Annotated in this window: 212 protein-coding genes, 4 tRNA genes, 1 other RNA gene and 1 riboswitch (2 of these 218 running past the window's edge); of the genes, 127 read left to right on the forward strand and 90 right to left on the reverse strand. The window is 60.2% G+C overall.

Annotated elements, in window-relative coordinates:
- From EM858_RS01300 to EM858_RS01345, 10 genes are all read right to left on the reverse strand, one after another.
- Positions 1-108, reverse strand: the start of a protein-coding gene (locus tag EM858_RS01300) for an SDR family NAD(P)-dependent oxidoreductase (RefSeq protein WP_127755558.1). The gene continues 666 nt to the left of window position 1, outside the view; only the first 108 of its 774 coding nucleotides appear in the window; it begins with the start codon at positions 106-108; the stop codon falls past the left edge of the window.
- A 31-nt stretch (positions 109-139) separates the two neighbouring features.
- A complete protein-coding gene (locus EM858_RS01305) occupies positions 140-1765 on the reverse strand; it encodes an acyl-CoA synthetase (RefSeq protein ID WP_127755559.1) in 1626 nt (541 codons plus the stop codon).
- Positions 1762-2931, reverse strand: a complete 1170-nt coding sequence (locus EM858_RS01310) for an acetyl-CoA acetyltransferase (RefSeq protein WP_127755560.1) — start codon at positions 2929-2931, stop codon at positions 1762-1764. Before EM858_RS01310 ends, EM858_RS01305 begins: the two co-directional genes overlap by 4 nt.
- On the reverse strand, positions 2928-3785 hold the full coding sequence (locus EM858_RS01315) for an IclR family transcriptional regulator (protein ID WP_127755561.1): 858 nt from the start codon (positions 3783-3785) through the stop codon (positions 2928-2930). The genes EM858_RS01310 and EM858_RS01315 overlap by 4 nt, the downstream gene beginning before the upstream one ends.
- Position 3786: 1 nt before the next feature.
- A complete protein-coding gene (locus tag EM858_RS01320) occupies positions 3787-4590 on the reverse strand; it encodes an SDR family oxidoreductase (RefSeq protein WP_164865265.1) in 804 nt (267 codons plus the stop codon).
- A 76-nt stretch (positions 4591-4666) separates the two neighbouring features.
- On the reverse strand, positions 4667-5677 hold the full coding sequence (locus EM858_RS01325; protein WP_059755806.1) for a TRAP transporter substrate-binding protein: 1011 nt from the start codon (positions 5675-5677) through the stop codon (positions 4667-4669).
- Between the two features lie 66 nt (positions 5678-5743).
- Positions 5744-7621 (reverse strand): TRAP transporter large permease subunit, encoded by a 1878-nt coding sequence (locus tag EM858_RS01330; RefSeq protein ID WP_080819516.1) that lies wholly within the window; start codon positions 7619-7621, stop codon positions 5744-5746.
- 678 nt (positions 7622-8299) lie between these two features.
- Positions 8300-9325 carry a class I fructose-bisphosphate aldolase gene (locus EM858_RS01335; RefSeq protein ID WP_003523197.1) on the reverse strand — a complete coding sequence of 342 codons (1026 nt, stop codon included), beginning with the start codon at positions 9323-9325 and terminating at the stop codon, positions 8300-8302.
- 191 nt (positions 9326-9516) lie between these two features.
- Entirely contained in the window at positions 9517-10719 is a 1203-nt protein-coding gene (locus tag EM858_RS01340; protein WP_080819514.1) for a phosphoglycerate kinase, read from the reverse strand.
- A 67-nt stretch (positions 10720-10786) separates the two neighbouring features.
- On the reverse strand, positions 10787-12652 hold the full coding sequence (locus tag EM858_RS01345; protein ID WP_127755563.1) for a potassium/proton antiporter: 1866 nt from the start codon (positions 12650-12652) through the stop codon (positions 10787-10789).
- Between the two features lie 402 nt (positions 12653-13054).
- Here EM858_RS01345 and EM858_RS01355 point away from each other — a divergent pair, with 402 nt between their 5' ends.
- Positions 13055-13324 carry a hypothetical protein gene (locus EM858_RS01355; protein ID WP_127755565.1) on the forward strand — a complete coding sequence of 90 codons (270 nt, stop codon included), beginning with the start codon at positions 13055-13057 and terminating at the stop codon, positions 13322-13324.
- A gap of 183 nt (positions 13325-13507) precedes the next feature.
- On the opposite strand, the gene gap is transcribed toward EM858_RS01355, so the two are convergent.
- Positions 13508-14518 carry a type I glyceraldehyde-3-phosphate dehydrogenase gene (gene gap, locus EM858_RS01360; RefSeq protein ID WP_080819511.1) on the reverse strand — a complete coding sequence of 337 codons (1011 nt, stop codon included), beginning with the start codon at positions 14516-14518 and terminating at the stop codon, positions 13508-13510.
- 62 nt (positions 14519-14580) lie between these two features.
- Positions 14581-16563 carry a transketolase gene (gene tkt / locus EM858_RS01365; protein ID WP_080819510.1) on the reverse strand — a complete coding sequence of 661 codons (1983 nt, stop codon included), beginning with the start codon at positions 16561-16563 and terminating at the stop codon, positions 14581-14583.
- A 325-nt stretch (positions 16564-16888) separates the two neighbouring features.
- On the opposite strand from tkt, the gene EM858_RS01370 reads away from it, so the two are divergent.
- From EM858_RS01370 to EM858_RS01405, 7 genes are all read left to right on the forward strand, one after another.
- On the forward strand, positions 16889-17161 hold the full coding sequence (locus EM858_RS01370; RefSeq protein ID WP_035263131.1) for a DUF4164 domain-containing protein: 273 nt from the start codon (positions 16889-16891) through the stop codon (positions 17159-17161).
- A 10-nt stretch (positions 17162-17171) separates the two neighbouring features.
- The gene (locus EM858_RS01375) at positions 17172-17549 is read left to right on the forward strand and encodes a cell division protein ZapA (protein WP_003523207.1); all 378 of its coding nucleotides are present in this window, start codon (positions 17172-17174) and stop codon (positions 17547-17549) included.
- Between the two features lie 79 nt (positions 17550-17628).
- Positions 17629-17787, forward strand: a non-coding RNA gene (gene ssrS / locus EM858_RS01380) — 6S RNA.
- 230 nt (positions 17788-18017) lie between these two features.
- Positions 18018-19280, forward strand: a complete 1263-nt coding sequence (locus EM858_RS01390; RefSeq protein WP_020812224.1) for a hemolysin family protein — start codon at positions 18018-18020, stop codon at positions 19278-19280.
- Positions 19280-19897 (forward strand): 5-formyltetrahydrofolate cyclo-ligase, encoded by a 618-nt coding sequence (locus tag EM858_RS01395; protein ID WP_127755566.1) that lies wholly within the window; start codon positions 19280-19282, stop codon positions 19895-19897. Before EM858_RS01390 ends, EM858_RS01395 begins: the two co-directional genes overlap by 1 nt.
- A gap of 174 nt (positions 19898-20071) precedes the next feature.
- Entirely contained in the window at positions 20072-20896 is an 825-nt protein-coding gene (locus EM858_RS01400; RefSeq protein WP_003523211.1) for a TIGR00282 family metallophosphoesterase, read from the forward strand.
- A gap of 113 nt (positions 20897-21009) precedes the next feature.
- Positions 21010-21852 (forward strand): MBL fold metallo-hydrolase, encoded by an 843-nt coding sequence (locus EM858_RS01405; RefSeq protein ID WP_127755567.1) that lies wholly within the window; start codon positions 21010-21012, stop codon positions 21850-21852.
- A gap of 37 nt (positions 21853-21889) precedes the next feature.
- Here EM858_RS01405 and EM858_RS01410 read toward each other — a convergent pair whose 3' ends face one another.
- The gene (locus EM858_RS01410) at positions 21890-22393 is read right to left on the reverse strand and encodes a pyridoxamine 5'-phosphate oxidase family protein (RefSeq protein ID WP_127755568.1); all 504 of its coding nucleotides are present in this window, start codon (positions 22391-22393) and stop codon (positions 21890-21892) included.
- Positions 22394-22587: 194 nt separating this feature from the next.
- On the opposite strand from EM858_RS01410, the gene EM858_RS01415 reads away from it, so the two are divergent.
- Positions 22588-23334 carry a YebC/PmpR family DNA-binding transcriptional regulator gene (locus EM858_RS01415; protein ID WP_003523214.1) on the forward strand — a complete coding sequence of 249 codons (747 nt, stop codon included), beginning with the start codon at positions 22588-22590 and terminating at the stop codon, positions 23332-23334.
- A 52-nt stretch (positions 23335-23386) separates the two neighbouring features.
- Here EM858_RS01415 and EM858_RS01420 read toward each other — a convergent pair whose 3' ends face one another.
- Both EM858_RS01420 and EM858_RS01425 read right to left on the reverse strand, forming a co-directional pair.
- Entirely contained in the window at positions 23387-24388 is a 1002-nt protein-coding gene (locus tag EM858_RS01420) for an LLM class flavin-dependent oxidoreductase (RefSeq protein WP_127755569.1), read from the reverse strand.
- Between the two features lie 130 nt (positions 24389-24518).
- On the reverse strand, positions 24519-26828 hold the full coding sequence (locus EM858_RS01425) for a methyl-accepting chemotaxis protein (protein ID WP_127755570.1): 2310 nt from the start codon (positions 26826-26828) through the stop codon (positions 24519-24521).
- Between the two features lie 244 nt (positions 26829-27072).
- Between EM858_RS01425 and ruvC the strand changes: the two genes are divergently transcribed.
- The 24 genes from ruvC (at position 27073) to EM858_RS01545 (ending at position 51416) form a co-directional block, all read left to right on the forward strand.
- Complete coding sequence (ruvC, locus tag EM858_RS01430) at positions 27073-27585, forward strand: crossover junction endodeoxyribonuclease RuvC (protein WP_127755571.1); 513 nt, start codon at positions 27073-27075, stop codon at positions 27583-27585.
- Positions 27586-27617: 32 nt separating this feature from the next.
- Positions 27618-28235, forward strand: a complete 618-nt coding sequence (ruvA, locus tag EM858_RS01435; protein WP_003523218.1) for a Holliday junction branch migration protein RuvA — start codon at positions 27618-27620, stop codon at positions 28233-28235.
- A gap of 125 nt (positions 28236-28360) precedes the next feature.
- Entirely contained in the window at positions 28361-29401 is a 1041-nt protein-coding gene (gene ruvB / locus EM858_RS01440; RefSeq protein ID WP_059755777.1) for a Holliday junction branch migration DNA helicase RuvB, read from the forward strand.
- Between the two features lie 52 nt (positions 29402-29453).
- Positions 29454-29672 (forward strand): DUF2945 domain-containing protein, encoded by a 219-nt coding sequence (locus tag EM858_RS01445; protein WP_127755572.1) that lies wholly within the window; start codon positions 29454-29456, stop codon positions 29670-29672.
- 36 nt (positions 29673-29708) lie between these two features.
- Positions 29709-30290 (forward strand): DinB family protein, encoded by a 582-nt coding sequence (locus EM858_RS01450; RefSeq protein ID WP_127755573.1) that lies wholly within the window; start codon positions 29709-29711, stop codon positions 30288-30290.
- Positions 30287-30811, forward strand: coding sequence for an NUDIX hydrolase (locus EM858_RS01455; RefSeq protein ID WP_080819505.1), 525 nt, complete (start codon positions 30287-30289; stop codon positions 30809-30811). The genes EM858_RS01450 and EM858_RS01455 overlap by 4 nt, the downstream gene beginning before the upstream one ends.
- Positions 30808-31335, forward strand: coding sequence for an NUDIX hydrolase (locus EM858_RS01460; RefSeq protein ID WP_127755574.1), 528 nt, complete (start codon positions 30808-30810; stop codon positions 31333-31335). The genes EM858_RS01455 and EM858_RS01460 overlap by 4 nt, the downstream gene beginning before the upstream one ends.
- A 1-nt stretch (position 31336) precedes the next feature.
- A complete protein-coding gene (gene ybgC / locus EM858_RS01465; protein ID WP_127755575.1) occupies positions 31337-31777 on the forward strand; it encodes a tol-pal system-associated acyl-CoA thioesterase in 441 nt (146 codons plus the stop codon).
- Between the two features lie 261 nt (positions 31778-32038).
- Entirely contained in the window at positions 32039-32758 is a 720-nt protein-coding gene (gene tolQ, locus EM858_RS01470) for a protein TolQ (RefSeq protein WP_003523238.1), read from the forward strand.
- Positions 32759-32810: 52 nt separating this feature from the next.
- Positions 32811-33269 carry a protein TolR gene (gene tolR, locus EM858_RS01475; RefSeq protein ID WP_003523240.1) on the forward strand — a complete coding sequence of 153 codons (459 nt, stop codon included), beginning with the start codon at positions 32811-32813 and terminating at the stop codon, positions 33267-33269.
- Positions 33270-33278: 9 nt separating this feature from the next.
- Positions 33279-34448, forward strand: a complete 1170-nt coding sequence (locus tag EM858_RS01480) for a hypothetical protein (RefSeq protein ID WP_080819502.1) — start codon at positions 33279-33281, stop codon at positions 34446-34448.
- A gap of 20 nt (positions 34449-34468) precedes the next feature.
- Positions 34469-35776: a Tol-Pal system beta propeller repeat protein TolB gene (tolB, locus tag EM858_RS01485; RefSeq protein ID WP_003523242.1), complete on the forward strand. Its 1308-nt coding sequence runs from the start codon at positions 34469-34471 to the stop codon at positions 35774-35776.
- Between the two features lie 210 nt (positions 35777-35986).
- The gene (pal, locus tag EM858_RS01490; RefSeq protein ID WP_003506243.1) at positions 35987-36520 is read left to right on the forward strand and encodes a peptidoglycan-associated lipoprotein Pal; all 534 of its coding nucleotides are present in this window, start codon (positions 35987-35989) and stop codon (positions 36518-36520) included.
- A 158-nt stretch (positions 36521-36678) separates the two neighbouring features.
- The gene (gene ybgF, locus EM858_RS01495; protein ID WP_164865266.1) at positions 36679-37698 is read left to right on the forward strand and encodes a tol-pal system protein YbgF; all 1020 of its coding nucleotides are present in this window, start codon (positions 36679-36681) and stop codon (positions 37696-37698) included.
- A 27-nt stretch (positions 37699-37725) separates the two neighbouring features.
- Positions 37726-39063, forward strand: a complete 1338-nt coding sequence (gene tilS, locus EM858_RS01500; RefSeq protein WP_127755576.1) for a tRNA lysidine(34) synthetase TilS — start codon at positions 37726-37728, stop codon at positions 39061-39063.
- 154 nt (positions 39064-39217) lie between these two features.
- Positions 39218-41182, forward strand: coding sequence for an ATP-dependent zinc metalloprotease FtsH (ftsH, locus tag EM858_RS01505; RefSeq protein WP_080819500.1), 1965 nt, complete (start codon positions 39218-39220; stop codon positions 41180-41182).
- Positions 41183-41371: 189 nt separating this feature from the next.
- Entirely contained in the window at positions 41372-42724 is a 1353-nt protein-coding gene (glmM, locus tag EM858_RS01510; protein ID WP_003523248.1) for a phosphoglucosamine mutase, read from the forward strand.
- Between the two features lie 187 nt (positions 42725-42911).
- The gene (locus EM858_RS01515; RefSeq protein WP_020810670.1) at positions 42912-43757 is read left to right on the forward strand and encodes an outer membrane protein; all 846 of its coding nucleotides are present in this window, start codon (positions 42912-42914) and stop codon (positions 43755-43757) included.
- 212 nt (positions 43758-43969) lie between these two features.
- Positions 43970-45148, forward strand: coding sequence for a phosphoserine transaminase (locus EM858_RS01520; protein ID WP_127755577.1), 1179 nt, complete (start codon positions 43970-43972; stop codon positions 45146-45148).
- Between the two features lie 82 nt (positions 45149-45230).
- Positions 45231-46826: a phosphoglycerate dehydrogenase gene (gene serA, locus EM858_RS01525; RefSeq protein ID WP_127755578.1), complete on the forward strand. Its 1596-nt coding sequence runs from the start codon at positions 45231-45233 to the stop codon at positions 46824-46826.
- 224 nt (positions 46827-47050) lie between these two features.
- Positions 47051-48139: a Tim44 domain-containing protein gene (locus EM858_RS01530; RefSeq protein ID WP_127755579.1), complete on the forward strand. Its 1089-nt coding sequence runs from the start codon at positions 47051-47053 to the stop codon at positions 48137-48139.
- 472 nt (positions 48140-48611) lie between these two features.
- Positions 48612-49802: an OpgC domain-containing protein gene (gene opgC / locus EM858_RS01535; RefSeq protein WP_127755580.1), complete on the forward strand. Its 1191-nt coding sequence runs from the start codon at positions 48612-48614 to the stop codon at positions 49800-49802.
- A 205-nt stretch (positions 49803-50007) separates the two neighbouring features.
- On the forward strand, positions 50008-51204 hold the full coding sequence (gene mnmA / locus EM858_RS01540) for a tRNA 2-thiouridine(34) synthase MnmA (RefSeq protein ID WP_080819497.1): 1197 nt from the start codon (positions 50008-50010) through the stop codon (positions 51202-51204).
- A gap of 135 nt (positions 51205-51339) precedes the next feature.
- Positions 51340-51416 (forward strand) — tRNA-Met (locus EM858_RS01545).
- A gap of 219 nt (positions 51417-51635) precedes the next feature.
- On the opposite strand, the gene EM858_RS01550 is transcribed toward EM858_RS01545, so the two are convergent.
- Both EM858_RS01550 and EM858_RS01555 read right to left on the reverse strand, forming a co-directional pair.
- A complete protein-coding gene (locus tag EM858_RS01550; RefSeq protein ID WP_127755581.1) occupies positions 51636-51935 on the reverse strand; it encodes a hypothetical protein in 300 nt (99 codons plus the stop codon).
- 289 nt (positions 51936-52224) lie between these two features.
- A tRNA-Gly gene (locus tag EM858_RS01555) sits at positions 52225-52299 on the reverse strand.
- Positions 52300-52552: 253 nt separating this feature from the next.
- Between EM858_RS01555 and EM858_RS01560 the strand changes: the two genes are divergently transcribed.
- The 11 genes from EM858_RS01560 to EM858_RS01610 all read left to right on the forward strand — a co-directional run bounded on the left by EM858_RS01560 (position 52553) and on the right by EM858_RS01610 (position 67518).
- Positions 52553-53062 carry a prolyl-tRNA synthetase associated domain-containing protein gene (locus EM858_RS01560; RefSeq protein ID WP_127755582.1) on the forward strand — a complete coding sequence of 170 codons (510 nt, stop codon included), beginning with the start codon at positions 52553-52555 and terminating at the stop codon, positions 53060-53062.
- 53 nt (positions 53063-53115) lie between these two features.
- Complete coding sequence (gene trxA / locus EM858_RS01565) at positions 53116-54084, forward strand: thioredoxin (RefSeq protein WP_035261692.1); 969 nt, start codon at positions 53116-53118, stop codon at positions 54082-54084.
- Between the two features lie 69 nt (positions 54085-54153).
- Positions 54154-54825: an LON peptidase substrate-binding domain-containing protein gene (locus EM858_RS01570; RefSeq protein WP_003523264.1), complete on the forward strand. Its 672-nt coding sequence runs from the start codon at positions 54154-54156 to the stop codon at positions 54823-54825.
- Between the two features lie 10 nt (positions 54826-54835).
- Complete coding sequence (locus tag EM858_RS01575) at positions 54836-55024, forward strand: Trm112 family protein (protein ID WP_003523265.1); 189 nt, start codon at positions 54836-54838, stop codon at positions 55022-55024.
- Positions 55025-55142: 118 nt separating this feature from the next.
- Complete coding sequence (locus EM858_RS01580) at positions 55143-60599, forward strand: alpha-2-macroglobulin family protein (RefSeq protein WP_127755583.1); 5457 nt, start codon at positions 55143-55145, stop codon at positions 60597-60599.
- Positions 60596-62671, forward strand: coding sequence for a penicillin-binding protein 1C (pbpC, locus tag EM858_RS01585; RefSeq protein ID WP_164865267.1), 2076 nt, complete (start codon positions 60596-60598; stop codon positions 62669-62671). The genes EM858_RS01580 and pbpC overlap by 4 nt, the downstream gene beginning before the upstream one ends.
- 107 nt (positions 62672-62778) lie before the next feature.
- Positions 62779-63108, forward strand: coding sequence for a hypothetical protein (locus EM858_RS01590; RefSeq protein WP_127755584.1), 330 nt, complete (start codon positions 62779-62781; stop codon positions 63106-63108).
- A complete protein-coding gene (locus EM858_RS01595; protein ID WP_162936128.1) occupies positions 63108-64034 on the forward strand; it encodes a sugar ABC transporter substrate-binding protein in 927 nt (308 codons plus the stop codon). Before EM858_RS01590 ends, EM858_RS01595 begins: the two co-directional genes overlap by 1 nt.
- 87 nt (positions 64035-64121) lie before the next feature.
- Complete coding sequence (locus EM858_RS01600; protein WP_127755585.1) at positions 64122-65657, forward strand: sugar ABC transporter ATP-binding protein; 1536 nt, start codon at positions 64122-64124, stop codon at positions 65655-65657.
- 34 nt (positions 65658-65691) lie between these two features.
- Positions 65692-66705 (forward strand): ABC transporter permease, encoded by a 1014-nt coding sequence (locus tag EM858_RS01605; RefSeq protein WP_046799878.1) that lies wholly within the window; start codon positions 65692-65694, stop codon positions 66703-66705.
- A gap of 57 nt (positions 66706-66762) precedes the next feature.
- On the forward strand, positions 66763-67518 hold the full coding sequence (locus EM858_RS01610; RefSeq protein ID WP_236774974.1) for a sulfite exporter TauE/SafE family protein: 756 nt from the start codon (positions 66763-66765) through the stop codon (positions 67516-67518).
- Between the two features lie 10 nt (positions 67519-67528).
- Here EM858_RS01610 and EM858_RS01615 read toward each other — a convergent pair whose 3' ends face one another.
- From EM858_RS01615 to iolG, 6 genes are all read right to left on the reverse strand, one after another.
- Positions 67529-68413, reverse strand: coding sequence for a MurR/RpiR family transcriptional regulator (locus EM858_RS01615; protein ID WP_080819437.1), 885 nt, complete (start codon positions 68411-68413; stop codon positions 67529-67531).
- A gap of 75 nt (positions 68414-68488) precedes the next feature.
- Positions 68489-69613: a Gfo/Idh/MocA family oxidoreductase gene (locus tag EM858_RS01620; protein WP_127755586.1), complete on the reverse strand. Its 1125-nt coding sequence runs from the start codon at positions 69611-69613 to the stop codon at positions 68489-68491.
- Positions 69606-70574 carry a hydroxyacid dehydrogenase gene (locus EM858_RS01625; RefSeq protein WP_127755587.1) on the reverse strand — a complete coding sequence of 323 codons (969 nt, stop codon included), beginning with the start codon at positions 70572-70574 and terminating at the stop codon, positions 69606-69608. Before EM858_RS01625 ends, EM858_RS01620 begins: the two co-directional genes overlap by 8 nt.
- The gene (locus tag EM858_RS01630; RefSeq protein WP_127755588.1) at positions 70575-71387 is read right to left on the reverse strand and encodes an aldolase/citrate lyase family protein; all 813 of its coding nucleotides are present in this window, start codon (positions 71385-71387) and stop codon (positions 70575-70577) included. It lies immediately after the preceding gene.
- A 27-nt stretch (positions 71388-71414) separates the two neighbouring features.
- Complete coding sequence (locus tag EM858_RS01635; RefSeq protein WP_127755589.1) at positions 71415-72845, reverse strand: NAD-dependent succinate-semialdehyde dehydrogenase; 1431 nt, start codon at positions 72843-72845, stop codon at positions 71415-71417.
- Positions 72846-72848: 3 nt separating this feature from the next.
- Positions 72849-73856, reverse strand: coding sequence for an inositol 2-dehydrogenase (gene iolG, locus EM858_RS01640; protein WP_127755590.1), 1008 nt, complete (start codon positions 73854-73856; stop codon positions 72849-72851).
- 105 nt (positions 73857-73961) lie between these two features.
- Between iolG and iolD the strand changes: the two genes are divergently transcribed.
- From iolD to EM858_RS01720, 16 genes are all read left to right on the forward strand, one after another.
- A complete protein-coding gene (gene iolD, locus EM858_RS01645) occupies positions 73962-75833 on the forward strand; it encodes a 3D-(3,5/4)-trihydroxycyclohexane-1,2-dione acylhydrolase (decyclizing) (protein WP_127755591.1) in 1872 nt (623 codons plus the stop codon).
- A 1-nt stretch (position 75834) separates the two neighbouring features.
- Entirely contained in the window at positions 75835-76728 is an 894-nt protein-coding gene (gene iolE / locus EM858_RS01650) for a myo-inosose-2 dehydratase (RefSeq protein ID WP_127755592.1), read from the forward strand.
- Positions 76725-77537, forward strand: a complete 813-nt coding sequence (locus EM858_RS01655; RefSeq protein ID WP_127755593.1) for an SDR family oxidoreductase — start codon at positions 76725-76727, stop codon at positions 77535-77537. The genes iolE and EM858_RS01655 overlap by 4 nt, the downstream gene beginning before the upstream one ends.
- Positions 77538-77541: 4 nt before the next feature.
- A complete protein-coding gene (locus tag EM858_RS01660) occupies positions 77542-78600 on the forward strand; it encodes a sugar phosphate isomerase/epimerase family protein (protein ID WP_127755894.1) in 1059 nt (352 codons plus the stop codon).
- A complete protein-coding gene (locus tag EM858_RS01665; RefSeq protein WP_245482975.1) occupies positions 78600-79763 on the forward strand; it encodes a Gfo/Idh/MocA family oxidoreductase in 1164 nt (387 codons plus the stop codon). The genes EM858_RS01660 and EM858_RS01665 overlap by 1 nt, the downstream gene beginning before the upstream one ends.
- A gap of 178 nt (positions 79764-79941) precedes the next feature.
- On the forward strand, positions 79942-80466 hold the full coding sequence (locus EM858_RS01670; protein WP_127755594.1) for a GNAT family N-acetyltransferase: 525 nt from the start codon (positions 79942-79944) through the stop codon (positions 80464-80466).
- 83 nt (positions 80467-80549) lie between these two features.
- Positions 80550-81221, forward strand: a complete 672-nt coding sequence (locus EM858_RS01675) for a response regulator (RefSeq protein ID WP_127755595.1) — start codon at positions 80550-80552, stop codon at positions 81219-81221.
- Positions 81218-82642 (forward strand): sensor histidine kinase, encoded by a 1425-nt coding sequence (locus tag EM858_RS01680; RefSeq protein ID WP_127755596.1) that lies wholly within the window; start codon positions 81218-81220, stop codon positions 82640-82642. The genes EM858_RS01675 and EM858_RS01680 overlap by 4 nt, the downstream gene beginning before the upstream one ends.
- Before the next feature lie 60 nt (positions 82643-82702).
- A complete protein-coding gene (locus tag EM858_RS01685) occupies positions 82703-83698 on the forward strand; it encodes a tripartite tricarboxylate transporter substrate-binding protein (RefSeq protein WP_127755597.1) in 996 nt (331 codons plus the stop codon).
- A gap of 11 nt (positions 83699-83709) precedes the next feature.
- Positions 83710-84147, forward strand: a complete 438-nt coding sequence (locus EM858_RS01690) for a tripartite tricarboxylate transporter TctB family protein (RefSeq protein WP_127755598.1) — start codon at positions 83710-83712, stop codon at positions 84145-84147.
- Positions 84147-85676 (forward strand): tripartite tricarboxylate transporter permease, encoded by a 1530-nt coding sequence (locus tag EM858_RS01695; RefSeq protein WP_080819423.1) that lies wholly within the window; start codon positions 84147-84149, stop codon positions 85674-85676. The genes EM858_RS01690 and EM858_RS01695 overlap by 1 nt, the downstream gene beginning before the upstream one ends.
- A gap of 5 nt (positions 85677-85681) precedes the next feature.
- Positions 85682-86593, forward strand: coding sequence for a methylisocitrate lyase (prpB, locus tag EM858_RS01700; protein ID WP_127755599.1), 912 nt, complete (start codon positions 85682-85684; stop codon positions 86591-86593).
- A 269-nt stretch (positions 86594-86862) separates the two neighbouring features.
- The gene (locus EM858_RS01705) at positions 86863-87780 is read left to right on the forward strand and encodes a tripartite tricarboxylate transporter substrate-binding protein (protein WP_236774992.1); all 918 of its coding nucleotides are present in this window, start codon (positions 86863-86865) and stop codon (positions 87778-87780) included.
- A 53-nt stretch (positions 87781-87833) separates the two neighbouring features.
- Positions 87834-88307, forward strand: coding sequence for a tripartite tricarboxylate transporter TctB family protein (locus EM858_RS01710; protein WP_127755601.1), 474 nt, complete (start codon positions 87834-87836; stop codon positions 88305-88307).
- 7 nt (positions 88308-88314) lie between these two features.
- Complete coding sequence (locus tag EM858_RS01715) at positions 88315-89814, forward strand: tripartite tricarboxylate transporter permease (RefSeq protein ID WP_003520634.1); 1500 nt, start codon at positions 88315-88317, stop codon at positions 89812-89814.
- A gap of 92 nt (positions 89815-89906) precedes the next feature.
- On the forward strand, positions 89907-90785 hold the full coding sequence (locus tag EM858_RS01720) for a GntR family transcriptional regulator (protein ID WP_127755602.1): 879 nt from the start codon (positions 89907-89909) through the stop codon (positions 90783-90785).
- Positions 90786-90791: 6 nt separating this feature from the next.
- On the opposite strand, the gene EM858_RS01725 is transcribed toward EM858_RS01720, so the two are convergent.
- Positions 90792-91856 (reverse strand): lactonase family protein, encoded by a 1065-nt coding sequence (locus EM858_RS01725; RefSeq protein WP_127755603.1) that lies wholly within the window; start codon positions 91854-91856, stop codon positions 90792-90794.
- Positions 91857-91996: 140 nt separating this feature from the next.
- Here EM858_RS01725 and EM858_RS01730 point away from each other — a divergent pair, with 140 nt between their 5' ends.
- Genes EM858_RS01730 through EM858_RS01740 form a run of 3 tightly spaced genes read left to right on the forward strand, consistent with a single transcriptional unit; the run spans position 91997 to position 96756 of the window.
- Positions 91997-93343, forward strand: coding sequence for an MFS transporter (locus tag EM858_RS01730; protein ID WP_127755604.1), 1347 nt, complete (start codon positions 91997-91999; stop codon positions 93341-93343).
- Positions 93344-93356: 13 nt separating this feature from the next.
- Positions 93357-95984, forward strand: coding sequence for an aconitate hydratase AcnA (acnA, locus tag EM858_RS01735; protein WP_127755605.1), 2628 nt, complete (start codon positions 93357-93359; stop codon positions 95982-95984).
- A gap of 13 nt (positions 95985-95997) precedes the next feature.
- The gene (locus tag EM858_RS01740) at positions 95998-96756 is read left to right on the forward strand and encodes a transporter substrate-binding domain-containing protein (protein ID WP_127755606.1); all 759 of its coding nucleotides are present in this window, start codon (positions 95998-96000) and stop codon (positions 96754-96756) included.
- A gap of 48 nt (positions 96757-96804) precedes the next feature.
- Here EM858_RS01740 and EM858_RS27025 read toward each other — a convergent pair.
- Together EM858_RS27025 and EM858_RS01745 are read right to left on the reverse strand one after the other, a co-directional pair.
- A tRNA-OTHER gene (locus EM858_RS27025) sits at positions 96805-96901 on the reverse strand.
- Between the two features lie 312 nt (positions 96902-97213).
- Positions 97214-98377: a M20 aminoacylase family protein gene (locus EM858_RS01745; protein ID WP_127755607.1), complete on the reverse strand. Its 1164-nt coding sequence runs from the start codon at positions 98375-98377 to the stop codon at positions 97214-97216.
- A gap of 224 nt (positions 98378-98601) precedes the next feature.
- Here EM858_RS01745 and EM858_RS01750 point away from each other — a divergent pair, with 224 nt between their 5' ends.
- Together EM858_RS01750 and EM858_RS01755 are read left to right on the forward strand one after the other, a co-directional pair.
- Positions 98602-99657: a D-alanyl-D-alanine carboxypeptidase family protein gene (locus tag EM858_RS01750; RefSeq protein ID WP_162686197.1), complete on the forward strand. Its 1056-nt coding sequence runs from the start codon at positions 98602-98604 to the stop codon at positions 99655-99657.
- Positions 99658-99849: 192 nt separating this feature from the next.
- A complete protein-coding gene (locus EM858_RS01755) occupies positions 99850-100986 on the forward strand; it encodes a GTP-binding protein (protein ID WP_127755608.1) in 1137 nt (378 codons plus the stop codon).
- Between the two features lie 242 nt (positions 100987-101228).
- On the opposite strand, the gene EM858_RS01760 is transcribed toward EM858_RS01755, so the two are convergent.
- The 5 genes from EM858_RS01760 to EM858_RS01780 form a co-directional block, all read right to left on the reverse strand.
- Entirely contained in the window at positions 101229-101465 is a 237-nt protein-coding gene (locus EM858_RS01760; protein WP_127755609.1) for a sulfurtransferase TusA family protein, read from the reverse strand.
- Entirely contained in the window at positions 101462-102760 is a 1299-nt protein-coding gene (locus EM858_RS01765; RefSeq protein WP_127755610.1) for a murein L,D-transpeptidase family protein, read from the reverse strand. Before EM858_RS01765 ends, EM858_RS01760 begins: the two co-directional genes overlap by 4 nt.
- Before the next feature lie 295 nt (positions 102761-103055).
- Entirely contained in the window at positions 103056-104009 is a 954-nt protein-coding gene (locus EM858_RS01770; protein ID WP_003523282.1) for an acetyl-CoA carboxylase carboxyltransferase subunit alpha, read from the reverse strand.
- 62 nt (positions 104010-104071) lie between these two features.
- The gene (gene xerD, locus EM858_RS01775) at positions 104072-105064 is read right to left on the reverse strand and encodes a site-specific tyrosine recombinase XerD (protein ID WP_127755611.1); all 993 of its coding nucleotides are present in this window, start codon (positions 105062-105064) and stop codon (positions 104072-104074) included.
- Entirely contained in the window at positions 105061-105234 is a 174-nt protein-coding gene (locus EM858_RS01780; RefSeq protein WP_035239639.1) for a hypothetical protein, read from the reverse strand. Before EM858_RS01780 ends, xerD begins: the two co-directional genes overlap by 4 nt.
- Positions 105235-105422: 188 nt before the next feature.
- Between EM858_RS01780 and EM858_RS01790 the strand changes: the two genes are divergently transcribed.
- Entirely contained in the window at positions 105423-106004 is a 582-nt protein-coding gene (locus tag EM858_RS01790; protein WP_080819351.1) for a shikimate kinase, read from the forward strand.
- A 5-nt stretch (positions 106005-106009) separates the two neighbouring features.
- Entirely contained in the window at positions 106010-107143 is a 1134-nt protein-coding gene (gene aroB, locus EM858_RS01795; protein WP_127755612.1) for a 3-dehydroquinate synthase, read from the forward strand.
- A gap of 25 nt (positions 107144-107168) precedes the next feature.
- On the opposite strand, the gene EM858_RS01800 is transcribed toward aroB, so the two are convergent.
- Positions 107169-107450 carry a BolA family protein gene (locus EM858_RS01800; protein WP_003509873.1) on the reverse strand — a complete coding sequence of 94 codons (282 nt, stop codon included), beginning with the start codon at positions 107448-107450 and terminating at the stop codon, positions 107169-107171.
- A 115-nt stretch (positions 107451-107565) separates the two neighbouring features.
- Here EM858_RS01800 and EM858_RS01805 point away from each other — a divergent pair, with 115 nt between their 5' ends.
- From EM858_RS01805 to EM858_RS01820, 4 genes are all read left to right on the forward strand, one after another.
- Entirely contained in the window at positions 107566-108201 is a 636-nt protein-coding gene (locus EM858_RS01805; RefSeq protein ID WP_059755848.1) for a J domain-containing protein, read from the forward strand.
- A 68-nt stretch (positions 108202-108269) separates the two neighbouring features.
- Positions 108270-109259, forward strand: a complete 990-nt coding sequence (gene cobS / locus EM858_RS01810) for a cobaltochelatase subunit CobS (RefSeq protein WP_004445672.1) — start codon at positions 108270-108272, stop codon at positions 109257-109259.
- Between the two features lie 107 nt (positions 109260-109366).
- Complete coding sequence (cobT, locus tag EM858_RS01815) at positions 109367-111271, forward strand: cobaltochelatase subunit CobT (RefSeq protein WP_127755896.1); 1905 nt, start codon at positions 109367-109369, stop codon at positions 111269-111271.
- A gap of 37 nt (positions 111272-111308) precedes the next feature.
- Positions 111309-112286, forward strand: a complete 978-nt coding sequence (locus EM858_RS01820; RefSeq protein WP_164865300.1) for an esterase-like activity of phytase family protein — start codon at positions 111309-111311, stop codon at positions 112284-112286.
- Positions 112287-112288: 2 nt separating this feature from the next.
- On the opposite strand, the gene EM858_RS01825 is transcribed toward EM858_RS01820, so the two are convergent.
- From EM858_RS01825 to rpmB, 3 genes are all read right to left on the reverse strand, one after another.
- Positions 112289-112624 (reverse strand): pentapeptide repeat-containing protein, encoded by a 336-nt coding sequence (locus EM858_RS01825; protein WP_077985339.1) that lies wholly within the window; start codon positions 112622-112624, stop codon positions 112289-112291.
- Between the two features lie 89 nt (positions 112625-112713).
- Positions 112714-113358, reverse strand: a complete 645-nt coding sequence (locus tag EM858_RS01830; RefSeq protein WP_127755614.1) for a queuosine precursor transporter — start codon at positions 113356-113358, stop codon at positions 112714-112716.
- 162 nt (positions 113359-113520) lie between these two features.
- Complete coding sequence (gene rpmB / locus EM858_RS01835; RefSeq protein ID WP_003509888.1) at positions 113521-113811, reverse strand: 50S ribosomal protein L28; 291 nt, start codon at positions 113809-113811, stop codon at positions 113521-113523.
- A gap of 252 nt (positions 113812-114063) precedes the next feature.
- On the opposite strand from rpmB, the gene EM858_RS01840 reads away from it, so the two are divergent.
- Positions 114064-114837 carry a DUF3108 domain-containing protein gene (locus EM858_RS01840; RefSeq protein WP_003523301.1) on the forward strand — a complete coding sequence of 258 codons (774 nt, stop codon included), beginning with the start codon at positions 114064-114066 and terminating at the stop codon, positions 114835-114837.
- 5 nt (positions 114838-114842) lie between these two features.
- On the opposite strand, the gene EM858_RS01845 is transcribed toward EM858_RS01840, so the two are convergent.
- On the reverse strand, positions 114843-115283 hold the full coding sequence (locus EM858_RS01845) for a cupin domain-containing protein (RefSeq protein WP_164865268.1): 441 nt from the start codon (positions 115281-115283) through the stop codon (positions 114843-114845).
- Positions 115283-116053 (reverse strand): hydroxyacylglutathione hydrolase, encoded by a 771-nt coding sequence (gene gloB, locus EM858_RS01850; protein ID WP_127755615.1) that lies wholly within the window; start codon positions 116051-116053, stop codon positions 115283-115285. Before gloB ends, EM858_RS01845 begins: the two co-directional genes overlap by 1 nt.
- Before the next feature lie 106 nt (positions 116054-116159).
- On the opposite strand from gloB, the gene EM858_RS01855 reads away from it, so the two are divergent.
- The 3 genes from EM858_RS01855 to EM858_RS01865 all read left to right on the forward strand — a co-directional run bounded on the left by EM858_RS01855 (position 116160) and on the right by EM858_RS01865 (position 119041).
- Complete coding sequence (locus EM858_RS01855; RefSeq protein WP_003523306.1) at positions 116160-116921, forward strand: class I SAM-dependent methyltransferase; 762 nt, start codon at positions 116160-116162, stop codon at positions 116919-116921.
- 84 nt (positions 116922-117005) lie between these two features.
- On the forward strand, positions 117006-118112 hold the full coding sequence (gene hisC, locus EM858_RS01860) for a histidinol-phosphate transaminase (protein ID WP_127755616.1): 1107 nt from the start codon (positions 117006-117008) through the stop codon (positions 118110-118112).
- Complete coding sequence (locus EM858_RS01865; protein ID WP_127755617.1) at positions 118112-119041, forward strand: prephenate/arogenate dehydrogenase family protein; 930 nt, start codon at positions 118112-118114, stop codon at positions 119039-119041. Before hisC ends, EM858_RS01865 begins: the two co-directional genes overlap by 1 nt.
- 117 nt (positions 119042-119158) lie before the next feature.
- Here EM858_RS01865 and EM858_RS01870 read toward each other — a convergent pair whose 3' ends face one another.
- Complete coding sequence (locus tag EM858_RS01870) at positions 119159-120160, reverse strand: DUF2125 domain-containing protein (RefSeq protein ID WP_127755618.1); 1002 nt, start codon at positions 120158-120160, stop codon at positions 119159-119161.
- 49 nt (positions 120161-120209) lie between these two features.
- Here EM858_RS01870 and EM858_RS01875 point away from each other — a divergent pair, with 49 nt between their 5' ends.
- Positions 120210-120761 (forward strand): gamma-glutamylcyclotransferase, encoded by a 552-nt coding sequence (locus EM858_RS01875; protein WP_127755619.1) that lies wholly within the window; start codon positions 120210-120212, stop codon positions 120759-120761.
- Here the strand turns inward: EM858_RS01875 and EM858_RS01880 are convergent.
- The 4 genes from EM858_RS01880 to ftsE form a co-directional block, all read right to left on the reverse strand.
- Entirely contained in the window at positions 120734-121531 is a 798-nt protein-coding gene (locus EM858_RS01880; protein ID WP_127755620.1) for a 1-acyl-sn-glycerol-3-phosphate acyltransferase, read from the reverse strand. The two genes, EM858_RS01875 and EM858_RS01880, sit on opposite strands and share 28 nt — an antisense overlap.
- Before the next feature lie 115 nt (positions 121532-121646).
- The gene (locus tag EM858_RS01885) at positions 121647-122363 is read right to left on the reverse strand and encodes a YdcF family protein (RefSeq protein WP_164865301.1); all 717 of its coding nucleotides are present in this window, start codon (positions 122361-122363) and stop codon (positions 121647-121649) included.
- A 128-nt stretch (positions 122364-122491) separates the two neighbouring features.
- Entirely contained in the window at positions 122492-123499 is a 1008-nt protein-coding gene (locus EM858_RS01890) for an ABC transporter permease (RefSeq protein WP_020808964.1), read from the reverse strand.
- Positions 123492-124151, reverse strand: coding sequence for a cell division ATP-binding protein FtsE (gene ftsE / locus EM858_RS01895; protein ID WP_003497447.1), 660 nt, complete (start codon positions 124149-124151; stop codon positions 123492-123494). Before ftsE ends, EM858_RS01890 begins: the two co-directional genes overlap by 8 nt.
- A gap of 201 nt (positions 124152-124352) precedes the next feature.
- On the opposite strand from ftsE, the gene EM858_RS01900 reads away from it, so the two are divergent.
- The 3 genes from EM858_RS01900 (at position 124353) to EM858_RS01910 (ending at position 126139) form a co-directional block, all read left to right on the forward strand.
- Entirely contained in the window at positions 124353-125024 is a 672-nt protein-coding gene (locus tag EM858_RS01900) for a hypothetical protein (protein WP_080819345.1), read from the forward strand.
- Between the two features lie 70 nt (positions 125025-125094).
- Complete coding sequence (hpt, locus tag EM858_RS01905; RefSeq protein ID WP_077985217.1) at positions 125095-125637, forward strand: hypoxanthine phosphoribosyltransferase; 543 nt, start codon at positions 125095-125097, stop codon at positions 125635-125637.
- Positions 125638-125779: 142 nt separating this feature from the next.
- Positions 125780-126139, forward strand: a complete 360-nt coding sequence (locus EM858_RS01910; protein ID WP_003497441.1) for a response regulator — start codon at positions 125780-125782, stop codon at positions 126137-126139.
- 256 nt (positions 126140-126395) lie between these two features.
- Here EM858_RS01910 and EM858_RS01915 read toward each other — a convergent pair whose 3' ends face one another.
- The 4 genes from EM858_RS01915 to argH form a co-directional block, all read right to left on the reverse strand.
- A complete protein-coding gene (locus tag EM858_RS01915) occupies positions 126396-129089 on the reverse strand; it encodes a TIGR02302 family protein (protein ID WP_127755622.1) in 2694 nt (897 codons plus the stop codon).
- Positions 129090-129267: 178 nt separating this feature from the next.
- Positions 129268-130536 carry a diaminopimelate decarboxylase gene (gene lysA / locus EM858_RS01920; protein ID WP_127755623.1) on the reverse strand — a complete coding sequence of 423 codons (1269 nt, stop codon included), beginning with the start codon at positions 130534-130536 and terminating at the stop codon, positions 129268-129270.
- Between the two features lie 13 nt (positions 130537-130549).
- Positions 130550-130753: a lipoprotein gene (locus EM858_RS01925; RefSeq protein ID WP_020809890.1), complete on the reverse strand. Its 204-nt coding sequence runs from the start codon at positions 130751-130753 to the stop codon at positions 130550-130552.
- 94 nt (positions 130754-130847) lie between these two features.
- Positions 130848-132248 (reverse strand): argininosuccinate lyase, encoded by a 1401-nt coding sequence (gene argH / locus EM858_RS01930; protein ID WP_127755625.1) that lies wholly within the window; start codon positions 132246-132248, stop codon positions 130848-130850.
- Positions 132249-132272: 24 nt separating this feature from the next.
- On the opposite strand from argH, the gene EM858_RS01935 reads away from it, so the two are divergent.
- Together EM858_RS01935 and EM858_RS01940 are read left to right on the forward strand one after the other, a co-directional pair.
- Positions 132273-132941, forward strand: a complete 669-nt coding sequence (locus EM858_RS01935; protein ID WP_080819340.1) for a TlpA disulfide reductase family protein — start codon at positions 132273-132275, stop codon at positions 132939-132941.
- Between the two features lie 138 nt (positions 132942-133079).
- Positions 133080-134327: an MgtC/SapB family protein gene (locus EM858_RS01940; protein ID WP_127755626.1), complete on the forward strand. Its 1248-nt coding sequence runs from the start codon at positions 133080-133082 to the stop codon at positions 134325-134327.
- An 18-nt stretch (positions 134328-134345) separates the two neighbouring features.
- Here EM858_RS01940 and EM858_RS01945 read toward each other — a convergent pair whose 3' ends face one another.
- The 7 genes from EM858_RS01945 to EM858_RS01975 form a co-directional block, all read right to left on the reverse strand.
- A complete protein-coding gene (locus EM858_RS01945; RefSeq protein WP_003523331.1) occupies positions 134346-135227 on the reverse strand; it encodes a 3-hydroxybutyryl-CoA dehydrogenase in 882 nt (293 codons plus the stop codon).
- A 116-nt stretch (positions 135228-135343) separates the two neighbouring features.
- A complete protein-coding gene (locus tag EM858_RS01950) occupies positions 135344-136273 on the reverse strand; it encodes an electron transfer flavoprotein subunit alpha/FixB family protein (protein WP_127755627.1) in 930 nt (309 codons plus the stop codon).
- A 25-nt stretch (positions 136274-136298) separates the two neighbouring features.
- Complete coding sequence (locus EM858_RS01955; protein ID WP_003520827.1) at positions 136299-137045, reverse strand: electron transfer flavoprotein subunit beta/FixA family protein; 747 nt, start codon at positions 137043-137045, stop codon at positions 136299-136301.
- Positions 137046-137229: 184 nt separating this feature from the next.
- On the reverse strand, positions 137230-138003 hold the full coding sequence (locus EM858_RS01960) for a rhomboid family intramembrane serine protease (protein ID WP_127755628.1): 774 nt from the start codon (positions 138001-138003) through the stop codon (positions 137230-137232).
- 32 nt (positions 138004-138035) lie between these two features.
- The gene (locus EM858_RS01965; protein ID WP_127755629.1) at positions 138036-138614 is read right to left on the reverse strand and encodes a cob(I)yrinic acid a,c-diamide adenosyltransferase; all 579 of its coding nucleotides are present in this window, start codon (positions 138612-138614) and stop codon (positions 138036-138038) included.
- A gap of 1 nt (position 138615) precedes the next feature.
- Complete coding sequence (locus tag EM858_RS01970) at positions 138616-138813, reverse strand: twin transmembrane helix small protein (protein WP_003520830.1); 198 nt, start codon at positions 138811-138813, stop codon at positions 138616-138618.
- 16 nt (positions 138814-138829) lie between these two features.
- Complete coding sequence (locus EM858_RS01975) at positions 138830-139663, reverse strand: SDR family oxidoreductase (RefSeq protein WP_125144909.1); 834 nt, start codon at positions 139661-139663, stop codon at positions 138830-138832.
- Positions 139664-139842: 179 nt separating this feature from the next.
- Between EM858_RS01975 and EM858_RS01980 the strand changes: the two genes are divergently transcribed.
- Positions 139843-140760, forward strand: a complete 918-nt coding sequence (locus EM858_RS01980) for a YihY/virulence factor BrkB family protein (RefSeq protein ID WP_080820975.1) — start codon at positions 139843-139845, stop codon at positions 140758-140760.
- Here the strand turns inward: EM858_RS01980 and gluQRS are convergent.
- Complete coding sequence (gene gluQRS / locus EM858_RS01985) at positions 140728-141627, reverse strand: tRNA glutamyl-Q(34) synthetase GluQRS (protein WP_127755630.1); 900 nt, start codon at positions 141625-141627, stop codon at positions 140728-140730. The two genes, EM858_RS01980 and gluQRS, sit on opposite strands and share 33 nt — an antisense overlap.
- Before the next feature lie 38 nt (positions 141628-141665).
- On the opposite strand from gluQRS, the gene EM858_RS01990 reads away from it, so the two are divergent.
- A complete protein-coding gene (locus EM858_RS01990; protein ID WP_183232574.1) occupies positions 141666-142322 on the forward strand; it encodes a DNA-3-methyladenine glycosylase in 657 nt (218 codons plus the stop codon).
- A gap of 6 nt (positions 142323-142328) precedes the next feature.
- On the opposite strand, the gene EM858_RS01995 is transcribed toward EM858_RS01990, so the two are convergent.
- Positions 142329-143747, reverse strand: coding sequence for an XRE family transcriptional regulator (locus EM858_RS01995; RefSeq protein WP_127755632.1), 1419 nt, complete (start codon positions 143745-143747; stop codon positions 142329-142331).
- Positions 143748-143865: 118 nt separating this feature from the next.
- Between EM858_RS01995 and EM858_RS02000 the strand changes: the two genes are divergently transcribed.
- From EM858_RS02000 to EM858_RS02035, 8 genes are all read left to right on the forward strand, one after another.
- Positions 143866-145398 carry an acyl-CoA carboxylase subunit beta gene (locus EM858_RS02000; protein ID WP_127755633.1) on the forward strand — a complete coding sequence of 511 codons (1533 nt, stop codon included), beginning with the start codon at positions 143866-143868 and terminating at the stop codon, positions 145396-145398.
- A 92-nt stretch (positions 145399-145490) separates the two neighbouring features.
- Entirely contained in the window at positions 145491-146387 is an 897-nt protein-coding gene (yghU, locus tag EM858_RS02005; protein WP_080854387.1) for a glutathione-dependent disulfide-bond oxidoreductase, read from the forward strand.
- A 103-nt stretch (positions 146388-146490) separates the two neighbouring features.
- Positions 146491-146868, forward strand: a complete 378-nt coding sequence (locus EM858_RS02010) for a hypothetical protein (protein ID WP_003520841.1) — start codon at positions 146491-146493, stop codon at positions 146866-146868.
- A gap of 39 nt (positions 146869-146907) precedes the next feature.
- Positions 146908-147309, forward strand: a complete 402-nt coding sequence (locus tag EM858_RS02015) for a hypothetical protein (RefSeq protein ID WP_127755634.1) — start codon at positions 146908-146910, stop codon at positions 147307-147309.
- A gap of 4 nt (positions 147310-147313) precedes the next feature.
- Positions 147314-149317: an acetyl/propionyl/methylcrotonyl-CoA carboxylase subunit alpha gene (locus EM858_RS02020; protein ID WP_127755635.1), complete on the forward strand. Its 2004-nt coding sequence runs from the start codon at positions 147314-147316 to the stop codon at positions 149315-149317.
- Positions 149318-149450: 133 nt separating this feature from the next.
- Positions 149451-151592, forward strand: coding sequence for a methylmalonyl-CoA mutase (scpA, locus tag EM858_RS02025; protein ID WP_127755636.1), 2142 nt, complete (start codon positions 149451-149453; stop codon positions 151590-151592).
- Between the two features lie 13 nt (positions 151593-151605).
- Positions 151606-152022 carry a methylmalonyl-CoA epimerase gene (mce, locus tag EM858_RS02030; RefSeq protein WP_127755637.1) on the forward strand — a complete coding sequence of 139 codons (417 nt, stop codon included), beginning with the start codon at positions 151606-151608 and terminating at the stop codon, positions 152020-152022.
- A 214-nt stretch (positions 152023-152236) separates the two neighbouring features.
- On the forward strand, positions 152237-153781 hold the full coding sequence (locus tag EM858_RS02035; protein ID WP_127755638.1) for a glycerol-3-phosphate dehydrogenase: 1545 nt from the start codon (positions 152237-152239) through the stop codon (positions 153779-153781).
- A gap of 19 nt (positions 153782-153800) precedes the next feature.
- On the opposite strand, the gene EM858_RS02040 is transcribed toward EM858_RS02035, so the two are convergent.
- Positions 153801-155033: an ROK family transcriptional regulator gene (locus tag EM858_RS02040; RefSeq protein WP_164865269.1), complete on the reverse strand. Its 1233-nt coding sequence runs from the start codon at positions 155031-155033 to the stop codon at positions 153801-153803.
- Positions 155034-155276: 243 nt separating this feature from the next.
- Here EM858_RS02040 and xylF point away from each other — a divergent pair, with 243 nt between their 5' ends.
- The 4 genes from xylF to metE all read left to right on the forward strand — a co-directional run bounded on the left by xylF (position 155277) and on the right by metE (position 161397).
- Positions 155277-156317: a D-xylose ABC transporter substrate-binding protein gene (gene xylF, locus EM858_RS02045; protein WP_065657077.1), complete on the forward strand. Its 1041-nt coding sequence runs from the start codon at positions 155277-155279 to the stop codon at positions 156315-156317.
- Between the two features lie 243 nt (positions 156318-156560).
- Positions 156561-157874, forward strand: coding sequence for a sugar ABC transporter permease (locus EM858_RS02050; RefSeq protein WP_127755640.1), 1314 nt, complete (start codon positions 156561-156563; stop codon positions 157872-157874).
- Between the two features lie 18 nt (positions 157875-157892).
- Positions 157893-158675: an ATP-binding cassette domain-containing protein gene (locus EM858_RS02055; RefSeq protein WP_059753655.1), complete on the forward strand. Its 783-nt coding sequence runs from the start codon at positions 157893-157895 to the stop codon at positions 158673-158675.
- Between the two features lie 61 nt (positions 158676-158736).
- Positions 158737-158949, forward strand: a riboswitch (cobalamin riboswitch).
- Positions 158950-159048: 99 nt separating this feature from the next.
- Complete coding sequence (metE, locus tag EM858_RS02060) at positions 159049-161397, forward strand: 5-methyltetrahydropteroyltriglutamate--homocysteine S-methyltransferase (RefSeq protein ID WP_127755641.1); 2349 nt, start codon at positions 159049-159051, stop codon at positions 161395-161397.
- Between the two features lie 190 nt (positions 161398-161587).
- On the opposite strand, the gene EM858_RS02065 is transcribed toward metE, so the two are convergent.
- The 7 genes from EM858_RS02065 to EM858_RS02095 form a co-directional block, all read right to left on the reverse strand.
- Positions 161588-161824 (reverse strand): hypothetical protein, encoded by a 237-nt coding sequence (locus EM858_RS02065; protein ID WP_003520858.1) that lies wholly within the window; start codon positions 161822-161824, stop codon positions 161588-161590.
- Between the two features lie 94 nt (positions 161825-161918).
- Complete coding sequence (locus tag EM858_RS02070; protein ID WP_003520859.1) at positions 161919-162356, reverse strand: helix-turn-helix transcriptional regulator; 438 nt, start codon at positions 162354-162356, stop codon at positions 161919-161921.
- Between the two features lie 126 nt (positions 162357-162482).
- Positions 162483-163628 carry a hypothetical protein gene (locus EM858_RS02075; protein ID WP_127755642.1) on the reverse strand — a complete coding sequence of 382 codons (1146 nt, stop codon included), beginning with the start codon at positions 163626-163628 and terminating at the stop codon, positions 162483-162485.
- Positions 163625-164338, reverse strand: a complete 714-nt coding sequence (locus EM858_RS02080; RefSeq protein ID WP_127755643.1) for a TfuA-like protein — start codon at positions 164336-164338, stop codon at positions 163625-163627. The genes EM858_RS02075 and EM858_RS02080 overlap by 4 nt, the downstream gene beginning before the upstream one ends.
- Complete coding sequence (locus EM858_RS02085) at positions 164335-165534, reverse strand: YcaO-like family protein (RefSeq protein WP_127755897.1); 1200 nt, start codon at positions 165532-165534, stop codon at positions 164335-164337. Before EM858_RS02085 ends, EM858_RS02080 begins: the two co-directional genes overlap by 4 nt.
- Positions 165535-165571: 37 nt before the next feature.
- Entirely contained in the window at positions 165572-166000 is a 429-nt protein-coding gene (locus EM858_RS02090) for a hypothetical protein (protein WP_003520863.1), read from the reverse strand.
- 8 nt (positions 166001-166008) lie between these two features.
- Positions 166009-167961: a BTAD domain-containing putative transcriptional regulator gene (locus EM858_RS02095; protein ID WP_164865270.1), complete on the reverse strand. Its 1953-nt coding sequence runs from the start codon at positions 167959-167961 to the stop codon at positions 166009-166011.
- Between the two features lie 172 nt (positions 167962-168133).
- Here EM858_RS02095 and EM858_RS02100 point away from each other — a divergent pair, with 172 nt between their 5' ends.
- From EM858_RS02100 to EM858_RS02110, 3 genes are all read left to right on the forward strand, one after another.
- Positions 168134-168625 carry a hypothetical protein gene (locus tag EM858_RS02100; protein WP_080819322.1) on the forward strand — a complete coding sequence of 164 codons (492 nt, stop codon included), beginning with the start codon at positions 168134-168136 and terminating at the stop codon, positions 168623-168625.
- A 161-nt stretch (positions 168626-168786) separates the two neighbouring features.
- Positions 168787-169095 carry a hypothetical protein gene (locus EM858_RS02105; RefSeq protein ID WP_236774886.1) on the forward strand — a complete coding sequence of 103 codons (309 nt, stop codon included), beginning with the start codon at positions 168787-168789 and terminating at the stop codon, positions 169093-169095.
- Positions 169096-169521: 426 nt separating this feature from the next.
- A complete protein-coding gene (locus EM858_RS02110) occupies positions 169522-170436 on the forward strand; it encodes a TIM barrel protein (RefSeq protein WP_162936850.1) in 915 nt (304 codons plus the stop codon).
- A gap of 77 nt (positions 170437-170513) precedes the next feature.
- Here the strand turns inward: EM858_RS02110 and EM858_RS02115 are convergent, their stop codons facing one another.
- Entirely contained in the window at positions 170514-171911 is a 1398-nt protein-coding gene (locus tag EM858_RS02115) for a family 16 glycosylhydrolase (RefSeq protein ID WP_127755646.1), read from the reverse strand.
- 254 nt (positions 171912-172165) lie between these two features.
- Here EM858_RS02115 and greA point away from each other — a divergent pair, with 254 nt between their 5' ends.
- The gene (gene greA / locus EM858_RS02120; protein ID WP_127755647.1) at positions 172166-172648 is read left to right on the forward strand and encodes a transcription elongation factor GreA; all 483 of its coding nucleotides are present in this window, start codon (positions 172166-172168) and stop codon (positions 172646-172648) included.
- 9 nt (positions 172649-172657) lie between these two features.
- Here greA and EM858_RS27030 read toward each other — a convergent pair whose 3' ends face one another.
- The gene (locus EM858_RS27030) at positions 172658-174076 is read right to left on the reverse strand and encodes an O-antigen ligase family protein (RefSeq protein WP_162936849.1); all 1419 of its coding nucleotides are present in this window, start codon (positions 174074-174076) and stop codon (positions 172658-172660) included.
- A gap of 129 nt (positions 174077-174205) precedes the next feature.
- A complete protein-coding gene (locus EM858_RS02130; protein ID WP_164865271.1) occupies positions 174206-175543 on the reverse strand; it encodes an SGNH/GDSL hydrolase family protein in 1338 nt (445 codons plus the stop codon).
- A gap of 413 nt (positions 175544-175956) precedes the next feature.
- Between EM858_RS02130 and EM858_RS02135 the strand changes: the two genes are divergently transcribed.
- Both EM858_RS02135 and EM858_RS02140 read left to right on the forward strand, forming a co-directional pair.
- Positions 175957-177105 carry a glycosyltransferase family 4 protein gene (locus EM858_RS02135; protein WP_127755649.1) on the forward strand — a complete coding sequence of 383 codons (1149 nt, stop codon included), beginning with the start codon at positions 175957-175959 and terminating at the stop codon, positions 177103-177105.
- Between the two features lie 55 nt (positions 177106-177160).
- On the forward strand, positions 177161-178261 hold the full coding sequence (locus tag EM858_RS02140; RefSeq protein ID WP_127755650.1) for a glycosyltransferase family 1 protein: 1101 nt from the start codon (positions 177161-177163) through the stop codon (positions 178259-178261).
- Between the two features lie 21 nt (positions 178262-178282).
- Here the strand turns inward: EM858_RS02140 and EM858_RS02145 are convergent, their stop codons facing one another.
- From EM858_RS02145 to EM858_RS02175, 7 genes are all read right to left on the reverse strand, one after another.
- Positions 178283-179482, reverse strand: a complete 1200-nt coding sequence (locus tag EM858_RS02145) for a glycosyltransferase family 4 protein (RefSeq protein WP_127755651.1) — start codon at positions 179480-179482, stop codon at positions 178283-178285.
- A gap of 56 nt (positions 179483-179538) precedes the next feature.
- Complete coding sequence (locus EM858_RS02150; RefSeq protein WP_127755652.1) at positions 179539-181110, reverse strand: O-antigen ligase family protein; 1572 nt, start codon at positions 181108-181110, stop codon at positions 179539-179541.
- Between the two features lie 79 nt (positions 181111-181189).
- The gene (locus EM858_RS02155) at positions 181190-181867 is read right to left on the reverse strand and encodes a hypothetical protein (protein ID WP_164865272.1); all 678 of its coding nucleotides are present in this window, start codon (positions 181865-181867) and stop codon (positions 181190-181192) included.
- Positions 181854-184112 carry a polysaccharide biosynthesis tyrosine autokinase gene (locus tag EM858_RS02160; RefSeq protein ID WP_127755653.1) on the reverse strand — a complete coding sequence of 753 codons (2259 nt, stop codon included), beginning with the start codon at positions 184110-184112 and terminating at the stop codon, positions 181854-181856. The genes EM858_RS02155 and EM858_RS02160 overlap by 14 nt, the downstream gene beginning before the upstream one ends.
- 130 nt (positions 184113-184242) lie before the next feature.
- Positions 184243-185148 (reverse strand): hypothetical protein, encoded by a 906-nt coding sequence (locus tag EM858_RS02165; protein WP_080819314.1) that lies wholly within the window; start codon positions 185146-185148, stop codon positions 184243-184245.
- Positions 185149-185328: 180 nt separating this feature from the next.
- Positions 185329-186441: an acyltransferase gene (locus EM858_RS02170; RefSeq protein ID WP_127755654.1), complete on the reverse strand. Its 1113-nt coding sequence runs from the start codon at positions 186439-186441 to the stop codon at positions 185329-185331.
- A 145-nt stretch (positions 186442-186586) separates the two neighbouring features.
- Positions 186587-187915, reverse strand: a complete 1329-nt coding sequence (locus EM858_RS02175; protein ID WP_127755655.1) for a hypothetical protein — start codon at positions 187913-187915, stop codon at positions 186587-186589.
- Positions 187916-188409: 494 nt separating this feature from the next.
- Here EM858_RS02175 and EM858_RS02180 point away from each other — a divergent pair, with 494 nt between their 5' ends.
- The 5 genes from EM858_RS02180 to EM858_RS02200 are packed head-to-tail and all read left to right on the forward strand — an operon-like array spanning position 188410 to position 194805.
- A complete protein-coding gene (locus EM858_RS02180) occupies positions 188410-189645 on the forward strand; it encodes a glycosyltransferase family 4 protein (protein ID WP_127755656.1) in 1236 nt (411 codons plus the stop codon).
- 49 nt (positions 189646-189694) lie between these two features.
- Positions 189695-190774 (forward strand): acyltransferase, encoded by a 1080-nt coding sequence (locus EM858_RS02185; RefSeq protein WP_127755657.1) that lies wholly within the window; start codon positions 189695-189697, stop codon positions 190772-190774.
- The gene (locus EM858_RS02190) at positions 190774-192252 is read left to right on the forward strand and encodes a lipopolysaccharide biosynthesis protein (RefSeq protein ID WP_127755658.1); all 1479 of its coding nucleotides are present in this window, start codon (positions 190774-190776) and stop codon (positions 192250-192252) included. The genes EM858_RS02185 and EM858_RS02190 overlap by 1 nt, the downstream gene beginning before the upstream one ends.
- Positions 192245-193582, forward strand: a complete 1338-nt coding sequence (locus EM858_RS02195) for a polysaccharide pyruvyl transferase family protein (protein WP_127755659.1) — start codon at positions 192245-192247, stop codon at positions 193580-193582. Before EM858_RS02190 ends, EM858_RS02195 begins: the two co-directional genes overlap by 8 nt.
- On the forward strand, positions 193579-194805 hold the full coding sequence (locus EM858_RS02200) for a glycosyltransferase family 4 protein (RefSeq protein ID WP_127755660.1): 1227 nt from the start codon (positions 193579-193581) through the stop codon (positions 194803-194805). Before EM858_RS02195 ends, EM858_RS02200 begins: the two co-directional genes overlap by 4 nt.
- Positions 194806-194877: 72 nt before the next feature.
- On the opposite strand, the gene EM858_RS02205 is transcribed toward EM858_RS02200, so the two are convergent.
- The 5 genes from EM858_RS02205 to EM858_RS02225 all read right to left on the reverse strand — a co-directional run bounded on the left by EM858_RS02205 (position 194878) and on the right by EM858_RS02225 (position 197549).
- A complete protein-coding gene (locus EM858_RS02205) occupies positions 194878-195201 on the reverse strand; it encodes a BrnA antitoxin family protein (RefSeq protein WP_059753616.1) in 324 nt (107 codons plus the stop codon).
- Positions 195192-195446, reverse strand: coding sequence for a BrnT family toxin (locus EM858_RS02210; RefSeq protein ID WP_003520889.1), 255 nt, complete (start codon positions 195444-195446; stop codon positions 195192-195194). The genes EM858_RS02205 and EM858_RS02210 overlap by 10 nt, the downstream gene beginning before the upstream one ends.
- 63 nt (positions 195447-195509) lie before the next feature.
- A complete protein-coding gene (locus EM858_RS02215; RefSeq protein WP_080819307.1) occupies positions 195510-196301 on the reverse strand; it encodes a metallophosphoesterase family protein in 792 nt (263 codons plus the stop codon).
- 195 nt (positions 196302-196496) lie between these two features.
- Positions 196497-197102 carry a transglutaminase-like cysteine peptidase gene (locus EM858_RS02220; protein ID WP_080819306.1) on the reverse strand — a complete coding sequence of 202 codons (606 nt, stop codon included), beginning with the start codon at positions 197100-197102 and terminating at the stop codon, positions 196497-196499.
- Positions 197103-197249: 147 nt separating this feature from the next.
- On the reverse strand, positions 197250-197549 hold the full coding sequence (locus tag EM858_RS02225; protein WP_080820966.1) for a hypothetical protein: 300 nt from the start codon (positions 197547-197549) through the stop codon (positions 197250-197252).
- Positions 197550-197897: 348 nt separating this feature from the next.
- On the opposite strand from EM858_RS02225, the gene EM858_RS02230 reads away from it, so the two are divergent.
- Positions 197898-198455: an HNH endonuclease gene (locus EM858_RS02230; RefSeq protein ID WP_003585610.1), complete on the forward strand. Its 558-nt coding sequence runs from the start codon at positions 197898-197900 to the stop codon at positions 198453-198455.
- Positions 198456-198485: 30 nt separating this feature from the next.
- Here the strand turns inward: EM858_RS02230 and EM858_RS02235 are convergent, their stop codons facing one another.
- Together EM858_RS02235 and EM858_RS02240 are read right to left on the reverse strand one after the other, a co-directional pair.
- Entirely contained in the window at positions 198486-199001 is a 516-nt protein-coding gene (locus tag EM858_RS02235) for a disulfide bond formation protein B (RefSeq protein ID WP_035264342.1), read from the reverse strand.
- 266 nt (positions 199002-199267) lie between these two features.
- Positions 199268-199352: transfer RNA gene (locus EM858_RS02240), tRNA-Leu, on the reverse strand.
- 296 nt (positions 199353-199648) lie between these two features.
- Between EM858_RS02240 and uppQ the strand changes: the two genes are divergently transcribed.
- On the forward strand, positions 199649-200293 hold the full coding sequence (gene uppQ / locus EM858_RS02245) for a polysaccharide biosynthesis GNAT family N-acetyltransferase UppQ (protein ID WP_127755661.1): 645 nt from the start codon (positions 199649-199651) through the stop codon (positions 200291-200293).
- Positions 200294-200348: 55 nt separating this feature from the next.
- Here the strand turns inward: uppQ and EM858_RS02250 are convergent, their stop codons facing one another.
- The 5 genes from EM858_RS02250 to secA form a co-directional block, all read right to left on the reverse strand.
- On the reverse strand, positions 200349-201620 hold the full coding sequence (locus tag EM858_RS02250) for a GNAT family N-acetyltransferase (RefSeq protein WP_080819304.1): 1272 nt from the start codon (positions 201618-201620) through the stop codon (positions 200349-200351).
- 8 nt (positions 201621-201628) lie between these two features.
- Positions 201629-203044 (reverse strand): Wzx-type polysaccharide biosynthesis protein UppV, encoded by a 1416-nt coding sequence (gene uppV, locus EM858_RS02255; protein WP_127755662.1) that lies wholly within the window; start codon positions 203042-203044, stop codon positions 201629-201631.
- 57 nt (positions 203045-203101) lie between these two features.
- On the reverse strand, positions 203102-204304 hold the full coding sequence (gene mdoC / locus EM858_RS02260; RefSeq protein ID WP_127755663.1) for a glucans biosynthesis protein MdoC: 1203 nt from the start codon (positions 204302-204304) through the stop codon (positions 203102-203104).
- 81 nt (positions 204305-204385) lie between these two features.
- Entirely contained in the window at positions 204386-205279 is an 894-nt protein-coding gene (locus EM858_RS02265) for a DMT family transporter (protein ID WP_127755664.1), read from the reverse strand.
- Between the two features lie 135 nt (positions 205280-205414).
- Entirely contained in the window at positions 205415-208132 is a 2718-nt protein-coding gene (gene secA / locus EM858_RS02270; protein WP_127755665.1) for a preprotein translocase subunit SecA, read from the reverse strand.
- Between the two features lie 242 nt (positions 208133-208374).
- Here secA and EM858_RS02275 point away from each other — a divergent pair, with 242 nt between their 5' ends.
- From EM858_RS02275 to EM858_RS02300, 6 genes are all read left to right on the forward strand, one after another.
- Positions 208375-209244 (forward strand): peptidylprolyl isomerase, encoded by an 870-nt coding sequence (locus EM858_RS02275; RefSeq protein WP_127755666.1) that lies wholly within the window; start codon positions 208375-208377, stop codon positions 209242-209244.
- A 93-nt stretch (positions 209245-209337) separates the two neighbouring features.
- Positions 209338-210579 (forward strand): bifunctional glutamate N-acetyltransferase/amino-acid acetyltransferase ArgJ, encoded by a 1242-nt coding sequence (gene argJ, locus EM858_RS02280; RefSeq protein ID WP_127755667.1) that lies wholly within the window; start codon positions 209338-209340, stop codon positions 210577-210579.
- Between the two features lie 18 nt (positions 210580-210597).
- A complete protein-coding gene (locus EM858_RS02285) occupies positions 210598-211374 on the forward strand; it encodes a GNAT family N-acetyltransferase (protein WP_080819298.1) in 777 nt (258 codons plus the stop codon).
- The gene (mutT, locus tag EM858_RS02290) at positions 211371-211784 is read left to right on the forward strand and encodes an 8-oxo-dGTP diphosphatase MutT (protein ID WP_003522547.1); all 414 of its coding nucleotides are present in this window, start codon (positions 211371-211373) and stop codon (positions 211782-211784) included. The genes EM858_RS02285 and mutT overlap by 4 nt, the downstream gene beginning before the upstream one ends.
- Before the next feature lie 172 nt (positions 211785-211956).
- Entirely contained in the window at positions 211957-212271 is a 315-nt protein-coding gene (locus EM858_RS02295) for a hypothetical protein (RefSeq protein WP_003522548.1), read from the forward strand.
- Positions 212272-212341: 70 nt separating this feature from the next.
- Entirely contained in the window at positions 212342-212554 is a 213-nt protein-coding gene (locus tag EM858_RS02300) for a Flp family type IVb pilin (RefSeq protein WP_080819297.1), read from the forward strand.
- Positions 212555-212572: 18 nt separating this feature from the next.
- Here EM858_RS02300 and EM858_RS02305 read toward each other — a convergent pair whose 3' ends face one another.
- The gene (locus EM858_RS02305) at positions 212573-213454 is read right to left on the reverse strand and encodes a methyltransferase domain-containing protein (protein WP_127755668.1); all 882 of its coding nucleotides are present in this window, start codon (positions 213452-213454) and stop codon (positions 212573-212575) included.
- Between the two features lie 143 nt (positions 213455-213597).
- Here EM858_RS02305 and EM858_RS02310 point away from each other — a divergent pair, with 143 nt between their 5' ends.
- From EM858_RS02310 to EM858_RS02325, 4 genes are read left to right on the forward strand one after another with little or no spacing between them, the layout of a single operon-like run.
- Positions 213598-214389 carry a ComF family protein gene (locus tag EM858_RS02310; RefSeq protein WP_127755669.1) on the forward strand — a complete coding sequence of 264 codons (792 nt, stop codon included), beginning with the start codon at positions 213598-213600 and terminating at the stop codon, positions 214387-214389.
- A gap of 60 nt (positions 214390-214449) precedes the next feature.
- Positions 214450-214704 carry a glutaredoxin 3 gene (grxC, locus tag EM858_RS02315; protein ID WP_003522552.1) on the forward strand — a complete coding sequence of 85 codons (255 nt, stop codon included), beginning with the start codon at positions 214450-214452 and terminating at the stop codon, positions 214702-214704.
- Positions 214705-214737: 33 nt separating this feature from the next.
- Positions 214738-215598, forward strand: coding sequence for a carbon-nitrogen hydrolase family protein (locus EM858_RS02320; protein WP_127755671.1), 861 nt, complete (start codon positions 214738-214740; stop codon positions 215596-215598).
- The gene (locus EM858_RS02325; protein ID WP_080819292.1) at positions 215595-216023 is read left to right on the forward strand and encodes a DUF1178 family protein; all 429 of its coding nucleotides are present in this window, start codon (positions 215595-215597) and stop codon (positions 216021-216023) included. Before EM858_RS02320 ends, EM858_RS02325 begins: the two co-directional genes overlap by 4 nt.
- A 39-nt stretch (positions 216024-216062) precedes the next feature.
- Here EM858_RS02325 and ubiG read toward each other — a convergent pair whose 3' ends face one another.
- Positions 216063-216815, reverse strand: coding sequence for a bifunctional 2-polyprenyl-6-hydroxyphenol methylase/3-demethylubiquinol 3-O-methyltransferase UbiG (gene ubiG, locus EM858_RS02330; RefSeq protein ID WP_080819291.1), 753 nt, complete (start codon positions 216813-216815; stop codon positions 216063-216065).
- Positions 216816-217072: 257 nt separating this feature from the next.
- Between ubiG and EM858_RS02335 the strand changes: the two genes are divergently transcribed.
- Entirely contained in the window at positions 217073-217876 is an 804-nt protein-coding gene (locus tag EM858_RS02335) for an SH3 domain-containing protein (RefSeq protein WP_120947755.1), read from the forward strand.
- 66 nt (positions 217877-217942) lie between these two features.
- On the opposite strand, the gene EM858_RS27035 is transcribed toward EM858_RS02335, so the two are convergent.
- Positions 217943-218200 carry a DUF2934 domain-containing protein gene (locus tag EM858_RS27035; protein WP_137453805.1) on the reverse strand — a complete coding sequence of 86 codons (258 nt, stop codon included), beginning with the start codon at positions 218198-218200 and terminating at the stop codon, positions 217943-217945.
- A 283-nt stretch (positions 218201-218483) separates the two neighbouring features.
- On the opposite strand from EM858_RS27035, the gene EM858_RS02345 reads away from it, so the two are divergent.
- From EM858_RS02345 to EM858_RS02365, 5 genes are all read left to right on the forward strand, one after another.
- Positions 218484-219554 carry an enoyl-CoA hydratase/isomerase family protein gene (locus EM858_RS02345; RefSeq protein WP_164865274.1) on the forward strand — a complete coding sequence of 357 codons (1071 nt, stop codon included), beginning with the start codon at positions 218484-218486 and terminating at the stop codon, positions 219552-219554.
- A gap of 169 nt (positions 219555-219723) precedes the next feature.
- A complete protein-coding gene (cysP, locus tag EM858_RS02350; RefSeq protein WP_035264351.1) occupies positions 219724-220710 on the forward strand; it encodes a thiosulfate ABC transporter substrate-binding protein CysP in 987 nt (328 codons plus the stop codon).
- A gap of 57 nt (positions 220711-220767) precedes the next feature.
- Positions 220768-221607, forward strand: coding sequence for a sulfate ABC transporter permease subunit CysT (gene cysT / locus EM858_RS02355; protein WP_078053429.1), 840 nt, complete (start codon positions 220768-220770; stop codon positions 221605-221607).
- 3 nt (positions 221608-221610) lie between these two features.
- Positions 221611-222498, forward strand: coding sequence for a sulfate ABC transporter permease subunit CysW (cysW, locus tag EM858_RS02360; protein WP_127755672.1), 888 nt, complete (start codon positions 221611-221613; stop codon positions 222496-222498).
- A gap of 5 nt (positions 222499-222503) precedes the next feature.
- Complete coding sequence (locus EM858_RS02365) at positions 222504-223529, forward strand: sulfate/molybdate ABC transporter ATP-binding protein (RefSeq protein WP_127755673.1); 1026 nt, start codon at positions 222504-222506, stop codon at positions 223527-223529.
- A 7-nt stretch (positions 223530-223536) separates the two neighbouring features.
- Here the strand turns inward: EM858_RS02365 and EM858_RS02370 are convergent, their stop codons facing one another.
- Together EM858_RS02370 and EM858_RS02375 are read right to left on the reverse strand one after the other, a co-directional pair.
- A complete protein-coding gene (locus EM858_RS02370; RefSeq protein ID WP_127755674.1) occupies positions 223537-224634 on the reverse strand; it encodes a DNA alkylation repair protein in 1098 nt (365 codons plus the stop codon).
- A gap of 272 nt (positions 224635-224906) precedes the next feature.
- The gene (locus EM858_RS02375; protein ID WP_127755900.1) at positions 224907-226343 is read right to left on the reverse strand and encodes an NAD-dependent succinate-semialdehyde dehydrogenase; all 1437 of its coding nucleotides are present in this window, start codon (positions 226341-226343) and stop codon (positions 224907-224909) included.
- A 617-nt stretch (positions 226344-226960) separates the two neighbouring features.
- Here EM858_RS02375 and EM858_RS02380 point away from each other — a divergent pair.
- From EM858_RS02380 to EM858_RS02390, 3 genes are all read left to right on the forward strand, one after another.
- Positions 226961-227467: a molybdopterin-dependent oxidoreductase gene (locus EM858_RS02380; protein WP_065657119.1), complete on the forward strand. Its 507-nt coding sequence runs from the start codon at positions 226961-226963 to the stop codon at positions 227465-227467.
- Between the two features lie 21 nt (positions 227468-227488).
- Entirely contained in the window at positions 227489-229411 is a 1923-nt protein-coding gene (locus tag EM858_RS02385) for an EAL domain-containing protein (protein ID WP_244557333.1), read from the forward strand.
- 161 nt (positions 229412-229572) lie between these two features.
- Position 229573, forward strand: partial view of an FkbM family methyltransferase gene (locus EM858_RS02390; RefSeq protein ID WP_080819284.1) — a 1-nt sliver only. It continues 695 nt past the right edge of the window; a 1-nt sliver of its 696-nt coding sequence is all that appears in the window; the start codon is cut by the window's right edge — 1 of its three bases falls inside, at position 229573; its stop codon lies beyond the right edge, outside the window.

Raw genomic sequence — 229573 nt, forward strand, 5'->3', positions numbered from 1 at the left:
TAGCCATGGCTGCCAGCCGCGCGCCAGCAACAGCTGCGCCGTGGAAAAGCCGATACCCGATGCGCCGCCGGTGATGGCGACAGCGCCTTTCATCTCTCTCTGTGTCATACCGTCTCCTCCCGGTTATGCGTTACAGCCTTCAGCCGGTCAGTTTTTCCTCGAAAACCGGCATCTGGCCGCGCTTTTCCAGCTCCTCGCGGATCATCTTCTTGGTGATCTTGCCATAGGCGGATTTCGGCATCGCATCCCAGAACACGACGGCTTTCGGCAGCTTGTAACGGGCCATCTTGCCGTCGAGATAGGCTTTCAGGTCGATGCCGGCGATATCCGCGCCCTCCCGCGCCACGCAGACAGCGACGCCGACCTCGCCCCAAACCGCGTCCGGCACGCCCAGAACCGCTGTCTCGCTGATATCCGGGTGCATGAGGATTTTTTCCTCGATCTCACGCGGATAGATGTTCGAGCCGCCGGAAATATACATGTCGGAGGCGCGGCCGGTGATGTAGACGAAACCGTTCTCATCGCGGTGGCCAAGATCGCCGGTGCGGAACCAGCCGTTGCGGAAGGCTTTGGCATTGGCGTCGGGATTATCGTAATAACCGGCGAAAACAGCAGGGCCGATCACGCAGATTTCGCCGGTTTCACCGGCCTGAAGCTCCTCGCCCGCATCGTTCTGGATTTGCACTTCCATGCCGGTGCGATCGAAGCCGCAGGTGCCGATCCGCGCCTCCGGGCCGTCCTCGGCGGCGTGGAAGGAGGGCGGCAGCACGGTGATGTTGCCTGTCACTTCGCCAAGGCCGAAATATTGCACCAGCACCGGGCCGAGCTTGGCAAGCGCCCGTTTCTGATCGGTGCGATACATGGGCGCACCGGCATAGATGACGTAGCGCAGCGAGGAATGATCGAAACGATCCACGGAAGGGTCTTCGATCAGCATTTTCAGAATGGTGGGCACGGTGAAGGCATTGGTGATGCGCCATTTCTCGATCAGCGCCCACACCGCAGGCACATCGAGTTTTTCCGCAGCCGGAAGCACCGTTTTTGCCCCATGCGCCACCTGCACCAGCTGGTGAATGCCCGCGCCATGGGAAAGCGGCGCAACGACGATGGAAGCGTCGCCCGGTCCGGTGCCGGGCATCAGATCACAAAGATGGTTGGTGATGACGAAGGCCATCTGGCCATGGGTCAGTACCGCCGCCTTCGGTCGACCCGTCGTGCCGGAGGTGAAGAAGAACCAGCAGGGATCGTCCCGATCCACCGCCTGGCTTTTGACTTTCTGGCCCAGATGACGGGCCACGATGGTATCGTAGTCCTCGCCGAATTCGGCCGTGCCAATGGCGATGGTGAAATCGATCGCGGTCGCCTCACGGCTGGCCTTCGCATGCTCGGGAAAAGCGCTGGCGCAGATCATGCCGCGTGCGCCGCTGGCTTTTGCGAGATAGGCCACCTCATCGGGCGACTGGCGATAATTGGTCGGCACCCACACCGCGCCCACGCGGAAGCAGGCGAACATGGATTCGAACATCTGGTTGTTGTTGGAAGACTGCACCAGAATGCGGTCACCTTTCCTGACGCCGAATTCGGTTACCAGCGCCAGCGCCATGGCATCGACGCGGGCGTCCATTTCAGCCCATGTCCAGCTCTTGTCACCCCATACGAAGCCGATGTCGGCGGGGTTTCGGCGCGCTGCCTGGGTCAGGAAATGCGCAAGATTCATGACCCGCGTGGTCGAAGGCGCAACCCCGCCCGGAGGATGTATCGTCATTTCACGCGCTCCATGATCGAGACATAGTTGGCAACCGCAGTTCCCCCCATGTTGAAAACACCGGCGAGCGAGGCATCGGGGATCTGCATGTCGCCCGCTTCACCCATCAATTGCATCGCCGCCATGACGTGCATGGAGACCCCGGTTGCCCCGACCGGATGCCCCTTGGATTTCAGCCCGCCGGAGGGGTTGATCGGCAGGCGACCGGTTTTCAGGGCCGTGCCTTCGCGCACCACCCGGTGGCCTTCACCGGGCTTCGCCAATCCCATCGCCTCATATTCAATGAGTTCGGCAATGGTGAAGCAATCATGAGTTTCGACGAAGGAAAGGTCGTCGAGCGTTGCGCCTGCGAGTTCCAGCGAACCTGCCCAGGCGCGGCGCGCGCCCTCGAAGGCCAGCGGATCGCGGCGGCTGAGCGCCAGAATGTCATTGACATGCTTGCGGCCCCTGAAACCGATGGCCCGGTTGAGTGTCGCCGCGGTTTCCTCGTCGGCCAGAACGATGGCGGCAGCGCCATCGGAAATCAACGAGCAGTCGGTGCGGCGCAGGGGGCCAGCGACATAAGGGTTCTTCTCCGATACCGTATTGCAGAAATCGAAGCCGAAATCCTTGCGCATATGGGCATAGGGATTGACCGCGCCATTGGCGTGGTTCTTGGCGGCGATCATCGCCAGTTCTTCCGAGCGATCGCCATAGCGCTGGAAATAGGCCTCAGCGATACGTCCGAACTGGCCGGCAAAGCCGCCGGAAATATCGGCTTCCTCAGCGCGGTAGCAGGCGGATAGCAGGATTTCACCCACCTCGGCGGTTGGCAGCGCCGTCATTTTTTCGGCGCCGACAACGAGCGCGATGCGTCCACGCCCGGCCTCGATGAAATCCATGGCGCTGTAAAGGGCGGCCGATCCCGTCGAGCAGGCATTCTCGAAACGCACTGCGGGCGTATAGGCGAGGCGCTCATCGCCCATGGCCACCAGCGCGCCCTGAAAATCCTGTTTCGAGAAACCGTTATTCATGACGCCGACGAAAATGCCGTCTATATCGCCGACATCGACGCCGGCATGGTCTATGGCTGGCACCACGACCGAAGCCATCAGTTGCTCGGTATTTTCAAGGGTCGATTTGCCGAAAGGCGAATGCGCCCAGCCGACGATCTGCGCTTTGCTCATTTGCTCGTTCTCCTTGTTTGCCGTTTTGCATCGCCTTCGCCGCGCGTGCGGGCGCGGCTGGCCATCATTTCCGCAATGCGTGTTTCGATGCGCGTCACTTCCTCGCGCAGCAGGGCCGCCAGTTCCGGCTGGCGCTCCGGTCGCATGCGGCTGTCGACGGCGGCAATGCTCAACGCCCCCGCCACAGCGCCATCCGGTGTTCGGATGGCAACGCCGATACCCCAGGAATTGGAGAGGATCAGACCCGGATTGAGCGAATAACCATTGGTTCTCGTCAATTCGACATCGCGGCGCAGCCCGTCCAGCGTGATGCCGGGATAGTTCGCGGCAATCAGCCCGCTATTGGCGGCAATGACGCTTTCGACCTCGGCATCGGGCAGCGCCGCCAGCATGGCGAGCGATCCCGCGCCAATGCCCAGCGGGTGCTCGAAACCGGCCTGAAGCGCGTGGGTGCGCACCGGCCAGGTGCCTTCTTCGCGATAGAGGCACAATGCAAATGTATCGCGGCGCACGGAAAGGAAGCTCGAATCCTCTGTCCGGCGGGAAATGCGCGTCAGACTGTCCTGGGCCATCTGCAGCAAGCCGAAACGGCGCGATGACAGACTACCCAGCACATAGGCTTCCTCGCCCAGATAATAACGCCGCGTTTCCTCATCCTGCTCCACCAGGCCGGCGCGGATCAGCGCCAGCAGCAGGCGGCGGGCCGTGGGCTTGTTCAGCCCGCTTTCGGTGACGATGACCGAAAGCGCCACACCGCGTTCGGCATGACGCCCCACCATTGATAGAAGTCCCAGCGCCCGGTCTACCGCGCGCGCGCCTGTCAGGTCGCTTTCTGTCGGGATCATCGTGGCCATATCAGGAAAACGCTCCCACCGCACAGCTTTGCCCGCCATCGACCGGCAGGCAGATGCCGGTGATGAACTTGGCTTCATCGGATGCCAGAAAGACTGCCGCGCGGGCGATATCGAAGGCATCGCCCATGCGGCCGACCGGGACCGCGGCATTGCGCGCCGCCACCATATCCTCGACGGAGGCATATTGATTGCTGATCTGTTTGTAGATCAGCGGCGTGTCGATCATTCCGGGCAGAACGCAATTGGCGCGAATGCCCTGGCGGGCATATTGCATGGCCAGCGCCACGGTTGCCTGGTTTACGGCGGCTTTCATGGCGTAATAGGCAAAATAGGGATAGCCGGTCCAGCGAATGGAGGCGAGCGAGGAGATGTTGACGATGGCCCCGCCGCCCTGCGCCAGCATCACCGGCAACACTGCCTTTGCGGTGCGATAAACGGAGCCGATATTGAGATCGACCGAGGCGCGAAAGCGTTCCTCATCCAGCTCGACCGGGCCGCCCATATGGGTCACGCCGACATTGTTGTGCAGAATATCGATGCCGCCGAAGACCTCGCAGGTCCGCGCAACCGTGGCTGATACGGAATAGAGTTCCGTGACATCGGCCGCAACCGCAATCGCCTCGAAACCTTCGGCGCGAATAATCTGCGCGGTTTCCTCTGCCGCGTCGGCGGAGAGGTCGACACAGGCCACGCGCGCGCCTTCGCGGGCAAATTGCACGGCCGCAGCCTTGCCATTGCCGAAACCCGGACCAGATGATCCTGCACCAAAAACAATGGCGCGTTTTCCCGTCAGGCGACCTGTCAAAACAGTCTCCATTACAATCGTCAGAAATAGTCGGGTCGGCCCCGCCTGACGCGGGGCCAGCTATTCAGCAGACCGATCAGGTCAGGCTGGCGCCAACGGCCTTTTCGAGAATGGCCCAGGCTTCATCGCCATATTTGCCCTTCCATTCGGAATAGAAGCCGGCTTCCTTGAGGGTTGCACGGAAGAGTGAGGCGTCGGTGTCGTTGAAGGTCATGCCCTTGGCAATCAGGTCTTCCTTCACCGAGGCATTGAGTTTCGCCACATCGGCCCGCTCGTCCTTGCCTGCCTGATTGAGGTTTTTGGCAACGATGGCGCGCAGGTCATCCGGCAGGCGCTCCCAGGCGCGCTTGTTCGCCAGGAACCAGAAGCCGTCCCACATGTGGTTGGTGACCGAGCAGAATTTCTGCACTTCGAACAGCTTGGCGGTGGAAATGATCGCCAGCGGGTTTTCCTGGCCATCGACAACGCCGGTCTGCAAGGCGGTGTAGACTTCAGCGAAATTGATCGAGGCAGGGGCCGACTTGAAGGCCTTGAACATCGAGGTCCAGAGCGGGCTTACCGGCACGCGGATCTTGAAGCTTTCGAGATCGGCCGGCGTGGCGATGGGCTTGGACGCGCTGGTGATCTGGCGGAAGCCGTTATCCCAGATGGTGTCCATGGCAACGAGGTTCTGCTTGGCGATTTCGCCGCGGACATATTTGCCGAGATCGCCATCCATGGCCGCCCAAACCGAATCGTAGTTCGGGAAGGCGAAGCCGATGCCGCTGATGGATGCATTCGGCACCAGCGTCGACAGGATCAGTGGCGAAAGCGTAAAGAATTCAACGCCGCCCGAGCGTACCTGGCTCAGCACATCCGTATCAGCGCCCAACTGGCTGCTGGGGAAGATATTGATCATCACCTGGCCGTCGGTTTCCTTGGCGATACGGTCGGCCGCTTCCTTGGCGCGGATGTTCATGGGGTGCGCTGCAGGCAGGTTGTTGGCGTATTTATAATTGAATTGCGCAGCGCGGGCGCGCGACACAAAAGCGGTGGCAAGAACGGCAGAACCGGCGCCGGCCAACACGGTACGTCTGTTGATATTCATTGCTTTCTCCTCCCAAAATAAAAGCATGTGTCATTCATCGGCGTGGCGGGTGGACCCGCCACGGTCTCAGAGCAGAATTGTCGAGAAGCCCGGAATTGCCGCAATCAGCAGCAGACCGATGACCATGGCTGCGAGATAGGGCCAGATGGCGCCCATGGCCTCATCGGGCGAAACATTGCCTATCTTGCAGGCGATATAGAAACCGATGCCGATGGGCGGCGCCATCAGGCCGATATTCATGGCGACAACCACCACCATCGAATAATGGATGTCGTTGATGCCAAGCGTGCGGGCGATGGGGAACATGATCGGTGCGAGCAATACGATTGCCGGCAGGCCTTCCAGCACGCAGCCGAGGATCATGAAAATCAGGATCGACACGACCATATAGGTCATCCATCCGCCCGGCAGATCGGTGATCATCGCGGTCAGCTGGAAGGCAAAGCCGCTCTGGGTCAACCCCCACGCCATGGCCGAGGCGCAGCCGAGGATCAGCAGGATCGCCCCGGAAAGGGCTGCCGTCTCCACCAGCATGGAATAGAGTTTTTTGAGGCTGATGCCGCCATAGAGTACCGCACCGATAATCATCGCATAGAGCACGGCAATGGTGGAAACCTCGGTGGCCGTCGCCACGCCGCCGCCGACGAGGCTGCGGATGAGGAAAGGCAGAACCAGCGCCGGTGCGGCAACCAGGGCCGCCTTGCCGACCAGCGGCCACGGGGTGCGTTTTGCGCCTTCCATGTTTTCATGCCGCGCCTTCCATCGGGCCAGAACGGCCAGCACCAGAAGCAGCACCATGGCGATCATGAAGCCGGAAGTGAACAGGCCGGCAATCGACACACCCGCCGCCGAACCGAGAACGATCAGCACGATGGAGGGCGGAACCGTATCGGCCATGGCGGCGCCGGTGGCGAGCAACGCAATCATTTCCTTGGGCTTGTGGCCACGGCGCTTCATTTCCGGAAACAGCGCCGGTGCAACCGTCGCCATATCTGAAACCTTGGAGCCGGAAATGCCCGAGACCAGAAACAGCGAGCCCAGCAGCACATAGGACATGCCGGCGCGAATATGGCCGAACATCGAGGATAGCAGTTCGACAATCGCCTTGCCCATGCCGGTGGCATCGAGCACACAGCCCAGCAGCACGAAAACCGGAACCGAGAGCAGAATGATGCCCGACATGCCCTCGTCAATGCGCCCGATCATCACGATGGTCGGAACCCAGGTGGTAAAGGTCAGGTAGGCTAGGGTTCCAAGGCCAAAACAGAAGGCGATCGGTACGCCCAGCACCAGAAATACCGCCACGAACAGGCCGAGGAAGATCGCCAGATTGAAATTGCCGAAAGTTTCGAGCGTCGGCGATGCCAGATAGAGCAGGCCGGAGGCGACCGCGACGGTGACAACGGCTGCGATGATGTCCCGCAGATTTTCCCTGCGGAAGAGATTGTTGAGGACCAGCAGCAGCATCAGACAGGCGCCGACCGGCAATGCCGCGGCGCGGAAGGACATCGGAATATTCAGCGCCGCCGAGGTGACGACCCATTCCTCAATGGCATATTCTATCGCCGGCTTGATAATCGCCGCAAGAAATGTCGCCACCAGCACGAGCGCGAGCGAGTTGACATAGCCCAGAATGCGCTGCGGAAACATGTTGAGAAACAGCGTCAGTCGCAGGTGTTCGCTGCGGTCGATGGCAATTGCCGCACCCAGCATGGCAAACCAAAGGAAGCTCAACGACGCCGTTTCATCGATCCAGACGATTGGCAAATGCAGGGCATAACGCGATGTCACGCCCAGCAGAAGCAGGCCGATCATCACCGCCAGCAGCACCGCCGCCACGGCCTCGACGGGTCGCATGAACCACGAGCCTGTTACGGGCCCCGTATGCAACAGCTCTCCGTCGAGTACAAATACGTCGTCATTCGCGTTTGCGGTCATGGTCATCGGGGCCTCCTCTCCCACAGAACAACCTTCGCAACGGACTGCGGCAGACAAAGAGGATTATCCGCGTCCAGGCCAATATCATGACTGACGCATCAGGATATATCTGTCATTGCCAGACCGGCCAGACCCCTCCAAAAGCCTGAAACTAGCGGTATATTGCCTCCACAATATGGACCGTTAAAAAACTATGCATTCGGGATACACAGGAAAAGTGCCGAAATCAACTGTATAAATGCAGTATTGCGTGGTTTTCATCGCATGTTTATAGGTCCACATAGTGGATCATACTATAATTTATTGAAATTTATCTGTGATGTAACGAGCGCGCAGCAATTCTTGGGGCTTTTCGAGAGCCCGTCGAGATGAAAGCGCTTGTGATGCCGGGCGATCCGGATGGTCTGGCGTTATGCGCTGGATAAAGCCGGGGAGGGCATCCGCTGTCTATTGCGGCAATGACGGCCATAAAGTCGCCAGGTCGCATGACTTGAGCGGATAAGGCTGTCCATGGTGGATATGCTTCCACGCTGGTAGCGATGCACTATCAAAACGGTTGAGAATTATCAGTCAGGTAAAATGAAAGACGATTGGTCCGGGTGACGGAATATGGATGATCTTGCTTTATCAAACGCAGCAGCCGCCCGTTGGGGCGGCTGCTGTTTATCTGATTCTCTGTCAGCCTCAGGCTGCCTTTTCGAGTTCCTGCTTCCAGTTGCCCTTGGCGGCGAGGCTGTTCATCGCGGCGCGGTGCGTGAAGGCGCGCTGGCCGGCGGCGACATTTTCCTGCTTGCCGCCCCATGTCTTGAGGGCCGTATCCTGAAGCGCGCGGCCGTAGGAATAGGTCAGAGACCAGGGCAGGTCGTAGCCGGCATTCATGGCGGAGAGATGCGCCGTTGCCTCTTCGGAGGACTGGCCGCCGGAAAGGAAGGCGATGCCCGGAACGGCGGAAGGCACGGTCGCCTTCAGAACCTTCACGGTCTTTTCCGCCACTTCCTCGACGGAAGCCTTGCGGGCCTTCTTGCCGTCGATGATCATGTTCGGCTTGAGGATCATGCCCTCAAGGTTCACGCGGGCGTCGAACAGGTCCGCGAAGACGGTCTGGAGAACCCATTGCGTGACTTCCGCACAGCGGTCGATGTCATGCGTGCCCGGCTCGCCGTCCATCAGCACTTCGGGTTCCACGATCGGCACGATATCCGCCTGCTGGCAGAGGGCGGCGTAACGGGCGAGCGACTGGGAGTTTGCCTTGATCGAACCCCAGCTCGGGCGCTGCTCACCGATGGTGATGACGCCACGCCACTTGGCGAAACGGGCACCGGCCTCATGGTACTTGCGCAGACGCTCGTAAAGACCGTCGAGGCCTTCGGTGATGAATTCATGCGGGTGGAAAGCCATCGGCTTGGCGCCGATATCCACCTTGATGCCCGGCAGGCTGCCGGCCGCCTTGATGATATCCACGAAAGGCGTGCCGTCGGCGGCCTTCTGGAACAGGGTTTCTTCATAAAGGATGACGCCGGAGATGTATTTCTTCATGGCGTCGTCGGAACGGAACAGCATCTCGCGATAATCGCGGCGGGCGGTCTCGGTGGATTCCAGATTGATGCTGTCGAAACGCTTTTTGATCGTTCCCGTGGATTCGTCGGCGGCGAGGAGGCCCTTGCCGTCGGCGACCATTTTGATTGCGATGTCTTCGAGACGTTCGGTCATTTGCTATTCTCCCAAGGCACAATAAATTTCCGATAACAGAAGTTCCAGGGCAGGGAAATGGCACGCTAACTCATTGAAACGATTGAAATGATTTCAATCGTTTGAAACTTTTCCTCCCGGTGCCGCTTACCAAAAAGCAAGGCCGGACAAGCATGGCTTGTCCGGCCTTGTGTCAGGCAAGTAAGGTGAGTTTACTTGGCGGCGGTCAGGATGGCAACGCCCGGCAGTTCCTTGCCTTCCATCCATTCGAGGAAGGCGCCGCCGGCCGTCGAAACATAGGAGAAATCCTCGGAAACGCCGGCGTGGTTGAGGGCGGCAACGGTATCGCCGCCGCCGGCGACGGAGACGAGCTTGCCGGCCTTGGTGCATTCCGCCGCGTGTTTTGCGGCAGCCACGGTCGCCGCGTCGAAGGGCTCGATTTCGAAGGCGCCGAGCGGGCCGTTCCAGACCAGCGTTTCGGCGCGGGAAATCCAGGCCTTGATGCTTTCAACCGATTTTGGACCGACATCGAGAACCATGGCATCCGTGGGAATGGCGTTGATGTCGACGATTTCATTGGCGGCACCGGCCTTGAATTCGCGGGCGACGACGCCGTCCTCCGGCAGCACGATGGCGCAGCCGGATGTCGCAGCCTCGATCATGATCTGCTTTGCGGTCTCGGCGAGATCATGCTCGCAAAGCGATTTTCCGACCTGCGCGCCGCGGGCGGCGAGGAAGGTGTTGGCCATGCCGCCGCCGATGACGAGGGCGTCGACCTTTTTGACGAGGTTCATCAGCAGATCGATCTTGCTCGAAACCTTGGCGCCGCCGACGATGGCGACGACCGGACGGACTGGCTGGCCGAGGCCTTTTTCCAGGGCCTCAAGCTCGGCCTGCATGGTGCGGCCGGCATAGGCGGGCAGGTGGCGTGCAAGGCCTTCGGTGGAAGCGTGGGCGCGGTGGGCGGCGGAGAAGGCATCGTTCACATAGATATCGCCATTGGCTGCCAGAGCTTCGACGAAGGCCGGATCGTTCTTTTCTTCGCCCTTGTGGAAACGGGTGTTTTCCAGAAGCAGGATATCGCCATCGTTCAGTTTAGCGACGGCATCCGCCGCGGGTGCGCCGATGCAGTCGGTCGCGAAGGAAACGGCATGATCGAGCACTTCCTCGACGGCAGGCACGATCTGGGAAAGCGACATATCGGTCACCGGTTCGCCCTTCGGACGGCCGAAATGGGCAAGCAGAATGACTTTCGCGCCCTTGGAGGACAGTTCCAGAATGGTTGGCGCAACGCGTTCGATACGGGTTGCGTCCGTCACCTTGCCATCTGCGACCGGCACGTTGAGATCAACGCGGACGAGAACGCGCTTTCCGGCAATGTCGTTGAGGTCGTCGAGGGTCTTGAAAGCGGGCATAGGTCGATCCTGATTTGTTGCGAGTTCGGCACGGACCATACTATGCCTGATTGACGACGCAAGCGGGTCAGGCCTCATTTTCTCTCACTGTATTCGGAGCGGCGGGGGCGCATTCTTCAACTCTGGCGGGGCGCGGCTGGCGCTTCTCTGCCAGATGGTTGCGCACACGGTTGAGGATTTCCGAAAAGCTGATGAAGATCGGCAGGCTGGTAGCCGGTTCCACCGGTTCGAGGGAGATGCCCACACCGGTTATCGCCTCGTGTTCGTCCAGTGTGCGAACGATCAGCACGATGGAGCCTAGGCGCACGCGGTCGGCATAATCGGCCTTTCCGGCAAGGCGCGCTTCGATGAGTTCCGCGACGCTCATCGCCTGTTCGGCGGGCGAAAGCAGGCCGGGACCATAGGCTGCGTCCAGCTCCTTCGCCGGGCGGGCGGGGGAGATTGCGAAGGTGCCGAAGAAATCGGCGTCGTCATCGGCAACCGGCAGGGCGCTCGCAAACAGCCGGTCGATAAGGCGGGAATAGCCGGGCGCGATGAAGAGGTAGACGAGATCGTTCTCCCGCAGCCGCCCGGCATATTGATAGCGGATCGATTTGCCGTCGCGCACCACCAGCGAAGGCATGGCCCAGCGCGGAATACGCTCGCCCTGCATGATGGCGCTACCCTTGGCGACCCGGTAGGAGATCAGTTCGTGATTGGCGGTGCCGGGAAGGTCCACCTCCAGCTTGTCCACCTCGCCCATGCGCGGCGGCACGATCAGCCCGAGCCTTGTTGCCACCGGCTTGATGGTCCAGCCCTGCACGAGGAGCGACACCAGCACGATGATGAAGGCGGCGTTGAAATAGACCTGCGCATCGTCAAGTCCGCCGAGAATGGGCATGATGGCGAGCAGGATGGAAACCGCGCCGCGCAGGCCCACCCAGGCGACGAAGGAGGTTTCCTGCTGGGTATAGTTGAAGGGCATCAGGCTCAGCCAGACCGCAAGCGGGCGGGCGACGAAGATCAGGAAAAGCGCGAGCAGCACGGCCGGAATGGCGATCGCCGGAAATTGCGACGGGGTGGCCAGAAGACCGAGCATGAGGAACATGATGATCTGGGCAAGCCAGGTCAGCCCCTCATGGAAACGGCGGATGGTTTCCTTGGCGAAAATCCGGCGGTTGCCGGCGACGATGCCAGCCACATAGACCGCCAGAAAACCGCTGCCGCCAATTGTGCCGGTGAAGGAGAAGACCAGCAGCGCCAGCGCCAGCACGAAGATCGGCGCAAGCCCACGGTCGGCGGCGAACCGGTTGACGACGGTGGCGATCATGACGCCGCCGAGCAGGCCGAAAATCACGCCAAGGCCCATCTGCTCGATGAAAAGCAGCAGAAAGCCGCTATCGATGCCGGCCAGCCCCTGGCCCTTGGCGATGATTTCGACCAGGGCAATGGTGAGGAAGATCGCCATCGGATCGTTGGTGCCGGATTCGACTTCCAGCGTCGAACGCACCTGATCGCGGATATGGATGCCGCCGATGCGCAGCAGGAAGAACACGGCTGCCGCATCCGTGGAGGCGACGATGGCGCCGAGCAGCAGGCCTTCCAGCCAGGAAAGCCCGAGTAGCAGAGCCGCCGCGCCTGCAAAAAAGACGGATGTGAGGATGACGCCGACTGTAGCGAGAGCGACGGCGGGTGCCGCCGAAAGTCGGAAGGACTGGATGGATGTGCCGAAGCCGGAATCGAAGAGGATAACGGCAAGCACCAGCGAGCCGAGCATATAGGCCAGCGGATTGTTGGTGAATTCGATGCCGAGGCCATCCACACCAGCCACAAGGCCGATCATCAGGAAAAGCAGGAGGAGTGGCGCGCCGAAGCGGAAGGCGATGAGGCTGGAAAAGGCGGCGACGAGAACGAGAACGGTTGCGACCAGCAACAGAAGATAAAATGATTCCACGTCCACCGCCTCATTCAAACCGCGTTGATGGACCGCAGTCCGTGGCGCAATGAATGCTCTGCGCGTCTGCAGTCAATGCGCCACGGGTTGCGGTCTGTCAGCGCTGTTTCGGGTGGCGTTGAAAGGCGACGCAAGGCGGGGTGTATCGAATGATACGGCAGGGCCGAAGTGCATTGCGCACGACCGTTATCCCTGTGTTTCTTGTCCGTCCCAAAGTGGACCAGACAAAGGCAGGAAATGGGAATTTTTTCGGCTCGCGGGCGAAAAAATGGATGGCAAGGAGAGCGGCAGATACTCCCGCAGAAACAATTCCTTTTTCAGCGTTTCAACGTAACATAGAGACAATGCAGCTGCGTTAGTTCTTTCGTCCGAATTGCTTTTCAACATTACCGGAGCGATCGGATGAAACGGATAAATATTACTGGACTTATTATAGTATTGGCGGCGGGCGCGATTGTTTCTGGCTGCTCCAGCACGGAACAGACAGCTGAAAACATGGCCGCGCAACGCGAGCGCTGCCGGTCGTTCGGTTATCCCGAAGGCTCGCGAGAGGCTGCCGACTGCATGATGAAGCTTTCCATGCAGCAAAGTGAGTTGAGACAGCAGACTTTCGACACGATCTGGAGCAATGCCGGCTCGCGCGATCCAATCATCATCAACAACAGAAGGTGACGGTTGGGCCGGCAGGCTGGCAGTGGGCTAGTCCCCCTTGCCCCCAGCGATGTTTTCGATCCGAAGCGCCCCGCCTTGCTTCCGGATCGACGCCGACGGGTTTCCTCGTTCCCGTCGGCATTTTTTATAAATAAAAAGCCGGCAGGATTGCTCCTGCCGGCTTTTTGATTGGCGTAATTCCGCTTAGATGGTCTTCGCGAAGGCGACGGCCGTGTCCGACATGCGGTTGGAGAAGCCCCACTCGTTGTCGTACCAGGACAGGATGCGTACGAACTTGCCTTCCATGACCTTGGTCTGGTCGATCGCGAAAATCGAGGAATGGCTGTCGTGGTTGAAGTCGCGGGAAACCAGCGGCTCGTCGGTATAGCCGAGAATGCCCTTGAGCTTGCCATTGGCGGCAGACTTGATGGCTTCGTTGATTTCCTCAACCGTCGTGTCGCGCTTGGCGAGGAACTTGAAGTCGACGACCGAAACATTCGGGGTCGGAACGCGGATCGACGTGCCGTCCAGCTTGCCTTTGAGGTGCGGCAGAACGAGGCCAACGGCCTTGGCGGCGCCCGTCGAGGTCGGGATCATGGAAAGGGCTGCGGCGCGGGCGCGGTACAGATCCTTGTGCATGGTGTCCAGCGTCGGCTGGTCGCCCGTGTAGGAGTGGATCGTGGTCATGAAGCCATGGTCGATGCCAACGACGTCATCGAGAACCTTCACGACCGGCACGAGGCAGTTGGTGGTGCAGGACGCGTTGGAAATGACCAGATGGTCCTTGGTCAGCTGGTCGTCATTGACGCCGAAAACGACGGTGAGATCAGCGCCGTCAGCCGGAGCCGAAACGATGACGCGCTTTGCGCCGGCCGTCAGGTGAGCGGCAGCCTTGTCGCGGGCGGTGAAGATGCCCGTGCATTCCAGCGCGATGTCGACGCCGAGTTCCTTGTGCGGCAGCGTTGCCGGATCGCGAACGGCCGTTACCTTGATCGGCTTGCCGCCGCCAACGATGATCGTGTCGCCTTCGACCTTCACATCGGCCGGGAATTTGCCATGGATCGAATCGTAGCGCAGCAGGTGTGCGTTGGTCTCCACCGGGCCGAGGTCGTTGATGGCAACGACTTCGATATCGGTGCGGCCGGATTCGACGATGGCGCGCAGGACGTTGCGGCCGATGCGGCCGAAGCCGTTAATGGCAACTTTTACAGTCATTTACAGTCTCCCGAACAAGAATGGGCGTGGTCTTTGCTGAATGGTGAGGGCCTGGGAAGCCCTCACGCAAGTTTTGCCTCGACTGCGGCGACGACGGCTTCCGCCGTGATGCCGAAGTGCTTGAAGAGATCCTTCGCCGGGGCAGATGCTCCGAAGGAGTGCATGCCGACGAAAGCGCCATCGTTACCGATGAAATAATCCCAGCCCTGGCGGATGGCGGCTTCGACCGCTATTCTGACCGGAGCCTTGCCGATGATGGCGTTGCGATAGGTTTCCGGCTGTTCCTTGAAAAGCTCGAAGCAGGGAACGGAAACGACACGGACGGAAACGCCGTTGTCCTTCAACGTTGCGGCGGCCTTCAGCGCCACTTCGACTTCAGAACCGGATGCGAAGATCGAAACCTTGGCGTCGCTGGCGGAGACGAGTTCGTAAGCGCCGTAAGCAGACAGGTTCTTCTCTTCATATTCCTTGCGCGAGGGCGCAAGGTTCTGGCGGGTAAGGGCCAGCGCGGAAGGACGATGCTTCTGCTCGAGAGCCAGCTGCCAGCATTCCGCCGTCTCGGTTTCATCCGCCGGGCGGAAGACGAGGAGGTTCGGAATGGCGCGCAGGGCTGCGATCTGCTCCACCGGCTGGTGGGTCGGGCCGTCTTCGCCGACGCCGATGGAATCATGCGTCAGAACGTGGACGACACGGATGCCCATGAGTGCGGCAAGTCGGATCGACGGACGGCAATAATCCGAGAAGATCAGGAAGCCGCCGGCATAGGGGATGAGACCGCCATGGAGCGCGATGCCGTTCATCGCCGCCGCCATGCCGTGCTCGCGGATGCCGTAATGCAGGTAACGGCCGGAGAAATCCGTCGGCGTGATGGACTTCATCTGGCTGGTCTTGGTGTTGTTGGACGGCGTCAGGTCAGCCGAACCGCCGACCATCTCCGGCAGGACGCCGTTGATGACTTCGAGCGAATCTTCCGAGGCCTTGCGGGTGGCGACCGTCGGGTTGTTCTCGATGATCTTCTTCTTGAAGGCATCGATGGCGCTGTTGAAGTTGCCGGGCAGGTCGCCGGCGAAGCGGCGCTTGAATTCGGCTTTCTTGCCGGCTTCAGCAGCTTCAAGGCGGGCTTCCCAGTCCTGGCGGGTCTTGGTGGAGCGCAGGCCGGCAAGACGCCATGCATCCAGCACGTCTTCCGGAACGACGAAGGCTTCCGCTTCCCAGTTCAGGTGCTTGCGGGTGGCGGCGATTTCTTCGGCGCCGAGCGGGTTGCCGTGAACCTTGTGGGTGCCCTGCTTGTTGGGTGCGCCGAAGCCGATGACGGTCTTGCAGGCGATGAAGGTCGGGCGGTCGGATTTTTGCGCGGCTTCGATGGCGGCGGCAATCGCGTCCGGATCGTGGCCATCGACGCGGATGGTGTTCCAGTGAACGGCCTGGAAGCGGGCGATCTGGTCGGTGCTGTCGGAAAGGCCGACTTCGCCGTCGATGGTGATGTTGTTGTCATCCCAGAACAGAACGAGCTTGTTGAGCTTCAGGTGGCCGGCAAGCGCGATGGCTTCGTGGCTGATGCCTTCCATGAGGCAGCCGTCGCCGCACAGGACATAGGTGAAGTGGCTCTGCAGGTCGGAGCCGAATTCCTCTTCCAGCTTGCGTTCGGCGATCGCCATGCCGACGGCGTTGGCGATGCCCTGGCCGAGCGGGCCGGTGGTGGTTTCGATGCCGGTCGCATGGCCATATTCGGGGTGGCCGGCGGTCTTGGAACCGAACTGACGGAAACGCTTGATCTCGTCGATCGTCATGTCCTCGTAGCCCGTCAGATAGAGCAGCGAGTAAAGAAGCATCGAGCCATGACCTGCCGACAGCACGAAGCGGTCACGATCCGCCCAGAGCGGAGCCTTGGGATCGAATTTCAGGTAACGGGTGAAGAGAACGGTGGCGACATCGGCGGCGCCCATCGGCAGACCGGGATGGCCGGAATTGGCCTTCTCCACTGCATCCATGGCAAGAAATCGGATCGCATTTGCCATCCGGTTGTGTTTGTCGCGAGAAATCATGGCTTTTCCGTCTGTTTCCGGGTGAAAGGAGATAGTTTTACGCAACTATCCAAAAAGCGGGTTGATCCATAGCAGGTGAGGCCGGCAAGTCAATAAATCCACGGGCGTTTGCGGTTCGCTGAGGGAGAAAAAATCGTTTAGAAAATTGGGCATCCTGACAAAATCCGTGCGATGGGCGCTGCCGCCTCTTCGTTCATCCACAGAGCAAAACGTCTCAATGCACTGGTTTGATTGACGGGATGGTAAATCGGGTAATAACCTCGTGATTGTTGAAAAGGCCTGAAACCGGACGATTCGGCCGGTGGCGTGCGAGTTGGAAAAAACGATGTCGGCTGACAAGACCGTACAATCTGCGCTGACGGAGCTGAATGCTGCCATCACAAATCTCGAAAATGCCATCGATATGCGTATCGAGCGGCAAAGGGAGACGGGCGAGATCGATAATGAGGTCAAGCGTGTCCATGTCGACCGCGCAAGGCTCGCGCATGAGCTGGATCAGGCCGAGTTTCGCGCCAATCGTCTTGAAGAAGTCAATCGCGAGGTTTCCCGCCGGCTGGTGACGGCGATGGAGACGATCCGCGCGGTGCTGGATCGATAGGAGCGGGCTCATGGCGCAAGTCACAGTTATGATCGACGGCAAGGCCTATCGCATGGCATGCGAGGCGGGGCAGGAAGACCATCTTACCGATCTCGCAACGAGGTTCGACCGGTATGTCGGGCACCTCAAGAGCCAGTTCGGTGAAATCGGCGATCTTCGCCTGACCGTCATGGCGGGCATCATGGTGATGGACGAGCTTTCCGAACTCAATCGCAAGATAGAGAAGCTGGAAGGGGAGGTCGCATCCCTTTCCCGCAACCGCGACGGCATGGCCGAGCACCGGGCGAAATCGGACGAGATGGTGGCGCTTGCCATCGGCGATCTGGCCGACCGCCTGAACGGGATTACCGAAAAACTCCTGGCGCGGCCGAAGCCCGCCGCGCATTGACCGCGTGAAGGGTTCTGAGGCGGCAAAATTTCGCGCGGTGCCCTCTGGCGGTTTTCTTCGATCCGTCCTATATCTTCTATGCGTTCTGCGCTTCCCGACAGGAACCACAATCCCTGGGGCCATACTCGATCCAAAGGGAGCTGTCCCTGGCCAGTCCCGTGGGGCTGGACACACGGTGCCCACCTACTTTTGTAGGCGCCCAGGATCGTAAATCTCCATCGGTCGCCGTGGATCGCGCTTGAAGTTTCGGATCAACCCCCGGGGCTTCCCTGTACCCTTGATATATTCGACAGTCATTTTTCATAACTGCCGGACACGGCTTTTTTATATTGCCGTCATTGCAATGGCGGAACAATTCCCTATTATCCGAATTGGTATGTCTGTCATGCCCTTTAAAAAAGGGCGCTGCGGTCAAAACCGCGACGTGCCGTTCAACAGCCCAAAGAGCTAAACTTGTTTACTGAAATTATGATCGTGGTCCTGCTCACCGTATTGAACGGTGTGCTTGCCATGTCCGAGCTTGCCGTTGTCTCCTCCAGACCGGCGAGGCTCAAGGTGCTTGCCACACAAGGCAGCAAGGGCGCCACAATGGCGCTCAGCCTTTCCGAAAATCCCGGACGCTTTCTTTCCACGGTGCAGATCGGCATCACGCTGGTCGGCGTCCTTTCCGGCGCTTTTTCCGGCGCCACGCTCGGCGCGCGCTTCACGGCGTGGCTTCTGGAGCAGGGCGTTCCCGACCGTGCCGCCGATGCGCTCGGCGTCGGCTCGGTGGTCGTCGCCATCACCTATCTGTCGCTGATCGTCGGCGAACTGGTGCCCAAGCAGATTGCGCTGCGCGATCCCGAAAAGGTCGCCGCCCGCGTCGCCCCCACCATGATGCTGCTGTCCAAGGTCGGCGCGCCGCTGGTGTGGCTGCTCGACCGGTCGGGCAAGGCCGTTCTGGCGCTTTTAGGCCATAGCGGTGAATCCAACGCTTCGGTCACCGACGATGAAATCCGCACGGTTCTGGCCGAAGCTCACAGCGCCGGTGTGATCGAGACCGAGGAATCGGCGATGATCACCAGCGTCATGCGCCTCGCCGACCGCAATGCGCGCGGCCTGATGACACCGCGTCGCGATGTGGAAGTGGTCGATATCGAAGACAGCGCGGAAGAAATTCGTGAGCAGCTTCGCCAGACGCAGCGTTCGCGCCTGCCGGTGCGCAACGGCGCGTCGGATGAAATTCTCGGCGTGCTTTTCGCCAAGGACGCTTTCGATGCGCTGGCTTCCGGCAAGGAACTCAACATTCGCGAGCTTCTGCGGGAGGTTCCGGTCGTATCGGATCTGACGAGTGCGGTGGACGTCATCCAGTCGCTGCGCCGTTCCACCGTGCATATGGTGCTGGTCTATGACGAATACGGCCATTTCGAAGGTATCATCAGTTCCGGCGACGTGCTGGAAGCCATCACCGGCGCCTTCCAGGAAGATGATGACGAGGAGCCGGCCATGGTCGAGCGCGAGGACGGTTCGTTCCTCGTCGCCGGCTGGATGCCCGCCGATGAGTTCGCTTATCGCATGGGTTTCCAGATCGACGAGGATGCCGAGTTCGAAACCGTTGCCGGTCTGGTTCTGGACGAGTTCCGCCGCCTGCCGGAACTGGGCGAACATGTCACTCGCAATGGCTGGCGTTTCGAGGTCATCGATCTCGACGGCCACCGTATCGACAAGGTTCTCGTGAGCCGGGCCGCCTGATGCCCGGTGACGTTGCCGAAAAAGCAAGGCTGCGCGGCGAAAGGCTCGCCGCGCGCGATGCGCTGACACTGGCGGAGCGCCAGCAGAAGAGCCAGTCCATAACGGCCCATGGCGCCTCCAGCATCCCCTTTGCACCGGGCACCGTAATTTCCGGCTTCATGCCGATCCGCTCCGAGGCCGATACCCGGCCGCTGATGGAAGCGTTGCGGACGAGGGGCGGGCGTCTTGTCCTGCCCGTTGTGCTGGATCGTGAAACCATTGTCTTCCGCGCCTTTGAAACGGATACGCCGCTGGTGAAGACCGGCTTCGGCACGACCGGCCCGGGTGAGGATGCGGAAGTTCTCGATCCGGATATTCTGCTCGTGCCTCTCTCCGTCTTCGATGGGCAGGGACAGCGGGTCGGTTATGGCGCGGGCCATTATGACCGCGCCATTGCGCGATTGCACGCCAGGGGTCGTCAGCCCGTGCTCATCGGCGTCGCCTTCGATTGTCAGGAAGTGCTATCCGTACCGGCGGAGCCGCATGATGTGTCGCTTCACGCCATTCTGACTGAAAGCGGCCTACGCTGGTTTTCCGCCCCACTGTCGATCTCCGATAGTGGGCAAAAGGCGCTTTAGCACTTTTTAAAAGATGGATTTCCGGTTAGAGGGTCTCCACTTTTCCTTGAATGGCGAAGACCCTCTAACTCTTTGTTTCGTCGTATTTCCGGACGGAAAACCGGGTTCCACTTTTCCTGGAAATGCACTAGAGGGGACGAAATATAGAAACATGCGCAAGATCGGGGCGGGTGAATGAGGCTTCTTTTTCTCGGAGATATGGTTGGCAAGACCGGACGCACGGCTGTCTGGGAGCGGTTGCCGGGGCTGATTTCCGATCTGAAGCTGGATTTCGTCATCGTCAACGGTGAAAACGCTGCCGGCGGTTTCGGTATCACCGAGGATATCTATCTCGAGACCATCAATGCCGGCGCCGATGTGGTGACGACCGGCAACCACGTCTGGGACCAGAAGGAAGCGGTTTCCTTCTGTGAGCGCCACGACCAGTTCCTGCGGCCCGCCAATTATCCGGATGGTACGCCGGGCAAAGGCTCGGGCATTTTTTATGCCCGCAACGGCGCGCGCATACTGGTTGCCAACATCATGGGCCGGGTCTTCATGCATCCGGAACTGGACGATCCCTTCAAGTCGGCGGAAAACATTCTTGCCGCCTGCCCGCTGAAGGAACAGGCCGACGCCATTATTTTCGATTTCCACGCGGAAGCGACCAGCGAAAAACAGTGTTTCGGCCATTTCGTCGATGGGCGCGCTAGTTTCGTTGTCGGTACCCACACCCATGTTCCGACCGCCGATGCCCAGATATTAAATGGCGGAACCGCTTATATGTCGGATGCCGGCATGTGCGGCGATTATGACAGTTCGCTTGGCATGGAGAAGGAAGAGCCGATCAACCGCTTCATTTCCAAAATGCCGAAGGGCCGTTTCGAGGCAGCCAGCGGACCTGCGACGATCTGCGGTGTCGGCGTGGAGATTTCCGACCGAACCGGACTGGCGGAAAAGATTGCGCCGCTGCGCATCGGGCCGCGGCTTTCGGAAACCCTGCCGTCCTTCTGGGTTTAATCTTCCCCGAAGCGTTCACAATGACGAGAGGGTGAGCCTTCCGTTGCTCTTGTAACTGGACGCTCGCCAAAACCTGCCCCATCCTCTCAGCTTCGCAAGTTCAGGGGAGTGGCATGATGCTGCGCGTGCTAATGCTTGCAATAACGGGGCTGATCGCCTGTTCGGGAGCGGCCTTCTCCCAGACGGCGAGCCGTCCTCCCGTCAGCCAGTGCCAGGCGATCGCCAGCAACATTCCGGGCGTCATGTTCGCGAGCTTCAATCCGCCGGGTGTTCAGCTGGCGCAGGCAACGGCAAAGGAAGAGGTGAAGATCAGCTTCATCGGCCATTCCACCTATCTGATCGAAAGCCCCGGCGGTGTGACGATCGCCACCGATTATAACGGCGTCTATCGTCCGCCCGTCACGCCGACGGTGGTGACGATGAACCGGGCGCATTCGACGCATTTCACGCTCAGCCCGGACCCGGCCATTCAATATGTGCTGCATGGCTGGAGCGATACGCTGGGAGAAAAGGCCGAGCACAAGGTTCTGGTGGGCGATGTCTATATCCGCAATGTCGCAACCGACATCCGCAACCGCTGGGGCGATTACGAGTCCTTTCAGGAGAACGGCAATTCCATCTTCATCTTCGAGGTTGCCGGGCTGTGCATCGGCCATCTCGGGCATCTGCATCATGAGTTGACGGATACGCATTATGCCGAGATCGGCCGTCTGGATGTGTTGATGGTGCCGGTGGATGGCGGGCTGACCATGGGGGCAGACAGCATGAGCCGGGTGGTCAAGCGCCTGCGCTCCGCGCTGATCCTGCCGATGCACCGCACCGGCCCGCCACTGGAGCAGTTTCTGACGATGTTCGGCGAAAGTTTCCGAATTGCCTATGCGGCCGATCCGGTGATCCGGGTTTCGATGAGAAACCTTCCCCGCCAGCCGCAGATACTGGTGCCAAAAGGCATGTAAAATGGCGACGGGCGGGGAAGACCGGGGGAGTGGTTTCTCAGGCAAAGGTGAGGTGCTGGCGGACGCCGACGTCAGGCGTCTTGTCATCCGACATGTTCGCCTTGGCGATTTCCCAGCCGAATTTCAGCGTGCTATCCGTCGAAGCCCAGATATCGGCATCGTCGACATGCAACGCCAGCATGGTCAGTTGCGGGTCGCTTTTGCCATGTTCGTACCATGCGGCAGTGACCGAGTTCCAATATTCGTCGATCTTGGCTTTGTCGTCGCGGGCTTCGAGGATGCCTGAAAGGCAGGCGTGGTAGTCATGGTCCTTGCCCACCACGCAGAAATGCGCCCGGGAGCCGGATTTCAGCGATTTCACCAGATCGGTGTCTTTTTTGGAGAAAAACCAGATGGTGTTGGTCTTGGGGTCAGCATGAGGCGCCATGGGCTGCATGTGGTTGTGCAGTCCTTCGAGACCGAGCATGCCGGCATGGACGGAATTGATCTCGTCCCAGAGCTGGCGGGCCGGTGCTTCTCGTGCTTCAGTCAGGCTGACCATATGTTTTCTCCTTCGGGTGTCATGCTGCGACGGAGGAAAAATGCCCTGTTCCGCCGCGTTCATGATCAGAACGAAGAGCGGATAAATCAGTTCCTTCCGTTGTTGCGGCAAGAGAAAGCGCTTGCGGGGTTGAATGGCGCGGCTATCGCACTTATAAGGCCCGCAATCTCCAAATTACGACAATCAGGTTTTCCATGGCTGGTCATTCACAGTTCAAGAACATCATGCACCGCAAGGGCAAGCAGGACTCCGTGCGGTCCAAAATGTTTTCCAAGCTTGCGCGCGAAATCACCGTTGCGGCAAAGACGGGCATGCCCGACCCGAACATGAACCCGCGCCTGCGTCTGGCAATCCAGAACGCCAAGGCCCAGTCCATGCCGAAGGACAATATCGAGCGCGCGATCAAGAAGGCCTCCGGTGCGGATGGCGAAAACTATGACGAAGTCCGCTACGAGGGTTACGGCCCGGGCGGCGTCGCCGTCATCGTCGAGGCCCTGACCGACAACCGCAACCGCACCGCCTCCAACGTTCGCTCCATCTTCACCAAGGCTGGCGGCGCTCTCGGCGAAACCGGCTCGGTCTCCTTCTCCTTCGACCGCGTCGGCGAAATCTCCTACAAGGCTGAAGTCGGCGATGCCGACAAGGTCATGGAAGCCGCCATCGAGGCCGGCGCCGACGACGTCGAATCTTCCGAAGACGGTCACACCATCATCTGCGGTTTCGAAGCGATGAACGAGGTTTCCAAGGCGCTGGAAGGCGTGCTGGGCGAAGCCGAAAGCGTCAAGGCCATCTGGAAGCCGCAGAACACGGTGCCGGTGGATGAAGAAAAGGCACAGTCGCTGATGAAGCTCATCGACAATCTCGAAGACGATGACGACGTACAGAACGTCTATTCCAACTTCGAAGTGTCCGAAGAAATTCTCGCCAAGCTTTCCGCCTGACGTCTCATGTTTCAAAAAAACCCCGGTAGCGATCCGCTCCGGGGCTTTTTGTTTAGGCGGCCTTCCTTATGGAGGTCCGCACGTCGGCAAAAATCTCCACGGATCGCAGCCGTTTTTCGATGTCATGGATCGGCATGGAAACGATCAGCTCATCCGCCTGCGTTTCCGCCAGGAAACCGTCGAGATGGCGCTGGATCGTCTCAGGCGAGCCCACGGCTGCGAAACGCAGTGTGTGTTCGACAGAGAAACGCTCCATCTCGTTCCAGTAATCGTCCATGCTGTGCACCGGCTTCGGAAACTGCGTGCGCACGTTGCGGCGCAGGTTGACGAATTGCTGCTGCGACGAGGTGAAGAGATGCTGCGCCTCTTCGTCCGTATCGGCGCCGACGCCCATCACACCCACCATCACATAGGGCTTATCCAGCACTTCTGAGGGCTGGAAGCGCTCGCGATAGATATGGATCGCTTCCATCAGCATGTCAGGCGCGAAATGCGAGGCGAAGGAATAGGGCAGGCCGAGGGCTGCGGCGAGATGCGCGCTATAGGTGCTGGAGCCGAGCAGCCAGATCGGCACGTTGGAATTCATGCCCGGCACAGCGAGAATAGCCTGATCCTGCTGCGGCGGGCCGAGGTAACGCTGGAGTTCGACAATATCATGCGGGAAGTTTTCCGCGCCGGCATCGAGATTGCGGCGCAGCGCCCGTGCCGTGCGCATGTCGGTTCCGGGCGCACGGCCGAGACCGAGATCGACACGGCCGGGAAGCAGCGCCGCAAGCGTGCCGAACTGCTCGGCGATGACGAGTGGGGAGTGGTTGGGCAACATGATGCCGCCGGAGCCGACGCGGATATGTTTCGTGGCCGCGCCCACATGGGCGATGACCAGCGATGTTGCAGCACTGGCAATGCCCGGCATGCCGTGGTGCTCCGCCAGCCAGATGCGGTTATAGCCGTGTTCTTCGGCCTTGATCGCCATTCGGCGGGAATTTTCAAGCGCCTCGCTGACGCTCTCGCCTTCGCCGATGGGCGAAAGGTCGAGAATGGAAAAGGGGATCATCCGACGCTCCTGCGAAATTTAAATCTTTGCTGCGGATGTAAGACGCGTGTCCCGATTTACCAGTGAAGTCGCGCAGAATTGAAGGATGGTTCAAAAAAATTGGGGCCTCCGAAGAGGCCCCTTTGCTTTTTCAGCCTGCCCGCCGAATTTGTCGGGCGTCGCGATGACCTGCCGCATCCCGGTCGGAAGCCAGCGTGAATTGTCCAAGCCTGCCATCCATTTCACCCGCTTCGGAGGCGAGATTGTGAATGGCGGCCGTCGTTTCTTCCACCATGGCGGCATTCTGCTGGGTCATGGTGTCGAGGCCTGCGACGGTGCTGTTGATTTCCGAGAGCGTGTGCGCTTCCTCGCGGGTGGAGTCCATGATCTCCTCGATGCGCGCGCTGATGGTCTGCACGTGCTTGCCGATGCCGGAAAGCGACGTGCCTGCTTTTTCCACCAGCGCTACGCCGGCGGAAACCTCGTCGGTGGAGCGCTTCAGCAGGCTGGTGATCTCCTTTGCGGCCGCTGCCGAACGCTGCGCCAGTTCGCGCACCTCCTGCGCCACGACCGCAAAGCCCTTGCCGGCTTCGCCCGCACGGGCCGCCTCCACGCCGGCATTGAGGGCGAGAAGGTTGGTCTGGAAGGCGATTTCATCGATGACGCCGATGATCTGGTTGATCTGGCGCGACGAGGTCTGGATCGCCTCCATGGCGGCGATGGTCTGCTCCATGACGCGGCTGGATGCCGTGGCCTCCGCGCTGGCGTCCCGGGCGATCCGCGTTGCCTGTTCGGCGCGTTCGATCTGGTCGCGGACGGCCTCCGTGATCGCCTTGATGGCGCTTGCCGTTTCGGTGATGGAAGCTGCCTGCCGCTCGGTGCGTTCGGCGAGCTGGTCGGCGCCCACCCGCATTTCCTCGGAACCGCCACGAACTGCGGCGGAGTTGCCGCCGATGGCCTGCATGGTTTCGCTGAGCCGGGAAAGCGCCGTGTTGAAGTTATGACGCAGGCTTTCGAGATCGTCGGGGAAGACGGTTTCGATACGATAGGCGAGGTTGCCGTTCGCCAGCCGGTCCAGACCTTCATCCAGGGAATGCACGACCATCTGCAGGGTGCCGGCCTCGGCCTCCCGTTCCGCAAGATGCGCGCGGCGGGCCGTTTCGGCTTCCTCCCGCGTGCGCGATGCGGTTTCTTCCATGTCACGCTGCAGGATGAGCTTTTCGCGGAAACTGCCGAGCGCCTGCGCCATGCGGCCGATCTCGTCCTTTCGGTCCTGATTGCCGATCTCCGCATCGAGACGGCCTGCGGCCACTTCGCCTGTCAATCCTGCAAGCTTTTCCAGCGGTGCGAACAGGCGTCGCGCAAAGAAGGCCGTCGCCGCGCACATGGCCGCCAGAACGCAAAGGCCGATCACGGCAAGCGTGCCGGCAATCGAAACCGAGCCCGCATTCAATTCGCTGCGCAGCATGCTTTCCACCGCGAGATATTTTTCCCCGGCAAAGGAGAAGGGGCGGGCATAGGCATTGGCCTCGCCATCGGCGCGGTCGATCTTGGCAATCGTCATGCCCGTCGTATTCAGCGCTTGTCCATGGAAGCCATAGATTGCTGGATCGAGGCCGACCAGCCTGTTGCCCTCCACGCCGATAACCTTGCCATCGGCGGAAACGATTGCCGACTGTTCGGAACTGCCGGCCGTCACACCCTTCGTGAGGATCTGGCTGAAGACCTCTTCCTTGACCCGGAAGAGGACGACGCCCTTGAAAGCGCCGAACTTGACGACTGGAACGCCGAAATAAATGCCGGCTTCTTTCGTGGCGGCATCGATGCGCAGGCCGGAGAAGCTGGTCTGCGCCACGTCGTTTACGGCCTTTTCGGCATTCGCGGCACCACGCGCGAAAGCCGCGCCGAGGCCGCTTTCCGCCCAGGCGCCGCCTGCGACGGTTTCCCCGAAAGCCGATCCTTTCAGGTAAGAGTAGTAGACCGTGCCTGCGGGATCGATGAAGAGAACGTCGCTGAACGGCGTTCCCTGCAGATAACCGCCAATATCCGTCTGGGTTTTTTCATGGGTGGAGTAATAAAAGCCGCTCGGGCTTTCCGGCTTGATCAGCTTTTCCTTTTCGCCGAAGGGGTTTTCCTTGACGAAGACGCGCTGCAGTTCCGCCTTCGCGTCACCGGAGTTTTTCTGCACGGTCGCCCAGCCGCTGCGCATGGAAACGACAGCCATTTGCAGGGATTCGATCTTGGCGATGGAATCCGCCTGCGTTTTCAGTTGCTCAAGACGCTCCCGGAGCATGTCGCCGCGAAAGACGAGAATGCTCTCCATGGATTTCGACGCCTGTTCTTCGAGAACGCCGCTGCTGCTCTGATAACCGAGAAGTGTCAGAGCCCCGGTCGAGATCGCCATCAGCGCCAGGAAAATCGCCAGCACTTTGGTGGATATGGAATGAAAACGGTTCAGCATGGCTGATGCAGCCCCCAATGCCGTATCAGTTCCCGCGCCATGCATGTGGCGCCACCGGATGGCTGATATGGCTCAGATATGCTGCGGATCATCATGTCCGCAGCTCCCCTTTTTTTATTTTGTGGGGGGAACAATGCGGTACGCGGTTTAAGCAGAGGTAAATGCTGCACCGCAAATTTGATGAATGTTGTCGTTTTGTTCACTTATCGCTGGCAGGGTCGCAGCCGGAAAGATAAGGTGCCTCATGCAAAAGACGATTCGAATCATCGGCATTGACCCCGGATTAAGGCGCACCGGCTGGGGGGTGATTGACACCCTGGGCAACAGCCTGCGGTTTGTCGCCTCCGGCACGGTGACGTCGGACGGCGATATGGATCTGGCCTTCCGGCTCTGCCAGCTGCATGATGGGCTGGCGGATATCGTGCACAGCCATCAGCCCGATGAAGCGGCGGTGGAGCAGACTTTCGTGAACAAAGATGCGGTTGCGACCCTGAAACTCGGTCAGGCACGTGGCATCGCCATGCTGGTTCCGGCACGTGCAGGATTGCCGGTCTTCGAATATGCGCCGAACGCGGTCAAGAAGGCCGTGATCGGTGTTGGGCACGGCGAAAAGCAGCAAATTCACATGATGCTGAAAATCCTGATGCCGAAGGCCGAATTCAAGGGTAACGATGCGGCGGACGCGCTCGCCATCGCAATCTGCCACGCCCATAATCGCGGCGGTGACAGGATGCGGCGACTGCTGGCGGCCGGTTGAATATTTAAAGTCTCATTGCAGCGGGCGGCATCATGATCGGAAAATTGAAGGGCAGCATCGAGGAAATCGGCGCGGACTATGTGCTGGTGGATGTGCACGGCGTCTGTTACGTCGCCTATTGTTCGGCGCGCACGCTGTCGAAAATCGGCTCCGTCGGGGAGGCGGTGGTGCTGTTCATCGAAACCTATGTGCGTGAAGACCAGCTGAAGCTCTTCGGCTTTCTCTCGGCGCTCGAGCGGGAATGGTTCAACCTTTTGCAGAGCGTGCAGGGCGTGGGCTCGAAAGTGGCCTTGGCCGTTCTTTCCACGCTGTCGCCCTCCGAACTGGCGAATGCCATCGCGCTACAGGACAAAACGATGATCTCGCGCGCGCCGGGCGTCGGGCCGAAGGTGGCGGTGCGCCTCGTGACCGAGCTTCGCAACAAGGCACCGGCCTTCGCAGGAGAGGCCTCCGCCTCGATCGGCCTCAAGCAGGAGCTTGGCGAAGGTGTCGCATCCGCGCCGGTGGCGGATGCCGTTTCCGCGCTCACCAATCTCGGCTACTCGCGCGACCAGGCCGCCAATGCGGTTGCCGCCGCGCTGAAGAACGGCGGGGAGGGCGGCGACAGCGCCAAGCTGATCCGGCTCGGGCTGAAAGAGCTTTCGCGGTAGGCCGGGCGCGGTACACATGGTGTTCGGGCGCGATGTTGAATTTCGTGAAGCGCCTTGGCGTGACAGTCATGATATAGCGGCGAAGACCACCTCATGAATTCGTTTAGAACAATGGAATGCCCTGAATGAGCGATGCGGACAGACTGATTTCGGCGGACAAGCGCGGTGAGGACATCGACACCACCCTGCGTCCGCAATCGCTGGACGATTTTACCGGCCAGGCGGAGGCCCGCGCCAATCTCAAGGTATTTATCGAGGCGGCCAAGAACCGTGGCGAAGCGCTGGATCACGTGTTGTTCGTCGGCCCGCCCGGTCTCGGCAAGACCACGCTGGCGCAGATCATGGCCAAGGAGCTTGGCGTCAACTTCAAATCCACCTCCGGCCCCGTCATCGCCAAGGCGGGCGATCTTGCAGCGCTTCTGACCAATCTCGAGGAGCGCGACGTACTCTTCATCGATGAAATCCACCGTCTCAACCCGGCGGTGGAGGAAATACTCTATCCGGCAATGGAGGATTTCCAGCTCGACCTCATCATCGGCGAAGGACCGGCGGCGCGCTCGGTGAAGATTGATCTTTCCAAATTCACCCTTGTCGCTGCGACGACCCGTCTGGGGCTTTTGACGACGCCGCTGCGCGACCGTTTCGGCATTCCCGTCCGGCTGGCTTTCTACACTGTCGACGAACTGGAACTGATCGTACGGCGCGGCGCGCGGCTGATGGGGCTGAACATGACCGACGAGGGGGCGCGCGAGGTGGCAAGGCGCGCGCGCGGTACGCCGCGCATCGCCGGCCGGCTATTGCGCCGGGTGCGCGATTTCGCCGAGGTGGCGCGGGCGGAAGCCGTTACCCGCGAGATCGCCGATGAGGCTTTGACCCGGCTGCTGGTCGACAAAATGGGCCTCGACCAGCTCGACATGCGGTATCTCACCATGATCGCGGTCAATTTCGGCGGAGGCCCGGTTGGCATCGAAACCATCGCCGCCGGCCTTTCGGAGCCGCGCGATGCCATCGAGGATATTATCGAACCCTATATGATCCAGCAGGGCTTCATCCAGCGCACGCCGCGCGGCCGCATTCTGACCGGCACGGCCTGGAAACATCTGGGAATGCAGCCGCCAAAGGATATCGAGGCGGCGCAGTTCCGGCTGACGCTGGAGGAGGATTGAGGGAACAAGCCCGGTGTGCCGGCATTTGATCGTCTTTGGCACGGAGATGATTATGCCGGTGTATCGCAAGGGCACGAAGGTTCGGTGGAACTGGGGCGATGGCACGGGTGAAGGTAAAATCGTCGAGACTTTCACGGATGATGTCGAACGCACCATCGCCGGCTCCAGAATAAAGCGGAAAGCGAGCAGGCAGGAGCCTGCCTATCTGATCGAGCAGGAAGACGGCGCCAGGGTTCTGAAAAGCAGATCGGAGCTTGAGCGCGTCGATTGAACGATGCCGTCCTTCGGCGGCAATGGAGGAGCCTTCATGTCTTACGATCCGCTGCGGGTCTTCCGCAAACTCGCGCGCAACAACCGGCTGGCCAATTTTCGGCTGCATCGGGCCTGTCTTCAGCTTTCGCAGGAAGCGTTTGTGGCTTCCCGAGTCAGTTTCTTTCCGACGCTCAGGGCGACGCTGAATCACATCTACACCGTCGACCGGTTTTATATCGATGCCCTGCAGGGCGGCACGCTCGGTCTTGCGGCCTTTGCCGAAGATGAGCCTTTCGCCACCATGGCGGATCTGCGTGTCGCCCAGACGGAATTGGACGAGGTGCTGATCGCATTTGTCGACAGTCTCGATGAAGACGGCCTTGCGGCTAACGTCAATATTCACCGCGGCACGCGCATCCAGCAAGATCGCTGCGACGATATCCTGTCCCATCTCTTCCAGCACCAGACGCATCATCGGGGGCAGGCGCATGCCATGTTGTCCGGCACCGTGGTCAAGCCGCCGCAACTGGATGAATTCATTGTGGGAGATGACGCAAAGGCAAGAAAAGAAGAGATGGATGCGTTAGGGTGGACGGAAACCGATTTGATGTTTCCAGCCCACAGGTCAGCGCCATGACACACGATACCAAGCAGGACACCCGCATCCGCATGAAGTTCAAGCCGAAGCGCATTTTCCAGATGCGGGTGGCGGGACTGGCGTTTCGCGATGGCCACGTGCTGGTACACCGAGCGTCGCATGAAAAATTCTGGACCTTTCCGGGCGGTCGCGCCGAAATGGGCGAGCGCTCCGAAGAAACGCTGGCGCGCGAAATGGTGGAAGAGCTTGGCGTCGAGGCGAAGATCGGGCGGCTTCTCTGGGCAGTCGAAAATTTCTTCCACTACGAGGGCAAGGACTGGCACGAACTCGGCTTCTATTACCTGATGGACCTGCCGGAGACGCTGGCCTTTCATCCGACCGATATCATTCACCGCGTTCAGGACGGCGACAACGAACTGGAGTTCCGCTGGGTCGCCGCAACCCGTCAGGCATTGACGGAGCTTGATATTCCGCCCTATTTCATCGCCGACGAAATAGAGCACCTGCCGAAGGCCACGAGACACCTCGTCTGGCATGACGGCGATCTGGACGATAAATGACCTCTGCCCCCGAACGCCACATGATCCGGCTGGACCGGAAACCGCAGCTTTTCAGCATGCGCGTGGCGGCGCTGATCTTTCAGAACGGTCATGTTCTCGTCCAGCGCGGCGCGAAGGACAGCTACTGGGCCTTGCCCGGTGGGCGTGCCGAAATCGGCGAAAGCTCGCAGGAAACCATCATCCGCGAGATCGGCGAGGAGCTTGACCGGGATTGCTCGGTCGAGCGTCTCCTCTGGTCGGCCGAGAGTTTTTTCGCCTATGACGATTTTGCGGCGCATGAGCTGGGATTTTATTATCTCGTTTCGCTTCACCAGCCTCTGCCGTTCCATGAAAGCGATATCGTGCATCGGGTGCTGGATGGCGTCGAGGTGGAGTTCCGCTGGCTGCCCGCGCAGCCTTCAGCACTTCTGAAGAGCGATCTGAGGCCCCGTTTCATCGCGGAGCGTATTGAGGCGCTGCCGCAACGGCATGAGCATCTTATCGTCCGCGAAGGACGTCCTGATGCAGTCGAAATAAGGAGATAGTATGAGCGAGCTTGTGGTTTCGCTTTCGGGTGAGCTTATCGAACATGGCCACCGCCTGACGCAGCGTGTCTACTACGAGGATACGGATTTCTCCGGCCTCGTTTATCACGCCCGCTATCTGCATTTTCTCGAGCGCGGACGCACCGATTATCTGCGTTGCCTCGGCTGCGAACAGAGCGCGCTTCTGACCGCTGACGAAGAAGGTCTGGTCTTCGTCGTTCATCGCATGGAGATCGATTTCAAAAGCCCGGCGCGGATGGATGACGTCTTGACGATCACCACCATCACCGAGAAGGCCGGTGGCGCGAAAATGGTGCTCAGTCAGGAAATCCGGCGTGGCGAAACGCTGCTGGTCGCCGCCAAGGTCATCATCGCCGTCATCAATGCCAATGGTCGCCCGAGGCGTCTTCCGGAGACCGTGGCGGAAAAATTCCTGAAGTAATTGGCGACCGCATCCAGTAAATCCATCCCGCGTGGCCCGGCTGTAACACTCCTTTAACCATAATGGTGTCTTACTTTAGCAACTGGCATTTGTGCGGCGCACGCCTTCCTTTCACCAAATTTATTGGCAAGTAAGGCTTACTGGCAAGTATCGGGGTATGGCTAAGGGGTTGGCGGCTGTTGCCGCAGGACTTCGAGCGTTAACACGCGTTTGAATCGCCCGGTCCCGTACCGGGCGTTTGGATTCGGGGATTGGATATTTATGGAACAGGCAGGTTTGGCAGCGGCGACGCACGATGTAAGTCTCTGGGCACTGTTTATGCAGGCGGGCCTCATCGTGAAGCTCGTGATGATCGGACTTATCGCCGCCTCGGTCTGGACGTGGGCGATCGTCTTTGACAAATATGTGAGCTTCGGCAAGGCAAGGCGCCAGTTCGACCAGTTCGAACAGGTCTTCTGGTCGGGTCAGTCGCTCGAAGAGCTTTATCGTACGCTGGCGGAACGCCAGAATGGCGGTCTTGCGGCGATTTTCGTTTCCGCCATGCGCGAATGGAAGAAATCCTTCGAGCGCGGCGCACGTTCGCCCATTGGTCTGCAGATGCGCATCGACCGGGCGATGGACGTGACCATGGCGCGTGAAAGCGAACAGTACGAGGCGCGCCTCGGTTCGCTCGCCACCATCGGTTCGGCCGGTCCCTTCATCGGTCTCTTCGGTACGGTTGTGGGTATCATGACCTCGTTCCAGGCGATTGCCGGTTCGAAGTCGACCAACCTTGCGGTCGTGGCGCCGGGTATCGCCGAAGCGCTTCTGGCGACGGCCATCGGCCTTGTCGCGGCTATTCCCGCGGTTATCGCCTACAACAAGTTCACGGCCGACGCGCACAAGCTTTCCGCCCGCATGGAAGGTTTCGCCGACGAGTTCTCCGCGATCCTGTCGCGCCAGATCGATGAAAAACTTCAGACGCGGCAGGCCGCCCAGTAAGCGGCCGCATGCTGTGCAGTAATTTGCCGCAAGGCAAAATGGAGTAGATGATATGGGTATGTCAGCAGGTGGCAGCGGCGGCGGTTCCGGTGGACGCCGGGGGCGCGGCGGACGACGCAGGGGCGGCGCGATCAGCGAGATCAACGTGACGCCGCTGGTCGACGTCATGCTCGTGCTGCTCATCATCTTCATGGTGGCAGCGCCGATGATGACGGTCGGCGTGCCGATCGATCTGCCGCAGACATCCGCCAATGCGCTGAACTCGGACACGCAGCCGATCACCATTTCCGTCAATGCCAATGGCCAGATCCATTTGCAGGAAACGGAAATCCAGGCGGCCGAAGTGGCCGACAAGCTGCAGGCAATCGCCACGACAGGTTATAACGAGCGCATCTTCGTGCGCGCGGATTCCGTTGCCGCTTACGGCGTCGTTGCCGATGTGATGGCGCGCATCCAGGCGGCGGGCTTCAAGAATATCGGCCTTGTGACCCAGCAGAAACAGGACAATTGACGTAAAACGATGAAGGGCAGCCTTACCACATCCGCGATCGTGCATGCGTCGCTTCTGGCTTTCGCCCTCGTTTCCCTGGGCTCGCCGGAGCCGCTTGACGTTTCGCAGGCCGAGGCCCTGCCGGTGGAACTGGTGCCCATCGAGGAGCTGAGCCAGATCCAGCAGGGCGACAAGAACGCGCCGAAAGCAGAGAAGTCGGCCCCCGTTCCGACCACGCGTCCGGATATCGTCGAGAACGCCCAGAATGTCGGCAACAACACGGTCGATCTTGACGCGCCGCCGACGCCGACCACCAAGCCTAACGACAATATCAGCGCTGCTGCCCCGCCGAAGCAGGAAAAGCCGCAACCCGTCGTCGACACCAAGGCGAACGAGGTAAAGGAAATCGTCAAGGAAGAAACCTCGGCTCCGAAGCCGCAGGAAATGGCTGCCTTGCCGCAGACCAAGCCCGAGATCGCGCCGCAGCCGAAGACGGAGCCGCCGCAGCAGGAAACCAAGGCCGAGGAGCCGCCGCCCGCGCAGCAGGAACCGGCCGAAATCCCCGTGCCGCAGAACGTGCCGCGTCCGAATTCCCGTCCCGAGCCGCCGAAGCCGGAAGAGCCGAAGCAGGCCGAGACCAAGCCTGCCGAGCAGAAGCCCGCGGAAAAACCGGCCGAGACCAAGCCCGATCAGGCGAAGTCCACCGACAAGCCTTCCGACAAGAAGCCCGGCGAGAAGAAGCAGGAGACTGCGAAATCGGCCTCCTCGAAGGAAAGCGATTTTAACGCTGACGATATCGCCGCGCTTTTGAACAAGCAGGCGCCTTCGGGCGGCGGCGCCAAGCGCTCCACCCAGCAGGCTTCGCTTGGCGGCAAGAAGACGACGGGCGGTTCGACGCTCAGCCAGACGGAAATGGATGCGCTGCGTGGCGCGATCCAGAAGAACTGGCAGATCATTCCCGGCATGGCGGATGCCTCGGACGTTCGCGTCCGGGTCACCATGAAGCTCGACCGTGATGGAACCATCATCGGTCGGCCCGAGATCGAGGCGACCGGCGGTTCCGAAGGGACGCGCCGTGCTCTTTCCGGCGGAGCCTATCGCGCCATCATGCGTTCTGCTCCGTTCACCAACCTTCCTGCCGACAAATATGACGCATGGAACGAAGTTGTCGTGAACTTCGATCCCAGTGAATTGCTATGAATGCTGAAAGGCCTGGCAACATGAAGATATTTTCGCCGATCCGGCTGGTGCTCGCTGTCGCGGCCCTCATGTCGGTTTTCTCCGCACCGGCTTTTGCGCGGGTGGAAATCAACATCAACAAGGGCAATGTCGAGCCGCTGCCCATCGCCATCACCGACTTCATGTCGAGCGACGGCATCGGCGCGCAGGTTTCCGCGGTTATTGCCGCCGACCTGCAGCGTTCCGGCCTTTTTGCGCCGGTCAACAAGAACGCCTTTATCGAAAAGATCAGCAATCCGGATCAGCAGCCGCGTTTCGAGGACTGGAAGGTCATCAACGCACAGGCGCTCGTGACCGGCCGTGTCACGCGTGAAAGCGATGGCCGCCTGCGCGCCGAATTCCGCCTGTGGGATACGTTCGCCAACCAGCAGATGACTGGCCAGCAGTTCTTTACCCAGCCTGAAAACTGGCGCCGCGTCGCCCACATCATCGCCGACGCCATCTATGAGCGCATCACCGGTGAAAAGGGCTACTTCGACACCCGCGTCGTTTTCGTCTCTGAAAGCGGCCCGAAGACGGCCCGCAAGCGCCAGCTCTCGATCATGGACCAGGATGGCTTCAACGTCCGTAACCTCACCAACTCGAACGACATCGTCCTGACGCCGCGTTTCTCGCCGAACCGTCAGGAAGTGACCTACATGTCCTTCGAAGGCCAGCAGCCGCGCGTTTATCTGCTGCAGCTGGAAACCGGACAGCGCGAAGTTGTCGGTAATTTCCCCGGCATGACCTTCTCGCCGCGCTTCTCGCCGGATGGCCAGAAGGTCATCATGAGCCTGCAGCAGGATGGCAACGCCAATATCTACACGATGGACCTGCGCTCTCGCACCACGACGCGGCTGACGAACACGTCGGCGATCGATACGGCGCCGTCCTATTCGCCGGATGGGCAGCGCGTCGCCTTCGAAAGCGACCGTGGCGGCCGCCAGCAGATTTACGTCATGAATGCCGATGGTTCCGGCCAGCAGCGCGTTTCCTTCGGCGATGGTTCCTATTCCACGCCGGTCTGGTCGCCGCGCGGCGATCTGATCGCCTTTACCAAGCAGTCGGGCGGCAAGTTCTCGATCGGCGTGATGAAGACCGACGGTTCGGGCGAGCGCATCCTGACCAGCGGTTTCCACAATGAAGGCCCGACCTGGGCGCCGAACGGCCGCGTGCTGATGTTCTTCCGTCAGAACGCCGGTGCAGGCGGTCCGCAGCTCTATTCGATCGACCTGACGGGCTACAACGAACAGCTCATCAAGACGCCGACTTTCGCTTCGGATCCGGCATGGTCGCCGCTTCTGGACTGATATGACTGCCATGACGGCGCCGGCATGAACCGGCGCCGTCATGTTTTACTTGATGCCATGGGGAAGTGCGCCTCTTTCTTGCCGCAAACTGTTGTGAGGGAGCAAAAAAATGGGACATTTCCTTTCTGTTAACCATAAGCGTTTGCCGGCTATTAACCGCGATCAGTTAGTGTCCGGCAACGTTATTGAAATCCTAAGGAGAGACCGGCGATGAGCCGTACACACATTTCGGCACTCAGCCCCATGCAGAAACTGGCCCGTAACCCGGCTGTCATCGCCATGACGCTCGCGCTTGCCCTCGCAGGCTGCGCGAACAAGAAGAACATGCCGAACAGCGCCGGTGAACTTGGCCTTGGTGGCGCGGGCTCCGCAACGCCGGGCTCCCAGCAGGACTTCACGGTAAACGTCGGCGACCGTATCTTCTTCGACACCGACTCCACCTCGATCCGCGCCGACGCCCAGCAGACCCTGCAGCGCCAGGCTCAGTGGCTCGCCCGTTATCCGAACTACGCCATCACCGTTGAAGGCCATGCCGACGAACGCGGCACGCGTGAATACAACCTGGCGCTCGGCGCCCGTCGTGCGGCTGCAACCCGCGACTTCCTGGCTTCCCAGGGTGTTCCTGCAAACCGCATGAAGACGATCTCCTACGGCAAGGAAAAGCCGGTCGCCGTTTGCGACGACATCTCCTGCTGGTCGCAGAACCGCCGCGCCGTGACGGTTCTCGGTGGCGCGGGCATGTGATTGCCTGACGTTATTGTGATCTTGAATGAAAGGCGGTCTTTGGGCCGCCTTTTGTTTTTTTCATAGTTTGGCCGAAGTTAAGTTGCTTTTTCGGTTGATATGGAAAAAATCCGGCTTGCGCCATTCCGGTGCAAATCAGTTAAGGCAGGACGAATGAGATGAAGAAACTTGTCGTGGCGGGAATGCTGGGGCTTGCAGCCTGCACCGGCTTGAGCGGCATCGCCGTTTCGGGTCCGCTGTTCGGTGCGGGGGGTAGCTTCGGCACGATCAACTCTCAGCAGCAGCCCCCGGTCGTCCGGGTTCAGGCCAATGAAGCCTATCGGGTTCAGCAGCTTGAAGAACAGATCCGGCAGCTCAACGGCCGTATCGAAGAAATGAGCTTCCAGCTTCTGCAGATGCAGGAAACGATCCGCAAGGCGCAGGAAGACAATGAGTTCCGCTTCCAGGAACTGGAGAGCGGCAATGCTGGCGGCAAGGGTGCAAGCCCGACCGCTGCGCCGAAAAAGAAGGCGGAAGCCAGTCCGGTCAATCCGGCCTCACCGCCGACCGACGACGTTGCAACGATCATCGAAACGCCACCCGAGGGTGGCGCTTCCGTTTCTCCGTCTGCTCCCTCCACCGCCCCGACAGGCGCACCGGGAGAGACGACGCTCGGCTCCATCGAGCTCGATTCCAAGGGAATGCCGGTTGGCGGCACGTTGAATCAGGGCGCTAATAATTCCTCCGCCAGCCTTCCGGGCGTCACCACCGGTAACGGCACCCGCAAGACCGATCCGGTCAATACTGCGGCGCTGACCAGCGAGGGCGATATTTATCAGGCCGCTTACGGCCATGTTCTTTCCGGTGATTACAAGCTGGCGGAACAGGGGTTCCAGCAATATCTGCAGGGTTATCCCAAGGGCACGAAGGCCGCGGATGCGAGCTTCTGGCTGGGCGAAGCGCAATATTCCCAGGGCAAGTTCAATGAGGCCGCAAAGACCTTCCTGAACGGCCATCAGGCCTATGGCAAATCTCCGAAGGCGCCGGAAATGCTGATGAAGCTCGGCATGTCGCTTGCCGCTCTCGACAATACCGAAACCGCCTGCGCCACGCTGCGCGAGGTGCCGAAGCGTTATCCCAATGCTTCCAAGACCGTGCTGAGCAAGGTTGCCAGCGAACAGAAACGGCTGAGCTGCTGATTTTTTCCTGCTATCGCGGGTATTTCCATGCCGGTTGATGCCCGCATTCTGAACGAAAAGACTGTTGCGCCGCTTGCGGCGGCAAGGTCTTTTGTCAAAAATCTCCACACACCCGCCCATATCCTCGTCGCAATCTCCGGAGGCAGTGATTCCACCGGTCTGTTGCTGGCCTTGCATGAGGCAATGGCGGATACGGATCGGGATGGCTTGCGCCTTTCCGCCGTCACCGTAGACCATGCGCTGAGAGCGGAATCCGCCGATGAGGCGCGCAAGGTGGCGGCGCTCTGCGCCGAACTCGACATCCCCCATTTCACCCGCCGATGGGATGGCGCCAAACCGGCCTCCGGCCTTTCCGAAGCCTCCCGACTTGCCCGCTACCGCCTGATTGCCGATGTCGCCCGCGAGACCGGCGCCGATCTTGTCGTGACGGGACATACAATCGGCGACCAGCGCGAAACCGTGGCGATGCGCGCCGCCCGCAGCGGCGGCTCTGACAATCTCGGTCTCTCCGGCATGGCGGATGCGGTCTTATACGATGGCCGCCACTGGATCATGCGGCCGTTCCTGACGTGTGAGAGGCAGGCGATCCGTGACTATGTGTCCGCCCGCTCGCGCGGCTGGTTTGAGGATCCAAGCAATGAAAACACCCGATATGAGAGGGTGCGAGTACGGCAGGCGCTTCCCGTCTCTCCCGTTCGGATCGATGCGGAAACCTCTCTCAAAAGACAGGCGCTTTCCGAAACAACGGCCGCTTTCCTGCGTGGTCACACACAGGTTTTCCATGCTGCGCTCGCCAGATTGGCGGGCGATGGCGTCAATCCCGATCTTCCCGAGTTCCGGCATGGGCTGGCGGCGCTGATCGCCACCCTTGGCGGAAGGGCATATTTTCCAGCTGCAAGCAGCATGGAACGCGTTCTGCGGTTTCTTAAAGCGGCTGAAAACGGGCGACTGACGGTCGGTCGCGTCCTGCTCGATCGCCGGCGGGACGGGCTTTATATGTTCCGTGAGCAGCGAAATCTGCCGGAGCTTGATATTGGCGCACATGAACAGAGACTGTGGGACGATCGTTTCCTCGTGAAGAACGGATCGGCTTTTCCAGTGCACGTCAAAGCGCGCAGGGCGAGCGATGCTGCGGAAGCGGCCGCGCTTTTTCCGTCAGCACCGGCCGGGGTGGCGAAACAGGCGATGGCGGGGCTGCCGCAAATTGCCGCAGCGGCCGATGAGCCGGGTTCGAGGGCGGAGGCCGTCACCATCACGCCGAGGCTCGCACCTTTCGATCTGTTCCTGTCGCGTTTCGACCTTGAGTTGGCGAATGCAATCGCCAATTTATTCGGGCGGACGGCATATCCACAGCCCCCGGTTTAAATCCGGCCTCTTTTTCGTGAATTGCCTTGGAATAGTTTTTACACCAAAACGCATCAGATAATGCGCTTTGCCTTGGCAACGGCAGATGTCGTCCTTATGTTAGGGGCACGTAAGAGCGGGCAGCAGATATGCCCGTGTGAGTTCGGGGAGTTCGATGAACCCAAATTTCAGAAATTTCGCCTTGTGGGCCGTGATTGCCCTCTTGCTGATCGCGTTGTTCAGCATGTTCCAGACGTCGCCGACGCAAACGGGTTCGCGGGAAATTCCGTATTCCCAGTTTCTTCGCGACGTGGATTCCGGGCGAGTTCGCGACGTGACCGTCACCGGTAACCGGGTTCTCGGAACCTATACCGAAAACGGCACGGCCTTTCAGACCTATTCCCCCGTCATCGACGACAGCCTGATGGAGCGCTTGCAGAGCAAGAACGTCACCATCGTGGCGCGTCCTGAAAGCGACGGTTCCTCCGGTTTCCTGAGCTATCTCGGCACGCTTCTGCCGATGTTCCTCATTCTCGGCGTCTGGCTGTTCTTCATGCGGCAGATGCAGGGCGGCTCGCGTGGTGCGATGGGCTTTGGCAAATCCAAGGCCAAGCTTTTGACGGAAGCCCATGGCCGCGTGACGTTTGACGATGTTGCCGGCGTGGACGAAGCCAAGCAGGACCTCGAGGAAATCGTCGAATTCCTGCGCGATCCGCAGAAGTTCCAGCGCCTCGGCGGCAAAATTCCGCGCGGCGTGCTGCTCGTCGGCCCGCCCGGTACGGGTAAGACGCTTCTGGCGCGTTCCGTCGCCGGCGAGGCCAATGTGCCGTTCTTCACCATTTCCGGTTCGGACTTCGTGGAAATGTTCGTAGGCGTCGGCGCAAGCCGTGTGCGTGACATGTTCGAGCAGGCCAAGAAGAATGCGCCCTGCATCATCTTCATCGATGAAATCGACGCCGTCGGCCGCCATCGCGGCGCCGGTCTTGGCGGCGGTAACGACGAGCGCGAGCAGACGCTGAACCAGCTGCTGGTCGAGATGGACGGTTTCGAGGCGAATGAAGGCATCATCCTCATCGCCGCCACCAACCGCCCCGACGTTCTCGACCCCGCACTTCTGCGCCCCGGCCGTTTCGACCGTCAGGTCGTCGTGCCGAACCCGGACATCGTTGGCCGCGAGCGTATCCTCAAGGTGCATATCCGCAACGTGCCGCTGGCGCCGAATGTCGACCTTAAGGTTCTGGCCCGTGGTACCCCCGGTTTCTCAGGTGCGGACCTGATGAACCTCGTCAACGAAGCCGCCCTGATGGCTGCCCGCCGCAACAAGCGCGTCGTCACCATGCAGGAATTCGAAGACGCCAAGGACAAGATCATGATGGGTGCGGAACGCCGCTCCTCCGCCATGACCGAGGCCGAAAAGAAGCTGACCGCCTATCACGAAGCCGGACACGCCATCACCGCGCTGAAGGTTGCCGTGGCCGATCCGTTGCACAAGGCGACGATCATCCCGCGCGGCCGCGCGCTCGGCATGGTCATGCAGCTGCCGGAAGGCGACCGCTACTCCATGAGCTACAAGTGGATGGTGTCGCGTCTCGTCATCATGATGGGTGGCCGCGTTGCCGAGGAACTGACCTTCGGCAAGGAAAACATCACCTCCGGCGCCTCTTCGGATATCGAGCAGGCCACCAAGCTTGCCCGTGCCATGGTCACGCAATGGGGCTTCTCCGATGCTCTCGGCCAGGTGTCCTATGGTGAAAACCAGCAGGAAGTCTTCCTCGGCCATTCCGTCTCGCAGTCGAAGAACGTCTCCGAGGCGACGGCCCAGACCATCGACACGGAAGTTCGCCGCCTGATCGACGAGGCTTATGGCGAGGCGCGCCGTATCCTGACGGAAAACCACGATGGTTTCGTTGCGATTGCCGAAGGTCTTCTCGAATACGAAACCCTGACGGGCGACGAGATCAAGGCCCTGCTGAAGGGCGAGAAGCCCGCCCGCGACCTGGGTGACGATTCTCCGGGCAGCCGTGGTTCGGCAGTGCCGAAGGCAGGCACCAAGAAGGACGGCCCCAGTGAAGTAAAGGGTGACGGCGAAGCAAAGGGCGACGGCGAGGCCGAAGGCGGCATGGAGCCGCAGCCGCATTGATCGTTCGCGCAAGCTAAGAATTGTAAAAGGCCATCCGGGTTTCCGGGTGGCCTTTTCATTTTGGTAACAAGATATAAGCCATTTTTGCGCTAATTTACGTGCTGTTTATCGTGGTTTGTGGCATCTAGCCAAAAACGCTTCCGGCTGTTTTCACCTTTGCCGGAATGCTGGAAAAGATTTGGAGTTCAAATGGCACGCCGTTATTTCGGAACCGATGGTATCCGCGGACAATCGAACGTATTTCCCATGACGCCTGATCTGGCGATGCGTGTGGGCATTGCGGTCGGGACGATCTTCCGCCGTGGCCATCATCGCCATCGCGTGGTCATCGGCAAGGATACGCGCCTTTCCGGTTATATGCTGGAGAACGCACTGGTCGCCGGCTTCACCGCCGCCGGTCTCGATGTCTTCCTGCTCGGCCCCATTCCGACGCCCGCCGTCGCCATGCTGACCCGCTCCCTGCGCGCCGATATCGGTGTGATGATCTCAGCCTCGCACAATCCCTTCTCCGATAACGGCATCAAGCTTTTCGGACCGGATGGTTACAAGCTTTCCGACGAGCTGGAACTGGAGATCGAGGACCTTCTCGACAAGGATATCTATGCGCAGCTGGCCAAGCCGAGCGAGATCGGCCGCGCCAAGCGCGTGGATGGCGACATCTATCGTTATATCGAATTCGTCAAGCGCACCCTGCCGCGCGATGTGACGCTGAGCGGACTGCGGATCGCCATCGACTGCGCCAATGGCGCGGCTTACAAGGTGGCGCCTGCTGCGCTCTGGGAACTCGGCGCGGAAGTCGTCACCATCGGCAATGAGCCGAACGGCATCAACATCAATCTGGAATGCGGCTCCACCCACCCGGAAGCGCTGCAGAAGAAGGTGCATGAAGTACGGGCCGATATCGGCATCGCGCTCGATGGCGATGCGGACCGCGTCATCATCGTTGACGAGCGCGGCGAGATCGTTGATGGCGACCAGCTGATGGCCGTCATCGCCGATAGCTGGGCTGCCGACAACACGCTGCGCGGCGGCGGTATCGTGGCGACCGTCATGTCGAATCTCGGTCTTGAACGTTTCCTGGGCGACAAGGGCCTCACCCTTGCCCGTACCAAGGTGGGCGACCGCTATGTCGTTGAGCATATGCGTAACCACAATTTCAACGTTGGCGGCGAGCAGTCCGGCCATATCGTGCTGTCGGATTATGGCACGACGGGCGATGGCCTTGTTGCGGCCTTGCAGGTTCTCGCCAAGGTCAAGCGCTCCGGCCTCACGGTCAGCGAAGTCTGCCGCAAGTTCGAGCCGGTGCCGCAGCTTTTGAAGAATGTCCGTATTTCCGGCGGCAAGCCGCTGGAAAACCCTGTCGTGCAGCAGGCGATTGCGGATGCGGAAAGCGCATTGGCCAATAATGGCCGCCTCGTCATCCGCCCCTCGGGCACGGAACCGCTGATCCGCGTCATGGCGGAAGGCGACGACAGCGCGAAGGTGGAGCAGATCGTCAACGATCTCGTCGGCGTCATCGCCAATGCCCGCTCGGCGGCGTGAGCTTCCACGACAGTAACGCCTGAAAAAGCCGGCTCTGCAGCCGGCTTTTTCTTTGAATATTTCCTAATAAATATAGTGAATGATCGTGGTTAATCGGGACTTAACCATTTTACGTCAATCTCCATGACTGAACAGTTCACTGGCATCTGCTGCCGAAACCGCACGTGCCTCTTCTGGAGTGGAAGTCATGAAAAACGTCCTGGCCGGATTTCTGGCCGTCCTGCTGACCGGTACCAGCGCCATCGCTGCCGATCTTTATCAAGCCGAGCCCGCACCGGCCTATGTCGAGGCCCCCGAAGTCGAGATCACCCAGGCAAGCGGCTGGTATCTGCGCGGCGACGTCGGTTATTCCTTCAACAAGCTGCGCGGCGCCCATTATTACCAGGGCGGCCCCGGCGGCTACCTCGCGGATTTCGATACCGCGACTATCAAGGACAGCTATGTCATCGGCGCCGGTGTCGGTTATCAGTTCAACAATTATTTCCGCAGTGACGTGACCTTCGACTATATGGGTAAGTCGGATTTTCGCGGCTCCACGAGCGGCTTCTGCGGTTCCGTTCCCGGTCGCTGCGTCTCAGAGGACCTTAGCTCGGTTCGCGCCTATACTCTGATGGCGAATGCCTACGTCGATCTGGGCACCTATGGCCGTGTCACCCCTTATGTCGGTGGCGGTATCGGCGGTTCCTACGTCAAGTGGGACAAGCTGCGCAACACATCCTGCAGCGTCAATGGCCTGGGCTGCGACCCGACCACGGAACATGGCGGCAAGGGCAAGTGGCGCTTCGCCTACGCTCTGATGGCCGGCGCATCCATCGATGTCACCTGTAACCTGAAGGCCGATATCGGCTATCGTTTCCGCCATATCAACAAGGGCGATATGTTCGCTTATGAGAATGGCGGCGGTCCGGGTCGTGACAAGGGCCTTTATTCGCATGAAGTGCGCGTCGGCGGCCGTTATGTCTTCAACGGCTGCGATACCGCGCAATACATGCCGCCCGCCGATATTCCGCTGCAGCCTGCCGTTTATAAATAAACGTCACGCCCCGCTGGTAGTTTCAGACCGTCCGCATCCTCCGGGTGCGGGCGGTTTTGTTTTACCGGCATCTGACACGGGGCATGACGCATATGGACCAAAATTCTTCTGCGTAGCGACATATTCCGCTTGACTGGGACCGGCGAGAGGAATAGCAACGGCGTCAGGACACCTCTCCCTAACGAGAGGCGCCTATCTGAAAGGGTAGTTAAATGACAGATATCGTGAAGCCGGACGTCCGTCCGGGCAATACGCATTTTTCCTCTGGTCCCTGCTCGAAGCGTCCCGGTTGGTCGCTAGATGCTCTTTCCGATGCGCCGCTCGGTCGCTCGCATCGCGCCAAGGTTGGCAAAGCCAAGCTGAAGCAGGCCATCGATCTCACCCGTGAAGTTCTGAACGTTCCTGCCGATTATCGCATCGGTATCGTTCCCGCATCCGACACCGGCGCCGTTGAAATGGCGCTCTGGTCGCTGCTCGGTGAACGCGGCGTCGATATGCTCGCCTGGGAAAGCTTTGGCGCCGGCTGGGTCACTGACGTCGTCAAGCAGCTGAAGCTGAAGGACGTCCGCAAATTCGAGGCCGATTACGGCCTGCTGCCGAACCTTGCCGAGGTCGATTTCGACCGCGACGTGGTTTTCACCTGGAACGGCACCACCTCTGGCGTTCGCGTCCCCAATGCCGATTTCATCCCGGCTGACCGCAAGGGTCTGACCATTTGCGACGCCACTTCGGCGGCCTTCGCACAGGACATGGATTTTACGAAACTCGACGTCGTCACCTTCTCCTGGCAGAAGGTGCTGGGCGGTGAGGGCGGCCATGGCGTCATCATCCTTTCGCCACGCGCTGTCGAGCGTCTCTTGAGCTACGCGCCGGCATGGCCTCTGCCGAAAATCTTCCGCATGGTCTCCGGCGGCAAGCTGATCGAAGGCATCTTCACCGGCGAAACCATCAACACGCCGTCCATGCTCTGCGTTGAAGATTACATCGACGCGCTGCTATGGGCGAAGAATCTCGGTGGCCTCAAGGCGCTGATCGGTCGTGCCGATGCCAATGCCAAGGTCATTTACGACTTCATCGAAAAGAACGACTGGATCGCCAACCTGGCCGTCAAGCCGGAAACCCGCTCCAACACCTCCGTCTGCCTGAAGATCGTCGATCCCGAGGTGCAGGCGCTGGATGCCGCCGCACAGGCTGATTTCGCCAAGGGCGTTGTCTCCCTGCTCGAAAAGGAAAATGTCGCCCTCGATATCGGCGCTTACCGCGACGCCCCGTCCGGCCTGCGCATCTGGGCCGGCGCGACCATCGAGACGGCGGATATGGAAGCCGTCATGCCCTGGCTTGCCTGGGCCTACCAGACGCAGAAGGCAGCACTTTCCAAGGCTGCCGCCTGATTTTGATACCGGCCCTGCGCTGATGCGGGGCCGCATATTCCCCGCTTTCAAAACTGCACCGCTTTCAAGGAGCCCGTGAACCATGGCACCTCGCGTACTCGTATCCGACGAACTGTCGGAAACCGCCGTCCAGATCTTCCGCGATCGTGGCGTCGAAGTCGATTTCCAGCCGAAGCTCGGCAAGGACAAGGACAAGCTTGCTGAAATCATCGGTAACTACGATGGTCTCGCCATCCGCTCCGCCACCAAGGCGACCGAAAAGCTGATCGAGGCGGCGACCAACCTCAAGGTCATTGGCCGCGCCGGCATCGGTGTGGACAATGTCGATATCCCGGCCGCCTCGCGCCGCGGCATCATCGTCATGAACACGCCCTTCGGCAACTCCATCACCACAGCCGAACATGCGATTGCGCTGATGTTCGCCGTCGCCCGCCAGCTTCCGGCCGCAGACAGCTCCACGCAGGCCGGCAAGTGGGAAAAGTCGAAATTCATGGGTGTCGAAATCACCGGCAAGACGCTCGGCGTCATCGGTGCCGGCAATATCGGCGGCATCGTCTGCTCGCGGGCCCTGGGCTTGAAGATGCATGTTCTGGCCTACGACCCCTTCCTGTCGCCGGAGCGCGCGCAGGAAATGGGCGTGACCAAGGTTGAGCTGGACGAGCTTCTGGCGCAGGCCGACTTCATCACCCTGCACGTGCCGATGACCGACAAGACGCGCGGCATCCTCAATGCTGAAAATCTTGCCAAGACCAAGAAGGGCGTTCGTATCGTCAACTGCGCCCGTGGCGGTCTGGTGGATGAAGCGGCCCTTGCCGAAGCCATCAAGTCCGGCCATGTCGCCGGTGCCGGTTTCGACGTGTTCGAAGTCGAGCCCGCCACCGAGAGCCCGCTTTTCGGCCTGCCGAATGTCGTCTGCACGCCGCATCTCGGTGCGTCGACCACGGAAGCGCAGGAAAACGTCGCCCTTCAGGTTGCCGAGCAGATGTCGGATTATCTGGTCAAGGGTGCGGTTTCCAACGCCATCAACATGCCGTCGATCACGGCTGAGGAAGCACCGCGCCTGAAGCCTTTCATCCGTCTGGCGGATGTTCTCGGCTCCTTCGTCGGCCAGGTGCAGGAAAGCGCCACCAAGGAAATCGAAATCCTCTATGATGGCGCAACCGCCAGCATGAACACCAAGGCATTGACCAGCGCCCTGCTGGCCGGCCTGATCCGCAGCCAGGTTGCGGATGTAAACATGGTTTCGGCCCCGGTCATGATCAAGGAAAAGGGCATCATCCTCTCCGAGGTCAAGCGCGACAAGACCGGCGTTTACGACGGCTACATCAAGCTGACGGTCAAGACGGAAAACCAGATCCGCTCGGTTGCCGGCACGGTGTTCTCGGATGGCAAGCCGCGCTTCATCCAGATCAAGAACATCAACATGGATGCCGATGTCGGATCGCACATGATCTACATCACCAACACCGACGTTCCCGGCATGATCGGCTTCATGGGCACCACGCTCGGCGAGGCTGGCGTCAACATCGCCAACTTCCAGCTCGGCCGTGAAAAGGAAGGTGGCGACGCCATCGCGCTGCTTTATGTCGACGGCCCGGTTTCCGAAGCCGTGCTCGACAAGCTGCGCGCCAACCCGGCGATCCGCCAGGTGAAGCCGCTGACGTTTAACGTCGACTGATCTTATCGTTCCTCCCAAGGGGACAATAAGGCCCGGCGCAGGGGAGACCCTGTGCCGGGTTTTTCGTTTTTCCAGTGTCTGTTTCGTCGCAAAATACGGGCGACTATCGCATTGGTTGCATATCACAAAAAATTTAAGCCAAGTGCTCTAAAAATGATGATCATGAGTTGCTATATCGCCTGCTGACATGCCGCTCATGGGAGGGCGGCCAACAGGAGATAACGATGTTTGCTGCCTTTCGGCGCTTCAAGGGTTTGTTCGCAGTCGCCGCGCTTGGTATCGCGGTGTCTTTCGTGGCGGTTGATATGGCAGAAGCGCGTCGCGCCAGCGGCGGTTTCGGCAGCCGCGGCACGCGGACCTATTCCGCTCCGCCTTCGACCAGCACCGCGCCCGGCCAGACCGCGCCGATCAACCGCAGCATGACGCCCAACACCAATCAGGCAGCGCCGAACGCTGCTCAGCCGGCCCGTCCGGGCGCGCAGGCGCCGCAGCAGAGCCGCGGCCTGTTCGGCGGCATGATGGGTGGTTTGATGGGCGGCCTCTTGATGGGCGGTCTGTTCGGCATGCTGCTGGGTGGCGGTTTTGGCGGCATGGCCGGTTTCTTCGGCATGCTGTTGCAGGTGGCGTTGATCGGTCTTCTGGTAATGCTCGCCATGCGTTTTTTCGCCTCGCGCCGTCAGGGCCAGCCCGCTTATGGCTCGGCCGGCGGGTCTCAGCGCACGGATCATTCCGGTTCTTCCTATAATGGCGCTTCGCAGGCGGGTTCTGCCGCTTCCTCGTTCAAGATTCCGAAGATCGGCGCGCCGGCCGGCACTGCGGGCGGTGCAGCCGCCGCTGCCGCAACGGCAAAGCCTGCGCCTCATGCCCCCGCGCCTCATGCCAATGCCATGTCGGAAGGCGATGAAATCGGCATTACCCAGGGCGATCTCGAAACTTTCCAGAAAATGCTGGAAGACGTTCAGGCCGCCTATGCCGCCGAGGATTATGGCACATTGCGCAAGCTGACGACGCCGGAAGCCATGTCTTACCTCGCAGAAGAACTGAGCGACAACGCCACGAGCGGCGTAAAAAACGACGTCCGCGATGTGACGCTGCTACAGGGCGACGTCGCCGAAGCATGGCACGAAGAGGGCCAGGATTATGCAACGGTGGCGATGCGTTACTCCGCCATCGACGTGATGCGCGACCGCACCTCCGGCAAGGTGATCGAAGGTGACGAACACCAGCCTTCTGAAGCGGTGGAAATGTGGACCTTCGTTCGCCGCCCCGGAAACGACAACTGGCAGGTGGCCGCCATTCAGGCCGCTGCCTGACGAATCGAAGCGTGTTTAACAAATAAGGCCCGGCGGTTTGGTGACCGCCGGGCCTTTGCTCGTCTCGCTCCCGGAAAGCATGGTCACGCCGACGCTCGCTTAGCCAAAGGGACAGCAAGATGCAGGCAAAAAACGACTGATAAATCTAACGGGTGATATCTCCCCCGCTTATCGGCGGTGAATTCCGCTTCGCCCTGCTATGCAAGGCTTTGAGCCCTGCCTGTTGCGGCATGTTGCCCGCGCATGGCTCATCCGCTTCACGGAATTGCCCTTTTTTATTCATCCGGCATTCAGTCCCTGCATCCTAACCAGAACGCATACACGTCAATGTGACTTTTCGCGCCGGTTCTAAACCGCTTTGGAAAGGGAACCTCAGGCGCAAAACAGCGTTGACAATCCAATCCCCGGCCCCTCCCAAGCCGGGCTGGGTGGCTGGGCAATGCAGGCCCTGCGAGAACGGAGAGCTATCGAGATGAAACGCTTTGACCTGATCGACGGGATGCGTGGTTACTTCCTCGTCTTCATGCTGATCAACCATCTGGTGTTTGCCGGCGGCTTCTGGCTGGTGGAAATCAATCACCGGCAGTTTGCCTTTGTCGAGGACGCCCAGGGCTTCGTGTTCCTGTCCGGCCTGCTGATCGGCATGGTCTATGCGCGCAAGATGATGAAATACGGCTATGACGCCGGCAAGCAGATGATCTGGAACCGGGCGCTGGAACTCTATCGTTACGCGATGGGTCTCGTCATCGCCGTGCTGTTCTTCCGCATGGTCATCCCGCATGCGCCTTACATCTGGTACAACTGGCTTGGCATGACGTCGTTCGACGATCCGCTGCGACTGGCGGCGATTGCGACATTCCTGTTCCAGCCGACCTTCATGGATATTCTGCCGCAATATATCGTCTACATGATCTTTGCGCCGGTGCTGGTGAAGCTCTGCCTCGACGGCAAGTGGGCCTATGTCATGGCCGGCTCCCTGCTGGTCTGGATGGCCGGCCAGCTTGGCCTGCAGCAGATCGTGACGACCCCGCTCAACGAACTCGTGAAGGGTGCGGACCAGCAGGGCATTCGCGTCAGCTTCAACCTGCTCGGCTGGCAGCTCGTATTCTATTCGGCGCTGGTGATGGGCGCGATGACGGCGCAGAACCGCATTCCGTGGAAGGCGATCTTCTCGCCTGAGCATACGTGGCTGCCGAAGGCGGCACTCGTCATCTGCCTATTCTTCATGCCGCTACGCATCGCCACCGCCTGGGGCCTGATGCCGGAATTCATGATGGGCAAATTTTCCACCATGGAAATCCGCGCCGATTTCGGCCCGGTCTATCTCATCAACTTTCTCGCCGTCGGCGTCGGCCTTACCTGGCTGGTGATCGCAGGTCCGAAACACCACCGTCCGCTCGTGCGCTCCATCGCTGAGGGCGTCATCTGGGTGCTGTCGCTGAAGTTCCTGCAATTGCTCGGCCGCCATTCGCTGCAGGTCTATGTCTGGCACGTGGTGATCGTTTATGGAGTCTATTATCTGGATGGCCGCACGGCGGAGCTGTCGCAGCTCAACAAGACGCTGATCGCCTTCACGGCTATCGGATTGCTGGCTCTGCCAGCCCTGTGGCGGGAGCGCGACAGGTGGTTCGGCAGCAGCGGCCAGAAGACGGCCGGCGCCTGAGGGCGGTCCCAGCCCGAATCTGACGGCTTTGCGGGGCGGTTTTCCGCCCCGTACTTGCGTGCGCGGCCATTCCTTTCTATATGCAGCCCTTAAATCCGCAGGATGACGAGACAGGACGGCCCGATTGATGGCCAGGTTTCTCGCGGCGGATGACCGACAGGCGGCGGGGCCTTTACCCCCGTTATGACTGACGATGGGAAAAAACGTGAATACGCTCGATTTTGACAAGAGGCCGGAAGATACCCGGATCGTTGTCGCCATGTCCGGTGGCGTCGATTCTTCGGTGGTGGCCGGTATCCTCAAGCGCGAGGGTTATGATGTCCTCGGCATTACCCTCCAGCTCTATGACCACGGTGCTGCCGTGCACCGCGCGGGCTCCTGTTGCGCGGGGCAGGATATAGACGATGCGCGCCGGGTCTGCGAAACGCTCGGAATTCCCCACTATGTGCTGGATTACGAAGCGCGGTTCCGCGAAACCGTCATCAACCCCTTTGCCGAAGCCTATGCGATGGGTGAAACGCCGATCCCCTGCGTGGCCTGCAACCAGACGGTAAAATTCGCCGATCTGCTCGCTACGGCGCAGGAACTCGGCGCCGATGCGCTGGCGACCGGCCATTACATCCGCTCGCGTCCCAATCCCGTTTCCGGTCAGCCGGGGCGGCGTGCGCTTTATCGGCCGATCGACAGCGACCGCGACCAGAGCTGGTTCCTGTTCGCAACGACGCAGGAACAGATCGACTATCTGCGCTTTCCGCTCGGCGGCCTCTCCAAGGCCGAGACGCGCGCTCTGGCGGAAGATATGGGGCTTGTCGTGGCCAAGAAGGCTGACAGCCAGGACATCTGTTTCGTGCCGCAGGGCAAATATACCGATATCATCAACAAGCTGAAGCCGAATGCGGCATTGGCGGGCGATATCGTCCATCTCGACGGGCGCGTGCTCGGCCGCCACGATGGCATCGTGCATTACACGATCGGCCAGCGCCGCGGCATTGGTGTCGCTACGGGGGAGCCGCTTTATGTCGTGCATCTCGATGCACGGGGCCGCCGGGTCATCGTTGGCCCGCGCGAGGCGCTGGAAACCCGCCGGGTCTATCTGCGTGATATGAACTGGCTGGGCGACGGCGAGTTGGCGAGCGATGCCGGGCAGGGCTTTGCCTGTTTCGCCAAGGTGCGCTCCACCCGCCCGCCGACGGAAGCGGTGCTGCATGCGGATGAAAACGGTATTTATGTGGACCTGATGACCGGGGAGGCCGGTGTCGCTCCCGGTCAGGCCTGCGTGCTTTATTCCGCGCCGGGTGCCGACGCCCGCGTTTACGGCGGCGGTTTCATCGAACGGTCGGAACGCTCGGCGGAAGCCGAGGCGTCGCTGAAGGCGCTTCTGGAAAAGCCGGTTGCCGCCTGAAACCATTCGCTTTTTGCAGCGATGCGGAAAGCGAATTTTTTGCGCATCTTGCGCTTGACACTTTGGGGAGCGGCACCTTATAAGCCGCTCATCCTGATGGAACGGCCGGTCACATGACTGTCACGTTTCCCCTGTGGCGGGGTAGCTCAGGTGGTTAGAGCAGCGGAATCATAATCCGCGTGTCGGGGGTTCAAGTCCCTCTCCCGCTACCACTTTTCTTCATATGAAAAATCCAGATCGCACCATTCTGCGCCCGTGTTTCGTTGCTTTTCCGAGCCGGAGAAACGATTGATCCGATGGTGCTTGCCGGTAAGTTATGCCTAAAAAAAGGGAAACCCGCTTACTGCCAAAATGCAGCCAGCGGGTCTCGACCTCTACCCCCTCCCACAAGGGCGGCTGCACAAAAGCACATTGAATGAATTATGGCAAGATCAAGGCGACCATATTGTTGCTGTTGATGGCCCTGTTCGCCAGTTTAGTGGAGGATGGCAGAGCGTGACCTGTTCCGTGTGCCGCTCGTAAGGGGAGCGATAGGACACGATATTTTCGGTGCAGCGCATTTCTGCGAGATTGGAATAGGTATTTTCGATCCGCTGCGGTTGAGGATGTGTTTTGTGCGGCAAAACCCGTTCCTCACGATAAACCGTCATATCTGCGGCAAAGGATGTGCCTGATATTGACAAGGTGGCGAATGCGGCAATCAAGAGAATTCTTCCAGGATGTGCGGACATGGCTCTTCCCCGCGTTGAACAACGCAGGAGAACGTGCTGTGCACATAAGCTGTTCCAGGGGCACCGGCAAAAAAATGCCCGCTCATGGCGGGCAATCAGAGGGGAACTGAGGTTAGGAGCCTCGGGTCTGAAACGGACATCTTCCGCATAAGTTCCGCTTGCGGAATAATTTCCGTCACGCTTTGCCGACAGGGGGCTGGGCAGGCCGAGTTTCAAGCCCCACGACACGGAACGATGCGACGCGCGCGAACAGGGATACTTTGATAAATATTCTATCTTTAGGGAAATTTGGAGCGGGCGAAGGGATTTGAACCCTCGACCCCAACCTTGGCAAGGTTGTGCTCTACCCCTGAGCTACACCCGCTCAAATCCACCGGTCCGGGGTAGTTCGCTGAACCGTGGGCCGCCAAGCGGCGACGGGCGCTATATCGCTCAATCGATTTTGGAATGCAACAGGGAAATGACAAAAACGCGAAAATTTCTTTGAGAAATGCGACAAGCGGCGGAAATGATTGAGAATTTTTCATCCCGCTGTTTTTTCCTGCGTTGCCAAGCGTCGGTTGCCCGCTTAATCAGGAAACAAGCATAGTGGAATCGGTAGAGGCAGGCGGCAGGATATGGCGGAAAATTCCCAGAAGACGGCATCGGAGCTGTTCGAGTTTCTCGACGGACTCGGCATTTCCCACACCACGAAGCAGCACGAACCGGTGTTTACCGTCGCCGAATCCCAGTCGCTGCGCGACCTCATTCCCGGCGGCCATACAAAGAACCTCTTTGTAAAGGACAAGAAGGATCAGTATTTCGTTCTGACCGTTGACGAAAATGCGGTCGTCGATCTGAAAAGCGTTCACAAGACCATCGGTGCGGCAAGCCGCGTGTCCTTTGGCAGACCGGAAAAGATGCTTGAATATCTGGGCGTCGTGCCGGGCTCGGTAACGGTGTTCGGAGCCATCAACGACACCGACAGGCAGGTCACCTTCGTGCTCGACAGCGGGCTTCTGGAAAACGAGCTGGTCAATGGCCATCCGCTTTCCAACGACCAGACGACAACGATCGCGTCCACGGATCTCATTCGCTTTCTCGAGGCAACCGGACATGCGCCGCTTGTCTTGAAAGTCAGCGAGTGAGATACGATCTTTGCTTCAAATAAGACATATGACAGAGGTTACGGGAGACCGGCATGAGCGGCGAAAATAATCCTTACGGCGGTTCCTATAGCGGGCAGATGACCGCAAGCGCCCATCATAATGGCGAACTGAACGGCGCGGCCTCCGGCCACATCAAGGACACCACGACGGCGGGTTTCTCCAGGGACGTTCTTGAGGAATCGCGTCGCCAGCCGGTTCTGGTGGATTTCTGGGCGCCCTGGTGCGGCCCGTGCAAGCAGCTGACGCCGGTGCTCGAGAAGGTCATCAACGAGGCGAATGGCCGCGTGAAGCTCGTGAAGCTGAATATCGACGACCACCCGTCGATCCCCGGCCAGCTCGGTATCCAGTCCATTCCGGCAATCGTCGCCTTTGCCGACGGCCGGCCGGTGGATGGCTTCATGGGTGCCGTGCCGGAAAGCCAGATCAAGCAGTTCATCGAGAAGATCGCCGGGCCTGATGCGGGCGATCCCAAGGCCGAGATCGAGGCTGTTCTGACGGAGGCGAAGCAGCTTCTGGCGGATGGCGATTTCAACGGTGCGGCGCAGCTTTTCGGCGCCGTCATGCAGGCCGATCCGGAAAATCCGGCCGCGATTGCCGGTATCGCCGAATGCATGATCGCCGCCGGTCAATATGAGCGGGCAAGCGAACTGCTCTCTTCGCTGCCTGCGGAACTCAACGAAGATGCGGGCATTCAGCTCGTTTCGAAAAAGATCGCGCAATATGAGGAAGCCCGCAAGATCGGCGACCCGGTCGCGCTGGAGCGCGAGCTGGCGCTCGATCCCGATCGTCACGAGGCTCGGGTGAAGCTTGCCAAGGTGCTGAATGCTCAAGGGCGGCGCGACGAGGCCGCGGACCATCTGCTTTACGTCATGCGCAAGGACCGGACCTTCGACGATGATGGCGCGCGCCGCCAGCTTCTGGAGTTTTTCGAGGCCTGGGGCTTCAAGGACCCGGCAACCGTTGCCGGCCGCAGGAAGCTTTCGGCGATACTGTTTTCGTAATGCGGGCATATCCCGGCCGCGGCGGTTGATCCGCCGGCCGGGCAGCAGTGAACAGGGGGCTTGATTCCCATGCATGTCGGAAATGCGAGATATGTGAAGAACGACGATCTGCCGGAAACCGTGCCGGTCTTTCCATTGCCAGGCGCGCTGCTTCTACCGGAAGGCCATCTTCCACTCAATATTTTCGAGCCTCGATATCTCGCCATGATCGACTGGGCATTGGCCGGCCATCGCATCATCGGCATGGTGCAGCCCGCCCTGCATGTCATCGAGGCGGGGCTTGAGGGCGGTCCGCTGAGCGCGGTCGGCTGCCTCGGCCGCATCACGTCCTTTTCCGAAACCGGCGATGGCCGTTATATCATCTCGCTCACCGGCGTGTGCCGCTTCCGCCTGCTGGAAGAGGTGGAGGCGGGCAAACCCTACCGCAGCTTCCGGCATGCGCCCTTCATCGCCGATCTTTCCGGCGAATATGACGAGGATGCGGTGGACCGCGAAAACCTGCTCCGGGTATTCCGTTCGTTTCTGGATGCCAACCAGCTGGAAGCCGATTGGGAAAGCGTGGAAAGGGCGGGCAATCGCGTTCTCGTCAATTCGCTTTCCATGATGTCTCCCTTCGGACCGGCTGAAAAACAGGCGCTTCTGGAAGCGCCGGACCTGAAGACGCGGGCCGAAACATTGATCGCCATCACCGAGATCGTTCTTGCCCAGGGATCGGGCGAGGGCGGCAACGTGCTGCAATAGGATCGCCGCCATGGACGACAGGATGAGCAATGTCGATCCCAAGCTGCTGGAGCTGCTGGTTTGCCCTTTGACGAAAGGGCGCCTTGCCTATGACCGCGCCCGCAATGAACTCATCTCCGAAAGCGCGAGGCTCGCTTATCCGATCCGCGATGGCGTGCCGATCATGCTGATTTCGGAAGCGCGCAAAATAGAAGACTGACCTTCCCGCTTGCCCGCCTTTACATATTGCGTGTCGCGAATTGACGAAGATGCGTTGACAACCATGCGTGGATTTGACCAGAGTCCCGCCCGACATGTCTGTTGCGGGGAGAAAACTGATGTCGTTGCGCGCGCTCGTCCGGATTTCGCTGGTTGCGGTCTCAACCGCCCTGTTTTTTCCGCCGGCCATGGCGGCGGAACCCTCCCGCAAGGTTGTTACGACCCAAAATGGCGATTATTTCGGCTTCGATCTCAGAACGGAGCAGAATGTCTCGCTGGAGCAATGCGGCGAGATTTGCGTCGGCGATACCGCCTGCAAGGCCTTTACCTACAATCCCAAGGTGAAATGGTGCTTCCTCAAATCGGATTTCAACCAGCTGAACGCCTTCCCCGGCGCGGTTGCCGGCAAGATCGTGGAAGTGGCCGCGGAAGCCGATATCGGCGCGCCGCAGCGCCTGTCCTTCGTGACCGACAGCCTGCAGCAGGAAGCGCGCCGGCTGAAATCCGGCCTTGCGGCAAATGGCGATGAGGGCGAACAGGGTCTGGAAGCCCTCGTGGAGACGGCGCGGCAGCAGGCAGCCGCAGGCAATATTCCCGATGCGGTCACGACCTATAAACAGGCCCTTGCGATCACACCTGACGATGGTGCGCTCTGGGCGGAATTGTCGGAAAAGGCCGCGCAGGTCACCGATAATTATTCGATAGCGGGACAGGCCGCTTCCGCCGCCATCAACGCTTACCAGCTGAGCCGCACGGTCAGCGCCCGGACCGAGGCCCTGAACCGGCTGGCGAAGGCCTTCGAAAGAACGCAGAATTATCGCGCGGCACTCAATGCCTATAAGGAAAGCCTCGCGCTTACCGACAATGCACAGACCAGGGCGGCCTATGCCGATCTGCGCACGCGTCAGGGTTTCCGCGTCATCAACAATACCGTGGATACGGATAGCGTCAGCCCGCGCGCCTGCGTGCAGTTTTCCGAGCCGCTGGTAAAGAACGGCGTAGACTATTCCTCGTTCATCACGCTGGATGGGGCAGCGCCCAAGGCCATCGAGGCGAAGGGCAGCGAGATTTGCGTGGAAGGCCTGACCCATGGCCAGCGTTACAAGATCGCGTTTCGCGCCGGCCTGCCGTCTTCGGTGGAAGAGCCTCTGGAAAAGCAGGTCGATCTCGATATCTATGTGCGTGACCGCGCCGCCAGCGTGCGCTTCACCGGCGAGAATTTCGTGCTGCCGGGCACGGCGCGCCGCGGTATTCCAATCGTCTCTGTCAATGCCGACAAGGCCGACCTGAAGCTTTATCGCGTCGGCGACCGCAACATCACCTCGCTTCTTTCAAACTCGCAGTTTCTGACGCAGATGGACGGCTACAATGCCGACCGTATCGAAAACGAAATTGGCGAGCTTGTCTGGCAGGGCTCGATCGATATCCAGCCCGATCTCAACAAGGATGTGGTGACGAGCTTCCCGGTGGATGAGGCCCTGCCGGAGCGCAAGCCCGGCATCTATGTGCTGACCGCCGTGCCGCCGGGCACCGCGCCGGAAACCTGGGATTCTCGCGCCACGCAATGGTTCCTGGTTTCCGATACCGGCATCACCACCTATGCCGGAACGGATGGTCTGAATGTCTTTGTCCGTGCACTTGGCAGCGCCAAGCCGCTGGCAGATGTGGATTTGCAGCTGCTCGCCAAGAATAACGAGGTGCTGGGCACCGCGAAGACTGATGCGGACGGCCGCGCGGTGTTCTCGGCTGGCCTGATGCGCGGCACGGCGGCGCAGGCGCCTGCGATCCTGACGGCGCGCAACGGCGACAAGGATTACGTCTTCCTGGACATGACCCGCGCCGGCTTCGATCTTTCGGATCGCGGCGTGACGGGCCGTGCAGCCCCCGGCGCCATCGACGTGTTCAGCTGGACGGAACGCGGTATCTACCGCGCCGGCGAGACCGTGCATGCCGCAGCCCTTGCCCGCGATGTCGACGGCAAGGCAATCGAGGATCTGCCGCTCACTTTCATCTTCTCGCGCCCGGATGGTGTCGAGGACCGGCGTTTCGTCAGCGACGGCAAGGCGCTGGGCGGCCATGCGGTCGATCTGCCGTTGCAGGCAAATGCGATGCGCGGCACCTGGACATTGCGCATCCATACCGATCCGAAAACGCCTGCGATCAGCGAAAAGAGCTTCCTCGTCGATGATTTCGTGCCTGACCGCACCGAGTTCGATCTTTCCAGCAAGGCAAAGCAGATCGACCCCGGCGCGGAAACGACAATCGATGTCGATGGCCGTTATCTCTATGGCGCGCCCGCTGCCGGCCTGACGCTGGAAGGCGAGGTTGCCATCAAACCGACGCGCACCAGCGCCGATTTCGAAGGTTATTTCTTCGGTCTGGCCGATGAGGAGAGCGAAGAGGAAAACCGCACCGCGCTTGCCGATCTGCCGGCGCTGGATGAAGAGGGTAAGGCGAGCTTCAATGTCGATCTGACCGACCTGCCGTCCACCACGCAGCTTCTTTCCGCCAACATCACCGTGCGCATGCGCGAGGCCGGCGGCCGCGCCGTAGAGCGCTCCCTGACGCTGCCCATCAAGGCTGAAGCGCCGGTCATCGGCATCAAACCGCAATTTTCCGGCGATCTCGCCCAGAACTCCGTTGGCCGTTTCCACATCATCGGTGTCAGTGCCGAAGGTGCCAAACAGGCGATGAGCGGCCTCAACTGGAAGCTCATCAAGGTCGAGCGGAACTATCAATGGTATCGTCAGGGCAATTCCTGGCGTTACGAGCCGGTGGAATATACCAAGCAGCAGGAAGCAGGCACGCTTTCGGTCGATGCCAATGGCGGCGAGATTTCCGTGCCTGTCACCTGGGGCCGCTACCGGCTGGAAGTGGAGGGCGCCGGCAATGGCGCGCCTGTTTCCAGCGTTGAGTTCGATGCCGGTTTTTATGTCGAGGCAAGCTCGACGGAAACGCCGGATGCGCTGGAAATCGCTCTCGACAAACAGAGCTACAAGATCGGCGATACGGCCAAACTCAAGGTTTCCTCGCGTTTTGCCGGCGAGTTGATGGTGACTTCCGGTTCGGAAAAGCTGATTGCCGTGCAGAATGCCGAGATCGGCGAGGATGGCGGCGAGATCGACATTCCCGTCACCGAGGAATGGGGTGCGGGCGCTTATGTAACAGCCACGCTGTTCCGTCCCGGCGATGCGCAGGAAAGCCGTATGCCGATGCGCGCCATCGGCATCAAATGGCTTGCCGTCGATCCGGCCGAGCGCAAACTTGCCGTCACGCTCGGCGCGCCGCAGAAAACGCTGCCGCGCCAGCCGCTTGAAATTCCGATCACCGTTGCGGGCGCTGGCGTGGGCGAAAAGGCCTATGCCATCGTTGCGGCCGTCGATGTCGGCATATTGAACCTTACCCGCTATGAGCCGCCAAAGCCGGATGAATGGTATTTCGGCCAGCGCCGGCTGGGGCTGGAAATCCGCGACCTCTATGGCCGCCTGATCGACGGTTCGCTCGGCGCCACCGGCCGGCTGCGCACCGGCGGTGATGGCGGGCAGGCAGCACTTCAGGGCAGCCCGCCCACGGAAAAGCTCGTGGCCTTCTTTGCCGGTCCGGTCGAACTCGACGCAGACGGCAAGGCGACGGTCAGCTTCGATATCCCGCAGTTCAACGGCACGGCCCGCATCATGGCGGTGGCCTGGACGAAGACAGGCGTGGGACATGCCGTCTCCGACGCCATCATTCGTGATCCTGTCGTCGTCACGGCCAGCGCGCCGAAATTCCTCGCCCCCGGCGATATCTCGCAATTGCGGCTCGACATCGCCAATACGGATGGCGAGGCCGGCGATTACCGGCTGGATGTGACCAGCAATACGGCATTGACGGTCGATCAGGGTGAGATGACGCAAACTCTCGCGCTTCAGAAAGGCGGCAAGTCTTCGCTGACGGTGCCGCTGACGGGTGAACAGCCCGGCAATGGCGCGATCACCATCAAGGTTTCCAATGCCGCCGGTCTTTCACTGGAGCAGGTTCTGAACGTGCCGGTGCGTCCGGCCGTTCTGCCGGTGACGACGCGGCGCGAAATCAAGATCGCGCCCAATAGCAGCCTGACGATCAACGGCGATCTTCTGGCCGACAGCATGCTTCTCGGCTCGTCCGTCGCCGTCAACGTCACGCGCTCGCCGGCTTTCGATATTCCGGCGCTGGTGATGATGCTGGACAAATATCCCTACGGCTGCGCCGAGCAGACGACGAGCCGCGCTTTGCCGCTGCTTTACGTTTCGGAACTGACGAAGGATAGCGGCCTTGCAGAAGACCCCGACACCCGCCGGCGGGTGCAGGAGGCGATCTACCGTGTGCTGTCCTTCCAGTCGAGTTCCGGCAGCTTCGGCCTCTGGTCGCCGGGTTACGGCGATCTGTGGCTCGATGCCTATATCAGCGACTTCCTGACCCGCGCCCGCGAGCAGAATTACGATGTTCCCGAAGCCGCCATGGTGCAGGCGCTGAACAACCTGCAAAACGGTCTTTCCTATGACAGCAACGTCAAGGATCGCGGCAACGAGATCGCCTATTCGCTCTATGTGCTGGCGCGCAACCGCAAGGCGGCGATCAACGATCTGCGTTATTACGCGGATACGGCGCTGGCCGATTTCCCGACGCCGCTCGCCAAGGCGCAGGTTGCCGCCGCCCTTTCGCTTTATGGCGATCAGGCCCGTTCGAAGGCCGTATTCGGCGCTTCGCTCGACATGGCAAACCGCACCACCAATGTCAGCTTCTCGCGCGCGGATTATGGCTCCGCCCTGCGTGACGGCGCGGCGACGCTGGCGCTTGCGGCGGAAAGCCGGCCGGTTCCGGCCGTCGTGCCGCAGCTTGCCGGTGCGGTGGCCAAGGAATGGGAAAAGAAGCCCTATACCAGCACCCAGGAACAGGCATGGATGCTGCTTGCCGCCCGCGCCGTGAAAGGCGAGGACAAGGATATCCGTCTCGATGTGAACGGCGATCTGCAGACCGGCGGCTTCGGCAAGCGGATGAGCGGCGATGAATTGCTGGCCGCACCCTTGAAGATCGCCAATGCCTCGGCCGATCCGGTCACGGCCGTCGTCACCACGGTGGCGCCGCCGGCGCAGCCGCTTGCGGCGGGCGGCGAAGGCTTCGCCATTACCCGCACCTATTATTCCATGGATGGTGAGGAGGTGAACCCGAGCGAGGTGATCCAGAACGAGCGTTATGTCGTGGTGCTGAATGTGGTGCCGCGAAATAACTGGCAGTCGCGCATTCTGGTAACAGACCTGTTGCCCTCCGGTTTCGAAATCGACAATCCGAGCCTCGTCAATTCGGCAGCGCTTTCGAATTTCGACTGGCTGCCGGAAACGGAAGCGGCGCATACGGAATTCCGCTACGACCGTTTCGTGGCGGCCTTCGACCGCTCCGCCGGCGACAGTTCGGAAATTGCGCTGGCCTATGTGGTCCGTGCCGTCACCCCCGGCACCTACGATCATCCGGCAGCTTCGGTTGAGGATATGTACCGGCCGCAATTTGCCGCCCGCACGGCAACCGGCCGCATGGAGGTGCGCTCGGCAAACCCATGAGGCGGAAGAGGGCGATCATTGTCGGCATCATGACGGCCGCGCTGCTTATGGGCGGCGCGGCCTTTGGTCTTGATGCGCTGGACAAGGCCTATCCGCCGCCGCTGGACGCTGCGCAGCAACGATCCTTCGAGGTTCTGGATCGTGACGGCAAGCTTTTGCGCGCTTTTGCGACACCCGATGGCCGCTGGCGGCTGAAAACTACGGCCGCCGAAGTCGACCCACAGTTCCTGCGCATGCTGGTGGCCTATGAAGACCAGCGTTTTTATGAGCATCACGGGGTCGATCCCTGGGCGCTTTTGCGCTCCGCCTGGCAATTGGCCAGCAACGGCCGGATCGTTTCCGGCGCATCGACGCTTTCCATGCAGGTGGCGCGGTTGATCGAGCCGCGCGCCGACCGGTCGTTTTCGGCGAAATTCCTGCAGGCCGCGCGCGCGCTTCAGATCGAGAGACGGCTGAGCAAAGCGGAGATCCTCGATCTCTATCTGAATATCGCGCCCTATGGCGGCAATCTTGAAGGCATTCGCGCCGCAAGCCTCGCCTGGTTCGGCAAGGAACCGGGCCGGCTCGATACGGCGGAAGCAGCCCTTTTGGTGGCGCTGCCGCAATTGCCGGAAAAGCGACGTCCGGATCGTTTTCCGGAGGCGGCGACGCAGGCGCGGGAGCGTGTGCTGCAACGGCTTGCCGTCGAACGCGTGGTGGGTGAGGGGGAGGCGGAACGGTCGGCGCTTGCGAATGTGCCCGCCAACCGGCGGGACCTGCCGGCCTATGCGCCGCATATGGCCGTCGCCGCACGGATGAAATTCCCGAATACCGCCGAAGTACGCTCCACGCTGAAGCTGCCGATCCAGCGGGAGCTGGAGGGTGTTGCCCGCCATGCGGCAGAAAAGCTTGGCGACAGGGTCTCCGTCGCCATCGTCATGGCCGATGCGCAGAGCGGCGATATTCTGGCGGAAGTGGGTTCGGCGGATTATCTCGATACGGCAAGACGCGGTTTTGTGGAGATGAGCCGGGCCGTTCGCTCGCCGGGCTCCACCCTCAAGCCGTTTATCTACGGCCTTGCCTTCGAAGACGGTCTTGTCGGGCAGGAAACCATCATCGAGGATCGCCCGGCCGACTTTTCCGGTTACAGGCCGCGCAATTTCGACATGCATTATCAAGGCGATGTCAGCATCCGGCAGGCGCTGCAACTGTCGCTCAACGTGCCTGCCGTCAAGCTGCTCGATGCCGTCAGCCCCTCGGCGCTGATGGTGCGGTTCCGGCGGGTGGGCGTCAAACTCGTGCTTCCCGCCAATGAAGCGCCCGGGCTTGCCATAGCCCTTGGCGGCGCGGGTATTTCGCTGGTCGATCTGGTGCAGCTCTATGCGGGGCTGGCCGGCGGCGATCCCGTGCGGCTTGGAGACGGCGTCCGCTCGGACCCGGAACGGCTGGAGGGCGACCGTTTGTTCTCCGATGCCGCGATCTGGAATGTCTCCGACATCCTCTCCGGCGTGCTGCCGCCGCTCGGCATGAAACAGCGCGGCATCGCCTACAAGACCGGCACCAGCTATGGCTATCGCGATGCCTGGTCGGTGGGGTATGACGGGCGGCATGTGGTCGGCGTCTGGGTCGGTCGGGCCGACAATGGCGCGGTGCCGGGCATTGCCGGTTATGCGACGGCCGCCCCGATCCTGTTCGAGGCTTTCGAAAAATCCGGCGTGGCGATCACGCCGATGCCTGCCGCGCCTTCCGGCGTCGCGCGGGTCGCGGTCAATGACCTCCCCGCCAACCAGCGGCGTTTCACCACGACGGCCAGCGGCCTGCTTTCTGCTTCAAGACGTGAGAGCGCCCCGCGCATCGTTTACCCGCCGGAAGGCGCGCGCGTGGAGCTTTCCGGCCAGTCGGGCATCTCGCCGTTGGTACTGAAGCTGCAGGGCGGGCGCGCACCTTTCCGCTGGCTCGCCAATGGTTTGCCCTTGCCGAACGCGTCCCATCGCCGCAACAGCGAATGGCGGCCGGAAGGCCAGGGATTTTCCACACTCACGGTGATCGATGCCGATGGTCGCGCCTCGAGCGTGCGGGTTTTCGTCGAGTGAATTTCTGCGGCCAGACGGTGCCCGCTTTCATCTGATCTTGTTCAAAAGGAACGTAGTCCCACGGTTGCGCCCCGCGAAGCCGTGGGCACCTGGTACTGGCGCCCCTCATGGCCTTGGGTCCGCGAGTGAAATTCTGGAAATTTTATTGCCGTATAAAAATTCTGCAATTTTTGTTGCGAATTCCGTTCCATCCCGTTATGTTGAAACTGCAGCCGGAAAATGCCGGCCGCATGGGAGAGACGGGCGCAGCATTGAAGCTGCGCGCAAACGGTGCTGCCGTTTCGGCTGATCGAAAGGACATGACCTCGCTTGAGGCGGATTGTGCTGCTGCATCCGTCAAGGCGAAGTCATGCCCTGGAGATGGCCGGGAAGCGTCGGTTTGGGTGGTCGCACACATTCGTCACGTGCGGGAAAAAGAGGAGGAGAAAATCTCGTGATCAAAAAAATCGCAATCACAACCGCATTCTGCGCCCTGATGGCAAGTGCCGCCCATGCCGAAAAAATTGGCGTGGCGATGTCGCTGTTCGACGATAATTATCTCACCGTATTGCGTCACAATATCCAGCGCCACGCCAAGGACCTCGGCGTTGAAGTCCAGATGGAAGATGCGCAGGGCGATATCGCCCGGCAGCAGTCGCAGATCGAAAACTTCGTGGCGGCCGGGGTTGATGGCATCATCACCATGCTGGTGGATGCGGATTCCGGCAAGGCCATGTCGAAGATCGCCGATCAGGCGGGCATTCCGCTCGTCTTCGTGAACATGCTTCCGGCCAATATGGAAAAATTCCCGGAAAAGCAGGCATGGGTCGGCTCCAATGAGGAACAGGCCGGTGAATTGCAGGCGACCGAGGTTTGCAAGCTTGCCGGCGGCAAGGGCGAGGCCGTCATTCTGATGGGCCAGCTCGGCACCACGGGCCAGCGCGGCCGTACTGCCGCTGCGGAACGCGTCCTCAAAAGCGATGCCTGCAAGGGCATCAAGGTGCTGGACGCACAGACCGCGAACTGGATGCGCACTCCGGCCATGGATTTGATGGCGAACTGGATCACATCCGGAATGAAGCCCAGCATCGTGCTCGGAAACAATGACGAAATGGCGCTCGGCGCAATCCAGGCGCTCAAATCCTCCGGCATCAGCATGAAAGACGTCGTCGTTGCCGGTGTCGATGCGACGCAGGATGCGCTGGCGGCCATGGAAGCGGGTGACCTCGACGTCACGGTCTATCAGTCCGCCAAGGGCCAGGGCGAAGGGTCTCTCGAGACCGTACTGAAAATCGCGCGCGGCGAAAAATTCGAGCAGAAGGTGGATGTGCCCTTCGAACTCGTCACCCCCGCCAATGTCGCTCAATACAAGTCCAGCAACTGATTTGCAGCCGGCGGCCGGGCGGTTCCCCCGGTCGCCGGCACGGCAAATCATGGCCCGGCCGATGGCCGGATGAAGGACGGGTGAGATATGATTTCCACGACCACCTTAGAGGCGATCGAACGCTTCAAGCAGACTATTGGACCTTATCTTCTCGAAATCGAGGGGGTGCGGAAGGAGTTTCCGGGCGTCGTTGCACTGGATGACGTCCAGTTCCGGCTGCGTCCCGGTTCCGTGCATGCGCTGATGGGCGAAAACGGCGCCGGCAAGTCGACGCTCATGAAGATCATCGCCGGAATTTACAGCCCCGATGCCGGCACCGTTCGGCTGCGGGGGGAAGAGGTTCGCCTGAAAAGTCCGCGCGATGCGCTGGAGCGCGGCATCGCCATGATCCATCAGGAACTGGCCCTGATGGACTGGATGACGGTGGCGGAAAATATCTGGATCCGCCGCGAACCGAAAAACCGTCTTGGCCTCATAGATCATGCGCAAATGTTTGCTGAGACAAAGGCGCTGTTCGAGCAGCTGAAGATCAATATCGATCCGGCGGCGGAGGTCAGCACGCTGACGGTGGCGCAGCGGCAGATGGTCGAAATCGCCAAGGCCGTCAGTTACCAGTCCAGCGTGCTCATCATGGATGAGCCGACATCGGCGCTTACGGAGTCCGAGGTCGCGCATCTTTTCGATATCATCCGCGATCTGCGGTCACGCAATATCGGCATCGTCTACATCACCCACAAGATGAACGAGCTGTTCGAGATCGCCGACGAGTTTTCGGTGTTCCGCGACGGGCGATATGTCGGAACCCATGCGAGCGCCGATGTCACGCGCGACGACATCATAAAAATGATGGTCGGACGCGAGATCACCAATATGTTTCCCAAGCAGGAGGCATCGATCGGCGACGTGGTTCTCGAGGTCCGCGATCTCGGCTTGTCCGGCGTTTTCCGCGGTATTTCCTTCGATCTGCATCGTGGCGAAATACTCGGCGTGGCGGGGCTGGTGGGATCCGGTCGTTCCAACGTCGCCGAAGCGATTTTCGGTGTGGTGCCGGCGAGCGAAGGGACCATCCGCATCAACGGCGCCCCGGTCACGATCCACTCGCCGGCGGATGCGATGCGCAGGGGCATGGCGCTGCTGACGGAAGACCGCAAGGCAACCGGCTGTTTTCTGCCGCTCTCGATCCTCGAAAACATGCAGATCGCGGCCCTCCAGAATGGCCATGCCGCGATGGGTTATGTTGATGAGCGCGGTTTGACGGTGCTGTGCAACGACATGAAGAAGGCGCTGCGCATCAAGACGCCCGATCTCGACGAGCGGATCGAAAACCTGTCCGGCGGCAACCAGCAGAAGGTGCTGATCGCCCGCTGGCTTCTGACGAAACCGGCAATCCTCATTCTCGACGAACCGACGCGCGGCATCGATGTCGGCGCCAAGGCGGAAATCCATCGCCTGATTTCCAGTCTGGCGAAGGAAGGTGTCGCCGTCATCATGATCTCGTCGGAACTGCCGGAGGTTCTCGGCATGTCCGACCGGATTGTCGTGATGCATGAGGGGCATATGACCGGGATTCTCGATCGCGCCGAAGCGAACCAAGTCAAAATCATGGAACTGGCGGCCCGCTGAGGCTGCGACGGCGGTAATGCCGGGGAGGAAAATCATGGATAGCGTACAGACCGAACCGGTCGAACGGAAAAGGCGGAAGCTCCCGCAGGAACTGAATATTCTGACCGTGCTGATCGGCGTCGCCCTTGTGTTTGAGTTGCTCGGCTGGTTCGTGCAGGGGCAGAGCTTTCTCGGCAGTCCGCAGCGCCTGACGATCATGATCCTGCAGGTCTCCGTCGTCGGCATCATCGCCGTCGGGGTAACCCAGGTCATCATCACCGGCGGCATTGACCTCAGTTCCGGCTCGGTGGTGGCGATGACGGCCATGATCGCCATGAGTTTTGCGCAAAGCAGTGATTTCGCCCGGGCGATCTATCCGGCGCTCACCGATATGCCCGTGGTGGTGCCACTGGCCGTCGGCCTCGGTCTCGGCCTGATCGCCGGCATCGTCAACGGCATGCTCATCGCGGTGACGGGAATACCGCCCTTCATCGCCACACTCGGCATGATGGTGACCGCACGCGGCATCGCCAAGTGGTATACGAAGGGGCAGCCGATCTCCTTCCCGACGGAGAGCTTCGCGTCGATCGGCTCGGGCGCATGGCCTGTCGTCATCTTCCTGCTTGTCGCCGTCACCTTCCACATTGCCCTGCGTTATACGCGTTATGGCAAGTTCACCTATGCGATCGGCGCGAACATGCAGGCGGCCCGGGTGTCCGGCATCAATGTCCAGCTGCATCTGGTCAAGGTCTATGCCATTGCCGGCCTGCTAGCGGGCCTCGCCGGCATCGTCACCGCTGCCCGTGCGGAAACGGCGCAGGCCGGCATGGGCATGATGTATGAACTCGACGCCATCGCTGCGGCGGTCATCGGCGGCACATCCCTTTCCGGCGGGCGGGGACGCATTTTCGGCACCGTTATCGGCACGGTGATCCTCGGTCTGATGATGTCGGGCTTCACATTTCTGCGTGTGGATGCTTACTATCAGGAAATCGTCAAGGGACTGATCATCGTCAGCGCGGTCGTCGCTGATGTCTACCGTCAAAAAGCCCGGCTCAGGAAGGGCTGATATTCATGCGCGCGGTGCCCCGGCAGGGGTGCCGGCGGCAATGCCGGGGAGATGCACTTGAACCTTTTCAACTCTCCTCTGGAACTGGGCGTCACCGTGCTTGCCGTCGTGCTGGTCGGGCTTTCTAAGGGCGGGCTCGGCGGCATGAGCCTGCTTGGCGTGCCGCTGATGGCGCTGGTGATGTCGCCGGTCACGGCGGCCGCCATCCTGCTGCCCATTCTGGTGGTCATGGACATGGTCGGCGTGGCCGCCTGGCGCAAATGGGTCGACTGGCGGATCATGCGCCAGCTTCTGCCGGCAGCCGTTCTCGGCATCGGGCTTGGATGGATGACCGCCGAGATCACCTCGGATGCCGTGGTGCGCCTGATTGTCGGCCTTGTCTCGGCCGTGTTCGTGCTGCGCGTCGTGCTTTCAAGGGGCGTCCTGGTGACGGTTGCGAAGGAGCGGCCGATGGCGGGACGGTTCTGGAGCCTGCTTGCGGGTTACACCAGTTTCGTCGCCCATGCGGGTTCGCCGCCGCTGCAGGTCTATCTGCTGCCGCTTCGCATGGATCCGAAGGTTTTCACCGGCACCAATGTGATGTTCTTCGCCATCACCAATGTGCTGAAACTCGTGCCCTATGCGGCTCTCGGCGGTTTCGGCGCGCAGAATCTCGGCCGCGCCGCCCTGATGGTGCCGTTGGCTATCGTCTCCACATGGCTTGGCGCCTGGACGGTGCGCCATATGCGCGCCTCGATCTTTTATCCGCTGACCTATGTGTCCGTGGCGCTGGTGGCGGTGAAGCTGATCTGGGACGGCGTGACGGGGCTTTGAGTGTGAGTGCCTAGAGGCCGGTCACCGTCGGAATTCGCGGCGCTGTTTCGTTCTTCTGAACCCGCGCGGCAACGGCGACGGCCAGAGCCTGCGCAAGGCACATCGGCGCGGCCAGAGACCGGGAAAAGCTGTAATCATGCTCGGGGACCGAAAACAGGACCTTTGCCGATTTTGCCAGCGGCGACAGGGTACTGTCGGAAATCGCCACGGTCGGCACACCGATCTTTTCCGCCTCCTCGACGATATTCACCACTTCCGTCGCGTAAAATCGGAACGACACCGCGATCAGCACGTCACCGGTCTTCATCGTCCGCGCCATATGGGTGGCGAGCCCGCCGCCGGGATCGAGAAGGATACATTGCTTGCCGAGCATGGTGAGGATGTAACGCAGCAGCTCCGCCACCGGTGCGGAGCGCAGCTGGCCGACAAGATAGACTGTACCGGCGGCCTCGATCAGATCGGCGGCGGTGCCGAGCTGTTCGGCGCTGATGCGTTCGAGCAGGTCCTGAAGGGAGGCGATATCCCTGACGACCAGATCGTGAAGGAAACCGTATTCCGAACGGTCCTCGCGGCTTTGCAATTCATCGTCGAGCGCGCGCACGCGCGCCTCGAAACCCGGAGCCGCCGTCGCCAGCCGTTTCTGGAACAGCGCCTGGAGTTCCTTGAAACCCTTGTAGCCCAGCGACTGCGCGAACCGCACAAAACTGGAAGCGTGGATGTTGTGCCGTTCGGCAATGGTATTGACCGAATGCACGGCGACTTCATTGGGGTTCTGCGTCAGATAAACGGAAATCCGCTGATAGGTCTTGCTCATCTGATCATGACGATCATGGATGAGGCGGATCAGTTCTTCGTAATCTTTCGGAGGGTCGACGGGCTGCGGTTGTTGCTTCATGACATGATCTTGCAATATTTATTGCGGTTTTCCAAGAGGCATGAAGGTCCGCAGCCCGCCGCTTAATCCGGGATTTCAGGGAGCGACATCCAGCCATTGCCGTGTGGATGACGAGCGCTGGATCGTCTCGACCAGGCGCTGGATGCGCAGGCCGGCGGCGAAGCCGAAAGGCTCTGGTGCCTGTCCCGCGATCGCCCGGAGATAACCTTCGATTTCGATGGCTTTCAGGTCGTTGAAGCCGAGTTGATGGCCGGGCGCGACGCAAAAGCGGCCATAGGGCGCGTGGTCAGGAGAGGCCTCTATTTTGCGGAAGCCACGGCGGCCGGCTGGATCGGCGGCGGAATAGAAATGTAGCTCGTTGAACCGCTCCTGTGTGAAATAAAGCGCACCCTTGTCGCCGTAGATCTCGAAATCATGCTGCATCTTGCGGCCGGTGGCGATCCAGTTGCCTTCGACCGAGCCCTGCGCACCATTGGCAAAACGCAGGAAGGCGCGCCCCACATCGTCCACTTCCACCTTGCGTGTGCCGCCCTTGCCATCCGGCCGCTCGGCAATCAGCGTCACGCAATCCCCCATCACTTCGGTTATCGGGCCGAGCAGGAATTCGGCTGTGGCAAGTGCGTGAGAGCCGATATCCGCAAGTGCACCGCCGCCGGCCGGGTCGTGGCGGAAGGTGAAGGCGCCGGAGGCGTCGGCCATATAATCTTCTGCATGCAGACCACGATAACCGCGTATCTTGCCGAGTTCGCCTGCCGCCACCATTTCCCGCGCCAGCCGCAGCATGGGATTGCAGAGATAGTTGAAGCCCACTTGTGTTTTGACGCCACGCGCAGCCGCAGCAGCGGCCATCTCGCCGGCATCCGCAGCAAGCGGCGCCAGCGGCTTTTCGCAATAGACATGTTTGCCGGCGGCAATGGCGGCAAGCGCCATTTCCTTATGCAGGGCGTTCGGCGCGGTGATGTCGACGAGGTCGATATCCGGATCGGTGATGATGCTGCGCCAGTCCGCCGTGGAATGGGCAAAGCCGAAATCCGCAGCTGCCCGTGCAGCCGCATCTTCGGTGATGTCGGCAACGGTGTGCAGTTCGATCCGGTAGGGGAGGTCGAAGACCTTCTGGGCAGAGGCGAAACCGAAGACATGGGCTTTGCCCATGAAGCCGGTGCCGATGAGGCCGACGCGTAGACCGGGTTTTTCAGACATGGGCAAATTCCGGATTGACGATGAGGCCGGGATCGATCGTCCCTTTCAGATAATTGACGGCGTTCTGGATGGACGCGATGGCCATCCTCTCCCCGCATTCCGTCGTAAGCCCGGCAATATGCGGCGACAGGACGGTGTTGAACTGCGATAGCAGCGGGGAGGAGCTTTCCGGCGGCTCGTCGTCGAAGACATCAAGCCCGGCCGCGCCGACATGACCCGAGGCGAGTGCTTCGCTGAGCGCCTTTTCACAAACGACACCGCCACGGGCCGTGTTTGACAGGACGACGCCGGGTTTCATCAGTGCGATTTCGGCGGCCCCGATTGCCGGGCTTGCTCCCTTGGGAATATGCACGGAAATATAGTCGGCCCAGGGCAGGCCCTCTTCCAGCGATACGGGTCTTGTTGGCCCTTCGGGCCATCCCGATTGTAGCAGGTAGGGGTCGTAGGCGCGGATATGCATGCCGAAACCCGAAGCCATTCTGGCGAGATGCCGCCCGATCCGGCCATAACCGAGGATGAGAAGGTTCTTGCCGGATATTTCCTGCTGCTCCAGCCTGTTGCGCCAGCTCCACTGCCCCGGTTCGCGAACCGCGCGGTCGGCGAGTATGGCTCGCTTTGCCGCCGCCAGCAGCAGCATCATCGCATGTTCGGCGACGGAGACGGAATTGACGTCGCCGACGATGGTGAGCGCGATGTTGCGGCGGTTGAGTTCGGCAAGATCGACGCTATCGTAACCCACCCCATGGCGGGACACCACTTTCAGCCGTCCGGCCCTGGCAATGGTGGCTGCCGAAAGCGGCTGCGTGCGAATGACGATGGCATCCGCTTCTTCGATGAAGGGAGCGTAGGAGGCTTCGGAAACGTCTTCGATATAGCGGACGGAGAAGCCGAGGGCCGGCAGGTCACGTAGCATGGCCTCGCCGGAAGGATGAAGTTTCCCGGCCACGAGAAGGTTCGGCATTCAATACCCCCCTTTGCCATCGGTTTTTTTGGCGGTCTTTTCCACCAGCCTGCGCCAGGTCGCGGTCGATTCCGTCGCAGCAGCAGCCAGCAGGCGGGAATCGCCTGATACGGTGGTCATGTCGAAACCCCATTCCACCGCGCGTGCCGCGTAATCCGCTGTGCCGCAATGGAGGGCGGCCTTGATGCCGTTGCGGTGGCAGGCATCGAGGATGCGTTTGATGGCGTCGATGACCTCGGGCTCCTCGCGGTCAAAGGCAGGTGTCAGTTGCCCTTTCGAAAGCGAGAAACTCAGGTCGGCGGGGCCGACATAAATCCCGTCGAGGCCGGGGGTGGAAGCGATCTCCTCGAGATTGTCCATCGCTTCTGCCGTTTCGATCATTGCAAATGCGAGGATTTCGTCATTGGCTTCCGCGGCATAATTGCCGCCTGCGGCGTAAACGGCGCGAGTGGGGCCGAAGCTGCGCTCCCCGAGCGGCGGGTAGCGCATGTAACGAACGAATTGCTCGGCCTGCGCCCGGTTGTTGATCATCGGGCAGATGATGCCATAAGCCCCGGCATCCAGAACCTTGGATATCCACGCCGGATCGAGCCAGGGCACCCGCGCCATCAGCACCTTGTCCGAAGCGCGCATTGCCTGGAACATGCCGAGCACGTCCTTGTAGTCGACCGCGCCGTGCTGGATGTCGATGGAGATGGCGTCATAATCCTGCGCCGCCATGATTTCGGCGCTGAACGGGCTGGCAATCGACAGCCAGCCATGCAGCACCGGGCGCCCCTCGGCCCAGATTTCCTTCAACTTGTTTTTCCGCATGATTTTCTCCTGCAAGAATATTCGTCTTCAAAAGACGATCTGGGCGAGTTTGGTTTCGAGATAATCGCTTATCCCCTCGATACCACCCTCACGCCCCATGCCGGAATGGTTGGTGCCGCCGAAAGGCGCTTCGGATGCAGCGAGCGCGAAGCTGTTGATGCCGACCATGCCGGATTTCAGTGCCGCTACCGTTCGCCGTGCCCTGTCCGGAGAACGGGTGAAGGCATAGGCGGAAAGGCCCATGTCGGAGGCGTTGGCCCGCTCCAGAACCTCGTCCTCGGTGCTGAAGCGGGTGATTGCGGCAATGGGACCGAAATTTTCTTCGGCAAAAACCTTCATCGTGTCCGTCACGCCGGTCAGTACGGTGGGCTCGAAAAAGAAACCGTGGTTCAGCTGCGACGGGCGTTTGCCGCCATGGGCGATTTTCGCGCCGGCGCGCACGGCGTCGGCGACCACCGCCTCGATGTCCTCACGGCGACCGGCATTGATGAGCGGCCCCATTCCTGTATCGGCATCAAGCCCGTCGCCAAGCCTGATCTTCACTGCCCGGGCCACGAAACCATCGACAAAGGCGTCGTGCAGGCTCTCGTGGACGAAGATGCGATCCGGCGTGACACAGACCTGGCCGCAATTGGCGAATTTGGTGGGCACGGCAAGGTCGAGCGCGTTGTCGAGATCCGCATCGTCATAAATGATGAGGGGCGCATTGCCGCCCAGTTCCATAGAGACCTTCTTCACGGTCTCAGCGGCGTCACGGATCATTTGCTGGCCGACGCGGGTGGAGCCGGTCAGCGACACCTTGCGCACCCGCTTGTCCGCCATGATCGGGCCATAGGTATCGGCGGTCGAACCGACAACCAGATTGACGGCGCCATCGGGAAAGCCGGCGGCCCTCAGGCAGTCGACCATGACCATGGCGACACCGGGCGTCTGGGATGAGGGGCGCAGCACGACGGGGCATCCGGCGGCGAGCGCGGGGGCAAGCTTGCGGGCCGGAAGGGCGGCCGGAAAATTCCAGGCGGTGAAAGCGCCGACGATGCCGACTGCTTCGCGTGTCACCTCAAATCGACCGCCGGGCACCCGGCTGTCGACGATGCGGCCATAGATGCGGCGTGCTTCTTCGGCGAACCAGCGGAACTGGTCGCAGGAAAGCGTCCATTCGCGACCCGCCTGGGCAATCGGTTTGCCGGTCTCCAGCGAGATCATCTTCGCGCCCTCATCGGCACGGCGCAACATTTCGTCGGCTGCCCGGTGCAGCGCTTCGGCACGTGCGAAGCCGCCCATGGCGCGCAGTTTCGGAAGGGCCGCGGCCGCCGCGTCGATCGCATCGCGGGTTTGATCGGCGCTGGCAAGCATCACCTCGCCGAGCACAGCGCCGGTGACCGGAGAGGCGACCTCTCCCGTTGCGGCACCGGCAAGCCAGCGGCCATTGATGAAAAGTCCAAAATTCGCGTACATGGTTTACCCGATCTCGCTTGTGTTGACGGTGCGCCCCTCGGCGACAGAGCGGATCGCCGCTTCGGCCAGAAGCAATGCCAGCCGGCCGTCTTCGAAGCCGACTTCCGGTGCCTTGCCCTGTTCCACCGCATCGACGAAGGCGCTGATTTCCGCTGCGAAGGCATCGGCATAACGGTCGATGAAGAAGTTCATCAGCGGTGCTGCCCGGTCGGTGCCGGTTTCGGTGTGGAGGCGCAGGTGATTGAGCGTCCGGTTTTCGGAAATCGCCATGCCGGCACTTCCGAAGGCTTCCACCCGCTGATCGTAGCCATAAACCGCGCGGCGCGAATTGCTGATCGTGCATTGTTTGCCCGAAGCGGTTTTCAGCACCACGGTTACGGTGTCGTAGTCGTCGCATTTTTCCATCAGCGCCGGGTCGACCAGCCGCGAACCGGTGGCGGAGACTTGGGCGATCTCTTCACCCAGAATGAAGCGGGCCATGTCGAAATCATGGATCGTCATGTCGCGGAAAATGCCGCCCGACATTTCGATATAGGCGGCGGGCGCCATGCCAGGGTCGCGCGAGGTGATGACGACCTGATGCAGATCGCCTATCGTTCCGTTTTCGACGGCCTCACGCACGGCGCGGTGTCCGCTGTCAAAACGCCGGACGAAGCCCAGCATGATCGGCACGCCGCTGCCGGCAATTTTCGTTGCACAGGCGTTGACGCGGTCGAGGGAGAGATCGATGGGCTTTTCGCAAAGCACCGGTTTTCCGGCGGCAACCGCCTTTTCCAGCAGATCCGCATGGGTGGGCGTTGAGGTGGCGATCAACACGGCGTCGACCTCAGGCGAGGCAAAAACCGCCTCGGCCGATTCAAAACGTGTCACATCAAGCTTTTCGGCAATTTCTTTCGCCGAGGGCTCGTATACATCAAAGACACCAGCCAATGTCGCGCGTGGATGAGCGACGATGTTTTCCGCATGCATGCGGCCGATACGGCCGACGCCAAGCACTGCAATTCTCAGCATTGAAATTTTCCTCCCGAGGTATTTGGCAATAATCATTGCAAAGTACAGAATTTGTCAATATGTATTCCAAAAACATATCAACAACCATCCGCAGGAGGAGGCGAGATGACCGCGAAGACTTTACGCCTGACCATGGCCCAGGCGCTAGTACGTTACCTGTGCAACCAGTTTACCGAGATCGACGGAGAGCGCGTTCCCCTGTTCGCGGGCGTGTTCGCCATTTTCGGGCACGGCAATGTCACATGCCTTTCCGAAGCTCTGGAGACGGTGCAGGACCAGTTGCCGACCTGGCGTGGGCAGAACGAACAATCCATGGCGCTTGCCGCAATCGGCTTTGCCAAGGCAAAGCGGCGCAGGCAGATCATGGTCGCTGCGACTTCGATCGGGCCGGGGGCGTTGAACATGGTGACCGCCGCCGGCGTCGCCATGGCCAACCGGCTGCCCGTTCTCCTCATTGCGGGCGACACCTTCGCAAGCCGCCTGCCGGACCCGGTTCTGCAGCAGGTCGAGCATTTCGGCGATCCGACACTGACCGTTAATGACGCGTTCAAATCCGTGGTGCGTTACTGGGACAGGATCGTGCTGCCGGAACAATTGCTGCAATCGCTGCCGCAGGCGGTCGCCACCATGCTTGATCCGGCCGATTGCGGCCCGGCTTTCATCGGTCTTGCGCAGGATACGCAGGAAATCGCTTTCGATTATCCGGCAGTCTTCTTTGAACCGAAGATCTGGAAAATTCCTCGGCCGCGTCCTGACCGTGACGCCGTGGCGACTGCCGCCCGGCTGCTGGCGCAGGCGAAACGTCCGCTCATCATTTCCGGCGGCGGCGTGCGTTATTCGCTGGCGGAAGAGCGCCTTGCCGATTTCGCTGCAAAGCGCGGCATTCCCGTGGTCGAAACCATCGCCGGCAAGGGCGCGCTCACCCATCACCACCCGGTCCATGCCGGGCCGATCGGCATCGTCGGATCAACTTCGGCGAATGCGCTGGCCAAGGATGCGGATGTCGTGCTGGCGATCGGTACCCGACTTCAGGATTTCACCACGGGTTCCTGGACGGCTTTCTCCCGCGATGCGCAGTTCATTTCCGTCAACGCCGCCCGCTTCGATGCGGTGAAACACCGGGCGTTTTCCGTGGTTGGCGATGCGCTTGAGACGATCGACGATCTGGACCACGCGCTCGGCGCCTATAAGGCCGATGCCACCCATATGCAGCGGGCCAAAACGCTGTTTGCCGAATGGGATAATCTGCTCGACGAACACCAGCGCATCACCAATGCGCCGGTTCCTTCCTATGCGCAGGTGGTTGGCGTGCTGAACCGGGTTGCGCGGCCCGAAGATACGCTGATTGCGGCGGCGGGCGGAACGCCGGGTGAGGTGACCAAGGGCTGGCGGGTCAAGAACCCGAATACGTTCGATTGCGAATTCGGGTTTTCCTGCATGGGTTATGAGATCGCTGCCGGCTGGGGCTGCTCCATGGCGCAGGAAGGGCCGGGCGGTGCCGGCGGCGTTCCAATCGTCATGCTGGGGGACGGTACCTATATGATGATGAACTCGGATATTTATTCGGCCGCGCTCACCGGGCACCGGATGATCGTGGTGGTCTGCGATAATGGCGGCTATGCCGTCATCAACCGTCTGCAACAGGCCAAGGGCGTTCCCGGTTTCAACAATCTGCTGGCAGATTGCCGCGTCAGGGACAGGGAAAATCCGCTGCATGTCGATTTCGTCAAGCATGCGGAAGCCATGGGCGCCCATGCACGCAGGGCCGAAAGCCTTGCCGATCTTGAAGACGCGGTGACCTGGGCGCAGGGCAATGATGGCGTGACTGTCATCTCCATCGTTTCCGATGCCTGGAAATGGGTGCCGGGCGATGCCGACTGGGATGTCGGTGTTCCCTCCGTCTCCAGTTTCGAGACCGTGCGTGCCGCCCGCGCCGCGCAGGAAAACATCCGCAAGGCGCAGCGAGTGGGGGTCTGAGATGAAAGCAAGACTTGGTATCGCGCCGATCGCCTGGTGGAATGACGATCTTGCCGAGCTTTCCGATGATGTGAGCCTTCAGGAATGCCTGAGGCAGGCAAGCGAAGCCGGCTTTACCGGAATGGAGACCGGGCGTCGGTTTCCGATGGATATGGCGGAGCTTGGGCCGATCCTCGACCGCTACGGCATATCGGTATGCGGCGGCTGGTTTTCCGGCCTGCTGCTGGATGGTGACATCGAGGTGGAGAAGGACCGCATCGCGCAGCAGATGGAATTCTTCATCGCCGCCGGCGCGCCCTGCATCGTTTATGGTGAAACGGCGCGCTCCATTCAGGGCGTGCGCTCCGCTCCGCTTGCCACGAAGCCCCGGCTCGACGAGGCCGGCATGGCGGCCTATTGCCGCAAGATGTCCGACTTTGCCGACTGGTGCGCGGCGAAGGGCATGCCGATTTCCTACCATCACCATATGGCGGCCGTGGTGGAGACCGAGCCGGAACTTGATCTCTTCATGAAGCACTCCTCCGTGCCCCTGCTGTTTGATGCCGGGCACATGGCCTTTGCGGGCGGCGATGTCATGCGTGTCATCGAAAACCACCATGCACGCATTACCCATGTCCACACCAAGGATATCCGGCGTGAGGTTGTCGATGCGCTGGACAGAAGCCGGGAGAGTTTCCTCGATGCCGTCATCGAGGGCGCCTTTACCGTGCCGGGTGATGGCAGTCTGGATTTCGGGGCGATCGTCAAGGCATTGGCGTCGAAAGGTTACGAGGGCTGGTTCGTGGTCGAGGCGGAGCAGGACCCGATCAGGAACCCGCCACTGGACATGGCCCGAAAGGGGCATAGGGAATTGCTGCGCGTGATGGACGCCGCTGGATATGAGGTCGTGAAATGAACCGTATTGAAGGAAAGATCGCCGTTGTTACCGGCGGAACGCAAGGGCTGGGCGCAGCGGTTGCGCAGGTGTTTGCGCAGGCGGGCGCGGCGGGGATCGTCATTGTCGGGCGCGGTGTGGAAAAGGGACAGGCGGTCGCGGATGCCATCACGCAGAAATCCGGCGTGCCGGTTGAGATGGTGGCGGCCGATCTCGGCGATATCGATGATGTCCGCAGTATCATTCCGGCGACGGACAAACGCTTCGGTCGGGTCGATATCCTCGTTAACGCGGCGGGCCTGACGGATCGCGGCAATATGCTCAACACAACGCCCGAGCTTTTCGACCGGATGTTTGCGGTCAATACGCGTGCGCCATTCTTTCTCATTCAGGATGCGACAAAGGTGATGATCCGCGAGGGTATCGAGGGCCGTGTCGTTAATGTCGGATCGATGTCGGGTCTGACAGGCCAGCCTTTCCTTGCGCCCTATGCGGCGTCCAAGGGCGCGCTTGCCACCGTCACCCGCCATGCCGGCTTTTCGCTGATGCGTCATCGAATCCATGTGAACCAGCTCGATATCGGCTGGATGAATTCCGATCACGAGCGCAAGCTTGTCCTTTCCGAGACCGGCGATCCCGGTTTCATCGACCGCGCGGCGGCGGCCAAGCCGTTCGGGCGCATCCTCGATCCGCTCGAAGTGGCCCGTGCCATCCTTTGGATGTCCTCCGACGACAGCGGCATGATGACGGGCGCGGTTATCCCCTTCGATCAGTCGGTCTATGGCGGTTACGACGACGCGCCGGTGCCGGCGAAAAAGCTGGAGGAATAAGATGATGCGGACCATCAAGGGGCCGGGTGTCTTTCTGGCGCAGTTCGCGGCCGATGAGGCGCCCTACAATTCGCTTGCCTCGCTGGCGGCGTGGGCCTCGGCCAAAGGCTTTAAGGGCGTGCAGATTCCCACCTGGGATACGCGTCTGATCGACATGAAACAGGCGGCGGAAAGCGATGCCTATTGTGATGATCTGAAGGGCATGCTCGGCGAGCACGGGCTGGAGATCACCGAACTTGCCTCCCACATTACCGGGCAGCTTGTGGCGGTGCATCCCGCCCATGACGCGATCATGGACAGTTTTGCACCGGAACATGTGCGCGGCAATCCCGCAAAGCGTCGGGCATGGGCCGAGGAACAACTGCGCTTTGCCGCCCGCGCCTCAAAGCGCCTCGGCATCGACCGCCATGTGACCTTCCCCGGGGCGCTTTTATGGCCCTATCTTTATCCTTATCCGCAATGGCCGGAAGGGCTGGTGGAGGAAGGCTTTGACGAGCTTGCCCGTCGCTGGACGCCGATCCTCGACGACTTCGACGCCCATGGCGTGGACGTCTGCTATGAAATCCATCCCAGCGAAGACCTGCATGACGGCCACAGCTGGGAGATGTTTCTCGACAAGGTCAAGGAACATCCCCGGGCGAACCTGATGTATGATCCTTCGCATCTGGTTCTGCAGGGAATGGATTATCTCGCCTTCATCGACCATTACCACGAGCGGATAAAAACCTTCCACGTCAAGGATGCCGAGTTTCGTCCAGACGGAAAATCGGGCGCCTATGGCGGTTATCAGCCCTGGTCCAAAAGGGCCGGCCGCTTCCGCAGCCCCGGCGACGGGCAGGTCGATTTCGGGGCGATCTTCACCAAGCTGACGACCTACGGTTTTGATGGCTGGGCGGTGCTGGAGTGGGAATGTTTCGTCAAGAACCCCGAAGACGGGGCGTCGGAAGGTGCGCGTTTCATCACTGACCACATCATCCGCGTTTCGGACCGTGCCTTTGACGATTTCGTCAAATCCGGCGCGAACCGCAATGCCAACCGCGCCATGCTGGGGCTGGAGGAATAATGACTATCGAAAGACCACTTCGTCTGGGCATGATCGGCGGCGGCCAGGGTGCTTATATCGGCAATATCCACCGTCCTGCCGCACGCCTTGACGGCAAATGGGTGCTTGTGGCCGGGGCCTTCGATGTCGATCCCGAAAGGGGCCGCGCCTTTGCGATCAATGAAGGGCTCGACCCGGCCCGCAGCTATGGCAGCTATCAGGAGCTGATCGCCGGCGAGGCTGCCCGCGAGGATCGTGTCGATGCGGTTGCAATCTGCACACCGAATTTCACCCACTACCCGATCGCGAAGGCGCTGATCGAGGCAGGTTTCGACGTGATCTGCGAAAAACCGCTGACCGCGACGCTGGAAGACGCCATTGCGCTGGAAAAACTGTCGCGGGAAAGCGGCCGCTTCGTTGGGGTGACCTACACCTATTCCGGCTACCCGATGGTGCATGAAGCGCGTGCGCGCGTCGCGGCGGGTGAGATCGGCGAGGTTCGCACCGTGCAGGTGGAATATCCGCTGGAATGGATGGCGACGGCCATCGAACAGCAGGGCAATGCCCAGGCGGCATGGCGCACCGACCCGAAGAAGAACGGCCGCGGCGGCTCCATCGGCGATATCGGCACCCATGCCTATCATCTGGCCGGTTTCGTGACCGGGCTGAAATTGCAGTCCCTCACCGCCGATCTCGCTACCTTCGTGGCGGGGCGGGCGCTGGATGACAATGCCCATGTGATGATGCGTTATGAGGGCGGCGCGCGGGGGCTCCTGTGGTCGTCGCAGGTGGCGCTCGGCAATTCCAACGGCGTGCGTCTGCGGGTTTTCGGCGCGACCGGTTCGTTGCAATGGTTTCAGGAACAGCCGAACGAACTCGTCTATACGCCGCTTAACGGGCGTGTGCAGACCATCAAGCGCGGCGCGGACGATCTTTCCGAAGACGCAAGGGTCCGTACCCGCACTCCGCCCGGCCACCCGGAGGGATATCTGGAGGCCTTCGCCAACCTCTATGCCGGTTTCGCGGAAGCCATCCGCGCCCGTAAGGCTGGGCGCGAACCGGCAGCCATCGGCCGCAATATCCCGCTCGCCTATGACGGTCTGAAGGGTGTGGCCTTCGTGGAGGCGGTGGTAGACAGCGCCGAGAGCACCGATCCGCGCTGGATTACCCCGGTGGCGGTATAGGCTTGCAGCCAAGGGATTATACCGGAAATCGACCTTCCGGAGAGGCCATGCCGGTCCGGAAGGTCGTGTGAATTTCTCTGCCAGGCCCCCCACCGAACCCAGAAAGGCGGAAGGAGGGGCGTGTTGCTTTGATAAAGGGATAGGGGCAGGGTGTGGCACGGCGCTGGAGGGGGTTCGCGTGTCGATCATTATAAGGACCAGACGATTACATCTGCGGAAAGTCGAGAGTGCCGATCTGGCCGCATTGAGCCGGATTTACGCTGACCCGGACTGCATGCAGTTTTATCCCAGCACCAAGTCACCTGCGCAAACCCTCGCCTGGTTTCAGGAACTGGCTTTCGATAGTTATAGCCGGTATGGCTTCGGTCTTTGGGCTGTCGTCGATCCGGTCTCGGAAGAGGTGATCGGCGATTGTGGAATTACGCTGCAGAGGACCCCTGCGGGCCGTGAACCGGAGATAGGGTATCATCTCTGGCGCGGTTTCTGGGGCAAGGGTCTGGCAACCGAAGCGGCCATCGCCTGCCGCGACTATGCCTTTCACAACCTTGGTTTGCCCAGAGTGGTCAGCATCACCACGCCCGAAAACATCCCTTCACAAAGGGTTGCGGAACGGGTGCATGACAGAAAGGAAATTTATCAGAAACGGCTTGGGGAAAGCGAAATTGTCGTAGATCGTTATCTGTATATCAGCGAGAAACGATGATCGGTCACGGTTTCAGGCAGACGATGATTTGGTTCATCTTGCGCCGAAGCTGGTCATGATGCCATGTAAGCGGAGGTTTACATTTGAAACTACTGCTGGTCGAAGACGATGCGGAGCTGGCACAGTGGCTGATAAAGGCGCTGAAGCAGCGCTACGAGTTCATGATCGATTGGGCAGATGACGGAACGGCTGCCGACCAGCGGCTTCGGCAGGAGGAGTTCGACGCCGTCATTCTGGACCTGGGGCTGCCGAAGATGGGCGGACGCGCCGTTCTCTCCGCTATGAGAGTACGCGGCGACAATACTCCGGCTCTCATCCTGACCGCTCGAGATACCCTCAGCGAACGAATAGGCACGCTTCACGAAGGCGCGGATGATTTTCTGGCCAAGCCGTTCGCAATCGAGGAACTGGAGGCACGGCTGGTCGCGCTGGTGCGCCGAGCCCATGGGCGCAATGTGGGCACCTTTTCCTGCGGTGACCTTACCTATTATTCGGCCGAGCAGCGTTTCACCCTGTGTGGCGATCCGCTTGACCTGACGCCTCGTGAGCACTCGCTCCTTCGTATCCTCGTGCAGCATGCGGGGGAACCCATGTCGAAGCAGAAGATTGTCGACCGGATGTTTTCCTATGATGCCGATATCCAACTGGAGGCAATCGAGGTCATCGCGCATCGACTGCGGAAGAAGCTCTCGAACTCGGTTCAGATCAGAACAGTGCGCGGACTGGGATACGTGCTCGAAGCGGGCGCGGCATGAGCAGCGCTGGAAGGTCCGGCAAGCCCGGACGTCCGCTCGCCCTCACGCTCGGTCTCTGGATTGTGCCGGCAATCATTCTGGCAATGGCGTCCACGCTTTGGTTCAGTGCGACGACCGTTCAGGAAATGGCCGATAGCGCCTATGATCGATCGCTTGCGGGGGCAGTCAGGGCGATCGATGCAAACATTTCCACGGAAAGCGGGGGTATCGGGGTCGAGCTTCCTTACAATCTCTTCGAGTTCTTCCAGCTGACGGCGCAGGGGAAGGTCTATTTCAACGTGTCCACGAGCGACGGCCTCGTCCAGATCGGCGATGTCCTCCTGCCAGAGACCCCGAACCTCCTGCCGGGGGAGCTTCGCTTCCATGACGGCGACTATTTCGGCGAGGCAATACGCGTCGGAGCACTCAGTCGGCCGCTCGATCCCGTTAAGCCGGACGGGACGCAGATCACCATTCAGGTTGCGGAGACGAAACTGTCGCGCACCATGTTCCAGAACGAGTTGATCTTCCGCGCCATCCTTCGTGACGTTCTCGTCGTGGTGGTTCTGGGAATGCTTATCGGCATCGGCGTCTTCATGGCGCTGAAACCGCTCAACAGGCTGCGGGAGGCGATCGATGCCCGCGAACCCGACGATCTAAGGCCGCTCGAGATCGCCGATCTACCAAAGGAGGTTCGCCCGGCTGTGGAGGCGATGAATCGGCTGATGGAGAGGAATGTCGAGCAGGCGGAACAGCAACGGCGGTTCCTGGATGATGCCTCGCACCAGCTCAGGACCCCGATGACGATCCTGCGAACCCAGATCGACTACGCGCTGCACCAGGCAAACCCCGACGAAATCCGCATGACGTTGAAGTCGTCGAAGGACGTCCTGGATCGTTCGATCCGAACGACGAACCAGCTTCTCGCGCTCGCCAAGGCCCGGACCTCCCAGGGTACGGAAACATATCCGCAGGTTTGCCTGAACGTTGCCGAGACGGTAGCCGAGAGCGTCAGGATGCTGTGGCCCCGAATCCGCGGCCGTCGCATGGACTGCGCGATAGACGCCCACGACGATGGACTGGTCATCCGCGCCAATGAGGGGCTTCTTCAGGAAGCGATGATGAACGTTCTCGACAATGCGGTCAAATATTCGCCCGAGGGCAGCCTGGTGACGGTGAAGCTCCTGCGCGACGATGGATGGGTTGTTGTGGACATCATGGACGAAGGTCCGGGCATGGAGGAGGATGAACTGGTCCATGCGGGAACACGCTTCCGCAGCGGGCATCGGGCAGCAAGCGGCAGCGGGCTGGGGCTGGCCATTGCGCTGACTGTCGCCCGCGCCAGCGGTGGTTCGCTGCAGGTCTGGAATAGAAAGGACCGGACTGGCCTTGTGGTTTCCATTCGCCTGCCTCTGGCGACTGAAAGCCAGTTGAAAGCTTGAGAGCGATATACGGGGTGCTTCGCAGATAGGAGGTCTGCGTTACTTTCTGGAGGAACATCAATGACGTTCGCATTTCGCGCCGCTCTCGGCGCCGCCCTTTCCTTTACAGCATTTTCGATTTCTTCGACGATTGCTCATGCCGACCCCAAGAATCCCGAATGCATCGCTCCTGCCCAGCCCGGCGGCGGCTTTGACATTACCTGCAAGCTTGCGCAGGCGACGCTTCAGCAATCGGGTGCGGTGAAGTCCCCCATACGCGTTTCCTATATGCCTGGCGGTATCGGCGCGGTTGCCTATAACGCCATCGTCGGACAGCGCCGTGCGGAGCCGAATGTCATTGTGGCCTTTTCCGCCGGATCGCTTCTGAATCTCGCCCAGGGCAAATTTGGCGCATATTCCGAAAAAGACGTCCGCTGGGTTGCAAGCGTCGGTACCGATTACGGTGCGGTCGTCGTCCAGGAAAGCAGCGAGTACAAGTCCCTGACAGACCTGATGGCAGCGATCAAGAAGGATCCGAAGTCCGTCATCATTGGAGCCGGCGGCACGATCGGCAGCCAGGACTGGATGAAAGCCGCGATGGCCGCTCGCGCGGCAGGTATCGATTACAAAGCCATGCGTTTTGTTGCTTTCGAGGGCGGCGGAGACTGTGCGACCGCCCTTCAGGGTGGACATGTCCATATCTGCATGAACGACGTCGGCGACAGCCAGGCGGCAATCGATGGCGGCGCGCCGCTGAAGTTGCTCGCAATCTTCTCGGAGCAGCGCCTTCCCGGCAAGCTTTCGCCGGTACCCACTGCCATCGAGCAGGGATTCGACATCAAGTGGCCGATCGTGCGCGGCTTCTATGTCGGCCCTGAAGTCACCGAGGCGGACTACCGGTGGTGGGCCGATGCCTTCGCCAAGGCCATGCAGTCTCCTGATTACGCCGCCGAGCTTCAGAAGCGCAACCTGTTTCCTCTTCCGATGACGGGCGAAGCAACGAAGACTTTCGTTGAGAAGCAGGTGGCTGCCTACAAGAAGCTTGCCGCCGACTTCGGCCTCGCGACGACCAAATAAGGGCCTGACCAATGATGACCGACCGTCTTCTGGGAGCGACCGCAATTGCGGTCGCAGCGATCATGCTCATGTTCGGATACGGGTTGCAGGCACCCTTTGCTTATGAACCGGTTGGACCCCGCGCGTTTCCGATCATCGCGGCAACGATGATCGGGCTGTGCGGTGTCATCCTGCTTCTTAAGCCGGGTAAATCCGCCGCCGAACCGGTGGGACCCATCGCTGCCATCGCCGCCCTGTCTGGCTGTCTTGCCGGATATGCCCTTCTCTTCCAATCGCTTGGTTTCGTGATTGCGACCACGATCTTCATGATCCCGATTGCGATGATCTTCGGAGCCAAATGGTGGCAGGGCGCGCTGACCGGCGTTGTGCTGGCCGTTTCGTCGTATTTGCTCTTCGACCAGCTTCTGGAGGTTGTTCTTCCTGCTGGTCCATTCGGAGGCATCGTCTGATGGATACTTTCAACTATCTCATGCATGGATTTGGGGTTGCTCTTTCGCCTGCCAACCTCCTTCTTGCCGCCCTTGGCGCCGTCGTCGGGACGATGGTTGGCGTTCTTCCCGGCTTGGGTCCAATCAACGCTGTCGCCATGCTTGTGCCGGTGGTATTTGCCCTCGGATTGCCTCCGGAGGGGTCGTTGATCCTGATGGCGGCGATCTATATCGGCTCCGAATATGGAGGCCGGATCAGCGCCATCCTGTTGAACGTGCCCGGCGAAGCTTCGGCGGTGATGACTGCTCTGGAGGGGTATCCGCTTGCGCGCCAGGGGAAAGCCGGGATCGCGCTCTCCCTCTCGGCCTGGACTTCCTTTGTCGGCTCGGCAATCGCGACTTTGGGCATCGTGGTTGCCGCTCCAATTCTTGCGACATGGGCACTGGCATTCGGACCGGTCGAATATGTCGCCCTCATGGTATTCGCTTTCGCCTGCCTGACGGGCCTTCTTACCGATCAGCCGGTGAAGGCGATGCTTGCGATTGGGCTGGGCCTCGCGATCTCCACGATCGGCATCGATGCCAACTCCGGGGTCTATCGCTACACCTTCGGCTCGCCAAATCTGGTCGATGGTGTCCAGTTCGCCACTGTCGTCATTGGTCTGTTCGCGATCAGTGAGTTGCTGATCATGCTCGACACCATGCACGGGGGCATGACCGTTCGTATCGAGCAATTGGGTCGCTCGCTCTTCAATCGGGCCGAGATGCGTTTCACCAATATGGCTGCGCTTCGCGGATCGCTGATCGGGTTCTTTGTGGGCATTTTGCCGGGTGCCGGAGGTACGGTCGCTTCCGCACTTGCCTATACGACAGAAAAGCGCGTGGTTGAAAAGAACGATCCCGAGGGCAGCCGTTTCGGTCAGGGTGACATGCGCGGCCTTGCATCCGTTGAGGCAGCCAACAACAGCGCTTCCAATTCCAATTTCATTCCCATGCTCACGCTTGGCATCCCCAGTTCCGGTACGACGGCGATCATGCTTGGCGTTCTGACGCTTTATAACCTGACACCGGGCCCGGCGCTTTTCCGTTCGCAACCTGACCTGGTCTGGGGCCTTATCGCTTCGCTCTTCATCGGCAACTTCATCCTTCTGGCGATCAACATTCCGCTCGTCGGTGTTTTTGCCAGGATGCTTTCGGTTCCGGCCTGGGTACTCGTGCCGTTCATCGTCGTCGTCAGCGCGATTGGTGTCTATTCGGGCAAGTCCACGACTTTTGACCTTGTGCTGATGGTGGCCCTCGGGGTTGGTGGGTATGTTCTGCGCCGTCTCGGTGTGCCGATGGCGCCGCTCATCCTCGGTCTCGTGCTCGGCAAGATACTGGAGCAAAGCCTGCGGCGGGCCCTGTCTCTTTCTGCCGGAGACGTCGCCATCCTCTGGTCGAGCCCGATTTCCGTCACCCTGTGGGGGATGGCCGTCGCTGTTCTTCTCGTTCCGCTGCTTTTGCCGAGGCTCGCGAAGTGGCGGCAGAAAACATCTCTGCAGATGGATTGATCAGAATGAATTATCTCGTGCCCACGGATCAGGATCGAACATCGGCAGGCGAAAGGTTGCGTCTCCTTCTGCGCGCGCCTGACATCGTCAGAATGCCAGGCGCGCACAATGGCCTTGCGGCTCTCCAGGCAAAAAAGGCGGGCTTCAAGGCGCTGTATCTGTCTGGAGCGGCGATGAGCGCCTCCATGGGGCTCCCCGATCTTGGCATCCTTACGCTGGAGGACGTGCTGTTCTTCACACGCCAGATCGTCAGGGCTTCGGGTCTTCCGCTGCTGGTCGACGGCGATACGGGCTTTGGTGAGGTCCTGAATGTCATGAACACGGTGCATCGTCTCGAAGAGGTCGGCGCGGCGGCCATCCAGATCGAAGATCAGGTGCTGCCGAAGAAATGCGGTCATCTGAATGACAAGAAGCTCGCCACCCCTGCGGACATGGCCGCAAAGATTGCGGCGGCGGCCCGGGCCCGGCGGTCTCTCGTGATCGTCGCACGGACGGACGCAGTGGCCGATGAAGGAATGGAACGGGCGATCGACCGCGCTCGTCTATATGTGAAGGCCGGAGCGGACGCCATCTTTCCTGAGGCTCTGACGACCGAAGCCATGTTCGCCGAGTTCGCAGCCGCTATGGACGGCGTTCCTCTTCTGGCCAATATGACGGAATTCGGTCGCTCTCCCCCCATGACGGCCGAAGCGCTGCAGGCGCTCGGCTACCGAATGGTTATCTGGCCAGTCTCGTCGCTCCGGGTCGCCAACAAGGCGCAGCAGGAACTTTATGCCGAGCTTGCCCGCCAGGGAGCCGTGACGGATGCCATCCACAGGATGCAGACCCGCGCCGAACTCTACGATCTGATCGACCTTGCAGGTTATGAAGCGCTTGACGCCAGCATCGTTGCAAGCAGCCTTCCGCAGGCGCAGTAGGCTCAGAAGCGTCACGCGGGCGCCAGATAAGCAAGCATCGAAACAAGCGGGCAAGGAAATGAGCCGTGACTGACCTTTCGCGCGGACCCAGTCGGCTGCGATCGATCGCTTCACAAAGAAGCACGCAATACCCATTTACTTTTATAATTATATAATGCAGTTTCTCCACGTCATACCCATGGAGGTGGGTTCACGCGATAAGGAGGATCGTCGCAATGCTTCATCTCAGAAAATTTCTCGTGGCTGCAACGGTCGCCGCCACTGCCGCGATGTCGGGGGCGAGTGCCACAATGGCTGATGGCCTCGAGTTCACCATCACCGCTCCGGCCGGCGCCGGTGGCGGGTGGGACTCGGCATCCCGCTCACTCCAGGAAGTCATGATGGCCACGGGCGCCGCAAAGAGCGTGCAGGTCGTCAACGTTCCGGGTGCCGGCGGCACCGTCGGGCTGGCGCAGTTCGTGGGGTCGGCAAAGGGCAGTCCCAAGCAGCTCCTCGTCGCGGGCATTACCCTTGTCGGCGCCAGCATATCGAACAAGTCGCCCGTGGATCTTACGCAGGTCACGCCGGTCGCCCGCTTGACAGGCGATCCGCTCGTCATCGTCGTTCCCAAGGACTCCCCGATCCAAACCATGGATGACCTGCTCAAGGCCATCAAGACTGACGTTGCCAAGGCCATCTGGGTCGGTGGGTCCGCCGGGGGCGCGGACCACATCCTTGCTGCGCTGGTCACGAAAGCCGCTGGCGAAGATCCTGCGAAGATCAACTACGTTGCCTATTCCGGTGGCGGTGAATCTCTGGCGGCCATGCTTGGCGGGCAGGCGACGGCAGGCGTTTCCGGTTACGGTGAATGGGAAGGCCAGATCAAATCCGGCGATCTCCGCGCTCTGGCTATCTCCTATCCTGAGCCTATCGAAGGAATCGAGGCCAAGCCGCTGAAAGCGCAGGGTCTTGATATCGAACTCGTCAACTGGCGCGGAGTTTTCGCCGGTCCCGGCGTCGAGGGCGCTGACCTTGAGGCTATCGAGACTGCCGTAGAGAAGACGGTGAAATCCGAACAGTGGCAGGCCGTTCTCAAGACGCGCGGCTGGACCGACTATTACGCGTCATCAGACGAATTCAAGACGTTCATCGGCTCGGAAACCGAGCGAGTGCACGGCATTCTGAAGTCCATCGGCCTCGCCGACTGATTTCTCCCAAGACCGGGATGCCCCGTCTGCGGCATCCCGGCGACGAGGAAACAATGACCAGCAAATCAGCTTTTATCCACAACCGCCCCGCGGCGGTCATCGCCATCGTGCTTTTCGCTATCGCCGCCGTGACCTACTGGGACGCAAGCCGAATGGTCGTACGGGCCACATACGGAATGAGCGCCACCGCGGCTTCATATTTCGTTGCGATCCTGTTTGCAATTCTGGCGGCCGGCCATTTGATCAGCGCGTTCAAGCCCAATGATGTCGAGAACGAGGAAGTCGACTGGAAGGCCGTCGGTTGGATCGGTCTTGCCCTGTCGGGACTGATCGCGTCCATCTGGGCAGGGGGCGGGTTCATTCTGGGATCGACGCTGCTTTTCGCCTTCACGGCGCGCGCCTTCGGCCGCAAGGCGTTCGTCACCGATATTTGTCTTGGGGCGATCCTCGGCATCGTCATCTTCCTTCTTTTCAACAAGCTTCTGACGCTCGCGTTGCCCATGGGCCCGCTTGAGCGGCTGTTCTGAGGTCGCCATGGACACCCTCATCTATCTTTTCCAGGGCTTCGCCATTGCCATCGATCCCGCGAACCTCATCTACGCGGCAATCGGGGTCATCATAGGCACGGCGGTCGGCGTGCTTCCCGGTATCGGCCCGGCGCTGACGGTTGCGCTTCTGCTTCCCGTCACTTTCAAACTCGATCCCGGCGGCTCCATCATTATGTTTGCGGGCATCTATTATGGCGGGATGTACGGTGGTTCGACGACCGCGATCCTTCTGAATACGCCCGGGGAAAGCGCGTCAGTGGTGACCGCGCTCGAAGGCAATCAGATGGCGCGCAGGGGAAGGGGCGGTCCGGCGCTCGCCACGGCTGCAATCGGATCCTTCGTCGCGGCCCTGATCGCAACGGTCGGCCTCGCATTCCTTGCGCCCGTCCTCGTTAAAGTCGCGGTCAAGTTTGGCCCGTGGGACTATTTCGGTCTCATGCTGATTGCGTTCGTCACTGTTTCGGCGACGTTCGGATCGTCGCCGCTACGTGGTCTGACGAGCTTGGCGTTTGGCCTCTGGCTCGGTCTTATGGGCATCGACCAGCTTACGGGCCAGGCACGTCTGACCTTCGGCGTTCCTGAACTTCTCGACGGGGTTGAGGTGACGACGCTCGCGGTCGGTTTGTTCGCCATAGGCGAAGCCCTGATCGTGGCTTCCCGGCATCTCTACAAGCCGGAAAAACCGATCCCGGTGAAGGGATCGATCTGGATGACGAAGGAGGACTGGAGCCGGTCGTGGAAGCCCTGGCTGCGCGGAACCTTCATCGGTTTCCCCATCGGCGCGCTGCCGGCAGGCGGCGCAGAAATCCCGACATTCCTCAGCTACAACATCGAAAGGAAGCTATCCCGCAAACCCGAGGAATTCGGCGAAGGCGCGATTGAGGGCGTTGCGGGTCCCGAAGCGGCGAACAATGCCTCCGCGGCAGGAACGCTCGTGCCGTTGCTCACGCTTGGCCTGCCTACGTCCGCGACGGCAGCAGTGATGCTTGCGGGATTCCAGCAATATAACATTCAACCAGGACCGCTCCTTTTCGCTCAGCACGCCGATCTCGTCTGGGGCCTCGTTGCGAGCCTGTTCATCGCCAACGTGATGCTGCTGGTGCTTAATTTACCGCTGGTTGGCCTCTGGGTCAGACTGCTGAAAATCCCGCTTCCATGGCTTTACGCCGGGATTCTGGTCTTCGCGTCCATGGGAACGATTGCGGCGAATCCATCCGTTGTCGAACTGCTCCTGCTGACCGGATTCGGTGTCGTCGGATTCCTCATGCGGCGTTTCGACTATCCGATCGCCCCTGCCGTCGTTGGCCTTATCCTTGGCCCTCTTGCCGACAGTGCATTGCGTCGCTCGCTTCAGATGAGCCTCGGCGATCCGATTGTCTTCTTACAACATCCGAGTTCGGCCATCATGATCGGGATCGCGGTCGTTGCTCTTGTCGCACCCTTCATCTTCCGCGGACTGTCACGTTTCCAGCAGGACGAGGATTGATTGGTGACGGCGACCCATCGCGCTATGGTAACATGACGCGATGTTCCGTAAGAGGACATCGCGAACATGCGACGAACAGGACAGGGCGGCGGATGGCTAGGAAAAGCCTGGTACCACAGATCAGCAGCAACATCATCGAGTATGTGCAGACGAACCGCATGCAACAGGGCCAGCACCTGCCATTGCAGCTGCTGGCTGATACGTTCCGGGTTTCGCGTGCGCCGATCCTGAGCGCTCTCCAGAAACTCGAAGGAGATGGTATCGTCCGGGCCGAACCAAACAGGGGCTACTTCCTTGCCGTCGACGCTGAAAATATCGCGCTTGAAACCGCCAACGACGACGCGGCGGGCGACGAGGCAATCTACTTCCGTATGGCCGAGGACCGTCTGTCGGGCAAGCTTGAAGAGCGCGTCAGCGAAAACGAGTTGATGCGCTTCTACGATGTCCCCAGAACCCGTCTCCTGAAAGTTCTGCACCGCATCGCTGACGAAGGCTGGATCGAGCGACTGCCGGGGAATGGGTGGGCGTTCCGTCAGGCTCTGACGTCCAGACAGAGTTACGAGGATGGATATGCGTTCCGGGCCGTGATCGAGCAGCAGGCGATGCTGTTGCCGACGTTCGAGCCCGACGTCGAGGGCTTGAAGCGCGCCCGCGAGGTCCAGACCGCCTTGCGCGACGGCGGTTTCGAGACCTGGTCGCGTGCCGATATCTTCAAGGCCAACAACGAATTCCATGAGATGCTCGTCGCATGCTCCCGCAACGAGTTCTTCCTCGACTCCATCAAGCGGATCAACAGGCTTCGCCGCCTCATCGAATATCACATCACCATCGACCGCAGCCGCCTGCCGAAGCAGACGGCGGAACATCTCCATATCCTCGATCTCGTCGAGGACGGGCGACGAAACGAGGCTGCGGCGTTTCTATTCACCCACATCATGGGCGCGAGCCGCATCAAGACTCCGAAGGTCTGACGTCCATCAGTCCAGCGCCTTGAAGACGATGCAGACAGGGCTCCCGACCGAGAGCACCTCATCCCTCGCAGACAGGCGACCGGTCATTGCGTCTATGTCGAACGCGGTCACGGTGTCCGAATCCTCGTTTGCCGCGAGGAGGACGCCGTTTGGAAGGATTGTGAAAAATCTCGGTGTCTTTCCGCCGGTCGCCCAATGTCCGGCAAGACGCATGTGGCCGGAGCGGTCCAGTTCGAAGACCACGATGGTGTCGCTGCCGCGATTGCTGGCATAGACGAACCGTCCGTCGCCCGATACCGCGATTTCGGCAGCGCGGCTGTTTCCGGTGAAGGTGTCGGGAAGGGTCGAGAGTATCTGGAAGGGCGAGAGGCGTCCGTTGTCGGGATCGAAACGGTACGCGGTGACAGTTGAGTCGAGCTCGTTGACAACATAGGCGAGGCGGCCATTGGAGTGGAACGCGATGTGTCTGGGACCCGAGGCCTCCCGCGTGGCGCAGGCGCTCGCTTTCCGCAAGGTTCCGCTCACCGCGTCGATCTTGTAGATGAGGACGGTGTCGGCACCCTTGTCCGGCACCGCGATCCACCGGCCACTCGGATCGAATTTCACCTGATGAGGCTTGGGCATGGCCTGCTCGACGCGATGCGGGCCGATTTCCCCGGTAACTGCGGCAAGGTCACAGACCTCGCCCAGGGCTCCGTTCTCAAGGCGCGGAAGAAGGACGATGGACGACGTAACGTGATTTGCGATGACGAGGTATCGGTTCGTCGGGTCAAAGGAGAGATCGACCGGATTACGTCCCCGTGTCGATTGCGTTCCCAGTGGCTTCAGCTTGCCCGTCGACCGTTCGATCGCGAATGACGTCACCCGATCCGAGTCGCCGTGGACGGTGTGCAGGAACTGGCCGGTTCGATCGAATGCCAGGAAGGACGGGTTTTCCATCTCGAGGAGCTGAAGGTGTTCCCACTGCATGCCGTTGCGAAGACGGTACACATTGAGGCCGTTGCCGCGCGCGTTGCGTTGCCGCGTTGTTCGCGCGCCGACATAAACGACCAGGTCGCCGCGATTTTCCATTTCTCAGGTCTCCTCCGTATGGCCCAGCACTTGTGATAAACCGGTCCTTCAAAAATCTCAATTGCATTTTATAATTATAATATGTAAACAAGGGCCGTGCCTTGGGAGGCAAGCGACATAAATACCTTTGGGAGGGAGCCATGACGCTCACCGATACGAGCACGCTCGAGAAGACGACCACGCGTAAAGTCTTCTGGAGAATCGTGCCCTACTGTTTCATCCTCTATGTCATTTCCTATCTGGATCGCGCCAATCTCGGATACGCGGCCCTCGAGATGAACAAAGACCTTGCCCTTTCCGCCGAAGCTTTCGGCTTTGCGGGGGGAATCTTCTTCATCGGCTATTTCCTGTTCGAGGTTCCGAGCAACGTCGCGCTCCAGAAATACGGTTCGCGCATCTGGATTTCGCGTATTCTGCTCACCTGGGGTGCGGTTGCGGTCCTGACGGGCTTCGTTCAGGAGGCCTGGCAGCTCTATACACTCCGCTTCCTCCTCGGCGTCGCGGAAGCAGGCTTCTTCCCCGGTATCATCATCTATCTCACCTACTGGTTCCGCGCCAAGGAACAGGCAACGACGGTGGCTTTCTTCACCGCCGCCATCCCGGCTTCCTATCTGCTCGGCGCGCCGCTCAGCACCTGGATCATGGACAACGTGAACTGGTTCGGACATGCGGGCTGGCGCTGGATGCTGGTGCTCGAAGGGTTGCCCGCGATCCTGGCCGGCGTCTTCAACTACTTTTACATGACAGATCGCCCGGAGAAGGCGAAGTGGCTGACCGAGGACGAGCGCAACTGGCTGGTCGGCGAGCTTGCCCAAGACCATAACAAACGCAAGAACGTCCAGCATCTTGGGCTGTGGGCGGCGATCTCCAACCCGAAAGTGCTTTTCCTGTCAGCGATCTATTTCATCTATCAGGTCGGCAATCTCGGGATTGGTCTCTGGATGCCCCAGATCATCCAGAGCTTCGGCAAGTCGCTAACGCACACCCAGATCGGCCTCGTCGCCATGATTCCTTATGCGATCGCCACGATCGCGATGGTCCTGTGGTCCAGGAGTTCCGACCGCATGGGCGAACGACAAAAGCACAGTGCCGTACCGCTCCTGATCGGCGGATTCGCGCTGGCCGCTACAGGCCTGACACACGATCCCTATGTCGCGATTGGCCTGATCTCGGTGGCTCTCGCAGGCATCTATGCGTTCAAATCGCCGTTCTGGTCGTTGCCGGGCCTCTTCCTGTCACGTTCGACGGCGGCGGTGTCGATTGCGGCGATCAACTCGATCGGCAACCTCGGTGGATTCGTCGGACCCTACGCGATGGGTTGGGCTAAAACGGCGACAGGCAGCCCGCTCGGCGGCCTTTTGTTTCTGGCGGTGCTTCTCGTGATCTCGTTCTTCATGACATGGTTCATGCGCTTCCCGGCTCCCGACGCCGATGACAGTCCGACCGGACAGTTCCACGCCGGCCGCACGTCCTCCCGCAAAGCCTGAATGGAAAAACAGCATGCGCACCACATTCGACATCAACGGCGTCAGCCACGACATCATCGATCTTCCGGCCGAGGCTGGCGATTGTCTGGTGCGCATGCCTTATATCCATCGCATCCTGCTGGAGAACGTTCTCCGTACGGCAGGTGACGACGCCTTTAGTGCCAAGGACGCTATGCTCGCCTGGCTCGAAACGGGCCAGAGCGATGTCGAAATTCCCTTTCTGCCGAACCGGGTGCTGATGCACGACACGACATGCGGGCCCGCGCTCGTGGATATCGCTGGCATGCGCTCGGCGCTCGCCGAGGCAGGCGGCGATCCGGCCCTGCTCAACCCCGTCGTTCCCGTCGATGTCTCCACCGATCACTCGGTCGCCGTCGATGCTTTCGGGACTTCGGCGGCACTCGCACGCAACATGGAGCGAGAGTACGAGCGCAATGCCGAGCGCTATAGTTTCATGAAATGGGCGACAAACAGCCTTGCCGACTTCCGGGCGCATCCGCCGGGAACCGGGATCATGCATACGCTCAATCTCGAACGGCTTGCGACGGTCGCGACGTCGGTGCAGCGCGACGGCAGGCTGTGGGCCATGCCGGACACGCTGATCGGGACGGACAGTCATACGCCAATGATCAATGGCATTGGCGTGCTGGCCTGGGGTGTCGGCGGGCTGGAGGCGGAAAGCGTTTTCTTCGGCATGCCTGTCGCCCTCCGCGTTCCCGATGTTGTCGGCGTCCGGCTGACGGGCGCGCTGAGGGAGGGCGTTCTTGCGACCGATCTGGCGCTTGTCGTTACCCATCTGCTCCGCCAGATCGACTTGCAGGACAAATTCGTCGAGTTCTACGGCCCGGGCGTCTCGAACCTCACGGCGGGCGACCGTGCGGTCGTTGCTAACATGACGCCCGAGTTCGGGGCGAATAGCGGCTATTTCCCGATCGACCGCCAGTCGATCGATTACCTTCTCACCACCGGGCGCAGGTCGGTACACGCTGCTTTCGTTGAGGCCTATGCGAAACGGGTCGGCATCTGGTTCGATCCGAACGCCAGTCCGCGCTACACGTCCACCCTCGATCTTGACCTGTCCAGCGTCGAACCCAGCCTCGCAGGCCCCCGTCGCCCGCAGGACCGGATTGCAGTCAGCGAAACCCGTAGCGCAATCGCGGGAATGAAAAAGAACGGCGGCGCGCCTTCCGTCGAGGGCGAACCGAACGACGGTTCGGTCGCGATAGCGGCCATTACAAGCTGTACCAATACGTCCGATCCGCGCCTGTTGATCGCTGCCGGACTTCTGGCCCGCAAGGCGAAGGCCTACGGACTTCGCCCTCCGCACTGGGTCAAGACGTCCACCGCTCCCGGCTCGCCGACGGCGGAGCGTTATCTCGTGCGGGCAGGGCTTTTGTCCGATCTCGAATCCGTCGGCTTCGGTATCGTGGGTTACGGCTGTACGACATGTATCGGCAATTCCGGCCCGCTGACCGAGCCGGTCGCGGATGCGATGGCCAAACGTGGCATCCTTCCGGTCGCCGTGCTTTCGGGAAACCGAAACTTCCCCGGGCGCATCCATCCCCAGCTTGAGGCCGGGTTCCTCGCCTCGCCACCAATGGTCGTGGCCTTCGCGCTCGCCGGGACCGTCGAACTCGATATCATGAACGATCCGATCGGGGTTTCGCAGGACGGCACGCCGGTGACCCTCTCCATGCTGTGGCCGAGTGCTGCGGAGATCGACGAAGCCCTGGCTGCCGCATCGAAGATAGAGGACTTCGCGCCCGCCTACGATGCCGCCGAAGCGAGCAAGGCGTGGAAGGAGCTTCCGGCTCCAACGACGACGCTGTTTCCCTGGGACGAGACATCCACCTACATCCGCCGTCCGCCATTTGCGAGTTTCGGCAAGGGCACCAAGCTTGGAACCTATGAGGCGCATCCGATCCTCGTTGTTGGCGATGACATCACGACCGACCATATTTCACCGGCCGGCGCGATCCCCGCAAAGGGCGATGCCGGCCGCCATCTGATCGAACGCGGAGAGAATCCCTTCGACCTCAACGTCTTCTCGTCGCGGCGCGGCAACTGGGAAGTGATGATTCGTGGCCTGTTCACCAACAAAACGGTGCGCAATCTTCTCGGCCACGACATTCCCCCCGGTTCCACCATCCACGCCGGATCGGGTGATGTCCTGTCACTCTGGGACGCGGCGCAACGATACCAAACCGAGGGCAGGTCCGTGGTTGTGATGGCAGGCGAGCGTTATGGAATGGGTTCTTCTCGTGACTGGGCAGCCAAGGGCGTGGCGCTTCTCGGTGTCCGCGCCGTGCTCGCAGCCAGCTTTGAGCGCATTCATCGCTGGAACCTGATCGGCATGGGCGTGCTACCCCTACGGTTACCCCAAGGCGTCAAGCCCGCTGACCTCGGCATCTCGGCCGATGATGTCATCGTGATCGACGCCGATCCACAGACCATGACACCACGTTGCGATGTGACCGTAACAATACGGAAGGCCGATGGCACTTCGACGACCCTGGATGCCGCGGCGGCAATCGAAACCAGCGCGGAGGTCGGCATTCTTCGGGCAGGCGGCGTGCTGCCGCTCATCCTCAAGCAATTGCTGAACAGGCCGGGTCGGAAGGCATCCGGGCGGGACGCGTGATCGGAGACGCGAAATGACAGACATCGACATCGCCAAAGTGCGACGCGCAATTGCTCCCTCGGGAACGTTGCGGACGACGATAAACGTCGGGAATCCGATTCTCGCAAGCCGGAAAGACGTGCCGGGAGGCGTCGCAGGCGTTTCCGTCGATCTCGCCCGGACACTGGCCGAGCGTCTGGACGTAGCGCTCGAACTTGTCGTTCTGGAGTCAGCGGGTGAGGCAGTCACCGCCGTTGAGGAAGGCCGTGCCGATATCGGCTTTTTCGCTCGCGATCCCACACGCGCGCAGCTGATTGCGTTCACTGCCCCCTACGTGCTGATCGAAGGCTGTTATCTTGTCCGAGACGGCTCGCCGGTCTCCGAAATGAAAGATATTGATGTTGCGGGCCGTAGGGTGGTTGTGGGCAAGGGCAGCGCCTACGACCTGTATCTTACACGAGAACTTCGACACGCCACGATCGAGCGCGCCGCGACGTCCCCCACCGTCGTCCAGCATTTCCTGGAAACGTCAGCCGACGTCGCAGCGGGTGTTCGTCAGCAACTTCAGCAGGACGCGGACCGGTTCGGTGGACTGCGGCTTCTGGCCGGCCGCTTCATGGTGATCGAGCAGGCGATGGGAGTGGCACGGACGCATGGCCCGGTGGCGGAGAGCTATCTGACCGCGTTTGTGGAAAGCGCCAAAGCCGAAGGCCTGGTTACCGACTTCCTGAAAGCGAATGGCGTGGATGCGGTCTCGGTGGCTCCGCTGACAGTTGATGTCATATCATCCTGATCCGCATAAACGCGCCTTGCATTTTCGATAGCAAATAAAACAGGAAAATGGCGTCCACGAGAGGATTCGAACCTCCGACCCCAGGATTCATACCGCTTCGGCTTTCGCCGCCGTCCCGCCGTTTGCCGGCAAGACGTTCGTGGTCTGGACTGTCCCTTCACCATGGACCTTGCGGCCTTTAGGTGCTGCCCATCCAGTCTCTACACCTTCACCGGATTTCTCCGGAGCTTGGCTCGGGATTGGCATGCTGGAAGACCAGCGAAGCTTTCCCCGACTTTGAGCAGATCGATTGCGTCGTTTCCGGGCGCAACCCCCAATTTGTCTTAGGAATCCTGTGCTCTATCCTGCTGAGCTACGTGGACACTGAATTGCTCTTTAACCTGACGATGCCTGCGGATCAACCGCGTTCTTCATCGCGGTCGATCTCTTCCTCGGCTTTCTTCGCGTTGGCCGGCAATCAGCTCGTCAGGCGCTGTTCGGCCAGTTTCACCCAATAGGAAATGCCGTAAGCGATGGCCTCGTCGTTGAAATCATAGCCCGGATTGTGAAGCCCGGCCGAATCGCCGTTGCCGATGAAGATGAAGCAGCCCGGTCTTTCCTTCAGCATGAAAGAGAAATCCTCTCCCGCCATGGAAGGATCGACGTCGGGGTCGACATTCGGTTCGCCTGCCACATCGCGCGCCACACGGATGGCGTGGTCGGTCTCGGCGGCGTGGTTGAAGGTCACCGGGCAATAACGCTCATAGACGACTTCCGCTTCCGCGCCGTTGGCAAGGGCAATACCTTCCGCCATCTGCTTGATGCGATCCTGCGCCAGATCGCGCACCGTTTCATCGAGGCTGCGCACCGTGCCGGCGATCAATGCCTCGTTGGGGATGATGTTGTGGCTGGAACCGGCCTGAAAGCGGGTGACGGAGACGACCACCGAGCGGATGGGGTCGGCATTGCGTGAGGCGATCATCTGCAGATTGCCGACGATCTGCGCGCCGATGGTGATGGGATCGACGGTGCGGTGCGGCTGTGCCGCATGGCCGCCACGGCCCTTGACGGTGATGGAGAATTTGTCCGGTGCCGCCATGATGCCGCCCTTGCGAATGGCGAAGGCGCCGAGCGGAATTCCCGGCATGTTGTGCATGCCATAGACCTCGTTAATGCCGAAACGCTCCATCAGGCCGTCTTCGACCATGGCGAGCGCGCCGGCACCCCCTTCTTCCGCCGGCTGGAAGATGACGGCGATGGAGCCGGCGAAGTTGCGGGTCTCGGTGAGATATTTCGCTGCGCCGAGCAGCATGGCGGTGTGGCCGTCATGGCCGCAGGCATGCATGGCGCCCGCTGTTTTCGATGCCCAGGGCTTGCCGGTTTCCTCCAGAATGGGGAGAGCGTCCATATCCGCGCGAAAGCCGATGGTGCGATTGCCCGGAAGATTGCCCTTGATGATGCCGACCACACCCGTGCGGCCGAGACCGGTCACGATTTCGTCAACGCCGAAAGATTTCAGCTTCTCCGCAACGAAGGCCGCAGTGTTGTCGACATCATACAAAATCTCGGGATTTTCATGCAGGTGACGCCGCCATTCGCTGACTTCCTGCTGGAGTTCGGCGGCTCTGTTCAAAATCGGCATTCGTTCATTCCTGGGTTCATCGGTGCGGCGTGTCGTAAAATCCTATCCTCCGTGGTGGATAGTGCGCCGCATAATTGACGTAATCAATGTACTTTGCCATTGCTAGGACATATATGGTGAATATTGCCATTCCCCGACCGAAGACGGGAATTCGAGGACAAGCCTTGCCACAGACTTTTAAATCGCCAAACGCCGCCAGACGGCTCTCCGCAGCCGTTGCCATCATGACCGCAGGCCTCGTTGCCGCAGCGCCCGTGGCCAATGCCAATCCGAAAATGGTGGTCGATGTCAAAACCGGCAAGGTGATTTCCCATCAGGAAGCCTTCCGCAAGTGGTATCCCGCTTCGCTCACCAAGCTGATGACCGCCTATATCGCCTTTTCGCAGATGAAGGCCGGAAAGATCAGCCCGCAGACGGAAGTGGTGATGAGCAAGAAGGCCGCCGACCAGCCGGCCTCGAAAATGTATTTCAAGCCCGGCCAGAAGCTGACGATGGATAGCGCTTTGAAGCTGCTGCTCATCAAATCCGCCAATGACATCGCCGTGGCGATTGCCGAGACCATCGGCGGCACCAGCGACAATTTCGTGGCGCAGATGAATGCGCAGGCGCAGCGGCTGGGCATGAGTTCCACCCGTTACATCAACGCCAATGGCCTGCCCGGCAAGGGACAATATACGACCGCCCGGGATCTGGCGCTGCTGGCGCTGATCATCAAGCGCGAGTTTCCGGAATATGCCCATTATTTCTCGCTGGAAGGCGTCAGCACCGGCAAGAAGAACTACGCTAACTTTAACATGCTGGTCGGCCGTTTCGATGGCGCGGATGGCATGAAGACCGGCTTCATCTGTGCCTCCGGCTTCAACCAGGTGTCGTCGGCCGTGCGCAATGGCCGCTCTGTCATCACGGTCGTGCTGGGTGCTGACAGCCTTGCCGGACGCACCGATCAGTCGGCCGATCTGTTGCAGATGGGGCTGACGGCGCCCTCGGGGCAAGGCGTCTCGCTCGCCTCGCTGGCGCCCTATGGCGATACCGGCGATGTGAACGATGTCAGCGCCGAAATCTGCAACCCGAAGGCCGCCAAGGTGCGCAGCGAAAGCCGCGACGAGGCTGGCCGCATGGTCATCCATTCGCCTTATGTGCAGGAAATGACCCGCCCGCCGGAATATTCCTTCGCCGGTCTCATTCCGGGCAGTGAGACGGTGGCGGTGAATGCCGCCAAGGGAGCCGGCAAGGGCGAACTGGCGAACGTGCCGATCCCGATTCCGCGCCCGACATTCTGATGATCGGTGACAATCTCGAGGGGGAGCCTCGCGGTTGCAATGCGGTTTGTGTATTCGCAGGTCGACGATGTTATGATATTACAGTGTCGCTCGCGGCTTCCAGGCGCGGGCGATTTCTTTTAGCTCCATGCGGCTCCGGGTTTCGTATCGTCCAGTGACCTGCCGGAGCGGCCATCAACACACAGGCAAGTCATGTCTCGCGATCGCATCCCGGTTTCCATCATCACCGGATTTCTCGGCGCCGGAAAATCGACATTGCTCAACCGGCTCCTCAAGGATCCGGCGATGAGCGATGCGGCGATCATCATCAATGAATTCGGCGATGTCAGCATCGATCACATGCTCGTCGAAAGCGCGGGTGAGGGCATCATCGAGCTGGCGGAGGGCTGCCTCTGCTGCACGGTGCGCGGCGAGCTGGTGGATACGCTGGCGGAACTGATGGACGGCATCCAGACAGGCAAGCTGAAGCCGGTAAAACGGGTGGTGATCGAGACCACGGGCCTTGCCGATCCCGCCCCCGTCATGCAGTCGGTCATGGGCAACCCGGTCATCGCGCAGAATTTCGTGCTGAACGGCATGATTACGGTGGTGGATGCCGTGAACGGCCTTTCCACGCTCGACAATCATCAGGAGGCGGTGAAACAGGCCGCCGTGGCTGACCGTCTGGTGATGACCAAGCGCGCGCTTGCCGATGCCGCCACGATTTCCACGCTGACAGCCCGTCTACAAGCGCTCAATCCGCGTGCGGCCATCGAGGATGGCGACAAAACCGAGTGGAGCGCTGCGGGGCTTCTCGACAACGGCCTTTACGATGCCGGCAGCAAGAACGCCGATGTCGGCCGCTGGCTGGGCGAAGAGGCGGCGCACGATCATCACGATCACGACCATGGCCACCACCACCATCATGGCGATCACGACGACGACCACCATCATCACGATGTGAACCGGCACGATGCGTCTATCCGTTCCTTCTCGATCATTCACGATCAGCCGGTCAGCCCGATGGCGATCGACATGTTCGTAGATCTGCTGCGCTCGGCACATGGTGAAAAGCTCCTGCGCATGAAGGCCATCGTCAAGCTGTCGGACAATCCGGCCCGGCCGCTGGTGCTGCATGGGGTGCAGAATATTTTCCACACGCCGGAGCGCCTTGCAGCCTGGCCGGACCCGGCCGATCAGCGTACGCGCATGGTGCTGATTACGAAGGATTTGCCGGAGGCTTTCGTGCAGGACCTGTTCGCGGCCTTTACAAGCGCACCGGGCATCGACCGGCCGGACAGGCAGGCGATGACGGATAATCCGCTGGCGGTTTCGGGGTTGCGGTTTTAGGGCGTGTCGTGATGGTCTAGGTCGGCGGGTGTGGTTCACCCCCCTCTGTCCTGCCGGACATCTCCCCCTCAAGGGGGGAGATCGACAAGCGGCTTGCTTCGAACATCTTATCGATGCAGTAGCCCGAAGTGCAGAGCTTGTGAGAAAGCGAGCGGTCGCCACAACTGATCTCCCCCCTTGAGGGGGAGATGCCCGGCAGGGCAGAGGGGGGGTAAGCCCGGAGCGTCAGCGTTGAACGCCGGTTACCCGCCTTTCACAATGCGAAACCGATGCCCCTTATCCAGCGCAGTGGTTTCCACCAGCCTATGCCCATCCTCATTGCACATATGGGTAATATCGATCACCGCCAGCGGATCGGTCGTCTCGACGGTCAGAACATCTCCCGCCTTCAGGGTTGCGAGTTTCTTGCGGCTTCTCAAAACCGGAAGGGGGCATTTAAGCCCCCTCAAATCATAGACGATCTCGGCCGTGTCGCTCATTCCTTGGCCCAGAACTTCCAGAACGGCTTCTTTTCCGGCGCTTCCGGAGCAGGCGCTGCGGAATAGGCAAGCGGGTTCATGGCCGGAACCGGGATGCTCTGGGCGGCAGCTCCGGTCTGGCCGGCTGCTGCGGGGGTAGCCGAGGCAACCATCGTCGGTGCCGCGGGGGCCGGGTTCGATTGCGGTGCCGTGGCGGGCTGGACAGCCGAAGGACGCGGGCCGCGCAGGGAAGAGGCGGTTGCGGTCGTGGCTGGAGAGGAAGACGTCACCTGCTGCGCCTTCTTCTCCATCAGCGCGGCATATTCCGTTTCCTTCATCAGCTTGCCGGCCTTCAGCGCCGAGCCGGTCGGGGCATAGGCGGGCTCGCGGCCCTTGCGCTTTTCGGCGACCAGCGCCTTGCGCTCGGCTTCGCTCGGGTCGTACCAGGCCATGCCGTCATATTTCTTCATCGCCTTTTCATAGGCGAGATCGTAGGTCTTCTCGTAGCTCGAAAGCGCGCTGACGAGCGCCGGCGGTGTGCTCATGGCCGGGCATTGGGCAGACGCGTTGAAGCTGCCGCCTTCCGTCTGCTGGTTGAAGACATATTTCTTCTCGCAGACATTCACTTCCGGCGGGCGCTTGGTCACTTCGAAATTGTCGTACCCGACCTTCAGCATCTTCCAGAATTCGAGATGTTCGCTCTGGCGATGGCGGGCCATGTTTTCCGCCGTCATGCGGAAGGGGAAGGCCTGCAACTGCACGGTCTTCTGGCCGCCCTTGAAGGCGTCACGGGCAAAACCGTAGATTTCAAGAATCTGCGCATCCGTCATCGAATAACAGCCGGAGGACGAGCAGGCGCCATGGATCATCAGATTGGTGCCGTTGCGGCCATTGGCGGCATCGTAACGGTTCGGGAAGCCGGTATTGATGGCGAGATAATATTTCGAGTTCGGATTGAGATGCGCCGGTGTCAGGTTGTAGAAACCTTCCGGCGCCTGCCGGTCGCCTTCCTTCACCTTCGGGCCGAGTTTGCCGGACCATGCGCAAATCTCGTAGCCGGCGATCTTCTCGAAACGGTTGTCGCGCCTGGCTTTCCAGATTTCCAAGGCACCTTCTTCCTTGAAGATGCGGATCATGATCGGCGAAGTGCGGTCCATGCCCCTTTTGTCGATCTCGGCCAGAATGGACGGAGACAGCGGGTAATCGACCTTGTTCTTGACGTGGGAAACGTCGCGTTCAACGGTTTCGAGCGTATCGTTACAGCCGGCAAGAACGAGCGCGGTGCAGGCAAGAAGTGCAAAATGTGTCAAACGCATGATCTGATCCGAAAGACGATGGCACGAAGCGGCGGCAGTTCTACACCGTCCCGTGTGTATTTTAAATACGGTATTAACCGTTTACATCTTCTTAACTCAAATCGGATCCGCCCCCACGGCCGCCGATACATCTGTTGATGTGACCGGACTATGGCCGAGTTGGGGCGATATTCAAGGAAAATAAGGCCGGAGCCAGATTGTTTCGGCTTTTCTTCGAACCGCCAAAACAATCTGACTCCTTCTTTTGACGCATTTTCCGGACGTAAAACCGCTGCGCACTTTTACTGGAAATGCTCTAGAGGTTCCGGCCGATATCCAGGAATTTCTGGCGGCGTTCGGCGCGCAGCTGTGTGCCGGAACGCTGGGAAAGATCGGCCAGAGCCTTGGCGATCACATCGCCCGTCGCGTTGATCACGGTCTCCGGAGCGCGATGCGCCCCGCCGATCGGCTCGGGAATGATTCCGTCGATGACGCCGAGCGCCTTCAGATCTTCCGAGGTGATCTTCATGTTGGTTGCGGCTTCCTTGGCGCGGGTCGAATCGCGCCAGAGAATGGAGGCGGCGCCTTCCGGCGAGATCACCGAATAGATCGCATGTTCGAGCATATAGACGCGGTTGCCGGTGGCGATCGCGATTGCGCCGCCTGAGCCGCCTTCGCCGATGACGACGGAGACGATCGGCACCTTCACGTTGAGGCACATTTCCGTCGAGCGGGCGATGGCTTCGGCCTGGCCGCGCTCTTCCGCGCCGACGCCGGGATAGGCGCCTGCCGTATCGATGAGGGTGATCACCGGCAGCGAGAAACGGTCGGCCAGTTCCAGCACGCGGATCGCCTTGCGATAACCTTCCGGCCGAGGGCTGCCGAAATTATGCTTCAGGCGGCTTTTGGTGTCGTTGCCCTTTTCCTGGCCGATGATGGCGACGGGCTGACCGTTGAAGCGGCCGAGGCCTGCCTGAATGGCGGCGTCTTCGGCAAACTTGCGGTCGCCGGCCAGCGGCGTGAAATCGGTAAACAGCGCCTTGGCGTAATCGACGAAATGCGGACGCTGCGGATGGCGCGCGACCTGCGTTTTCTGCCAGGCGTTGAGCTTGGAATAGATGTCCTGCATCGCGTCGTTGACGCGCGATTCCAGACGGTTGATCTCCTCCGAGGTGTCTATGCTCTCGTCTTCATCGGCAAGCTTCTTCAGCTCGATGATCTTGCCCTCAAGGTCCGAGATAGGTTTTTCGAAGTCGAGATAATTGTGCATGAGATCCGTTTCCGATCGTTTTGCGCAAGGTTTGACCGGATTATCCGGCGGTTCCGGTCGCTCTAATCAAGGTTTTTGCCCTGTTTGGCAAGGGGGTGATGTGTTTGTACCAGCTCTTGCAAGCGTTCTTCCAGCACATGTGTATAGATTTGTGTCGTGGAAATGTCGGAATGGCCGAGCAGTTCCTGTACCGCGCGCAAATCCGCGCCGTTCTGCAGAAGGTGGCTGGCAAAGGCGTGGCGCAGCACATGCGGTGATATCGCAGACGGGGTCAGGCCCGCACGGATGGCGATGTCCTTGAGGTCGCGGGCAAAAACCTGGCGGGGCAGGTGGCCTTCCTTGCTGCTCGAAGGAAACAACCACGGGCTTTCCGGTGTCTCCGGTTTTTTCTGCGAAGCGGCCACCTTGCTTTTTTCCGATGCGAGCGCCTTTCTGGCAGCCTCGTATTTTTCCATCGCCTCGATGGCGGCGCGGGAAAGAAGAACCATGCGGTCCTTGTTGCCCTTGCCGCGTATCATCAGGAAGCGTCCTTCCTGACGCAGCACCTTGACCGGCAGCGAGACAAGCTCACTGACACGCATGCCGGTGGCATAAAGAAGTTCGAGCAGCAGATGCATGCGGATGCGGGCAAGCTGGCCGGGACCGGATGTGGCGGCTTCCTGCGCCGCGAGGCTAAGCAGCCTGTTCACATCGGCGACGCTCATCGTTTTCGGTAAGGCGAGACCTTTCCTCGGCGCATCGATGATGCCGGTCGGGTCGTCGCCGCGCAGCCCTTCCGAATAGAGAAAACGATAGAATTGCCGCATGGTGGAAAGACGTCGCGCCTGTGAGGTTGCGGCAAAACCCTGCGTGGAAAGATGGGTCAGATAGGCGGAAAGGTCAGGCGTCTGCGCCTGCGTCAGGGACTGGCCGCGCTGACCGAGAAATTCGCGCAGATCGGAAAGATCGCGCTCATAGGAAGACAGCGTGTTGGCGGCTGCCCCGCGTTCGGCGCTCATCATTTCCAGAAAACTTTCCAGCCGCGCGCCGTCGCGCCCTCCTGCCGGTCCGCTCATGGGGTGCGCCTTGCCGGTTCGGTCGACGGCGGGTTCAGTCGCTCGGAAGGAATGCGCACCGTCACTTCGCGGTCGCGCGGTTTGACGACCATGACGAGCAGCACCATGCCGCCATAGATCAGCCCCGCGATGGTCGCCAGTATCATCGTGAAGCGGAAGAGGGTGGGCATGGCGGCTCCGTGAAGGTGGCGGTCGAAACGTATATGCGGTGCGGCGAAAGCGGCGACAAGATCAAAATGCCCGCTCCGCTCCATGCCGCATGCGGCGATGATTGTGATTCACCGCAATTCAGTCAGCAATTTGGCTTGACGCTTCGTAAACATTTGCAGATATCCATGCCAAACGGGCTTTCAAATCTATGAATGAAACGAATTTATCCGTCCCGGCCACACTCGGGGAGCAAGCGCGGGCAAAGCTCGGACGGCGCAACATCGTCTTCGTCGGGCTGATGGGGGCTGGAAAGTCGGCGGTGGGCCGCATGGTCGCCCAGCAGCTTAAGGTGCCGTTCATCGATACGGATGTCGAAATCGAACGCGTTTCGCGCATGACGATATCCGAACTTTTCGCCACCTATGGTGAGGAAGAATTCCGGGCGCTGGAAACGCGGGTCATCAAGCGGCTGCTGCGCGGCGGCCCCAAGGTCATCTCCACCGGCGGCGGCGCCTTCATCAACGACAATACCCGCCGGCACATCACGCGCGGCGGCATTTCATTGTGGCTGAAAGCCGATCTCGAGGTGTTGTGGGAGAGGGTCAACAAGCGTGACCACCGCCCGCTTCTCAAGACCGAAAACCCCAAGGCCACGCTGGCGGCCCTGATGGAGAAGCGCTATCCGATCTATGCGGAAGCGGATCTGACCATCGAATCCCGCGATGTCCGCAAGGAAATCATCGTGACAGAAGTGCTGGCCGCCATAGCCGGCATCGAACAGAAAGACTGATCCCCATGACGCCTTCCGAAATCCACGCCGATGAACGTCTCGTCCATGTGCCGCTCGGCGAGCGCGCCTATGACATTCTGATCGGGCCGGGCCTGATCGGCCGGGCGGGCGGCGAGATTTCGGCGCGGCTGAAGGGCCGGCGCGCGGCCATCATCACCGATGAACATGTCGCGCCGCTCTACCTCGAAGGGCTGATGGACGGCCTGCAGACGGATGGCATCGAGGCCGTCTCGCTGACCCTGCCGGCCGGCGAAAAGACCAAGAGCTTCGAGCATCTGGTCACCGTGTGCGATGCGGTTCTGGCAGCACGAGTGGAGCGCAACGATGCGGTGATCGCGCTCGGCGGCGGGGTGATCGGCGATCTCGCCGGTTTCGCAGCGGGCATCGTGCGCCGTGGCGTGCGCTTCGTGCAGATACCGACCTCGCTTCTGGCGCAGGTCGATTCCTCCGTCGGCGGCAAGACCGGCATCAACAGCCGCCATGGCAAGAACCTCGTCGGCGTGTTCCACCAGCCCGATCTGGTGCTGGCGGATACGGCGGTGCTCGATACGCTGAGCCCGCGTGAATTCCGCGCCGGTTATGCCGAAGTGGTGAAATACGGGCTGATCGACAAGCCGGATTTCTTCTTCTGGCTGGAAAAGAACTGGGATGAAATTCGCACCGGCGGCCCCGCGCGCATCCAGGCGATTGCGACGAGCTGCCAGGCGAAAGCCGATGTGGTGGTGGCCGACGAGAAGGAAAACGGCGTGCGCGCCCTTCTGAACCTCGGTCATACATTCGGCCATGCGCTGGAGGCGGCGACCAATTACGACAGCAAGCGGCTGGTGCATGGCGAAGGCGTCGCCATCGGCATGGTGCTGGCCCACCAGTTCTCCGCCCGTCTCAACCTCGCAAGCCCGGACGATGCCGCCCGCGTCGAGGCGCATCTGAAGGCCGTCGGCCTGCCGACTACGATGAAGGATATTCCCGGCGAGTTGCCGCCAGTCGAAACGCTGATGACGGCAATTGCGCAGGACAAGAAGGTCAAGGGCGGCAAGCTCACCTTCATCCTCACCCACGGCATCGGTCAATCCTTCGTGGCCGATGATGTTGCAGCGTCCGAGGTGCAGTCCTTCCTGTCGGAAAAGCATCCGGGTTAAGGCCGCGAGACAAAGGAAGCCGTGCCTAGAACCGCACCGCTTCCCCCGGCGCTGCCGCCTCTATCGCCAGCGCATGCAGGCCGGCATCGAGTTCCGGCTTCAAAAGCGCGTTGATCGCCCGGTGGCGCTCGACGCGGGACTTGCCGGAAAAGCTTTCCGACACTATCTGAACACGCATATGCGTCTCGCCCGTGCCGGTCATATCCGGCTGGTGACCCGCATGCATCTGGCTTTCATCGACGACCCTAAGTCGCTCCGGTGAAAAGCTTTCCCTGAGCTTGGTTTCTATGCGCTCTCGCAGAGACATTCGAAGGGCTCCAATTCTGTTTGCCGGTCTTTGAAGGGGGCTCCCTAAAAGCCTGTAACATTCCGCTTTGTCAATTCTTGTTGTGCGGCTTTTCGCACCCCATAATCAGGGCATCATGAAACTGGATTCGAAATATTTCGATCGCATTCGCACGCGCCGGAAAAGGGAGAGGGAACCTGAGGTTCAGGCCCCGACCTGCCAGTGGGACGGATGCGACAAGCCGGGTATTCACCGGGCACCCGTCGGCCGCAACGCCGAGGGGCAATTCTTCCTGTTCTGTTTTGAGCACGTGAAGGAATACAACAAGGGCTATAATTATTTTTCCGGCCTGTCCGACAGCGAGATCGCCCGTTACCAGAAGGAAGCGATCACCGGCCATCGCCCCACCTGGACGGTGGGCGTCAACAAGACGGCCCGCGACAGCCCGCTGCACTCCACGCTGCGTTCCGGCACGGCGAGCGGGAACGCCCGTATCCGCGATCCTTTCGGCTTCGCCGGCGGTTTTGCGGGCGGCGCAAGGGCAGGCGGCACCCGCATGCAGCAGGACCGAAAATTGAAGACGCTGGAGGCAAAAGCCTTCGATACGCTCGGTCTTTCTTCCACCGCAAAGCAGGAAGACATAAAAAGGCGCTACAAGGAGCTTGTCAAAAAGCACCATCCTGATGCTAATGGTGGCGATCGTGGTTCGGAAGAGCGTTTTCGGGCTGTTGTTCAAGCATATCAATTGTTAAAGCAGTCAGGTTTCTGCTAAGCCAACTTATGTGTTTACCGCCTGATTGATGATGTGGCCGGGTGGCTGCCGCCCGCCTTGGAGACGTGATGAGCAAAATCGACCTTGATATTTCCAACCTGCCCGACACGACGGTGTCCGTGCGGGAGGTTTTCGGCATTGATACGGATCTGCGGGTTCCCGCCTATTCCCAGGGCGACGCCTATGTGCCTGACCTCGATCCCGACTATCTTTTCGATCGCGACACGACGCTTGCGATCCTTGCCGGTTTTGCTCACAACCGACGTGTCATGGTCTCCGGTTTCCACGGCACGGGTAAATCTACCCATATCGAGCAGGTGGCCGCCCGCCTCAACTGGCCCTGCGTGCGCGTCAACCTCGACAGCCATGTCAGCCGTATCGACCTCGTCGGCAAGGACGCCATCGTTCTGAAAGACGGCAAGCAGGTTACCGAATTCAAGGACGGCATTCTGCCCTGGGCCTACCAGCACAATGTCGCGCTCGTCTTCGACGAATATGACGCCGGTCGCCCGGACGTGATGTTCGTCATCCAGCGCGTGCTGGAATCCTCCGGCCGCCTGACCCTGCTCGACCAGAGCCGCGTCATCCGTCCTCACCCGGCCTTCCGCATTTTCGCGACCGCCAACACCATCGGCCTTGGCGATACGACCGGCCTTTACCACGGCACGCAGCAGATCAACCAGGCGCAGATGGACCGCTGGTCCATCGTCACCACGCTGAACTACCTGCCGCATGAGCAGGAAGTGAACATCATCGCCGCCAAGGTGAAGAGCTTCGACAATCCGAAGGGCCGCGAAACCGTCTCCAAGATGGTGCGCGTGGCCGATCTCACCCGTTCGGCTTTCATCAATGGCGATCTTTCCACGGTCATGAGCCCGCGTACCGTCATCACCTGGGCGGAAAATGCGGAAATCTTCGGCGATCTCGCCTTTGCCTTCCGCGTAACCTTCCTCAACAAGTGTGACGAGCTGGAGCGCACGCTGGTGGCCGAGCAATATCAGCGGGCTTTCGGCGTCGAGCTGAAGGAAAGCGCCGCGAACATCGTTCTCAGCGCCTGATCGTCCCCGGCTTGTCCGGAGAAGATCACCGATGACTTGAAGACGCCGGTGGGGCGCGCGATCTTCTGATCGCGTGCCGCAGGCGCCGACAAATGACAGGAAAGACAATGGCAGGGCGCGGCGACAATTCCAGAGCAAAACCGGGTACGGCGGTCGATACGGAGCCGTTGCGTCAGGCGATTGCCGGATGCGTGCGATCCGTCGCCGGCGATGCCGAAGTCGAAGTCGTCTTCGCCAATGAGCGGCCGGGTCTTGCCGGTGAGCGCATGCGCCTGCCGGAAATCTCCAAGAAACCGACCGCGCAGGAAATCGCCATCACCCGCGGCCTTGGCGATTCCATGGCGCTGCGCCTTGCCTGCCATGATGCCGACACCCATGCGGTGATGTCGCCGCAGGGCGCTGAAGCGCGGCTGATCTTCGATGCGGTGGAACAGGCGCGGGTGGAATCCATCGGCGCGCTGCGCATGCCGGGCATGGCCTCCAACATCCATGCCATGAACACGGAAAAATACGCCAAGGCCAACTTCGCCGGCATCAACAACAAGGACGATGCGCCGCTTGCTGAAGCCGTGGCGCTTCTGGTGCGCGAGAAGCTGACCGGGGAGAAGCCGCCGGAAAGCGCCGGCAAGGTTGTCGATCTGTGGCGCGATTTCATCGAGGACAAGGCGGCCGGCGACCTCAAGGATCTCTCCAGCGTCATCACCGACCAGAAGGCGTTTTCGCGACTGGTGCGCAAGATGCTGACCTCCATGCAGATGGCGGAGGATTTCGGCGACGAGGATAACGAGCCCGAGAGCCAGGAAGCGGAATCCAACGAGGACCAGCCGCGCACCAACGAGACCGAAGAAGAGCAGGTCGAGGAGGAGGCCGGCTCGGACGCGACGCCCGCCGATGAAAACGAGGCCTCGCAGGAGGAAATGGAAGAAGGCGAGATGGACGGCGCCGAGATGTCGGACGAGGAAATGTCCGACGATCTCGACGAGGATTCCGAAACGCCCGGCGAAACCCGCCGTCCCAACAGCCCCTTCGACGATTTCAACGAGAAGGTCGATTACCGCATTTTCACGCAGGAATTCGACGAGGAAATCCACGCCGAGGAACTGTGCGACGAGGCGGAACTCGACCGTCTGCGCGCCTTCCTCGACAAGCAGCTCGCTCACCTTCAGGGCGCCGTCGGGCGTCTGGCGAACCGCTTGCAGCGCCGCCTGATGGCACAGCAGAACCGTTCCTGGGATTTCGATCTGGAAGAGGGCTATCTCGATCCGGCCCGCCTCGTCAGGCTCATTATTGACCCGATGCAGCCGCTTTCCTTCAAAAAGGAACGCGACACCAAGTTCCGCGATACCGTGGTTTCGCTGGTCATCGACAATTCCGGTTCGATGCGCGGCCGTCCCATTACCGTGGCTGCCACCTGCGCCGATATTCTGGCGCGCACGCTGGAGCGCTCGGGCGTGAAGGTGGAGATTCTGGGCTTCACCACCAAGGCGTGGAAGGGTGGGCAATCGCGCGAACAGTGGCTCGCCAATGGCAAGCCGGCGTCGCCGGGTCGTCTCAACGATCTGCGCCATATCATCTACAAGTCGGCGGACGCTCCGTGGCGGCGCGCGCGGCGTAATCTCGGCCTGATGATGCGCGAGGGCCTGCTGAAGGAAAATATCGACGGCGAAGCGCTGATGTGGGCGCATAACCGCCTGATCGGCCGCCCCGAGCAGCGCAAGATCATGATGATGATTTCGGATGGTGCGCCGGTGGACGATTCGACCCTGTCGGTCAATCCGGGCAATTATCTGGAGCGGCATCTGCGCGCCGTCATCGAGCAGATCGAAACGCGCTCGCCAGTGGAACTGCTGGCAATCGGTATCGGCCACGATGTGACGCGTTATTATCGCCGCGCCGTGACCATTGTGGATGCGGACGAACTGGCCGGCGCAATGACCGAGCAGCTCGCGGCGCTCTTCGAGGATACGAGCGGCGCTTCCGGTTCGTCCCGCAGGGTTCGCCGTGCGGGATAAGCGGGGCCGGGCTTCTTCCGCCTGCAAGACGCTTGCGATGGCCGCCATTCTGGCGGCCGCATCGCTATGTCCGGTTTCCATCGGCGCATCCACCATCGATGTGCCGGTGAGCGTGCGTCTGCTTTCCTCTTTCGAGGTCGGCACCAGCGAAAAACGTTTCGGCAAGCTGGAATTTATCGGCGGCATGGTGATGAGCGCGCCGGAAAAGCTGTTCGGGGCGATATCCTCCATCCGTTTCCGCCCCAATGGGGAGGACCTCGTTGCGGTGCTGGATACCGGTCATTGGCTGACGGGCAGGGTCTTGCGTGACGCTCGCGGTGCTTTGTCCGGGCTTGCCGATGCCCGCATCACCCCCATGCTGGACATGAGCGGGCGCGAACCGTCGCGCAAGATGGAGATGGATGCGGAAGGGCTTGCGCTGCGCGACGGCAGGGTTCTCGTCAGTTACGAGCAGCGCCACAGGATCGATATCTATCCCGATCCGGGCTTCGCCACCGCAAAGCCGTTCGACCGCCTGCCATATCTCATCCCCAGCAACGAGTTGCGCCATAATGGCGGCCTGGAGGCTCTCGCGGTGTCGCCGGCCGATTCGCCGCTCGCCGGGGCTCTGGTCGTCGTGGCTGAAAAAAGCATCGATACGGACGGCAATCTTCTCGCCGCCATATTGGAAGGTCCGCGCAAGGGCACATTCGCCGTTACGCATCATCCGTCATTCGACGTGACGGACGGTGCGTTCCTGCCCAATGGCGACCTGCTGCTTCTTGAGCGCCGCTTCAATTTCGCCGAAGGCGTCGGCATGCGCATCCGTCGCATCCGTGGCGCCGATATCCGGCCTGGCGCGGTGGTGGATGGCGAAATCCTCATGGAAGCCGGCATGGCCTACCAGATCGACAATATGGAAGGCATGGATGTGGTGAAGGGGCCGGACGGCTCCACACGCCTCATCATCGTTTCCGATGACAATCACTCGTTCCTCCAGCGCAACCTGATGCTGGAATTCAAACTGGTGGAGTAAAATCAGGCCTGCTGCTGTGCCGCCTTATAGGCTGCCATCAGGTCCTCGACGGGAATGCCGTCGATCTTCATGCCGGTCATCCGGCATGACGTTATCTGCGCACCGGACAGGTTTGAGTTGCTCAGTTTCAGACCGGAAAAATTGACGTCATCGATCGACCAGCCGGACATGTTGTTATCCGTGAACGACGCGCCTGACAAATTGATATTGTTGAAGCTCGCCCCGGAAAGATTGACATTGTCGAAGACCGTGCCGGATAGATTGACGTCGTTGAAGGTTGACCCTGAAAGCGTGGCGCTGGCGGCCTCCACGATGTCTATAACGTCCTTGATCTGCATGTCGACTGCCTCCGCGCTGTGCCACGGACGACAGACTGCAATGCTGACGGCTGGCTTGCAAGCGCGATTTGATCCGCGCTTGCCCGGTGTTAAACGCGGCCCGTTTTTACGGCGTCCGGCATCGGCTTCAGCGTGTTCATCAGCGCGCCGTAGGGCAGGAGCATGACGAGGCCGACGAGAACCTTCACCGAAAGATCACCCAGCGCCCAGGAAATCCAACGGGGCGCTTCCACGGCGAAGACACCGAGGATGGGAGCGTTTTCGATGGCGAAGGCATCGTTGGGGCCGACGAAGGAGAAGCTTGCGGCAAAGGCGATGGAGAAGAACAGGGCCGTATCCAGCACCGATCCCAGCATGGAGCCGGCGAGCGGCGCATGCCACCAGCGCTGGCGGCGCAGGCGGTTGAAAACGGAAATGTCCAGCAGCTGGCCAATCAGATAGGCGGTGCCGGAAGCGACTGCGATGCGCGGAATGGATGTCCAGAAAGACAGCGTGACCCCGACGACGAAGCCGGCAAGCACGACGCGGCGCGCGATGGAGGGGCCGAACTGGCGGTTGGTCAGGTCCGTGACGAGGAAGGCGATTGGATAGGTGAAGGCGCCCCAGGTCAGAAGGTCGCCGAGATTGACGCCGAACAGCGAGCCGGAAAGCGGGTATTGCACCAGAATATTGGATGCGACAACCACCAGTGTCATCAGCAGGACATAGATAAGCGTAAAGCGCAGATAGGGCATTTTTTTATCCTGGGTGATGCCACCAGTTGGAGCCAAGCATCGGAGGAAAACATCTCAAACGGTTTTCGCAAAACCCGATGCAACTAAAATCTGGAACAAACAAAAGGCTTGAGCGGCAAAGCCATTCAAGCCTTCTGAATTCAGATAATGTCGAAACCGCTATTAAGCAGCTTCGGCCGTCTTCTTGGCGATCTGGCGGCGCAGGAGACGAGCGCGCATGCTCAGTTCGTTTTCGCCGGACTTCAGAAGGAAGGCATCGAGGCCGCCACGGTGTTCAACGGAGCGCAGAGCGGCTGCGGAAACACGCAGGCGGAAACGCTGGCCGAGAGCATCGGAGATCAACGTGACCTGGCAGAGGTTCGGAAGGAACCGGCGCTTGGTCTTGTTGTTGGCGTGGCTGACGTTGTTGCCCGTCTGGACGCCCTTGCCGGTCAATTCGCATACACGGGACATGGGTACACCTATTTCGTTTCGTCTGTTTCACCACTGGCTCGCCACCGGCAAAACCGGGGTGGCAATCCAACTGGCCATGATTGGAAAGTTGCGGTTCTATAGTCAGACGAGACTTAACAGTCAAGCCGCTCGCGATCAAATGAAAGGAAATTCCGGCGTTTTCAACCGGCATCCGCTTTTTTATTGCCACAAGTCAGCGTATATGATCGCCCGATAAGGCCGCTTCCGCGCCTCTTTTAAGGTGATATCGAAATGATTGCCAGAGGAAAAAGCATTTTCGTGGCCGCGACAATAGCGTTAACGGGCGTCTCCCCCTCGCTCGCCGCCGAAGCGCGCCACACAAGCGAGTACAGCATCAATCTCGGCATTTTGCCGATTGCCAGGGCGAGTTTCTCGACTCGCATGGACGGGCCGAATTATTCGATCTCCGGCTCCTTCAGCGCCGCCGGCCTTGCCAGCATCCTCAAGGATATTTCCGGCAAGACGACCGTTTCCGGCGCCAAGCGCGGCCACCGGCTGCAGGCCAACGAATATTCGCTGGTCTATAAGGACGGCAAGCGGGTGCGCACCTATGACGTTGTCTATCGCAACGGCAACGTCACATCGACGACGGTGAAGCCTGAGCCGAAAGCCCGGCCGGACAACTGGGTGGACGTGAAGGACCGCGACCTGCGCTCGGTTCTCGATCCGATTTCCGGCCTCATCATTCCCGCGGGCGGCCGCATCTGCCCGACTCGCCTGCCGATCTATGACGGCGAATCGCGACTCGATCTGGTTTTGAGCTCCAGCGGCACCAAGCCGTTCAAGACCAATGGTTTTAATGGCGACGCCATCGTCTGCAAGGCGCGGTATGTGCCGAAGTCGGGTTACAGGCAGGGGCGCAAGGATATCGAATATCTGAAATCCATCTCCATGGAGATCTGGTTCGCCAAGTCGAACAACATGGATGTCTATGCGCCTGTTTATGCCATCATTCCGACCCGGGTGGGGCAGGTTTACATCACCGCCACGAAATATGGTGGCTGAGGCAATTACGGAGCATCACCCGGCGACCAGCCGGGCTCTGCCATAACGAAGCTCGAAAAGGCAAAGCCCGGAGAGACGGTGCAGCCGACGAGCGTGAAGTCGCCGAGGCTCTCGGCCGATTGCCAGCAATTGGCGGGAACGATGACCTGCGGGCGCTCGCCTTCAAGAATGGCGGGGCCGAGCGTGAAGGTCTGCACTTCCCGGCCGTCCTGCGAAAGATGCAACGCGATCGGCGCGCCGGCATAATAGTGCCAGACCTCCACCGCATCGGTGACCCGGTGCCAGTGCGAGCGGTCGCCCTTTTCCAGGAGATAATAGATCGCTGTCGAATGGCCGCGCTCACCGCCTGCCTTGTCGCGGAATGTCTGGTGGTAAAAACCGCCCTCGGGATGCGGCTCCAGCCCCAGTTCGCGAATGATCGCCTGTGCCGACATATCCGTTCCCATCAGAAATTGTCCTTGCGTGTGCGGATTTCCGCGAAAACATCGGCATCGGTGGCGCTTTCAAGGCCAAGATATTTGCGAATACCGGCGTCGGCCACCCGCATATAGGGATTGGTCTGTTTTTCGAGCCCGATCGTGGTGGGAATGGTGAATTCATTCGCCTGCCGCGCCTTCTCGATGTGGGCCGCGCGCTCGCTCAGCACAGCATTCTCCGGATCGACGGTGAGGGCGAAACGGGCATTCGTCAGTGTATATTCATGGCCGAAATAAACCTTGGTCTCATCCGGCAGCGCCATGAGTTTCTGGAAGGAATGCCACATATCCGCCGCCGGACGTTCGAACAGGCGGCCGCAGCCCATGGCAAACAGCGTATCGGCGGCAAACAGCAGCCCGTCATCGGGCAGATAATAACAGATATGTCCCGCCGTATGGCCGGGCGTGGCGATGATCTGTACGCGGCGGCCGGCGAATTCGAACTCGTCGCCATCGGCCTGCGAACGGTCGAGACCGGGGATCGCAACCGCTTCGTCATAGGGGCCGTGAATTTCGCAGCGGAACTTGTCTTTCAGGGCCAGATTGGCCTCCACATGGTCCTGATGGTGGTGGGTGGTGAAGATATGCGTGAGCTTCCAGCCGTGGCCGTCGAGCGCCTGCAGGATAGGTCCTTCTTCCGGTGCGTCTATGGTGGCCGTCGCGCCGCTTTCGGGATCGTGCAGAAGAACCCCGAAATTGTCGCTGCGGCAAAGAAAGACGTCTATTTCCAAAGGTTTCATCTTATCCTCTCCATTTGCCGGCCCAAACCGGCGCATTCGCCCGCCTGACCTTCTATGTAAGGGCAGACGCCTTGAAGTCCAACCGCCTGATGCTACATTCTCGCCCATGAATACCGATATCGTCGATCTGCGCGAATTCTATCATTCTCCGCTTGGCCGCTCGGCCGAGCAGGCGATCACCATGGCGCTTTCGACGCTGTGGCCGCCTTTGCCGGAAGAGCGGCTGGTCGGCCTTGGTTACGCTGTGCCGTTTCTGGAGCGGTTTCGCCGCGATACGGAGCGCACATTCGCCTTCATGCCGGCGGGGCAGGGGGCGGTGAACTGGCCGGCGGGCGAGCTGTCTTCCACCGCGCTGGTGTTCGACGAGGAACTGCCGCTGCCCGATGCGTCGATAGACCGGGTCTTGATGGTGCACGCGCTGGAATTTGCCGAAAATCCGCGTGAAAGCCTGAAGGAACTGTGGCGGGTGCTGGCGCCCGGCGGCCGTCTGGTGATCGTGGTGCCGAACCGGCGCGGCGTCTGGGCGCGCATGGAACATACGCCCTTCGGTTCCGGAAGGCCCTATTCACGCGGACAGCTGACGGCGCTTTTGCGCGAAACGAATTTTACGCCGGGCGCTACCGCCGAGGCGCTGTTCTTTCCGCCCACCACCAGCCGGCCGATACTGAAATTCCGCCGCTATCTCGAACATACCGGCCGCCGGCTGTGGCCGCTTTTTTCCGGCGTCATCGTGGTGGAAGCCCAGAAGCGTCTCTATCAGGGATTGCCCGTCACCCAGCGCGCCTCGCGTCGCGTTTTTGTGCCAGTGCTGGCTCCGCAGGGGGTGCCCACCACCCGCACTGCCGCAAGCCAAGGAAAGCCGCGCTGACCCTCGACAAAGCGACCATTCCGGTCTAATGCCTCCGGCATTGCTTTTGCCGGGTTCTCCGGCGCTTTTCCAAAGGTCGATCAAATGAGTGCAGAGCTTAGCCAACCTGTTCCGCGTCCGGGTATTCTGGATATCGCCGCTTATGTTCCGGGCAAGGAACATGTGGACGGCGTTGCGAAGGTTTATAAGCTCTCCTCCAATGAAACGCCGCTTGGGCCGAGCCCGAAGGCGATAGAGGCTTTCGGCGCAGCTGCCAGCCATCTGGAAATCTATCCGGACGGTCAGGCCATCGCGCTGCGTCAGGCGATTGCCGACGTGCACGGTCTCAACATCGCGAACATCATGTGCGGCAACGGTTCGGACGAGCTTCTCGGCCTGCTTTGCCACGTCTATCTGGGCGCGGGCGATGAGGCGATCATCACCGAACACGGTTTCCTCGTTTACAAGATCCAGATCATGGGCGCGGGTGCCACCCCGGTGACGGTGAAGGAAAAGGATTGTGCGGTGGATGTGGATGCGATCCTCGCCGCCGTGACGCCGAAGACGAAGATGGTTTTCGTCGCCAATCCGGGCAATCCCACCGGCACCTATGTTCCCGTGGCGGAAATCCGCCGCCTGCAGGCCGGCCTGCCGAAACATGTCGTGCTGGTGCTGGATGCGGCCTATGCCGAGTATGTCCGCAAGAACGACTACGAGGCCGGTCTCGAACTGGTCTCAGGCAACCGCAACGTGGTGATGACCCGCACCTTCTCCAAGGTATACGGCCTCGCCGCCCTGCGCGTCGGCTGGATGTATGGCCCTGCCGCTGTTATCGATGCACTGAACCGTGTGCGCGGTCCGTTCAATATGAGCGCGCCGGCTATCGCGGCGGGTGCTGCGGCAATCCGCGATCAGGCCTTCGTAGAGAAGGCCGTGGCGCATAACGCGCTGTGGATGGAAAAGCTGGTCACGACCTTTACCGGCCTTGGCCTCACCGTCACGCCTTCGGTCACCAACTTCATCCTCATCCATTTCCCGGATCAGGACGGCAGGCGCGCGGCGGATGCGGACGAGTTCCTGAGCCGCCGCGGTTACATTCTGCGTGCGGTACGTGGCTACGGTTTCCCGAATGCGCTGAGAATGACCGTCGGTTCGGAAGAGGCCAATCTCGGCGTCATCGCGGCCCTTACCGAGTTCATGGGGCAGGCGTGATGGCTGAGATCATGTTTGAACGCATCGCGCTGATCGGCATCGGCCTGATCGGCTCCTCGATTGCCCGCGATGTCAGGGAGCTGGGGCTTGCCCGCCATGTGACCATTTCCACCCGCAGCGAAGACACGCTGAAACGGGCGGAAGAACTGGCGCTTGGCACGGATTACACCGTTTCGGCGGCAGGCGCGGTAAAGGATGCCGATCTCGTCATCGTCTCGGTGCCGGTCGGAGCGTCGGAAAGCGTGGCGCAGCAGATCGCCCCGCATCTGAAGCCGGACGCCATCGTGACCGATGTCGGCTCCACCAAGGCCGCGGTCATCACGCAGATGGCGCCGCATATGCCTGACAATGTACATTTCATTCCCGGCCATCCGCTGGCGGGTACGGAAAAATCCGGCCCGGATGCCGGTTTTGCCGGTCTCTTCCGCGACCGCTGGTGCATCTTCACACCGCTGCCGGGCACGGATGCCGAGGCTCTGGAAAGGCTGAAGGATTTCTGGCGGGCGCTCGGTTCGCGCGTGGATGAGATGGATGCCGAACATCACGACAAGGTTCTGGCGATCGTGTCGCATCTGCCGCACATCATCGCTTACAATATCGTCGGCACGGCGGATGATCTGGAGACGGTGACCGAATCGGAAGTCATCAAATATTCCGCCTCCGGTTTCCGCGATTTCACCCGTCTCGCCGCCTCCGATCCCACCATGTGGCGCGATGTCTGCCTGCATAACAAGGATGCGATCCTCGAGATGCTGGCGCGTTTTTCCGAAGACCTCGCCTCGCTGCAAAGGGCGATCCGCTGGGGGGAGGGCGACAAGCTGTTCGAGCTGTTTTCCCGCACTCGCGCCATCCGCCGCTCTATCGTGCAGGCGGGCCAGGATGTCGACGCACCGGACTTCGGCCGTCACGCGCTGGACCAGAAGAAGTAGGCCTGCAAGGCAACGCGCGATTTGCTCTCTCCGTCATGCCGGACTAGATCCGGCATCCAGCCACGGCGCGTCTGCGCCGTGAGTAGACTCTTTTACGATCCAGGACCTGATCGCCACTCAGATCGGCGGAATTTTCCCAAGCGGAATAAAGCCGCTGACCGTGGCGCGGCCACGATCCACAACGAGATCGACGGATGCGCGGTCACCGCCGCCAGCGAGCGCGCCGAGCAGTTTGCGGGCCGTATCGATGGTGGACTGCAGCTGCGGGAAGACCTGCTTGGCATTGTCCGACCATGCACCGAGCTTTTCGATTTCCAGCTTGAACTGGCCGGAGAGATAGCCCTCATTGTCGAAGGAGAAGGGGCCGCTGATGCGCATGGTTCGGCCTTCGCCAATATCGGCCACCAGCCGGCGAAGCTCGCCGCTCGCGCCATAAAGGCCCGATCTGTCGCTGCCATCCACCATGCCCGCCTTGCCGGCAAGGGTGACATCGGCAATGGCGTTGAGGCGCGGCAGAAGCTGCGGCCAGTCCTTGATGACGGTCGCGGAGTCGGTGAGCGTGATGGCCCCGTCGAGATCGGCACCGTTCTGGCGCAGATGCATTTCCGTTTTGACCGCATCGAAATCGATGGTCTGGCCGGTGACCGAAGAAACCGCCTGCGCTTTCAGCCCGTCGATGACGAGCGAGCTGCGGTCGATGCCCTTCAGCTTGGTGACGATGCTGGACTGCATGTTCTGCCAGGCAGCCGAAATCGTCAGACCGTGGGCGGAACGGATTTCCGCGGGCGAATCGAGTTCCCAGACGATGTGGCCGGGATTGTAGACCTGCGCCGCCGAGCGAAGTTCGCCGAAGGAGGCGGAAACGCCGTTCTCCTTGTCATCCACCGTCACTTTGGAGCAGAAGAGGCCGATGCGGAAGGGATAACCCTTGAAGGCGATATCGCCGCATTCGCCGCTGACGCTGCGGGCCTGTGAGGGGGCAATGACGTTCAGAACCGTCTGCCTCAGCCTGTCGGCGGCGTAAAACCACCCGGCGGTATAAAGTCCGATGACCACGAGGATGGCGATGGCGAGCCAGAGGAATTTTTTGGCGGTGCCGGATTGGCTTGACGCTGCCATATTGATCTCCGATGAACAGACTTCAGACAATTTCGATTTGGCTTGGGATATGGACGATTTTTGGGTCTTTGGCTACGGTTCGTTGATGTGGAACCCCGGCTTCGCCTTTGAAGAGCGGCAGCAGGCGCGGCTGCACGGTTATCGGCGCTCGCTTTGTATCAGTTCCAACTTTTATAGAGGCACCGAAGAAAAGCCCGGTCTCGTTCTCGGCCTGGAGCGCGGCGGCTCCTGCCTTGGCGTCGCTTTCCGCGTGCGCGGACAGGACCGCGAGCCGGTCATGATCTATCTGCGCGAGCGCGAACTGGTGACGAATGTCTATAAGGAGCGGCTGGTCTCCATCGCGCTTTCCGATGGCAGACGCAGCAGCGCGGTGACCTATGTGGCCGATCCCGCGCATGAGCAATATATCGGCGGTCTCGGCGTTGCCGAATCGGCGACCATCGTCGCAGCCGCATCGGGCCGGTCCGGGCCGAATACGGATTATGTCTTCAACACCGTGCAGCATCTGCAGGAAATGGGCATTCGCGACTCCCTGCTGGAGAGCATCGCGAAAAATGTCGGTACGCTCGCCGCTCAGCCGGCCATGGTTTCCTTGCCCTGAAGTTCGGCGATCCGCTTCACGGCGGTCGGCGGCAGCGGCAAATGCGGGTTGTTGCGCACGGTTTCCAGCAGCAACTCGTCGCTCGCCTTTTCCGTCACGTCGATCAGGCGCTTGAAGAACACGTCGGGGTCCAGCCCCGGCTCGATGGCCGGCAGGATACGCACCTTGAAATGGCCGGGATAACGCATGGTGGAACGGCGCGGCCAGAAGAGGCCGGGATGCATGGCGACGGGAATGACCGGAACCTGCAGATCGCGGTAAAGCCTTGCGATGCCATAACGATATTCGGGCTCGGCGCCCGGCGGGCGGCGCGTGCCTTCGGGATAGATGATGAGCTCGCGACCGGCGGCCATTTCCTCTTTCGCCCGCTCCATCACCTTCAGCATCACCTTGCCGCGTGCGGCGCGGTTGACCGGGATCATACGCTGTTTCATCACGTACCAGCCGAACAGCGGAATCCACATCAACTCCCGTTTTAGAATGTAAACGGGGTCTGGCAGATTGGGGAGCAGCGCATAGGTATCCCAGAAGGATTGATGCTTAGGCGCGAAGATGCAGCCGGTCTCGGGAATGTTTTCCAGCCCCTCGATCTCGAAGGTGGTGCCGACGATGGTTTTCATCAGCCAGTGATTGGAGCGCGCCCAGTTCTTGGGAATTTCGAAGGCGATCTTGCGCGGCAGGATGAAATAGATCGGCGTCAGCACGATCATGCGGACAATCAGGTTGAGATAAAACAGCGTATTGAAAAGAAAAGAGCGCAGCTTGAGCATCAACAGCCTTCCCGGAGCGCAGCCGTTCCGAAGCCTTGGACAGGCCTCGATGCCGGATGCCGATGCCAGACGCCTACACGAAAACAAGGGGCCGCAGCAAGCGCGTTCTCGCCGGTCAGGAAGAAGCGCTTGTCGTCTTTATCCGGGAATGATCTGCGGCGGCCTTGCGCAGACCGTCGCCCTTGCCGAAGCCGGTGAGGTCGCGTCCCGCCGCCGCCACGAACTTCAGATATTCGTAAAGCATGGTTCTCACCACATCCGGCTCCACGAACCAGTTTGTGCGGGCGAGATCGGCGCTGATGACGGGATAGGCGATGAATTGCGTCTGCGGGCTGGCGCTGCGCAATTCATGCAGGCTGCGATGCATATGATAATTATTGGTGACGACGACGATGGAGGAGTAATTGTGGTCGCGTATCCAGCTTGCCGCCTCACTGGCGTTGCCAATCGTGTCTATCGCCTTGTAGCCCATATCCACGCAGCAGGAAAACATATCCGATGACCCCTGCGTCATCTTGCGGATTTGTGCGCGGGTGGTGGCGGGGTTGACGCCGGAAATCAGAAGCCGCTTGCCCACGCCGTCTCTCAGCAGGCCGACCGCCTGTTCGATACGCTGATAACCGCCAGTAAGCACGATGATGGCATCGCCTCTCGCTCCCTCCGGCGGACGCATGGAGGCGACGGAATCGGCAAACCAAAGGAAACCGCCGGAAAATGCGCCGAGCACAATGACGCAAAGCAGGATGAGGCCGCGAATAAAACGGCGCAGAGGACCGCGCCGCGACAACAGGCCCTTTCTGGCCGGTCGCGCTGTCGTCTGATCCTGGTCCATCCGACTCACAAACATTCCTCCTGAATACTCGCCGATTAAGGCAAGGAACAGGCATTTTTGTCCACCGTCTGCAGGTTACATCCGGCTTGTGACGGTTTCAGTTTTATCGCAGGATTCCGGGGGTGTTCTCACGATGCAAGGCCGTCGCTTTTCGATGGATCGGAGCGGACGCGGTCGATATCGTCGATGGTGCGGATGACGGTCACACGCGCCGTAATGGTGGTCAAAAGCGCGATGATGATCATCGTCATGGCAATGCCGAAATAGCCGCCGAGACCGACCGAAAATGAGCCGAAAAGCGCGCTCGCCTGATCGCTCTGCGGGGTGGCGACCGTGCTCGATTGCCAGAAACCGGCGACGAGGAAAACCGCCGCGGCCAGTGCGCTGCCCGCCGCCGCCCCCTTGAGGCTGATTTTCAGGAAGTGTTTCTGGAATTCGCGCGCCACGAAGCTGCTTTCCGCGCCGACGAAATGCAGAACCTCGACGATATGCCGGTTGCCGGAAAGCGCGCCGCGCGTCGCAAACACCACCGTCAGCACCATGGCGGTGAAGACGAGGATAAGAACGCCGACGCCGATCATGACAGTGGTTCTGGCCATGGAGACCAGCCTGTCGACCCAGGTGCGGTGGTCGTCCAGAAATGCCTGCGGAATCTCGGCCTTCAGCATGTCCCGCATCGCCTGGAAATCGGGCGGATTGTTTTCATCGATGGTGATGACGACGAGACGCGGCACCGGCAATTCGGAAAGATCGAGACCGCTGCCGAGCCACGGCTCCAGCAGGCGCGATGTCGCCGCATCGTCGAGGATGGTGCCATCCCGCGTGCCGACGAAGGTGAGCGCCAGGTTGCGCGCCTTGGAGAGCGCCGCATCCATGTCCAGCCCGTCCTCGGGCTTGATCTGGATGGTGATCTCACGGGAAATCTGGCTCTGCCAGGTGGCGGCGGTGGCGCGCACCATGGAGACGGCGCCGAGTGTCAGGCAGGCGAGAAAGGCCATGATGGCGATGACCACCATCAGCGCATTGCCCTGAATATTGGAGGGCGGCAGAATGGGCGCCATCGGGCGGATGCGCATGGGCGGGCGCTTCGGCTGCGCCGCTTCCGGCTTCAATTGTTTGCGGTTGATCTCATTCATAGATGTCGAGCCGCCCTTCGGTCAGGATCATCCGGCGCGCATCGATCTGGTCCATCAGGCCGAAATCATGGGTGGCGATGACGACGGCCGTGCCCAGCCGGTTGAGTTCCAGAAAAAGGTTGAGAAGGCGCTTGGCCATCGGCGGATCGACGTTGCCGGTCGGCTCGTCGGCAAGCAGGATTTCGGGTTGGTCCATCAGCGCGCGGGCAATGGCGGCGCGCTGCTTTTCCCCGCCGGAAAGAATGGCCGGCAGCACATTGATGCGCTCGCCGAGCCCCACCCACTTCAGAAGCTCGATCACATCGTTGCGATAGGCGCTCTCTTCCTTGCCGCGCACGCGCAGCGGCAGGGCGACGTTTTCATAGGTCGTCAGGTGATCGAGCAGCCGGAAATCCTGAAACACGATACCAACGCGGCGGCGCAGCATAGGCAACTCGCTGCGCGGAATACGCGATACATCGCGGTTGAACATGCGGATATTGCCGCGCGTCGGCTGCAGCGACATCAAAAGCAGGCGGAGCAGCGTCGTCTTGCCGGCACCCGACGGGCCGGTCAGAAACTGGAACGAACCTTTGGGGATATCGAAGGTCATGTCCCTCAGGATCTCGGGTCCCATGCCGTAACGCAACCCGACATTTTCGAAATGGATCAACGGACTTCCAGTCTCTTCGTTTCGTGGTGGTTCGCAAGCCGCTGGCGCGTGGGGTTCGGATGTCGGGGTTTAACCCGGATCCGGCAGCCTGTGCGAGCCGTTTTTGCGAAGCATTAACCAATTAAATTTAAAACTTGGCAGGATTCGTTGCAATGCCCAGTTTTGCGGGCCGGAAAACCTCACCCAAGGAATTCTATGGCTATGTTCCGTTCATCTCGCCGGCAAGCGGCATTCGATTTCGACCTCTTGATGCCGGAAACGCCGGTGCGCCGCACGGCGCGGGCGGCAAATCCCGACCGTGATGTGGTAGACGCGGAATTTGTCACCATCAAGGAAAACCGTGCGCGGCAACCCGGAAACGACAATCGTGGTGCTGCGCGCCGGCAGGCGGCAAAACCACCCGTCACCATCGGTGTGCTCGGCCTCGCATTCATCGGCTGGCTGGACCGCAGATTGTCCCGTCTTTCGGCTGATGCCTATTCGGCGCTGGTGGCGGGGCTCGCGATTTTCGTCTTCGTCTGCTCGGGCGGTCTTTCGGTGGTCGTGCCGGAAAAGCCGGCTGTTGCCGCTTCGGTGAACCCGCTCGCCATTTCCCATGTCACCGTGACCCCGATGGAGGCGGACGGCATGGATACTCTGCTCATCAATGGCATCGTCGAAAACAATGGCGGCAATCTTGAAGAGGTGCCGGCTCTCCGCGCCGATCTCTTCGCCGCCAAGGGACAGCTGGTGGCCAGCATGGTCATCGAACCGCCGGTGAAAGAGATGCAGCCCGGTTTCAGCCACGGTTTTTCTGCAAAGTTGCGCCATCCCGGTGGAAAAACGCCTGAGATCAAGCTTTCCTTCGTTGAGGCGGGTGCGTCCGAACGCTGACTGTGCTAACGCGTGGTCTTCGTATTTTTACTGAAAGGTAAAATCGACAAGGCGCAGCACAGGAGAAAGAATGCCCGTCGTCCGTGGAAAAAATATCGAGCCGCTTTATAGCGCCGAGCAGATCGCCGAGCGCAATCGCGATATGGCCAAGCACATCGCCAGCGGCCCGACCAAGGATTTGCTGGTCATTGCCGTGCTCAAGGGATCGTTCATTTTCGCAGCCGATCTTATCCGCGCGCTGCATGATAGCGGTCTTGCCCCTGAAGTCGAGTTCATCACGCTGTCGAGCTATGGCGCCGGCACGGTTTCCCAAGGCGTCAGGATCGTCAAGGATATCGACAGCGACGTGAAGGACCGCGATGTCCTCTTGATCGATGATATTCTCGAATCCGGCCGCACGCTGCGTTTCGCCAAGGAACTGCTCTACGAGCGTGGCGCCCGCAACGTCACCATCGCCGTGCTGCTGGACAAGAAGGTCAAGCGCAAGGAAGATCTGGAGGCCGATTATGTCGGTTTCGAATGTCCGGATTATTTCGTCGTGGGTTACGGCATGGATGTCGCTTATGCCTTCCGCGAGCTGCCCTTTGTCGGCGTCGTGACCGGCGACGCCTGAGCACTTTTGCCGTGCCGGAACGGCACAGCGCGGAGACGCCTCGTTAACCATTCACCCAGCGAAGGGCTGGGTGTTTACCTCTTGAAAAGAGGAGCCTGCGATGTTGCTCACGGCTGGAAATGATGCCCAGGAGCAATGAGTAATGGCGAAGATTCTGATTACCGAAGACGAGGATGCATTGCGGGCTTTCGTCGCTCGCGCGCTGCGTCTCGACGGTCACGAGACCCATGAGGCGGCGGATGGCGAGCAGGGGCTGGAAAAGCTTCAGGAAACCAGTTTCGATCTTCTTCTCTCGGATATCCGCATGCCGGTCATGGATGGCATCGAGCTGGCGCACCGCGCCGCCGAACGCTTCCCGGCGATGCGCATTTTGCTGATGACGGGTTATGCCGAACAGCGCGAACGGGCTGACGATCTTGCGGAGAAGATCGTTGATGTGGTTTCCAAACCCTTTGCGCTTCCGGATATCCGCAAGGCTGTGGCGCGGGCGCTTGCGGCCTGAGTGGTAAGGGCGCAGAGATTTAAAGGGCGGCCGTCGGGCCGCTTTTTTGTTGGTCAGCCCCCTGGCTCAGCGCAGTTCCCTACCTCCGTCATTCCGGCCTTGAGCCGGAATCCAGCCAGCCCAAGTCCTTGGTCTGAAAGAACTCTTTCCGCCGCGCAGACGCGCGTCTGTTGGATGCCGGATCAAGTCCGGCATGACGGAAACTTTAGCTTCTGAAACAGGATGTAACGAGGCGCACCATTACCTGTGCGAACCCTCACTGTATATCCAGCAACCGCTCCAGATACCGCCGCTCGATTTCACCGGGCGGATTGTTGCCGAGCTTTTCGCGGATCGCCTCGAGGATTTCGCGGGCGCGCTGCACGTCGATTTCATCCGGCACCTTCACCTGATCGCCGAAATCCGGCCCGGTGGTGCTGCGCGGACGGCCAAGCGGATCACGGCCGTTCTGACCGCCCTGGCCCGCCATGCCTTCCTGACCCTGTCCCGGCTGTTGGCCCTGCTGGCGCATGGCCTGCATGATCTGGCCCATCATGTCCTGCGCGCCCTGGCGCAGCGCATTCAGCGCATTGCCCTGACCTTCGACAGCCTGCTCGCCCTGGCCCTTGCCCAGCGCCTCGCCGGCGCCTTGCATTTCCTGCTGCGCCTTGCCGAAGTTTTCGCCCGGTTCCATGCCGAGATCGCGAAGGCCCTGTTGCAATTCGCCGAGCTGCTTGCCGAGCGCATCCTGCTGCGCCCGCAGGTTTTTCAGCGCCTCGCGCAATTGTTCGGCGGTCATCTGGTCGCTCGGCTGCCCGCCCTGCTGGCCATTTTCGCCCTGTTGACCCTGCTGCCCCTCTTGCGGCGGCTGGCCGTTTTCGCCCATCTGCTGGTCTTCGTTTTCGCCGCCCTGCTGCGGGTCGCCGCGCTGCATGCGGTCGCGCAGCGCCTGATCCAGCTTGAAGGTCTCGTCCATGAGCTTTTGTTGCTGCTGCAGGATTTCGCCCAGCTTGTCGATCTGCTGGCGCATCTTGCTGCTTTGCTGCTGTCCCTGCTGGCCCTGACGCTGCGGGCGGCCCGCCTGCAGATTGTTCATCATGCGCTGCAGCTGCGAGAGCATTTCCTGCGCCGCGTCGCGATTGCCGGAACGGGCGAGGTTCTCGATCTGGTTCATCATGTTTTCCAGATCGCGCTGGCGCAATACGTTCTGTGCTTGGCTGTTCATGTTGGCCTGCGGCGCATTCTGCATGCGCTGCGCAAGCTCGCTCATGAACTGCTGCATGGCCTCGCGCAGTTCCTGCATCAGCTTGGCGATTTCCTCGTCGGACGCATTGCGCTGAAGCGCGTCGGAAAGCGCAGTCTGTGCATCGCGCAGGCGTCTTTCGGCCTGCGAAAGATCGCCGTCCTCGATGCCGAGCGCGATCTCCCAGAGGTAATCGGCCGTGTCCTTCAGCATTTCCTCATTATAGGCGAGGCGCATGCGGGTCTGCGCCGATTGCAGCAGGAGATAATGCGTCGTGTTGGGAATGGTCTCTTCCGGGCGCAGGCCCACCGCCTCGTTATAGGCAATCGCCTTCGGCATCTGGCGCGTATCGAGCGAGAATATCTGCCGCTGCTCGGCAATGGAGGCTGCGAGCGGTTCGGAGAAATTGCGGCCTGGCAGCACCATTTCATGCGCGGGGCTGCGGCCGGTCTGGCCAGCGCCGTCAGTCGCCACAAGCGTGATGCGCACGCGTTTTCCCGCCATCGGATGTTCGGTCAGGTTGCGGCTGGTCAGGCCCTTGATCTCGCGATTGTTCTGCCGCGGCAGATCGAGCTTGAATTCCGGTGGCGGATAAAGCGCGGTCGCACCTTCCGCAACGCCAATCGGCTCGATGATGGCATGGGCTTCCTTCAGCCCATAATCGTCCTTGGCGGTAAAGCCTATTTCCAGCGCGCCATTGACGGCGCGTCGCGGCATGTTGTCGAAGGCGATGCTGGGCGGCTGGTCGGGGATGACGTTGAACACCCATTGTTCGCCATTCGCGGTAATCATGCCGCTTTCGGTAACATCCATGGCGAAGGTGCGCGGCGCGACGGGCTGATCCGCCGAACCAACCGGCGCTTGAACGGCGATATCGCCGCTTGCGCTATCGGCACGCGCCGCTTCCGGCGAAAGCTTTTGCAGCGCGCCTGCCATTTCCGGTTCGAACGTCACCTCCTCGCCGCCATCGCCGCCGGTCATGCGGATCGTCAGCCTGGAGGATTGCGGCACGGAAACCGTATCGCGGTTGGTTGCATCGCGTCCGGTCAGGAAAATCGGTGCGCGGCCGGTATAGGATGGCGGCGTGACCCAGGCATCGAGACGGATATCGGGATTGAGCGGACCGACGGCCGGCTGGCTGCGGAAGGCATCGGCAATCGTGCCCGCGCCGTTGGAATAGGAAAAACCGAAGGCGGCTGCCAGAAGAAGGGCGGGAACGGCGCGCAACGCCAGGCGGTCATAACGGGCGATATCGGGTTTCGGCAGGCCGGCATTCAGTGCGGCGATGCGCTCCGCCATGCGGATCTGGTGTTCTTTCCACAGCGTTCGGGAAAAGGGCGTATCGAAGGCCGGTTCGTCCTCCTGCACGCCAACCGGCTGGTGTGCGAGACCGTTGCGGTCTTCAAGCAGGCGGGATGCATCGTGGTCCGTCGGCCATTTTAGCCGCAGGATTGGCAGGAGAGTGGCGATGAAGGAGAAGACGAGCACGAAGACAACGCCGAGCCGCAGGAAATCCGGCATCTGCCGGTAGAGGCCGAACCAGCCAAGCGCCAGAAACACGGCGGCGATGGAGAGCGGCCAGAGCGTTTTCGGCGCAATTTTTTCCGAAAGCAGGACGATTTTCGCGAAGAAGCGCTTGGCGGCAACCCGGCGGGCAAGGTCCGGCCGCTGCGCGAATGCGCCGGTCGGGCGCTTTCTGCCTGTCCTGTCCTCTCCGGCTGTGGTCATCAATCCGTTCTCCCGGTTCTGGCCACGTCGAACGCCATTCCCGGAACGGCGCGCTGTTTATATCACGGGAGCAAGGATAACATTCTTTGTGGCGAAGACGAGGGCGCCCAGGCCCTCACCCCCATTTTTTAGGCAGCTTCGCTTGATTGTGATCGGCGAACCGGTGCTGCAAGCGAGATCAATCGAGCCAGGCGGGCACGGAATCGAGCGCGATCAGCTCTTCATAGGTGCCGCGCGGACGGATGACGTGGAACTGGTCATCCTTCACCAGCACTTCCGGCACCAGCAGGCGCGAGTTGTAGGTGCCGGCCTGCACCGCGCCATAAGCACCTGCGGAACTGACGGCGATCAGATCGCCCGGCTGTGGTGCGGCCATCTCCCGGTCCAGCGCCAGATAATCGCCGGTCTCGCAAACCGGGCCGACGATATCGGCCTTGATGCGCGGCGTATTCTCTGCCGGCTGCACCACAGGGCGGATGCCGTGATAGGCCTCATAAAGCGTCGGGCGGATGAGGTCGTTCATCGCGCCGTCGACGATCACGAAGGTCTTTTCGCCGCCGTCCTTCACATAGATCACTTCCGTCACCAGAATGCCGGCATTGCCGACGATCAGGCGGCCCGGCTCGGTCACGATCTTGCAGTTGAGGCTCTTCAGCTCGTTCTTGACGATATGGGCATAGGCATCCGGCAGCGGCGGCGGATTATTGTCATCGCGATAGGGAATGCCGAGACCGCCGCCAATATCGACGTGGCTGATCGTGTGGCCGTCGGTGCGCAGCGCCTCGACAAGTTCGCGCAGCAGCCGGAAGGCATCCTCGAAAGGCTGCAATTCGGTGATCTGGCTGCCGATATGCATGTCGATGCCGGTGACTTCGATGCCGGGCAGGGTGGCGGCATGGGCATAGACCGCCCGCGCCCGTTCATAGGAAATGCCGAACTTGTTCTCTTTCTTGCCGGTGGAAATCTTGGCGTGGGTGCGCGCATCCACATCCGGATTGATGCGGAAGGAGACATGCGCCCGCTTGCCCGCTTTCATGGCGCGCAGGTTGAGGACTTCCAGTTCCGGCTCGGATTCGATGTTGAAACAGTAGATGCCGGCTTCCAGCGCATAATCCATTTCCGCCACCGTCTTGCCGACGCCGGAAAACATGATGCGGCTTGCCGGAACGCCGGCTGCGAGTGCACGGCGCAATTCGCCGCCCGAGACGACGTCGATGCCGGCGCCGAGCTTTGCCAGCGTCTTCAAAACGGCCTGGTTGGAATTGGCCTTCATGGCGTAACAGACCATGGCGTCCACATCGGCAAAGGCGCTGGAAAACACCTTGTAGTGGCGCTCCAGCGTCGCAGTTGAATAGACGTAGAATGGCGTACCGACCGCCTTGGCGATCTCAGGCACGGGCACGTTTTCGGCGTGCAGCACGCCGTCGATATAGCCAAAATGGTTCACAGGCTTTTATCCGTCAGAGAAGCTTGTCGAGAATGAACGGCCGTTCCGCTGTCGCCGGCTTCGTCTCCGTTCCGTCGGCATTGCGCTTGTTGCGCATTTCGACCGGCGTGCTCGGCGGGTCGATGTCGCCCTTACGCCCGCAGGCGCTGAGAGCAAGGCTGACGGCGAGCGTCATGCCGATGGGAACGATGAGTTTACGCGCGGTTTTTGAAAGCATGAGCCTGTCCAAAGGAAATATGTGCCTCTCTGATAACGAAAAACAGGGCGCTTGTGCACCCTGTTTCTTGTGATCGCAGCGTAACGCGATTTTATCAGTTGCGTCCGCGCCACCAGGCGATCTGCTTCTTCACTTCCGAAGGGGCCGTGCCGCCGAAGCTCACGCGGCTGGCGACCGATGCCTCGACGGACAGAACGTCGAAAACACCCTTGGTGATGCCGGGGTGGATGGCCTGCAATTCCTCAAGCGAAAGATCGGCGAGATCGCAGCCCTTCTTTTCCGCCAGCGCCACGGCATTGCCGGTCACATGGTGGGCATCACGGAAGGGCAGGCCCGCTTCGCGCACCAGCCAGTCGGCAAGATCGGTGGCGGTGGAATAGCCCGAACCGGCGGCGGCGCGCATGCGGTCCTTGCGCACTTCAAGGTCGCGGATCATGCCGGTCATGGCGGCAATCGCCAGTTCCAGGCTCTCGGCGGCGTCGAAAACCTGTTCCTTGTCTTCCTGCATGTCCTTGGAATAGGCGAGCGGCAGGCCCTTCATGACCGTCAGGAGGGCGATCAGCGAGCCGTTGATGCGGCCGGTCTTGGCGCGTACCAGTTCGGCGGCGTCGGGGTTCTTCTTCTGCGGCATGATCGAGGAGCCGGTGGAGAAGGCATCCGACAGGCGGATGAAGCCGAATTGCGGCGTCGACCAGATGACGATTTCTTCGGCGAGGCGCGACAGATGCGTGGCGCAGATTGAGGCGATCGACAGGAATTCCAGCGCGAAATCGCGGTCGGAGACGGTGTCGATGGAATTGCGGGTAGGCTCGCGGAAACCGAGCGCCTTGGCCGTCATATGACGGTCGATGGGATAACCGGTGCCGGCAAGGGCAGCCGCGCCGATCGGGCTTTCGTCCATATGTTCGATGGCGTGGCGCACGCGGGCGCGGTCACGGCCGAACATTTCCACATAGGCCATGCAATGATGGCCGAAGGTGACGGGCTGGGCGGTTTGCAGATGGGTGAAGCCCGGCATCACCGTGTCGGCATTTTCTTCGGCGCGATCGAGGAAGGCGGCGATGAGGGCGGTCAGCATACCCTCGGTCTTCTGCAGTTCTTCCTTGACCCACAGGCGGAAATCAAGCGCCACCTGGTCGTTGCGCGAGCGGGCGGTGTGCAGGCGACCAGCGGCGGGGCCGATCAGCGTTGCAAGCCGCGCCTCGATGTTCATGTGAATGTCTTCGAGCTTGCGCGAGAATTCGAAGCTGCCGGCTTTGATCTCTGACAGGATCGTGTTCAGGCCGTGAGTGATCTTGTCTTTATCTTCCTGCGAAATAATGCCTTTTTCCGCCAGCATGGCGGCATGCGCCATAGAGCCGCGGATATCCTGGGCGTAAAGCTTCTTGTCGAAGCCGATGGAGGCATTTATCTCTTCCATGATCGCAGATGGCCCGGAAGCGAAACGCCCGCCCCACATCTGGTTGGAGGATTTCTGATCTGTGCCGTCAGCCATGTTCGCAGTGCCCTGGAGTATTCGATGACAGAAAAAAGGCCGTTCAGGCTTCCTTCCGCCAAGTTGGTTGCAATTGCTGCCGTTGCCGGTGTCTTAAGCGGCGCGGGCGCGGTCTGGTTCAGGCATATTGGGTCTGAGAGCCCGGTTCAAGGGGCAGCGGTGACTGACGCCGGTTTATGTGAGGGGGCGGCGAACCGCATCGCCTCGCTGAAGCCGTTTCTGAAGGGGCAGGTGGCGGCCATGTCGGCCACGGACACGCCGCGTATCATTCCTCTCTCCTTCAAGGGGCCGCAGGCGCAGGACATGACGCTTGCCGATCTCAAGGGCAAGGCGGTTCTTCTCAACCTCTGGGCCACATGGTGCGTACCCTGTCGCGAAGAGATGCCGGCGCTGAACGCGCTTGAAAAGGAAAAGGGCGGTAACGCTTTCGAGGTCGTGGCCGTCAATATCGATACCGGCGCGGATGAAAAACCGAAAGCCTTCATGGATGAATACAAGATCGATGCCCTGAAGCACTACCGCGACAGTTCCATGGGCGTCTTCAACGTTCTGAAAAAGGAAGGTCTCGCTTTCGGCCTGCCGGCAACCCTGCTGCTGGATGAAAACGGCTGCCTGCTTGCGGCCATGAACGGCCCGGCGGCGTGGGACAGCGAGGATGCCAAGGCGCTGGTGACAGCCGCGACTGGAAAATGATGCCGGCGGCTGGATATTGAGGGCTGTGGGCCCGCAACCGCCTTCAAAGCGGGGCCTTTCCAGCGGACGGGCATGTACAGACAAGCCCGTGCCCGCCTCGTATAATGATCCTCGCTTCCGCCATGAAGGGGTGCCGATATGGAGTTGCTTATTCCCCGGCTTGGTCTTGCCCTCGCCATCGGCCTGCTTGTCGGTCTTGAGCGCGGCTGGCGGGAACGCGATGCGCCGGCGGGCAGCCGTACCGCCGGGATCAGGACCTATGGCATTGCCGGTCTGCTGGGTGGCGTCTTCGGCATATTGGCCGCCGAGCAGAACGGTGCCTTCGCCTTCGCGGCCGGTTTTCTGGGTTTCGCATTCAGTTTTTCATGGTTCAAGCTGCGCGAGGCGCGCCACGACAATGATTTCAGTGTCACTGGCGTGGTGGCGGCGCTCTGCGTCTTTGCCCTCGGCGGGCTTGCGGTAACGGCGCAATATCAGGCGGCGGCGGCTGGTGGTGCTGCCCTTGCGGCATTGCTCGCTGGCAGGGAAGTCCTCCACCGCCTGCTGAAACGGCTGACATGGATCGAACTGCGCTCCGCGCTGGTGCTTGCGGTGATGACCGCCGTCGGTCTGTCGATCCTTCCGAACCGGACAATCGATCCGTGGGGTGGCTTCAACCCTTGGGAAATATGGCTGTTCACCGTGCTCAGCGCCACGATTTCCTATTGCGGTTATATTGCCGTGCGCCTCCTCGGCTCAACCCGTGGCCTGCTGGTGACCGGGCTGGCGGGAGCCCTCGTTTCATCGACCGCCGTAACCGCCAGCTTTGGGCAGAAGGCGAAAAGCGGTGAAAACGTGTGGCCTCTCGCCGGTGTAGCGGCGCTGGCCGCGGCCGTATCGCTGCTCCGGGTCCTCGTTATCGTTCTTGCCCTTTCGCTGACGACATTTTCCCTTATCGCACCGGCAGTACTGGCCGCTGCACTTGTTCTCGGGTTGAGCGGCGCTGGCCTGATAAGGCTGCAGGACACGCAGTCCGGACAGGAAATCGACGCAAAGAACCCGTTCGAACTGGTGCCGCTTGCCATTTTCGCCGCCCTCTTTGCCGCGACGAGAACGCTGAATGCCGTTCTTCTCGTCTGGATCGGCACGGGCGGCTTCATCGCCCTCACGGCCTTGTCGGCCATATTCGATGCCGACGTCGCCGTTCTCAGTGCGTTGCGAACCAGCGCACAGAATCTGTCGCCGGATATCGTGGCGAGCGCGATCCTCGCTGCACTCGCCGCCAACGCGGTAGGGCGCGTATTCGTCGCCGCCGTTTCCGGAACGCTCGTTTATTGCGGGTTGCTCACGGCTGCATCCGTCGTCGCCGCCGGCGTCGGAGCGATCATTTACCTGCTCGTTGCCTGAGGGTTCAGGTGAAGGGGATCAGCGCGTCGGAACCGGCGTTTCTCCGCGATAGTCGTAGAATCCGCGGCCGGATTTGCGGCCGAGCCAGCCGGCCTCGACATATTTGACCAGCAGCGGGCAGGGGCGATACTTGCTGTCGGAGAGGCCGTCATGCAGCACCTGCATGATCGACAAACAGGTGTCGAGACCGATGAAATCGGCAAGCTGCAGCGGTCCCATCGGGTGGTTGGCGCCGAGCCGCATGGCGGTGTCGATGGCTTCCACCGAGCCGACGCCTTCATAAAGCGTATAGATCGCCTCGTTGATCATCGGCAGCAGGATGCGGTTGACGATGAAGGCCGGGAAATCCTCGGCAACGGTGATCGCCTTTTCCAGCGTCCGCACATAATCCTTCGCCGCGTCGAAGGTCTTTTCATTGGTGGCGATGCCGCGCACCAGTTCCACCAGCTTCATGACCGGCACCGGATTCATGAAATGGATGCCCATGAACTGTTCGGGACGGTCGGTGGCGGATGCAAGCCGGGTGATGGAGAGCGACGACGTATTGGTAGCGAGCAGCGCCTCGGGCTTCAGGATCGGGCAGACCTGCGCATAAATCTTGCGCTTGATCTCCTCGTTTTCCGTTGCGGCCTCGATGACGAGGTCCATGGCCGCCAGATCGTTGATGTCGGTCGAACCGCTGATCAGCGCCAGCGCCTGCTTGCGGGCGTCGTCGGAAAGCTTGCCGTTGGTGACCTGGCGGGCGAGATTGCCGTTGATCGTGGCAAGACCGGCCTCGATGCCCTCCTTGGAAAGATCGTAGATATGGACCTTGTAGCCGGCGATGGCGGAGACATGCGCAATGCCGCATCCCATTTGACCGGCTCCAATGACACCGATGTTCTTAAAGGGGGCGGTCATAGGCTGGTCTCCTCTCAGGGATTTTGTCTGCGTTATTGCCGGCGATGTTACGCATATCGCCGAAAAAGAGAAGGCGGCGCGTTTAAAAAACGCGCCGCCTTCAATTTATGCTTAAATTACAGCGATTTTTCGAGTTCGGGCAGCGCCTCGAAGAGATCTGCGACGAGGCCGTAGTCGGCCACCTGGAAGATCGGCGCTTCCTCGTCCTTGTTGATGGCGACGATGACCTTCGAATCCTTCATGCCGGCCAGATGCTGGATGGCGCCCGAGATGCCTGCGGCGATGTAAAGCTGCGGCGCAACCACCTTGCCGGTCTGGCCCACCTGCCAGTCGTTCGGCGCATAACCGGCATCGACGGCCGCACGGCTGGCGCCGACGGCGGCACCCAGCTTGTCCGCGACGGGAAGGATGACTTCCTTGAACTTCTCCGACGAACCGAGCGCGCGGCCACCCGAGATGATGATCTTGGCGGATGTCAGTTCCGGACGGTCGGACGACGCCAGGGCATCGGAAACGAAGCTGGAAAGGCCCGGGTTTGCGGCCGCGCCGATGGTTTCGACTGCTGCCGAACCGCCTTCGGCTGCGGCTGCAAAGGCGGTCGGACGCACGGTGATGACCTTCTTCGCATCGGTCGCCTGCACCGTCTGGATGGCGTTGCCGGCATAGATGGGTCGCTTGAAGGTATCAGCGCTGACGACCTCGATGATTTCCGAGACCTGCGCCACATCGAGAAGGGCCGCAACGCGCGGCGTCACGTTCTTGGCCGAGGCGGTCGCCGGGGCGATGATGACGTCATAGGAAGGCGCGAGCGAGACGATCAGCGCCGCCAGCGGCTCTGCCAGCGCATTGGCATAGGAGGCGTCGTCGGCGAGCAGCACCTTGGATACGCCGGAGAGTTTCGCTGCTGCGTCAGCTGCACCCTTTGCACCGGAACCGGCGACCAGCACATGGACATCGCCGCCGATCTGGGTTGCCGCCGTCAGCGTTTTGCCCGTCAGGTCGGAAAGGGTTGCGTTGTCGTGTTCTGCCAGAAGAAGAATGGCCATGAGAATATCTCCCTTTTCCGAAACCTTAGAGGACGCCGTCGGCTTTGAGCTTTTCGACCAGCTCGGCAACCGAGCCGACCTTGATGCCGGCCTTGCGGCCTGCCGGCTCTTCGGTCTTCAGCACCTTCAGGCGCGGTGAAACGTCGACGCCGAAATCGGCCGGAGCCTTCTTGTCGAGCGGCTTCTTCTTCGCCTTCATGATGTTCGGCAGCGACGCATAACGCGGCTCGTTGAGACGAAGATCGGTGGTGACCACGGCGGGAAGCTTCAGCTCGACCGTCTGCAGACCGCCATCGACTTCACGGGTGACTGCGACCTTGCCGTCGGACGGTACGACCTTGGAGGCGAAGGTGCCCTGACCCCAGCCGAGAAGGGCGGCCAGCATCTGGCCGGTCTGGTTCGAATCGTCGTCGATTGCCTGTTTGCCGACGATCACGAGGCCGGGTTGTTCGGCTTCCGCCACGCCCTTCAAAAGCTTGGCGACGGCCAGCGGCTCGACCGTCTCGTCGGTCTCGATCAGGATGGCGCGGTCCGCACCCATGGCGAGCGCGGTGCGCAGAGTTTCTTCCGCCTTGGCCGGGCCGATGGAGACCACCACAACCTCTTCGGCCTTACCGGCTTCCTTCAGGCGCAACGCCTCTTCCACCGAGATTTCGTCGAACGGGTTCATCGACATCTTAACATTGGCCAGCTCAACGCCTGAACCATCCGACTTCACGCGGATCTTCACGTTGTAATCGACGACTCGTTTGACGGGGACAAGAATCTTCATCGGCGGCTTTCCTCAAACTCCTGTCCGCTTTGGCCAGTTGACCGCGCGGACCTCCAAAAACAGGTTGGCGACATGGATAAGCATTTTTCCCGCAATTACAACGGAGCAATCTTCATTATCGCATGCACGCAAGGCATATCTTACGTTGACGTTCACGTAAATACTCTATCTCTTTCGCAAGAGCTCATCTGCTCCCGTCATAGCCCCGTTCGATTTGCGACAACCCCGCCGTTTGCGACGGATTCTTGAACTGTGCCGCCCTCGGCGGAACAATGGTGCGGTCAAACAGGGGAACGCCCCGCCTGCGCATGAAAATCACCATGACTGTGCCCGCCATGATGCCACCCACATGCGCGCCCCAGGAAACGTTTTCCTCGAGCCCGAGCGCCAGCATCAGGAACTGCTGGCCGATCCACAGCGCCAGCGGAATGAAGGCGGGCAAAGGAAGCGGAATGCGCATGAGAACCAGCACCCAGACGCGCACCCTGGGATGCAGCAGGAAATAGGCCGCGACGACGCCGGAAACCGCACCCGAAGCGCCGATCAGCGGTCCCTCCGAGGTGGGGGCGACGAAACCGTGAAACAGCGCGCCGGCGATGGCGCAGGCGATATAGAAGATCAGGAAACGCAAATGGCCGAGCGCATCCTCGACATTGTCGCCGAAGACCCAGAGAAACAGCATGTTGCCGGCCAGATGCCAGAAATCGAGATGCAGGAAAGCATAGGTGACAACGGTCAGGTCATCGGGCACGACCTGCAGGGCGGGTTCCAGATAGGCGTAATCGAACACCACCGCCGGAATGAAACCGAGGCCGAGGGCTGCCGCATTGGCCTCAGTATCGCTGGCAAGCACCCCGGTAAACAGCCAGACCAGCACATTGACCACGATCAGGCCGATGGTGACATATTGCAGCCGGATATGTTTGAGGGAATTCGCATCGTGCAGCGGTATGAACATCGAACGCCCTTTGGTTGCGTCATTGAAACGCTTTAGCGGTTCTTGCCGGGAACCCACAATATATCGGCCTTGCCCGCATCATTTGCGAAACGGGCGGCGACGAACAGGAAGTCGGAGAGACGGTTGGCATATTTCAGCGCCGCCGGGCTGACGATCTCATTCTCAGTGACGGAAAGTTCCACCATCAGTCTTTCCGCGCGCCGGCAGACGGTGCGCGCCATATGCAGGCTGGCCGCCGCAGCACTGCCGCCCGGCAGCACGAAAGAGGTCAGCGGTTCAAGGACGGCATTGAGATCGTCGATTTCGTTTTCCAGCCGCGTGACCTGGCTTTCGACGATGCGCAGCGGCTCGTAGGAAAGCGGTTCGCCGCTTTCCGGCGTGGCGAGATCGGCGCCGAGATCGAAAAGATCGTTCTGAATACGGAAGAGCATCGCATCCAGCTTTTCCATCTCGCCCGTATGCAGCCGCGCGACGCCGATGGCCGAATTGGTTTCGTCCACCGTGCCATAGGCCTCGACGCGAAGATCGTGCTTCAGGCGGCGCGTGCCAGAAACCAGCGCCGTGGTGCCCTTGTCGCCGGTACGGGTGTAGATCTTGTTCAGCCTCACCATGTCAGCGGCCGCCGCCGGTGAGCCAGAGGGTGAACATGATCAGCACAATCGCCACAGCCTGCAAAAGCAGGCGAAGTTGCATCAGCTTGTTGGAGCGGTTGGCGTCCTGCCCCTTCAGCATGTTGAAGAGGCCGCGTATCAGCACGATGACGACGAGGCCCATGACGATAAGGGCGAGAACGGTGGTGAAGCCGGACATGCGGTATTACTCCTCCTCAATCGAATCTGCGCAGCAGACGATAGAAAAGTCCGGCAGGCAAGAGCCGTTTCAGCACAAGCCCCTGTTTGGCCGGCACGGTAACGGGATAATGCGGTTTCGGCCTTTTGGCGGTCAGGGCATGTTTCAACACGGCATAAACGGCGTCCGGGCCGAGCTTGTGGCGGTTGACGGGGCCGGAACCATCCATGCGCGCCAGCTGGCGTTTATATTCCGCCGCATGGGCCGAATTTTCGAGATCGATGTGCTCGTTGATATGGGCAAGCGCCGTCGCGGTGAATTTGGAGGTGATCGGCCCCGGTTCGATCAGGCTGACATGGATGCCGCTGCCCTGAAGCTCCATGCGCAGCGTGACGCCCAGCCCCTCGAGGGCGAATTTCGAGGCGGTGTAAGCGCCGCGATAACGGTAGGGAACGAGACCGAGGATGGAGGAGCAATGCACGATGCGCCCCGCACCCCGGGCGCGCATGAAGGGAATGACCCGCCGCGTCAGATCGTGCCAGCCGAAGACATTGGTTTCGAACTGCGCCCGCAACGCTTCGACAGGCAAATCCTCCACCGCGCCCGGCTGACCATAGGCGCCGTTGTTGAACAGCGCATCGATGCGGCCGCCGGTCCGGGCTGCGACGGTGTCCACCAGCGCGGCGATGGTTTCCGGCTTGGTATAGTCCATGATCAGGGTCTCGATGCCCTGGTTTTCAAGCGCCGCCATGTCGGCGATGCGGCGCACGGTGGCGAAAACCCGCCAGCCGTCCCGGTGGAGCGCGCCGGCGCAATGGGCGCCGATGCCCGAGGAACATCCGGTGATGATGATGACGGGTTTTTCAGACATGTGCCGCTCCGGGAAACCGACTGTTGCTCTGGCCCGATTGCCCGGCCCGTTAAAATCCTATCGCGCGAAATCCGTGCCCTTCTGGAACCGAAAGACCAGCTTGCGCGCTGTACAAAGCGAAGCTGATTTCCCATATTCGGCTCGAAGTTACAAATGAAATGCCGATGAATGGAGGTGACATGGTTGCCGCAGTGCGCCTGGCAGGCAAGGTTGCCTTCGATGCCTATTCCCATTTCGCCGAGGATGACGGCTGGGCGATGGCGAGCCATATGGCGCTGTCCATCCTGCTGGCCCTGTTTCCGTTCCTGATCTTCGGCACGGCTCTCGCCGGTTTTCTGGGGGCCGACCAGTTTTCCGAAACGGCGGTGCATCTGATTTTCGACACCTGGCCGGAGGCGATTGCCGGGCCGCTGGCGGCGCAGGTGCAGCAGGTGCTGACGATTCCGCGCGGCGGGCTGCTGACGATTTCGGTGCTGGCGGCCGCCTATTTTGCGTCCAATGGTGTGGAGGCGCTGCGCATTTCATTGAACCGTGCCTATCGTGTCACCGAAACGCGCTGGTGGTATGTCACCCGCCTGCTCAGCCTGCTTTATGTGCTGATCGCCGTCGTGGTCTTTGCCGGCATCAGCATCGTGCTGGTTGCCGTGCCGGTCGCCACATCTTTTGCCGAGCAGCGGTTCCCGTGGCTGACGGATGTGCTGAACACCATCTCCAGCCTCGGTCTTTACGGCACCATCGTGGTGCTGACGGCGGGGCTGGTGGCGGCGCATCTGTGGCTTCCGGCCGGCAAGCGCCGCATCTGGGATGTCTGGCCTGGCATTCTCCTGACCATGATCTTCTGGGTCATCGGGGCCGCGATCTTCGCCTATTATCTCTCCACCTTCGCTAATTATGCCGCCACCTATGCCGGTCTCGCCTCGGTGATGGTGGTGCTGGTGTTTCTTTATATGGTCGGCGTCATCTTCATGCTGGGGGCTGAGGTGAATGCCGCGCTGATGAAATACAAGGTCCGGCAGATCATCCGCCGCAATATCGGCGGCAACAGCGCGCGTCGCGAGCAGGTTCTAGAGGAGCCCGACAAGCCGGCGGATATCTGAGGGCGCAGCACCTTCCGAACGAAGGGCGGAAAGCCCGGTGCTGCCTTCGCTTTTCGAGAGCTTGCGCCCGTCCGCGCCCAAGATCAGCCGGTGATGGTGATAGGCCGGTTGCGGCAGGTCCAGCAGGTGTTGCAACAGCCGGTGAATGGCGGTGGCGTGATAGAGATCCATGCCGCGCACCACATGGGTTATGCCCTGCAGCGCATCGTCTACCACAACGGAAAGATGATAGCTCGAAGGCGCGTCGGAACGCGACAGCACCACATCGCCCCAAAACGCGGGCAGGGCCTCGATCTGCCCCGTCTCGCCATCGCCGCTTTCCTGCCAGAACAGGGAGCTACCGGCGGCGCGGATTGCTTTTCCCATGTCGAGCCGCCAGGCATGCGGACGGCCGGAGGCGAGCAGTGCATCCCGCTCCGCCTTTGGCCTCTCCCGGTCGATGGCTGGATAAAGCGGCGCGCCATCGGGATCGCGGGGCCAGATCCCGCCCTCCGCCTCGAAAGTACGAACGATTGCTCTGGTTTCTCCACGGCTCAGAAAAGCAGGGTAAGCAAGTCCTGCCTCGATCAGACTTTCCAGCGCCACACGGTACTCTTCGAAATGCTCCGATTGCCGCCGCGCAGGTTTTTCCCAGTCGAGACCCAGCCAGCCAAGATCGTCATAAATTGCCTGTTCCAGCTCCGGGGTGCAGCGTGTCTGGTCGATATCCTCGATGCGCAGCAGAAAGCGGCCGTCATTTTCCCGCGCCATATCGTGGTTCAGGAAGGCGGAAAGCGCGTGGCCGAGATGCAGCAGGCCATTGGGGCTTGGTGCGAAACGGTAAACCGGTTTTTGACGGAGAGGCGAAGGCATGGTTTCTTCTGCCATGTTTTAAAGCACCCCGCCAGCGGCTGGCGGCATATGGAATGACGGACATGAAAATCATTACCGGGATGGATGACATCAGCGAAGGGCTGGAGCATCTCGCCCAACTCGATCCGGCTCTCGGCCTCGTCATCGAAAAGGCCGGTCCGCTGGAACTGCGCATTCATGAGCCCGGCTTTTCCGGCCTTGCCCATATCGTCGTCTCGCAAATGGTGTCGCGCGCCAGCGCCAATGCCATATGGGTGCGTATCCTTGCCGGCACCGGCGGCGCGGTCACGGCGGAAAATTATCTCGGCGTACCCGAGGAATTGCGCGCCACTTTCGGCCTCTCGCGCGCCAAGGCGACGACGCTGGAAGGGCTGGCGCGCGCTGTCACGGAAGGGCAGATCGATCTTGACGGCGTGGTGCGCAAGGAAGGGCGCGTGGCCCTTTCCGAGCTGGTGGCGCTTCGCGGTATCGGCCCGTGGACGGCGGAGGTCTATCTGATGTTCTGCGGCGGGCACCCGGATATTTTTCCGGTCGGCGATGTGGCGCTGAGATCGGCGGTGGCTCATGCGCTAAGCCTGGAGGTCAGGCCGGAAGCGAAATGGCTGGCGGAGCGGGCAACAATCTGGTCGCCATGGCGCTCCGTGGCCGCGCGGCTTTTCTGGGGCTATTATGCCAACATCATGCGGCGCGCCATGGTGCCGCTGCCCTGAGCTTGGTCAAAAATCGGCTATACTATAGGGCAGGGCTCCGCGCGAAAGATGATCGAAATGCAGCTTGCGTTTCAGCGGCGGCACGGCGCGCTGCACGCAATCCACCCTCTCGCAGACCCGACAGGAAATGCCGATGGGTTTGAAGGAGGCCGCATTGCCGAGATCGAGCGTATCGGCATAAACGAAATTCTGCGCGTGTGAAATTTCACAGCCAAGCGCGATGGCATAACGCGGTCTTTCCGTGTTGAAACCGGCGCCGGCCTTTTCGATCTGCGTGGCGATGGAAAGGTAGCGCACGCCGTCAGGCGTTTCGGCCAGCTGCCGCACGATCCTGTCGGAGCTTTCGAAGGCTTGATGGATATTCCACAGCGGACAGGCCGCGCCGAAACGGGCAAATTGCAGCCGCGTGGCGCTGTGGCGTTTGGTGATGTTGCCGGCGCGGTCGATCTTGGCGAAAAAGATCGGCACGCCTTTCATGCCCGGGCGCTGCAAGGTGCTCAGCCGGTGGGCCACCTGCTCAAGGCTCGCGCCGAAACGAACGGCGAGAAGTTCGAGATCGTGGCGTAGCTCCTGCGCCGCCCGGTGAAATTGCCCATAGGGCAGGATGAGCGCTGCGGCGAAATAATTGTGCAGTCCGATACGACAGATTTCGGCCGCTTCCGTGTTGCGGAAACCGGCGCCGGCCAGCACCCTGTCCACCGTCGCGCCAGCGTGAAGCTGGGCGATCTGCAATGCAAGCTGAAAACAGCGGGTCGGCGCGGCCATGTAGGAGCTGAGGGCGAGCGTCTTGCCGGCAGGATCGAAGTGCCGGATCAGACCGCCCGCCGCCTCGGTTCGGGTGATATGGATGCCGTAACGGTCGCGCAGATGCGCGGCCAGAATGCCATAGGTCTCGCCGCCTTCTATCTCCAGTTCTTCCGCCAGCTCCTCGGCCAGAAGATCGATCTCGGCGACGTAATTGTCGACGAAGTGGAAGAAGTCACGCACCTCCTCATAGGGGGTTCTTTCCACCTGCGCTGTGCCGCGGCCCAGCCGGTCATCCAGCTGCACCAGCTGCTCGCTGTTCTGGCGATAGGCCTGATGGGCGCGCAGCAGCGCATGGGCAAAACCCGGCGCGTTCTGGGCAATCAGCTTCAACTCCTGAAGCCCCGGTTCGTAATTCAGGAACAGCGGGTCTTTCAGCGCCTCGCGCACGGCGGAAACCAGCCGGTCGCTTTCACCGGTCGCCAGTTCCGCCATGTCGAGCTGGAATTTTTCCACCAGCGTCACCAGAACGCTGGCCGAAACCGGGCGCTGGTTATTCTCGATCTGGTTCAGGTAGCTCGCGGAGATGCCCAGCCGTTCGGCGAATTGCGCCTGCGTGGCGCGGGCGTTTTCGCGAAGGCCGCGAACCTTGCGGCCGATGAAGAGTTTTTCCGTCGCCATGTTGCAACTTTGCAAAATTAAACATTGCAAATATTTATGGCACGCATACGCGCACGATCAAGGCTTCTTGGCGAATGTTTTCTGGGCTATTGATCGTGGCACAACGCATGGAGGAAACATGCCCGGCATTCTGGAGCAATTGGAAACGCGGCGCGCTGAGGCGCGGCTCGGCGGCGGCGTCAAGCGCATCGAGGCGCAGCATGGCAAGGGCAAGCTGACGGCGCGCGAGCGTATCGACGTGCTCCTGGATGAAGGTTCCTTCGAGGAATACGACATGTACGTCACCCACCGGGCGGTGGATTTCGGCATGGCGGAGCAGAAGGTGGCGGGTGACGGTGTCGTTACCGGCTGGGGCACCATCAATGGCCGTCAGGTCTATGTGTTTTCCCAGGATTTCACCGTTCTTGGCGGTTCGCTCTCGGAAACCCATGCCCAGAAAATCTGCAAGATCATGGATATGGCGGTGCGCAACGGCGCGCCGGTGATCGGCCTCAACGACAGCGGCGGCGCGCGTATTCAGGAAGGCGTGGCCTCGCTCGGCGGTTATGCCGATGTGTTCAAGCGCAATGTCATCGCCTCCGGCGTCGTGCCGCAAATTTCCGTCATCATGGGGCCTTGTGCGGGCGGTGCCGTCTATTCGCCGGCCATGACCGATTTCATTTTTATGGTGCGCGACACCTCCTACATGTTCGTCACCGGGCCGGATGTGGTCAAAACCGTGACCAACGAGATCGTTACGGCTGAGGAACTGGGCGGAGCCTCCACCCACACGAAAAAATCCTCCGTCGCCGATGGCGCTTATGAAAACGACATCGAAACGCTGGAACATGTGCGGCTGCTGTTCGATTTACTGCCGCTCAACAATCGCGAAAAGCCGCCGGTGCGCCCGTTCCACGATGATCCGGCGCGGCTGGAAGCACGTCTCGATACGCTGATCCCCGATAGTTCCAACAAGCCCTACGACATGAAGGAACTGATCCACGCACTGGCCGATGAAGGCGATTTCTTCGAGTTGCAGGAGGCTTTCGCCCGCAACATCATCACCGGCTTCATCCGTCTCGAAGGCCAGACGGTGGGCGTCGTGGCCAACCAGCCGATGGTGCTGGCCGGCTGCCTCGATATCGACAGTTCGCGCAAGGCGGCACGTTTCGTGCGCTTCTGCGATGCCTTCAACATTCCGCTGCTGACGCTGGTGGATGTGCCGGGCTTTCTGCCGGGTACGGCGCAGGAATATGGCGGCGTCATCAAGCACGGCGCGAAACTTCTCTTCGCCTATTCGGAGGCGACGGTGCCGATGGTGACGCTGATCACCCGCAAGGCCTATGGCGGCGCTTATGACGTGATGGCGTCCAAACATATCGGCGCGGACGTGAATTACGCCTGGCCGACGGCGGAAATTGCCGTGATGGGCGCGAAGGGGGCGGCGGAAATTCTCTATCGTTCCGAGCTTTCCGATCCGGAAAAGATCGCCGCGCGCACGAAGGAATATGAGGAGCGTTTCGCCAATCCCTTTGTGGCGGCGGAGCGCGGTTTTATCGATGAAGTCATCATGCCGCATTCCTCACGCCGCCGCATCGCCCGCGCCTTCGCGTCGCTGCGTAACAAGAGCGTGGAAACCCGCTGGAAGAAACACGACACCATTCCGCTCTGAGACTGGAAAAATGCTTCGGCCACCTTACTATATGTTTGTTCAGGCGCCCGGATGTCCGGATGTCCTCCCGAAACGCACAAGGACACATTTTCATGGCCGAAAATTCCTCCGCAGATAATTTCCCCGCCGGATATGAGGTGCCCAAGGTCTGGACCTGGGACAAGGGCAATGGCGGCCAGTTCGCCAATATCAACCGTCCGATTGCCGGTCCCACCCATGAAAAGGAACTGCCGGTCGGCAAGCACCCGCTGCAGCTTTATTCGCTGGCGACGCCGAATGGCCAGAAGGTCACCATCATGCTGGAAGAATTGCTGGCCGCCGGCCACAAGGGCGCAGACTATGATGCGTGGCTGATCAAGATCGGCGAAGGCGACCAGTTCGGTTCCGGTTTCGTCGGCGTCAATCCGAATTCCAAGATTCCGGCGCTGATGGATCACTCGACGCCTGAGCCGACGCGTGTTTTCGAAAGCGGCTCCATTCTCGTTTATCTCGCGGAAAAATTCGGCGCCTTCCTGCCGAAAGAGGGCAATGCGCGCACGCAGGCGCTGAACTGGCTGTTCTGGCAGATGGGCTCCGCCCCCTTCCTCGGCGGCGGTTTCGGCCATTTTTATGCCTATGCTCCGGTGAAGATCAAATACGCCATCGACCGCTACGCCATGGAAGTCAAACGCCAGCTCGACGTGCTGGACCGGCATCTGGCTGAAAACCGCTATCTGGCGGGTTCGGAATATACGATCGCCGACATGGCTGTCTGGCCGTGGTACGGCAAGATCGCGCTGGGTCAGGCCTATGGCGATGCCGGTGCTTTCCTTGAAGCCGACGGTTACAGACACGTCATGCGCTGGACGCTCGAAATCGGCGAACGTCCGGCGGTCAAGCGCGGTGTGATCGTCAACAAGACCTCGGGCGATCCGTCCGAACAATTGCATGAACGCCACGATGCTTCCGACTTCGAGACGAAGACGCAGGATAAGATCGGCAGGGCATAAGGAAAGATTAGAGCGCCAAAAGCGCTCTAACTATTTGAATTGGCGCATTTCCGGACGTAAAAGCAAGGCAGCTTTTACTGGAAATGTTCTGGAAGGACAAAAGATGGCGAACCTGCCCGAAATGACCAAACACAAGGGATTTCCCTCCGGCATGCCGAGCACGGGCGTCCAGTTCACCATCCGCCGCGCCAACCCCAAAGGGGTAACGCCTATCAAGATGATACCCCGCCGGGCGCGCAACGACACCAAGGAGCATCGCATCGATGCCGCCTTCCTGCACTCGCTCTGGCACCATTTCGGTGCCGAGCCTTTCGAGCGCGGCAATCTCGACGCCGCCCGCCTCAACCTGCTCTTCGGCCGTGAGGTCGTGCCGGCGGAGAAGAATTTCGATCCACTTTCCTATCAGGCGATGCTGGTGATTGACGAGCGCGTCGCACGGCAGAACTTCCCGGAATCCTTCGAGAATTTCTTCGAGATTTGAGGGCGGGCGGCGACATTTTTCCTGAGGGGGAGGAGGAGCATGATTGTCGACATACTCCATATGGACCTGCAATGGCTGCGACGCTGGCTGGGACAACGCCGCGGTGGCAACGCAGGCAGGGCATCCGGCAGTCGTGATCCGAAGCCAAAGATGACGCCGGAAGCCGCCCGGCTGGATCATCGGCAGATGTTGCGTTTCTTGGCGCTCAATGCGGCAGTTGGTGTGCTGATCGGTGTCTGCGTCGGTGCAGCTCTGATCTTTCTCGACATTGGCGGTTTGGGCGCGCGCATCGCCCGTGCGGCAAATCCGGTCGTGCCCGTGCTGCTGGTCGTCATGCCCATTGCATCCCTGTTCGGCGCGGCCGCCACTGCCTCGGCGATCCTGATGATGCCCTATGAAAAGAAATTCCGCGACGATGATGACGATGCGAGGGGAGAATAACCGCATGATCAAGAAAATCCTCATCGCCAATCGCGGCGAGATTGCCTGCCGGGTCATCAAGACCGCGAAGAAGATGGGCATCGCCACTGTCGCGGTCTATTCGGATGCGGATGCCAATGCGCTGCATGTAAGACAAGCGGATGAGGCCGTTCATATCGGCCCGGCCCCCTCATCGCAGTCCTATATCGTCATCGACAGGATTCTTGAGGCAATCGCGAAGACCGGGGCGGATGCTGTTCATCCCGGTTACGGCTTCCTGTCGGAAAATGCTGCCTTTGCCGAGGCGCTGGAAAAGGCGGGCGTCGTCTTCATCGGTCCGCCTGTTGGCGCCATCAAGGCCATGGGCGACAAGATCACCTCCAAGAAACTGGCCGCGAAAGCGGGCGTTTCCACCGTTCCCGGCCATATGGGGCTGATCGAGGATGCGGATGAGGCGGTGAGGATCGCATCGCAGATCGGTTATCCCGTCATGATCAAGGCGTCGGCCGGCGGCGGCGGCAAGGGCATGCGCATCGCCTTCAACGATGCCGAGGCGCGCGAGGGTTTCCAGTCCTCGAAAAACGAAGCGAAATCCTCCTTTGGCGATGACCGCATTTTCATCGAAAAATTCGTCACCCAGCCGCGCCATATTGAAATTCAGGTGCTGGGCGACAAGCACGGCAACACACTTTATCTGGGTGAGCGCGAATGCTCGATCCAGCGCCGCAACCAGAAGGTCATCGAGGAAGCGCCGTCGCCCTTTCTGGATGAAGCGACCCGCAAGGCCATGGGCGAGCAGGCCGTGGCGCTGGCGAGAGCGGTCGGTTACCACTCGGCCGGCACGGTGGAATTCATCGTCGATGGCGAGAGGAATTTCTACTTTCTGGAAATGAACACCCGCCTGCAGGTGGAGCATCCGGTAACGGAACTCATCACCGGCATCGATCTGGTCGAACAGATGATCCGTGTAGCGTCAGGAGAAAATCTCTCCTTCGGACAGGCGGATGTGAAGCTGAATGGCTGGGCCATCGAAAGCCGGCTTTATGCAGAAGATCCCTATCGCAACTTCCTGCCCTCCATCGGCCGGCTGACGCGATATCGCCCGCCGCAGGAAGGTGCGCAGGAGAACGGCACCGTCATCCGCAACGATACCGGCGTTTTCGAAGGCGGCGAAATCTCGATGTATTACGATCCGATGATCGCCAAGCTGTGCGCTCTGGGCAAGGATCGTGAAACCGCCATCGATGCCATGGGGCAGGCGCTGGATCGTTTCGAGGTGGAGGGCATCGGCCACAATCTGCCCTTCCTGTCGGCCGTCATGCAGCATGAGCGTTTCCGCGCCGGCCGCCTGACGACGGGTTTTATCGCGGAAGAGTTTCCGGAAGGATTTTCCGGCGTGGAACCGGATGAGGCTACGGCGCGTCAGCTTTCCGCCATCGCCGCCATCATCCATCAGCGGCTGCAGAGCCGCGCGGTCGAAATTTCCGGCACCATCGGCAATCACCGCCGCATTGTCGGTCAGGACTGGGTGGTGTCGTTTGGCGCATCCCGCCACAGGGTTAGCGTTGAAACCGGCACGGATGGTACGGCGGTCCGTTTTGAAGACGGGGCAGCGCTTAGCGTCGATACCGGCTGGCTTCCCGGCCAGAGCCTTGGCCTCTTCACGGTAGCGGGGGAGGTTATCGCCGCCAAGGTCGATCTTGCCGGGGCGGCGATCTGCCTGCGCTGGCGCGGCATGGATATTCGCGCCCATGTGCGCAGCCCGCGTGTGGCGGAACTGGCGCTGCTGATGCCGGAAAAATTGCCGCCGGATACATCGAAATTGCTGCTCTGCCCCATGCCGGGCGTCATCACCGGCATTTCCGTGGGGGAGGGCGATGAGGTGGAGGCCGGGCAGGCGCTGGCGACGGTGGAAGCCATGAAGATGGAAAACATTCTGCGCGCGGAAAAACGCGGCCGCGTTGCCAGAGTGGCGGCAAAACCGGGCGATAGCCTCGCGGTGGATGAAGTCATCCTAGAATTCGAGTGATGGCCGCTGCCGTTTTTCCGGAACGCATGTGGGCCGGAGCGGTTTACGGGGTCGGACCTGCGGGCGGATCGTTCGATTTTCGTCACGATCACCGGCCACAGTGCTAAAATGAAATGCAGAAGGGGAGAGATGCATGTCGGGTGAAAAAACGGTGCGGGATTGGCTGCAGCTTGCCGAAAAAGAGCTGAAGCGTTCACCGGAAACGCTCGTCTGGCACACGCCCGAGGGCATCAAGGTCAAGCCGCTCTATACGGTTGACGATCTGCAAAAGATTTCCCATCTCGACAGCCTGCCGGGCTTTGCCCCTTTCACGCGCGGCCCGCGTGCCACCATGTATGCCGGGCGGCCCTGGACCATCCGCCAATATGCCGGTTTTTCCACGGCCGAAGCCTCGAACGCCTTTTACCGCAAGGCGCTGGCCGCCGGTCAGCAGGGTGTTTCGGTTGCCTTCGATCTCGCCACCCACCGCGGTTATGACAGCGATCATCCGCGTGTAGAGGGCGATGTCGGTAAGGCGGGTGTGGCGATCGACAGCGTCGAGGACATGAAAATCCTGTTCGACGGCATTCCGCTCGAAAAAGTCTCGGTGTCGATGACCATGAACGGCGCGGTCATTCCGGTGCTCGCCAGTTTCATCGTTGCGGGGGAAGAGCAGGGTGTGCCCCGCGCCGCCCTTTCCGGCACCATTCAGAACGATATCCTCAAGGAGTTCATGGTCCGAAATACCTATATCTATCCGCCGGAACCCTCGATGCGGATCATTGCCGATATCATCGAATATACGGCGAAGGAGATGCCGAAATTCAACTCCATCTCCATATCCGGCTATCACATGCAGGAAGCGGGCGCGACGCTGGTGCAGGAACTGGCCTTCACGCTGGCGGATGGCCGCGAATATGTGCGGGCGGCGCTGGCCAAGGGGCTGAATGTCGATGACTTCGCCGGCCGCCTGTCGTTCTTTTTCGCCATCGGCATGAATTTCTTCATGGAGGCTGCCAAGCTGCGCGCCGCGCGCCTGCTCTGGTCGCGCATCATGGAGGAGTTCAAGCCGCAAAAAGCGTCGTCGCTGATGCTGCGCACCCATTGCCAGACGTCCGGAGTCTCGCTTCAGGAGCAGGACCCCTATAACAACATCGTCCGCACCGCCTTTGAAGCCATGTCCGCCGTGCTGGGCGGCACGCAGTCGCTGCACACAAATTCCTTCGATGAGGCGATTGCCCTGCCGACGGAGTTTTCCGCCCGCATCGCCCGCAATACCCAGCTTATCCTCCAGCATGAAACCGGCGTCACCAAGGTCGTCGATCCGCTGGCCGGCTCCTATTATGTCGAAAGCCTGACGGACGAACTGGCAGAGAAGGCCTGGGCGCTGATCGAGGAGGTGGAAGCGCTTGGCGGCATGACAAAAGCCGTGGCGGAAGGCCTGCCGAAACGGCTGATCGAAGAGGCGGCGACGCGCCGCCAGGCGGCGGTGGACAAGGGCGAGGAGGTCATCGTCGGCGTCAACCGTTACCGTCTCGAAAATGAAGAGGATATCGATGTTCTCGATATCGACAACGCCGCCGTGCGTGCCGCGCAAATCCGCCGCATCGAAGAGACGCGCCGTCGCCGCGATGGCAAGGACGTGACCGCTGCTTTGGCCGCACTTTCTCAAGTCGCCCGCAGCGGCAAGGGCAATATTCTCGAAGCCGCGGTTGTCGCCGCCCGCGCCCGTGCCACGGTGGGAGAGATTTCCGATGCGCTGCGTGCGGCCTTCGGCGACCATGCCGCCGTGCCGGAGGTGGTGAGCGATATCTACGGCGAGGCCTATAAGGACGAGCCGGAACTTGCCACGCTCGCCGCCCGGCTTTCCGGTGTGGCTGAGAGGATCGGCACCAAGCCGCGCATCATGGTCGCCAAGCTCGGGCAGGATGGGCATGATCGTGGCGCGAAGGTCATTGCCTCCGCCTTTGGCGATATCGGTTTCGATGTGCTGGCCGGCCCCCTGTTTCAGACACCCGTTGAAGCGGCCGATCTCGCCGTTCAGAACAGGGTGCATGTGGTCGGCATGTCGTCGCTCGCCGCCGGTCACAAGACGCTTGCGCCGCAGCTGGTCGAGGCGCTGAAACAGAAGGGCGCGGAAGACATCATCGTCGTGGTCGGCGGCGTCATTCCGCGGCAGGATTATCAGTTCCTGCTCGACCACGGTGTCTCGGCGATTTTCGGACCCGGCACCAATGTCATGGATGCCGCCAACAAAGTTCTCGACCTGCTGGAAGGCATCCGGCGGAACGCGTGAGGGAAAGACGGCCATGTTCGGAAGACTGAATCACGTCGCCATCGCGGTGCCCGATCTTAATACCGCCATTGCCCGTTACAGGGCGCTGGGCGCAGATGTCTCGGAACCGAAATCGCTACCCGAACACGGCGTGACGGTTGTGTTCATTCAGGCTGACAACACCAAGATCGAACTTCTTTATCCGCTCGGCGAAAATTCGCCGATTGCCGCTTTTCTCGAGAGAAATCCGGGCGGCGGCACGCACCATCTCTGCTTCGAAGTGCCTGACATTGTCGCGGCGCGCGACGATCTCGTCAAAAAAGGCGTTCGAATTCTGGGTGATGGCGAGCCGAAGATCGGCGCGCATGGCAATCCCGTTCTTTTCCTGCATCCGAAGGATATGGGCGGCGTGCTCTATGAGCTTGAGCAAGTTTCTCAGACATACGGCTGAAACATAAATCTCCTAGAGCATTTCCAGGAAAAGTGGACCGGTTTTCCGTCCGGAAATGCTCCAAGAGGCTGACGTTGTGAAGCACCGCTCACGGCGGCGCTTTCACTTGCGTTTGCATGGTTCGTTTATTTTCTTTTGACATTCGTTTTGTTTTCGTTTTTATATAATTGTCTTTCCATAAGGGGTTCCTCCCCTGCATTGTCGCGGAGGCTTCATGTCCGGCGAAAACATTTTCGATCTTTTTGTCATCGGCGGCGGCATCAATGGCTGCGGCATTGCCCGCGATGCCGTGGGCAGGGGCTATTCCGTGGCGCTTGCGGAAAAGGGCGATTTCGCTTCCGGCACCTCTTCCGCCGCCACCAAGCTCATCCATGGTGGCCTGCGCTATCTCGAACATTACGAGTTTCGTCTGGTGCGCGAAGCGCTGATGGAGCGGGAAATTCTCTGGGCCATGGCCCCGCATGTCATCTGGCCCATGCGTTTCGTTCTGCCCATTCAGAAAGGCGGCGTGCGCCCGGCCTGGATGGTGCGGCTCGGCCTGTTTCTTTATGACAATCTCGGCGGCCGCAAGCTTCTGCCGGCGACCCGCACGCTCGATCTTCGCAGGGACCCGGCGGGCAAGCCGCTGAAGCCGGCTTTTGCAAGGGCTTTCGAATATTCCGACGGCTGGGTGGATGATGCCCGTTTCGTGGTCCTCAACGCGCGCGACGCGGCCAATCGCGGCGCGACGATCATGAACCGCACACGGGTCGTTTCCGCACGGCGCGAAGGCGGGTTGTGGCTCATCGAGACGCTGGACGAAAAAACTGGACGTGCGGAGACACATAAAGCACGCATGCTGGTGAATGCCGCCGGCCCATGGGTGGACAAGGTGCTTTCCGGCGTCTTTGGCCGCAACGACGTGCACAATGTCCGGCTCGTGCAGGGCAGCCATATCATCGTGCGCAGGAAGTTTTCCGACCCGCGCGCCTATTTCTTCCAGAACCCGGATAACCGCATCATCTTCGCCATTCCCTATGAGCGCGATTTCACGCTGATCGGCACCACGGACCGCGATTACAAGGGTGATCCGGCCAGTGTTCGCATCTCCGAGGAGGAGATTTCCTATCTCTGCAACGCGGCCAGCGACTATTTCAGCGAACCGGTCCGGCCGGAAGATATCGTCTGGACCTATTCCGGCGTGCGGCCGCTTTTTGATGACGGTGCTTCCAAAGCGCAGGAGGCGACACGCGATTATGTGCTGAAGGTTGAAGAGGACGAGGGGAAAGCTCCGCTCCTCAATATTTTCGGCGGCAAGCTCACCACCTATCGGCGGCTCGCCGAACATGCGCTGGAAAAGATCGGTGCGGCGATTGGCGAAAAGGGCAAGCCGTGGACGGCGGGTTCCCACCTGCCGGGTGGCGATTTCGGCGCTGAGAGATATGAGACGCAGGTGCGGGCGCTCGTCTCCCGTTATCCCTTCCTTGACGGACGCCATGCCGAGCGGCTTGTCAGAAACTACGGCACCAAGGCGGCGGAACTGTTGGGCAGCGCCACCGATGTCTCCGGCCTCGGCCGGCATTTCGGCGGCACGCTTTATGAATGCGAGGTGCGCTGGCTGGTTGACCACGAATGGGCCTGCGCGGCCGAGGACATTCTCTGGCGGCGCACGAAACAGGGCCTGCGCCTGAACAAGGACGAGGCCGCCGGTCTCGATGACTTCGTGGCTGTGCTGATGGGCGGCAAGGAAAAGGCCGAAGCCGTGGCGGAGCGGGCCTGAAAATCCGCCGGTTGCCCCGTCAGCTCCCGGAACTCTTCGCCGGCCTCTCCGGGCCGTCAGCGCTCAGGATATAGTCGTCGGCGGCTGAAAGGGCGTGTTCCATATGCCCTTCGAACACCAGTTCCGGCTCGCTGGGCGCTATGGCGATTTTCGGCATGCCGCCGAAACGCACCGCTTGCGATTGCGCCAGACCGTCGCGCAGGCCGCTTTCCAGAAGATCGAAATAGCGCGTGCCGGGGCCAGTGATGAAGACCGGCATATGGCCATGCAGGCTGAAGAGGCGTGAAAGGCCGTTGCCGAGCGCAAGTCCGGCGGTGCGGAAGGCGAACCGGGCCATGCGGGCGCCGGTGCGGGCCGAGGCGGCGATCTTGTCCACCTCGGCGATCGGTACGAATTTCGCCGGTTCCGCCTGCGGCGGGGCTTCGAAAGCAGAGCGCAGTATGGCGTAAAACCCGGAATAGGCCTCGATGCAGCCTTTGGTGCCGCAACGGCACAGTGCGCCGTCGGCCAGATGCAGCATATGGCCGAAATTGGGAGCGCTGACATCGATTGCGCCGCCCGTCGAGCGGGCGATGCCAAGGCCGATGCTGTGGCCGAGCGACAGGGTGACGAGGGCCTCCGGCGCCGGGTTTTCTTTTGCCTGCTCCCGCATCCAGATGGCTTTTGCGGCCAGCAGCGTCTCGTTATTCAGCGTCACGCGAATGCGGCCGTCCCCGGAAACCAGCCGCTGGAAATCGATCCTTTCGTCACCGAGAACCGGCGACCAGACAAGCGTTGCAGCTGCCGCATCCACCAGCCCCTTGCTGCTGATCGAGACCTGGAGGATATCGTGCCGGTCGATGCGCGAGCGATCGGCAAGTCTTGCAAGGCCGGCGAGGATCGCGCCGCCGAATGTGCCTTTTTCAGCCGCAATCCTCTGTTCGGTGAAGCGGTCCACCAGCTTGCCGGAATAATCGACCAGCGAATATTGCACGCTGTCGGAAGAGATGATGACGATGGCGACATGGCAGAAAGCGCCGCGCGGGCCGAAGAGAATGCGTGGCCGGCCGCGGCCGGCAGTGGCGAGCTGCTCTTTCCGCAGAATGAGCCCGGCCCGCTCAAGCTCGGTGGTGATGGCGGAGACTGTTGCGGAGGCAAGCCCGGTGAAAGACGACATGTCGGTATGGGAAAGGCTGCCATGCAGGCGCAGGGCCGCCATCACCGACAGGCTGTTTTTCTGGCGCACCAGTTCCGTACTTGCAATGGCGGACATGGGCTGGGGCATGCTCCCTGAACGGCCTTTTTCCTGTCGTGCTGATCCACTCTGATGGCGCATGCCAGAGCGAAGATCAAGGCACCCGGATGCTGCCCGCAGCCGTTGTTGACAGCATGGGGAATCTCTGACATTAATTTTCTCGACTGTCGAGAAAATTGTGAAACCACAGGGACCGGCAGCTTTTTCCGGGCGTTTTTCCTGCATGGAGGTGTGGGGCTTCGCCCTTACCGGGAGGACATCATGAATTCTTTTGCCAAGCTTTTGGCGGGTACAGCCGTACTCGTTTCCCTGCATACCGCCGCTATCGCGGCCGATCTCGTCGTCGGCGTTTCCTGGTCGAATTTCCAGGAAGAACGCTGGAAAACGGATGAGGCAGCCATCAAGGCGGCGCTCGACAAGGCCGGCGCGAAATACATCTCCGCCGATGCGCAATCATCCGCCGCAAAGCAGCTGACCGACGTGGAATCGCTGATCTCGCAGGGCGCCAACGCGCTGATCATTCTGGCGCAGGACAGCGACGCGATTGGCCCGGCCGTTGAAAAGGCCGTTGCCGAGGGCATTCCGGTCGTGGGTTATGACCGTCTGATCGAAAACCAGAACGCCTTCTACATCACCTTCGACAACAAGGAAGTCGGCCGTCTGCAGGCTGCCGAAGTCTTCAAGGTGAAGCCCGAAGGCAATTACGTCTTCATCAAGGGCTCTTCTTCCGACCCGAATGCGGACTTCCTGTTCGCCGGCCAGCAGGAAGTGCTGAAGGCGGCCATTGACGGCGGCAAGATCAAGAATGTCGGCGAAGCCTATACGGATGGCTGGAAGCCGGAAAATGCCCAGAAGAACATGGAACAGTTCCTGACCAAGAATAACAACAAGGTCGATGCGGTCGTCGCCTCGAATGACGGCACGGCCGGCGGTGCAATCGCCGCTCTCGCCGCGCAGGGCATGGCGGGTTCGGTTCCCGTTTCCGGTCAGGATGCGGATTTCGCGGCGCTGAACCGCGTTGCGCTCGGCACGCAGACGGTGTCGGTCTGGAAGGACAGCCGTGAACTCGGCAAGGAAGCGGCCGGTATCGCGCTGGAACTGGCCGGCGGCAAGAAGATGACCGAGATCAAGGGTGTCTCCACCTTTGAAGGCGGTCCGAAAAAAGTGAAGATGCAGTCGGTCTTCCTCAAGCCTATCGCCATCACGAAGGACAATCTGAACGTCGTCATCGACGCCGGCTGGATCAAGAAGGAAACAGCCTGCCAGGGCGTGAAGGCTAAAACGGTCAAAGCCTGCGATTGATCGAATAGGTCCCGGTTCGGGCGCTGCGCCATGGTTCATGGCGCGGCGCCTTTTAGAGCATTTCCAGGAAAAGTGGGCCCCGGTTTTCCGTTCGGAAATGCGCAAAACAAAGAGTCAGAGCATTTCCAGGAAAAGTGGAGCCCGGTTTTCCGTCCGGAAATGTGCCAGAACAAAGCGTCGGAGCGTTTTCGCGATTCAGGGAAAAGCGAAAGCGCTCCAAGATGTAAGGAGCACCGGCAGTTCATGGCCGATATGACCCAATCCAATTCCACAACGTCGCAAAAGACGGAAAAAGCAGGCTCGATAACGCGCTTTATCAACGCCACCGAGCTGGATACCAGACTGCTCGGCATGGTCGGCGCGCTTCTTCTGATCTGGATCGGATTTCATATCCTGTCCGGCGGGCTGTTCCTGACGCCGCGAAACCTCTGGAACCTTTCCGTGCAGACCGCGTCCGTGGCCGTCATGGCGACTGGCATGGTGCTCGTCATCGTCACCCGCAATATCGACCTTTCGGTCGGGTCAATCCTCGGTTTTTCCGGCATGATCATGGGTGTCATGCAGGCGGAAATCCTGCCGCAGATCCTCGGCTTCGAACATTGGGCGACATGGATCGTCACGCTTATGGTCGGCATTCTCGTCGGTGGCGCCATCGGCATGTTGCAGGGCTCCATCATCGCCTTCCTGAACGTGCCGTCCTTCATCGTCACGCTTGGCGGTCTGCTCGTCTGGCGCGGCGGCACCTGGTTCATCACCAGCGGTCGCACCGTGGCGCCGATGGATTCCACCTTCCGTCTGATGGGCGGCGGCACCAGCGGCTCGATCGGCGCGACATGGAGCTGGATCGCCGCCGTCATCGCCTGCGTCGCCATCATTGCGGCCATCCTGAATTCCCGCCACCAGCGCCGCCGTTTCGGCTTTCCGTTGCGGCCCGTCTGGGCGGAGTATTTTCTGGCCGCGCTCGGCTGCCTTGTCGTCATCGGTTTCGTGGCGGTGGTCAACAGCTACCCATGGCCGGTCAACATCGCCCGCAACTATGCCGATGCCAATGGTATCGCCTGGCCTGAGGGCGGTCTGTTCATTTCGCACGGCATCGCCATTCCGGTGCTGATGGCGCTTGCCGTCGGTGCGGTGATGACCTTTATCGCCACAAGGCTGCGTTTCGGGCGTTATGTCTTCGCCATCGGCGGCAATCCGGAAGCGGCGGAACTCGCCGGCATCAAGACCCGCTGGGTCACGGTAAAAATCTTCACGCTGATGGGCGTTCTGTGCGCCATCGCCGCGGCCATCTCGACCGCCCGCCTCAACGCGGCCACCAACGCCCAGGGCGAGCTGGACGAGCTTTACACCATCGCGGCGGCCGTCATCGGCGGCACCTCGCTTGCCGGCGGTGTCGGAACCATAGCGGGCGCGATGCTTGGCGCGCTCGTCATGCAGTCGCTGCAATCCGGCATGGTGCTGGTGGGCATCGATACGCCCTTCCAGCGCATCGTCGTCGGTGTGGTTCTGGTCGTCGCCGTCTGGCTCGACACCATCTACCGCGCCCGCGCCAAGTAAGAACCGAGGAGAACTCCTATGACGGACCAAGTCACGCCCCTCGTGGAAATGCGCAATATTTCCATTTCCTTCGGCGGTATCCATGCGGTGGAAAACGCCTCTGTCGATCTTTTCCCCGGTGAGGTGGTCGCCCTTCTCGGCCACAACGGCGCGGGCAAATCGACCCTTATCAAGATCCTCTCCGGCGCTTACCGGCGCGATGGTGGCGATATTCTCATCAATGGCGAGGATGCCGATATCCGCAATCCCCGCGATGCCAAGAAATACGGCATCGAGACCATCTACCAGACACTGGCCGTGGCCGATAATGTCGATGCGGCGGCCAATCTTTATCTCGGCCGCGAGCTGAAGACGAAATGGGGCACGCTTGACGATGTCGCCATGGAAGCCTCGGCTCGCGAGGTGATGGGGCGTCTCAACCCCAATTTCCGGCGGTTCAAGGAACCGGTGAAGGCACTGTCCGGCGGCCAGCGGCAGTCCGTCGCCATCGCCCGCGCCATTCTGTTCGATGCCCGCATCCTCATCATGGACGAGCCGACGGCAGCACTCGGGCCGCAGGAAACGGCGCAGGTGGGCGATCTCGTCAAGGAGCTGAAACGGCAGGGCATTGGCATCTTCCTCATCAGCCACGATATTCACGATGTCTTCGATCTGGCCGACAGGGTCTTCGTGATGAAAAACGGCAAGGTGGTGGGCCATGCCCGCACGCAGGATGTCACCAAGGACGAGGTGCTTGGCATGATCATTCTGGGCAAGGTGCCGGCCGGTGCGGTGCCGGGGCCGGGTGCGGTCGCGCTCTGAACTTAGTGAAATAAAGATATAAAGATTTCTTTATGTCTATTGACATCGTGACGCCCGTGGTGAGAAATGCGGGTGTCATGGTTCTCCGGGCTTGTTTGTTCGATCCCGGAGCTAAGAGGGAATCCGGTGCGCCGACGATCGGCAAGACCGGAGCTGCCCCCGCAACTGTAAGCGGCGAGCCTTTGTCCAACACGTCACTGGGGTAAACTCCGGGAAGACGGACAAAGGCGACGACCCGTAAGCCAGGAGACCTGCCAGGACAAAATAACGTCCACGGGCGGGGTGTCCCGGTGGTTGCTGCAATGGTCCGGCACAGGCCGGGCCTGCACGCGTCCGCTTTACCCATGCCCCCACAACCAAATGGGGTATGACAATGCCAGACAAAATCATTTCAGTCGCATCGCTCGGTTTTCCGAGGATCGGACGCCATCGCGAACTGAAGTTCGCGCTTGAAGGCTTCTGGTCCGGCAAGATTTCCGAGACGGAACTGCTCGAAACCGCCGCCCGGCTGCGCGCCGAAAACTGGGCGCTTCAGCGTGAGAAGGGGATTATCCATATCCCTTCCAACGATTTCTCCCTTTACGATCATGTCCTCGATACGGCCGTGATGGTGGGCGCCATTCCATCCCTCTATGGATGGGCGGGTGGAGATGTTTCCCTCTCCACCTATTTCGCCATGGCGCGCGGCAGCCAGAGCGAAGGGCACGCAGGCTGCGGCCATGGGCATGAAGGACATTCTCATCATGGTCAGGGCGTTCCGGCGCTGGAAATGACCAAATGGTTCGACACCAACTATCACTACATGGTGCCGGAGGTTTCAGAGGATCAGCATTTCGTGCTCACCTCGCAAAAGCCGGTCGACCACTTCCTTGAGGCGAAGGCGCTCGGCATTCACACGCGTCCGGTCATTCTCGGCCCGGTCACGTTCCTGAAGCTCGCCAAGGCGCGCGAGGCAGCCTTCAAGCCTCTCGATCTGCTGGCGAGACTGCTGCCCGTCTATGAAGAGCTGCTGCGTCGCCTGAGCGCGGCCGGTGCTGACTGGGTGCAGATCGACGAGCCGGTCGCCGTGCTGGACCTTTCCGAAGGGGAGCGTCACGCGCTGGCTGTGGCCTATCGGGCTTTGTCGAAGGCCGCGCCGGATCTGAAAATCCTGCTCGCCACCTATTTCGGTGGGCTTGAGGACAATCTCGAAGCCGTCGCACTGCTTCCGGTCGCGGGCCTTCATATCGATCTGGTGCGAGCGCCCGATGCACTGGAGACGGTGTTGAAGGCGTTGCCGGAAAATCGCGTCCTGTCGCTGGGCGTCATCGACGGCCGCAACATCTGGCGCGCTGATCTCGCTGCAATCATTGCCCGATTGGAAACGGTGATCGCGGCACGCGGTGCGGCGGCGTTTCAGATTGCGCCGTCCTGCTCGCTGCTGCATGTCCCGGTCGATCTCGAACTGGAAACCGGCCTCGATGCCGATCTGAAAAGCTGGCTTTCTTTCGCCACCCAGAAGCTCGGCGAACTTGCCACGCTTGGCAGGGCTCTCGGTGAGGGCACGGCTGCTATCGCGGCGGAACTGGAGGCTGCCTCTAAGGCCGTTGCCGCGCGTGCATCCTCGCCGAAGGTAACGGACGCCGCCGTGCAGAAGCGTATTGCGACGATTGGCGAGGCCGACAGGAAGCGGGTGAGCCCGTTTGCCGAGCGGCAGAAAGTGCAATCGCAGGCCATTGCGCTGCCGCTTTTCCCGACGACGACCATCGGCTCCTTCCCGCAGACGCCGGAGGTGCGCAAGGCCAGATCGGCGCATGCGAAGGGCGCTCTGACCGATGCGCAATATGAAAAATTCCTGCAGAAGGAAACCGAAGCGACCATTCGCTGGCAGGAGGAAATCGGTCTCGACGTTCTTGTGCATGGCGAGTTCGAGCGCAATGACATGGTGCAATATTTCGGTGAACAGCTTTCCGGTTTCGCTTTCACCCAGCATGCCTGGGTGCAGAGTTACGGTTCGCGTTACGTGCGTCCACCCATCATCTTCGGCGATGTGTCGCGCCCGAAAGCGATGACGGTTCGGTGGTGGGAATATTCCCAGTCGCTCACCGACAAACCCGTCAAGGGCATGCTGACCGGGCCGGTGACGATCCTCAACTGGTCCTTCGTCCGCGACGATATCGCCAGAAGCCTGACATGCCGCCAGATCGCGCTTGCCATCCGTGACGAAGTCAACGATCTCGAAGCGGCCGGTGCGCAGATGATCCAGATCGATGAGGCAGCTCTTCGTGAAGGACTGCCGCTTCGGCACAGGGACTGGCAGGATTATCTCGGCTGGGCGGTGGAGTGCTTCCGCATTTGCTCCAGCGGCGTGGGCGACCGCACACAGGTTCACACCCATATGTGCTATTCCGAATTCAACCAGATCATCGATGCCATTGCTGCAATGGACGCCGACGTGATCTCCATCGAGACCTCGCGTTCGAAGATGGAACTGCTGGATGCGTTTCGGACCTACAAATACCCGAACCAGATCGGTCCCGGCGTTTACGACATCCACTCGCCGCGCGTGCCGGCGGTTGGTGAAATGGTCGATCTTCTGGCACTGGCGCGAGAGCGGCTTGACGACCGGCAGCTCTGGATCAATCCGGATTGCGGCCTGAAGACGCGGAAATGGGAAGAGGTCAGGCCGGCCCTGGTCAACATGGTCGCTGCCGCTGCCGAGCTCCGCCGCGCGGTGCTTTGATATGAATGGAGGCCCGGCAAAACCGGGCCTCCATCATGGCTTCCGCCGGGAAAATGTGGGGGAGGGCATATGAATGCCTCTCCGGGAGGATGGAGCCAGCCGGACAGGCAGATGAACGTTTCCGGGCTTGCGACTGGAGATCGGTGTGGAAACGCTCAATCCCGGCGGATTTACGCCGTCGCGAAAGCGCTCAATGCAGGTCGGCGGCCTGTGCAAAGGCGCCGACATTCAGCTCTGCGCTTACCGGCGGCAGACCCTGCTGATTGATGTCCTGGGCCAGCGACAACAATGCCATCTCCAGGAAATAGGTCGACATGCCCAGTTCCAGAGATTTCGAGCGCTGGCAAAGATAGGAAACCATCCGCCCGAGCGCCAGAATCTCGTCTGCATTGTCCTGTTCAAGTATAGCTGTGTTAGACGCCGCCATGATTCCCTCTCGACAGTCGACAGTATGAAAACGCGATAATGTTGCGTTGTTCATTTTCGACCACATCGAGCGTCACGCGAGCGTCACACCTGCGTCAATCGTCGTTTTTGTCCGCCGGCGCGGCGGCATTTTCCGCCGCTTCAGTGGCGGCGAGCGATGTCACGAGAGCGACGATGCTTCTGCGCACGGCGGCGCTCTTGATGCGCGAAAAGGCCTGGTTGAGCGAAAAGCCCTCATTCGAAGCCACGAAGGTCTGCATGGCATTGATCGTGCCAAGGGCCGGATTGGCCGGGTCGCCATCGGGCGTGGCATTGGCGAACAGGGAGCTGACCTCAACGCCGAGAATCGACGCAATGGCCTGCAGACGGGACGCGCCGACACGATTGGCGCCCTTTTCATACTTCTGGACCTGCTGGAAGGTGATGCCCAATCGCCCGGCCAGCGCACTCTGGCTCATGCCGAGCGACTTGCGGCGCATTCTGATTTGTGCGCCGACATGGACGTCGATCGGGCTGGGTAGTTTGGCGTGCATTACAAATTCCTCCGGTTGAGGTTCTTAAATCCGATGATTATCAATTAATATTGTTGAAGGTATACATTCAACACAATTTCCACGGGTATTATGACGCTTTATTGACGAAATTGCACGATTTTTCGTTCATAATCGCGTGTCCGGGCCGCGATTTATTATTTTTGTTGCACAACGCAACGCCCCGTTGCGGCTGGAAAGATGGCTCCATCCGGCCACGCCGATGGTCTGAAAGCCGATTCTGTCCCAAATTTTTCGGTTCATTGCATCGAATTCCTCAAGCGACTCGGTATCGCCGAAATGCGGAATCCAGACGAATGGCCGTTTCTGACCGGAACGTATGACATTTTCAAGAAGGACATTGTTGTAAAGTCTGGGCAGGCATTTATTGGTGTCGATTGTCGGCGAAAGCGGGATGGGATTTCGTTCGACCGCAAAGCCCTGCCGCGCGAGCCAAAGTGCCGAGGCGTCCAGTTTTCGTTTCAGCTCGGTTGCGGCGCGGGCGTTGCATCCGCCATGCGCGACGGGGTCGGCAACGAGCAATAGCGGCCGGCCGCCGCCTCTCAGACCGGTGACGGAAACGAACTGGTCAACGTGGAAGCCGCATTGGTGCATTTTTTTGCCGGCAATTTCCGCTCCGCAAGTTTCCGTTGCTGAAAAATCGGCAGAGGCCGGGACTTTGCCGAGATCTTCCGGCCGGTATCCGAAACTGAAGATGCTTCTGCCGTCGAGAGCCTGAATCTTTCGCCACCGCTGCGAAGGGATGGCCGCATCCCTTCCGATCCCCCTGTCATCATTCAGGCTGGACTGGCCCACCAGCCGAAAATCCGGGCCGACAAGCTGGTTGCCCCCTGCCAAGGCGACATCCGAATGCGTGGTTGCCGCTCCCAGATATTCGGCCAGGCTGACGCCTATGGCCTTCTCCGCCACCAGGACGAATTCTGTCGCGGGATCAACCGCACGCACATGGAACATGTCCTGTATCCATGGATGCGAAACGCTGTCGTTTCCCGCAAGGGGCATCAGCTCGGTGCTGCAGGAGGCTGGCAGGCTGCCGAGCCAGTCTCGTGCTGACCCGAGACTGGCTCGATCGATCAGGATAACGGCGGTGATATCCGCAGGCAGGGCCGAGAGCAGATTTCCGATTGGAACGAGCGGTGAAACAGTGTCAGCGGCCCTGTTTTCCGCAAAAAAAGAGGTGGGCAATGCGAGCGCAATCGTGCGGATCAGCCCGCCGCAATCGGGCGTCAGAGGCAGTGGCCGGATGGCGCTCAAGACGTTTTGTCCCCTGCCGCCCGCCTTGCGGCCAATTGCTGGAAAAACATCGTATTCTGAAGTTTCCATGATGGCGGCGGTGGGGATGGCAACGTTTCGCCCGTAAGCATTGCCAGAAGCCTCATCGCATCGTTTCTTTTGACGGAAATCGCATTGGCCCTGAGCAGATTCGCCGTCTGCGAGCCGAGGCCCGCTTCCGCGGCGATGGCGCGCCATGTCCTGCGGGTAAAATGCAGATTGTTGGCAGCGCGGGTGAGCGCGTCATATTCCTTCGGAGTGACCGTATCGCGACAGGCGGCAAGCGTCGCCTCGGCATCGACCAGCGCGATTGTCAGCGGGCGGTAATCGAGCGCGCCGGGTGCATGGCTCACCGCCACATCGGCATCGGAAAAACGTTGCCCGTCGCGATAGGCCTCGAAAATCTCGCCGATGCCGATCATGCCGAAGGAGGCGCATTCCGCCGCCCGGAGCGCGCCCATGCTGGCGGCGCCGAAAACGGCGACGCCGCTCGCCAGTGCAAACAGGATTTCCTTGTGCCAGACGGCGGCGCAATCGCCGTAAAGTCCGTCGATCAGCCCGATTGTTCCGACGCCTTGCCGAACCGCATCGAAAATATCGCCGCAGGCGGCCGGACCGCGAAGATCCAGACCGGATATATGTTCGCCTGCGATGCCGTGGATGGACGGGCCTGAAAAAACCACCGGCTTCATCCGAGACCTCCGACGGTCAGCAGGTGATCGAGGGTGCGCTGCGAGATATGTTGCAGGCCGCCGCCGGCCGGGGCAAGGCCGCTTGCCAGAACCCGCACCACATGCAGGCCGGATACCTCCGTTTCCAGCGGAAAGACATAGATATCCTCGATGCCGCCGGCGAACAGGTGCGTCGCAAGCTGACGCCATGGCGGCGAAGACGCGGCGTCATGTATAAAATCGAGATTGGCGGGCACCCTTTCCATCGGCTGCACGCCGGAGGCCGAAGACCCGGCCGCAACCATATCCCGCTGATAGCGGAGAGGGGAAAGATCGTCCCTCGCGCCGCTGATATCGGTCAACCGCGACTGGATCGCCTCCAGCAAGGCTGCAATCGCTGCGCCATGGATATCAAGCCGGCAGGCAGCCCCCGCGGCGCTGCGGGTAGCTGGCCCGTCCTGCGCCTGAAGCGACCGGGGCAGGCTCGCCATCACCACCGGCACGCCAAGCCCATTCGTCATGTCGAAGAAGGACGGCGGCAGGCCGATATCCGACAGATGCTGAACAAGACGGTCGAAGGAAGGATCGACACCCGCCGGAATGAGGATCGGTCGCGGTGCGATGGCGCGCGTCTCGAAAGTGTCGACGAGAAAGCAGGCATCGTTTTCAATGAGTTCGAGCAGGGCATGGAGGACCGCATGGTCATGGTCGAACCCCGCCGCGAGCCCCTGGGAACTCATGCGGAAGGCCTGCCGGTCCCATGGGAAATCCACCCGGAAATCCATGCCGACAAGTTCGTAAGGCGCAAAAACCTGCCCCTGCCGGCGAATGGATGTGCCCTTCACCCAGGCACGTTCTTTTCGTGGATCGAGCGCGTCGCAATCGACCCTGCCGACGGTTTCGAAGGGAATGAGAGGAGTTCCCTTGTCCCGCATCTCCTGAATGGAGCTGAAGGCGGCGATATGTTTGCGGGTTTCTTCGGCAACCGCGCCTTCGATCGCCTCCATGATCGCCGATAGACGGGCCTGTTCCGCGACAAGCCCCTTGCCCTGCGAGACCGACAGCCCGCGCGAATTGGGCCGGGCCGCGAACCAGACGGGAATGCCGATAATATCGAGGCCGGTTACGTCGCCGACACGGGTAACCCCGAACCGCCGAAGCAGTCCGGGATCGAAGAACGAAGCGTCGACATGCCTTGAAGCCGCTGTCGCTGATATGGGAGCATCGGCGCCGGTCAAGGCTGCGAGACCGCGATCAGGGCGCCGTGTTGCTGTCGTCGGCAAGGATGGCGTCGAACAGCTCGCCGGTGACGGAGCCGGCCGGACCGACAGCCTTCAGGGCCGCTTCGATCGGCGCCTGTACCATGCGGTTGAAATCCCAGCCGGCGTCGTTCACTTCGCCGATAAAGGCGAAATCGGCTTCGGAAACCACGGCGCCGCCGGAGACGAGGGCTTCGATGCCCTGGATCTGAACCTGGTCCAGTTCCGCTTCCGGCTGGCCGTTCTGGCGAACGAGCATGGACTTTGCGGCGGCCGCCACGCGGGCATAACCATCCACGCCGGGATGGCTGGCTTCATAGGCGGCAATCGTCTCATGCGACACGGACGCAACCCTGAGCGGCGCCGTGCGAATGAAGAGAACGCCGAAACCCTTTTTTCCGACAATGAAGAAATGCGAGGACATAGTATCTCCTATTTGATCCCAGCTAATCGAAGTGCGTGATAGAATTTTTCATTCGCTATCGGGTCCCGGTCTGGAGACAGGCTGCTGATCTCCCTCGCCGTCATACCCGGATAGTTTTCCTGAAGCCTGTTGCCGGATTCCCGGGCGGAGGCCAGATCGCCATGCAGCGCGTGGCTTGCGGTAAGGACGCGCAGCGCAGGCTCGTCATTTTCCATCCGCCCGCACAGTTCCACCGCCGTGCCGTAGTCCTCGCGCTTGAACGCGATGCTGGCGCCGGCCCACCAGTAGATGTCCGGCGCCAGCGGATTGAGATCGATGGCCTGCTGAAACTTTTCCCAGGCGATTTCCGCATCGCCGAAATGAGCGAGCGCATCGGCATGCTGGAGCAGGAGGTCGGCCGAATTCGGCGCCAGCGCCTCCGCCTCGAAGAATTTTTCGGCGGAGATATCGAAGTCCCGCTGGTAGAGCGCCACCACCGCGCACATCCAGTGGCCCACACCGAGGGCGGGGTCGATCTCGACGGACGAATCGGCCTCCGCCTTGGCGCGGTGCAGGAGATGGGGGTCGTTGCCGCCCAGCATCAGCCATTCCAGCTGCAGGCTCTGTGCCACGCGGGCGCGGGCAACCGCCATGCTGTGGTCGAGATCGACCGCCTTGCGGAACATCGAACGGGCTCTTCTGAGAAGCGGCAGATCGCACTTGCCGCGCAGAAGCTGCTGGCCTTCCAGCAATTGCCGGTAGGCCTCGCCGCTATGGTTGCGGTCGGGCTCCACCTGAAGCCGCTCGATTTCGCGGGCAAGCGCCGCCGCCACCTGTTTGGAGAGCAGCCGGAAGGCGGCGTGGATATGCCGCTCAGTCAGGACCGCTTCCAGTGACCAGACGATTTCACCGCTTGCATCCTCGATCAGCGCAACCGACATGCGGGCTTCGTCGAACACGGTCGAAATGATGCGGTAATCCGCCCGCAGCATGGCGTAGCCGTCATCGGCCCGGTCATGCGCCAGCGCAAAGGTGCTGTGCGGCGAAAGGACGATGAAGGTTCGGTATCGGACAAGGCTGTTGGCGACATCCTCGACGAAGGCGTGCATGACCGGCGAGACCGGCTGCCCGTCGACCCGTGCCGGGCGGACGAACGCGACACGCGGTTTTGCCATCGATTTTCGGCGACTGCCTTCTTCGGGCTCGGCGGGGGCCGTTATCGTGGCGGCCAGACTTTGTATTCTCCGCCTCAGCGCCACGGTTTCCGCTTCCGGCGACCGCCCCTCCTGACGAAGCTGCTCCATCAGAAGCTGGTACATGCCCTCGCAGGCGCTGATATTTCCGATCCGCGCATAGGCCGCCATGGCGGCGCGGTAGGTTTCTTCGCGCTCCGGTTCGATCTTGCAGGCGCATTCGGCAAGTCTGGCGATGTCGTTCGAGCTGGCGCGGCCGAACCGCGTCAATTCCTCCAGAAGCTGGGTGTAGCTCGAAAAGAACAGGTCCCTGAGACGGCGGCGCTCCGAAAGCAGCCAGAGATAAAGATGGTCCTGCCCGGCCTCCAGCCCCTCCAGCAACTCGCCGCCGAATTCGAGCAGCGCATTGAGCCGCCGCATCGGGTCTTCCGCCCTTGCGCCGGCAAGGAAGATGGCAAGGTCGGTGCGCTGCGCCAGCTTGCCGGCCTTCAGGTCGTTTCCTTCGGTCAGAAGGATGGCATCGTCCTCATTGGGCAGTTTCTGCAGGCGGAGAATGAGCTGCCGCAAATTGCCGAGAGCTCTTTTCTGCTCGACATTTTCCCACAGCAGCGATGCGGCATGCTGGCGGGAAAGGGACTGGTTCGGCGCAAGGATGAGGGCGGCGGTGAGGGCGAAGCCCTTGGACGGAAAAAATGCCTCCCGCACCGCATCACAGCGCGGGGTGCCAAAAAGCCGGATCGGTATCAGTTCAACGTTCCCAGCCACTTTCGTCCCCTCATGAATCATCATCTAACAACGTGCCCGGGAAATTGAAAGTCATCATAGCGTTCCATTTGACGCTGGTGTGACGCGGCCTGCCTATTGTCGCAGACAGAAGCATGAATGACGGGTGGAAAACAGCGGACATGCGACGGGCAGGCATCGGGAATTTTCGACAGTGATAGCGTTTAACGGAAGCTACATGGCCTTCGAGCCGCGTATCGAGCCTTACCAGCGTGCCGACGATGTCGGATATGCGGTCAGTGAATTCATGTGGTTCAAGGGCCGTCCGTTCTATCCGGTCTCGGCGCTGGTCCATGCGAAGGTCGCGCATGCCAGGCTGTCGGCGGAAAAGGGCGACGACGGGGACGAGGATAATCTCGATATTCTCTTTCGTATGCCGCTGGTGGCGGGCGGGCACTTTTTCGAGATCGTGCTGCGTTCGAATGAGGGAACGTCCTATGGCGGCTGGGTGTGGGGAGAAGAACTGGAAATCCTGAATGAATTCGTCAACGGCTATCGCGTTCTGGCGGGGAAGTTCGACGACAGGCTCATCCGGTTCGAATATTCCAGGCGGTTTCAGCGCTACCGGACGATCGAGCCGCTGCCGGTGGAAAAATCCGTCTTCCTGATCCAGCGGGAGGCAAAACCCTATGCGGGCAGGCGTGGTCTGCCGGGCGTTCCGGTAGCCTGATTGCGGGGGCGCCCTTTGGGTCAACGGGCGGAAGGCATGGAGGCGCGTATTGCGGCATGTCCGGTAAAGCGCGGCTTTATCGGAAGTCACCCGGGGATATTTTTATTTTTATTGTGTGGAACATTATGATGCCCAATAGAGGTAAAGTGCGTAACAGGGGGATGTCATCGCAGCTTGTGGCGGTGGATTGCCTTTCCGGCGACGATACGCTTTCCGATGCGGAGAGCGTTGAGGACGAGCCGCGCCCGCTTCTGCGCAGCGACAGGCTCTACGTTGTCAGCGAGCCCGTTTCCCAGACATTGCCCACATCCGCCGTCGGCGATGATCGAGCCGGAAAAGAGGCGTCGGGCAGGACCGAGATTAGAAACAGGGTTGTCGATGCCGATATCAGGGCCGCAAAATGGGCCTGGGCTATATTGGCCATCGCGCATTGCTGGCTGATTTATTTCATGGTGCACAATCTCGGCTAGCAGCTCCCGCCGGAAGACATCCGGTTTCAGCCCGCTGGTGCGCAGAACCATCGCCGCAATTTGCGGCCATTTCGCCGTTTGAGCGGACCCGAGCGTCCGCAACCTGACCCTCCGACAGCCTCCCGCGCATTTCTTCACGATGCTGCCGCCTGTCCAGCCGCGAAGGCCCGTTCTCCCTGCTGTTTGCCTGCGGAAATGTCATAAAGCTGTAAATGAAGAAACTTAATTGAGTGATCGGTTTCAACGGAAACGGATCACCATGTCCCGGTCGCTTTTTACCAAAACGGCGGCGACCTCGGACTTTCTTACGACATCGCATCGCCCGGGATAGACGACGTCAATATCGACCGCCCGGACCTGTTTGAAGTGGCGTCGCATGTGCGGCGCCCGAACTCCCATGACCTTTCTAGCCCTGGAGATGACGAAGTGAGCAATCTTATAGGTACCGGCTTCAACGCCGGCTCGGATGATGGCGAACTGGCCACCCTCGAAAACGATCTGCGCGCGCTTGCCGAAATTGGTTGCGATACCGTGGAAATCGCCGCAACAAGCCTCGACATGATCGCCGGCGGCCGGATCATCGAGGAGCGCGCCGACCGTTTCGTGTCGCTCGCAAAGCAGTTCGACTTCCGCTACACCGTGCATGGTCTCGTCTCTTCGAATTTCATGGATCCTGTGACATGCCGTTACCAGATCGATGCGGCCAAGGCGCTCGCCGTTCTATGCGACCGTATCGGCGCGGGCATCCTCGTCCAGCATGGCGGTGCCCTGCGTGCCGACCAGATCGCCGAACGGGCCGATGCCGACAGCCGCGAGCGGGAAGCGCTTTTCGAACTGGCGGAGTTCTGCCGGCCCTATGGCGTGCGCATCGCCCTCGAGAATATCTTCTCCACCGAACCCGGCCAGTATCGCCAGACGCCGGCCGAAGTGGCAGCGACCGTGAAGGCTGTCGGTCACGACAATCTCGTTGCGCTGATCGACTTCAGCCATGCCTATCTCGAATCCACCTATCGTGGCCTCGATTTCCGCGATGAGCTTCGCGCCATGGCGCCGGTTGCCGGCCATCTGCATGTGCACGATTCCTTCGGTCGCCCGCAGGGCTTCTATCAGCCCTATTTTCCTCAGGAAAACACGGCGCTCGGCATCGGCGATCTGCACATGCCGCTCGGCTGGGGCGATATCGACTGGCAGGACATCTTCTCGGAACTTTCCTTCCTGCCCGATACCGTGCTGATGATGGAAATCGGCCGCCGTTATCGCGCCGAGCAGCCGGCAAGCCTCGAAACGGCGCGGCATCTGATCTCGCTAAATAGCGCCCGCACCCAGCTCGCGGCCGAGTGATGGGCCTGAACGAGGCGTAAGCCGACGGGTTGATGTTTGAAACACCGGCAGTCTCGATGCGACTGCCGGTGTTTAATTCATGCTGCCCAGTCGGAGAGCGAATAGGCCCTGATGTAATCGATCATCATCTGCGAGCCGTCGCTGAAATCAGCGTCCGATGGTGTTCCCGCCGTGCCGCCGACGGCAAGGTTTACGACCATATACATGGGGTCATGCATATCGTCAGGCGTATCCGTCTGCGCCACGGCGACATCGTCGAAATACCAGGTTATGTGCTCGGCATCCCACAACAGGCCGTAAGTGTGAAACCCTTCGGTGCTCGGCACGCTGACATTGTTGATGACCGAGGTCTGTTCACCGGTGGCGTTGGAGTGGGCGGACATGATGAGCGTATTGGGGTTCTGACCGCGCATTTCGATGACATCGAGTTCAGGCGGCCAGGAGCCGTCTTCGGGCAGGAGCCAGAAGGCAGGCCAGGCGCCCCGGTCGGTCGGCATATCGGCGCGGATTTCGAAATAGCCATAGGTCTGGCTGAAGGAGGAATAGGTGTTCAGCATCCCCGAGGTATAATCATAACCTTCGACCTCGTCGGCAATCGACTGCGGGGTCTCCTCGGCGGTAATGGTGAGGACGCCGTTTCCGACGCTGAAGGGGTTGACCTCCGATGTGCCGGCATAGGCCGGGTTGATATACCATTGCGCTTCGCCATTCGTCGTCAGCGAGCTTCCCTTTTCCGGCGCCCACCAATATTTGGCGTCCCAGGTGCCCTGATCGCCGCTGCGCAGCGAGAGCGTATCGAATTCATCGGCAAAGGTCTGGGTAAGGGACGATCGGTCGAGGCTGAGTTCGAACTGGTCGGCCTGAAGGTCGTCTATGGTCGTTCCAGCAAGAACGATGGCCTCGCCATTCGAAAAATTGAGCCACAGGTCGCTGCCTTGCTGCGTGGCGCTGCCGACAAGCTGATCGAAAGATGTGATGCCGTAGCCATTGAGCCGGATCGTGTCATTGGCGCTGAAATCCGTGATGAGATCGGTGCCGTTGCCGCTCGTGAAAACAAAGGTGTCGGCCCCGCCGCCGCCGATCAGCACGTCGTTGCCGGCCCCGCCATCGATCGTCTGGCTGCCCGATCCGCCGGTGATGATATTGTCGAGCGAATTGCCGAAGGCATAACGCCCGTCACCCGTTACCCGCAAATTCTCGAAATTGTCGGGCAGGGTGTAACTCATCCAGGTATCGATGGTGTCGATACCTTCCCCGGCATTTTCGGCGGCGCGATTGATGCTCGAATAGAGATAATAAATATCGTCGCCCGTGCCGCCCGCCATGGTCACGTTGACGGAACTGTCGCCCCACATGGAATCATTGCCTGCAGTGCCGGTGAGCAGCGGGCCGGAACCCGTGGCGGAGAAAAATCCCGTGGAACTGCCGCTGTAATAGAGTGTGTCTCCAAGCGCATTCACTACTGTCCGGGCCATGAACCGTCTCCTGTCCGTTAGCGTTGGTGTCTCACTCCTCCTGCTGCACACCCTAACAGGGCAAAAAGCCTCCTGTTAGGCCGAAATATGAGGGGTATGTTCCGTTGCGGTTGCATTCAGCTGTTGAACCGGGCGCGTTGTCATGACCCGCTTCCGCCTGTTACATGTCCGTTTTTGAACCGGCGCGGCGCGGTCTTGCCGTGCCCCTGCGGGCGATGGCAGGATTGGGGCATATCGGGAATGGAGTGTCAGGATTGAGTGTAGCCTTTACCAAGGAAGACAGTGCGGAAACCGCAGCCGAAACCGTTCTGCCGGATCGGGTAATCTCGCCTCATCCCAATCTGGTAACGCAGTCCGGGCTGAAGGCGCTGGAAGAGCAGTTGCGGGCGGCGCGCGAAGCCTGCGAGGTGGCCAATGCCATTGAAGACATCAATGAAAGACGACGCATTTCCGCCAGCCCGCTACGCGATCTGCGATATTTCTCCGAGCGGGTTCGCACCGCGCAATTGATGCCTGATCCGCCAGCGGATGGTGTCGTCGCTTTCGGCAGCCTGGTGACGTTCAGCCGCGATGACGGGCGAACGCAACGGTTCCGGATCGTCGGCGAAGATGAGGCCGATCCCGCTGCGGGAACGATGTCCTATGTCTCCCCGGTTGCAAGGGTGCTGATGGGAAAAGCGGCGGGCGATCTCGTCAGTTTGGGCGGGAGGGAGATCGAGATCGTCGATGTCGCCTGAAGCGTCCCGTCAGAACATAGGCGGACTTAGACCCGGCCTGTTGCCGATGAGGCTTCCTTCTTCCCTGTTGCGCGCATTGTCTGTCGTGCCCAGCATCCGCATCATCGTGTTTTTCAGGAAAAGCCTGAAGTCCAGATCAATGGCGGCATAGGCAAGCGCAAGTCCCACATGGGCCATGAAGACGGGGTTGAAATTCAGCTCTTCAAATTGATAGCCGATAATGACGCCGATTGCCGAATAGGCGAAAAAGCCGATTTTCCGTTTCCGGAAAATTGCATAAAAAAGCGCGAAGGCGCTCATGATGCAAAATCCCAACCCGGAAGCATAGGCGGTGGCCATGAAGCCATTATGTGGCGTGCCGATCCTCGATATCCGCGCAAGTTCTTCATATCGCGCGGTAAATCCTATGCCCAAAGGATGCTGGAACATGACCTGAAAGCCACCTGTGATCGTCTCCCACCGCTCATGCAAGTTGTTGCTGCTATTGCTGTCCTCGAGAAAACGTTTCGAAAAGGCCTGTTCCGCAAAGTCGAAAGCGCCGAGCGGCAAAACGGCGGCAATGGCGAGGGCGCACAAGGCAAAACCGAAATAGGTGCTGAGCAGCATTTTGACCGAAAAATTCCGGACGTAGAAATAGAGTCCGATGGCAAGGACGGCAAACACCCCCGAGCGGTTAAGCGTGAGGGTAAAGCTGGCAAGATATACGAGCAGAAACACGGCAAACAGCGCGGGGCGCTTGTGGCGTTCGGCGACATAGGCCACTGCTGCTCCGGCCAGCGCGAAGGCCGGTCCAGCCGTGTTGCCGACGGGCCAGATGCCGCCTGCCTTTTCGACACGCAAAAGTAGCGGGGTTATCTCACCTTTCGCCGCAAGCTCCAGCACGCCCGCCTCATCGAACATGAAGGACAATCCGAGGGAGGCGAGCTGGTCATGGATGACGATGTCCAGGAAAAGCAGGATCGTCACCGCTATGAAGCCCGCAAATATGCCCCAGCAGAACAGTTCGAGCAGGTTTTCCTTGAACAGCATATAGGCAAAGAACAGAAAATAGACCGCATAAAAATAGGTCATCGCCGTCGTATAAAACTCACCATCGCCACGCGCATCGGCAAAGAGCGCCGTGAGGACAAACAGCACCGTTAGCGGCAGAAGATAAAACAGGATGATCGAAGGCGTCAGGCAGCGAATGTAAAGCAGCGCGATGACGGGCAACGTCATCAGTACCAGCATATCGGTAATATTGAGGAAACGCAGGCCAATATTGCTGGTCGCTACATTGCATTGAATGAAGAAACCAATGGCGAAAACGAATGTCGCGAGAAAGATGCCGGGAATATTGATTGTCTTTAAAGGGTAAAGCGGCATAGCCAAAACAAAACCCGGTATAGCAGGTTGGCGCGATGCCGCACGATTTGCTCTTCTTTTCATCCGCGGTCTCTATCTTTTATGAGCGGATTTCGACTGTCCACAGGACAGCGCTACCGCGTGCAATCAATATAATATGGCGACTATTAGTGGGCTCGATGACGTCGCCGCGCAAGATATTTTATCGTTTCGTCATGAGATCAGATTGCCTTTCGGCAAATCCCCTTCGACCGCGATGATGCGCTGAATGTGAACCGGTTCATTCGAAGTGGGCGCGCTGGTGCCGAATGCCGGAAGGATTCGCAGAAAGAAATTATACCCCGCCGGGTTGATATCGTGGTCTATGGCGATCCCGTTGGCGACCGCCCACATCCAGCCGCTATTGCCGGCGATGTTGGCACCTCCGAATTGCAGGGCGGAGCAAGCGATTGTCCGGATTGAGCCGCCGCTTTTCGTAACCAGAGTTATGTAGGGCAGACGCTGCTTCTCGTTGTTCTTGTAAAGTACAGCGAAAGAAACGGTCCTGCCTATCATCGCTATCGCTTCTGCATTGCGGAGGTAGCGCGTAAGCCCGGCGATCTGGCTGCCATTTGGATAGAGGGCGAGGCTGCTTTCGAAGGACGGGGAGAAGATGATTTCGGTGGCTTTGGTGGCGGAACCTGGTGAAGTCATGCCCCAGCCCGTCGGAACGGAACCAGTCCAATCGGTGAAATCGCCGTTGCCGATGAGATTGGCGGCGGGCAGCTTTGGCCAGCAAGGTGTCTGGAAGCTGTTATCGCGTGCCGATCCCAGATAGGAATCGAACAGGGTCCGGGCAACCAGCCGGGAGCCCGTCTCGTTCGGGTGAACATTGTCCCGATAAAGGGCGGCGTCCTTGCCCTTCGCCAGAAATACGGCATGCGTATCCACCAGCGTGAGGTTCGGATGGGCTCGGGCCAGGTCGAGGATTGCCTGATAGACCTTGTCGTAACCCGTTCCATCCCGCCACGGGTTCTGCGTGGTGATGAGTTGCGGAGCATTTGGCCACTGCCATTCGGTCATTCCCAGCGGTCCGAGCAGGGTGGATCGTCCGGAGCTCAAAATGCCGCCGGGCGCTTCGAAGGTCTGCATATTGTGACCATGATGCATGATGCAGAGATCGGGGCGGGGAATTTTCAGCGCCGCTGCGCGCTGCTCCGCAAGCATGTAACCTGCCATGCCGCCGGGCAGCGTCGCAAGATAGAGCGTCAGCGTCGCTCCTTTGCCGCTGCGCAACGTAACCGGCGCTGCATAGGTTTTTGGCCCGGTGGCGGCGCTCGTCTCCCATTCCGCCCAGCGGTATAACACGACAGTCGTATCGTGCAGATCGCCGAGCATCATCGCAAATTGCTGAAATGGTCCGGCTTCGGCATGGGCGGTGCTGTCGCCGTTCACGAAGATCGTGCCATCCTGGCCAGCCGCCAGACGGGCCCGCAAGGGCGAGAACGCTGTCAGGAAAAAACCCATGTCACCCATGTTTCGGGGACGTATGCCGAGCGTTAAGCCGATCATGCGGCCACCTCTTCCGTTCGCGCCGTATATATGCATATGTTGTATTCCGATGGTGTCATCGTTCGTTCTCCTGGTCTGGCCTCAGGATAGTTCCGCCACGAGGCCCGGGGAAAAAATGCCGGGAGCGAAACAGAAAACAGCACATGAAAACGAGCGTCAGGAATTTTTCTCTGATCTGGCTCGAAGTATGAAAATAGAATATTCTTCTAATATTATTGTTGTATTTGAATTTTGTTGCGAATAAAGGTTTTTAGGCTGGTGTTTTTATCTAGCGACGCGCGTTTCCACGCAGCTTTCGGTGAAGATATTCCTGTCGCTTCAGGGCAGGTTCGTTCTTTCCGTCGGCCGGCTGGTCATGCCCGCAATCACAGACAGATGCATCGTGGGCCCTCTCATCCGGCAGGAGAGACACCATGACATCCGCTCTTTTCGTCAGCCATACCGGAGAGAAGGGCGGCGCCGAACTTTTTCTGACGGACCTCGTCAAGGCGGGCCCACACTCCTGGCGTGCCTGTTTTCTCAGCGGTGGTGCGGCCGCAGATGATCTCGTTGATGCGGGGCGGGCTCCGGTCATGCTGTCCGCCGGAGAAAAAATGCTGTCGATCCGCCGCGATGCGTCCTTTGGCGCCCTCTTGCGCGGAGCGGCCGACGTGATGGCGGTTGCCTGGCAATTGAGCCGGGAGGCGAGACACTATGATGTAATCTGCGCCAACTCGCAAAAGGCGCTTTTTGTCTGTGCCTTGGCCGCGAAGCTCAGCCGCCGGCCGCTCGTCTGGATTTTACACGATATCGTCACCGATCCGGCTTTCAGCGCCACCAACCGCCGCGCTTCGCTGGCATTTGCGCGCCTTTTCGCCAGGCTGGTTGCTGTCAATTCCGAAGAGACGGGCCGGGCTTTCATCGAGGCCGGCGGCGAGGCGGATAAGGTTCGCATCGTTTACAACGGCTTCGACCCGGCGAAAGCAAGGGTTTTCGAGCCCGGTAAGGCCGCGCGGCTGCGTGCGGAACTGGGCCTTGGTCCGCAACCGCTTGTCGGCCTTTTTGGCCGGCTGAGCGAATGGAAGGGACAACATGTGTTTCTGGACGCGATTGCGGCGATGGAGGGCGTGCAGGCGGTCATCGTCGGCGGTGCGCTTTTCGGGCAGGAGGCCTATGAGGCGCGCATTCGCGAACAGGCATCCCGTCTCGGTCTCGACGGTCGCGTTCGTTTCCTCGGTTTCCGCCCGGATGTGCCGGAACTGATGGCGGCGATGGATGTGGTCGCTCACACTTCGATTGTTGCCGAGCCCTTCGGCCGGGTGGTGGTGGAGGCCATGATGTGCGGGCGTCCGGTTGTCGCCACGCGTGGCGGCGGTGTTACCGAAATCATCCGTGACGGCGAAACCGGCCGTCTCGTGCCGCCGGGGGATGCATCGGCGCTGGCGGCGGCAATCGGCTGTGTCCTGTCGCAACCGGCTCTGGCGGAAAGGCTGGCGCAAAAGGGGCGGGAAGATGTGAGCCAGCGTTTCTCGATGGAGGAAACCTGCCGCTCCGTTTCCGCGCTGCTGACGGAGGCGGCGTGAGGTTTCTCCCGGCGATCGACAGGAACAGGCAATGCCGGCAGGCGGAAGGGCCAGGATGCGCATTCTCGTAAACATGCCGAGCCAATATGGCGGCAAGGCCTCCGGTGTGGCCCGCGTGACCTTTAGCCTGCTGGAGCGGCTGCTGGAACAGACGGCTGACGACTATGTTCTGCGCTCCCCCTGGACGCGGGCGCAACTGCCTGAAAACCTGCGCGACAGCCGGCTGCAGCTCATCGAGACTCCACGGCCGCGCGTCATGGTTTTCGATGTGGTGCGTCAGGCTGCGATGCTGCCCGCGCTCTGCCGCCGGCACGGCATCGATGTGCTTTTAAATGCCGATCCTTTCGGAAGTCCCCTCGGCGGCAAACGGCGTCTCACCCTTGTTCATGATCTTTATTTCAAAACCATTCCCGAACAGATCGGTTGGCGGGCGACCCTGACGACCGATTTCATCTTCAAGCTGATGATGGCCGGTTCGGATCAGGTCATCTGCGTATCCGAAGCGACAAGGAAGGATCTGGGGCGTTTTTATCCTGCCGCTGCCGGCAAGAGCATCACCATTCATTCCGACAGCACGCTGAATGTCGATCCCGGGGCTTTCGACACGGTGCCGCCTGTTCCCGGACGCTACATACTGGCGGTTGGAAACGCGACGTCCAATAAGAATTTTGCGCTCCTGGGCAAAGCCTTTGCCATACTGGGTAAAAAATGGCCGGATTTGCAAATCGTGCATGTGGGCCGCGACGAGGCGGAGGAAATCGCCGGCGTGCTGGACGATCCGGAATTGAAGGCCCGGCTGATCCGGCTTTCCGGCATAGATGACCGGCAACTGGCCGAACTTTATCGTCATGCAGCCTGCCTTTGCGTACCCTCCACCTATGAAGGCTTCTGCCTGCCGGTGCTCGAGGCGCAGCAGCTGGGATGCCCGGTCGTCTGCTCCAATCGTTCGGCAACACCGGAGATTGCCGGCGAAGGCGCCCTGACTTTCGATTCGTCAGATGCTCAAAGCCTTGTCGATACGCTTGAGCGACTTTTGGACAATCCGGAACTGGCAGAAAATCTCCGCCAGGCGGGTTATGAAAACCGCAAATTATATTCGTGGCAGAAGGCGGCGGAGAGCTATGCGCGGCTTTTCAAGCAAGGAGCCGCAGCCTGAGGAGGGACGCCGTCGTCAGGGTCATGCGGTTGTGTACACATCCGCATAGAGCTTTTCATAGGCCGCGACGACCCCTTCGGGCTCAACGCCGTGGCGAATTCGCTCCCGGGTTTCAGGTGTTTCCGCAAGCATGGCGGGATTGCGCATCGCCTCCGCCATGCGCGCGGCCAGTTCGGCGGCATTGCCCGGGGCGAACAGGCGTTCCAGCCTGTCCGCGCCGATCTGTTCGGCAACACCCGCAAGATTTGCGCCGATGACGGGTACACCGCGCAGAATAGCTTCGGCGACGGTGCGGCCGAAGGCCTCCGGCCATAGGGGCGGCACGATGAGGCAATCTATGCTGGCGAAGAAACGATCGGCCTCCACATAGCCCGGAAATTCGACCGGTAGGCCGGCTGCCTTTTGCTGATAGGCCTCGATGCCATCAGGCGCACGGCCTGCCATGACCGTGCGCCAGCCCTGCGGTGGCAAAAGCCGCAACGCTTCGATCAGCAAGTCGGCCCCTTTCGCCGCTTCGATGCGGCCCAGATAGCCGAAAACCAGCGGCTCACCGGGCGCGCGGGCAATGCGCGGTTCTGGCGAACATGACGGTGAGATGGCGTTCCAGATCACCGTGCGGCGGTTTTCGGGAACATGGGTGAAAAAGCCGGCCCGCACATGGCGTTCGACGATATCGCGACCAACGCCGGCGACAGCATCGACCGCGCATTGGCAACGCCGGTGGAGATAGGAAAAGGCACGGCATTTTTTGCTGCTGCCATCGCAGATATGCCCGTCATGAAACAGGGAGCCATTGGTGCACATGCTGGTGAAATCATGCAGCGAATGAACGAGTGGAACGCCGCGCTTGTGGATCATCGGCCAGATCAGCGGCGTCAGTTCCGATAGCGAATGGGTATTGACCACGTCCGGCCGGAAATCATCAATGACACGCGCAAGCCGGTGAACGAGGCGCGGATCCAGTTGCACGGCGATCTTATAGTATTTTCGTTTCCATTCCGGTTGTTGCCCCCAGTCGCCGATAAAGAACGGCGTGGTGTGCCCGAGGCGGTGAATGGTGAAACCGTCGCGTTGTTCCGCTGCCTGCTCTTCACGCGAGATCGCGGCCACTGCGATCGTGTGCCCCTTTTCCGCAAGTCCGCGTGCAAGGTCTTCTACGAATATTTCCGCGCCGCCCACCCGATCCGGAGAAAACAGCGAGGTTATCTGCAATATCCGCATGCTCAAATTCCTGCGCCTTTAAGATCACGAAACCTGTTTTGCATCCGTAAAATCCGTTATTGCAGACGCAGTGGCGTTTGTACTGTCTGGCCTGAATGGCCCGGCGCCGGCATTGCAGCGTCTTCTGGAAATTGTCTCCGCCTTTTGCGGCCTTCCCGTTCCATTCCGGGCGGGTTCAGGCAAAGCGTAACGACCGGGGCGAGGAAAACGGCATAGGCCATGGCAAAGCCTGGAATTTGCAGCGAAAAATCAAGCGTCGAATGCAGCAGGACGAGCAGCAGCGCGGCAAGGCCGAGATGAGAGGCATAACGATAATTTCTGCGTTTCAGTGCCCCGCGAATGAAAATCACCAGTTGGATGAGCGTAAAAAAAGCGAGATAAAACGGGAAGGCCGCACCGAGTGTCAGCAATCCCTCGGCGTAGACATTGTGGGCATGGGTGACGACCGCATCCACCCCGCATCGCGCCACATGATAGGGCGCATAGATTTCCGTAAAGCTTGCAAGGCCCGACCCCTGCGGCCAATTGTCGGCGATGGCGCGCGCGATACCCGGCATGTAGCAGAAGCGCATGTCGTCTTCCAAACGTGTTTCCATGCGAAGCGCCACCCGGCTGGCGAAAAGCGCGAAGAGGGCGATGGCGATTGCGATCAGCAGCGCAGCGCGACGTCTCGTCCCGCGCTGCCTGCGCCGGCTGGAGGCCCCATTGCGGCCGGTTCTGGCGGGAGAGTTGAACACAATCAGCAGGATCAGCAAAATCAACGCTGCGAGGCTTGAGCCAATGCCGGCACGCGATCCCGTCAACATCAACGCGATGAAACAAAAGCCCGCGAGGACGCCGAGAAAAGCGGCCCGGCGAATGAGCTGTTTCTGCTCCGCCGGCACGGTGAGGCGATTTGCCACGAGCGCCTTTACTCTCGCCCAATCCGGAGCGAGGAGGCTTTTGTGCAATAATGCGGCGAGCGTGAGAAGGATGAGACCGAAGAAGGTCGCGGCGGTATTGCGGTTGATAAAAAGGCCGGTGAGGCTGCCGAGATAGAAACGCTTTTGGATGAAGCCGAGAGCTTCGGGGAAAAGCACGAATTGCACGATGGAAAACAGCGCGAGCCAGCCACCGGCGATTGCGAACCATCGCAGCGTCTTCGCCGCACGCTCGTCGCTGTCGAAAAGTACGAGGCCAGCCATGAAGGCGCCGAAGGGCAGGGCGGCGCTCATGAGGCCGAGCCGGTCATCCGCAGGTGTCAGTGAGATTGTGGCGGCTGGCGCAGTCTGCATGAACATGGCGGCGGTGGACCATGCCGGATTGGCGCGCGCGATGCCGGGTATGGGGGATGCCTGCAACAGTACCTGAACGATGAGCGCTCCCAACAAAAGGCAGGCTGCCGCGAGTACCTTGCCCGCACCGGCCTTCGGAGGTCCGAACAGGAGGATTGCTGGCACCAGCAGGAGATAGATCGCGGCCGTGACGACGATGCGACTTTCGATTTCCGTTGCGCCCCTGTTGAGAAGCGCCAGCAAAAATATTGCCCAGAATGCGATTATTGCGACCGGCCGGGCATAGTCCCGAACCGCCACCAGGGGGGGCTGCGAGGAGGAGAGCGGTTCTGATCGGGCTTCGGTGAGCGACATATCTTTAGGCTTTGTCGGAATTGTTTGTGGTGGCTATGCCGCGAATATGGACGAGGCTCAGCCGTTTCATCGTTTCAGATCATGACAGCGGCGCGGGGCGTTTTTTGTCTGCCGACGGTGGCTTTGGGCAGACTTCCGCCAGGGTCCATCGCAGGATTTCTCCCTGCCTGCCGCAGACGACGGCCGTATCCGCCTCGCGGGCCGCCTCAGCCTCGGGCAAGGTGTTCTTCGGAAATTGCTGCCACATCGCGAAACGCCCGCGGATCAGATTGGCATCGGCAGGCCCATAGAGCTGGGAGAAGTTCATCAGCACGGCGACTTCCATGGGCGAGGCGTTGCGCAGCGAACGAACCATGGCAAGACGCAGCCAGACATCGCCATTTGCGGGAAAACAAAAGAGCGAATGGCGAATAAAGGTCTCGGCAAAACCGAGACGCGCCGTGCCGGAATCGGACGCTGGATCGACACCATTTGCATCGAGATCGGCCAGAACGAGCCTTAGTCCGGCTTTGACGATATCCGAACGGCAGATTTTTTCGGTAACGATGGGCTGGAGTTCAGGGACCGTTTCCGCAAGGAGATCAGGCGCAAGGCCATTATTATCGTCGGCGATCCGCGCCAATGCGACAATGTCGGAAAAACGCCGGCTTTGCGAAAAGGCCTGCGCGGCGACGGACAGGACAAAGATGGAAATGACGAGGACCGGCACGACCGCGAGGATTTTCCGCAGGCGCATCACGCTGTCACGCCTGGTCATGGTAATATCGTGTATAGCGCGAATGATAATATTCGCTCGAACCATAGGCGCGGTAAAGCTTCAGCTTTTCGGTGTCCACCTTGTTGAGGATGACGCCGAGGCACTTCTTGCGGATATGAACCTCATTCTCCACCGTGTTTCGCACTGCCCTGCGGGCGGTTTTGCCCCATTCGGTGACGAAGATGAAACCGTCTATCCGCCCCGCCATGGCGCGGGCATCGACCAGAGGCCCGAGCGGGGGCAGGTCGACGATGATATAGTCGAAAGCATTGCTCGCTTCGGCCAGGAGCTTGTGCATTTGCGCCGAGGTCAGCAGTTCCGAGGAATGAGGGACACGCTGTTTGACTACCGTGGGCAGGAAAGCGAGACGTGTCTTTTCGTCACGAAGCAGCACATCCTGCACGCTGCGGCCCTCCAGCAATACTTCGAGCAGGCCCTCGTTCGCGTGACGCGCCATGGCGCGCGTGGCGCCGGGATTGCGAATATCGGCATCCAGCAACAGGACCCGCGCACCCTGACCGGCGAGCAGTTGAGCCAGATTGATGGAGATCGTGGATTTCCCTTCGCTCGGCAAGGCCGAGACGACACCGACAATCCGCGCTCCGCTTTTGGCGGGGATACCGAGATCGATGGCAAGCCTGGTGCTGCGCAGGGTTTCGGCGAAGGAGGAGAGCGGATGGTCGACCGCGTAGCGCGCAACGCTGGTGGGGCGCGTAAGGGCCGGATGGCCGCCTTCCTGATCTTCCACTATGGCCTTGTTCTGGATGAGCGGGGTATTGCCGAGGAATTCCAGCCCGAGAACGTCTCGAACCTGTTCCCCGGTGCGGAAAAAACGATCCCGGAATTCACGGAACATGGCGATACCGCCGCCGGCCGCCGCACCCATGATCATGAACAGGGCCAAAATGATGGGCTTGTTCGGCTTGCTCGGAATTCTGGGCGGCATCGCCTTAGAAATCACGCGCGCTTCCGTCACGGGGAAGGATTGCTGCTGCATCGCTTCCTGATATCGCTGCAGGAAGGTCTGGTACATATTCTTGTAGGTTTCGGCCTCGCGCTGCAATTCGCGCAGCTGAACCTGTGTCTCGCTGGCCGAGTTGCTGATGTCGGTTGCCTTGGCGACACTTTCGGCGAGCGATTTTTCCCTTGCTTCGGAGACTTCCAGATCGCTTTTGTAACTTTGCGCGATGCGGCTGATTTCCTGGAACATCAACCGCCGGTATTCCTGCATTTCATTGCGCAGACGCACCGCCTGAATGTGGTTGCTGCCGAGCCTGCTGGTAATTTCCGCCTCGGTCTTGGAGGCTTCGAGATATTTTTTGCGCAGATCGTTGGCGACCGAGCTGTCGAGAATATCGGTAACCACCGCATCGACATCGTCGGTGGCGAGAATATGTTCGATGCGTTGCACCCGCGCCCGCGCCCTGGCCGTTTCCGACTGCGCCAAAATCAGCGCGCTGTTGGATTCCGCCAGCTGCTGATCGGAGAGCAGGCCGTCATTGCCGGTCGAGATCAGATTATGTTCGGCGCGAAACTTCTGCACGGCCAGATCGGTTTCGAGCGCCCGCTGGCGCAACTCGGCAATACGGTCGGACAACCAGTCGCTGGCCCGCCGCGTCGCCTCGTATTTGGAATTCAGCTTGTCCACCAGATAGGCCGAGGCCACGGCGTTGACGATCTGCGCCGCGAGAACGGGCGATGTCGAATTATAGGTGAGTTCTAGCGCGTAGGTTCGGCCGATGCGCTTGACGCTGAGGCCGTTGAGCAGCTGGTCCGACAGCGATCTCTTCAGGGTTCCATCGTCAACCACCGCCTCTTTTTTCTTCGCTGGCGAGAACCATTGCGAAACATTGACGAGCGAGCGGACGGTGCCGAATATCGAGCTTAGAAGCGACGCACGCGTTGCCCTGAATTCCTGATTTTCCGTGAGGTTGAGACTATCGACAACGGCAAGCCCGATGGTTTCCGATTGCAGGACCTCTACCTGGCTGAGAATGGAAGCTTCATCCTCTATGACGCCGCCGATCGTCGAAAGCTGTTCGACAATCTGGCTGTTGTTGCGGTCGATCAGCAGGGTCGCCGTCGCCGAATAGATCGGAACGGCCGTTGCGGCAAAAGCGAGGCCGATTGCCCCGGCGACTGCGACGGCGGCGAGCACGATGCGCCACTGCCGGCGGATCATCGCAAGAACGGCGTCGATATCGATAAATTCGGCCGTCAGCCCGCTTTTATCGTAGTCAGCCATCGTCAGGGGATCGTGCCTTTGTAACAACTGTCAGCCTCGCTCTTTTCGGCGGGCGCAGCGCCCGCCAAGTCACGGTTGCATCACAGAACTGGCGGCAGCCTTCCTCACGGGAAAGGCGACAAAGCCAAACTCAAACGGGACTTGTGCTGACAGGCGTGGTGGTGCTGCCGGTCGAGAAGAAATTATTGATCGTGGTGAAGGACGTGCCGGTGCCGCCTGTCGTTCCGCCACTGCTGCCGCCGCCGCCGACGGGTGCACTGCCGCCACCCGCCTGAGCGGTTCCATCTGCGGCGCCTGCTGTTCCCGAGCCGCCGATGCTGTTGGCGTTTGCCGGCGAGGAACCGGCGCCACCGATCGGCGAGGCCGCCGCTGCGGCAGCCGCAGGGGCGGCCGGACCGGCAGCCGTTCCCTCGATATTCTCGCTAAAGGCGATCAGCAGATCGGCGGGCACGTTGGCGCCCTTTGTCTGCAACTGGATGGCGGCTGCGAGTATCGTATTGCCGTTCCTCATCGCGGTGGCGTGGGCAAGCGCCAGACCTTCTCCGACGACTTCGGAGAAGTCCTTGTTGCCGACCTTCTGGGCCAATGCGACGATGGTCGGCAACTGGCCGGAGTCACTCAGGATGAGGGCGGACAGCTGTTCGGAGAACTGCGCCGCGCTGGTGGAAACGGCGATGATCGGAAACCCGCTCGTCACTTTTCCGGTTACGTCGGCCGTTGCCGCATCCGTGCTGGAAGCGATGGTGACCAGATCCCTGATCATCCCCTGCGTCGGCGATTGCTTGAACAGTTCCGCTGCGGCAATCGAAACCGTGTCCGGATTGGTGGTGTTGACGCGGCTCAGAAATGCAGCGGTGGTTTCATCGGCGGCCTTGACGGGTGCGCCTGTTGCAGCGCTCTCAACCGAGGGCGCCTGCTGCGGTGCGGCCGGCGGTGCGGTTTCCACGTTCTGTGCGTTTGCGACAGCGGAAAAGAGACCCATGCTGGCAATAAACATCGCACCAACGAGCATCGAGCCGTTACGAATGCGGGGCATCCAACTCTCCAAATCTTTTAAAATACGACTTTAAATACATCCAATGCCGGGCAAGGTTACCCAACATCTAAAATTTCTTTTTAAATCGCACAGCCGAAGCAAGGGATCAAGCGCTAAAATAAACCTGCGGCGGAAACCCTCAGCTATTGTTAACGGCCGCCTTGCCTTTCTCCGGTTTGTTCATGACACGGCGACTTTCCTTGGCGATGTTATCAGCCGGTCACGCAGCCAGATATTGGCCGGCGTTTCGACAAGGACGTGGAAGGTGTGGGCTATGGCGACGGTGCTGACGACGATGACGAGATAAACGAGGTTGCTCCATTCGGGCGGGAATGTGACGCCGCCGAGCGCAATCTTGAAGCCCCGGAAAATAAACGGGTGCAGCAGGTAAAGCGCATAGGACGAATCGCCGAGTTTTGCCAGCGGCCGTGCGAAACGGGGCAGGGAGATGTTTCTGGTCAAGGTCGCCGCCGCCATCAGCAAAATCGCGCCGCCGCCGAAAACCAGCAGCCGCGAAAAGGAATAACAGCCGGGATCGCACTGGAATCCGATCCTGCTCAGATCGGTCAGCATCCAGATCGCCAGGCCGCACAGGGCCGTTGCAAGCCCGAGCAGGGGCGGCAAGCGAACGCCTCGCAGGAAGAGGACAGCAATGAACATGCCTGCGACGAATTCGAGAATGATCGGCTGGAACCAGAAGCTGAACGGCAGGCCGAGATCGAAGGCGGAGCCGATCATGACGGCGGCAAACAGCACGCCGGCTGTCGTGAATACCGCCCGCTCCAATGGCAGGAAGATGAACGCTGCGAAAACGATGTAAAAGAACATCTCGTAATTCAGCGTCCAGCCGAGATCGATCAGCGGAAACGGATAGGCGTCGCCATAACCCATGCTGTCATAGGGAATAAACAGGTAGGAGGTGAGGATCGACTGTAACGGCGGAAAGGCTTTTGCACTGATAATGGTCACGCTGGCGGCCATGGCAAGCCGCAGGGTCAGCACAAACCAGTAAAGCGGGACGATGCGCAGGAACCGGCGCAGCAGAAACGCGGAACGACCGCCTGTTGCGGCGAAATAGGGCCGGGATGCATAAACGATGACAAAGCCGGAAATGACGAAAAACAGGTCGACACCGCCGCCCAGCCGCAGCAGATGCAGTGGGAAAAGCGTGAATTGCCAGTTCACGTCCGCGTGCAGCGCAACAATCATGGTTGCCGCAACGGCGCGCATCACCTGAAGAACATCAAGACGTTGCGCCCCTGCAGCGGGCGCTTCTTTAAAGTTTTTCATCATCGTCAATCTATAAAAATAAAGATATATTTGGTATTATATTGCGGCCGCTCTTACGTGGCCAGAAGTCCAGTATTCAAGCACGCTATCATGCAATGGACAGACGCGATACACACAATTTTGCGGTGCGGCATTTCCTCCGCACCATTCAGAAAACTTCCAGAACCGTAAGCTGGTCGCTGACCGAAAGCCGGTATTGTCCGCTTTCCTGCGTGATTGTCTGCTGGCTAACGGAGCCGTCATCGCGGAAACGGTGTGCGACAACGTGACTATGCTGGCCGGCCACCGAAAATGTCGCAATCCGTTCGGCGGGCGGGTTTTCGATGCGGGCCGGCCATTGCCAGCCGGAAATTCCAAGCCAGACAGGCACGAGCAAAGCACCGTCCGGTCTCACCAGATGAAGCGACAACCTTTGGGAATCGGCAGTGAGGAAATCGAGCTGTCGTTCCTCCGGTCCGGTTTGCCGTTCCGCCCTGCAAAGGGAAAGAAGGGCGCGAACGGCCTCGTAAGCCGGGGTGCGGCTCAGATCGTGGCGCAGGAGGCCGAAGGAGGATTCCGGGTTTGTCTCATCGGCGGCGAAGCTTGAAACCATTTCATAGATGTAGGACCGGCGGATACCGCTGATGAAGCACCAGAGCAGCATGCGCGGCATATAGCGCGCCTTGATGCCTTCGGTGACGGGGAAATGAAATGTCTTGGTTTGCAGCGAGGTATGGTAGCCCATTTCCGTGGCGAGCACCGGCCTGCCGGCCGCTATATGCGCCGAAGCGGCGATGGATTTCGAGAGTGCCCCCGGACCCGTGGTTTCGGGGTGCTCCATCCCGGCATAAGCGTGGATATTGCCGTAGTCGCAGGCATTTTTCAGGTCCAGCGCCAGCGCTCTGTTCGACAGGACATAGCTTGGCGCCGCAACGGGCACCGCATTCAGGCGCGGAACCGAGCGGATGGTGTCGTGCAGCGCCGCCTGATGCTCCGCCGAAATACGCGGAGCATTTTGCGGGTCCTTCGTCAGGTTAGGCTCATTGCTGCCCTCGAAAATATCGATACCCGCGTCGCACCAGTCGTAGAAATCCGCCAGCCTGTCGAGCGGCGTGGAAACGTAAGGGTTGAGATTGTCGTAACAGATGATGGTGAGGCGAACGCCCCCCGCCACGATCCGGCGCAGCCGCCGAAAGACGGGGCTGTCGCGACTGTCTCTTACGGTGATGAGCCCGTCATCGCGCAAATGCCGGACACCCAGTGCTTCGAGTTCGGGCACGATCCGGTCGAACTGTTCCGGATAGATGCCCGTGGGGCGGGTGAAGTGGCCGCACACCCCTACGCTGTCCAGAAAGACTTCGGTACCGGCCGAAGCAACCGTCTGCGCCCGTGCGGGAATGGCCTGCAAACCGGAGGCGGCGACCAATGCAAGCGGCGCGGCTGAAAGCAGGTTGCGCCGTGTCAGGCTGCCCATGGCTATCGGCGTTTTTCCATTCATCTGCGCCTCCTGGCATGTCCGGAGAAAATATAAGCAAGACGTCATCACATGGACGTCGCCGTTTAAATGGCGATGATGTCTCTCAACACGTCGAGATCAGAATGTCCTGGAAGTTTTCGGCATCTACAATTGCCTTGAAATCCATGTGTTTGAAATAAAACAGATATTATCAACTGGAATATAATCACGAGCTGCAATGCAACCGATTTCCCCCGATCGCCTGCACTTTAAAGTGGCTAAACCGTAACACGAGACCGGTTCTTTTCGCAACACCGCATGGCTTTTGCCGCGCCGCGAAAAAAATCACTTGAAATAGCGTCGATTCCCGTGCTTTTTGAAAAGTAGATTTTGGTAATTCATATTTTCAAACATTAGTTCTGCTCCGGCTCTTTTATTTTTGCAGATGTCTCACTGGTCTCCTGGAATGAAGGGAGACGAACGAGCCCGGGATGGACGCCATAGATTTTCGATGAAGGAAAACAGAGCGTATCCGCATGAGAATTCTCCATCTTAGCAGCCTTTATCCGCCGCATATCGTTGGTGGATGCGAACGCTCGGTCGAACATCTCGCCGAGGAACTCGTTTCCATGGGACATACGGTCGGCGCCGCCTGTATCGAGCGGCAGGCCGAACCGAAAACCATGCGCAACGGCGTCTCCGTCTACCGCATGTTCCACAATAACGATTTCTGGCTTGAGGACTGGCCGCAATATTCCCCGCAGCAGCGGCGCATGCAGAAGCTCAAGCAGCAGTGGAATTTCGACGTCGAAAAGCAGTTCGAAGCCGTTCTCGACGATTTCAAACCTGACGTTCTCAACACTCATTCGCTTCTGGATGTGACGACGCTGGTATGGCGGGCGGCGCATAAGCGCGGCATTCCGATCGTTCACACGATCTGCGAATACGATCTCCTGTGCGGCAACGCCGCCATGTTCAAGGGCGGCAAGCCCTGCGAGCACATCCATCTCGGCTGTCAGGCGGTGAATTTCACCAAGAAATTCACCCAGCGTTATATCGGCGCTGTCGCAAGCGTCGGCACGGAAATCCTCAAGACGCATGTCAATCACGGGCTTTTCCACCACATTCCGGAAAGCCTGCGCCGCGTCATCTTTTATTCCTGCACGGTTCCCGAGGGCGATCCGGTCGCCCGCCGGCAGATCGACCGCACAGGCCGGCCGCTGACCTTCGGTTATATCGGCCGTATCAATACGGAAAAAGGCGTCGGCAACATGGTCGATGCCTTCAAGGAAATCGGTCACGGCAACTGGCGCTGTCTGGTCGCCGGCCATGCGATGGACGATTCCATCGAACGTTTCACGGCTCAGGCCGGCGATCTGCCGATCGAATTCGTCGGCTGGGCGAAACCGAAGGAGTTTCTCGAAGAGATCGACGTGCTCATCGTTCCTTCCTTCTGGGCGGAGCCTTCGCCACGCACGATCTACGAGGCTTATGCCATGGGCGTGCCGGTCATCGGCGCAGCCTCCGGCGGCATTCCGGAGTTGATTGGCGAGACCAACCATGACTGGCTGTTCGAGCCGGGCAACGCCAGCGACCTTGCCGCCCGTATCCGCCGCGTGCTGACGCTCTCACGCGAAGAATTGCCGACGGAAGCGGATTTCGGAAACATCGTTGAGGAATCCACCTCGCGGCGAGTGGGTGAGAATTACGTGAAGCTCTACGAGGACGTGCTGGCAAAGCAGGGTGGAAACCAGACCTTATGTGCATCGTAGACCCGGCAGCGGACCCGGTGTTGCGAGGATTTTTCGAAGGAAAAAGCAGATGGAAGCAGCCAGTACCGATAAATTGCGGTTCCTCATGCTTGATTTTTACCGGTTTCTTGCTGCAATCGGTGTGGTGCTGTTTCACGTAAACAGTATCGACAGCCGCGCCAAATCGGTCATTGATGTGGGAAGTTTCGGTATCTTTGTCGACTTCTTTTTTATGCTGTCGGGGTTTGTTCTTTTTCACAATTACAAAGATTTGCAACTTGGTGTGGCAAGTTATTCGACGTTCCTGATTCGAAGGCTTGCACGCATCTATCCGCTCCATATCGCAACCATGGCGGTTTTGATTTGCATGTCCGTTGTGCTGTCGCTCCCCATAAGCACCGTGAAGTACCTGGATATAGTGCTGAACACTTTTCTTGTGCAGGCGTGGGGACTGGCAGACAAACTGACGCTCAATCATCCATCCTGGTCTATCAGCGCGGAGTTTTTCTGCTACCTACTCTTTCCGTTCATTGTGGTGATGATCCGCAGCATCAAGATTTACGTTTCCGCCCCGCTTGTCCTTATTCTTTTTTATATTTTTTCGCGCCCGTGGTTGCCTGTTTGGGAGCAGCCGGGCGGTATGTATGGTGCCAATTATGATTTCGGCATGCTTCGTGCGCTACCGAGCTTTATGCTTGGATGCCTCACCTACAAAATCTATCAGCAGGTGAAAATCTCAAATTCTCTATTTCTATATCTGGGGATCGCCACGTTTTTACTTGCAGCGTGGTGGATGTTCCGGCTTTCCAATCCAAATCATATTATGGTGCTGTTAGCATTTTCGATGCTGTCCACAGCTTTAGGAGAGCGAAGCATTTCCTACTCTGGGAAAACCGCTTCCGTTTTGTCGAGAGCTGGCGATTGCTCCTACGCAATCTACATGATTCACGGGATTCTATTCGCCACACTATTCAAATTCGTGTGGCAGGCGCTTGGTGAACCTATCGATTTTTTTCTGCTTTATCTGAGCGTGACGATCATTTCTCTAACCTTCATGGGCTATGTCGTTTTCAGAGGGTTCGAGAAGCCAGCACGCAATTTCATCAACTCCAGTTTGGCGCCACAGCCAAGTTTGCGGATGGCTAATTGATGTCGACTTCAAATTCGATAGGCAGCGCCGCCGTTACGGGTGTCTTCTGGTCCATCGTCCAGAACTGGGGCGGCAAGCTTTTCACCTCCATTCTCTTCATCGTTCTGGCCCGTTTCCTCAGCCCTACCGATTACGGCATGGTCGCTACCGCCGGGCTGGTGCTGATGCTGATCCAGATGGTGTCGGAGTTCGGATTCGCGGATGCGATCGTACAGAGACGCAACCTGGAACCCGGCGACGTCAATCTGCCCTTTTATGCCTCGGTTGCGGTTGCGACGCTGCTGGCCATTGCCGTCTGCGTGTTTTCTCCGGAACTGGAACGCTGGTTCGAGGTCGACGGGCTGGCGCCGGTCATCGTGGCGATCTGCATCTTGCTGCCGCTGAACACGGCTTCGATGTTTCAGGAGGTGAATTATCGCCGCGCACTGGCTTTCAAGCCGCTGGCAATCAGAACCTTCATATCGAACATCGTCGGCGGCGGCGTGGCGATTGTTTTCGCGATCATGGGCATGGGCGTCTGGAGCCTCGTCGTGCAGACCTATGTCGCCACCATCGTCACGCTGATCTGGCTCTGGCGAAAGCCGCACTGGCTGCCGGGCACCACTCTCAATCCCGGCACTTTCGTCGAACTGCTTCGCTTCGGTTCGTCGGCGCTCGGCCTTCGTATTGTCGATTTCGCGGCCACGCGCCTGATCGATTTCATGATCCTGGGACGCTATGGCGTGGCCGTCTTCGGACTCTACACCGTTGGCAGCAGGCTCTATCAACTTCTGATGCAATTGCTCCAGTCGGCACTTTATGACGTGTCGCTAACGGTGCTTTCACGCGTCTCGCGCGAGCGCGAACGCATGGCGGAACTTTACAAGCAGTTGATCGCAATATCCGCTATCGTCTCGACACCAGCCTTCGTGCTTTTTGCGGCATTGACGCCGGAGATTTGCCGCGTTTTGTTTGGTGCGCAGTGGCAAGGGGCAGATGAGATCGCGAGACCCCTGCTGCTTCTCGGCGCTTTACAGTGCGTGCAATTTCAAAACGGGCCATTTCTCTCCGCACGCGGCCGCCCGAACAAGGTATTGATTGCCGGCGCGGCCAAATCGATTGCCACAATTCTTATGATTGTCTTCATACCGACAGATGGTATCGATGAACTCGTCATTGTTTACGTATTTGGCCAGCTTGCTTCCACGCCCTTTACGTTCTTTTATGTTTCGCGTGAATTGGGCGTGTCGCTCCGAACAATAATGTCTCTGCTTCTGCCGAGTTTTGCCGCCAGCGGTCTTTGCTTTGTCGTCGTTCAATGGATGCGTCCTGAAATTGCCGCCCTCGGTTTAGGCGATTTCATGTCTGCAATACTGCTCGGATCCATTTTTATCTTAACTTATTTTTTGCTCATAGCGCTGGTTGCCCGAACGCAGGCGCGGTCGGCCCTTCTTTTCGTCACGAGCAAGGTACTCCCACGGAAGGAAGTGAATGCGTAAGCTCATAAAAAAAATCATCCCCGCACCGCTGCATCGTGAATGGGTGAAGTACAATGAAAGCCGCAATCAGGATGTTGCCATTCGTCACTTCTTTCACACGCTGCAGGAGCAAAAGCGACGGATAAAAAAACTCGCCGCTGGGGATCATATAAATCGGGTTCTGATTGTCGCCTGCGATCCCTATTCCGTTTTTGGCTCTATCGGCGACGATGCCATGATCACCGCGACAGTTCAGCATGCTCGCGCAAGAAATCCTGATGTCGAAGTCGATATACTGGTCGAGGGAACAGATGCCGCGGACTTGGTTCGCCAGAGGGGGTTTAATCCCGTCGATCTCTTTGGCGAAATTGATTTTGCCGGAGCACTGGGTAACCACTTTGAAGCGCGGCGATACGATTGCGTCGTGGTGGTTGGGGCGGATGTGATGGATGGATATTATCATCCATTGGTCAGCGCTAAACTCTTGGCAAGTGCTGATTTGGCTGCGGCTGCCGGGATAAAAAATGTCATCCTTGGTTTCAGCTTCAACCAAGCGCCTCATCCCGCTCTGGCTATGTTTTATAGCGCCCTGCATCCTGACGTCTCGATTAATGTGCGCGATCCGGTTTCCCTCAGCCGCCTGCAATCCTTCGCTAGGACAAACGCGGTACTGGTCGCCGATTCGGCGTTTAGCCTTGTTGCCACAGAACCGGATGAAGACACCGTCTCCTGGATCAAGCGGAAACGTGATGAGGGATACAGGGTGATGGGCTTCAACCTGCATCCCATGCTGTTCAAAAATGCTGACAGCGGCCAGGTCGATACCATCATCAAGCGTGGAGCCGAGGCATTGCACTTTGTGGCGGATGCACGACCGGTCTGCTGGCTGCTTATGCCGCATGATTACCGGGAGGGTTTCGGCGACCAATTTTGCCTTCAGGCGATTGCCGGGCAGGTTCCAGATTCGCTGGCAGATAGGGTTCGATATCTGAACGGCAAGTGGTCCGCGTCTGTTCTCAAGGGCATTGCGGCGCAACTGGATGGAATTGTCAGTGGGCGCATGCATCTCGCCATAGCAGGGCTGGGTAAAGGCGTTCCGGTCATATGTATCGCCTATCAGGGGAAATTCGAAGGGCTATACCAGCATTTCGCCCTATCTTCGTCGGAACTGCTCGCTCCCTCCGCCTTCTATAGCGATGACGGTATCAGGAATGCTTTGATGGAGTTCGTTGACAATGTTGATGACCTCCGCGAGCAGGTCCAGCGGAAATTGCCTGATGTTCTCAGCCTGTCAAAAAACAATTTTCAGATTTTCGAGTCTTTTCCAAAACAGAATCAATCGTTCTCATGAAAGTCGCTTTCGTCTCAGCCATTCCCGCCGTTCCTGCGTCCGAGGGTAACCGCAGCCGGATTCTCCAGCTGACACGTGCGGTTCGCAGCCTGGGACATGAGGTGCATTTCGTCTATATTGATACCCCGATTGCCGCCGATTTCGATCCGGCCACGCATGAAGCGGAATTCGGTTCCGGACGCCTGCATTTCGTATCACGGCAGCGAAACCGCTTTGAAACACGGCTTATCGGGGATTTGGGTTTCGAAGCTGAAGTGATCGCGTTTCGAGCCATTCGAAAGGTCCACCGCATTCTCGGCCGCGACGGCGCCTTCTACAACCATCTGGACGAGTTCTATTACCCGGAAATCGGCCGGCAGGTTCGGGGCCTTCAGCGCCGGCTTGGCATCGATGCCGTTATTGTCGAATATGCCTTTCATTCGCGGGCGTTCCTGGGGTTGCCGAAGGGTGTGCTGCGCATTCTCGACACTCATGATTCCTTCGCTGACCGACACAAGGCTTTCGTCAACACCGCGAACAAATATGGATACTGGTTCTCCGTTCCGCCGGCCGTGGAGAGCAAGGCTTTCCGCCGTGCGGATGTAGTTGTCGCCATTCAGGATGAAGAGGAGCGGACGTTCAGGCAGCGGCTGGGGGCAGAGCCGCCGGTTGTTGCGACCGTCAGCCATATTCTCCATCTCGGTGGAAGGGTGGAAGACTTAACACCGAGCGACTTCTTGTTCCTTGGTTCCGGCAATGACGCCAATATCATTTCCCTGAAAAGGTTCCTGCAAAACGTCATGCCGCTGGTCAGGGCTGCCCGGCCGGATATTCGTCTGGTTCTGGCGGGCGGCATATGCGGCAAGATCGAAGACGGGGAGGGCATTCTCAAGCTCGGTCGCGTGGATAATCTGAAGGACGCCTTCGCGCGCGCGCCGCTCTCCATCAATCCCATCACGCTCGGAACAGGCATCAATATAAAACTGCTCGATGCCCTGGCTGCCGGTGTTCCCACGATCAGCACCCGGACAGGTGTGAGGGGGCTTTCGGAACGATACCGGCGCGGCGTGGTCATTGTGGAGGATAATGACCATCGGGCTTTCGCCGACGCGATCCTGCAGCTCGCCTCCAGCCGCGATCAGCGGCGGGAACTGGGAAACAGGGCGTTTGAGGACGCAATTGAATGGAATCGCCAGCAAATGGCGGTCCTCGATGATATTCTGAGTGGCAGGCGAGTTCGTTGAAACCAGACCTTGATGCCGCTATCGGGCCTTTTCTTGGTCGTGCGGTTGGGGCGGCTTTGGGCGTTCGAGTGATCAGGGAAGACCGGATAGCTTTCTCAGGTCGCTATTGATGCGTGACTGCCAGCCCTTGCCCATGGCTTTGTAGTGCTCCACCAAATCAGGATCGAGACGGATCGTAACCGGCGTTTTCGGCGCATCCGCCTTTGGTCTGCCACGGCGCGCAATCTCCCGATCAATACTCTTGGCAAGGTCAGGGAAAACCGCCCCGAACGGTTTGGCTTGCGCCATCTCTTTATCGGTGGCTTCGGGGGCGTCCGGATCGGACGCTATCATTTTCTGAATCTCGGCTTCTTCCTTATTGGTAAGCGGGCGTTTCGAAGAAAACTTTACGGGCATGAGAGCCTCCTTTCCCTGGTGCTGGCTGGCCGCATGGAAATGACGGACAGGGCCTGCGAACCTAGCGGGCTGAACACCACCGCAATGATGATGCGACCCTGAAACTCACCTATAGCCATAAAGCGGTCTTCCTTGGCGGGAAGAACGATAGAGCCTGCAAAGAACTCAATCGTCAGATCGGCAAAATCGAGGCCATGTTTCTCGATATTCGTCAGCCGCTTCGTTTCGTCATAAGTGATTTGCATATTATGTACGTACAATAAATGAGCGGCATATGCAAGATTTTTGTAAGTACAAAAATGCCTGGGTTAGCCTATCAGGTGCAAGCCCGCATCCGAAAGCCTGAGAACGGTAAGCCTGCCCGTGGTGAATGCACCCGTGTCGATGCCGATCCGGTGCGGGCCGGTTTCCGGTTCGGTGACAGGCGTGTGGCCATGGATGACGACGAGGTCCAGCCCGGCCCCCTGCGACAGGAACGGCTCCCTTATCCAGAGCATGTCCTCATCGGTCTGCGCCTCCAGCGGCAATCCCGGTCTCAAGCCGGCATGCACGAAAATATAGGGTCCTATCCGGGCGTAGATCGGCAGGCTGGATAAAAGCTGGCGGTGGGTCTGCGGAATTGCGCCAAGCAGGGCGTCCCTGAATGGCTGCAGTCTCAGGCGGCCCTTTTGCAGGAAATAGTCGATATCGACGCCGTAGGATAAAAGCGTCTGGCGGCCGCCAAAGTCCAGCCAGTGCATATTCTGCTGCGGATTTTCGAGAAAGTCATGGAAGAGCTGCTCATGGTTGCCGCAAAGCGCAATACGGCGCAGCGGCGCGGGCGGCGGCTGCAGCAAATGTTCGAGAACGCCACGGGAATCGCGTCCGCGATCGACATAGTCACCGAGGAGAACGACCAGCGCGGGTGAGGGGTCGGGTCCCAGATCGGCAAGGATTTTCCGCTCCGCCTGCAACAGCAGGTCGAGGCTGCCATGCACGTCGCCAATGGCATAGATCGGGAAGGAGGCCGGCTTGTCGCCAAGGTCAATTCTGCGCCGCCTCCGGTCGTCGCGGGAGGCTGGTTGTTTACGACCGCGAATCCAGTTGAGCACCTTGGGCATAGCTGCCGATACTGTCTCTCCCGCACAAGGTCAAGAGCGTTGAAGGCGGCTGTCGCATCACCCGCCAAAGCTGCGTTGACGCGCCGATTCTGTGGGGAAAGAATACCCGCTTTGATGGTCGAAAGATACGTTGCCTTAAACCGGCAATCGAAATGCCTGCCGTCCGAAAGGGCGGCGTCAGCCTGAAACCATGTTCTAGAGTTTCAGCCAGACACGCGGGTCCTCGTGCGACTGAATCTTGATCCATTTCAGATCCACCGCTTTCCACGGCTTGACGACATTGGTGCGGTTATCCAGCACCAGATCGCCCTGGCTGGTGCTGACGACCAGAACGGCATGTCCTATGCCATCCGTCGTGCGGGCTGTGGCGATGCGCAGGGCGCCCGAAGGCCAACCGGCGCGCAGGAGGCGTTGCCGCTTGGTCACCGCAAAATCTTCGCAGTCGCCGCTTGCCGGGTTCAGTTTCCAGTCGTCTTCGCCATCCTGCTCCCCGACATAGCTTATCGAGGTGTTGATCTCGGCGTTGATGCGCTGGAGTTCCGTGCGCTTCTGCTTGCTCAGTTCCACCGTATCGCGGTCGCCAATCCGGAGGCACTGGTCGGCGGCGCTTTCACAGAATTTCGCAAAGGCAATGGGTGCGATGGTGGGACGGCTCGTGGTCATGAACTGGCCGGGCCGCGAGGCGCCGGGCTTCTGGGCAAGGCCACCGAGCTGGACGGCCGATGCCGTTGTCGCAATACCTGCCGCCACACCGGCAGCGACGGCAAAAATCTTTGCCAGACGGATTGTTCTCTTCGCCATGTCCTTGCCCCTGCACAATTGTCTTGTCTTGTGCCTGGCACCATAGCGACCCATTCTTGCGGGCCGTTTAAGTCGATAGATTGCATTTTAATGAAATCTAATTTTGTGCCGGCGCGCTGAAAAACAGCCGGAAAACCGGGTTCGTGCTCACCTGCAGCGGGTTCTGCCCTCGGTGTCGACAATACAGGTTTGCTGCGGGACAGCCCGCCTGAGTTCACGCCGGGTATCGGGGGAGGCGCGACTGGCTGGCGGCCGGTCATAATTCCGGTAAACTTCGAAATTGCGCCCGCCGATCGTTCCCTGCGCCCCGCCGCGGCCATTCGGCGTCACTTCGAAATTCTGATACTGCTGGGCATGGGCGCTCGCGGAAAGGCAGATCATGGCGGTCAGGACGCCGGCCGCCAGGCCGCCCCACAATGCTGCCGCTTGCTGCCTGCCCAACCTCATGACCGTTCCTCCATCGACGAAATGATGAACGCCGCCGCCGCACATTTGCCATGCCCGGCGCGCATTGATTTTCCAGTCGTCCGTCGGGGGGTAATCATATCACCGATAGTGCATCCGGTGTGAGAAGGATTTGTGCCCGGCAAAGGCCCGAATCGCCTTCCTGCAGATCGGCCAGCGGTGTCGCAACGCCAGGAGGCGCCACCGTGCCGCTTGATCGTCAGGAATGCGAAAAAGGCCATTCTGCGGCTCAAAAATTAAGCTCTTCGCCGCTGCATTTATAGGCTTCACAATCCTGTAACAACGGACCTAATATACAAGTGCAGATGCCGAATCGCTCAGGAGAAGCCCTTGACGATTGCAGTTTCACCACAGGCCCTGCCGGCGCTCGTTCTGAACGCAGACTACAGGCCACTGAGTTATTATCCCTTGTCGTTATGGTCCTGGCAGGACGCGATCAAGGCCGTCTTTCTAGACCGTGTGAACATCATTGCAGAATATGATCACGCGGTGTCGTCCCCCAGCTTTTCCATGCGGCTGCCGAGCGTCGTCAGCCTCAAGACCTATGTGCAGCCCACCCGCAATCCCGCCTTTACCCGCTTCAACGTTTTCCTTCGGGACAAGTTCGAATGCCAGTATTGCGGCACGCGGGACGAATTGACCTTCGACCATGTGATTCCCCGCGCGCATGGCGGTGAAACCACGTGGCATAATGTCGTTGCGGCGTGCTCTCCCTGCAACCTTAAAAAAGGCAGCAAGCTTCCCAAGCAGGCGGGCATGTTCCCGGCGCAGAAGCCCTTCCAGCCGACGGTTCAGGATCTGCACAATAACGGGCGGCTGTTCCCGCCCAATTATCTGCACGAAAGCTGGATGGACTATCTTTACTGGGATACCGAGCTGCAGCCCTGATCTTTTGAGGGCTGCAACGCGGTTTTCCGCTTACCGGCTTTTACGGCTCGCGCCAAAAAAGGCGACTGCCGCAAGTGCAACGCTTGCGATGACATTCCAGCCCGCGAAGGAAAGGCCGAGCACCCGCAAGGCGGCGTCGTTGCAGGAAGGCGCCTTGATGGCGTTCAGATTGCCGAGGAGATCGCCGGCATTGGTGGTGATGGAAGGCGCCCCGGTGGCGCAGGTGATCGGCCCTTCCCAGAAACCCCATTCCACACCGGCATGATAAACGCCGAGCCCGGCGCCGATCAGCATTGCCACGCCGATAAGGGCAAGAAGCAGCCGGGTGATCTGAACCGGCAATTTAAAGATGCTGGTCGCAATGGCCAATATGCCCAGCGGAATGGCGTAATAATAGGGATCGCGCTGCAGCAGGCACAGCGCACAGGGCGTATAACCGCCAATATGCTGGAAACCGAGGGCGGAGCCGACGGTGAAGATCATTCCCGCCGTGACGCCGAGAGCGGCGAGCGTGCGGCTATTGTCGGCGGTGGTCGCATTGGCCATGTTGTTTTCCTCAAACTTCGCGAAGAAGCAGATATCCCGGACGGGCTTTCAAAAAGGCGGGCGTGATGGCGAAATTAAGTCGCCGGTCCTCACGGGGTGTAACGGGATTCGTCTAATCGAGTCCGCCGCATCTGGCAAATGAAAGCCCGGTAATACTCGGGGGTGCGCAAGCAAAGTTTCGTGAGTTTGTCGGCGGCGTGAGGCCATTAGAGAATTCACTGGCACGTGCGGGGCAAAGCCTAGAGAAATCAATGCGCTTTTGGAAATGGTACCCCAAGCCGGGATCGAACCAGCACTCCTTTCGGAACCGCATTTTGAGTGCGGCGCGTCTACCAATTCCGCCATTGGGGCAACGGTGGTAATGCCACGGCGTCTATCATGGTCAAGGCCATGCGTGCAACCCCAAAGCTGACTTATCCTTTTGAATTGCGCGTGTTTGCGCGCGCGGTTTTCCGTCTTTTCCGGGCCGCCGATCAAAAATGTTGCGGAGGGTGGCTGTGCCGGATCGCGACACCTGTAGTTGCGGCATTAGGGTAATATTAGGCACCTCTAATAAATTAGAATATACGCAATTACTAATTGAATTATGATGTCAGGGTGGAGTTTCCACGCGGGGCGGGAATGGCCAAACTCATAGGGAGGAAATTATGAGGGCTTTTTCTCGCAATTTGTTACTGTCTGCCTGTCTGATCCTGCCGATCAACGCCCATGCGCTGGATATCGGGATCGGTGGCGAGAATGGGGTTAACGCCAGTGTTGGCGACAATGGCAGCGGCGGGCTCGGGGTCGATGCCTCCGTTGGCGGCAGCAGTGGCGTTAACGCCAGTGCGGATGTCGGCGGCAGGAGCGGCGGCGGGCTGGGTGCGGATGTCAACGCATCGGTCGGCGGCAGCAATGGGGTCAATGCGGATGTCAATGCATCCGTGGGCGGTTCCAGCGGCGTCAATGCCGGTGTGAACGCTTCCGTTGGCGGCTCGGATGGCATCAATGCCAATGTCGGGGCCAATGTGGGGGGCTCGAGCGGTGTCGGTCTCGGCGTTGGCGTCGGTATCGGCGGCTCCGGTTCGACCGGCACGCCCGGCACGCCCGGAAATCCCGGCGGCAGCACCACCAATCCCGGCGGCTCGGGCACAGTGTCTCCGGGCGCGATGCGCAATGCTCTGCAAGCCTATAACGATATGTCGCGGACCGAGCAGATCAAGCTCGCCCGCCGTTGTGTCGATATTCTGGGCGGCGGATACGATGCGGCGCTGACGAAACTGTGCAAAATGATCCGGACGGCCTCGCGCTGAAGCAGGCTTTGCCCGTGTCAGAAAACTTCGAAGGGCGCCAACGGCGCCCTTCGGATCAATTGCCCTTGCGTCCGAAGGACAGGATCTTCTGCCGCAGGCTGCGGGCGAGATTGCGGGTGTTGCGGTACATGTCCACCTGCGTGGAAACCTGACGCACGTCCCGGTCGCTGTTCTGGGCAAGCCCGACGACCAGCGTACCCATTTCCTGACGTTCCTGCCAGAAGCGGCTCATGATCGGATGATCGGGCACGGCGCAGCTGTCGCTGCGCAGAATATTGGCGTCATCCAGATGCCAGTCGGTCAGTTTCTGCACCAGCAGCTTGCCGGGAGAAAATTGCGCATAGCTCTCGTCGAAAGCGGTCTTCCACGTATAGGCCTCGCCCGCCGTGATGAAGACGACCATGGAGGCGATGGCGCTGCCATTGAGATCGATGGTGTGGATACGCACCGCATCCGCTTCGGCCAGATTGGTGATCGCCTCGCGGGCGAAGGCGGCGCGATAACGGTCGTTGACCAGCGCGGTGCGTTTGCGGCCTTTCCAGCCGCTCGCCTCCAGCGCCAGAAACTCCTCCATGCGGTAACGCACGTCCGCTGGCTGCCGGGTAACGGTATAGGAGAGGGGCCCAAGTTTTTCGAGCTGACGCCACTGCCTGTTCATTTCGCGCAAATGGTGCGGCGCAAGGGCGTTTCGCAGATAGGCCTTGCCATCGAGAAGGCTTTCCAGCATCGGCCGATAATAATTGCCAGTCGTCGTCACCGGCAGGTTGCGGCTGAGCGCGATGGCTTTGAACATGCGGGCAAACGGCCCTTCCAGCCGGACATCCGGCAGAACCAGAACATTCGGCAGACGCATGTTGCTGTCGGAAAGCGCATCGAAAAGATTGTCGAGGGTTTCGGCAGCGCCTTCGGTGTCGACCAGCGGCGTGCCGAGCGGCCCGAATGGATTGGCCCAGACGCGAATGATGGAGGGGCCGATGGAAAAGCCCGGCTTTTCCACGGTAAAGGGCATCAGGAAGCGCATGCGGCTTCTGGCGCCATTCTCATCGCGAATGAGGGCGAAGCGCACGGACTTGTCGTCGATGCGCGGCATGGCGGGCGCGAGAAGCCTTCCGGTGAAGAAGACATTCGCCTCCATGACGCGGTTGGACAGAAAGTCGAGTTCTTCCTGCATGTCATAACCGAGCTGACCCGGATAGATGCAGAATTCCCGGCCATCGCGGCCCACGCGTCGGCTGCTGTCGGCCACGGGGCGGTCACGCTCCGCGGACGCCATCAGTGCCGCGATGCGCGGGTCCTGAAAATCCGGATTCTTTGGATCGCTGGACATGCTTATCGTTACACCGCCTTCCCAGTGTTTTGACCCGCCCGGGGATCGTTGAAGGCAAAAAGGACGATCCCGAGTGTGCGGCGAATGGCAATATGCAATAGCACAGCTTCTATGCCCATGGCTATCGCCACTGCTGCCGCGGCCCCTGCCAGACCATAGACCGGAATGAGCGCCATGTTGAGTGCAATGTTGCAACCGAAGATAATAATATAAAGGACGACGCACAATTTTTGTTTGCCGGCCATGTTCAGCAATGTTTCCCCCGGGCCGATCAGCGCTTTGGCGAGGAAACCGGCGAAAAGGAAGAACATCAGCTCATAGCCCTGAACGAAGCCGGGACCGAACAGCGACAGCAGGAACGGGCCGGCCAGAAGCACCACGCTGCCGACGGCGAGCGACGGCCAGAAGGCCCAGCGCGCGGCCTGGCTGGCGAAACCGGCGAGCCCCGGCCTGTCATTGGCCGACATCAGGGTGGCCAGGCGCGGGGCGGCCGCCGCCTGCACCGAGAAAAACACGAATTGCATCAGCACGATGGTCTTTGCCGCGGCAAAATAGATGCCCACCTGATCCGGCGGCAGGTAAAGGCCGACAATCACCACATCGGAATTGGTCATCAAAAAACCGATGCCGTCGATCAGGAACATCGGGAAGGCGAACCTTATCCAGTGGCGGAAATGCACCCTGCGGACCGTGCTGCGGAAATGCCGGTTGAGCCTGCGGTTCATGAAGGCGAAATGGAAAAGCGTGGTGACATAGGTGGCAAGAAGGGCCGTGAGCATGGCCGTCGTTGCGGTTTTTTCCGCGCCAAGACCGATTGCCACCAGCATGAACAGCAGGATCAGCACCGGGCGAACGATATAGGTGGGGCTGAGTGCGGAGACCGCCCAGCCATTGGCGCGTGCGGTGCCGTTCAGCACATCGCCCAGCGCCACCATCGGCAGGGTGAAAAGCGCCAGTGAAACGGGAATGAGATAATAGGAGGCGATGCTTTCGCCGAAGAAATACAGGAAAACAAAACCAAAAATCGCAAGCGCGCTGGCCGAAAGCATGGCGAAGACGCGCGCCGTCGAGGTCAGCCCCATGATCTTGTCATGGGCATCCTCCAGACGATAGCCGGGTAAAAAGCGAATGACGGTGGTGTGAAAACCGAGACAGGAAAGATTGCCGAACAGGATCACCAGAACCCAGACAAAAGCGAACAGGCCATATTCGAATTCACCCATCAGGCGGGCAAGGATGATCTGGGAAATGAAGGCGATACCGGCGCTGACGATACGCACCGCAAACGCAACCAGCGCCATGCGCTGCGCGCGGGAGACCTCATCTCCGCCGGAAAGAACGACGACGACTTTCGCTACCAGCGGCGAAAGCGTCGCGCGCAGGCCTGCGGGTAAGACTTTTTCCGCCGTGTTGAGGATAGCCATGATCCACACGCCATCATTTCCAGTTGAATAGGCAGGCCGATCATACGCGCTTCATCCTTAACGAAGGGTTTGGGACGCGCCGGCCTGTGTGCCAATATCGTCCGCCGTGCGTGGCTTGCGAATGCCGTTGAACAGGAAAAGGGCGAGCGGGCTGAGGCGTATCGCCTGATGCAGCAGATAGGCGACTGCCGTGGTGGCCGCGACGATGATGGTAAATTCCAGGATGGGCGGCAGCGCAATGAGGATGAACAGCGTTCCGAAGGCGTAGATCAGCGGATGGTGAAACAGGTAGATGGTGAAGGACGCATCCGTCATGCGCCTGGCAAGCCGGTTCGGCCTGTCGAAATAGCGGCAGGCGAGGTCTATCAACAGACGGCTTGCCGCCACCGCCGCAATTGCCGACACCAGCACCAGCAGGGCCGAATTCGAAAAGGGATATTGCAGGCGCAGGATCACCGCCGTCGCGATGGCGCCCGCCGCGATGAAGCCGGTGAGAAGACCCGTCTGGCGAAAGCGGTGAAAGAGGGCGCGGTCACGGTGCAGCAGCGCGCCGATGAGGAAGAAGGGCAGGTAACGCGCATAGGGATCGGAAGCGCGTTCATAGAGAAGAAAAAGGCCGCTTCCGCTCTTTGCCGCAAGCAGGCCGGATCCATAGATCATCAATTCCCACACAACAGGTACGAGGCAGAGTGCCGCGAAAAACAGGGTGGTATGCCGCTGCCGCAGGCTGCCGAACCAGTCTCTCACATAGGCTAGTGGCGGACGTTCCGCGAGAAACAGCAGGCCGGCAAGCAGGATCGAATAGAAGATGAGGGCCGGCAGGAACCATAGATGCATGATCCACTGTTCGCTCGGGCGCAGCAGGCCGGGCAGGCTCGCAAGCAGCCGGTCGGCCGGGATATCGCCTTTGGCGACGCCGGCCAGTTGCAGCAGGAAAAGCTGCAACGGCCCGAGCAGAAGAATGGCGACGATGAAGGGCACGCCGAGGCGCAGGAAACGCTGCCTCAGCCAGCGCATCTTGCCCTTCTTGCCAATGACCATGGTGGAGAAATAGCCGGCCACCAGAAAGAATGCCGGCATGCGGAAGGTGGAGAGCGCAGCACCTAGCGCGCTCAGAAGCGGGCTGGTGTCGAAATCCTTGATGTCCCATGGCAAAACATGGCTGTAGAGCAGGGAGGCGTGATAGGGAATGCCGAGCAGCATGAGGAGCGCCCTTAGCGGGTCCCAATAATGCTCGTAGTCAGATTTGCCCGGTTGCATTTTTCCCTCGCGCCGCAAACGCGATCCCGTGTGATCAGCAATGACCAGCACGACTATTGGTGGAAAACGCTAATAAACCCTTCACGCCCCGGAGGGTGTGGGCGGAGCCTTTTTCCGGGGCAGGAGATCGAGGACCAGCGCACAGCCCAGAATGATGATCCCGGCGCCGAGGAGTTGGGGAAGTGAAAGCGGCTCATCCAGCACGAGCGCGCCGATGAGCACTGCCACGACGGTCACGGCAAATTCCACGCTGATCGTCCTCGTCGCACCGATGACCGAAACGAGACGGAAATAGGTGATGTAGGTGAGCCCGCTCATCACCACTGCCTGCACCAGAAGATATCCATAGTCGATGAGGCGGGGCGTTCCGGGCAGGGGCACGGCCAGAAGAAGCGGCAATGTCATCAGGCCGCCCGTCAGGAACGAGCCGATGGTGATCTCCCAGGAACCCACGCCCTTGAGATAACGGCTGGCATAATTGCTGCCATAGGCGGCGCAGATGCAGGCGGCAAGGGCGGCGGCACAGCCGATGATGAAGCCGGTCGTGACGGGCACAGCGGGGAAGCCGACAAGCAGCAAGATGCCGGCAAAGCCGATGACGAGACCCGCAAAGCCCTGTTTCGTCAGGCGTTCAAGTCCCCAGACCTGCGAGATGAGCATGGAAAAAAGCGGGATGGTGGCCACCAGAATGGCCGCCATGGCGGTGCCCACCAGCGGCGTCGCATAGGAAAGGCCGATCAACTGTCCCGCAACCGTTGTGGCGCCGACCACGGCAAAGGCACGCCAGCTGGCGGAAAATGCAAGCTTTCGGCGCGCCGCAATCGCGATCAGAAACAGGGTGATGGCGGTGACGAGAGAGCGGAGCGTGACCGCACCGATCCAGCCAAAGGCCTCGACGACATGCAAAAGCAGCAGGAAGGACATTCCCCACGCCAGTGCGAGAAAAACATAAGCGGCAAAGTCGCGAGGGGCCATGAAAGCGTTTTCCGGAAGACGATCAGGCTCCCATATTGGAAATTGCCGATATCCGTCAACAGCGATCGAGGGATGTAACGAAAATCGCCCGCAACCGAAGGTGCGGGCGATGTCGTTTGTCTGTCCGGAACTGCCTCAGGCCTGTTCGTAAACGCCGTGGCAGTGCTTGTATTTCTTGCCGGAGCCGCAGGGGCACATTTCGTTGCGGCCGATGCGACCCCAGGTGGCGGGGTTTTCCGGATCGCGATCCTCGGCCGGCACGAAGGCGGCGGGCGCGGCCTGCTGGCCCTGCGCCATTTCGTCTTCGCCCGTATTGGGGTCGAGATGATGCGCCGTCATTTCCGGCAGTTCCGGCTGCTGCGGTTCCTGCTGCACCAGTTCCACGCGCATCAGCTGGGCGGTAACGGCCTCGCGCAGATTGGCGAGCAGCGCCTGGAACAGTTCGAAGGCTTCCGCCTTGTATTCCTGCAGCGGGTCGCGCTGGGCATAACCGCGGAAACCGACGACCGAGCGGAGATGGTCGAGGTTGACGATATGTTCGCGCCACAGATGGTCGATCGTCTGGAGAATGACCGAGCGTTCCACATAGGTCATGATCTCGGGGCCGAAACGTTCCGCGCGCTCGGCGGCGTATTTGTCGGCGGCCTCGGTGACGCGCTGGAGAATATCGTCCTCGGCGATGCCTTCTTCCTTGGCCCATTCCTCAACCGGCAGGTCGAGGTTGAGGAACTGGGCGATGCCGGCCTTCAGGCCTGCAATATCCCACTGTTCGGCATAGGCATTTTCCGGAATATGCTTGGTGACGAGCGTTTCGATCACTTCATGGCGCATATCGGCTGCGGTTTCGCCGATATTGTCGGCTTCCATCAGCTCGAGACGCTGTTCGAAGATCACCTTGCGCTGGTCGTTCAGCACGTCGTCATATTTCAGAAGGTTCTTGCGGGTCTCGAAGTTGCGGGCTTCGACCTTCTTCTGGGCGCGCTCCAGCGCCTTGTTGATCCACGGATGGACGATTGCCTCGCCTTCCTTCAGGCCGAGCTTCTGCAGCATCGAGTCCATGCGCTCGGAACCGAAGATGCGCATCAGGTCATCCTGAAGCGACAGGTAGAATTTCGAACGGCCGGGGTCACCCTGACGGCCGGAACGGCCGCGCAGCTGGTTGTCGATGCGTCGGCTTTCGTGGCGTTCGGTGGCGATGACGTAAAGACCGCCGGCGGCAAGCGCCTTTTCCTTCAGAACCTTGATCTCGGCGCGGATCGCCTGTTCCTTGGCGTCGTGTTCCGGACCCGGTTCGATGCCTTCGAGCTCGCGCTCAAGCCGCATGTCGACGTTGCCGCCGAGCTGGATGTCGGTACCGCGGCCAGCCATGTTGGTGGCGATGGTAACCGCACCCGGAACGCCGGCCTGCGAGACGATATAGGCTTCCTGCTCGTGGTAACGGGCGTTCAGGACCTGGAAATCGGAGAAACCGGACTGACGCAGGAGATGCGCCAGAAGCTCGGATTTTTCAATGGAGGTCGTGCCCACCAGAACCGGCTGGCCGCGTTCATGCGCCGCCTTGATCTCGGTGATGATCGCCTGGAACTTCTCCTCGCCGGTGCGATAAACCTCGTCGTCCTCGTCGATACGCTGGATCGGCAGGTTGGTCGGCACTTCGATGACGTCGAGGCCGTAGATATTGCCGAATTCTTCCGCTTCCGTTGCAGCCGTACCGGTCATACCGGCCAGCTTTTCGTACATGCGGAAATAATTCTGGAAGGTAACGGAGGAAAGCGTCTGGTTTTCCGGCTGGATCTGCACCTTCTCCTTGGCTTCAAGAGCCTGATGCTGACCTTCGGAATAACGGCGGCCCGGCATCATGCGGCCGGTGAACTCGTCGATGATGACGATTTCGTCGTTGCGGACGATATAGTCCTTGTCGCGGGTGAAGAGCTTGTGGGCCTTCAGCGCATTGTTGATGTGGTGAACGATGGCGACGTTTTCGACGTCGTAAAGCGATTCGCCCTTCAGGAGGCCCGCCTGCCGCAGCAGGTTCTCGAGCTTTTCTGTGCCGTCTTCGGAGAAGTTGGCCGAGCGCTGCTTTTCATCGATTTCGTAATCTTCCGGCGTCAGCAGCGGAATGAAGGCGTCGATGGTGTTGTAGAGATCGGAACGGTCGTCCAGCGGGCCGGAAATGATGAGCGGCGTGCGCGCCTCGTCGACCAGGATCGAGTCGACTTCGTCGACGATCGCGTAGTTGTGGCCGCGCTGCACCATTTGGGCGCGGTCGTATTTCATGTTGTCGCGCAGATAGTCGAAGCCGAGTTCGTTATTCGTCGCGTAGGTGATGTCGCAGGCATAGGCCTCGCGGCGCTGGTCGTCGTCCAGCCCGTGGACGATCACGCCGGTCGTCAGCCCGAGGAAGCCATAGAGCCTGCTCATCGTGGCCGCGTCGCGCTTGGCGAGATAGTCGTTGACGGTGACGACATGCACGCCCTTGCCGGCAAGGGCGTTGAGGTAGACCGCAAGGGTCGCCACCAGCGTCTTGCCTTCACCGGTCTTCATTTCGGCGATGGCGCCGCCATGCAGAATCATGCCGCCGGTCAGCTGCACGTCGAAGGGGCGCATGTGCAGAACGCGGCGCGACGCCTCACGGGCGACGGCGAAAGCCGGGATCAGCAGGTCGTCCAGCGTCTTGCCATCGGCAAGCTGCTGGCGGAACTCAGCGGTCTTGGCCGCCAGCGCCTCGTCGGAGAGCGCCTTGGTGGCTTCTTCCAGCGCATTGATGGCTGCGATCTTGCTTTTATAGGAGCGGACGCGGCGGTCATTTGCCGAACCGAACAACTTGCGGGCTATTCCGCCGAGACTGACCATCTTACTGGCCCTTTCTGAAATTCCGTTTTGCCGGGCGCTTTTCTCCGTCACGCCGATTTCAGCATAAATGACGGACTTCGCCCTTCAACGTATCTGGACGCGAGGTTGCGTGACAGATAAGAGGGGGGGCAAATGATGTCAACGGTTCTGCCCGTTACAGAATGGCCACAATCCGGTGTTTGGAAGTTTTTTCAGAGCCGGAAACCATGTCTGGAGCCGGCATTGTCCCCGAAAGGTTCAAAATGTTGCGCTATAATAAAATTGCGGCTGCGGTGATTGTGGCCACGCTCGGCCTCCAGCTTCCGGCTTTCGCACAGGAAGACAAGGTTGTCGCCAAGGTCGGCGATCTGGAAATCCACCAGTCCGAACTCGACCTCGCCATGAGCAACCTCGACCCGCAGCTCGCGCAGCTTCCCGATGAGCAGAAGAAGGTTGCAGCCCTTTCCGGCGCGATCGACGTCAAGCTTCTGGTGAAGAACGCCAGCGCCGAAGGTCTGGAAAAGACTGAAGATTTCAAGAAGCGCATGGACTTCATCCAGGACCGTGAGCTGCACAACGCCTATTTCCGCAAGCATGTGGTCGATGCCGTTACTGCTGACGAAGTAAAGGCCCGCTACGACAAGGAAGTCGCAGCCCTGCCGCAGGAAGAGGAAATCAAGGCCGCGCACATTCTCGTCGCCAGCGAGGACGAAGCCAAGGACATCATCAAGCAGCTTGATTCGGGCAAGGATTTCGCCGCGCTCGCCAAGGAAAAGTCGACCGATTCCAACAAGGATGACGGCGGCGATCTCGGCTGGTTCGGCAAGGGCCGCATGGTGCCGGAATTCGAAGAAGCCGCTTTCGGCCTCGAAAAAGGCGCTTACACCAAGGCTCCGGTGAAGACCCAGTTCGGCTTCCACGTCATCAAGCTCGAAGACAAGCGCATCGCGCCGCCGCCGGCTTTCGAGCAGGTCGAGCCGCAGGTTCGTCAGCTTGTCATGCGTGACAAGTACGTTGCCCTCATCGAGAAGGCCAAGGCTGACCAGAAGATCGAAATCATGGATGAGACGCTGAAGAAGGGCTACGACGAAGCCACGAAGGAACAGCAGGCTCAGCCGCAGCCGCAGCAGTAAGAATTACCCTTGTTATGGGGCGGCTTTAAAGGCCGCCCCGTTTCATCTCTGGCATTTCCATACTTCCCATTTCCAGAATTTCAGGCGCTTCCCATGTCCGTTGCCGTTTCCCCGCTCGCTCCGAAATCCTATCCCGACATGCCTGCGCTGCGCGGCGTTCGCATGGCGACGGCCGCCGCCGGCATCAAGTACAAGAACCGCACCGACGTTCTGCTGATGGTGTTCGACAAGCCGGCAAGCGTCGCCGGTGTCTTCACCAAATCGAAATGCCCTTCCGCCCCGGTCGATTTCTGCCGCGCCAATCTCGGCGGCGGCGTGGCGCGCGCCGTGGTGGTCAATTCCGGCAATGCCAACGCCTTTACCGGCGTCAAGGGCAAGGCCGCGACCGAACTGACGGCGAAATCCGCCGCCGCCGCCGTTGGCTGCTCCGAAAGCGAGGTGTTTCTGGCATCGACAGGCGTGATCGGTGAGCCGCTGGAGGCCTCGAAATTTGCCGGCGTTCTCGGCGACATGAATGTCAGGGCGGAAGCCGATTTCTGGCAGGAAGCCGCCAAGGCGATCATGACCACCGATACCTATCCCAAGGTTTCGACCCGTACCGCCGAGATCGGCGGCGTGATCGTGACGATCAACGGCATTTCCAAGGGTGCCGGCATGATTGCGCCCGACATGGCGACGATGCTCTCTTTCGTGGTGACGGATGCGGATATCGAGCCCGCCGCCCTGCAGTCGCTGCTGTCTGCCGGTGTTGGCCCGACATTCAATTCTGTGACGGTCGATAGCGACACTTCCACCTCCGATACGTTGATGCTGTTTGCGACAGGTGCTGCCGCTGAAGACGGCCAGGTGAAGATAACGAGCGCCGATGACGAGCGCCTTGCCGGCTTCCGCACCGCGCTGAACGATCTTCTGAAGGACCTTGCCCTGCAGGTGGTTCGTGACGGCGAAGGCGCGCGCAAGATGGTGGAAGTCACCGTAACAGGCGCGGAAAACGATGCCGCCGCCAAGAAGATTGCCCTCTCCATCGCCAATTCGCCGCTGGTGAAGACCGCGGTTGCCGGCGAAGACGCCAATTGGGGCCGCGTCGTCATGGCTGTCGGCAAGTCGGGCGAAATGGCCGACCGCGACCGCCTCGCCATCTGGTTCGGCGGCGTGCGCGTGGCCGTCAACGGCGAGCGTGACCCGGATTATTCGGAGGCGGAAACCAGCGCGGTGATGCGTCTCGAAGACATTCCGGTGAAGGTGGATATCGGTCTCGGTCAGGGCACTGCCACCGTCTGGACCTGCGACCTGACCAAGGAATATGTTGCGATCAACGGCGACTACCGGAGCTGACCGTTGGAGCCGAAGAGAATGCAGGACAACAAGGCCGTCAATCTGCCGCTGGTTCGCCGTCTGGAAGCCGTCAGCTTCCGGGCATGGCCTGCCTCGTCGGTGATTTATGACGGTAGCTGGCAAATCCGCCTGACGGGTTCGCACCCCTCCAAGCGCATCAACTGCGTGGTGCCGCTCGATCCGTCCGATTACGGAAACAGCGCGGTGCGGCTGGAAAAGGCACGCAAGCGGTTCGAAGATTTCGGCCGACCGCTGGTGGTGCGCGAAACGACGCTGATGCCGCCGCAGCTGAGAGAATTTCTCTCGAATGACGATTGGTCCGTTTTCGAAGAGGTCACGGTCATGACGGCCGATCTCTCCGGAATGGAACTGCCCGAAACGCTGGTCAGTCTGCCGAGCCACGATATCGGCCGTTTTATCGAGGCGAGCATCAAGGTCAGCGATGGCGACCCGGCGCTCCGTCCGGCGATTGCGGAAATCGTCAGCTCCATCAAGCCGGCGCTCGGCCTCTTCATCAATGAGGAAGTGGAAGGCAATCCGCTCGCGACGGTGATCTGCGTGCAGGATAACGATCTCGCCGGCATTCTCTCGCTCGACGTTATAAAATCGCAGCGTAAAAAGGGTCTCGGCACGCAGATCCTGTCATCCGCGTTGCGCTGGGCCAGAATAAGCGGCGCAAAAACCGCCTGGCTGCAGGTGGTTTCCACCAATGCGCCGGCGATCGCCCTTTATCAAAAATTCGGCTTCTCCGAGGCTTATCGTTATCGCTACTGGCGCAAGGGAACCGGCGAATGAGCGAGGCAGGCAAAAAAATCCTGCTGGTCGCCGCCTGCGCCCTTCTCGATCAGGATGGCCGCATTCTTCTGGCGCAGCGTCCGGAAGGCAAGTCGCTTGCGGGCCTGTGGGAATTTCCGGGCGGCAAGGTGGAGCATGGCGAGACGCCGGAGGAAACCCTTGTCCGTGAACTGGACGAGGAGCTGGGCATCAAAACCAAGGTCGCCTGCCTCGCACCGCTGACATTTGCCAGCCATACCTATGAGACCTTTCACCTCCTGATGCCGCTTTACGTGTGCCGCCGTTATGAGGGCATTGCGCATGGCCGGGAAGGGCAGGCGATCAAATGGGTGAAGCCGCAGGCCCTGCGCGATTACCCCATGCCGCCGGCCGATGAGCCGCTCATACCCTTCCTGCAGGACCTGCTATAAAATCGGGAAGCCTCCCGAGGTCCTCGCGTATTATCCCGTCACAGCTTCGTGAAAATGCCCCGTTCGCAGCGCTTTGCCGTGCCAAAACGGGGCTGTGTTAAGAGATCGTTCAGCACCCTCTGGCAGATTGTTAAGCTAAAGAAGCGGTAAACTGCGCGAGACGAGGTTGGTCATGAACGAGGATTTCTGGAAGACGGTGGAAGGTCGTCACTTGTATTCCGACAAATCCCGTCGCACCGGCGTGCTCAATGTGGCGCTGCTTTTCGGCACGGCGGTTATCGCGCTCTCGCTCATCGTCACTCCCATGCTTGCCGGAAAATCCTCCACGCGGGTGGCGCAGTTTCCTGACAATTACGACATGATCAGCACGGGCTCCATCAAGAAGACCGATGTGGGCAAGACCTATTCGATCCGTCGCAGCATCACCCAGCCGATGCCGGAAATGCCCTGCGTGGTCACGGGTTATAGCAACGAGAGCGGTTGCTGATCGTTTACCATCAAAGGTAACGCATTCCTCACATCGCCGACCTAGGATAGAGTTGATTTCAACAGGGTGGATGCCGGTTGTCGCAACGCACCGGATGGCGGATGGGGAATATCCTGTGCTGCATTTTTTTATCGATTTTTGCAAAAGCGAAGACGGCGCCACAGCGGTTGAATACGGCTTGATTGTCGGGCTGATTTCCGCCGCCCTCATCGCTGGCGCAGGCAGCATCAGCAGCAATATCAATGCCGTGTTTCAGTTCATCGTAGACACTTTGGCGAGTTGAAGTCTTTCGGCTGATCGCTCAGGACAGCTTCACCTCGGTTGTCTTTAAGGCATCGGCAAGCCGCACCTTGGCGGAGCCGGGTTTCAGCGGCTTCTGCTGGCTTTCGTGCGGCGCCCAGCCTGATACATAGATGATGGAAAATGTCGCCCTTATCCGCCCGTCAGGATCGGAATATCGCTCGGCGTAAAGCTCCGCTGCGCGCAGGAAAAAGGCGCGGTTGAGCGGTTTTCTGCTGCGGCTTGCCAGCGGATTGGCCATGCCCATGGCGCGCAGGTCGCGCATCAGCGGGAAAATCGAATCGTAACGCACCGTGTAGCTTTCCGCATCGGTCACGGGGAGCGCAAAGCCGGCGCGCTGCAAAAGCGCGCCGACATCACGCACATCGGCGAAGGGAATGACGCGCGGGCTGGCGCCTCCGGTCAGCTCCGCCTCGGCGGTGAGCAGCACGTCGCGCAGTTCCTGCAGGGTGCCGCTGCCGGGAATGGCGCCGAGAAACAGGCCGTCCGGTTTCAATGCCCGCCGGATCTGGATCAGCGCGCCGGGCGTGTCGTTGGTCAGATGCAGGGCAAGCGGTGAAACGATGAGGTTGGCGGAGGCCTCCTCAAGCGGCAGATGCTCCATGGAAGCCGCCTCGGGAATATTCGCATCCGTCGCAAAAGAGCTCTCGGTTTCGATACGGCGAATGCTATCCACCTTGCCGGTTTCTGCCAGCCGCCGGGCGGTGACGCCGGTGCCGCCGTGAAGTTCGATGGCGGTCTCGAACTGGCGCTCGACGATGGCAAGCCTGTCGGCCAGCTCTTCGGCCGCCATATCGAGAAGAAACAGGGCCTTGTCGTCGCGCCGGTTCCACGCCCGGCGACGGTTTTGTTCGATCAGGGCCTGGTCAAAGAGAATATCCATCGTCTTGCCTGCTCGGCCTCAAACGCCTTCGGGATCGGCGGGCCGTATCGTTGGTCTCATGCCGCTGGGGGCATCGTTTTCCCGGTGTCGGGAGGGAACTATCGCTCTCGCAAAGGCACCCGTTCGGCGGTAAAGTCAACCTCATGGGTGCTGGTGAAAGTCTGTTTTCAGGTTTGCTGTCGAAGTCTGCGGCCGTGCCGGCGGCGGCGGGAGACATGTGGCGTGCGGTCTTTCGTATGGTCTACCCGCCAACCTGCGCGGGCTGCACCCGCATGACCGGCGACGAGGGCGCCTTATGCGCGGATTGCTGGCGCGATGTGGCCTTTATCGATCGCCCTTTTTGCGAGGTTCTGGGCTTTCCCTTCGCGCGGGATCACGGAGATGGTTTCGTGAGCGCGCAGGCGATTGCCGAACCACCGCCTTTTGACCGGCTGCGCGCCGTCGCAAGTCATGAGGGAACCGCCCGCAAGCTGGTGCACCGGCTGAAATATCAGGACCGGACCGATCTCGCCCGCCTGATGGCGCTGTGGATGCTGAGGGCAAGCGACGGAACGGTGGATGCCTGCGATTGCATCGTGCCCGTTCCATTGCATCGCAACCGTTTCCTGCGCCGCCGCTTCAATCAATCCGCCGAACTGGCGCGGCATCTGGCCAGGGCCTCCGGCAAGCCCTTGCTTGCCGGCACGCTGCTGCGCGTGAAGCCGACAGAGCGGCAGGTGGGGCTTTCCGCGCTTGCCCGGCGGGACAATGTGCGCGGCGCTTTCGCGCTCGCGCCCGGCCGGGAAACCGATGTCCATGGCAGGCGCGTGGTGCTGGTGGACGACGTCTACACCACCGGCGCGACGGTGGGTGCGGCAAGCCGCGCCCTGCGCGGGGCCGGTGCCGCGGATGTGACGGTTTTGACCTTTGCAATGGCCATTTCCGGGCCTATATGAAACCTGAATGACATGAGTTTATCGTGCGTTTTACCGCACGTTTGCGAGGGCTTTGAAAACATGGCACCGGTGACGATCTATACGCGGGATTTTTGTGGTTATTGCGCACGCGCCAAGGCGCTGCTGGACAGCAAGGGCGTGGATTATGCCGAATATAACGCCACGACGACACCGGAATACCGACAGGAAATGATCGAAAAATCGGGCGGAACGACGTTCCCGCAGATCTTCATCAACGGCCAGCATGTGGGCGGCTGCGACGATCTGCACGCGCTGGAGCGCGCCGGTAAACTGGACGCGCTGCTGGCCGCCTGATCGGCCGCGATTCTCGCGGGTATGGAGGATGTGATGAGTTTCAAGGCTGCCGCCATTCAGATGCGCTCCGGCGTCGATCCGGCAAGAAACGCCGCCGATATGGAACGGCTGGTGCGTGCGGCTGCGGCCGAGGGCGCCGTTTATGTGCAGACCCCGGAAATGACGGGCGCGATCCAGAAGGACAGGCAGGCGCTGCGCGCGCAACTGCGTGATGACGATGGCGATATCATCGTTGCGACGGCCGCCCGTCTTGCCCGCGAACTCGGAATTCATGTCCATATCGGTTCCACGGCCATTGCCCGCCCGGATGGCAAGATCGCCAATCGCGGTTTTCTCTTCGCGCCGGATGGTTCGCGCATCTGCAGCTATGACAAGATCCACATGTTCGATGTCGATCTCGACAATGGTGAAAGCTGGCGTGAAAGCGCTGCTTATCAACCCGGCGAAGTGGCGCGTATCGCCGAACTTCCGCTGGGGAAATTCGGCTTCGCAATCTGCTATGACGTCCGTTTCCCGCAGCTTTTCCGCGCGGAAGCGCTGGCAGGTGCGGAGGTTCTAACCGTTCCGGCGGCTTTCACCCGACAGACGGGGGAGGCCCATTGGGAGATCCTGCTACGCGCCCGCGCCATCGAAAACGGCGCTTTTGTCATCGCCGCCGCGCAGGCCGGCGTGCATGAGGACGGGCGGGAGACCTTTGGCCATTCCATCATCATCGACCCGTGGGGCAAGGTTCTGGCCGTTGCCGGCGGCGCCGGAGAGGAAATCATCTTCGCCGACATCGACACGTCACTCGTTGCGGCTGCGCGTGGCAAGATTCCCAATCTGCGCAATGCCCGCGAGTTCGGTCTGGACACGGTTATTCCCCTGAAACCTGCCGGAGGTGAAGCGGCGTGATCCGTTATGCGCTGGCCTGTGAAAAGGGCCATGAGTTCGAAGGCTGGTTTGCCGGCAGCGACGATTTCGACGATCAGTTGCAGCACGGTTTCCTGTCCTGTCCGGTCTGCAACTCCGTGCAGGTCTCCAAGCTGTTGATGGCGCCTTCGGTTTCCACCGCCCGCAAGAAAGACGAACGCCAGACGCTCGCCATGGATACCGCCCGAAAAGAGGCCCTTGCGAAAATCCGCGAGGCCGTTGCCAATATCCGCGCCAATGCGGAAGATGTCGGCGATAAATTTCCCGAAGAAGCCCGCAAGATCCACTATGGTGAAGCGGATGAGCGCGGCATCATCGGCAATGCCTCGGCGCAGGACGCCAAGGCCCTGCTGGACGAGGGTATCGAGATCGCGCCGCTGCCGACACTGCCTGACGACGTCAACTGAACTTCTTTAGGACGACGTCATTCAAATAGCGTCCGGGGTTTACCCCTGCGCCGGCCGCTTCGCCAGCATCATGTAGTTGACATCCATATCCGGCGAAAGATTCCAGCGATCCTGCAGCACGTTGTAGAAGACGCCGGTGCGGTGGACGATATCCATGCCGCTCGCCACCAGCGGCCGCTCGAGCTCTTCCGGGCGAACGAGCTTTTCATATTGGTGCGTGCCGCGCGGCAGCCAGCGCAGCACGTTTTCGGCGGCGAAGATCGCCAAGGCCCGGGCTTTGAGCGTGCGGTTGATGGTGGCGGCGAACATCAGGCCGCCGGGGCGCACCATTTTCGCGCAGGTGGTGACGAAGAAATCGACATTGGCCACATGCTCGACCACCTCCATGTTGAGGATGACGTCGAAGGTTTCGCCGGCTTCCTGCAACTGCTCGGCGGTCACGGCGCGGTAATCGACGCTGACCCCGCTTTCGCGGGCATGGGTGGAGGCTATGCCGATATTCTTTTCCGAGGGATCGGCGCCCACCACATCCGCGCCCATGCGTGCAACGGGTTCGGAGAGAAGGCCGCCGCCGCAGCCGATATCCAATATGCGCAGCCCTTCCAGCGGGCGGTGCACCTTCGGGTCGCGGCCGAAATTCTCGCAGATGCGGTTGCGGATATATTCGAGCCGCACCGGATTGAACTTGTGCAGCGGGCGGAACTTGCCGGTCGGGCTCCACCACTCCGCAGCCATCGCGGAGAAGCGATCCACTTCGCTCTGGTCGACGGTCGTCTGTGCGGTTTCGCTCATGGTTCTGCTCCATATTGCTGTTGCATTGAAGTCGGATGATTGCCCCCCGAAGTCAAGACCGGCGGTCCATTCGGGCGGCGATTTATCGGGCGCTCATTGCCGCAGGTGGAACTGATGGGGCGTCTCATTTGTTTCATGCTGCGTTCATGCAGAACCGCGTATTTTCCGATCGTGGCAGTATGCGGAACGCATACTCGTCCATCGAACATGGTGGATGCCGACAAGGGCAAAGCGGGCCTTTGCTTGAGGAGAAAGAAGTGAAGAAAAAACTGTTTGGCGCAATTGCGCTGGTGGCCATGCTCGCCGCGCCGGCACTTGCCGAAGCTGCGACGCGGGGTTTCGCCACCGCGAATGTGAATATGCGCTCCGGCCCGAGCACGGCCTATCCGGCCGTCGTGGTTATTCCGAATGGCGCGCCGCTCACCGTCCATGGTTGCTTGTCCGATACGCCGTGGTGCGATGTCTCGTTCGTGGGCGGCCGCGGCTGGGTGGCCGGGCGTTATATTGCCACGACCTACCGGCAAAACCGGGTCTATGTCGAACCGCGCTATTACCGCGATCTCGGCGTGCCGGTGATCACCTTCGAAGTCGGCCGTTATTGGGACCGCTATTATCGCGACCGCGACTTCTACCGCGAGCGCGACCGCTGGCGCCGTCCGCCGCCGTCCGGCGGTTACTGGAACGCCCCGCCTCCGAGTGCCGGCTGGGACCGCCCACGTCCGCGTGACGAGTGGCGTGATGGCCGCCGGGACGACTGGCGTGATGGTCGCCGCGACGAGTGGCGTGATCCCCGTCAGGGTGGCCCGAACGACGGCCGCTGGGAACGTCGCTACGGCGACTGGAATCAGGGTGACAGAAATCAGGACAGGCCGCGTCGCGACGACGACCGCCGCCGCTTCGAAGAGGAAAGCCGCGACCGCAACCGCGATGGCCAGCAGAACCAGGATGAAGGCCAGCGCCGCCCAGAGCGTCGCCAGTGGGATGACCCGCGCCGTGCGCCTGCCTCGGAAAATTTCCGCGATGGCTGCCGGATCGGCGATCCGGGTTGTGACCCCCGCTAAACAGACAAAGCCCGGCATGATTGTCGGGCTTTTTCATTTATGGCTTCAACTTGGCTTTACGAGCCGCTACTTCGCGGCGGCAGCCTTGCGGGCACGGGCCTTGGGTTTTGCCGGGGCTTCGGCATCCAGTGCGGCTTCTGCAGCAGCGGCCTTGGGAGCGGCCTTCTTGCGCGTTGCGGGTTTCGTCGCTTCCGATGTCTTCAGCAGCGAAAATTCATGCTTGGCCTGTTCCCAATGGTGCGCGTCGCGCCCATGGGGGTGGCCTTCCTTTTCCCAGAGTGTATATGCCCGTTTACTGATCCATTCGTGTTCCGAAACCTGCATGCTCGTCTCCCGTTGCTGTTTACAGCGCCTATGAGAAGGCGACATTCCGCTTGGTCCGGCACACGCTCGACAGGAATCAATGCCGGCATTTCCAGAACCCATTACATGCCATGATTTTCCGGGCGTCAAGCAAACATGCTGCATTGCGAAAGCGGATTTCCGGCATTTTCTCCCCGTTAAAGCGGTTTGAGCGAAAGACGTTCCCGCAGAACAAGATCAACGTTGCGTGATCGCGCCGGGGCCGCCAAGATGGCCGGATGAATGGGCAGCGGAGGAGGCGGTCTTGGAACAGAGAATGGAAGCGGATGCGCAGGTCATCGTCGAAAAACGGGGAGGGGCAGGCATCATTCGCCTCAACCGCCCGAAGGCCATCAACAGCCTGACCTTGCCAATGGTGCGCGACCTGTTTCAGGCGCTTCAGCGTTTCGAAGAGGATGCCGGTGTTTCCTGTGTGGTTCTTACAGGGGAAGGCGACAGGGGGCTTTGCGCCGGGGGCGATGTCCGCATCATTCACGATCTCGGCAAGGCGGGCGACCCGCAGGTGCTTGATTTCTGGCGGGAAGAATTTCCGCTCAACTATCGCATCGCCCGCTTCGGCAAACCCTATATCGCCCTGATGGACGGCATCGTCATGGGCGGCGGTGTCGGCATTTCAGCCCATGGCAGCCACCGCATCGTCACGGAGCGCACAAAACTCGCCATGCCGGAAACCGGCATCGGTTATTTCCCGGATGTCGGCGGTTCCTGGCTTTTGCCACGGGCGCCGGGCGAATGCGGCACCTGGCTGGGGTTGACGGGCAATGCCGTTACCGCTGCCGATGCCATCTATGCTGGTTTTGCCGACTATCTCGTTCCTTCGGACCGTCTCGACGGGTTGGTCCAAGACCTGTCGCAAGCCGCGGATACTGACAGTATCGAGACGGCGATTGCGGCGCACGCCGTCGAGGCCGGTGAAGGCGTTTTATCCATAAATCGGGATATCATCGACGCGACATTCCATTTCGACACGGTCGAGGAGATTTTCGAGGCACTTGCGGCGCGCCAGGATGCGTTTTCGCGCGAAACCCTCGAGGTCCTGCAAAAACGCTCCCCCATCAGTCTGAAACTGACCCTGAAGCTGCTGCGCCTCGGCCGGGAAAGCGCGAGCCTCATCGAATGCCTGGAGCGGGAATTTGCCGCCGGCACGGAAATATTGCGCCAGCATGATTTTTACGAAGGCGTGCGTGCGGCGCTGGTCGACAAGGACCGCAATCCCCGCTGGCAACCGGCACGGCTGGAGGAGGTGAGGGAGGAGGACATTGCGCCTTATCTTGCCGCGCATTCCGGCAATCTGTTTCCAGATCATCGTCTTTAGGTCGGCGCAAAAGAAATCCGGCTTCTTGCCGTATATGAAATCATCGCCTGCGGAGCCGGCATTCTTTGGGCGAAATTTCCAATCCGTGCGCCCGGAAAGCATGGCTGTTTCTCGCGGGCGTTGCCGCCGCCCGCTATGTTGAGCACCATTCGAATTGCCGGGGGTATTCATGAAACGTCTTCTCATTATCGGTACTGCCATCGCCGCTCTTTTTGCAGGTGCGGCGCAGGCGCAGTCTCCGACCACCATTCTCAACGCATCCTACGATGTCGCCCGCGAAGTTTTCGCCGCCGAGAACGAGGCGTTCATCAAGCTGCATCCGGGCGTCACCGTCGATCAGTCGCATGCCGGCACCTCCAAGCAGGCGCGCGCCATCGTCGAGGGTCTGGAAGCCGATGTCGTCACCTTCAATCAGGTCACCGATGTCGATTTTCTGGTGAAGCAGGGCTTCGTTTCCGCCGACTGGAAGAAGGATTTTGCGAACGACGCATCGCCCTTCTATTCCTTCCCGTCGTTCCTCGTGCGCGCCGGCAATCCCAAGGGTATCAAGGACTGGGACGATCTTGCCCGCGACGATGTGAAGATCGTTTTCCCCAATCCGAAGACCTCGGGTAACGCCCGTTACACCTATCTCGCCGCCACCGCTTACGCCAAGGAGAAGTTCAACGGCGACGACGCGAAGGTTCAGGCATTCGTCAAGAAAATCTTCGACAATACGCCGGTGTTCGACACGGGAGGCCGCGCCGCCACCACCACCTTCGTTGAGCGTGAAATCGGCGACGTGCTTATCACCTTCGAAGCCGAGACCCGCGGCATCGCCAAGCAATATGGCGCAGACAAGGTGGAAGGCGTCGTGCCCTCCGTCAGCCTGCTGGCCGAATTTCCGGTCGCCGTGGTGGACAAGGTCGTCGACAAGCGCGGCTCGCGCGATCTGGCGAAGAGCTACCTCGATTTCCTCTATACCGAGGAAGGCCAGCGCATCGCCGCCGAATTCGGCCACCGTGTCCACAATGAAAAGGTCGTCGGCGAATTCAAGGACAAGTTCCCGGCGATTCGCCTCGTCAACGTCGATGATGTCTTCGGCGGCTGGGACAAAATCCAGAAAGAGCATTTTGCATCCGGCGCGACGCTTGATACGCTTTACGGCAGCCGTTAATCACAGCGATACGCAACAGGTAAAAGACCCGGCGGGAAACCGCCGGGTCGCTTTTTGATGAATGGGGGGCGGGGTTTGAAGCGGAATGTTCTGCCGGGGCTAAAATTGTCCCTTGGCGTTACCCTGACTTACGTTGCCATCATCGTGCTTCTGCCGCTCTCGGCGCTGGTGTTCAAGGCGGCAAGCCTCGGCCCTGCCGAATATTGGTCGATCATCTCCTCGCCGCGCGCCGTGGCCAGTTATCGTGTTACCGTGCTCTGCGCGCTCGCCGCCACGCTGTTCAACGTCATCTTCGGGCTGGCGCTCGCCTGGGTGCTGACGCGTTACCGCTTTCCCGGCTGGCGCATCGTCGACGCCATCGTCGATCTGCCTTTTGCGCTTCCGACCGCCGTTGCCGGCATTGCGCTGACGACACTGTTCGCAGGTAATGGCTGGTTCGGCTCGGTGCTTTCGCAATTCGGCATCAAGGTGGCCTACACGCCGCTTGGCATCATGGTGGCGATGGCCTTTACCAGCCTGCCCTTCATCGTGCGTACCGTGCAGCCGGTGCTGGAAGACCTCGATCCGGCGCTTGAGGAAGCGGCGCAATCGCTCGGCGGTTCCGATCTCGAAATTTTCCGCAAGATCATCCTGCCGCTGTTGACGCCGGCGTTGCTCGCCGGTCTGTCGCTCTCCTTCGCCCGCAGCCTCGGCGAATTCGGGGCGATCATCTTCATCGCCGGCAATCAGCCGTTTTCGACGGAAATCACGGCGCTGCTGATCTTCATCCGGCTGGAGGAATATGACTATCAGGCGGCGGCCGCCATCGCCTCCGTGCTGCTCATCACCGCCTTCGTGATGCTGGCGGTAACCAACTATCTGCAGGCGCGCGCGCTTCGTTATACGGTGAGGGGCTGAGAGATGAGCACCGTTTCTTCACATCGCAAACCGCCACGCGTGGGTGACGCGCCTCTCGTTCGCCGCAGCCTGATTTCTTTTGTGCTGGTCATCGGCGCCCTGTTGGTCCTGGCGCCGCTTATCATCATCGGCGTCGAGGCGTTTTCGCAGGGCTGGAAGGCCTATACGGCCACCATCACCCATCCCGATACCCGCCACGCCATCATGCTGACGGTGCTGACGGCGCTGATCGCCGTGCCGGTGAATACGGCCTTCGGTGTTGCGGCCGCATGGTCGATCACCAAGTTCGATTTCCCCGGTCGACGCTTCCTGCTGGTGCTGATCGAGATACCCTTTTCCATCTCGCCCATCGTCGCGGGTGTCGCCTATCTTTTCGTTTACGGCCTGCAGGGGCTGTTCGGCCCGTTCCTCGATGCGCATGACATCAAGATACTTTTTGCGCTGCCCGGCATCGTCATCGCCTCGATGTTCGTCACAGCACCTTTCGTGGCGCGGGAACTTATCCCGCTGATGCAGGCGCAGGGCCGCGATCTGGAGGAGGCGGCGACCTCGCTTGGCGCCTCCGGCTGGCGCACCTTCTTTTCGGTCACCTTGCCGAACATCAAATGGGCGCTGCTTTACGGCGTCGTGCTGTGCAACGCCCGCGTGATGGGTGAATTCGGCGCGGTATCGGTCGTATCGGGCAATATTCGCGGCCAGACCAATACTCTGCCGCTGCATATCGAGCTGCTTTACCACGATTACCAGACGGCCGGCGCCTTCGCCTCGGCCTCGATCCTCGCCTTGCTCGCCGTCGTCACCATCATCGCCAAGGTGGCGCTGGAACGGCGCGGCGCGGGGCGCGGGGCCAAGAAGACCAACGGCGATGCCGCCATCGCCACGGAGACCTGATTCCCATGAAAATCCGCCTCGAAAATGTGGTGAAGACCTTCGATACCTTCCGCGCCGTGCGCGATGTTTCGCTGGATATCGAAAGCGGCGAGCTTCTGGCGCTGCTCGGTCCTTCAGGCTCCGGCAAGACCACGATTTTGCGCATGGTTGCCGGTCTCGAATATAGCGATGGCGGCCGTATCTTTTTCGGCGACGAGGACGCCACCAATATTCCGGTGCGGGACCGCGGCGTCGGTTTCGTATTCCAGCATTACGCGCTCTTTCCGCATATGACCCTGCATCAAAACATCGCTTTCGGCATGAAGGTTTCGAAGGTGAAGCGGGACAAGGCGGCGATCGATGCCCGCGTCGAGGAGCTTCTGCGGCTGGTAAAGCTCGATGGCCTGGGCGACCGTTTCCCGGCGCAGATTTCCGGCGGCCAGCGGCAGCGCGTGGCGCTGGCGCGTGCCCTCTCGGTCGATCCGAAGGTGCTTCTGCTCGATGAGCCCTTCGGGGCGCTGGACGCCAATGTGCGCCGCGACCTGCGCCGCTGGCTGCGCGAGATTCACGATTCGCTCGGCATCACCACGATTTTCGTGACGCATGACCAGGAAGAAGCGCTCGATCTTGCCGACCGTGTCGTCATCCTCAATCAGGGCGAGATCGTACAGCAGGGCACGCCGAAGGAGGTCTGCCGCCAGCCGAACAGCGCCTTCGTCATGCGCTTTCTGGGCGATGCCAACCGGGTGTCCGGCGTGGCGCGCGGCGGCAAGGTCTATGTCGGCGAAAGCGAGCTGCCTTTCTCCTACGCGCAAGGCGATGGCGCGGTGGACATCTATGCCCGCCCCGGCGATCTGGAGTGGGAAGATCTGCATGAGGGCATTCCGGCCTCTGTGGCGCGGGTTCTCGACCGCGCGGGCGAGCGGCGGGTGATCGCCAGCACCGACGGCGGCGACCTTCTGGAATTCGACGTGCCGCCGGAAAACGATGTTGCCGCCGGAGACCGCGGTTCCGTCATCATCCGCCGGGCGAAGATTTTCCCGGCGGTGTGAGGCGCTATCAGCCCAGAAGCTGGAAGGCGCTTTCTGCCACAAGCTTGCCGTTGATCGTCAGGTCGACCCTGTGGATGCCGGGATAGTGCTTGCGGGTCGTGAAATCGCGTATGGCGCGGCTGATCGACAGCGCGCATGTCTCGCCAGGCTGAAGTTCGATCTCTTTCCACTTGAAGACTTTCGCGGAGGCGTCGCCGCTCTTCTTCACGTAGTGCACGGCGTAGTCGATCACCAGTTTCTGCGGCCGTTTCGTCGTCGAGGTGAAAGAGGCTGCAATCCGCACCGGATTGCCGAGCGCAACCTTGTCCGGCGTAACCTGAAACGCCGCAAGGGAAATTTCCGCTTCCTCATGCGCGCCTAGATGGGCAAGCGCTGCGGCATCGCCCTTCTTGATCAATGTGCGCAGGGCCTGCCGCGTGATCCAGCGTGTATGCGGATTGTCCTTCGGCCATGTATCGATCAGCGCCAGCACGAAAGCGGGATTGTCCTTGGTGATGTCGTTCAGATGGTTGGCGACGGATTTGCGCACGTAAAGCGCCTCGTCGGCTTTCATCGTGTCGAGAATTGCGGTGACCGGCGAGGGATCTTCGATCAGGGGTTTGAGCTGGAACGACCATGGCAGACGCGGCCGGCAGCCTTCGCTCGCCAGCCGCCGCACATGTTCGTTCTCGTGCCGCGACCATGCTTCCATCACGGCGAGGGTTCGGGCCATATCCTTTTGCAGGAAATGCCGGATGGCGAATTCCGAGGAGCCGACGCGGGTGAAATAATGCAGCGCTTCCATGGAAAGATCGAAATCATCAAGGCCGTAAAGCGCCACATATTCCGGCAGCGAAATGGAGGCGAAACCGTTGCCGATGCCCGGCGCTGCGGCGGTCAGGATTTCGATGTTGCGGGCATAGTCGCCGGGAAGCGTCGCATGCAGGCTCGTCGCCACCTGCCGCATGCGCTGCATGATGCCCAGCGCTTCAAGGTTTTCGGTGGCGAGCGCCATGAAGGCGGAAACGTCAAATGGCGGATGAACGGCCTTGGTCTCATCGGCGATATGCCGCAGTTTCTCGCGGTTGAAGATTTCCTTCAATGCCGGTGCCGCCGCGTCGCTCATATCGCCCTCAGAGTTCACTTTTTGTTCTTTTAGGGGATGATGCAGGCGAAAGCAAGCAGGACCGGAGCAGCGAAAAAACGCTGTGGCCAATTTTGCCTGTTCTCAGATCAATAAGGCCTCTCTTCCGTCATGCCGGACTAGATCCGGCATCCCGCCGACGCGCGTCTGCGCGGCGAATAGAGTCTTTTCAGCCCAAGGACTTGGGCTGGCTGGACCCCGGCTCGAGGCCGGGGTGACGAAGGTGCGGATGCTCCGGGTTCGCCAAAAAAGCGTCAGCTCATCTGGCTGACGAATTTGGTCTCCAGATAGGCCTGAACGGCTTCCGAGCCGCCTTCCGTACCATAACCGGAATCCTTGATGCCGCCGAAGGGGACTTCGGGAAGGGCAAGGCCGTTATGGTTGATGGTCAGCATGCCTGCTTCGACCTGATGGCTAAGGGCATGCGCGGTCTTGACCGAACCGGTGAAGGCGTAGGAGGCAAGGCCGAAGGGGAGACGGTTCGCTTCGGTGACAGCGTCATCGAAGGTCGAGAAGCGGTTGATGATCGCGACCGGGCCGAAAGGCTCGTCGTTCATGATCTTTGCTGCTGTCGGCACATTGGCGAGGACCGTCGGCTCGAAGAAATTGCCCTTGTTGCCGATGCGGCGGCCGCCGGTCTTCAATTCCGCGCCATGGGAAACGGCGTCGTTGATGAGGCCTTCCAGCGCCGGAATGCGGCGCTCATTGGCGAGCGGCCCCATGATGACGCCGTCTTCCAGCCCGTTGCCGACCTTGATGGCCTTCGTCGCTTCCACGAAACCTTCAAGGAAACGGTCTGCCACGCCGTCCTGCACGAGGAAGCGGGTGGGGGCAACGCAGACCTGACCGGCATTGCGGAACTTGGCAAGCGAGGTGACTTCGATCGCCTTGTCGATATCGGCGTCGTTAAAGATCATCACCGGCGCATGGCCGCCGAGCTCCATCGTGGCGCGCTTCATGTGCTTGCCGGCGAGTGCGGCCAGATGTTTGCCGATGGGGGTGGAGCCGGTGAAGGAAATCTTGCGGATGACCGGATGCGGGATCAGATATTCCGAAATCTCGGATGGAACACCGTAAACGAGGCCGATAACGCCCGCCGGCACGCCGGCATCCACGAAGGCGCGGATCAGTTCGGCCGGCGATGCGGGTGTTTCCTCCGGCGCCTTGACGATGATGGAGCAGCCGGCGGCAAGCGCTGCGGAAAGCTTGCGGACGATCTGGTTGATCGGGAAGTTCCACGGCGTAAACGCCGCGACGGGACCGACCGGCAGCTTGATGGCAAGCTGCGAAACGCCGGTTGCGCGCGCCGGGATGACCTGGCCATAGGTGCGGCGTGCTTCTTCCGCGAACCAGTCGATGGTGTCGGCGGCGCCCATGACCTCGGTGCCCGATTGCGCCAGCGGCTTGCCCTGCTCGCGGGTCATGATGTAGGCGATCTTGTCCTTGCGCTCGCGCAGGAGATCGGCCGCCCTGCGCATGATCTTCGAGCGCTCGAAGGGCGAGGTGTCGCGCCACACCCTGAAACCGCGCTCGGCGGCGGCAAGCGCCAGATCGAGGTCTTCCTTCTCGGCATGCGCAATCGCGCCGATGATCTCGTCGGTTGCCGGATCGGACACGGCGATCGTCTTGCCGGAAACGGCGTCTCGCCATTCGCCATCAATGAGAAGTTTGATGTCGGGATAGGTGTGCATAGGGGCTACCTTCATGATGCGGCCGATACGGCGAAATGCCGTCCGGCCCGGAGACGTGAACAGAATTTTCCTGGCCGGACGATATCCGGCATCGCGGCTTTCGCTGCGCGGAACATGTGTCTGGATATTTCCGACGGGGGCTTCTGGAATTGTCGGAAACGGAAACGACAGCCTTTATATTAAGGTCCGGGCGGTATGTTTCAACCGTGCGCTCCGGCAATCGCCATGATTTTTCCGTGACGCGGAATTTGCCATTCGTCATTTCAATCCGGCACGCAGACGGGGCGTCACTTATCCGGCTGCCTCAGGCGAATCAGATGAAGCTGCGCGACGGCGGAAAGGCTCTCGCCACAATTCGGCCTTTGTCGCACCTGACGAATTATCGGGAGGGGTCTCCGGAGCTTGCCGCTTGTGTCATAATGGGACGTGTGGCCTGAAAAAATACAATAAGACGGAAAACTTATCCAAAGGGTTTACTCAAAACCTAGAGAAAATACGGATAAAATCTCACTAAGGATATAACATCCATTCCTGATATATATTGCTAGCGTCGGTTCCCTTGACCTTCAAAGGTTGGTGAAAACCCTCGACCTGAACGTTATCGATGGAGAAAAAGTATGAGTTTCGCCCGGGTACTTCTCAGTGCGTTCTTGTCGCTCGCGTGGCTTTCCTGTGCCGAAGCCGGCGAAATTGCCAAACCGCAAGGAAAACCGATATTAACCATATCCGGAAACATCGCCAATACGAATGGCGAGGGCGCCGCGGTATTTGATCGTGACATGCTGGAAGCGCTCGGCATGGTGGCGGTGGAGACGACGACGCCCTGGCATGATGGCCGCGTCCGTTTCGATGGTGTTTCGCTGGCGAAATTGATGGATGTCGTCGGCGCAAAGGGCACCAGCGTCACGGCAGTCGCTCTCAACGATTATGTCAGCACTATACCGATTGAAGATTTTAAGAAATTTAACGTTATCCTGGCGATCAAGCTGGATGGCAATTACATGACAGTTCGCGAAAAGGGCCCGTTGTTCGTCATCTATCCCTATGACAGCGATCCGGAGCTGCAGAAGCAGACCTATTATTCGCGGTCCGCATGGCAAGTTGCCAAACTGATAGTGGAATAAAGGTGCCGTTTGCGAAAACTTGTGGCGGTGATCATCTGTTGCTTCGTCCTGGCAACGGGCTATATCGCTTTCGTCATTGCCGAGCGGCAGACCGCTCTGCAGAAATTCGCCCGCTACAATGATTCCTGGGCCGTCAGCCAGACCGTAGCCGAATATCTGCGCCTCCAGAACAAACTGGCCGTGTTTGCGTTCAATCCCGGCAAGATCGACCGGGATGAGCTGCAACTGCGTCTGGACATCATGCTGAGCCGCCTTGAGCTTTTGAAGCAGGGCAACCTCGGGGCCTTCATCAATGAAAAACAGCAGTGGCGGGATCTCGTAACCCGCCTCGATGCCGTTCTGGCCCGTCTGGAGCAGCAGGTGAACAACCTCGATCCGGCCGAGGTTCCGGATCTGCTGGCGACGATGAGCGCGCTCGACGCGCCGATGACGACGCTTGCCTCGTCTTCCGTCGCTTATGACGTCAATCTGATCGATACGGCCCATGAGGATGTGCGCAAGCTGCATATCGTTTATACCGCGCTGGCGGGCGGCCTCATCCTGTGCGGTATCGCGCTTGTCATATTGCTGCTTCGCCAGAACGATCTTCTGAACCGTGCGCAGAAAAGCATGCGCGGCCTGACCGACGATCTGCGCGCCGCGACGCTGGAATTGCAGGCGAAGAATGTCCGGCTCGAACACGACGCCTATCACGACGCGCTGACGGGACTGCCGAACCGCGCGCTGTTCCGGCAGGAATTGATCGAGAGGTTGCGCCGATCCTTCGGCGGGACGGGAACGACAGCCATCCTCCTGCTCGATCTCGATGGGTTCAAGGACGTGAACGACACGCTCGGCCACGATGCCGGCGATGCGCTGCTTCAGGCCGTGGCGCAGCGCCTGTCGGCCATCGGCGGCGATTATGACATGGTCTGCCGCCTGGGCGGCGACGAATTTGCCGTCGTCTCCGACGATCTGAACGAGGATGCCGCCCGCCGTCTTGCCATCAAGCTCATCGACCAGATCAGCCGCACCTACCAGCTGGGTGAACAGGAGGTCAAAATCGGCACCTGCATCGGCATCGCCATATCGCATGGTGCAGTGGATGCGGATGAATTGTTCAAGCGCGCGGATCTGGCGCTTTATGAGGCGAAAGCCATCGGCCCCGGTCGGGCGAGCGTTTTCAAGGTCCGCATGCAGAAGCAGCTGACCGAGAAGAAATCCTTCGAGGCCGACCTGCAGACCGCGTTGCAGAACGACGAGATGGAAGTCTATTACCAGCCGCAGGTGGCGACGCAGACCCGCAAGCTCTGTGGCTTCGAGGCGCTGCTGCGCTGGAAACATCCGGTGCGCGGCGATGTGCCGCCCAGCGTGTTCATTCCCGTTGCGGAAAGAACGGGTCTCATCCATTCGCTCGGAAAATGGGTTATGGAAACCGCCTGCCGCGAGGCGATGGGCTGGGACGAGGACATGAAGGTGGCCGTCAATCTGTCGCCGGTTCAGTTCCACAGCACCAGCCTTATCCAGAACGTCATGGGTGCGCTTGAGAAAAGCGGGCTGGAACCAAGCCGGCTCGAGCTTGAAATCACCGAATCGATCCTTCTCAACAAGAGCGACCAGACGATCAACACGCTGTCGCGCCTGAAGGCCGTCGGCATCAAGATCGCCATGGACGATTTCGGGACAGGTTATTCATCGCTCGCCAATCTGCGCGGTGTGCCCTTCGACAAGATCAAGATCGACCGCTCGTTCCTGCGCGATATCACCAGCGACCGCGACGCGCTGGCGATCGTTGAATTCGTGGTCGGCGTCGGCCGCAGTCTGCGGATGACGACGATTGCGGAAGGTATCGAGACGGAAGAGCAATATGAATGCGTCAGGCGTCTGGGATGCGATCAGGTTCAGGGATATCTGATCAGCAGACCGTTGCCGGCCAAGGAGCTGGTGGCCTGGAGCTCTGTCTGAGACGCGCCTGTTTTGGCGGCGGCCGTATCTTGAATTTTTACCACGTCATAGTGTTGCTTGCGAAAACCGATACCGGTTGCCGCAACGATGCTGTAGAGCATTCCCGGTCGATATGGGATCATTGCGACGAAGCGGCCGGGTTTTGCGAAAAGGCTTGAGACA

It is taken from the genome of Agrobacterium sp. CNPSo 2736, assembly GCF_004005385.1.
Lineage (GTDB): Bacteria > Pseudomonadota > Alphaproteobacteria > Rhizobiales > Rhizobiaceae > Agrobacterium > Agrobacterium leguminum.

Bases quoted from the DNA above. Each gene is read 5' to 3' on its own strand.
- cobS (WP_004445672.1), top strand. From the start codon at position 108,270: ATGAGCAAAATCGACCTTGATATTTCCAACCTGCCCGACACGACGGTG.
- EM858_RS01770 (WP_003523282.1), bottom strand. From the start codon at position 104,009: ATGCACAATTATCTCGACTTCGAAAAACCTATCTCGGACCTTGAGGGC.
- pbpC (WP_164865267.1), top strand. From the start codon at position 60,596: ATGAGGCGGAAGAGGGCGATCATTGTCGGCATCATGACGGCCGCGCTG.
- EM858_RS01590 (WP_127755584.1), top strand. From the start codon at position 62,779: ATGGCCTTGGGTCCGCGAGTGAAATTCTGGAAATTTTATTGCCGTATA.
- EM858_RS01445 (WP_127755572.1), top strand. From the start codon at position 29,454: ATGCCGGTGTATCGCAAGGGCACGAAGGTTCGGTGGAACTGGGGCGAT.
- EM858_RS01690 (WP_127755598.1), top strand. From the start codon at position 83,710: ATGATGACCGACCGTCTTCTGGGAGCGACCGCAATTGCGGTCGCAGCG.
- EM858_RS02155 (WP_164865272.1), bottom strand. From the start codon at position 181,867: ATGACCAGGCGTGACAGCGTGATGCGCCTGCGGAAAATCCTCGCGGTC.
- EM858_RS01780 (WP_035239639.1), bottom strand. From the start codon at position 105,234: ATGCCCACCCTCTTCCGCTTCACGATGATACTGGCGACCATCGCGGGG.
- EM858_RS01885 (WP_164865301.1), bottom strand. From the start codon at position 122,363: ATGGACCAGGATCAGACGACAGCGCGACCGGCCAGAAAGGGCCTGTTG.
- EM858_RS01480 (WP_080819502.1), top strand. From the start codon at position 33,279: ATGAAGGGCAGCCTTACCACATCCGCGATCGTGCATGCGTCGCTTCTG.
- cysW (WP_127755672.1), top strand. From the start codon at position 221,611: ATGAGCACCGTTTCTTCACATCGCAAACCGCCACGCGTGGGTGACGCG.
- EM858_RS01765 (WP_127755610.1), bottom strand. From the start codon at position 102,760: ATGCGTTTGACACATTTTGCACTTCTTGCCTGCACCGCGCTCGTTCTT.
- EM858_RS01730 (WP_127755604.1), top strand. From the start codon at position 91,997: ATGACGCTCACCGATACGAGCACGCTCGAGAAGACGACCACGCGTAAA.
- EM858_RS01935 (WP_080819340.1), top strand. From the start codon at position 132,273: ATGACAGAAAAAAGGCCGTTCAGGCTTCCTTCCGCCAAGTTGGTTGCA.
- EM858_RS01960 (WP_127755628.1), bottom strand. From the start codon at position 138,003: ATGTTCATACCGCTGCACGATGCGAATTCCCTCAAACATATCCGGCTG.
- EM858_RS01740 (WP_127755606.1), top strand. From the start codon at position 95,998: ATGACAGACATCGACATCGCCAAAGTGCGACGCGCAATTGCTCCCTCG.
- EM858_RS01970 (WP_003520830.1), bottom strand. From the start codon at position 138,813: ATGTCCGGCTTCACCACCGTTCTCGCCCTTATCGTCATGGGCCTCGTC.
- EM858_RS02050 (WP_127755640.1), top strand. From the start codon at position 156,561: ATGGCCGATATGACCCAATCCAATTCCACAACGTCGCAAAAGACGGAA.
- EM858_RS01760 (WP_127755609.1), bottom strand. From the start codon at position 101,465: ATGAGCGACACGGCCGAGATCGTCTATGATTTGAGGGGGCTTAAATGC.
- EM858_RS02055 (WP_059753655.1), top strand. From the start codon at position 157,893: ATGACGGACCAAGTCACGCCCCTCGTGGAAATGCGCAATATTTCCATT.
- EM858_RS01605 (WP_046799878.1), top strand. From the start codon at position 65,692: ATGGATAGCGTACAGACCGAACCGGTCGAACGGAAAAGGCGGAAGCTC.
- EM858_RS01845 (WP_164865268.1), bottom strand. From the start codon at position 115,283: ATGGGAACGGATATGTCGGCACAGGCGATCATTCGCGAACTGGGGCTG.
- EM858_RS01955 (WP_003520827.1), bottom strand. From the start codon at position 137,045: ATGAAGATTCTTGTCCCCGTCAAACGAGTCGTCGATTACAACGTGAAG.
- EM858_RS02150 (WP_127755652.1), bottom strand. From the start codon at position 181,110: ATGTCGCTCACCGAAGCCCGATCAGAACCGCTCTCCTCCTCGCAGCCC.
- EM858_RS01315 (WP_127755561.1), bottom strand. From the start codon at position 3,785: ATGGCCACGATGATCCCGACAGAAAGCGACCTGACAGGCGCGCGCGCG.
- prpB (WP_127755599.1), top strand. From the start codon at position 85,682: ATGAATTATCTCGTGCCCACGGATCAGGATCGAACATCGGCAGGCGAA.
- EM858_RS02010 (WP_003520841.1), top strand. From the start codon at position 146,491: ATGGCGAACCTGCCCGAAATGACCAAACACAAGGGATTTCCCTCCGGC.
- EM858_RS01725 (WP_127755603.1), bottom strand. From the start codon at position 91,856: ATGGAAAATCGCGGCGACCTGGTCGTTTATGTCGGCGCGCGAACAACG.
- EM858_RS01900 (WP_080819345.1), top strand. From the start codon at position 124,353: ATGTTCCGTTCATCTCGCCGGCAAGCGGCATTCGATTTCGACCTCTTG.
- EM858_RS01355 (WP_127755565.1), top strand. From the start codon at position 13,055: ATGAAACGGATAAATATTACTGGACTTATTATAGTATTGGCGGCGGGC.
- metE (WP_127755641.1), top strand. From the start codon at position 159,049: ATGCCAGACAAAATCATTTCAGTCGCATCGCTCGGTTTTCCGAGGATC.
- EM858_RS01715 (WP_003520634.1), top strand. From the start codon at position 88,315: ATGGACACCCTCATCTATCTTTTCCAGGGCTTCGCCATTGCCATCGAT.
- rpmB (WP_003509888.1), bottom strand. From the start codon at position 113,811: ATGTCCCGTGTATGCGAATTGACCGGCAAGGGCGTCCAGACGGGCAAC.
- glmM (WP_003523248.1), top strand. From the start codon at position 41,372: ATGGCACGCCGTTATTTCGGAACCGATGGTATCCGCGGACAATCGAAC.
- EM858_RS02235 (WP_035264342.1), bottom strand. From the start codon at position 199,001: ATGGCCAATGCGACCACCGCCGACAATAGCCGCACGCTCGCCGCTCTC.
- EM858_RS01560 (WP_127755582.1), top strand. From the start codon at position 52,553: ATGGCGGAAAATTCCCAGAAGACGGCATCGGAGCTGTTCGAGTTTCTC.
- grxC (WP_003522552.1), top strand. From the start codon at position 214,450: ATGGCACCGGTGACGATCTATACGCGGGATTTTTGTGGTTATTGCGCA.
- EM858_RS02320 (WP_127755671.1), top strand. From the start codon at position 214,738: ATGAGTTTCAAGGCTGCCGCCATTCAGATGCGCTCCGGCGTCGATCCG.
- mdoC (WP_127755663.1), bottom strand. From the start codon at position 204,304: ATGCAACCGGGCAAATCTGACTACGAGCATTATTGGGACCCGCTAAGG.
- EM858_RS02370 (WP_127755674.1), bottom strand. From the start codon at position 224,634: ATGAGCGACGCGGCGGCACCGGCATTGAAGGAAATCTTCAACCGCGAG.
- EM858_RS01620 (WP_127755586.1), bottom strand. From the start codon at position 69,613: ATGTCTGAAAAACCCGGTCTACGCGTCGGCCTCATCGGCACCGGCTTC.
- EM858_RS01945 (WP_003523331.1), bottom strand. From the start codon at position 135,227: ATGACCGCCCCCTTTAAGAACATCGGTGTCATTGGAGCCGGTCAAATG.
- EM858_RS01790 (WP_080819351.1), top strand. From the start codon at position 105,423: ATGAATGAAACGAATTTATCCGTCCCGGCCACACTCGGGGAGCAAGCG.
- aroB (WP_127755612.1), top strand. From the start codon at position 106,010: ATGACGCCTTCCGAAATCCACGCCGATGAACGTCTCGTCCATGTGCCG.
- EM858_RS01455 (WP_080819505.1), top strand. From the start codon at position 30,287: ATGACACACGATACCAAGCAGGACACCCGCATCCGCATGAAGTTCAAG.
- EM858_RS02285 (WP_080819298.1), top strand. From the start codon at position 210,598: ATGCAGGACAACAAGGCCGTCAATCTGCCGCTGGTTCGCCGTCTGGAA.
- mce (WP_127755637.1), top strand. From the start codon at position 151,606: ATGTTCGGAAGACTGAATCACGTCGCCATCGCGGTGCCCGATCTTAAT.
- EM858_RS02105 (WP_236774886.1), top strand. From the start codon at position 168,787: ATGTCATCGCAGCTTGTGGCGGTGGATTGCCTTTCCGGCGACGATACG.
- EM858_RS01530 (WP_127755579.1), top strand. From the start codon at position 47,051: ATGTTTGCTGCCTTTCGGCGCTTCAAGGGTTTGTTCGCAGTCGCCGCG.
- ruvA (WP_003523218.1), top strand. From the start codon at position 27,618: ATGATCGGAAAATTGAAGGGCAGCATCGAGGAAATCGGCGCGGACTAT.
- EM858_RS02000 (WP_127755633.1), top strand. From the start codon at position 143,866: ATGCCCGGCATTCTGGAGCAATTGGAAACGCGGCGCGCTGAGGCGCGG.
- EM858_RS01830 (WP_127755614.1), bottom strand. From the start codon at position 113,358: ATGCCCTATCTGCGCTTTACGCTTATCTATGTCCTGCTGATGACACTG.
- EM858_RS01705 (WP_236774992.1), top strand. From the start codon at position 86,863: ATGTCGGGGGCGAGTGCCACAATGGCTGATGGCCTCGAGTTCACCATC.
- EM858_RS02310 (WP_127755669.1), top strand. From the start codon at position 213,598: ATGGGTGCTGGTGAAAGTCTGTTTTCAGGTTTGCTGTCGAAGTCTGCG.
- secA (WP_127755665.1), bottom strand. From the start codon at position 208,132: ATGGTCAGTCTCGGCGGAATAGCCCGCAAGTTGTTCGGTTCGGCAAAT.
- EM858_RS01875 (WP_127755619.1), top strand. From the start codon at position 120,210: ATGGACGATTTTTGGGTCTTTGGCTACGGTTCGTTGATGTGGAACCCC.
- EM858_RS02070 (WP_003520859.1), bottom strand. From the start codon at position 162,356: ATGCACGCCAAACTACCCAGCCCGATCGACGTCCATGTCGGCGCACAA.
- serA (WP_127755578.1), top strand. From the start codon at position 45,231: ATGGCACCTCGCGTACTCGTATCCGACGAACTGTCGGAAACCGCCGTC.
- ruvC (WP_127755571.1), top strand. From the start codon at position 27,073: ATGCAAAAGACGATTCGAATCATCGGCATTGACCCCGGATTAAGGCGC.
- EM858_RS01710 (WP_127755601.1), top strand. From the start codon at position 87,834: ATGACCAGCAAATCAGCTTTTATCCACAACCGCCCCGCGGCGGTCATC.
- EM858_RS01750 (WP_162686197.1), top strand. From the start codon at position 98,602: ATGACCGCAGGCCTCGTTGCCGCAGCGCCCGTGGCCAATGCCAATCCG.
- EM858_RS01925 (WP_020809890.1), bottom strand. From the start codon at position 130,753: ATGCTTTCAAAAACCGCGCGTAAACTCATCGTTCCCATCGGCATGACG.
- ftsH (WP_080819500.1), top strand. From the start codon at position 39,218: ATGAACCCAAATTTCAGAAATTTCGCCTTGTGGGCCGTGATTGCCCTC.
- uppQ (WP_127755661.1), top strand. From the start codon at position 199,649: ATGAGGGCTTTTTCTCGCAATTTGTTACTGTCTGCCTGTCTGATCCTG.
- EM858_RS02275 (WP_127755666.1), top strand. From the start codon at position 208,375: ATGTTGCGCTATAATAAAATTGCGGCTGCGGTGATTGTGGCCACGCTC.
- ybgF (WP_164865266.1), top strand. From the start codon at position 36,679: ATGAAGAAACTTGTCGTGGCGGGAATGCTGGGGCTTGCAGCCTGCACC.
- EM858_RS02065 (WP_003520858.1), bottom strand. From the start codon at position 161,824: ATGGCGGCGTCTAACACAGCTATACTTGAACAGGACAATGCAGACGAG.
- EM858_RS02015 (WP_127755634.1), top strand. From the start codon at position 146,908: ATGATTGTCGACATACTCCATATGGACCTGCAATGGCTGCGACGCTGG.
- EM858_RS02265 (WP_127755664.1), bottom strand. From the start codon at position 205,279: ATGGCCCCTCGCGACTTTGCCGCTTATGTTTTTCTCGCACTGGCGTGG.
- EM858_RS01865 (WP_127755617.1), top strand. From the start codon at position 118,112: ATGGCTGAGATCATGTTTGAACGCATCGCGCTGATCGGCATCGGCCTG.
- EM858_RS02205 (WP_059753616.1), bottom strand. From the start codon at position 195,201: ATGCCCGTAAAGTTTTCTTCGAAACGCCCGCTTACCAATAAGGAAGAA.
- EM858_RS01910 (WP_003497441.1), top strand. From the start codon at position 125,780: ATGGCGAAGATTCTGATTACCGAAGACGAGGATGCATTGCGGGCTTTC.
- tolB (WP_003523242.1), top strand. From the start codon at position 34,469: ATGAAGATATTTTCGCCGATCCGGCTGGTGCTCGCTGTCGCGGCCCTC.
- EM858_RS01825 (WP_077985339.1), bottom strand. From the start codon at position 112,624: ATGCAGATCAAGGACGTTATAGACATCGTGGAGGCCGCCAGCGCCACG.
- EM858_RS02090 (WP_003520863.1), bottom strand. From the start codon at position 166,000: ATGTCCTCGCATTTCTTCATTGTCGGAAAAAAGGGTTTCGGCGTTCTC.
- EM858_RS01755 (WP_127755608.1), top strand. From the start codon at position 99,850: ATGTCTCGCGATCGCATCCCGGTTTCCATCATCACCGGATTTCTCGGC.
- EM858_RS02190 (WP_127755658.1), top strand. From the start codon at position 190,774: ATGTCGACTTCAAATTCGATAGGCAGCGCCGCCGTTACGGGTGTCTTC.
- EM858_RS02225 (WP_080820966.1), bottom strand. From the start codon at position 197,549: ATGAGGTTGGGCAGGCAGCAAGCGGCAGCATTGTGGGGCGGCCTGGCG.
- pal (WP_003506243.1), top strand. From the start codon at position 35,987: ATGAGCCGTACACACATTTCGGCACTCAGCCCCATGCAGAAACTGGCC.
- EM858_RS01980 (WP_080820975.1), top strand. From the start codon at position 139,843: ATGGTTGCCGCAGTGCGCCTGGCAGGCAAGGTTGCCTTCGATGCCTAT.
- EM858_RS02115 (WP_127755646.1), bottom strand. From the start codon at position 171,911: ATGGCCCGGACAGTAGTGAATGCGCTTGGAGACACACTCTATTACAGC.
- iolE (WP_127755592.1), top strand. From the start codon at position 75,835: ATGAAAGCAAGACTTGGTATCGCGCCGATCGCCTGGTGGAATGACGAT.
- EM858_RS01305 (WP_127755559.1), bottom strand. From the start codon at position 1,765: ATGACGATACATCCTCCGGGCGGGGTTGCGCCTTCGACCACGCGGGTC.
- EM858_RS01520 (WP_127755577.1), top strand. From the start codon at position 43,970: ATGACAGATATCGTGAAGCCGGACGTCCGTCCGGGCAATACGCATTTT.
- EM858_RS01370 (WP_035263131.1), top strand. From the start codon at position 16,889: ATGTCGGCTGACAAGACCGTACAATCTGCGCTGACGGAGCTGAATGCT.
- tkt (WP_080819510.1), bottom strand. From the start codon at position 16,563: ATGATTTCTCGCGACAAACACAACCGGATGGCAAATGCGATCCGATTT.
- EM858_RS01695 (WP_080819423.1), top strand. From the start codon at position 84,147: ATGGATACTTTCAACTATCTCATGCATGGATTTGGGGTTGCTCTTTCG.
- EM858_RS01685 (WP_127755597.1), top strand. From the start codon at position 82,703: ATGACGTTCGCATTTCGCGCCGCTCTCGGCGCCGCCCTTTCCTTTACA.
- EM858_RS01570 (WP_003523264.1), top strand. From the start codon at position 54,154: ATGCATGTCGGAAATGCGAGATATGTGAAGAACGACGATCTGCCGGAA.
- EM858_RS02365 (WP_127755673.1), top strand. From the start codon at position 222,504: ATGAAAATCCGCCTCGAAAATGTGGTGAAGACCTTCGATACCTTCCGC.
- acnA (WP_127755605.1), top strand. From the start codon at position 93,357: ATGCGCACCACATTCGACATCAACGGCGTCAGCCACGACATCATCGAT.
- EM858_RS01615 (WP_080819437.1), bottom strand. From the start codon at position 68,413: ATGAAGCAACAACCGCAGCCCGTCGACCCTCCGAAAGATTACGAAGAA.
- EM858_RS01870 (WP_127755618.1), bottom strand. From the start codon at position 120,160: ATGGCAGCGTCAAGCCAATCCGGCACCGCCAAAAAATTCCTCTGGCTC.
- gloB (WP_127755615.1), bottom strand. From the start codon at position 116,053: ATGAAACCTTTGGAAATAGACGTCTTTCTTTGCCGCAGCGACAATTTC.
- xerD (WP_127755611.1), bottom strand. From the start codon at position 105,064: ATGAGCGGACCGGCAGGAGGGCGCGACGGCGCGCGGCTGGAAAGTTTT.
- EM858_RS02250 (WP_080819304.1), bottom strand. From the start codon at position 201,620: ATGTCCAGCGATCCAAAGAATCCGGATTTTCAGGACCCGCGCATCGCG.
- EM858_RS01400 (WP_003523211.1), top strand. From the start codon at position 20,072: ATGAGGCTTCTTTTTCTCGGAGATATGGTTGGCAAGACCGGACGCACG.
- EM858_RS01410 (WP_127755568.1), bottom strand. From the start codon at position 22,393: ATGGTCAGCCTGACTGAAGCACGAGAAGCACCGGCCCGCCAGCTCTGG.
- tolR (WP_003523240.1), top strand. From the start codon at position 32,811: ATGGGTATGTCAGCAGGTGGCAGCGGCGGCGGTTCCGGTGGACGCCGG.
- EM858_RS02170 (WP_127755654.1), bottom strand. From the start codon at position 186,441: ATGATGAAAAACTTTAAAGAAGCGCCCGCTGCAGGGGCGCAACGTCTT.
- EM858_RS02215 (WP_080819307.1), bottom strand. From the start codon at position 196,301: ATGCCCAAGGTGCTCAACTGGATTCGCGGTCGTAAACAACCAGCCTCC.
- EM858_RS02200 (WP_127755660.1), top strand. From the start codon at position 193,579: ATGAAAGTCGCTTTCGTCTCAGCCATTCCCGCCGTTCCTGCGTCCGAG.
- EM858_RS02220 (WP_080819306.1), bottom strand. From the start codon at position 197,102: ATGGCGAAGAGAACAATCCGTCTGGCAAAGATTTTTGCCGTCGCTGCC.
- EM858_RS02305 (WP_127755668.1), bottom strand. From the start codon at position 213,454: ATGGATATTCTCTTTGACCAGGCCCTGATCGAACAAAACCGTCGCCGG.
- EM858_RS02180 (WP_127755656.1), top strand. From the start codon at position 188,410: ATGAGAATTCTCCATCTTAGCAGCCTTTATCCGCCGCATATCGTTGGT.
- EM858_RS02020 (WP_127755635.1), top strand. From the start codon at position 147,314: ATGATCAAGAAAATCCTCATCGCCAATCGCGGCGAGATTGCCTGCCGG.
- scpA (WP_127755636.1), top strand. From the start codon at position 149,451: ATGTCGGGTGAAAAAACGGTGCGGGATTGGCTGCAGCTTGCCGAAAAA.
- EM858_RS01600 (WP_127755585.1), top strand. From the start codon at position 64,122: ATGATTTCCACGACCACCTTAGAGGCGATCGAACGCTTCAAGCAGACT.
- EM858_RS02185 (WP_127755657.1), top strand. From the start codon at position 189,695: ATGGAAGCAGCCAGTACCGATAAATTGCGGTTCCTCATGCTTGATTTT.
- EM858_RS01990 (WP_183232574.1), top strand. From the start codon at position 141,666: ATGACGGACATGAAAATCATTACCGGGATGGATGACATCAGCGAAGGG.
- EM858_RS01310 (WP_127755560.1), bottom strand. From the start codon at position 2,931: ATGAGCAAAGCGCAGATCGTCGGCTGGGCGCATTCGCCTTTCGGCAAA.
- EM858_RS02295 (WP_003522548.1), top strand. From the start codon at position 211,957: ATGAACGAGGATTTCTGGAAGACGGTGGAAGGTCGTCACTTGTATTCC.
- EM858_RS02300 (WP_080819297.1), top strand. From the start codon at position 212,342: ATGCCGGTTGTCGCAACGCACCGGATGGCGGATGGGGAATATCCTGTG.
- EM858_RS01420 (WP_127755569.1), bottom strand. From the start codon at position 24,388: ATGATCCCCTTTTCCATTCTCGACCTTTCGCCCATCGGCGAAGGCGAG.
- EM858_RS01820 (WP_164865300.1), top strand. From the start codon at position 111,309: ATGGCCGCCATTCTGGCGGCCGCATCGCTATGTCCGGTTTCCATCGGC.
- yghU (WP_080854387.1), top strand. From the start codon at position 145,491: ATGGCCGAAAATTCCTCCGCAGATAATTTCCCCGCCGGATATGAGGTG.
- EM858_RS02375 (WP_127755900.1), bottom strand. From the start codon at position 226,343: ATGCACACCTATCCCGACATCAAACTTCTCATTGATGGCGAATGGCGA.
- EM858_RS01550 (WP_127755581.1), bottom strand. From the start codon at position 51,935: ATGTCCGCACATCCTGGAAGAATTCTCTTGATTGCCGCATTCGCCACC.
- EM858_RS01965 (WP_127755629.1), bottom strand. From the start codon at position 138,614: ATGGTGAGGCTGAACAAGATCTACACCCGTACCGGCGACAAGGGCACC.
- EM858_RS01335 (WP_003523197.1), bottom strand. From the start codon at position 9,325: ATGACCGAACGTCTCGAAGACATCGCAATCAAAATGGTCGCCGACGGC.
- EM858_RS02210 (WP_003520889.1), bottom strand. From the start codon at position 195,446: ATGCAAATCACTTATGACGAAACGAAGCGGCTGACGAATATCGAGAAA.
- EM858_RS01405 (WP_127755567.1), top strand. From the start codon at position 21,010: ATGATGCTGCGCGTGCTAATGCTTGCAATAACGGGGCTGATCGCCTGT.
- EM858_RS01665 (WP_245482975.1), top strand. From the start codon at position 78,600: ATGACTATCGAAAGACCACTTCGTCTGGGCATGATCGGCGGCGGCCAG.
- EM858_RS02175 (WP_127755655.1), bottom strand. From the start codon at position 187,915: ATGAATGGAAAAACGCCGATAGCCATGGGCAGCCTGACACGGCGCAAC.
- tolQ (WP_003523238.1), top strand. From the start codon at position 32,039: ATGGAACAGGCAGGTTTGGCAGCGGCGACGCACGATGTAAGTCTCTGG.
- cobT (WP_127755896.1), top strand. From the start codon at position 109,367: ATGGCAGGGCGCGGCGACAATTCCAGAGCAAAACCGGGTACGGCGGTC.
- EM858_RS01890 (WP_020808964.1), bottom strand. From the start codon at position 123,499: ATGAATGAGATCAACCGCAAACAATTGAAGCCGGAAGCGGCGCAGCCG.
- EM858_RS02100 (WP_080819322.1), top strand. From the start codon at position 168,134: ATGGCCTTCGAGCCGCGTATCGAGCCTTACCAGCGTGCCGACGATGTC.
- mutT (WP_003522547.1), top strand. From the start codon at position 211,371: ATGAGCGAGGCAGGCAAAAAAATCCTGCTGGTCGCCGCCTGCGCCCTT.
- argJ (WP_127755667.1), top strand. From the start codon at position 209,338: ATGTCCGTTGCCGTTTCCCCGCTCGCTCCGAAATCCTATCCCGACATG.
- gluQRS (WP_127755630.1), bottom strand. From the start codon at position 141,627: ATGGCAGAAGAAACCATGCCTTCGCCTCTCCGTCAAAAACCGGTTTAC.
- EM858_RS01460 (WP_127755574.1), top strand. From the start codon at position 30,808: ATGACCTCTGCCCCCGAACGCCACATGATCCGGCTGGACCGGAAACCG.
- argH (WP_127755625.1), bottom strand. From the start codon at position 132,248: ATGGCTGACGGCACAGATCAGAAATCCTCCAACCAGATGTGGGGCGGG.
- EM858_RS01515 (WP_020810670.1), top strand. From the start codon at position 42,912: ATGAAAAACGTCCTGGCCGGATTTCTGGCCGTCCTGCTGACCGGTACC.
- EM858_RS01745 (WP_127755607.1), bottom strand. From the start codon at position 98,377: ATGCCGATTTTGAACAGAGCCGCCGAACTCCAGCAGGAAGTCAGCGAA.
- EM858_RS01840 (WP_003523301.1), top strand. From the start codon at position 114,064: ATGATTGCCAGAGGAAAAAGCATTTTCGTGGCCGCGACAATAGCGTTA.
- EM858_RS01630 (WP_127755588.1), bottom strand. From the start codon at position 71,387: ATGCGGAAAAACAAGTTGAAGGAAATCTGGGCCGAGGGGCGCCCGGTG.
- EM858_RS01580 (WP_127755583.1), top strand. From the start codon at position 55,143: ATGTCGTTGCGCGCGCTCGTCCGGATTTCGCTGGTTGCGGTCTCAACC.
- EM858_RS01975 (WP_125144909.1), bottom strand. From the start codon at position 139,663: ATGTCTGAAAAACCCGTCATCATCATCACCGGATGTTCCTCGGGCATC.
- EM858_RS01855 (WP_003523306.1), top strand. From the start codon at position 116,160: ATGAATACCGATATCGTCGATCTGCGCGAATTCTATCATTCTCCGCTT.
- EM858_RS01375 (WP_003523207.1), top strand. From the start codon at position 17,172: ATGGCGCAAGTCACAGTTATGATCGACGGCAAGGCCTATCGCATGGCA.
- EM858_RS01325 (WP_059755806.1), bottom strand. From the start codon at position 5,677: ATGAATATCAACAGACGTACCGTGTTGGCCGGCGCCGGTTCTGCCGTT.
- EM858_RS01425 (WP_127755570.1), bottom strand. From the start codon at position 26,828: ATGCTGAACCGTTTTCATTCCATATCCACCAAAGTGCTGGCGATTTTC.
- EM858_RS01415 (WP_003523214.1), top strand. From the start codon at position 22,588: ATGGCTGGTCATTCACAGTTCAAGAACATCATGCACCGCAAGGGCAAG.
- EM858_RS02140 (WP_127755650.1), top strand. From the start codon at position 177,161: ATGCGCATTCTCGTAAACATGCCGAGCCAATATGGCGGCAAGGCCTCC.
- EM858_RS02130 (WP_164865271.1), bottom strand. From the start codon at position 175,543: ATGATCGGCTTAACGCTCGGCATACGTCCCCGAAACATGGGTGACATG.
- EM858_RS02040 (WP_164865269.1), bottom strand. From the start codon at position 155,033: ATGTCCGCCATTGCAAGTACGGAACTGGTGCGCCAGAAAAACAGCCTG.
- EM858_RS01950 (WP_127755627.1), bottom strand. From the start codon at position 136,273: ATGGCCATTCTTCTTCTGGCAGAACACGACAACGCAACCCTTTCCGAC.
- EM858_RS01680 (WP_127755596.1), top strand. From the start codon at position 81,218: ATGAGCAGCGCTGGAAGGTCCGGCAAGCCCGGACGTCCGCTCGCCCTC.
- EM858_RS02160 (WP_127755653.1), bottom strand. From the start codon at position 184,112: ATGGCTGACTACGATAAAAGCGGGCTGACGGCCGAATTTATCGATATC.
- EM858_RS02165 (WP_080819314.1), bottom strand. From the start codon at position 185,148: ATGCCCCGCATTCGTAACGGCTCGATGCTCGTTGGTGCGATGTTTATT.
- EM858_RS02145 (WP_127755651.1), bottom strand. From the start codon at position 179,482: ATGCGGATATTGCAGATAACCTCGCTGTTTTCTCCGGATCGGGTGGGC.
- uppV (WP_127755662.1), bottom strand. From the start codon at position 203,044: ATGGCTATCCTCAACACGGCGGAAAAAGTCTTACCCGCAGGCCTGCGC.
- EM858_RS01575 (WP_003523265.1), top strand. From the start codon at position 54,836: ATGGACGACAGGATGAGCAATGTCGATCCCAAGCTGCTGGAGCTGCTG.
- EM858_RS27030 (WP_162936849.1), bottom strand. From the start codon at position 174,076: ATGAAAAGAAGAGCAAATCGTGCGGCATCGCGCCAACCTGCTATACCG.
- trxA (WP_035261692.1), top strand. From the start codon at position 53,116: ATGAGCGGCGAAAATAATCCTTACGGCGGTTCCTATAGCGGGCAGATG.
- cysT (WP_078053429.1), top strand. From the start codon at position 220,768: ATGAATGGGGGGCGGGGTTTGAAGCGGAATGTTCTGCCGGGGCTAAAA.
- opgC (WP_127755580.1), top strand. From the start codon at position 48,612: ATGAAACGCTTTGACCTGATCGACGGGATGCGTGGTTACTTCCTCGTC.
- EM858_RS01395 (WP_127755566.1), top strand. From the start codon at position 19,280: ATGCCCGGTGACGTTGCCGAAAAAGCAAGGCTGCGCGGCGAAAGGCTC.
- xylF (WP_065657077.1), top strand. From the start codon at position 155,277: ATGAATTCTTTTGCCAAGCTTTTGGCGGGTACAGCCGTACTCGTTTCC.
- EM858_RS01995 (WP_127755632.1), bottom strand. From the start codon at position 143,747: ATGGCGACGGAAAAACTCTTCATCGGCCGCAAGGTTCGCGGCCTTCGC.
- hisC (WP_127755616.1), top strand. From the start codon at position 117,006: ATGAGTGCAGAGCTTAGCCAACCTGTTCCGCGTCCGGGTATTCTGGAT.
- EM858_RS01625 (WP_127755587.1), bottom strand. From the start codon at position 70,574: ATGCCGAACCTTCTCGTGGCCGGGAAACTTCATCCTTCCGGCGAGGCC.
- tilS (WP_127755576.1), top strand. From the start codon at position 37,726: ATGCCGGTTGATGCCCGCATTCTGAACGAAAAGACTGTTGCGCCGCTT.
- EM858_RS01330 (WP_080819516.1), bottom strand. From the start codon at position 7,621: ATGACCATGACCGCAAACGCGAATGACGACGTATTTGTACTCGACGGA.
- hpt (WP_077985217.1), top strand. From the start codon at position 125,095: ATGCCCGTCGTCCGTGGAAAAAATATCGAGCCGCTTTATAGCGCCGAG.
- EM858_RS01635 (WP_127755589.1), bottom strand. From the start codon at position 72,845: ATGTACGCGAATTTTGGACTTTTCATCAATGGCCGCTGGCTTGCCGGT.
- EM858_RS01340 (WP_080819514.1), bottom strand. From the start codon at position 10,719: ATGCCCGCTTTCAAGACCCTCGACGACCTCAACGACATTGCCGGAAAG.
- EM858_RS02095 (WP_164865270.1), bottom strand. From the start codon at position 167,961: ATGATGATTCATGAGGGGACGAAAGTGGCTGGGAACGTTGAACTGATA.
- EM858_RS01655 (WP_127755593.1), top strand. From the start codon at position 76,725: ATGAACCGTATTGAAGGAAAGATCGCCGTTGTTACCGGCGGAACGCAA.
- ruvB (WP_059755777.1), top strand. From the start codon at position 28,361: ATGAGCGATGCGGACAGACTGATTTCGGCGGACAAGCGCGGTGAGGAC.
- EM858_RS01805 (WP_059755848.1), top strand. From the start codon at position 107,566: ATGAAACTGGATTCGAAATATTTCGATCGCATTCGCACGCGCCGGAAA.
- EM858_RS01720 (WP_127755602.1), top strand. From the start codon at position 89,907: ATGGCTAGGAAAAGCCTGGTACCACAGATCAGCAGCAACATCATCGAG.
- cysP (WP_035264351.1), top strand. From the start codon at position 219,724: ATGAAACGTCTTCTCATTATCGGTACTGCCATCGCCGCTCTTTTTGCA.
- EM858_RS01450 (WP_127755573.1), top strand. From the start codon at position 29,709: ATGTCTTACGATCCGCTGCGGGTCTTCCGCAAACTCGCGCGCAACAAC.
- gap (WP_080819511.1), bottom strand. From the start codon at position 14,518: ATGACTGTAAAAGTTGCCATTAACGGCTTCGGCCGCATCGGCCGCAAC.
- EM858_RS02135 (WP_127755649.1), top strand. From the start codon at position 175,957: ATGACATCCGCTCTTTTCGTCAGCCATACCGGAGAGAAGGGCGGCGCC.
- EM858_RS01940 (WP_127755626.1), top strand. From the start codon at position 133,080: ATGGAGTTGCTTATTCCCCGGCTTGGTCTTGCCCTCGCCATCGGCCTG.
- EM858_RS02380 (WP_065657119.1), top strand. From the start codon at position 226,961: ATGAGTTTCGCCCGGGTACTTCTCAGTGCGTTCTTGTCGCTCGCGTGG.
- EM858_RS01880 (WP_127755620.1), bottom strand. From the start codon at position 121,531: ATGCTCAAGCTGCGCTCTTTTCTTTTCAATACGCTGTTTTATCTCAAC.
- EM858_RS01660 (WP_127755894.1), top strand. From the start codon at position 77,542: ATGCGGACCATCAAGGGGCCGGGTGTCTTTCTGGCGCAGTTCGCGGCC.
- EM858_RS02195 (WP_127755659.1), top strand. From the start codon at position 192,245: ATGCGTAAGCTCATAAAAAAAATCATCCCCGCACCGCTGCATCGTGAA.
- ybgC (WP_127755575.1), top strand. From the start codon at position 31,337: ATGAGCGAGCTTGTGGTTTCGCTTTCGGGTGAGCTTATCGAACATGGC.
- EM858_RS01800 (WP_003509873.1), bottom strand. From the start codon at position 107,450: ATGTCTCTGCGAGAGCGCATAGAAACCAAGCTCAGGGAAAGCTTTTCA.
- EM858_RS27035 (WP_137453805.1), bottom strand. From the start codon at position 218,200: ATGCAGGTTTCGGAACACGAATGGATCAGTAAACGGGCATATACACTC.
- iolD (WP_127755591.1), top strand. From the start codon at position 73,962: ATGACCGCGAAGACTTTACGCCTGACCATGGCCCAGGCGCTAGTACGT.
- EM858_RS01915 (WP_127755622.1), bottom strand. From the start codon at position 129,089: ATGACCACAGCCGGAGAGGACAGGACAGGCAGAAAGCGCCCGACCGGC.
- EM858_RS02080 (WP_127755643.1), bottom strand. From the start codon at position 164,338: ATGAAGCCGGTGGTTTTTTCAGGCCCGTCCATCCACGGCATCGCAGGC.
- EM858_RS02035 (WP_127755638.1), top strand. From the start codon at position 152,237: ATGTCCGGCGAAAACATTTTCGATCTTTTTGTCATCGGCGGCGGCATC.
- EM858_RS01390 (WP_020812224.1), top strand. From the start codon at position 18,018: ATGATCGTGGTCCTGCTCACCGTATTGAACGGTGTGCTTGCCATGTCC.
- ubiG (WP_080819291.1), bottom strand. From the start codon at position 216,815: ATGAGCGAAACCGCACAGACGACCGTCGACCAGAGCGAAGTGGATCGC.
- iolG (WP_127755590.1), bottom strand. From the start codon at position 73,856: ATGCTGAGAATTGCAGTGCTTGGCGTCGGCCGTATCGGCCGCATGCAT.